This window comes from Maribacter sp. IgM3_T14_3 (genome assembly GCF_049603095.1).
GTDB lineage: Bacteria > Bacteroidota > Bacteroidia > Flavobacteriales > Flavobacteriaceae > Maribacter.
Map to the genome: position 1 here is coordinate 173015 of NZ_CP187138.1, position 230686 is coordinate 403700.

219 protein-coding genes and 1 tRNA gene (2 of these 220 cut by a window edge) are annotated in these 230686 nt (G+C 35.3%); 101 read left to right on the forward strand and 119 right to left on the reverse strand.

The window, feature by feature from the left end; genetic code table 11:
• A protein-coding gene (locus tag ACPF9A_RS00780; RefSeq protein WP_424000741.1) for an LETM1-related biofilm-associated protein crosses the window boundary here: on the forward strand, positions 1-704 show its 3' portion. The gene continues 502 nt to the left of window position 1, outside the view; the window shows 704 of its 1206 coding nt (coding positions 503-1206); the start codon falls outside the window, past its left edge; the stop codon is at positions 702-704.
• Between the two features lie 24 nt (positions 705-728).
• Here the strand turns inward: ACPF9A_RS00780 and ACPF9A_RS00785 are convergent, their stop codons facing one another.
• From ACPF9A_RS00785 to ACPF9A_RS00815, 7 genes are all read right to left on the reverse strand, one after another.
• Positions 729-1493: a LytR/AlgR family response regulator transcription factor gene (locus ACPF9A_RS00785; RefSeq protein ID WP_424000743.1), complete on the reverse strand. Its 765-nt coding sequence runs from the start codon at positions 1491-1493 to the stop codon at positions 729-731.
• 34 nt (positions 1494-1527) lie between these two features.
• Positions 1528-1893 carry a 2TM domain-containing protein gene (locus ACPF9A_RS00790; protein WP_424000745.1) on the reverse strand — a complete coding sequence of 122 codons (366 nt, stop codon included), beginning with the start codon at positions 1891-1893 and terminating at the stop codon, positions 1528-1530.
• A gap of 1 nt (position 1894) precedes the next feature.
• On the reverse strand, positions 1895-2233 hold the full coding sequence (locus tag ACPF9A_RS00795; protein ID WP_424000747.1) for a 2TM domain-containing protein: 339 nt from the start codon (positions 2231-2233) through the stop codon (positions 1895-1897).
• Positions 2224-2514 (reverse strand): 2TM domain-containing protein, encoded by a 291-nt coding sequence (locus ACPF9A_RS00800; RefSeq protein ID WP_424000749.1) that lies wholly within the window; start codon positions 2512-2514, stop codon positions 2224-2226. The genes ACPF9A_RS00795 and ACPF9A_RS00800 overlap by 10 nt, the downstream gene beginning before the upstream one ends.
• Before the next feature lie 18 nt (positions 2515-2532).
• Positions 2533-2817, reverse strand: coding sequence for a 2TM domain-containing protein (locus tag ACPF9A_RS00805; RefSeq protein WP_424000751.1), 285 nt, complete (start codon positions 2815-2817; stop codon positions 2533-2535).
• A 143-nt stretch (positions 2818-2960) separates the two neighbouring features.
• The gene (locus ACPF9A_RS00810) at positions 2961-3413 is read right to left on the reverse strand and encodes a pyridoxamine 5'-phosphate oxidase family protein (RefSeq protein ID WP_424000753.1); all 453 of its coding nucleotides are present in this window, start codon (positions 3411-3413) and stop codon (positions 2961-2963) included.
• A 15-nt stretch (positions 3414-3428) separates the two neighbouring features.
• Positions 3429-4751, reverse strand: coding sequence for a 2TM domain-containing protein (locus tag ACPF9A_RS00815; RefSeq protein WP_424000755.1), 1323 nt, complete (start codon positions 4749-4751; stop codon positions 3429-3431).
• A 326-nt stretch (positions 4752-5077) separates the two neighbouring features.
• Here ACPF9A_RS00815 and ACPF9A_RS00820 point away from each other — a divergent pair, with 326 nt between their 5' ends.
• From ACPF9A_RS00820 to ACPF9A_RS00830, 3 genes are all read left to right on the forward strand, one after another.
• Positions 5078-5782 (forward strand): hypothetical protein, encoded by a 705-nt coding sequence (locus tag ACPF9A_RS00820; protein WP_424000758.1) that lies wholly within the window; start codon positions 5078-5080, stop codon positions 5780-5782.
• Positions 5783-6084: 302 nt separating this feature from the next.
• Entirely contained in the window at positions 6085-7266 is a 1182-nt protein-coding gene (locus tag ACPF9A_RS00825) for an integrase core domain-containing protein (protein WP_423999521.1), read from the forward strand.
• Between the two features lie 85 nt (positions 7267-7351).
• Positions 7352-7729 carry a hypothetical protein gene (locus tag ACPF9A_RS00830; RefSeq protein ID WP_424000760.1) on the forward strand — a complete coding sequence of 126 codons (378 nt, stop codon included), beginning with the start codon at positions 7352-7354 and terminating at the stop codon, positions 7727-7729.
• Positions 7730-7863: 134 nt separating this feature from the next.
• Here the strand turns inward: ACPF9A_RS00830 and ACPF9A_RS00835 are convergent, their stop codons facing one another.
• Positions 7864-8430, reverse strand: a complete 567-nt coding sequence (locus ACPF9A_RS00835) for a peptidylprolyl isomerase (RefSeq protein ID WP_424000762.1) — start codon at positions 8428-8430, stop codon at positions 7864-7866.
• Positions 8431-8538: 108 nt separating this feature from the next.
• Here ACPF9A_RS00835 and ACPF9A_RS00840 point away from each other — a divergent pair, with 108 nt between their 5' ends.
• Both ACPF9A_RS00840 and ACPF9A_RS00845 read left to right on the forward strand, forming a co-directional pair.
• Positions 8539-9663, forward strand: coding sequence for a ligand-binding sensor domain-containing protein (locus ACPF9A_RS00840; RefSeq protein WP_424000764.1), 1125 nt, complete (start codon positions 8539-8541; stop codon positions 9661-9663).
• A 137-nt stretch (positions 9664-9800) separates the two neighbouring features.
• Positions 9801-10772 carry a carbon-nitrogen hydrolase family protein gene (locus ACPF9A_RS00845; RefSeq protein ID WP_424000766.1) on the forward strand — a complete coding sequence of 324 codons (972 nt, stop codon included), beginning with the start codon at positions 9801-9803 and terminating at the stop codon, positions 10770-10772.
• A gap of 12 nt (positions 10773-10784) precedes the next feature.
• On the opposite strand, the gene ACPF9A_RS00850 is transcribed toward ACPF9A_RS00845, so the two are convergent.
• Both ACPF9A_RS00850 and ACPF9A_RS00855 read right to left on the reverse strand, forming a co-directional pair.
• The gene (locus tag ACPF9A_RS00850; protein WP_424000768.1) at positions 10785-11795 is read right to left on the reverse strand and encodes an LLM class flavin-dependent oxidoreductase; all 1011 of its coding nucleotides are present in this window, start codon (positions 11793-11795) and stop codon (positions 10785-10787) included.
• A gap of 53 nt (positions 11796-11848) precedes the next feature.
• Entirely contained in the window at positions 11849-12142 is a 294-nt protein-coding gene (locus tag ACPF9A_RS00855) for an ArsR/SmtB family transcription factor (RefSeq protein ID WP_424000770.1), read from the reverse strand.
• A gap of 92 nt (positions 12143-12234) precedes the next feature.
• Between ACPF9A_RS00855 and ACPF9A_RS00860 the strand changes: the two genes are divergently transcribed.
• The 6 genes from ACPF9A_RS00860 to ACPF9A_RS00885 all read left to right on the forward strand — a co-directional run bounded on the left by ACPF9A_RS00860 (position 12235) and on the right by ACPF9A_RS00885 (position 17444).
• The gene (locus ACPF9A_RS00860) at positions 12235-12678 is read left to right on the forward strand and encodes a hypothetical protein (RefSeq protein WP_424000772.1); all 444 of its coding nucleotides are present in this window, start codon (positions 12235-12237) and stop codon (positions 12676-12678) included.
• 123 nt (positions 12679-12801) lie between these two features.
• Positions 12802-14274, forward strand: a complete 1473-nt coding sequence (locus ACPF9A_RS00865; RefSeq protein WP_424000774.1) for a potassium/proton antiporter — start codon at positions 12802-12804, stop codon at positions 14272-14274.
• A gap of 1 nt (position 14275) precedes the next feature.
• A complete protein-coding gene (locus tag ACPF9A_RS00870) occupies positions 14276-14650 on the forward strand; it encodes a hypothetical protein (RefSeq protein ID WP_424000776.1) in 375 nt (124 codons plus the stop codon).
• Positions 14651-14758: 108 nt separating this feature from the next.
• Positions 14759-15235 (forward strand): hypothetical protein, encoded by a 477-nt coding sequence (locus ACPF9A_RS00875; RefSeq protein ID WP_424000778.1) that lies wholly within the window; start codon positions 14759-14761, stop codon positions 15233-15235.
• Between the two features lie 143 nt (positions 15236-15378).
• Positions 15379-15990 (forward strand): alpha-ketoglutarate-dependent dioxygenase AlkB family protein, encoded by a 612-nt coding sequence (locus tag ACPF9A_RS00880; protein ID WP_424000780.1) that lies wholly within the window; start codon positions 15379-15381, stop codon positions 15988-15990.
• A 257-nt stretch (positions 15991-16247) separates the two neighbouring features.
• The gene (locus ACPF9A_RS00885) at positions 16248-17444 is read left to right on the forward strand and encodes an IS256 family transposase (protein WP_423997793.1); all 1197 of its coding nucleotides are present in this window, start codon (positions 16248-16250) and stop codon (positions 17442-17444) included.
• Between the two features lie 29 nt (positions 17445-17473).
• Here the strand turns inward: ACPF9A_RS00885 and ACPF9A_RS00890 are convergent, their stop codons facing one another.
• On the reverse strand, positions 17474-18796 hold the full coding sequence (locus tag ACPF9A_RS00890) for a PLP-dependent aminotransferase family protein (protein WP_424000782.1): 1323 nt from the start codon (positions 18794-18796) through the stop codon (positions 17474-17476).
• 113 nt (positions 18797-18909) lie between these two features.
• On the opposite strand from ACPF9A_RS00890, the gene ACPF9A_RS00895 reads away from it, so the two are divergent.
• Complete coding sequence (locus tag ACPF9A_RS00895) at positions 18910-20313, forward strand: pyridoxal phosphate-dependent decarboxylase family protein (RefSeq protein WP_424000784.1); 1404 nt, start codon at positions 18910-18912, stop codon at positions 20311-20313.
• Between the two features lie 76 nt (positions 20314-20389).
• Positions 20390-21940, forward strand: a complete 1551-nt coding sequence (locus tag ACPF9A_RS00900) for an NAD(P)/FAD-dependent oxidoreductase (RefSeq protein WP_424000786.1) — start codon at positions 20390-20392, stop codon at positions 21938-21940.
• 160 nt (positions 21941-22100) lie between these two features.
• Here the strand turns inward: ACPF9A_RS00900 and ACPF9A_RS00905 are convergent, their stop codons facing one another.
• On the reverse strand, positions 22101-22337 hold the full coding sequence (locus ACPF9A_RS00905; RefSeq protein ID WP_424000788.1) for a hypothetical protein: 237 nt from the start codon (positions 22335-22337) through the stop codon (positions 22101-22103).
• A 471-nt stretch (positions 22338-22808) separates the two neighbouring features.
• Between ACPF9A_RS00905 and ACPF9A_RS00910 the strand changes: the two genes are divergently transcribed.
• Positions 22809-23075: a transposase gene (locus ACPF9A_RS00910; protein WP_424000790.1), complete on the forward strand. Its 267-nt coding sequence runs from the start codon at positions 22809-22811 to the stop codon at positions 23073-23075.
• A gap of 301 nt (positions 23076-23376) precedes the next feature.
• Here the strand turns inward: ACPF9A_RS00910 and ACPF9A_RS00915 are convergent, their stop codons facing one another.
• Positions 23377-24318 carry a C-type lectin domain-containing protein gene (locus ACPF9A_RS00915; RefSeq protein ID WP_424000792.1) on the reverse strand — a complete coding sequence of 314 codons (942 nt, stop codon included), beginning with the start codon at positions 24316-24318 and terminating at the stop codon, positions 23377-23379.
• A 239-nt stretch (positions 24319-24557) separates the two neighbouring features.
• Between ACPF9A_RS00915 and ACPF9A_RS00920 the strand changes: the two genes are divergently transcribed.
• Together ACPF9A_RS00920 and ACPF9A_RS00925 are read left to right on the forward strand one after the other, a co-directional pair.
• Entirely contained in the window at positions 24558-25853 is a 1296-nt protein-coding gene (locus tag ACPF9A_RS00920) for a DEAD/DEAH box helicase (protein WP_424000794.1), read from the forward strand.
• A gap of 38 nt (positions 25854-25891) precedes the next feature.
• A complete protein-coding gene (locus ACPF9A_RS00925; protein WP_424000796.1) occupies positions 25892-26584 on the forward strand; it encodes a Type 1 glutamine amidotransferase-like domain-containing protein in 693 nt (230 codons plus the stop codon).
• Positions 26585-26853: 269 nt separating this feature from the next.
• On the opposite strand, the gene ACPF9A_RS00930 is transcribed toward ACPF9A_RS00925, so the two are convergent.
• Positions 26854-27837: an SDR family oxidoreductase gene (locus ACPF9A_RS00930; RefSeq protein WP_424000798.1), complete on the reverse strand. Its 984-nt coding sequence runs from the start codon at positions 27835-27837 to the stop codon at positions 26854-26856.
• Positions 27838-28127: 290 nt separating this feature from the next.
• On the opposite strand from ACPF9A_RS00930, the gene ACPF9A_RS00935 reads away from it, so the two are divergent.
• Positions 28128-30155 carry a S9 family peptidase gene (locus ACPF9A_RS00935; protein ID WP_424000800.1) on the forward strand — a complete coding sequence of 676 codons (2028 nt, stop codon included), beginning with the start codon at positions 28128-28130 and terminating at the stop codon, positions 30153-30155.
• 90 nt (positions 30156-30245) lie between these two features.
• Here ACPF9A_RS00935 and ACPF9A_RS00940 read toward each other — a convergent pair whose 3' ends face one another.
• The gene (locus ACPF9A_RS00940; protein ID WP_424000802.1) at positions 30246-31079 is read right to left on the reverse strand and encodes an alpha/beta fold hydrolase; all 834 of its coding nucleotides are present in this window, start codon (positions 31077-31079) and stop codon (positions 30246-30248) included.
• A gap of 127 nt (positions 31080-31206) precedes the next feature.
• On the opposite strand from ACPF9A_RS00940, the gene ACPF9A_RS00945 reads away from it, so the two are divergent.
• Together ACPF9A_RS00945 and ACPF9A_RS00950 are read left to right on the forward strand one after the other, a co-directional pair.
• The gene (locus ACPF9A_RS00945; RefSeq protein WP_424000804.1) at positions 31207-31815 is read left to right on the forward strand and encodes an FMN-binding negative transcriptional regulator; all 609 of its coding nucleotides are present in this window, start codon (positions 31207-31209) and stop codon (positions 31813-31815) included.
• A gap of 103 nt (positions 31816-31918) precedes the next feature.
• A complete protein-coding gene (locus tag ACPF9A_RS00950; protein ID WP_424000806.1) occupies positions 31919-32413 on the forward strand; it encodes a CIA30 family protein in 495 nt (164 codons plus the stop codon).
• A 46-nt stretch (positions 32414-32459) separates the two neighbouring features.
• On the opposite strand, the gene ACPF9A_RS00955 is transcribed toward ACPF9A_RS00950, so the two are convergent.
• Positions 32460-33512, reverse strand: a complete 1053-nt coding sequence (locus tag ACPF9A_RS00955) for an NAD(P)-dependent alcohol dehydrogenase (RefSeq protein WP_424000808.1) — start codon at positions 33510-33512, stop codon at positions 32460-32462.
• Between the two features lie 235 nt (positions 33513-33747).
• Here ACPF9A_RS00955 and ACPF9A_RS00960 point away from each other — a divergent pair, with 235 nt between their 5' ends.
• From ACPF9A_RS00960 to ACPF9A_RS00970, 3 genes are all read left to right on the forward strand, one after another.
• Positions 33748-34236, forward strand: a complete 489-nt coding sequence (locus tag ACPF9A_RS00960; RefSeq protein ID WP_424000810.1) for a DoxX family protein — start codon at positions 33748-33750, stop codon at positions 34234-34236.
• A 156-nt stretch (positions 34237-34392) separates the two neighbouring features.
• Positions 34393-34812 (forward strand): DUF2141 domain-containing protein, encoded by a 420-nt coding sequence (locus ACPF9A_RS00965; RefSeq protein WP_424000812.1) that lies wholly within the window; start codon positions 34393-34395, stop codon positions 34810-34812.
• Positions 34813-34893: 81 nt separating this feature from the next.
• Positions 34894-35829 carry a LysR substrate-binding domain-containing protein gene (locus ACPF9A_RS00970; protein WP_424000814.1) on the forward strand — a complete coding sequence of 312 codons (936 nt, stop codon included), beginning with the start codon at positions 34894-34896 and terminating at the stop codon, positions 35827-35829.
• A gap of 3 nt (positions 35830-35832) precedes the next feature.
• Here ACPF9A_RS00970 and ACPF9A_RS00975 read toward each other — a convergent pair whose 3' ends face one another.
• Positions 35833-36096 (reverse strand): hypothetical protein, encoded by a 264-nt coding sequence (locus ACPF9A_RS00975; protein WP_424000816.1) that lies wholly within the window; start codon positions 36094-36096, stop codon positions 35833-35835.
• Positions 36097-36328: 232 nt separating this feature from the next.
• Positions 36329-36526 carry a hypothetical protein gene (locus ACPF9A_RS00980; protein WP_424000817.1) on the reverse strand — a complete coding sequence of 66 codons (198 nt, stop codon included), beginning with the start codon at positions 36524-36526 and terminating at the stop codon, positions 36329-36331.
• A gap of 141 nt (positions 36527-36667) precedes the next feature.
• Between ACPF9A_RS00980 and ACPF9A_RS00985 the strand changes: the two genes are divergently transcribed.
• Complete coding sequence (locus tag ACPF9A_RS00985) at positions 36668-37936, forward strand: D-alanyl-D-alanine carboxypeptidase/D-alanyl-D-alanine-endopeptidase (protein WP_424000819.1); 1269 nt, start codon at positions 36668-36670, stop codon at positions 37934-37936.
• Here the strand turns inward: ACPF9A_RS00985 and ACPF9A_RS00990 are convergent, their stop codons facing one another.
• From ACPF9A_RS00990 to ACPF9A_RS01020, 7 genes are all read right to left on the reverse strand, one after another.
• Entirely contained in the window at positions 37937-38437 is a 501-nt protein-coding gene (locus ACPF9A_RS00990; RefSeq protein WP_424000821.1) for a peptide-methionine (S)-S-oxide reductase, read from the reverse strand.
• A gap of 24 nt (positions 38438-38461) precedes the next feature.
• Complete coding sequence (gene nudK / locus ACPF9A_RS00995) at positions 38462-39043, reverse strand: GDP-mannose pyrophosphatase NudK (protein WP_424000823.1); 582 nt, start codon at positions 39041-39043, stop codon at positions 38462-38464.
• Between the two features lie 73 nt (positions 39044-39116).
• A complete protein-coding gene (locus ACPF9A_RS01000; protein ID WP_424000825.1) occupies positions 39117-39770 on the reverse strand; it encodes a DUF2461 domain-containing protein in 654 nt (217 codons plus the stop codon).
• Positions 39771-39943: 173 nt separating this feature from the next.
• On the reverse strand, positions 39944-40741 hold the full coding sequence (locus tag ACPF9A_RS01005; protein WP_424000827.1) for a TIGR00266 family protein: 798 nt from the start codon (positions 40739-40741) through the stop codon (positions 39944-39946).
• A 64-nt stretch (positions 40742-40805) separates the two neighbouring features.
• On the reverse strand, positions 40806-41570 hold the full coding sequence (locus tag ACPF9A_RS01010) for a lysostaphin resistance A-like protein (RefSeq protein WP_424000829.1): 765 nt from the start codon (positions 41568-41570) through the stop codon (positions 40806-40808).
• Positions 41571-41657: 87 nt separating this feature from the next.
• On the reverse strand, positions 41658-42167 hold the full coding sequence (locus ACPF9A_RS01015) for a hypothetical protein (protein ID WP_424000831.1): 510 nt from the start codon (positions 42165-42167) through the stop codon (positions 41658-41660).
• Positions 42168-42179: 12 nt separating this feature from the next.
• Positions 42180-42635 carry a DUF4442 domain-containing protein gene (locus ACPF9A_RS01020; RefSeq protein WP_424000833.1) on the reverse strand — a complete coding sequence of 152 codons (456 nt, stop codon included), beginning with the start codon at positions 42633-42635 and terminating at the stop codon, positions 42180-42182.
• 191 nt (positions 42636-42826) lie between these two features.
• Between ACPF9A_RS01020 and ACPF9A_RS01025 the strand changes: the two genes are divergently transcribed.
• The 8 genes from ACPF9A_RS01025 to ACPF9A_RS01060 all read left to right on the forward strand — a co-directional run bounded on the left by ACPF9A_RS01025 (position 42827) and on the right by ACPF9A_RS01060 (position 49883).
• Positions 42827-43309, forward strand: a complete 483-nt coding sequence (locus tag ACPF9A_RS01025; protein ID WP_424000835.1) for a DUF4870 domain-containing protein — start codon at positions 42827-42829, stop codon at positions 43307-43309.
• 203 nt (positions 43310-43512) lie between these two features.
• Entirely contained in the window at positions 43513-43848 is a 336-nt protein-coding gene (locus ACPF9A_RS01030) for a PadR family transcriptional regulator (protein WP_424004393.1), read from the forward strand.
• Positions 43849-43850: 2 nt separating this feature from the next.
• Positions 43851-45647 (forward strand): PspC domain-containing protein, encoded by a 1797-nt coding sequence (locus ACPF9A_RS01035; RefSeq protein ID WP_424000837.1) that lies wholly within the window; start codon positions 43851-43853, stop codon positions 45645-45647.
• Between the two features lie 113 nt (positions 45648-45760).
• Positions 45761-46492 carry a head GIN domain-containing protein gene (locus ACPF9A_RS01040; protein WP_424000839.1) on the forward strand — a complete coding sequence of 244 codons (732 nt, stop codon included), beginning with the start codon at positions 45761-45763 and terminating at the stop codon, positions 46490-46492.
• Between the two features lie 90 nt (positions 46493-46582).
• Positions 46583-47596, forward strand: coding sequence for a dipeptide epimerase (locus tag ACPF9A_RS01045; RefSeq protein ID WP_424000841.1), 1014 nt, complete (start codon positions 46583-46585; stop codon positions 47594-47596).
• Positions 47597-47711: 115 nt separating this feature from the next.
• Positions 47712-48047 (forward strand): hypothetical protein, encoded by a 336-nt coding sequence (locus ACPF9A_RS01050; RefSeq protein ID WP_424000843.1) that lies wholly within the window; start codon positions 47712-47714, stop codon positions 48045-48047.
• 145 nt (positions 48048-48192) lie between these two features.
• Positions 48193-49305 carry an aminotransferase class I/II-fold pyridoxal phosphate-dependent enzyme gene (locus ACPF9A_RS01055; protein ID WP_424000845.1) on the forward strand — a complete coding sequence of 371 codons (1113 nt, stop codon included), beginning with the start codon at positions 48193-48195 and terminating at the stop codon, positions 49303-49305.
• A gap of 131 nt (positions 49306-49436) precedes the next feature.
• Positions 49437-49883, forward strand: coding sequence for a hypothetical protein (locus tag ACPF9A_RS01060; RefSeq protein WP_424000847.1), 447 nt, complete (start codon positions 49437-49439; stop codon positions 49881-49883).
• A gap of 69 nt (positions 49884-49952) precedes the next feature.
• On the opposite strand, the gene trxB is transcribed toward ACPF9A_RS01060, so the two are convergent.
• The gene (trxB, locus tag ACPF9A_RS01065) at positions 49953-50930 is read right to left on the reverse strand and encodes a thioredoxin-disulfide reductase (protein WP_424004395.1); all 978 of its coding nucleotides are present in this window, start codon (positions 50928-50930) and stop codon (positions 49953-49955) included.
• Between the two features lie 222 nt (positions 50931-51152).
• Between trxB and ACPF9A_RS01070 the strand changes: the two genes are divergently transcribed.
• Complete coding sequence (locus ACPF9A_RS01070; protein WP_424000849.1) at positions 51153-51848, forward strand: LytR/AlgR family response regulator transcription factor; 696 nt, start codon at positions 51153-51155, stop codon at positions 51846-51848.
• A 7-nt stretch (positions 51849-51855) separates the two neighbouring features.
• Here the strand turns inward: ACPF9A_RS01070 and ACPF9A_RS01075 are convergent, their stop codons facing one another.
• The 11 genes from ACPF9A_RS01075 to ACPF9A_RS01125 form a co-directional block, all read right to left on the reverse strand.
• Positions 51856-52992: a formylglycine-generating enzyme family protein gene (locus ACPF9A_RS01075; RefSeq protein ID WP_424000851.1), complete on the reverse strand. Its 1137-nt coding sequence runs from the start codon at positions 52990-52992 to the stop codon at positions 51856-51858.
• A 49-nt stretch (positions 52993-53041) separates the two neighbouring features.
• The gene (locus ACPF9A_RS01080) at positions 53042-56233 is read right to left on the reverse strand and encodes a glycoside hydrolase family 2 TIM barrel-domain containing protein (protein ID WP_424000853.1); all 3192 of its coding nucleotides are present in this window, start codon (positions 56231-56233) and stop codon (positions 53042-53044) included.
• Between the two features lie 228 nt (positions 56234-56461).
• Positions 56462-58021 carry an arylsulfatase gene (locus tag ACPF9A_RS01085; RefSeq protein WP_424000855.1) on the reverse strand — a complete coding sequence of 520 codons (1560 nt, stop codon included), beginning with the start codon at positions 58019-58021 and terminating at the stop codon, positions 56462-56464.
• A gap of 33 nt (positions 58022-58054) precedes the next feature.
• Complete coding sequence (locus ACPF9A_RS01090; RefSeq protein WP_424000857.1) at positions 58055-59188, reverse strand: amidohydrolase; 1134 nt, start codon at positions 59186-59188, stop codon at positions 58055-58057.
• Positions 59189-59244: 56 nt separating this feature from the next.
• Complete coding sequence (locus tag ACPF9A_RS01095) at positions 59245-59433, reverse strand: hypothetical protein (RefSeq protein WP_424000859.1); 189 nt, start codon at positions 59431-59433, stop codon at positions 59245-59247.
• A 99-nt stretch (positions 59434-59532) separates the two neighbouring features.
• Positions 59533-60573, reverse strand: coding sequence for an alkane 1-monooxygenase (locus tag ACPF9A_RS01100; protein ID WP_424000861.1), 1041 nt, complete (start codon positions 60571-60573; stop codon positions 59533-59535).
• A 239-nt stretch (positions 60574-60812) separates the two neighbouring features.
• Positions 60813-62060, reverse strand: a complete 1248-nt coding sequence (locus tag ACPF9A_RS01105; protein WP_424000863.1) for a hypothetical protein — start codon at positions 62058-62060, stop codon at positions 60813-60815.
• A 102-nt stretch (positions 62061-62162) separates the two neighbouring features.
• Positions 62163-62363, reverse strand: a complete 201-nt coding sequence (locus ACPF9A_RS01110) for a hypothetical protein (RefSeq protein WP_424000865.1) — start codon at positions 62361-62363, stop codon at positions 62163-62165.
• A 114-nt stretch (positions 62364-62477) separates the two neighbouring features.
• Positions 62478-63710, reverse strand: a complete 1233-nt coding sequence (locus ACPF9A_RS01115) for a hypothetical protein (RefSeq protein WP_424000867.1) — start codon at positions 63708-63710, stop codon at positions 62478-62480.
• 95 nt (positions 63711-63805) lie between these two features.
• A complete protein-coding gene (locus tag ACPF9A_RS01120; protein ID WP_424000869.1) occupies positions 63806-64345 on the reverse strand; it encodes a hypothetical protein in 540 nt (179 codons plus the stop codon).
• A gap of 66 nt (positions 64346-64411) precedes the next feature.
• The gene (locus ACPF9A_RS01125) at positions 64412-64978 is read right to left on the reverse strand and encodes a hypothetical protein (protein ID WP_424000871.1); all 567 of its coding nucleotides are present in this window, start codon (positions 64976-64978) and stop codon (positions 64412-64414) included.
• Between the two features lie 342 nt (positions 64979-65320).
• On the opposite strand from ACPF9A_RS01125, the gene ACPF9A_RS01130 reads away from it, so the two are divergent.
• Complete coding sequence (locus ACPF9A_RS01130; RefSeq protein ID WP_424000873.1) at positions 65321-66889, forward strand: IS1182 family transposase; 1569 nt, start codon at positions 65321-65323, stop codon at positions 66887-66889.
• Positions 66890-67128: 239 nt separating this feature from the next.
• Here ACPF9A_RS01130 and ACPF9A_RS01135 read toward each other — a convergent pair whose 3' ends face one another.
• From ACPF9A_RS01135 to ACPF9A_RS01145, 3 genes are all read right to left on the reverse strand, one after another.
• Positions 67129-67461, reverse strand: coding sequence for a hypothetical protein (locus ACPF9A_RS01135; protein ID WP_424000875.1), 333 nt, complete (start codon positions 67459-67461; stop codon positions 67129-67131).
• Between the two features lie 140 nt (positions 67462-67601).
• The gene (locus ACPF9A_RS01140; protein ID WP_423999521.1) at positions 67602-68783 is read right to left on the reverse strand and encodes an integrase core domain-containing protein; all 1182 of its coding nucleotides are present in this window, start codon (positions 68781-68783) and stop codon (positions 67602-67604) included.
• A gap of 297 nt (positions 68784-69080) precedes the next feature.
• Positions 69081-69788, reverse strand: a complete 708-nt coding sequence (locus ACPF9A_RS01145; protein ID WP_424000877.1) for a class I SAM-dependent methyltransferase — start codon at positions 69786-69788, stop codon at positions 69081-69083.
• A gap of 97 nt (positions 69789-69885) precedes the next feature.
• On the opposite strand from ACPF9A_RS01145, the gene ACPF9A_RS01150 reads away from it, so the two are divergent.
• Complete coding sequence (locus tag ACPF9A_RS01150) at positions 69886-70749, forward strand: LysR family transcriptional regulator (protein WP_424000879.1); 864 nt, start codon at positions 69886-69888, stop codon at positions 70747-70749.
• Positions 70750-70974: 225 nt separating this feature from the next.
• Here the strand turns inward: ACPF9A_RS01150 and ACPF9A_RS01155 are convergent, their stop codons facing one another.
• The 10 genes from ACPF9A_RS01155 to ACPF9A_RS01200 all read right to left on the reverse strand — a co-directional run bounded on the left by ACPF9A_RS01155 (position 70975) and on the right by ACPF9A_RS01200 (position 81980).
• The gene (locus tag ACPF9A_RS01155) at positions 70975-72276 is read right to left on the reverse strand and encodes a M20 metallopeptidase family protein (RefSeq protein ID WP_424000881.1); all 1302 of its coding nucleotides are present in this window, start codon (positions 72274-72276) and stop codon (positions 70975-70977) included.
• 77 nt (positions 72277-72353) lie between these two features.
• A complete protein-coding gene (locus ACPF9A_RS01160; RefSeq protein WP_424000883.1) occupies positions 72354-72944 on the reverse strand; it encodes a Crp/Fnr family transcriptional regulator in 591 nt (196 codons plus the stop codon).
• A gap of 422 nt (positions 72945-73366) precedes the next feature.
• Positions 73367-73630 (reverse strand): DUF1871 family protein, encoded by a 264-nt coding sequence (locus ACPF9A_RS01165; RefSeq protein ID WP_424000885.1) that lies wholly within the window; start codon positions 73628-73630, stop codon positions 73367-73369.
• A gap of 2 nt (positions 73631-73632) precedes the next feature.
• The gene (locus ACPF9A_RS01170; protein WP_424000887.1) at positions 73633-73884 is read right to left on the reverse strand and encodes a hypothetical protein; all 252 of its coding nucleotides are present in this window, start codon (positions 73882-73884) and stop codon (positions 73633-73635) included.
• A gap of 244 nt (positions 73885-74128) precedes the next feature.
• Complete coding sequence (locus ACPF9A_RS01175; protein ID WP_424000889.1) at positions 74129-74506, reverse strand: hypothetical protein; 378 nt, start codon at positions 74504-74506, stop codon at positions 74129-74131.
• A gap of 2 nt (positions 74507-74508) precedes the next feature.
• Positions 74509-74883 carry a hypothetical protein gene (locus ACPF9A_RS01180; protein ID WP_424000891.1) on the reverse strand — a complete coding sequence of 125 codons (375 nt, stop codon included), beginning with the start codon at positions 74881-74883 and terminating at the stop codon, positions 74509-74511.
• 5 nt (positions 74884-74888) lie between these two features.
• Positions 74889-75143, reverse strand: a complete 255-nt coding sequence (locus tag ACPF9A_RS01185) for a hypothetical protein (RefSeq protein WP_424000893.1) — start codon at positions 75141-75143, stop codon at positions 74889-74891.
• A 624-nt stretch (positions 75144-75767) separates the two neighbouring features.
• Positions 75768-78887, reverse strand: coding sequence for a T9SS type B sorting domain-containing protein (locus ACPF9A_RS01190; protein ID WP_424000895.1), 3120 nt, complete (start codon positions 78885-78887; stop codon positions 75768-75770).
• 351 nt (positions 78888-79238) lie between these two features.
• Positions 79239-79892: a fructose-6-phosphate aldolase gene (gene fsa, locus ACPF9A_RS01195; protein WP_027067520.1), complete on the reverse strand. Its 654-nt coding sequence runs from the start codon at positions 79890-79892 to the stop codon at positions 79239-79241.
• Between the two features lie 57 nt (positions 79893-79949).
• Positions 79950-81980 carry a transketolase family protein gene (locus ACPF9A_RS01200; protein ID WP_424000897.1) on the reverse strand — a complete coding sequence of 677 codons (2031 nt, stop codon included), beginning with the start codon at positions 81978-81980 and terminating at the stop codon, positions 79950-79952.
• Positions 81981-82375: 395 nt separating this feature from the next.
• Here ACPF9A_RS01200 and ACPF9A_RS01205 point away from each other — a divergent pair, with 395 nt between their 5' ends.
• On the forward strand, positions 82376-83206 hold the full coding sequence (locus ACPF9A_RS01205; protein ID WP_424000899.1) for an alpha/beta hydrolase: 831 nt from the start codon (positions 82376-82378) through the stop codon (positions 83204-83206).
• 107 nt (positions 83207-83313) lie between these two features.
• Here ACPF9A_RS01205 and ACPF9A_RS01210 read toward each other — a convergent pair whose 3' ends face one another.
• The 4 genes from ACPF9A_RS01210 to ACPF9A_RS01225 all read right to left on the reverse strand — a co-directional run bounded on the left by ACPF9A_RS01210 (position 83314) and on the right by ACPF9A_RS01225 (position 86684).
• Positions 83314-84003, reverse strand: a complete 690-nt coding sequence (locus ACPF9A_RS01210) for a VIT1/CCC1 transporter family protein (RefSeq protein ID WP_424000901.1) — start codon at positions 84001-84003, stop codon at positions 83314-83316.
• Between the two features lie 231 nt (positions 84004-84234).
• The gene (rpiA, locus tag ACPF9A_RS01215; RefSeq protein WP_424000903.1) at positions 84235-84912 is read right to left on the reverse strand and encodes a ribose-5-phosphate isomerase RpiA; all 678 of its coding nucleotides are present in this window, start codon (positions 84910-84912) and stop codon (positions 84235-84237) included.
• Positions 84913-85041: 129 nt separating this feature from the next.
• On the reverse strand, positions 85042-85914 hold the full coding sequence (locus ACPF9A_RS01220; protein WP_424000905.1) for a universal stress protein: 873 nt from the start codon (positions 85912-85914) through the stop codon (positions 85042-85044).
• Between the two features lie 80 nt (positions 85915-85994).
• Positions 85995-86684 (reverse strand): Crp/Fnr family transcriptional regulator, encoded by a 690-nt coding sequence (locus tag ACPF9A_RS01225; protein ID WP_424000907.1) that lies wholly within the window; start codon positions 86682-86684, stop codon positions 85995-85997.
• A 118-nt stretch (positions 86685-86802) separates the two neighbouring features.
• Here ACPF9A_RS01225 and ACPF9A_RS01230 point away from each other — a divergent pair, with 118 nt between their 5' ends.
• The 9 genes from ACPF9A_RS01230 to ACPF9A_RS01270 all read left to right on the forward strand — a co-directional run bounded on the left by ACPF9A_RS01230 (position 86803) and on the right by ACPF9A_RS01270 (position 96337).
• Positions 86803-89199 carry a heavy metal translocating P-type ATPase gene (locus ACPF9A_RS01230; protein ID WP_424000909.1) on the forward strand — a complete coding sequence of 799 codons (2397 nt, stop codon included), beginning with the start codon at positions 86803-86805 and terminating at the stop codon, positions 89197-89199.
• Positions 89200-89483: 284 nt separating this feature from the next.
• Positions 89484-89672, forward strand: a complete 189-nt coding sequence (ccoS, locus tag ACPF9A_RS01235; RefSeq protein ID WP_424000911.1) for a cbb3-type cytochrome oxidase assembly protein CcoS — start codon at positions 89484-89486, stop codon at positions 89670-89672.
• Positions 89673-89823: 151 nt separating this feature from the next.
• The gene (gene ccoN / locus ACPF9A_RS01240) at positions 89824-92022 is read left to right on the forward strand and encodes a cytochrome-c oxidase, cbb3-type subunit I (protein WP_424000913.1); all 2199 of its coding nucleotides are present in this window, start codon (positions 89824-89826) and stop codon (positions 92020-92022) included.
• An 11-nt stretch (positions 92023-92033) separates the two neighbouring features.
• The gene (locus ACPF9A_RS01245; RefSeq protein WP_424000915.1) at positions 92034-92225 is read left to right on the forward strand and encodes a CcoQ/FixQ family Cbb3-type cytochrome c oxidase assembly chaperone; all 192 of its coding nucleotides are present in this window, start codon (positions 92034-92036) and stop codon (positions 92223-92225) included.
• Positions 92222-93178 (forward strand): cbb3-type cytochrome c oxidase N-terminal domain-containing protein, encoded by a 957-nt coding sequence (locus ACPF9A_RS01250; protein WP_424000917.1) that lies wholly within the window; start codon positions 92222-92224, stop codon positions 93176-93178. The genes ACPF9A_RS01245 and ACPF9A_RS01250 overlap by 4 nt, the downstream gene beginning before the upstream one ends.
• Before the next feature lie 46 nt (positions 93179-93224).
• Positions 93225-94643 (forward strand): cytochrome c oxidase accessory protein CcoG, encoded by a 1419-nt coding sequence (gene ccoG / locus ACPF9A_RS01255; RefSeq protein ID WP_424000919.1) that lies wholly within the window; start codon positions 93225-93227, stop codon positions 94641-94643.
• Positions 94644-94660: 17 nt separating this feature from the next.
• A complete protein-coding gene (locus ACPF9A_RS01260; protein WP_424000921.1) occupies positions 94661-95107 on the forward strand; it encodes a FixH family protein in 447 nt (148 codons plus the stop codon).
• Positions 95108-95109: 2 nt separating this feature from the next.
• The gene (locus tag ACPF9A_RS01265; protein ID WP_424000923.1) at positions 95110-95814 is read left to right on the forward strand and encodes a sulfite exporter TauE/SafE family protein; all 705 of its coding nucleotides are present in this window, start codon (positions 95110-95112) and stop codon (positions 95812-95814) included.
• A gap of 25 nt (positions 95815-95839) precedes the next feature.
• Positions 95840-96337, forward strand: a complete 498-nt coding sequence (locus tag ACPF9A_RS01270; protein ID WP_424000925.1) for a GTP-binding protein — start codon at positions 95840-95842, stop codon at positions 96335-96337.
• Between the two features lie 82 nt (positions 96338-96419).
• Here ACPF9A_RS01270 and ACPF9A_RS01275 read toward each other — a convergent pair whose 3' ends face one another.
• A complete protein-coding gene (locus ACPF9A_RS01275) occupies positions 96420-97241 on the reverse strand; it encodes a universal stress protein (RefSeq protein ID WP_424000927.1) in 822 nt (273 codons plus the stop codon).
• Positions 97242-97290: 49 nt separating this feature from the next.
• Positions 97291-98652 (reverse strand): oxygen-independent coproporphyrinogen III oxidase, encoded by a 1362-nt coding sequence (hemN, locus tag ACPF9A_RS01280; protein WP_424000929.1) that lies wholly within the window; start codon positions 98650-98652, stop codon positions 97291-97293.
• A 184-nt stretch (positions 98653-98836) separates the two neighbouring features.
• On the opposite strand from hemN, the gene ACPF9A_RS01285 reads away from it, so the two are divergent.
• The 9 genes from ACPF9A_RS01285 (at position 98837) to ACPF9A_RS01325 (ending at position 106384) form a co-directional block, all read left to right on the forward strand.
• Positions 98837-99226: a DUF983 domain-containing protein gene (locus tag ACPF9A_RS01285; RefSeq protein WP_424000931.1), complete on the forward strand. Its 390-nt coding sequence runs from the start codon at positions 98837-98839 to the stop codon at positions 99224-99226.
• 6 nt (positions 99227-99232) lie between these two features.
• Positions 99233-99865, forward strand: coding sequence for a Crp/Fnr family transcriptional regulator (locus ACPF9A_RS01290; protein ID WP_299800170.1), 633 nt, complete (start codon positions 99233-99235; stop codon positions 99863-99865).
• 69 nt (positions 99866-99934) lie between these two features.
• Positions 99935-100732: a sulfite exporter TauE/SafE family protein gene (locus tag ACPF9A_RS01295; protein WP_424000933.1), complete on the forward strand. Its 798-nt coding sequence runs from the start codon at positions 99935-99937 to the stop codon at positions 100730-100732.
• 83 nt (positions 100733-100815) lie between these two features.
• Positions 100816-102231, forward strand: a complete 1416-nt coding sequence (locus ACPF9A_RS01300; protein WP_424000935.1) for an MBL fold metallo-hydrolase — start codon at positions 100816-100818, stop codon at positions 102229-102231.
• 122 nt (positions 102232-102353) lie between these two features.
• Positions 102354-103763 carry an MBL fold metallo-hydrolase gene (locus ACPF9A_RS01305; RefSeq protein WP_424000937.1) on the forward strand — a complete coding sequence of 470 codons (1410 nt, stop codon included), beginning with the start codon at positions 102354-102356 and terminating at the stop codon, positions 103761-103763.
• Between the two features lie 210 nt (positions 103764-103973).
• Positions 103974-104636, forward strand: coding sequence for a peroxiredoxin (locus ACPF9A_RS01310; protein ID WP_424000939.1), 663 nt, complete (start codon positions 103974-103976; stop codon positions 104634-104636).
• 87 nt (positions 104637-104723) lie between these two features.
• The gene (locus ACPF9A_RS01315) at positions 104724-105068 is read left to right on the forward strand and encodes a rhodanese-like domain-containing protein (RefSeq protein ID WP_424000941.1); all 345 of its coding nucleotides are present in this window, start codon (positions 104724-104726) and stop codon (positions 105066-105068) included.
• A 35-nt stretch (positions 105069-105103) separates the two neighbouring features.
• Positions 105104-106111, forward strand: coding sequence for a c-type heme family protein (locus ACPF9A_RS01320; RefSeq protein ID WP_424000943.1), 1008 nt, complete (start codon positions 105104-105106; stop codon positions 106109-106111).
• 3 nt (positions 106112-106114) lie between these two features.
• Complete coding sequence (locus ACPF9A_RS01325) at positions 106115-106384, forward strand: cation transporter (RefSeq protein WP_405413997.1); 270 nt, start codon at positions 106115-106117, stop codon at positions 106382-106384.
• 32 nt (positions 106385-106416) lie between these two features.
• Here the strand turns inward: ACPF9A_RS01325 and ACPF9A_RS01330 are convergent, their stop codons facing one another.
• A complete protein-coding gene (locus ACPF9A_RS01330; RefSeq protein ID WP_424000945.1) occupies positions 106417-107292 on the reverse strand; it encodes a sterol desaturase family protein in 876 nt (291 codons plus the stop codon).
• A 238-nt stretch (positions 107293-107530) separates the two neighbouring features.
• Between ACPF9A_RS01330 and ACPF9A_RS01335 the strand changes: the two genes are divergently transcribed.
• Complete coding sequence (locus tag ACPF9A_RS01335; RefSeq protein ID WP_424000946.1) at positions 107531-107734, forward strand: YgaP family membrane protein; 204 nt, start codon at positions 107531-107533, stop codon at positions 107732-107734.
• A gap of 141 nt (positions 107735-107875) precedes the next feature.
• Positions 107876-109186: an FAD/NAD(P)-binding oxidoreductase gene (locus tag ACPF9A_RS01340; RefSeq protein WP_424000948.1), complete on the forward strand. Its 1311-nt coding sequence runs from the start codon at positions 107876-107878 to the stop codon at positions 109184-109186.
• 43 nt (positions 109187-109229) lie between these two features.
• Here the strand turns inward: ACPF9A_RS01340 and ACPF9A_RS01345 are convergent, their stop codons facing one another.
• Both ACPF9A_RS01345 and ACPF9A_RS01350 read right to left on the reverse strand, forming a co-directional pair.
• A complete protein-coding gene (locus ACPF9A_RS01345) occupies positions 109230-110564 on the reverse strand; it encodes an OprD family outer membrane porin (RefSeq protein ID WP_424000950.1) in 1335 nt (444 codons plus the stop codon).
• A gap of 4 nt (positions 110565-110568) precedes the next feature.
• Positions 110569-111606, reverse strand: coding sequence for a c-type cytochrome (locus ACPF9A_RS01350; protein WP_424000952.1), 1038 nt, complete (start codon positions 111604-111606; stop codon positions 110569-110571).
• Between the two features lie 186 nt (positions 111607-111792).
• Here ACPF9A_RS01350 and ACPF9A_RS01355 point away from each other — a divergent pair, with 186 nt between their 5' ends.
• A complete protein-coding gene (locus tag ACPF9A_RS01355) occupies positions 111793-112320 on the forward strand; it encodes a DsrE family protein (RefSeq protein ID WP_424000954.1) in 528 nt (175 codons plus the stop codon).
• Positions 112321-112330: 10 nt separating this feature from the next.
• Positions 112331-112924 carry a class I SAM-dependent methyltransferase gene (locus ACPF9A_RS01360; protein WP_424000956.1) on the forward strand — a complete coding sequence of 198 codons (594 nt, stop codon included), beginning with the start codon at positions 112331-112333 and terminating at the stop codon, positions 112922-112924.
• Between the two features lie 38 nt (positions 112925-112962).
• On the opposite strand, the gene ACPF9A_RS01365 is transcribed toward ACPF9A_RS01360, so the two are convergent.
• A complete protein-coding gene (locus ACPF9A_RS01365; protein WP_424000958.1) occupies positions 112963-115260 on the reverse strand; it encodes a TonB-dependent receptor domain-containing protein in 2298 nt (765 codons plus the stop codon).
• Between the two features lie 80 nt (positions 115261-115340).
• On the reverse strand, positions 115341-115718 hold the full coding sequence (locus tag ACPF9A_RS01370) for a hypothetical protein (protein ID WP_424000960.1): 378 nt from the start codon (positions 115716-115718) through the stop codon (positions 115341-115343).
• A 256-nt stretch (positions 115719-115974) separates the two neighbouring features.
• Between ACPF9A_RS01370 and ACPF9A_RS01375 the strand changes: the two genes are divergently transcribed.
• From ACPF9A_RS01375 to ACPF9A_RS01430, 12 genes are all read left to right on the forward strand, one after another.
• Positions 115975-116454, forward strand: a complete 480-nt coding sequence (locus ACPF9A_RS01375) for a Dps family protein (RefSeq protein ID WP_424000962.1) — start codon at positions 115975-115977, stop codon at positions 116452-116454.
• 252 nt (positions 116455-116706) lie between these two features.
• Entirely contained in the window at positions 116707-118062 is a 1356-nt protein-coding gene (locus tag ACPF9A_RS01380) for a cytochrome ubiquinol oxidase subunit I (RefSeq protein WP_424000964.1), read from the forward strand.
• Positions 118063-118071: 9 nt separating this feature from the next.
• Positions 118072-119109 (forward strand): cytochrome d ubiquinol oxidase subunit II, encoded by a 1038-nt coding sequence (cydB, locus tag ACPF9A_RS01385; RefSeq protein WP_424000966.1) that lies wholly within the window; start codon positions 118072-118074, stop codon positions 119107-119109.
• 429 nt (positions 119110-119538) lie between these two features.
• The gene (locus tag ACPF9A_RS01390) at positions 119539-120993 is read left to right on the forward strand and encodes an NAD(P)/FAD-dependent oxidoreductase (protein WP_424000968.1); all 1455 of its coding nucleotides are present in this window, start codon (positions 119539-119541) and stop codon (positions 120991-120993) included.
• A gap of 54 nt (positions 120994-121047) precedes the next feature.
• Complete coding sequence (locus tag ACPF9A_RS01395) at positions 121048-121188, forward strand: hypothetical protein (RefSeq protein WP_166637462.1); 141 nt, start codon at positions 121048-121050, stop codon at positions 121186-121188.
• Positions 121188-121382 carry a DUF6132 family protein gene (locus tag ACPF9A_RS01400; RefSeq protein WP_424000970.1) on the forward strand — a complete coding sequence of 65 codons (195 nt, stop codon included), beginning with the start codon at positions 121188-121190 and terminating at the stop codon, positions 121380-121382. Before ACPF9A_RS01395 ends, ACPF9A_RS01400 begins: the two co-directional genes overlap by 1 nt.
• A 152-nt stretch (positions 121383-121534) precedes the next feature.
• A complete protein-coding gene (locus tag ACPF9A_RS01405; RefSeq protein WP_424000972.1) occupies positions 121535-122839 on the forward strand; it encodes a TolC family protein in 1305 nt (434 codons plus the stop codon).
• A 32-nt stretch (positions 122840-122871) separates the two neighbouring features.
• Positions 122872-123954 carry an efflux RND transporter periplasmic adaptor subunit gene (locus ACPF9A_RS01410; protein WP_424000974.1) on the forward strand — a complete coding sequence of 361 codons (1083 nt, stop codon included), beginning with the start codon at positions 122872-122874 and terminating at the stop codon, positions 123952-123954.
• A 123-nt stretch (positions 123955-124077) separates the two neighbouring features.
• Complete coding sequence (locus ACPF9A_RS01415; RefSeq protein ID WP_424000976.1) at positions 124078-127302, forward strand: efflux RND transporter permease subunit; 3225 nt, start codon at positions 124078-124080, stop codon at positions 127300-127302.
• Positions 127303-127362: 60 nt separating this feature from the next.
• Entirely contained in the window at positions 127363-127548 is a 186-nt protein-coding gene (locus tag ACPF9A_RS01420) for a YgaP family membrane protein (RefSeq protein WP_324026219.1), read from the forward strand.
• A gap of 276 nt (positions 127549-127824) precedes the next feature.
• Positions 127825-128385, forward strand: coding sequence for a YeeE/YedE family protein (locus tag ACPF9A_RS01425; RefSeq protein ID WP_424000978.1), 561 nt, complete (start codon positions 127825-127827; stop codon positions 128383-128385).
• 1 nt (position 128386) lies between these two features.
• Positions 128387-128800: a DUF6691 family protein gene (locus ACPF9A_RS01430; protein WP_027067570.1), complete on the forward strand. Its 414-nt coding sequence runs from the start codon at positions 128387-128389 to the stop codon at positions 128798-128800.
• A gap of 14 nt (positions 128801-128814) precedes the next feature.
• Here ACPF9A_RS01430 and ACPF9A_RS01435 read toward each other — a convergent pair whose 3' ends face one another.
• From ACPF9A_RS01435 to ACPF9A_RS01500, 14 genes are all read right to left on the reverse strand, one after another.
• Positions 128815-130566: a hypothetical protein gene (locus ACPF9A_RS01435; protein ID WP_424000980.1), complete on the reverse strand. Its 1752-nt coding sequence runs from the start codon at positions 130564-130566 to the stop codon at positions 128815-128817.
• Positions 130559-132754, reverse strand: coding sequence for a tryptophan-rich sensory protein (locus ACPF9A_RS01440; RefSeq protein ID WP_424000982.1), 2196 nt, complete (start codon positions 132752-132754; stop codon positions 130559-130561). The genes ACPF9A_RS01435 and ACPF9A_RS01440 overlap by 8 nt, the downstream gene beginning before the upstream one ends.
• 23 nt (positions 132755-132777) lie before the next feature.
• A complete protein-coding gene (locus ACPF9A_RS01445) occupies positions 132778-134121 on the reverse strand; it encodes a BatA domain-containing protein (protein ID WP_424000984.1) in 1344 nt (447 codons plus the stop codon).
• Position 134122: 1 nt separating this feature from the next.
• On the reverse strand, positions 134123-135022 hold the full coding sequence (locus tag ACPF9A_RS01450) for a DUF58 domain-containing protein (RefSeq protein WP_424000986.1): 900 nt from the start codon (positions 135020-135022) through the stop codon (positions 134123-134125).
• A 22-nt stretch (positions 135023-135044) separates the two neighbouring features.
• Positions 135045-136049: an AAA family ATPase gene (locus ACPF9A_RS01455; RefSeq protein WP_424000988.1), complete on the reverse strand. Its 1005-nt coding sequence runs from the start codon at positions 136047-136049 to the stop codon at positions 135045-135047.
• 12 nt (positions 136050-136061) lie between these two features.
• Positions 136062-136682 (reverse strand): DUF4159 domain-containing protein, encoded by a 621-nt coding sequence (locus ACPF9A_RS01460; RefSeq protein WP_424000990.1) that lies wholly within the window; start codon positions 136680-136682, stop codon positions 136062-136064.
• A gap of 94 nt (positions 136683-136776) precedes the next feature.
• On the reverse strand, positions 136777-138093 hold the full coding sequence (locus tag ACPF9A_RS01465) for a TldD/PmbA family protein (protein WP_424000991.1): 1317 nt from the start codon (positions 138091-138093) through the stop codon (positions 136777-136779).
• Positions 138094-138122: 29 nt separating this feature from the next.
• Positions 138123-139763 (reverse strand): TldD/PmbA family protein, encoded by a 1641-nt coding sequence (locus ACPF9A_RS01470; RefSeq protein ID WP_424000993.1) that lies wholly within the window; start codon positions 139761-139763, stop codon positions 138123-138125.
• A gap of 346 nt (positions 139764-140109) precedes the next feature.
• The gene (locus ACPF9A_RS01475) at positions 140110-140859 is read right to left on the reverse strand and encodes a LytR/AlgR family response regulator transcription factor (RefSeq protein ID WP_424000995.1); all 750 of its coding nucleotides are present in this window, start codon (positions 140857-140859) and stop codon (positions 140110-140112) included.
• A gap of 6 nt (positions 140860-140865) precedes the next feature.
• Positions 140866-143847 (reverse strand): ligand-binding sensor domain-containing protein, encoded by a 2982-nt coding sequence (locus tag ACPF9A_RS01480; RefSeq protein WP_424000997.1) that lies wholly within the window; start codon positions 143845-143847, stop codon positions 140866-140868.
• Between the two features lie 92 nt (positions 143848-143939).
• A complete protein-coding gene (locus tag ACPF9A_RS01485; RefSeq protein WP_424000999.1) occupies positions 143940-144971 on the reverse strand; it encodes a hypothetical protein in 1032 nt (343 codons plus the stop codon).
• A 9-nt stretch (positions 144972-144980) separates the two neighbouring features.
• Positions 144981-145874 (reverse strand): SH3 domain-containing protein, encoded by an 894-nt coding sequence (locus ACPF9A_RS01490; RefSeq protein ID WP_424001001.1) that lies wholly within the window; start codon positions 145872-145874, stop codon positions 144981-144983.
• Positions 145875-145895: 21 nt separating this feature from the next.
• On the reverse strand, positions 145896-146459 hold the full coding sequence (locus ACPF9A_RS01495) for a hypothetical protein (protein WP_424001003.1): 564 nt from the start codon (positions 146457-146459) through the stop codon (positions 145896-145898).
• A gap of 292 nt (positions 146460-146751) precedes the next feature.
• Positions 146752-148899 (reverse strand): VIT and vWA domain-containing protein, encoded by a 2148-nt coding sequence (locus tag ACPF9A_RS01500; protein WP_424001005.1) that lies wholly within the window; start codon positions 148897-148899, stop codon positions 146752-146754.
• A gap of 195 nt (positions 148900-149094) precedes the next feature.
• Here ACPF9A_RS01500 and ACPF9A_RS01505 point away from each other — a divergent pair, with 195 nt between their 5' ends.
• Positions 149095-149553, forward strand: coding sequence for a pyridoxamine 5'-phosphate oxidase family protein (locus tag ACPF9A_RS01505; RefSeq protein ID WP_424001007.1), 459 nt, complete (start codon positions 149095-149097; stop codon positions 149551-149553).
• 181 nt (positions 149554-149734) lie between these two features.
• Positions 149735-150931: an IS256 family transposase gene (locus tag ACPF9A_RS01510; RefSeq protein ID WP_423997793.1), complete on the forward strand. Its 1197-nt coding sequence runs from the start codon at positions 149735-149737 to the stop codon at positions 150929-150931.
• 63 nt (positions 150932-150994) lie between these two features.
• Here the strand turns inward: ACPF9A_RS01510 and ACPF9A_RS01515 are convergent, their stop codons facing one another.
• On the reverse strand, positions 150995-151753 hold the full coding sequence (locus ACPF9A_RS01515) for an RNA polymerase sigma factor (RefSeq protein ID WP_424001009.1): 759 nt from the start codon (positions 151751-151753) through the stop codon (positions 150995-150997).
• 146 nt (positions 151754-151899) lie between these two features.
• Here ACPF9A_RS01515 and ACPF9A_RS01520 point away from each other — a divergent pair, with 146 nt between their 5' ends.
• The gene (locus ACPF9A_RS01520; protein ID WP_424001011.1) at positions 151900-154413 is read left to right on the forward strand and encodes a cation-translocating P-type ATPase; all 2514 of its coding nucleotides are present in this window, start codon (positions 151900-151902) and stop codon (positions 154411-154413) included.
• Here ACPF9A_RS01520 and upp read toward each other — a convergent pair.
• The 3 genes from upp to ACPF9A_RS01535 all read right to left on the reverse strand — a co-directional run bounded on the left by upp (position 154408) and on the right by ACPF9A_RS01535 (position 156579).
• The gene (gene upp / locus ACPF9A_RS01525; RefSeq protein WP_424001013.1) at positions 154408-155061 is read right to left on the reverse strand and encodes a uracil phosphoribosyltransferase; all 654 of its coding nucleotides are present in this window, start codon (positions 155059-155061) and stop codon (positions 154408-154410) included. The genes ACPF9A_RS01520 and upp overlap by 6 nt on opposite strands.
• Positions 155062-155172: 111 nt before the next feature.
• Positions 155173-155934, reverse strand: a complete 762-nt coding sequence (locus ACPF9A_RS01530) for an SDR family NAD(P)-dependent oxidoreductase (RefSeq protein WP_424001015.1) — start codon at positions 155932-155934, stop codon at positions 155173-155175.
• A 6-nt stretch (positions 155935-155940) separates the two neighbouring features.
• Positions 155941-156579, reverse strand: a complete 639-nt coding sequence (locus tag ACPF9A_RS01535) for a WG repeat-containing protein (RefSeq protein WP_424001017.1) — start codon at positions 156577-156579, stop codon at positions 155941-155943.
• A 307-nt stretch (positions 156580-156886) separates the two neighbouring features.
• On the opposite strand from ACPF9A_RS01535, the gene ACPF9A_RS01540 reads away from it, so the two are divergent.
• From ACPF9A_RS01540 to ACPF9A_RS01550, 3 genes are read left to right on the forward strand one after another with little or no spacing between them, the layout of a single operon-like run.
• Positions 156887-157732 carry a universal stress protein gene (locus ACPF9A_RS01540; RefSeq protein WP_424001019.1) on the forward strand — a complete coding sequence of 282 codons (846 nt, stop codon included), beginning with the start codon at positions 156887-156889 and terminating at the stop codon, positions 157730-157732.
• A 16-nt stretch (positions 157733-157748) separates the two neighbouring features.
• Complete coding sequence (locus ACPF9A_RS01545) at positions 157749-158591, forward strand: universal stress protein (RefSeq protein WP_424001021.1); 843 nt, start codon at positions 157749-157751, stop codon at positions 158589-158591.
• Positions 158592-158624: 33 nt separating this feature from the next.
• Positions 158625-159464 (forward strand): universal stress protein, encoded by an 840-nt coding sequence (locus ACPF9A_RS01550; protein WP_424001023.1) that lies wholly within the window; start codon positions 158625-158627, stop codon positions 159462-159464.
• A gap of 18 nt (positions 159465-159482) precedes the next feature.
• Here ACPF9A_RS01550 and ACPF9A_RS01555 read toward each other — a convergent pair whose 3' ends face one another.
• The gene (locus ACPF9A_RS01555) at positions 159483-159776 is read right to left on the reverse strand and encodes a thioredoxin family protein (RefSeq protein WP_396633995.1); all 294 of its coding nucleotides are present in this window, start codon (positions 159774-159776) and stop codon (positions 159483-159485) included.
• Positions 159777-159895: 119 nt separating this feature from the next.
• On the opposite strand from ACPF9A_RS01555, the gene ACPF9A_RS01560 reads away from it, so the two are divergent.
• The 7 genes from ACPF9A_RS01560 (at position 159896) to ACPF9A_RS01590 (ending at position 166485) form a co-directional block, all read left to right on the forward strand.
• Positions 159896-160729, forward strand: coding sequence for a universal stress protein (locus ACPF9A_RS01560; RefSeq protein WP_424001026.1), 834 nt, complete (start codon positions 159896-159898; stop codon positions 160727-160729).
• Positions 160730-160735: 6 nt separating this feature from the next.
• Positions 160736-161584, forward strand: a complete 849-nt coding sequence (locus ACPF9A_RS01565) for a universal stress protein (protein WP_424001028.1) — start codon at positions 160736-160738, stop codon at positions 161582-161584.
• Positions 161585-161648: 64 nt separating this feature from the next.
• Complete coding sequence (locus tag ACPF9A_RS01570; RefSeq protein ID WP_424001030.1) at positions 161649-162488, forward strand: universal stress protein; 840 nt, start codon at positions 161649-161651, stop codon at positions 162486-162488.
• Positions 162489-162618: 130 nt separating this feature from the next.
• Positions 162619-163518, forward strand: a complete 900-nt coding sequence (locus ACPF9A_RS01575) for a mechanosensitive ion channel family protein (RefSeq protein ID WP_424001032.1) — start codon at positions 162619-162621, stop codon at positions 163516-163518.
• 1 nt (position 163519) lies between these two features.
• A complete protein-coding gene (locus ACPF9A_RS01580; RefSeq protein WP_424001034.1) occupies positions 163520-164362 on the forward strand; it encodes an ATP cone domain-containing protein in 843 nt (280 codons plus the stop codon).
• A gap of 4 nt (positions 164363-164366) precedes the next feature.
• A complete protein-coding gene (locus ACPF9A_RS01585) occupies positions 164367-165737 on the forward strand; it encodes an MBL fold metallo-hydrolase RNA specificity domain-containing protein (RefSeq protein ID WP_424001036.1) in 1371 nt (456 codons plus the stop codon).
• A 109-nt stretch (positions 165738-165846) separates the two neighbouring features.
• A complete protein-coding gene (locus ACPF9A_RS01590) occupies positions 165847-166485 on the forward strand; it encodes a hypothetical protein (protein WP_424001038.1) in 639 nt (212 codons plus the stop codon).
• Between the two features lie 9 nt (positions 166486-166494).
• On the opposite strand, the gene cls is transcribed toward ACPF9A_RS01590, so the two are convergent.
• The 5 genes from cls to ACPF9A_RS01615 form a co-directional block, all read right to left on the reverse strand.
• A complete protein-coding gene (gene cls, locus ACPF9A_RS01595; protein WP_424001040.1) occupies positions 166495-167904 on the reverse strand; it encodes a cardiolipin synthase in 1410 nt (469 codons plus the stop codon).
• Between the two features lie 69 nt (positions 167905-167973).
• Positions 167974-168663, reverse strand: a complete 690-nt coding sequence (locus tag ACPF9A_RS01600) for an ABC transporter ATP-binding protein (protein ID WP_424001042.1) — start codon at positions 168661-168663, stop codon at positions 167974-167976.
• A gap of 10 nt (positions 168664-168673) precedes the next feature.
• Complete coding sequence (locus tag ACPF9A_RS01605) at positions 168674-169936, reverse strand: ABC transporter permease (RefSeq protein ID WP_424004397.1); 1263 nt, start codon at positions 169934-169936, stop codon at positions 168674-168676.
• Complete coding sequence (locus tag ACPF9A_RS01610; RefSeq protein WP_424001044.1) at positions 169933-171015, reverse strand: efflux RND transporter periplasmic adaptor subunit; 1083 nt, start codon at positions 171013-171015, stop codon at positions 169933-169935. Before ACPF9A_RS01610 ends, ACPF9A_RS01605 begins: the two co-directional genes overlap by 4 nt.
• Positions 171016-171222: 207 nt before the next feature.
• Positions 171223-171648 (reverse strand): hypothetical protein, encoded by a 426-nt coding sequence (locus ACPF9A_RS01615; RefSeq protein WP_424001046.1) that lies wholly within the window; start codon positions 171646-171648, stop codon positions 171223-171225.
• A gap of 276 nt (positions 171649-171924) precedes the next feature.
• On the opposite strand from ACPF9A_RS01615, the gene ACPF9A_RS01620 reads away from it, so the two are divergent.
• The 6 genes from ACPF9A_RS01620 to ACPF9A_RS01645 all read left to right on the forward strand — a co-directional run bounded on the left by ACPF9A_RS01620 (position 171925) and on the right by ACPF9A_RS01645 (position 177346).
• Positions 171925-172380 carry a hypothetical protein gene (locus tag ACPF9A_RS01620; protein ID WP_424001048.1) on the forward strand — a complete coding sequence of 152 codons (456 nt, stop codon included), beginning with the start codon at positions 171925-171927 and terminating at the stop codon, positions 172378-172380.
• Positions 172381-172406: 26 nt separating this feature from the next.
• Positions 172407-172625, forward strand: a complete 219-nt coding sequence (locus tag ACPF9A_RS01625) for a hypothetical protein (protein ID WP_424001050.1) — start codon at positions 172407-172409, stop codon at positions 172623-172625.
• A 90-nt stretch (positions 172626-172715) separates the two neighbouring features.
• Positions 172716-173687, forward strand: coding sequence for an ABC1 kinase family protein (locus ACPF9A_RS01630; RefSeq protein WP_424001052.1), 972 nt, complete (start codon positions 172716-172718; stop codon positions 173685-173687).
• A 198-nt stretch (positions 173688-173885) separates the two neighbouring features.
• Entirely contained in the window at positions 173886-174398 is a 513-nt protein-coding gene (locus ACPF9A_RS01635) for a hypothetical protein (protein ID WP_424001054.1), read from the forward strand.
• Between the two features lie 11 nt (positions 174399-174409).
• On the forward strand, positions 174410-175681 hold the full coding sequence (locus ACPF9A_RS01640) for an MgtC/SapB family protein (protein ID WP_424001056.1): 1272 nt from the start codon (positions 174410-174412) through the stop codon (positions 175679-175681).
• A 468-nt stretch (positions 175682-176149) separates the two neighbouring features.
• Positions 176150-177346: an IS256 family transposase gene (locus ACPF9A_RS01645; protein ID WP_423997793.1), complete on the forward strand. Its 1197-nt coding sequence runs from the start codon at positions 176150-176152 to the stop codon at positions 177344-177346.
• Positions 177347-177375: 29 nt separating this feature from the next.
• On the opposite strand, the gene ACPF9A_RS01650 is transcribed toward ACPF9A_RS01645, so the two are convergent.
• From ACPF9A_RS01650 to ACPF9A_RS01670, 5 genes are all read right to left on the reverse strand, one after another.
• Positions 177376-179463, reverse strand: coding sequence for a tetratricopeptide repeat-containing sensor histidine kinase (locus ACPF9A_RS01650; protein ID WP_424001058.1), 2088 nt, complete (start codon positions 179461-179463; stop codon positions 177376-177378).
• A gap of 163 nt (positions 179464-179626) precedes the next feature.
• A complete protein-coding gene (locus tag ACPF9A_RS01655; protein WP_424001060.1) occupies positions 179627-179803 on the reverse strand; it encodes a hypothetical protein in 177 nt (58 codons plus the stop codon).
• Between the two features lie 839 nt (positions 179804-180642).
• Positions 180643-180716: transfer RNA gene (locus ACPF9A_RS01660), tRNA-Pro, on the reverse strand.
• 173 nt (positions 180717-180889) lie between these two features.
• Positions 180890-181801 carry an alpha/beta hydrolase gene (locus tag ACPF9A_RS01665; protein WP_424001062.1) on the reverse strand — a complete coding sequence of 304 codons (912 nt, stop codon included), beginning with the start codon at positions 181799-181801 and terminating at the stop codon, positions 180890-180892.
• A gap of 15 nt (positions 181802-181816) precedes the next feature.
• Complete coding sequence (locus ACPF9A_RS01670) at positions 181817-182584, reverse strand: M15 family metallopeptidase (RefSeq protein ID WP_424001064.1); 768 nt, start codon at positions 182582-182584, stop codon at positions 181817-181819.
• A gap of 108 nt (positions 182585-182692) precedes the next feature.
• Between ACPF9A_RS01670 and ACPF9A_RS01675 the strand changes: the two genes are divergently transcribed.
• Complete coding sequence (locus ACPF9A_RS01675; RefSeq protein WP_424001066.1) at positions 182693-183817, forward strand: glycoside hydrolase family 130 protein; 1125 nt, start codon at positions 182693-182695, stop codon at positions 183815-183817.
• A gap of 84 nt (positions 183818-183901) precedes the next feature.
• Here ACPF9A_RS01675 and ACPF9A_RS01680 read toward each other — a convergent pair whose 3' ends face one another.
• From ACPF9A_RS01680 to ACPF9A_RS01695, 4 genes are all read right to left on the reverse strand, one after another.
• Positions 183902-184726 (reverse strand): sugar phosphate isomerase/epimerase family protein, encoded by an 825-nt coding sequence (locus ACPF9A_RS01680; RefSeq protein WP_424001068.1) that lies wholly within the window; start codon positions 184724-184726, stop codon positions 183902-183904.
• Positions 184727-184737: 11 nt separating this feature from the next.
• Complete coding sequence (locus ACPF9A_RS01685; protein WP_286813593.1) at positions 184738-185460, reverse strand: gluconate 2-dehydrogenase subunit 3 family protein; 723 nt, start codon at positions 185458-185460, stop codon at positions 184738-184740.
• A gap of 3 nt (positions 185461-185463) precedes the next feature.
• A complete protein-coding gene (locus ACPF9A_RS01690) occupies positions 185464-187185 on the reverse strand; it encodes a GMC family oxidoreductase (RefSeq protein WP_424001070.1) in 1722 nt (573 codons plus the stop codon).
• Between the two features lie 131 nt (positions 187186-187316).
• The gene (locus ACPF9A_RS01695; protein ID WP_424001072.1) at positions 187317-188696 is read right to left on the reverse strand and encodes a sialate O-acetylesterase; all 1380 of its coding nucleotides are present in this window, start codon (positions 188694-188696) and stop codon (positions 187317-187319) included.
• Positions 188697-188835: 139 nt separating this feature from the next.
• Here ACPF9A_RS01695 and ACPF9A_RS01700 point away from each other — a divergent pair, with 139 nt between their 5' ends.
• Positions 188836-190209, forward strand: a complete 1374-nt coding sequence (locus ACPF9A_RS01700) for a Gfo/Idh/MocA family protein (protein ID WP_424001074.1) — start codon at positions 188836-188838, stop codon at positions 190207-190209.
• Position 190210: 1 nt separating this feature from the next.
• Here ACPF9A_RS01700 and ACPF9A_RS01705 read toward each other — a convergent pair whose 3' ends face one another.
• A complete protein-coding gene (locus ACPF9A_RS01705; RefSeq protein ID WP_424001076.1) occupies positions 190211-191227 on the reverse strand; it encodes a LacI family DNA-binding transcriptional regulator in 1017 nt (338 codons plus the stop codon).
• A gap of 183 nt (positions 191228-191410) precedes the next feature.
• Here ACPF9A_RS01705 and ACPF9A_RS01710 point away from each other — a divergent pair, with 183 nt between their 5' ends.
• Both ACPF9A_RS01710 and ACPF9A_RS01715 read left to right on the forward strand, forming a co-directional pair.
• The gene (locus ACPF9A_RS01710) at positions 191411-192310 is read left to right on the forward strand and encodes a leucine-rich repeat domain-containing protein (protein WP_424001078.1); all 900 of its coding nucleotides are present in this window, start codon (positions 191411-191413) and stop codon (positions 192308-192310) included.
• Between the two features lie 3 nt (positions 192311-192313).
• Positions 192314-192754: a leucine-rich repeat domain-containing protein gene (locus ACPF9A_RS01715; protein WP_424001080.1), complete on the forward strand. Its 441-nt coding sequence runs from the start codon at positions 192314-192316 to the stop codon at positions 192752-192754.
• Positions 192755-192831: 77 nt separating this feature from the next.
• Here the strand turns inward: ACPF9A_RS01715 and xylA are convergent, their stop codons facing one another.
• The 6 genes from xylA to ACPF9A_RS01745 form a co-directional block, all read right to left on the reverse strand.
• Positions 192832-194148, reverse strand: coding sequence for a xylose isomerase (gene xylA, locus ACPF9A_RS01720; RefSeq protein ID WP_424001082.1), 1317 nt, complete (start codon positions 194146-194148; stop codon positions 192832-192834).
• Positions 194149-194158: 10 nt separating this feature from the next.
• Positions 194159-195646, reverse strand: coding sequence for a xylulokinase (locus tag ACPF9A_RS01725; protein ID WP_424001083.1), 1488 nt, complete (start codon positions 195644-195646; stop codon positions 194159-194161).
• A 235-nt stretch (positions 195647-195881) separates the two neighbouring features.
• Positions 195882-196523 (reverse strand): response regulator transcription factor, encoded by a 642-nt coding sequence (locus ACPF9A_RS01730; RefSeq protein ID WP_424001086.1) that lies wholly within the window; start codon positions 196521-196523, stop codon positions 195882-195884.
• A 677-nt stretch (positions 196524-197200) separates the two neighbouring features.
• Positions 197201-198976 (reverse strand): PorP/SprF family type IX secretion system membrane protein, encoded by a 1776-nt coding sequence (locus ACPF9A_RS01735; RefSeq protein WP_424001088.1) that lies wholly within the window; start codon positions 198974-198976, stop codon positions 197201-197203.
• A 66-nt stretch (positions 198977-199042) separates the two neighbouring features.
• Positions 199043-200269, reverse strand: coding sequence for a TolB family protein (locus tag ACPF9A_RS01740; RefSeq protein WP_424001090.1), 1227 nt, complete (start codon positions 200267-200269; stop codon positions 199043-199045).
• Positions 200270-200424: 155 nt separating this feature from the next.
• Complete coding sequence (locus tag ACPF9A_RS01745; RefSeq protein WP_424001092.1) at positions 200425-200568, reverse strand: hypothetical protein; 144 nt, start codon at positions 200566-200568, stop codon at positions 200425-200427.
• 238 nt (positions 200569-200806) lie between these two features.
• Between ACPF9A_RS01745 and ACPF9A_RS01750 the strand changes: the two genes are divergently transcribed.
• A complete protein-coding gene (locus tag ACPF9A_RS01750; protein WP_424001094.1) occupies positions 200807-201259 on the forward strand; it encodes a ferritin-like domain-containing protein in 453 nt (150 codons plus the stop codon).
• A gap of 57 nt (positions 201260-201316) precedes the next feature.
• Here ACPF9A_RS01750 and hpf read toward each other — a convergent pair whose 3' ends face one another.
• From hpf to sbnA, 5 genes are all read right to left on the reverse strand, one after another.
• On the reverse strand, positions 201317-201649 hold the full coding sequence (hpf, locus tag ACPF9A_RS01755; protein WP_424001097.1) for a ribosome hibernation-promoting factor, HPF/YfiA family: 333 nt from the start codon (positions 201647-201649) through the stop codon (positions 201317-201319).
• A 75-nt stretch (positions 201650-201724) separates the two neighbouring features.
• On the reverse strand, positions 201725-202123 hold the full coding sequence (locus tag ACPF9A_RS01760; protein WP_424001099.1) for a VOC family protein: 399 nt from the start codon (positions 202121-202123) through the stop codon (positions 201725-201727).
• 93 nt (positions 202124-202216) lie between these two features.
• Positions 202217-203704: a Y4yA family PLP-dependent enzyme gene (locus tag ACPF9A_RS01765; protein ID WP_424001101.1), complete on the reverse strand. Its 1488-nt coding sequence runs from the start codon at positions 203702-203704 to the stop codon at positions 202217-202219.
• Positions 203661-205469: an FAD/NAD(P)-binding protein gene (locus ACPF9A_RS01770; protein ID WP_424001103.1), complete on the reverse strand. Its 1809-nt coding sequence runs from the start codon at positions 205467-205469 to the stop codon at positions 203661-203663. The genes ACPF9A_RS01765 and ACPF9A_RS01770 overlap by 44 nt, the downstream gene beginning before the upstream one ends.
• A 3-nt stretch (positions 205470-205472) precedes the next feature.
• Positions 205473-206486 (reverse strand): 2,3-diaminopropionate biosynthesis protein SbnA, encoded by a 1014-nt coding sequence (sbnA, locus tag ACPF9A_RS01775; protein ID WP_424001105.1) that lies wholly within the window; start codon positions 206484-206486, stop codon positions 205473-205475.
• Between the two features lie 321 nt (positions 206487-206807).
• Here sbnA and ACPF9A_RS01780 point away from each other — a divergent pair, with 321 nt between their 5' ends.
• On the forward strand, positions 206808-207272 hold the full coding sequence (locus ACPF9A_RS01780) for a (2Fe-2S)-binding protein (protein ID WP_424001107.1): 465 nt from the start codon (positions 206808-206810) through the stop codon (positions 207270-207272).
• A 46-nt stretch (positions 207273-207318) separates the two neighbouring features.
• A complete protein-coding gene (locus ACPF9A_RS01785) occupies positions 207319-209523 on the forward strand; it encodes a molybdopterin cofactor-binding domain-containing protein (protein WP_424001109.1) in 2205 nt (734 codons plus the stop codon).
• 71 nt (positions 209524-209594) lie between these two features.
• Here ACPF9A_RS01785 and ACPF9A_RS01790 read toward each other — a convergent pair whose 3' ends face one another.
• The 11 genes from ACPF9A_RS01790 to ACPF9A_RS01840 form a co-directional block, all read right to left on the reverse strand.
• Positions 209595-210473 (reverse strand): DUF6268 family outer membrane beta-barrel protein, encoded by an 879-nt coding sequence (locus ACPF9A_RS01790; protein ID WP_424001111.1) that lies wholly within the window; start codon positions 210471-210473, stop codon positions 209595-209597.
• A gap of 108 nt (positions 210474-210581) precedes the next feature.
• Positions 210582-212057: a malate dehydrogenase (quinone) gene (gene mqo, locus ACPF9A_RS01795; RefSeq protein WP_424001113.1), complete on the reverse strand. Its 1476-nt coding sequence runs from the start codon at positions 212055-212057 to the stop codon at positions 210582-210584.
• A 148-nt stretch (positions 212058-212205) separates the two neighbouring features.
• Complete coding sequence (locus ACPF9A_RS01800) at positions 212206-213531, reverse strand: DUF3570 domain-containing protein (protein WP_424001115.1); 1326 nt, start codon at positions 213529-213531, stop codon at positions 212206-212208.
• Between the two features lie 22 nt (positions 213532-213553).
• Positions 213554-213766 carry a DUF4266 domain-containing protein gene (locus ACPF9A_RS01805; RefSeq protein ID WP_073245492.1) on the reverse strand — a complete coding sequence of 71 codons (213 nt, stop codon included), beginning with the start codon at positions 213764-213766 and terminating at the stop codon, positions 213554-213556.
• The gene (locus ACPF9A_RS01810; protein WP_424001117.1) at positions 213763-214743 is read right to left on the reverse strand and encodes an FAD:protein FMN transferase; all 981 of its coding nucleotides are present in this window, start codon (positions 214741-214743) and stop codon (positions 213763-213765) included. The genes ACPF9A_RS01805 and ACPF9A_RS01810 overlap by 4 nt, the downstream gene beginning before the upstream one ends.
• 1 nt (position 214744) lies before the next feature.
• Positions 214745-215185 carry a thioredoxin family protein gene (locus ACPF9A_RS01815; protein WP_424001119.1) on the reverse strand — a complete coding sequence of 147 codons (441 nt, stop codon included), beginning with the start codon at positions 215183-215185 and terminating at the stop codon, positions 214745-214747.
• Positions 215186-215262: 77 nt separating this feature from the next.
• Positions 215263-216405, reverse strand: coding sequence for an efflux RND transporter periplasmic adaptor subunit (locus tag ACPF9A_RS01820; protein WP_424001121.1), 1143 nt, complete (start codon positions 216403-216405; stop codon positions 215263-215265).
• Between the two features lie 10 nt (positions 216406-216415).
• Complete coding sequence (locus ACPF9A_RS01825; protein WP_424001123.1) at positions 216416-220753, reverse strand: CusA/CzcA family heavy metal efflux RND transporter; 4338 nt, start codon at positions 220751-220753, stop codon at positions 216416-216418.
• 77 nt (positions 220754-220830) lie between these two features.
• Positions 220831-221232 (reverse strand): hypothetical protein, encoded by a 402-nt coding sequence (locus ACPF9A_RS01830; RefSeq protein ID WP_424001125.1) that lies wholly within the window; start codon positions 221230-221232, stop codon positions 220831-220833.
• Positions 221233-221313: 81 nt separating this feature from the next.
• On the reverse strand, positions 221314-222267 hold the full coding sequence (locus tag ACPF9A_RS01835; protein WP_424001127.1) for a L,D-transpeptidase: 954 nt from the start codon (positions 222265-222267) through the stop codon (positions 221314-221316).
• A gap of 57 nt (positions 222268-222324) precedes the next feature.
• Complete coding sequence (locus ACPF9A_RS01840; protein ID WP_424001129.1) at positions 222325-223092, reverse strand: TIGR00730 family Rossman fold protein; 768 nt, start codon at positions 223090-223092, stop codon at positions 222325-222327.
• A gap of 311 nt (positions 223093-223403) precedes the next feature.
• Here ACPF9A_RS01840 and pta point away from each other — a divergent pair, with 311 nt between their 5' ends.
• From pta to ACPF9A_RS01865, 5 genes are all read left to right on the forward strand, one after another.
• The gene (gene pta, locus ACPF9A_RS01845; protein WP_424004399.1) at positions 223404-225485 is read left to right on the forward strand and encodes a phosphate acetyltransferase; all 2082 of its coding nucleotides are present in this window, start codon (positions 223404-223406) and stop codon (positions 225483-225485) included.
• A gap of 10 nt (positions 225486-225495) precedes the next feature.
• The gene (locus ACPF9A_RS01850; protein WP_424001131.1) at positions 225496-226680 is read left to right on the forward strand and encodes an acetate/propionate family kinase; all 1185 of its coding nucleotides are present in this window, start codon (positions 225496-225498) and stop codon (positions 226678-226680) included.
• A 144-nt stretch (positions 226681-226824) separates the two neighbouring features.
• Complete coding sequence (locus ACPF9A_RS01855) at positions 226825-227154, forward strand: YtxH domain-containing protein (protein ID WP_424001133.1); 330 nt, start codon at positions 226825-226827, stop codon at positions 227152-227154.
• 5 nt (positions 227155-227159) lie between these two features.
• Positions 227160-227504 carry a phage holin family protein gene (locus ACPF9A_RS01860; protein WP_424001135.1) on the forward strand — a complete coding sequence of 115 codons (345 nt, stop codon included), beginning with the start codon at positions 227160-227162 and terminating at the stop codon, positions 227502-227504.
• A 2-nt stretch (positions 227505-227506) separates the two neighbouring features.
• On the forward strand, positions 227507-227770 hold the full coding sequence (locus ACPF9A_RS01865; protein ID WP_424001137.1) for a hypothetical protein: 264 nt from the start codon (positions 227507-227509) through the stop codon (positions 227768-227770).
• Between the two features lie 220 nt (positions 227771-227990).
• Here ACPF9A_RS01865 and ACPF9A_RS01870 read toward each other — a convergent pair whose 3' ends face one another.
• Together ACPF9A_RS01870 and ACPF9A_RS01875 are read right to left on the reverse strand one after the other, a co-directional pair.
• A complete protein-coding gene (locus ACPF9A_RS01870) occupies positions 227991-229787 on the reverse strand; it encodes a ribonucleoside-diphosphate reductase subunit alpha (protein ID WP_424001139.1) in 1797 nt (598 codons plus the stop codon).
• Positions 229788-230686, reverse strand: the 3' portion of a protein-coding gene (locus ACPF9A_RS01875) for a ribonucleotide-diphosphate reductase subunit beta (protein ID WP_424001141.1). It continues 376 nt past the right edge of the window; only the last 899 of its 1275 coding nucleotides appear in the window; its start codon lies beyond the right edge, outside the window; its stop codon occupies positions 229788-229790.

Consider the following 230686-nt stretch of genomic DNA (forward strand, 5'->3'; position numbering starts at 1 on the left):
AAATTGAATATTTAGCTATTAACATTGCCTACCATGCGCTAAGCTCAAAAGAGATAGATAGAAAAGACAATAAGCTTTCTCAATTGCTAGCTTCTTCGTTAACCTATATCAGTTGTTCTGAAAATAGTTTTGATGGTTCTTACCGCGAGAGGCTATTGAACAATAAAGAAAATTGGGAGAATCGATATTTACTAGATATGGCATGCCTAACAGTATGGGAAGACCATTCTTTAGATTATACAGAGTCTGATTTCATATTCGGAATAGGAAAAGATCTTGGTTTTGAAAAAACCATTATATCAACTTCGATTACAGATGTTACGGAGTTCTTTAAATTGAATATGGATGTTATACCTTATTTAAAGGAAAAGAATTTGGCAAAACAGTTTTACGATAGTATGGGTAAGATTGTTAAGAAACTGATTTTACGTAATAGTAAAAGATTACATAAAGAGCTTTCTCAAAGTGCCGAATTGGTTGCATTGTTATCTAAATCTACTATGAGAGATTTAAACAATGAAGAAAAGAAGAAGGTTCAAAATCAACTTTTAGATATTTTTAAAAGCATCCCCTCTTTAGCTATATTTATTTTGCCAGGTGGCGCAATTTTGCTACCTATATTTATTAAGTTGATTCCGAAGTTATTACCATCGGCATTTGATGAAAATAGAATTGACGAGGAAGAAGATTTATATCGTAAATAGATTATTTTCAATATATTATTTTTACTACTCTAACCAAAGCTTAAAGTCTTTTACCTTCTCTCTACTCACTATTATTTCATTATCCGGATTGTTCTTGAGCTTGATCTGTAATCTCGAATTCGTGTACGAAATAATATCTTTTATGTGATCAATATTCACAAAGAACTTTCTGCTGACCCTAAAAAACACCTGTGGTTTTAGTTCCTCTTCTAGCTGCTCTAGTGTTGTATCGAGTAAATAATTACGACCGTCTTTAGTAGCTGCATAGGTACCTTTGTTTTCGCTATAAAAGCATTCTACATCTTCTGCGTTTATAATTTTTAAATGTTGACCTACCTTTGCGGTAAATCGCTTCTTATATTCCCGCTCAAGCGGATTGACCAATAGCTTTTTAATGTCTTCAAAATCTAAAGCAATTTTACTTGGCTCACTTGCAGATTTAAACAGTTTTCTATATTTAGCTACTGCTTGCTCTAAATCTTCATCGTCTATCGGTTTTAGTATATAATCGATACTGTTCAGTTTAAAAGCTTTAAGCGCGTACTCATCAAAAGCAGTTGTGAATATAATTGCACTGTGTACTTCGATTACATCGAAAATTTCGAATGAGAGTCCGTCAGATAATTGAATATCCAAGAATATTAAATCGGGATGCTCATTATTTTGAAACCAATTGATTGACTCCTCTACCGAATGTAGCATGGTCGTAACGGTCAAGTCTAAACTTTCTAACATTCTACCCAACCTACGTGCTGCCGGTTTTTCATCTTCGATTATAATGGTCTTCATGGTCTGGATTTATGGTTTAATAGAATTGTATACTTTAGTCGTTATATGAGTTTATGTGTTTCTGAATTTGACGCTCTTCCCATCTCTTCATGTACCATGAAATATTTCCAAAAACAATAAGGGCATGAATCGCAAGAATGAACCCCCAAACAATTGTGGTACCGTAAATATTCCAATTTATCCAATCTAAAAAATCAGGATTACCGAATGCGTCTTTACTTACCAAAATGAAAACGAACTTATGTCTTAAGAAGTACAAGATGATATTTATTAGTAGAAAAACTAGTACGTGATTATAAAAACGCTTTATACTGGCCACTTTTGTTTTTGCTCTCTCATATTTAGACAACCTATTGTATTCTTCATTGTCGAAATTATCGTTTGTGCGTTCAGTATTCATGTTATCTAAATTTTTCGGCATCCTTTTTATCTTGCTCTACATATTTACTGATCTGGCGCTGTTCCCAATCTTTACTAAAAAAAGGACTATACCCAAATACTTTTGCTGCATGAAATGCCAACCCTATTCCCCAGAAAAACGGAGTAGAAAATGTACCGAAGTTGAATAGTGCCTCTGAAAATGAAGCTCCGCTAGACATTATTCCCATTATTGTAACGGTCATAAGAAATAGATTCACAAGTACATAAACAAGTAAGTGAATATAAAAGCCTTTCAATTCTTTAACCTTCTTTTCGGCTCTTGCTAATTTATCTGCTTGTTCAAATTCGTTTAGTTCCATCTTTGTTTATTTTCTTCTTGTTGTAAAAACTCTTGTAACTTTCTTTCTTCCCAATCGCGATTCATAAACGGATTCAAGTTAAAGATTTTATTTGCTTTAAAAAATAAGCTAATGCTTAATCCGAATACTACCCAAAGAAACCAGGCATATTCCCATTCGTTTAAATAATAATTCAATGCGGCTACGAGTATTATAGTCACGACAGCCGAGGCTACTTTGCCATAAAATGCTTTGATTTCTTCTACTCTTACTTTTGCTTTTTGATATTTTGTGTTTTCCATGATCTTCAATTTATTAGGTTATGATTCTTGCATGAATTCTTTGATCTTTCTCTCTTCCCAATTCTTACCGAATAAGGGATTATATCCGTAGGCATAAAGTCCGTTCATTACCAATCCGAATCCCCAACCCAATGCCGGAAATATTGCCCAAGGGAAACTAGTCGTTGAATAATTGATATATGCCAAAATCGGAATTACGATACAGTATGCCAATAAGTTACCGTAAAAACCCTTTATAGCTTCTACTTTGTCCTTTGCTTTTTGATACTTATAATTAGTGTCATTTGTGAAATCAGTTTCCATAATTTTATGTTTTAGATTATTGCTATTTGATTACTATACTTCAAATTTCGGCAGATAACCCAGGTTTTGAAAAAATGAAATACCCAGTTGTAATTTTTAATGACTGAATTGTAGAATGTGGTATGTATAGGTGTAAAATCTCTTTAAAAACCATATGACTTCTTAGCACTTTCAATTTGTTCTTGCTCTGTCGTATTAGGATACAACAGGTATTTAGGCGCTATAATAGGTTTTGAACTAGTGATAGTAATCTTGGTAATGGTAGCAAACGGAAACTTGCCTTCAGTAAGGTGTAGAAGTACTTTTTCCATTCTTGAGAAGTCTTTAGATGAATTCTCTATAATCTCGGCAATACCTTTCAACTGGAAACCCTTTTGCTTTAAAATATCTATAAAACTGATACACACATTTTTGTTCTCTCTTATATTTTTAACCGTTTGTGGCGATGCTATATTGGCGATAATGATATGGTCTTCAAAAAAACAAAATATCTCCTTGGGTGATACATTGGGTATGTTATCTGCAGATGATGTTGCTAACCAACATAAAACACTATCGTCTATTGCTGCTTTTATTTCTTTCGTTAGCTGTACCATATATTTAAAATACTTCTAGAAATTATCTCTCTCCATAAATTCTTTAATCTTTTTCTCTTCCCAACCTTTACCGAATAAAGGGTTTAAACCATATGCCTTTAAGCCATGACCTAATAAACCAATACCCCAACCGATAGCAGGGAAAATAACCCAAACAAAACTGGTGGTTCTATAATTTATAAAAGCAAGTACAGGTATTACAATACAGTACGAGGTTAGGTTGCCATAAAAGCCTTTAATTAGCTCTACGCGCTCTTTAGCTTTCTCGTAGCGCTTGGCACTTATGTGAGAGTCTTGTGTTTCTCTAAAGGAGATAACATTGGTCAACATTGGTAGTCGTACCTTAAACTCCTTGTCCGTTTTAAAGATTTGCATTTCCTTTTTGGTAAGAATGGCATATCGCTGACGTATATTCTGCAGACCAACTCCACTACTCTTTTTAACCACTTGCTTTTCTTGAAGATTATTAACAACATACAAATAATCACCTTCTTCATAAATTCTGATATGTAATGGTTTTGAAGAGTTTACCACATTATGCTTCACCGCATTCTCTAATAATAATTGAAGCGATAAGGGTACTATTTTAGCTTCTGGATTGGTAGCCTCATCCGGAATTTCAAATACAATACTATCTTCAAATCTCATTTTTAAAAGCCGCACATAGGTTCTTGCAAACTTTAGTTCTTCATCTACAGAAATAAGATTTTTGCTCTTCTGCTCCAACACATATCTATACACTTTAGATAGCGAAGTCGTAAACTTTTGCGCCTGCATGGGGTCTTCTTCAATAAGGCTGGTTAATACATTTAAGCTATTAAAAAGAAAGTGTGGATCAAGTTGGTTCTTTAAGGCATCGAATTTTGCAGATGCCGAGCCTGCTATAATTTTCTGTTCTTTTACCCTGGTGTCTTGTAAAGCTTTATAAAAGTAGAATGCATGTAAAAACAACGAAACAACCAGTGTAATGGCTAAAGCATATATGTAATATTCTAATTTTTCGTTTGCTATAAAATGCATAAAACTATCACCGAATAGTGCAACCTCGATAAACCACCTTACTACACCAAAAGCCATAACAGTCAACACAACAGAGCCAATAGCCCCATACCATAACCGTTTATGCGTCTGTTTTTCCCAGCTATAGATATTTGATATAAAGTCGTTGTAGTAGGCATTTACACATGTAAGTACAAAAGAATATATAAAGCTTATTCCCGCAAATTGTAAGACTCTATAGAAGGTTATATTCTCGAAATCAGAAAACAGTATATTAAAAATCACCATAACTAATGTTATGATGATACTTGCTCTTAAAACCTTTAAAAAACTACCCATGCGCTTAAAGCCTTACTATTCTGCTTTCAATTCTTTAAAATTAGGGATTTCCTTTTAGAACTATAATTCTTTCTGTAAATACCCTATTAAACAGCAAACTTGAGAGCTTTTGTAGTTTTAAGCAAATGTTATGCTCTCAATTGTCATATGTAGGTACTGAATTGTATTTTAGTCAGACTCAAACTTGTGATTACCAACACTACTTCACTATCAAATTTGATGGAATTGCCTTTTAGAATTATTTTAAATCCTTTAGATTAGAGTTTTTATTATGAGGATATGTGTAATTGTACACATATTCGTATGTTATCTGCAACCTAAAAAAAATGAAACACATAATTATACCAATATTCCTAATTCTGTTAATTAGTTGCAAATCCAAAAAAGATACTGGAACTATCAATGAATCTAAGCAAGAAGAAATGAAAATCTCTGAAAAACTGGAAAGTTTTGGTTTTTTCGATTTAATGAAAAATGAGCAAAAAATTGAAACCTACAAAACGATTGTAGAAACTGAATTTGCAGAAAATGGCTGGTTAAAATTACCAAACAATTATCTGATTACTCATAAACTCGATATCAAAGAAGATGAAGATACTTTAACTGCAGATTATCGAAGCGCCGAAGTTGAAGGAACTTCAATGTATAAGGGCAATTTATTATCTAATCTAAAAGATTTTAAAGTCTTATTCGATAAACGAAATATAGAATTTAAACTAGGAGAAGAAGATATGGTTTGGGGAGACAAAACAAGTGGAAACCATTCTTTTAAACATACTGTTGACATTAACGGAAAATCAATAACTTTTTTTGACGGAAACCTTGATGATAGAAATGCTAACAACCCACAGATTTATGTGGAAAATACTATCCGAATATTAAATCAAGAACTGGAATTGATGGACAGCAAGGAACGGTTCTTTATGTTAACTGGTCTAGAATGTGTCTACTACGTTCTAGCCGATGATAAAATGTTAACGAACTTTAAATCAATCGAAAACAAAATTGGGAATAAAATAATAGAATTCTAAAAAAAGGCAGCAGATAACAAAGCCTAAACCTAATGCGGACTTAAGGGCAAAACCGAAAGGTCTGTGTATATTTATGAAGTCGCTAAATCTTATGGATTTAGCTTTGGACAAAAAAAGAAAAAGCAAAACAATAAGCTTTAGCTTCGTGCTAAGACGGAAATGAAAGGTTTTCTTTCTACCGCACTACGCTTAGCCTAGACGTTAGCAAATATTTAGGTACGTTAAAGGGACATCCTTTACAAAGTTAAAGTCACATAGTTTACACTTTTAAGGTTATAATTTGAGATTAAAATCAAATTATTATGCCTTGGAAAGAAACAACGACTATGGAACAAAAGATTGAATTTATCTGTGAATGGCGTACAGGAAAATACACCATAACCGAATTATGCAAAAGCTTTAAAATCTCCAGGCCAACGGCTTATAAGTTGATAAGCAGGTTCGAGGAAAAAGGTTTTGAGGCATTAAAAGAGCAGTCCAGAGCTCCTGGGAAACACCCTAATGCAACGGGTCAGAATATCATTGAGGGTATTCTAAAACTTAAGAAAAGACACAATCATTGGGGCGCTAAAAAATTAAGGGAACTGTTGTTTAAAGATTTTACGGCCCAACAAGTCCCCTCTGTGGTCACGGTTCATAAAATCTTAAAGAACCATGGTTTGGTGTGTCCACAAAAGCGGATGCGAAGAGTAAAACCGGTATACCCGATTTTCGACCCTGAACACTGTAATGAAGTGTGGAGCGCAGATTATAAGGGAAAGTTTTTAATGGGCAATAAAATATACTGTCATCCACTCACCATTGCAGACTCTAAAAGCCGGTTCCTGTTCACTGCCAAAGGTCATTACCATGAAAACCTAAAGTCTGCAAAGGCCGAGTTCACAAGGGTATTCAGAACATTCGGGATACCTAAGCAAATACATACGGACAATGGCAGTCCCTTTGGTTCCGTGCGTACCATCCAACGTTTTACCCAGCTCTCCTATTGGTTTATCGAACTGGGTATATCACCTGTCTTTTCCGATCCTGCACATCCAGAACAAAACGGTAGACATGAACGCATGCACCGAGATCTAAAAGCCGCTTGTGCCAAACCTTCCGCGTATGACCTAAAAGCACAACAAAGACGTTTAAACCACTTTGTAAAGGAATATAACAACATAAGACCTCATGAAGCCTTGAACATGAAGACACCTGCCGATATGCACGACTTTTCTACAAGACCGTTCCTTGAAAGAATACCTGACTTTCACTATGATGCCAAATACAAAGTGCTTAAAGTAACACAGAATGGATCTATTAGATGGAAATCATATTACTGGGTATATGTGACAGCTTCGTTAATGGGCAAATATGTAGGTATTCAAGAAATGGGAAACGGTATTTGGAGGGTATTTTATAGAAACGTATTTTTAGGTTTCTTTGATGAAAACAATTTAAGAAATAAAGAACAAGCAACAAGATTAGAAATTAATTTAGTGTAAACCCTAATCTTTAACTTGTGTAAACTATGTGCCTTAACGAACATTTAAAGCAACTAAATGTGACAAGCTTATTTAAACAATAAAAATGAAGAAAATCTTAATCTTAATTTTTGCAATTTGTCTTTTCTTAAATTGTTCAAAAGATGATTCCAATAATGACGTAAACATTCGCTTATCTAATGTTAGCGATTCGGACTTCGAAAATATTATAGTCAATACCACAACGGGAGATACAAATTATGGTGATATAAAGTCTAATCAAGTTTCTGAATACAAAAATTTCAACAAAGCATATCGATATGCATATGTAGAATTGAATATTGGAGAGGAAACTTATACTATACAACCAATTGATTATGTTGGCGAAACACCCCTGACTAATGGTAATTACACTTATCAGCTAGATTTGGTTAGTTATGAAGAAGGCTTTCTCGACTTAACTATTACGCTAATTGAGGAATAAAAACAATGGCTAACAAAACCTCCTATGAAAAGCCTTAATCCAGTTTCTTAAAGTTACTCAATAATTGACTTTCCGGCGGGCAATAAACAATAGCTTTGTTCATCGCTAAAACTTAAAAGACAAGCAACCGTATATTATTTACTTTTCTGTTGTAGCTCTTTTAACCTTTTCGCAGATATCTTTATAATCGAAATATCTAATGGTAAAGGAGTCAACGGTGTATCGGTTGAATCTTTAGGTACACCTACTAATTCGTCTACAACATCCATCCCTTTTAAAACATTGCCAAAAACAGTATAATCACCATCTAAACGATGTAGACCCTCTTTATTTTGTACAATATAAAACTGACAACGAGCCGATAATTTTTCTGCATTTCCATCGCGCCCTGCCCCTACTGATCCATACGTATGCGTTAGTTTTGAGTCAAATTCTGGCGCTAATAAATATTCAGGATCATTAAATCCTTCTGGTGTATCTGGGCAACCACCTTGTACAACAAAATTTGGAATAACCCTATTAAAAGTCAACGAATCCCAATATCCAGCATTTGCCAACTCTATAAAACTTGCTTTATGATTCGGAGTCTCGTCATGCAGCCATATCAAAATTTCCCCCTTTTGAGTGTTAATTTTACCTATTTCGTAGGACTTACACGCTGTAAATAGCACGAAAACTATCAAATACTTTAAACACTTCATTTAGTTATAGTTTTGTTGTCAGTTAAAGTAGTAAAAATTGATGTAAAAAAATTTGTACTTAAGTTACCGTCAGCTAAAAAAAGGTTAATTTCATATAAAACGATGAAGATGTTCTTAAATAAACAACAGTATTGCAGAGGTTTACCTTCATTTTTTGTACTCCTGTTTTCAGTCTTTATCATTTCTTGTAACGGTCGACAAACAGAAAATAAACCGCAAACCAAAGAAACTGACTCAAGAACAACTCTGAAAGATATTCCTCTACAGAAGACGCAACCTCCTAAAAATGAACATAAAAGTCCTTTTTTACAGCCTGAAATTAATATACCCATAAGCGAATTTGTTCGTAGAATATTTCAAGATAAAAGTGGAAATCTATGGTTTGGTACCAACGGAGATGGTGTCGCACGGTATAATGGAAAATCTCTTGACTATTTTTCCATTAATCAAGGTTTTGGTGGCGTCGCCGTTAGGGGAATTATAGAAGATAATGACGGTATTATTTGGTTCGGTACCGAACGCGGATTAACGAAATACGATGGAAATTCTTTTATAAATTTCACAGAAAAAGACGGACTGAATAATGATAATATTTGGAGTCTATTTATGGATAGCAAAGGCATAATTTGGATAGGTAGTTTAGAAGGAATTAATTTATTCGACGGGAAAAATTTCTCAACATTTACCATACCAGAATCCAAACCAGATTACAACAGAGGTGTTACCAGTGAAAAAATCGTTCATAGTATTATGCAAGACAGCAAAGGTACCATGTGGTTTGGCACTAACGCCGGTGCTTATTTTTATGATGGTAAATCATTATCCAATCTTTCGGAAAAAGATGGATTATGTGATAATGCGGTCAATGATATTTTAGAGGATAAAAATGGTAATATTTGGTTTGCCACTCACTATGAAGGAGTTTGTTTTTGGGATGGAAAATCTTTCACTAAAGTTGCTACAAAAAGAAGAGAAAATAGTACCGAAGTGTGGAGCCTATTTGAAGATACCGCTGGTCAAATTTGGTTTCCGATTGAAAGTTTTGGCGTCTACCGATATAATGGTACAACTGCCACAAATTTCAACGAAAACGACGGACTTAAAAGTGGTGCCATACAATGTATATTTGAAGATAAGGAAGGGAGAATTTGGCTGGGCGGCTATATGGGATTGTTCCGTTTTGACGGAACTTCTTTTTATGGTGTTAGCCAGAACGGTATTTTAAAAGAATAGATTATTAATCATAATAACATACAAACCAGATATTTACATATTTTATATTAAAGTTGATCTTTATCATACTTTTAATAATCAGCATTCTTTTGACAAAAAATAATTTCAAAATTATATTATAAAAACAGTATTCAGTAATGGCTAAAATAATAGATACTCCAGAACAAAATAACCTTAAAATAGCTATGGCTCAAATCTCACCGGTTTGGCTAAATAAAGAGAAGACTATTGATAAAATCAAAGATTATATCATTAAAGCTGGTGAAGATAGTTGTGAGCTTGTAGTTTTTGGTGAAGCTCTATTACCTGGTTATCCTTTTTGGGTTTCTATGACCGATGGTGCTCAGTTTGATTCTAAAGTCCAGAAAGAAATTCATGCCCATTACATCAAAAATTCTATTCAAATTGAAGCGGGTGAATTAGATGACATTTGTGCTCTTGCAAAGCAACATAAAATTGCTATCTACTTAGGATTAATGGAACGTGCAAAAAATAGAGGCGGACACAGTATTTACTGTTCGCTTGTTTATATAAATAATGATGGTGAAATCAAGTCTGTTCATAGAAAATTACAACCAACCTACGAAGAACGATTAACATGGGCACCTGGTGATGGTAATGGGTTACGGGTTCACGAGTTAAAAAACTTTACTGTTGGCGGACTAAATTGTTGGGAAAACTGGATGCCTCTTCCACGCACAGCCTTATATGGTTTGGGAGAAGATTTGCATATTGCCGTATGGCCGGGTTCCGATTACAACACTGCCGATATTACACGATTTATTGCAAGGGAATCTAGATCTTTTGTAGTTTCTGTTTCTAGTTTAATGAGCAAAACCGATTTCCCTAAAGACACACCACACTTAGATACTATTCTTGAAAACTGCCCAGATACTCTGGCAAACGGAGGTTCTTGTATTGCTGGTCCGGATGGAGAATGGATTTTGCCCCCCGTTATTGATAAAGAAGGTTTAATTACTGCTATTGATTTTAACAGGGTGCTTGAAGAACGTCAAAACTTTGATGCTGTAGGACACTATTCTAGACCAGACGTAACGAAATTAACCGTTAATAGAGAAAGGCAATCAATTGTTGACATAAATGATTAAAATAGAGAGAACTTAACTGTTCTCTCCATTCAATTCTTTCATAATCTCAGCAAATAGTTGATAAGACTTTATACGGTCTTTACCGTCGTAAATATTGGTCACTGCAATCAATTCATCTACCTGAGTATCTGATATAAACTTTTGTACTTGTTTTTTAACGGTCTCTTTGCTTCCAATAAACGAGTATTTCAACATTTGCTGTACAGCAGGGTTCTTACTTAACTCACGTAAATCATCTGTCATGTCAACTGGTGGTTGCATAAAGGTTCTATTACCCGTCAACAGTGCAATTATCATTTTATATAACGATGTAGAAATGCGTTCTGCTTCTTCGTCCGTATCTGCAATAATGATGTTTATTCCTGCAGCCGTATAAGGTTTTTCCAACTCTTGTGAAGGTTGAAATTCATTATGATAAATTTTCAACGCATTCATTAGGTGGGTTGTAGCAAAGTGGCTCGCAAATGCATAAGGCAAACCTTTTTTAGCTGCTAAATGTGCACTATCTGTACTAGAGCCCAAAATGTATAAAGGCACCTCTACCCCTTCCGCCAAAGTAGCACGTACTTTTGCATGGGCATTTTCAGAAGAAAAGTAGCGTTGTATTTTTTCAACTTCTAAAGGAAATGACTGAGCTGCTTGATAAAAATCTGAACGTATGGCTTGAGCAGTCAACTGATCTGTACCAGGCGCACGACCTAAGCCTAAATCTATTCGGTTAGGATATAATATGCCTAATGTACCAAACTGCTCCGCTATAATTAACGGGGAATGGTTAGGCAACATAATTCCGCCAGATCCAACTCGTATTGTTTTTGTCTCCTCTGCAATTTTACCTATTAAAATAGATGTTGCACTACTGCCTATCGCTACTGAATTATGATGCTCTGCCAGCCAAAAACGAGTATAGCCAGCTTCTTCCGCAGCTTGTGCCAAAGCTACCGAATGATCAAAAGTATCTTTCAATGTAGTCCCCTGCGATACTATGGCTAAATCTAATATGGAATATTTTATTTTTTTCATACTATTAAATTCATTTATATATTTAAAAGTATCTATATATCTATTTAAAAAAATTACAAATTTTGCAACCTCAACATATAATTATCCCACACTTCATGATTTAGTGAATAGTTATAATTACGACCAATTTTATGTTGATTTATCAATCCTGATTCTACTAGTTTCTTAATATGATGACTAATAGAAGGCTGTGCTAAATCTAATAAATCACATGCTTTAGTACATTCTACCTTACCTTGATTCTTCTGCATGTACTGCAATATTTTTAGACGATTTACATCACTTAATGCTTTAGATATTTTTTCTATTTGTTTTAGCTCCATGATGGATTTAATATATTGATACATGCAAATGTATTTATAAAATTGATTTAAATTACAAATTGTGATGACCTTAATAATGATTAACTTGACCTTAAGAATAATACTACAATCTATAGATGAAGAAAATTACTCAAACACCACACATTATTTTCTGGATATTAATTCCAATTATAATAGTAATAGGGCTAATGGGACCTAATAAAACTTTTGATATAAACATCCAAGACACCTATTATGCTATTGGATTGATTCACGTTACCGTAATTATTTCAATCATTTTTGCAGTTTTAGGATTTGGCTATTGGGTCGTCATCAAGCTAAATGGAATGCTAGTAAATAAGTTGACACTTATTCATTCCATTATTACCATCATTGGGTTCTTTATAATTATCTTAATTCCGTTTTTTCTACCTAATATAGTATCAGAAGCTTCCTCATATGATTTTGTAACTCTACTTAGATTTCAAACTATCGCTTTTTGGATTTTTTCTTTAGTGGCTTTTATTCAGCTACTTTATCTTTTCAATATTATTGTAGCTCTGATAACAAAATCCAAATAAATATTAAAACTAAAACATGGATGCTTTCAACATGTTAACGTTGTGCCAAACCTTAACATTTACATTGAATTTTTGATAAAAAAATTAACTTTACAACCACAAAATTTAATTTAATAACCACCTATGAATCTTACCATTGAGAACATACTTCTTGTAGGTTCTATTCTGCTGTTTATCAGTATTATAGTGGGTAAAACATCGTATAAATTTGGCGTACCAACTTTAATACTCTTTTTAGCAATAGGCATGCTGGCTGGCTCTGATGGTATTGGGGGCATCAAATTCGATGATCCTAAGCTTGCTCAATTTATAGGCATTGTTTCTCTAAACTTTATACTCTTTTCTGGTGGATTAGATACCAACTGGAAATCAGTAAAACCGATTTTAAAAGAGGGAATCATGCTTTCTACACTCGGCGTACTGCTTACAGCAGTTACATTAGGTGCTTTTGTATATTATATTACCGATTTCACGATTTATGAAAGTATGCTGTTAGGATCTATAGTTTCATCTACAGATGCAGCAGCGGTATTTTCGATATTACGTTCTAAAAATTTGGCACTTAAGAGCAATCTCAGACCTACTTTAGAGCTAGAAAGCGGTAGTAACGACCCCATGGCTTATGTACTAACATTGGCATTTTTAACCTTGGTTATTAATCAAGATTTAAGTGTGCTATCTATTATCCCTCTGTTTTTACAACAAATGATTTTAGGTGGTATCGGCGGATTCGCTTTCGGTAAATTAAGCGAAATCATCATCAACAAAATCAAACTAGGTTTTGAAGGTTTGTATCCGGTACTAGTAATCGCCCTTATGTTCATTACATTTTCAGCAACAGATGCTGTTGGCGGTAATGGTTTCTTAGCCATTTATATATGTGCCGTGTATTTAGGTAATCAAGATTTAATTCATAAATCGACCATTTTAAAAATGTTCGATGGTATGGCTTGGCTAATGCAAATTGTATTATTCCTTACGTTGGGATTACTGGTTTTTCCGTCTCAAATTGTGCCATATTTAGGTATCGGATTACTTATTTCAGTATTCCTCATTCTAATAGCAAGACCCGTTAGTGTATTATTAAGTCTCATGTTCTTTAAAATGAAAATGGGCAGAAGATTCTATATATCTTGGGTGGGTTTGCGTGGTGCCGTACCTATTGTTTTTGCCACCTACCCCTTATTGGCAGGTATTGACAAGGCGAATATCATTTTTAGTATCGTATTTTTTATCTCTGTATCTTCTGTATTAATTCAAGGCACCACATTGTCAATTTTTGCAAAATGGTTAAATGTAGCATTACCAGAAGAGGTAAAGCCTATTGCTGAGAACGACAGGTATATTCTGAATTTACCAAAATCAGAAATGGAAGAAGTGTCTATACCTTTTGATAGTTTTGCTGTTGGTAAACGAATTATAGATTTACATATTCCGAGGTCTGCTTTTATTGTAATGATAAAGAGAAATAATAAATTTGTACGTCCTGGAGGATCTACAATTATTGAAGCTGATGATGTTCTAGTTTTACTACTAGATAATGAAGAAAGTTTGAAAGAAGTCAATGTAATTCTCGACCAAGCGGTTATAGCATAATATGAAAAGTACAAATAACATATTCAGAGTTCTGTTACTGGTAACAATTTATTGTTTCGGTATATATAGTTCTGCCAATACGTTACCGTTTTCTAGCGAGATTGAAATAAGCGAAAACGGAGCTCAGAAAACGTATTTTTCTGAATTCACTAAGGTTTTATCTCCGCATGCACAGCAATCTGAAATTTCTGTTTCTGATGCTTCCGAAATATCAGTACCTAATTATAAACTACCTTTTACAAGTTTTAATTCTCAAATAATTAGCAGTGAGTTAGGCTTCGTAGCTAGATTTAAACAGTACCAACTGTATGCTAATACTTTATTGATCAGACATAGAAAGTCTGACCTCATCTTCCCTTTTCATAGTTTCTGGTAATCCATTTTTTTAAAGGTTGTCGTTTTGACGATCATATGTAACTATTTGATATGATGTAACTTAAAACATCATACAGAAATCAATATATCATATTTAAAAAATTATAAAATGGAATTAGGAATAGCCGCTATTGGTTTAGCATCTGTTGTAATTTGTGCAATGCCTTTTGTTATTACCAACAAAAGTAGAAAAACGAAAGAAAAACAAATGATGACATCTCTAAACGATGTTGCCAGTAAAAATAATTGTAAAATAACAGAACATGAAATTTTTGGTCACTACGCCATAGGTGTTGATGCACAGAAAAAGTTCGTATTCTTTATTTCAAAAAGCGGAGAAGTTTTAAATCAGCAATACGCCGATTTATCAAAAATTAAAACCTCTGAAATTGGTAATATCGGCAAATCGTATGTTAGAAAAGAGAAAATTACCGAACGCTTAATTTTGACTCTTTTTTCGAAACATGTAAATGAACCGGACACCGTTTTTGAATTCTATAATGCAGATGTTAACTACCAATTAATTGGTGAATTTCAGTCTATAGAAAAATGGAACAAGGAGATTAAGAATTTGCTTAAAAATTAATAGTAAACTTTTTCAAAAATTTAATTCAATTACGAAGCGAATAGTATATCTGATCTAATAAGAGAAGATTTGCTGTTCGCTTTTGTTTTTTAAAACGTGAAAATTTTATTAGCTTGTAAAAGCACTTCATTATGTATTAGAAAATGAAATTATTTGATATAAAGGTTGACCATAGTAAAAATTTGCTTCCGCATGGCGGAACAGTTAATTACTACGGAAAAATACTTTCCCAAGAACAGGCTGAAGGTTATTTAGACAAACTACTTAATAATATTGTTTGGAAGAATGATGAAGCTATTATCTTTGGCAAAAAGATAATTACCAAACGTAAAGTAGCTTGGTATGGCGAAAAACCATTTGAATACACTTACTCTAATACTACAAAACTGGCGTTACCGTGGACGACTGAGTTACTGGAATTAAAAGATAGAATAGAACAAGAAACTGGAGAAACGTTTAACTCGTGCCTGCTAAACTTATACCATAATGGTAGTGAGGGTATGGCTTGGCATAGTGACGGTGAAAAAGACTTAAAAAAGAACGGAGCCATTGCCTCTCTTAGTTTTGGCGATGAACGCAAATTCGCTTTTAAACATAAAGAAACCAAAGAGAAAGTAGAACTGGTTTTAGAACATGGTAGCTTATTGATTATGAAAGATGAAACCCAAACGAATTGGCTACATCGACTGCCTCCAACAACTAAAAGTAAGAATCCTAGAGTAAATTTGACTTTTAGAACTATTATAGAAAAGTAGTTTTGAATAAATAAATACTTAGTTCTTTATCTGCTCATAGTTTTTAATGAGCATTCCTAAACGGTATAAAGCATTATCTATTTCTTCATTCCAAACCAGTCCGTAACTAAGACGAAGACAATTAGTATACTGATCTTGAAGTGTAAAAATCTTTCCAGGAAAAAATCTAATTTAGGACTATCTCATAAAGTGTGTAAATAAAAAAATAGCGGGGGCATGCCCCCGCTATTTTTTTAACTTTAAATTTTCACACCATTATGAAGAAAGAGGAATTATTCAACGATGAGTTCTTAAAACAGTTCAAGACCGGTGACGAGCTGAACGGTTTTCTGAAAGAACTCCAAAAACGTGGTATCGAGAAGATGCTGGAAGGCGAGCTTGACGGCCACCTCGATTATGACAAACATGGAAAGGCCAGGAACGGGAACACACGTAACGGCCATTCGACCAAAAAAGTCCGTACCTCCTTCGGGGAATCAAGGATCGCGGTGCCAAGGGACAGGGATGCCAGTTTCAACCCCATGATCGTGCCCAAGCGCGGTAATATGGTCGACGGTATCGAGAACGTGATCGTATCGCTCTATGCCAAGGGAATGAGCAACAGCGATATCGAAGAGCAGATACGGGAGGTCTACAACTTCGATATCTCCACATCCACCATATCGAGGATAACCGACAAGATCTCCGGGGACATCGTCGCTTGGCAGAACAGGCCATTGGAACCGATATACCTTATCGTCTGGATGGACGGGATCGTGTTCAAGGTACGCGAGAACTCGAAGGTCATCAACAAAACGGTCTATATCGCGGTAGGATTGCGCAGGGACGGTAAGAAAGAGGTCCTTGGGCTTTGGTTGGGCAAGAACGAGTCCGCCGCTTTTTGGATGAGCGTACTGACCGATATACGCGCCCGTGGCACCGAGGACATCCTGATAACCGCAACCGATAATCTGAACGGGTTCACCCAGACCATCAAGAACGTGTTCCCCGAATCCAAGACCCAGATATGTGTGGTGCATCAAATAAGGAATGCCTGTAGGTACGTTGTCTGGAAGGACAAAAAAGCCTTTACAACAGATATGAAACTTATCTACAACGCACCTACACAAGCTGCGGCGAAGGCCGCCCTAAAGGACTTTGCGGACAAATGGGAAGGGAAGTACTCCTATGCCGTCAAAAGCTGGAGGGACAACTGGGACGAGCTTACCGTGTTCTTCGAGTTCCCCATCGAGATCAGGAAAATAATCTATACCACCAACCTTATCGAGAACCTGAACGGCAAGATCAGGAAGTACACCAAGAACAAGCTGTCCTTCCCGACGGACGATGCCGTGATGAAATCCGTATATTTGGCGGTAAGGGAGGCCACCAAAAAGTGGTCGATGCCTGTAAGGAACTGGGGCATAATCCTAAATCAGTTCCTGACGATCTATGAAAAAAGGGTCAGACTTTAGATAAAAGTCCAACCCCTGTTATTTTTAACTTACACAGTTAATGGGATAGTGTCTCTAATTTCTTCACATTCCGCTAACTTATAGAGCACCTCTGTATCTATAGTTGAAGCTAATTCTACCCATAATAAAAACCCTCCCTTTGGTTTGCTTACCCGTGTATCTTTAGGGAAATATGCTACAATAGCTTTTAAAAATTTTAATTTGTTTGCATGTAGTGTTTGCCGTAGCTTTCTTAGATGGTGGTCATACCTTCCTTTTTCTAAAAACAATGCCAATGCTTCTTCGGTAATTGTTGCCGTGGTTGAAGACAAATAAAGTTTTAGTTTCACGATTTCATCGAAGTATTTACCTGGTGCTAGCCATCCTACCCTATAACCAGAAGCAAGAGTTTTAGAAAAAGAGCCGCATAGAATTACAAGACCTGTATCATCATAGGTTTTACAAGTAGTAGGTCTACTTTCGCCATAATAAATATCACCATATATATCATCTTCTATAAGCGGAATGTTATGTTTTTGAATAATTTTCACTAATGCCTTTTTACCATCATCAGACATTGTATTCCCCATGGGGTTATTAAAATTTGATATTATTGCAATTGCTTTAATATCATTCTTATCAATCGCTTTTTCTAAGGCATTCAAGTCTATACCTGTAAGGGGATCTGTTGGTAACTCCAAAACCCTTAGCCTTAATGTCTTTGCAAGTTGTAACAATCCGAAATAAACAGGACTTTCCACCGCAATCGTATCTCCTGGCTTTGTTACGGTCATCAAAGAAAATGATAATGCGCTGGTACAACCAGATGTTATGATTAAATCATTTTCGGTTAGCTTACCTCCCCATAAAATAGACCTTCGCGCTATTTGTCTTCGTAAATTCTCACGTCCTAAAATATCGCCTTGTGCACTGCCACCTAATGGTAACGATATAATTGCCTCATGCATTACTTTGTTTAACTTCGCAATAGGCAACAACTCTTTTGATGGTACACCCAATGAAAAATCAACGCCCTTTTCAATAGAAAGGTTTTGAAAAAAATCAACGATAATCTCTGTTGAACTACTTTTGACAGATGATTGATCCGGATTACTCTTCACAGGATTCTTTGGAATATCCGCTGAGCAAAAAATGACAAAATATCCAGATTTAAGTTTAGGCTCAATTAAATTTTTTGCCTCTAATTGATAATACGCCTGTAGCACAGTACTTATACTAACGCCGTATTCTTGCTGCAATACACGTAATGAAGGTAACTTATCACCTAACTTAAGAACTCCGTCATAAATTTGTTGCTCTATACTGTTAGCGATTTCGATGTATTTATAACTTTTTGTAGGTATTGATTTCAATATGATTTTTTATCTGTACTGGTTAAATTTACAAAATCTGAATCTGTTACGGTATTCATAATTTGGTCAACTTTGAATGCGATAAGTAGTAGCAATTCTGAAAACATATAAAAATGAGCAGTACAAGTTTAGTCCAGAACCAGATGTATAAAGAAGTGGATGAGAAAATCATTTTTGAAAAAGCGTCACAATTCGCAAAAGAATACCTAGAAAGTGTTTTTGAACGAAATGTATATCCAACAGAAAAGGCATTAGCTGACTTAGATAAATTTGATGAATCTATGCCGCAGAATTCGAGCAAAGCCAATGATGTTTTAGATTTTTTAAACCAATACGGTTCTCCGGCAACAGTTACAACAACAGGTGCTAGATATTTCGGCTTTGTTTCTGGTGGTGCTATACCTGTAAGTTTAGCCGCAAAAGTAATATCTACATTTTGGGATCAAGCACCGGCCATGCATGTGCTCTCCCCTATTGGATCAGCACTAGAAACCGTCGTTGAAAAATGGTTAAAAGAGATTTTTAATCTTCCTGAAAGTACTGTTGCAGGTTTTGTAAGTGGCACTTCTACTGCTAATTTCTGCGGATTAGCAGCTGCGCGCTTTAGATTACTATCCAACCTTAATTGGGATATTAACGATAAAGGTTTGTTCAATGCTCCTCAACTACGAATTGTTACTGGTAAACATGCACATTCTACTATTCTAAAAGCAATAGGACTTTTAGGATTTGGTAAAGAAAATATTGAATGGGTAGATGTTGATGATCAAGGTAGATTAGAGCTGAATAATTTACCTCAATTAGATGAAAGAACTATTTTAATTCTACAAGCCGGGAACGTTAATAGTGGCGCTTTTGATAATTTCTCGGAGCTTTGTAAAATTGCAAAAAAAGCAAAATCATGGGTACACATTGATGGTGCTTTTGGTCTGTGGGCTGGTGCCGTAGATAAATTAAAACATTTAACAAAGGGAATTGAAGGAGCCAACTCTTGGGCTGTTGACGGACATAAAACCCTTAACACTCCTTATGATTGTGGCATTGTACTTTGTGAAGATGAAGCTGCAATTAGATCTGCCCTACATATGACCGGAAGCTACATTATAACAGGCGAAAAGCGAGATGGTATGTTCTATACACCAGAGATGTCACGCAGAGCCAGAGTTATTGAGCTATGGGCAACAATGAAATATTTAGGCAAAAATGGTATTGATGAAATGATTTATGAAATGCACCTAAGAGCCAATCAGTTTGCCAATGAAATTAAGATTGTAGACGGATTCTCTGTTCTTAATGACGTTGTTTTTAATCAAGTATTAATTCAATGTGAAACCGATGCACTTACCGATAATGTGCTGAAAAGGGTTCAAGAGTTAAGAGAATGTTGGGCAGGAGGATCCATATGGAAAGGTAAAAAAGTGATTAGAATAAGTATCTGTTCTTGGGCGACAACAGCTTATGATATTACTCGTTCCGTAAACTCTTTCAAACAAGCTTTAAATGAAATATCTAAATAAATCCATGATTCAAATTACCTTAAAAGGAATGTCAGGATAATTAAATCAGTAATATAATTTCATTTAATTTTGCAGCATGGTCAGAAATGTACAGTTGCGGTTAACATTAAAGGAAGAAGGCACACCTAACGGATTAGAAATTCGTACGGCAAAGTATCTGGGACTCGAAGATGGTACCTTTAAAATCAAGGTGCTTCGAAAGTCTATAGACGCTCGTAAGCCTAAAATTTTCTTTAATTACAAACTGGCAATTTATATTAATCAACCTGCCCCTAGCGATACTCTTAATTTTAAATATAAAGATGTATCGAATGCAAAACCAATACATATTATAGGTTTCGGTCCTGCCGGTATGTGGGCTGCATTACGTTGTTTAGAAATGGGTTACAAACCTATAGTTCTTGAACGAGGTTATAATGTAAAGGATCGTAGACGAGATTTGAAAGCCATCAACCAAGACCATCAGGTAAACCCTGAAAGCAATTACTGTTTTGGTGAAGGTGGTGCCGGCACATATTCTGACGGAAAATTGTATACACGAAGTCTTAAACGTGGCGATGTGCGTCGCATATTCGAAAGTTTAGTCTTTCATGGTGCAACAGAACAAATTTTGGTAGATGCGCATCCACATATTGGGACGAATAAGCTTCCTAAAATTGTTCAGAATATTCGTGAAGTAATTCAGCAGCATGGTGGTGAAATACACTTCAATACCAAAGTGACCGATTTCGTTATTAAAGACAATACGCTAAAAGCAATTGTTTTAAATGAGAAAGATGAAATGGCTGTTGAACGAGTGATCCTGGCAACGGGACATTCAGCTCGCGATATATTCGATTTACTTCATAAAAAGAACATTGCACTTGAAGCAAAATCTTTTGCCATGGGTGTGCGTGTAGAACATCCGCAGCATATTATCGATAGTATTCAATATCATTGTTCTGGTGAGCGCAGTGAATTGCTACCTGCGGCTTCTTATAGTTTGGTAGAACAGGTAAAAGAACGTGGCGTGTATTCTTTTTGTATGTGCCCTGGCGGATTCATAGTTCCTGCTGCAACTGCACCTGGTGAGGTTGTTGTGAATGGAATGTCTCCGTCGAAACGAAATAACCTGTATGCAAATTCCGGAATCGTGGTTGAAATAAATGTGGATAAAGACATTGCCAAATACGAGAAATTCGGAGCATTAAAAGGATTAGAATATCAGAAAGATTTAGAGCGATTAGCATTTACCTCTGGTGGACGCTCACAAACCGCGCCCGCACAACGATTAACTGATTTCGTTGAAGGAAACCTTTCTGTAGACCTCAACCCGACTTCATATCAACCGGGATTAAACTCTGCTCCCCTGCACTCCCTATTACCTAAACTTATTGGTGGTAGACTACGTCAAGGTTTTAAAGCATTCGGTGATAAAATGCATGGGTATTACACAGCCGAGGCAAATATTGTGGGTGTAGAATCTAGAACTTCATCACCGGTGAGCATACCTAGAAATGAAAAACTGGAACACCCAGTGATCAAAGGTCTTTTTCCATGTGGTGAAGGTGGTGGTTATGCCGGTGGTATCGTTTCTGCCGCAATGGACGGTGAACGCTGTGCCGAAGCTGCAATGGCGGGACTTTAATTGGTTGTTGGTTGTTGCAAAATAAAAATTTTGCTTAGTTAAATTGTTATTGCCAGTAGTCTTTCCTCTATATTCTATTTTCTCTTTTCCACTTTGTACTTTGTAACTAATACTTAGTACTTAGTAATGCAAACTGTAACTGGCAACTGAAAACTGAAATTTAAGCCATTTTAGCCTTATTCGCTTTAGTTACAAAATTTAAATCTCTTTTAATTCTAGAATTTTTGAATTTATATAATCTAGCTACTTCCGTTTTTGCTTCTAAGTTGATCTCATAAGTGGTTTCAGTAACGATGGTCATTTCAATAGTTTCAACCTTGACTTCTTCAGTAGTGTTTTGTGCTTGAGCAGTGAAGCTTAAAAAGATGATGAAGATTGTTGCGATTATTGTTTTCATGACTTGCGTTTGTTACAATAATAGAACGCCGCAGACCTTGTTTCACTAGGTGGTGAATCGCTGAAAAACCCCTTATACTCGTTACTTGACATAAGTTCGGGTAAAGTGTAAAATCGTATCGATAAACTACACATACCCTAAAATCACCTTACCGATAATTGATGTCGTTAACCGACACATAGCTTAAACTGGAGGATAGAATTTAGGAGATAGTAGATAAAAATTGTCGACCAGAGAATAATCAAGAATACATATTGAAGACATCTAATTAGATTTCTTCGGACTAAACAATTGAGAAATGAAAACTAAAACTGAATACTAAAATTTATGCCATTTTAGGAGCGTTTGGCATTTACTTCAGTTTGAAGAACACAGACCGTACCCGTTAAAATATTGGTAGATTTGTAGGCTTCCCTATAAATAAAAAAGTAGAAAATTCGAATTTACTAACTTTAAATTCAAACTGTCATTATGAAAACAAGCAAGTTTAGCGAGAGTCAAATCATCAAGGCTCTTAAGGAAAATGAACAAGGAAAATCTGTTGGGGATATTTCCAGAGAATTGGGTATTGATAAGAGCACATTTTATTACTGGCGTAAAAAGTACGGTGGTATGGAAAAACAGGAACTCAAACGCCTGAAAGATTTAGAAGCAGAAAATCTGAGACTTAAGCAAATGTATACTGACGTAAGTCTCGATAATAAGATGTTTAAAGATATACTGTCAAAAAAGTTCTAAGACCTTCCGACAAAATAGTCCGAGCAAAATATCTCATCAAGGAATATCTAGTGCCTATCGTACGTGCGTGTAAAGTAGCTAGTCTGACCAGTATGAAATGGTTTAACGGAATGAATTTAAAGTTGTAGAACTCCCAAAAAAAAATGATAAAAACTCTGTGTATATTTAATAAAACAGTTTTCGGTTAGTTTTGACACAGTATAATAGTGTCTTTTGCCTTATTAAAATAGATTAAGGTTGCTATCTTATATTGTTGAATTGTGTGTGTGGACTATAGGGCATAAAAGTTCTAACCCTACATTTAATTCTTTACGCGGTACGTAATTCTTCTATTGGTAATTACATTACACTTACTAACAGTTAAGCTAGTGGTGGCAGAAATATTCAAACCTGGGTCACCCGGCATACCACCGTATTCAACTACATAACCTTGGGAAGCATAAGCACCCCCACCCCCATTGTTTGGTAAATCGTTCCAAGCACCTATTGGCGCTCCACCTCTAATTACAGATGCTGCTGCAATGTGCGCATAGTCTTCTCCATTACTACCAACGTTATTAGGTTCACCACCATTCCAATTGGCGAAAGTTAGTTCTGTACCATTAGAGAGACCTTGCCAGAATTGAGTCCCTGCCTCAGGCCCAGTCACCCAGCGCCATTCACCTTCAACTGCTAAATCTGTTGCCCCTATCCATCCAAAACCACTGGCTTGTGCTCCAGAAAAATCGGCTTCTTCCTGTGTTGTAAGCGTTACCAAATATCCTTGTAATCCAAAATAAGTTCGAGCAGATGCAGCGGCCTCTGCTGCTGTCCAAGAAATACCTGGTGCAGAAACAAATTCGTAATAATGCTGGGTAGAAGGTAAAAAATTAGCCTCACCTACTGTAATTGAAAATTGCCTAATTCCAGATGGAGTTAGGGAACTGCTAGAGAATTCAGTTGCTAAGACCGCAGCTTCAAATTCGGTATATGTTGCAGGACCTTGTAAGGTTAACTCACCTTGCACAATATCCCAACTTGTAGTAATGTTAGGATGAAATCCAGTTAGTGTCAAAATATCCTCGCCATTGATATAACCGTTAGATATTTGTATATAAACGGCAGAAGTACTTGTATCATCTGGATCAGTAATACTTATGGATTGTGCTATGGGCAGTGATGCAGCCGGACAATACAGCTGATTTCCTGTTGCCGACAGTACCGGAGGTAAATCTGTGCCTTGCCCTTTTACAAGACTCGTCATCAAACAACATAAAATACTACAAATGAAAAATTCATACCTCAATAACATTCAACAATAATTTACCATAGTAAAGCTAACCCAATAGACTTCTATGGTCAAAAAAATGTTGTGTAGCGATCCATTTATAACACAAATGGACATTTTAGCATCATTATCCCTTATAAGTCATTACACAAGATGAAAGGTTTTTTCTCAAATCCTTTTAATAATAGCCGTAACTTCGCGCTTTATTAAAAATTATGACATTTAAAGAACTCGGCCTAGCCGAACCAATCCTAAAGGCCTTAGAAGCCGAAGGTTATACTCACCCTACTCCAATTCAAGAACAATCAATTCCTATATTACTTAAAGGCAAAGATCTTTTAGGTGTTGCACAAACAGGTACTGGTAAGACAGCTGCTTTTGGTATTCCAATACTTCATCAATTATATGAAGGTATTAGTTTAAGCCAAAACAAACGAAAGATAAAAGCACTGATTGTTACGCCTACTCGTGAACTTGCCATACAGATTGCCGAAAGCTTTACGGCTTACGGTAAATATACTGGCTTACGTAATACTGTTATTTTTGGCGGTGTAAAACAAGGTAAACAAGTAAATGCACTTAGAGCCGGCGTTGATATTTTAATTGCTACTCCCGGTCGTTTATTAGATTTAATGAACCAAGGTTTTATTTCTTTTAGAGATTTAGAACATGTTGTTTTAGATGAAGCCGACCAAATGCTTGATATGGGTTTCATTCACGATATTAAAAAAATCATAGCAAAATTACCTCCTAAAAGACAATCGCTATTCTTTTCGGCAACTATGCCAAAAGATATTGTTGTTTTATCTCGAAAAATGCTAGGTGATTTTGAGCGTGTTACCATTAAACCTGAACAAGCTACTGCAGAGAAGGTAGAACAAGGTGTTTATTTTGTGAGTAAAGCGAATAAACCAAAATTACTTATTCATTTACTGGAGCAACAGCCAAAAGAATCTGTACTTGTTTTTTCTAGAACAAAGCATGGCGCCAATAAGATTGTAAAGAAATTAGACCAGGCAGGTATTAGATCTGCTGCAATACATGGTAATAAATCGCAAACTGCAAGGCAAAAAGCTTTAGGTGATTTTAAAGATGGTAAACTAAAAGTTCTAGTTGCTACTGATATTGCTGCAAGAGGTATTGATGTTGATGATTTATCCTTAGTGGTAAATTATGACCTACCTAATGTATCTGAAACTTATGTTCACAGAATTGGTAGAACTGGTCGTGCAAATGCTAGTGGTACTGCAATATCATTCTGTGATAAAGAAGAAAGACCTTACTTACGTGATATAGAAAAGCTAATAAATCAAACCGTACCACGTATGCCAGAACATCAGTTTACAGATGAGGATGGTGAAGAAGAGAAAGATGACAGGCCTGCAAGAACTCCTAGAGGTCCTGGAAAATCAGGAAATAAAAATAGACCTGGTGGTAACAACTTTCGAGGAAAGAACAATAGAAATACAAGTAAACCTAAAAAAAGAAATGACTCTAGTAGAAGCGAATAGCTTCTGTTAGAATTTTATTTATACCAACACATCACCTTATGAAAAAGCAAATGGTTATTTATGGCAGCGGTCGCCATACCGTACCATTCTTAAATTATATCGCAAAAGCTACAGGTAAAGAAAAACCGAATATGTGTTTTATACCAACCGCTAGCGGTGAAGATGAACAGTATATTGCTTCTTTCTATGATGTGTGTTCTCAAATAGATGTTACTCCGCATATATTATCTGTCTGGATCAATTCATATGACCAAAAAGAATCCTTCGAGGAAATTATCTCTCGTATGGATGCGATTATAGTTGGCGGCGGAAACACCTTAAATATGCTTGCCATTTGGAAAGCACAGGGCATTGATATTGCTCTTAAAAACGCTTATGATAACGGAGTGGTCATGGGCGGTGGTAGTGCAGGTTCTTTATGTTGGTTTAATGGCGGTACTACAGATTCTAGACCTAAAGAATTAAGCATCGTTGGCGGTATGGCTTTTATTGACAAAAGTCACTGTCCGCATTACAATTCAGAAACTTCACGTAGACCTCTTTATTTTGAAAATATTAAAACAGGTAAACTTTCTAATGGTTACGCTTGTGATGACCGTTCTGCTATTCATTTTATTGAAGGTGAGGTACATACTTCTGTTTCACTGAACGAAGAAAACCATTCGTACTACGTATATTTAAAAGATGGTGAAATTGTTGAAGAATTGATACCGAGTACTATCATATCTTAGGCTCTCTTAGTTCGTACTAATTCTGTTATTTTTTGTTGGATTATTTTTGTAATTATTAAATTATAGTAATAGTAACATGCACCCCTAGCCCCTTACTAAAGGGGAATAGATTCTGCTGACATTTTAAAATATTTAAAGAATTGACATCGTAACCCTAGATTTAAAGGCACTTCTAGTTCAAAATCAAAAACGTAATCCTCCCCTCTATGGAGGGGACCAAGGCGTGGGTAATACGGATGATTAATTAATCTGAAAAATACACCCAAACTCTACAACCCCTTATAAACCTTCAACACATTCTCAATCTTAGCCTCTGTCTCGGCATCAATATTCTGATATTCCGGATTTTCTTTTAACCATTTAACAGTTCTTTTAATGCCTTCTGAGAACGGAATGGTTGCTTTAAAACCAGGTACAAAGGTTTTGATCTTGGTATTATCGAATAAAACACTTTCTGCCTTATCTGCCAATAGAGTTCCTGTAAAAGAAGGTTCTACTTTACAGATAAAGTCAGAAGCAATATGTACTACCTTCGCTTCTTTCCCTAAGGCATCTGCAAGGATTTTATAAATCATATTCCAACTTAAAACCTCATCTGAAGTAATGTGAAAAGCGTGACCGATTGCTGGCTGTAATCCCAATAAACCAACAAATCCTTTTGCAAAATCATCAGAATGGGTAACTGTCCACAGCGATGTTCCATCACCATGTATTATAATTTCTTTACCATCTAAAATTCGCTGTGCCGTATTATATTTATTAAATCCGCCAATGGCGATAGGTATTACCGTATCATACGTTAAGGATGGTCTTACTATGGTAATTGGAAATCCTTCCTCGCGATATGCTTTTTGTAATCGGTCTTCACACTGAATTTTACCTTGAGAATAATCCCACAAATTATTATGTAACGGAGTAGATTCCGTAATCACCGGATAACTCAACGGAGTCTGATAACACGACGCTGAACTTATAAAAATATATTGTTTTGTTTTCCCTCTAAACAATTCAATATCACGCTCAATGTCTTCTGGTGTAAAAGCGATCCAATTAACGACAACATCCCACTCATGCTTTTTAAGTTCTGTAAGTTCTTCTGGTTTATTGATGTCTCCAATAATGGAATGTGCTCCTTCAATCTCAACTTTGGCTTTTCCCCTATTCAGCACATATAAATCCATTCCCTTAGCAACTGCAAGCTTACTACTTGGCGTACTTATATTGCCTGTTCCTCCTATAAATAATACTTTCATTTTTATATTTTATTTACTGAATATCAACTGATTAAAACTATTCACTTTACATATCTGCATAAAATTATAATACGTTTTTAAACAGTTTATAAAAATCAAACATGTCAATAAAATCCTATTCAAAAAAACAGAATTAATTTGATGCATGCAGTCTTAATCTTCTATAGTGTGAAAATACAAAAAGCAATAAAAAATCTAAGGTAAATACTCGTTCATTTCTCTATTTAAGTTGTTCCTTTTTATGCATAATTGTTATCTTCATAACATCATTTCAAACCAAATTCAACACTATGAAGATTATTATTAAAACACTATTTCTCTTACTGTTTACAGTATCTGTAGCTGCACAAGTTTCTTCTAATCTTGAGCTTACCGATATCTTTAACATGGAGTATGTATCTGACCCTCAGATATCACCTGATGGAACCAAAATTATCTATGTTCGAAATTTTAAGGACATTATGACCGACAGAAATTTATCGAACTTATGGATGGTTAATTATGATGGTTCGCAAAACAGACCTTTAACTACCGGTAACCAAAATGACTATTACCCACGTTGGTCGCACGACGGTAAAAAAATCATCTATAAATCGAATCAAACCGATGAGAAGATGAAGTTGTATGTTATGTGGATGGACACCAAAGAAATTGCTCCATTAACCAATACTCCAAAAGCACCCGGTGCCGTTAGTTGGTCTAATGATGACCGCTACTTAGCATTTACTATGTTTGTACCAGAAGCTGAAGAATCTATTGTAAAGCTACCTGCAAAACCTGAAGGTGCGAAATGGAATACCCCACCAACATATATCGATAAATTGAACTATAGAGGTGACGGACAGGGATATATAAAAGGCGGTCATGACCAAATATTCACGTTATCTATTGATGGCGGAACACCAAAACAATTAACGGCAACAAAATTTGACCACGGTGCTCCTGTTTGGTCAAAAAATGACAGGACTTTATATTTCTCGGCAAACTTTAACCCTGATGAGGCTTTTGAGCCTGCAAATAGTGAGGTCTATGCTTTAAATATTGCCACTGCTGAAGTTTCTCCATTAACTACAAGATATGGTCCTGATGGTTCTCCTAAAGTTTCCCCTGATGGTAAAATGATTGCCTACACTGGTAATGATGATAAATTACAAGGTTACGAGATTACAAATCTATATGTAATGAACACTGATGGCAGCAACTCAAAATTACTTTCTGGAGCTTTTGATAGAGATATTGCCAACGCACAATGGGCTAACGATGGCAAAGGGCTATACTTTCAATATGATACCGAAGGTGCTACTAAAATAGGACATATTACGTTAGATGGTAAAGTAACCACTCTTGTTGAAGGGCTTGGCGGATTGTCTTTAGGCAGACCTTATAATGCAGCTGATTTTACGGTTTCTAAAAATTCAAGATTCGCCTATACTTTAGGAAATACCGAACACCCTTCTGATTTAGGAGCTGCCGATAAAAAAGGCTCTAAGCGATTAACTTTTGTAAATGATGATCTTTATTCTTTTAGAGATTTAGGCAAAACCGAAGAGATTTGGTGGGAGTCTTCGTTCGATCAACAAAAAATTCAAGGTTGGGTGGTGACTCCGCCAAATTTTGACCCTAATAAAAAATATCCTTTTATTCTTGAAATCCATGGTGGACCATTTACTAGCTACGGTTCTGTGTATAGTGCAGAAATACAGGCTTATGCTGCTGCTGGTTATGTGGTTCTATATAGCAACCCTAGAGGAAGTACGAGTTACGGAGCGGAATTCGGTAATTTAATTCACCATGATTATCCTAACCATGACTATGATGATTTAATGAGCGGTGTAGATGCTGTTATCGCAAAAGGATATGTTGATACCGACAATCTTTTCGTAACCGGTGGTAGCGGCGGCGGAGTACTGACTGCTTGGATAGTTGGCAAAACAGACCGATTTAAAGCAGCCGTAGTTGCCAAGCCAGTAATTAACTGGACAAGCTTTGTGCTCTATGCTGATGGTGCTGCTTTTTTCTCTAAATATTGGTTCGGTAAAAAACCCTGGGAAGATCCAGAAAATTATTTTAGACGTTCACCGTTAATGTACGTTGCCAATGTAACTACGCCAACCATGTTGCTTACTGGTGAAGAAGATTATAGAACACCAATCGCAGAATCTGAACAATTCTATACCGCATTAAAATTAGAAGGAGTAGAAACGGCTATGGTCCGTATACCTGGCGCCGGGCATGGTATTGCCAATAGACCTAGTAATTTAATTGCTAAAATTGCAAGTGTATTAGCTTGGTTTGAAAAGTATAAAGATGCCGAGTAAACTATAGTCAATAGTGTTACTCGACTAGTATATTAAAAAAATCCCGATTGTATAATACAATCGGGATTTTTCATTCAATACAACTCCTACTTATTTCTTTAAAAAGGAAATCAATATTTCATTCAACTCCTCTGGGTGCGTAATATTGAGTCCGTGAGGAGCTCCTTTAATTACTTCATAGGTGCTGTATTTAATTCCCTCATGAGCTTGTTTTGCGGAAGTTTCTATTGGTACGGTTGCATCAGCATCACCATGCACTATTAATGTTGGTACGGTTACATTTTTTAGCTCAGGTCTAAAATCAGTATGCATCCAAGCTAACGCTGCTTGTATGGTCGCTCTAGGCGATGCAAATGAAGCAATAGTAAAATCGTAGTCTAATTGCGCCTGACTAATTCTTTTACCTTCGTTTTCTTCAAAATTATAGAAGCCTTTACTGAACTCTTTCAAGAAACCTACCCTATCTTTCTGCAAAGCATCAATAATACCATTTAAAGCTTCCTCCGGTACGCCCGCTGGGTTATCTGGTTTTTGTTTTACTAGTGGAATAATAGAACTAATCAATGCTGCTTTTGCTATTCTACTAGAACCGTAATCAGTTAAATAACGAACCACTTCTCCGCCTCCCATTGAAAATCCGACAATAACGGCATCCTTTAAATCTAATTCTTCAATGATTGCATTTAAATCACTCGCCAAGGCTGAATAATCATAAGCATCCCATGGTGAAGATGATGTTCCAAATCCTCTACGGTCATACGAAATACAGCGATAGCCTTCCTCTACTATCTTCCATACTTGTTGCTCCCAAGACTTACGACTTAATGGCCATCCGTGAATTAAAATCACCGGTTGTCCGCTTCCGTAATCTTCGTAAAATATATCTACTTGTTCTTTTGCTTTTGTATTTGTTATAAAGGGCATATTCTCGTTTTTAAATTCTTACACAAGTTAATCAGTATCTCAATAATTATGTAACACGAAACATTAAATAATTGTTTCTAAAAGCATTTGTTCAAAACGGTTATATTTACAAAGAAAACCAGACCACATGTTTATACCTGAGCACTATAAAAATAATGACATTGAAGAGATTCACGACTTTTTAAAAAACAATAGTTTCGGTATACTAATCAATACTATTGAAGGGAAACCCTGGGGTACCCACATTCCGCTAGAACTAGCAAAGAATTCAGACGATAAAGACATCTTGGTCGGTCATATTGCCAAAGCGAATTTACAGAGTAAAAATTTGGTCGATGGAGATGAAGTGTTGTGTATTTTTAATGGTCCGCATAGCTATATTTCATCATCATGGTATCAGCAAGAAGAGGTGCCTACGTGGAACTACATTGCTGTTCATGTATATGGTACTGTAAAAATTCAAAATTCAGAAGAGTTGCTTACCTCTTTACATGCACTTGTAAATAAATACGAGCAAAAATCTGAACAGCCTATCTCATTAGATAATATGTCTAAAAAAACCATGAGTCAAGTTAATGGTATTATAGGGTTTGAAATTTTAGTTGACGATATACAGGCTGTAAACAAACTTTCGCAAGGCAGAAATCATGATCACCCTAAAATAATTTCTGAACTTGAAAAACAAGGCGCTCCTGAAAAAGCGGTTGCAGATGAGATGAAAAAACGAATGACTTAATTGTTTCTCATATCAGTTAAAATAAATTTGGTTAGAGTGGTTGCATTACCTTCTTTACCCCTAATTTTAATCGCATTAGCATACCAAATAAACACTTGATATTATGAGCGAATTAAAATCCATTTTTGAATTCAATAAAAAATCCAACATCAAACAATGGCATATTGTCAACGATGATGTTATGGGCGGTCTGTCGATGGGGCTTATGCAAATTAACCTTGCTGGCAATGGGGTTTTCAGCGGCCATGTTTCTTTAGCTAATAATGGCGGATTTTGCCTTGTTAGACATGATGTAGAACGCATACCCGTAGATAAGTATTCGTCTTTTGTATTACGCATTAAAGGTGATGGAAAAAAATATGCTTTCCGCTGTAAATCTGGTGAGCATCAAAGACATACCTATAGCTATGATTTTAAGGCTGGTAAAGAATGGCAAACTATAGAAATTCCCTTTAAAGAAATGGAAGCTGTTTTTAGAGGCGAAGAATTAAAACTACCGAACTATCATGGCGATTACCTGGCTCAAATCGCGATTATTATTAAGAATGGTATTGAAGAAGACTTTACGCTTGAAATTGAAAGCATTCATATAAAATGAAAAAGAGCCATACGAATATGGCTCTTGTGTTAATGATGTTTACATCTTAGCTATTTTTCAAGGACTTCATGTCAATTACAAATCTATATTTTACATCAGATTTTTGTAATCTATCATAAGCTTCGTTTATATTCTGAATATCGATCATTTCAATATCAGAAACCACATTGTTCTCACCACAGAAATCTAACATTTCTTGTGTTTCTTTTAATCCGCCAATAAGAGAACCTGCAATACTTTTTCTACCCATAATTAAACTACCACCATGTAATGGGTCTAAAGGCTCTACCGCCCCAACAATAACCATCGTAGCATCTCTTTTCAATAATGCCGCATACGGATTCATATCATGCCCAACGGGAATTGTATTCAATAAAAAATCGAATGAGTTTGCGTGCTCTTTCATCTGCGCTTCATCTTTAGAGATTAAAACAGCATCTGCTCCCAGCTTTTTAGCATCTTCACTTTTAGACGGAGATGTAGTAATCATAACCGTATGTGCGCCCATGGCATGTGCAAACTTAATACCCATATGACCTAAACCACCTAAACCGATCACACCTACTTTATCACCTTTTTTAACACCCCAATGTGCTAATGGAGAATAGGTAGTTATACCTGCACAAAGTAATGGTGCTGCCGCTTTAGGATCTAAATTTTCTGGTACCTTTAATACAAACTCTTTATTTACGGTTACACTTTCAGAGTAACCACCGAAAGTATGACCACCTAAATGTTTGTCTTTACTGTTATAAGTCCACGTAGCTCCGTTTTCACAAAATTGCTCTAAGTTATCTTCGCATGCGCTACATGATTTACATGAGTCTACCAAACAACCTACACCCACCAAATCACCTACTTTAAACTTCGTTACCCCAGCACCAACTTCTAAAACCTTACCGATAATTTCATGGCCTGGAACTACTGGGTATACAGAATTTTTCCAATCATTTTGTACTTGGTGTAAATCGCTGTGACATACGCCGCAATACATAATATCAATCTTTACATCATCTTTTAATGTTTCTCTTCTTTCTATTTCTAACGGCTTCAAATTCGCATCTTTATTATCTGCCGCGTATGCTTTAATCTTAGTCATAATTATATCTTTTTCGAAATCAAAGGTACACTTAAGCTACCTAAATTATTAACTCAAAAGAGCATTTATCCATCTTAAAAAAAACATCTAAAAGTTAAGTTTGTTACATCAAAATTAAATGGAAAGACACTCCCCAATTGATTTTATTTTTAATGTTCTTGAGATAGAAAACTGATAATTGTCATATCCGAATTCATTTATTTTTTTTAAGTTTAAAAAACCAACCACCACTATTATGGACCAACAACTACCACATTTAAAAAAGTTAATTATCCCTTTTAGGATAGATGCATTGATGCCTAATATTCTAATACTTGTACCTAGAGTAATTACCGGATACTTACTTGCCTTTGTTTTTGCCATCAATAAATTCGGAACTCCATGGACTCCGACATCCTCAGGACTCGGATTTTTAGAGGTAGCTGATTGGTTTGTTGAATTGGTCAAACAATTTGGTATACCATTTACCTATATGCCTGAATTCTTTGCTTGGTCTGCTGGGTTTACAGAGGCTCTAGGTGGAATTTTACTGCTTTTAGGATTAAATACGAGAATAACGGCCTTCTTTGTTACCATAACTATGTTTACTACCATAGTATGCAGACCCTGGGATAATTCTTGGAGTATAATGCCCACGTTTACATTTTTCTGTTTAGGATTGTTCTTTATGGGATTTGGGTCGGGTAAATTCGGCCTTGATTATTTTATTTCCAAAAGAAGGTAGTATCGATTTATCTTTATTAAAAAGTAAACTTTCTTTTATTATTACTCAACCTTTACAATTCAGTAACGCATTTCTACAATTGAGTTAGTTCCTTTTTCTAAAAGCATATTCATAAGGCATCTTTGAAGTATCAATTAATCTTTAAAACCTTATAAAATGAAAAAGTTACTATTTACAATTTCCGTATTCGCAATGACCATTACTATGAATGCTCAAGAGAAAGAAGGTATTACATTAACTGTTGTTATTGAAAATGTACTGAATGATGAAGGGCACGTATTAAGTGCATTACATAACGAAGCCACATTTATGAAAGCTGAAGGACTGGAAACAAGTCATGATAAAGCTAAAGCTGGCGAGTTAATATTAACTTTTGAAAACATAAAACCTGGTGATTACGCATTTTCGGTCCTACATGATGCGAATGATAATAATTCGATGGATTTTGAAGCTAACGGAATGCCAAAAGAAGATTATGCGATGAGCGGGAGCTCTTTGCCGATGGGTCCACCAACATTTAGCGATGCAAAGTTCACAGTAGAGAAAGAAGATTTGCAATTGACCCTTCGATTTTAATGGTTAATTAACTTCTGAACAAGCATTGTCAATAGGTTATAACAATGGTTTTTAGTAATTTTATAGCCTTATACTATATACATGACCATTACCCAATTACAATATGTGCTTGCTGTTGCTGAATACAAAAATTTTACACTCGCTGCCGAGAAGAGTTTTGTAACGCAACCAACGTTGAGCATGCAAGTTCAAAAGCTTGAAGATGAATTAGATATACTTCTTTTTGATCGAAGCAAAAAACCAATTACCATTACCGAAGTCGGTAAAAAAATTGTAGCTCAAGCAAAGAATATTGTAAACGAGGCGGCACGTATTAAAGATATCGTAGAGCAAGAAAAAGGATATATAGGTGGGGATTATGTTTTGGGTATCATCCCTACCATAATGCCCACTTTATTACCGATGTTTTTGAAAAATTTTATTCAGAAATATCCGGAAGTAAATCTGATTATTAAAGAACAGAATACAGAGAGTTTAATCAAGAATATTGAAGACGGTCACATCGATGCCGCTATTGCCGCAACACCATTAGATGTAGAATTTATAACGGAAAGACCTTTGTATTACGAACCGTTTGTTGGTTACATACCTAAAGAGCACCGTTTAGGAAATAGTACCCAGATTACGCCCGATGATTTAGATATTGAAGATATTTTACTGTTACAAGACGGACACTGTTTTAGAGAAGGTGTTCTAAATCTTTGTAAAACACCGAAAATTGGTGGCGAACATTTTAGCTTACAAAGCGGTAGTTTTGAAACACTCATCAATCTTTCTAACGAAGGCTTAGGTATGACGCTTCTACCCTATTTAAATACGCTGGAACTTGACGATGTAAAGAAGAAAAACTTGAAGTACTTTAAAGAACCTTCGCCTGCACGCGAAGTAAGTCTTATTTACCACAAAAAAGAACTAAAAGTACAGATTACAGAGGCTTTAAGAGATGTCATTACAGGTATTGTTCGAGGAGCAATCGCTTTTCAAGATGTAAAAATTATAAGTCCGCTGAATAAATAATCGCTATTCTTTATCAAATCGGTACGAACACCCTTCTATACATATAAAAGGGTACGATGGTGATAAGGTTAATCTTGATTTACTTTCATTGAAATCTGCCCAATACCCTAAAGTATCTTTTTCTCCCTCGGTAGTAAAATATAGATATAGCTCCTCTTTTTTAATTTCATAAGATCCTGTATCGAGTAGACTTCTATTGAAATCGGTTCTTTCATAACTACCGAATTCATCGAAGAAATAGCGATAGCCTTCGTATAAGTTTTCCACTCTGTGGCACCACCGGGGCTCACATATGATTCGGTTAACAACCACTCGCCTACCAAACTAGTATCGTCAACAGGTGTGTCATCAAATGGTGTATCATCATTTTGACATTGCATTAAGAACAACAAAAATATCGCAACAGTACATTTAATAGCCATGGTGTGTTTTAATATAAGATGCACAAAAAGCTATTGGTTGCTTCCAAAAAAAAAGAGCCACTTAACGTGGCTCTCTATTATGCTTTTAAATACACTAAACTTTGATGTAATTCTGGTTTATCAGTTATAAAACTTTCTAACCAGATTTTTAACTCTTCCACCTCATCAGGTAGCAACGTCGTTAAGGCTTTCTTCAACTCTTTACAAAATAGTAAGGTATCAAAACTAACCTTTTTAAGCACTGTTTTACTATACTCTAGCATTGACTTAGACATGTTGTTAAATTAATAGGTTTGTTGTTGTATAAAGGTAAACAGAAATGCAGTTGTAATATTGTATAAAAAAAGTTAAAGTAATTACCTACATGTTAAATTTTTATCGCATTCGTAAGTATGCAATTTTGTAATTTCGAATTCATGAAGAATTTTCTTTTTTTAGCAATTACTTTTTTGCTACTATCTGCCTGTAGTTCAAAGAAATCTTTGATCTCTAAATCATTTGACGAACAGTTATCATCGACGTTTTATAAAAATCAGTTCACTGGTGTTTTGGTTATCGACGCTGCTACGAAAGACACCGTATATAATTATAACAGTCATAAGTATTTTATACCTGCTAGTAACACCAAGATTTTTACACTTTTCGCAGCGCTTAAAACGCTACCTGCTCAGATACCAACTTTAAAATATATCGAAACAAATGATACCCTATATTTTGAAGGTACGGGTGACCCTTCGTTTTTGCATCCTTATATAAAAGACTCGACGGCTTTAATTTTTCTTAAAAATCATAGTAATCTAGTATTTGTATCAAACAACTTTCAAGATGAAAAGTACGGATTGGGTTGGGCTTGGGACGATTACCAATGGTACTATTCTGCAGAGAAAAGTGCGCTACCTGTTAATGGTAATGTAGTGATGACGTATAAGAATCCGGAGCTCATTATATCTCCTTCCTATTTCAAGGATAGCGTTTTAGAATTGACCCATACGAACAATAGAAACGAAAGTTCGAATAGGTTCTATTATCCTCCAACAAAAAAGGATACGTTAGAAACGCCGTTTATCACAAGTGACCAGACTACAAGGTCTATTTTAGAAAATTTACTTTCCAAAAAAATTGGTACTGTTTCGACAATGCCTTTGGGCGAAAAACGAACACTATACGGTAGTATTGCCGATTCGCTTTACGTGCGTATGATGCACGAAAGCGATAATTTTATTGCCGAACAACTTTTGCTCGTAGCATCGGGAGTCCTTACTGATACCTTGAACGGGAAACTAACTAGAGATTATATCTTAGAAAACGAATTGAAAAATTTAAAACAAGAACCTAGATGGGTCGATGGATCAGGACTCTCGCGATACAATTTGTTTACTCCGCAGAACATGGTCTCGGTTTTAGACCGACTATATACGTTGGTACCTAAAGAACGTTTATTTTCTATTTTCCCTGCCGGGGGTTTATCGGGTACTTTAAAAAATAGGTTTGCAGTAGATGAGAATCCTTATATCTATGCAAAATCTGGTAGCTTGAGTAATAACTACTGCCTTAGCGGATATTTGATAGCAAAATCAGGTAAAGTATTTATTTTCAGTTTTATGAACAACCACTTTAAACAATCTACATCAGAAGAACGAAATAGACTTGAACTAATGCTTCAAACACTTAGAGATACGTATTAACTATTGAACTTTCGCTGACACATGATTAGCGTATTTCTCTTTCAACATTTTAATTTTAGGGGATATATGTGTTCTACAAAAAGGCTTCTCGATATCTTTAAAATAGTAATTATAGAAACGTTCTTCGGAGGATTTAAATGCCCCAAATGGAATAATAGCTGTTATTAACGGTGCCTCAAAATCTTGCTGTAAATCATTCAAAATTCCTTTTAACACATGAAATTCATCCTGTTTAAAGAAATAAATTCCTGAACGGTACTTATTTCGCATAGAATGATTCTCGGTACTTCTATGTGTGTCTAAATGAATAGCTACCAAATCTCTCAACTCTATAACTGCAGCATTATAGTGCACAATTACAGCCTCAGAAAAATCTGATTTATTTTCTTTTGGGGCAATAAAACCTTGTTCCACTTTCTCGACACCGTTAAGTGACATAAACACAGCTTCAGTACACCAATGACAACCACCTCCGAATCCGACTTTAAAAATATTATCCATATTAGAAGAGTCGGTTATCAAACTTTAAACTAACGAATTCAACTTTGCATGTTGCAGTAACATAATGGTTTTGGCATCTTTGATTTCACCGCTAGTTACCATCTTCATGGCTTCATTAAAATCTAGCTCCAATACCTCAATATTTTCGGTTTCATCATCTGCACCACCGCCATCACTGACTTTCATACTTTCATCATACTCGCCCACAAACAGATATAGTATCTCGGTTACCGAACCCGGCGACATGTAGGTCTGAAACACCTTTTGTACATTTTTAATTTTATACCCTGTTTCTTCTTCAGTTTCTTTACGCACACAATCGGCAGGGTTATCGCCATCTAAAAGTCCCGCACAGACCTCAATCATCATTCCGTCTTCATTACCGTTCACATATGTTGGCATTCGAAATTGTCTGGTAAGTACAACAGTCTTTTTTTTAGAGTTATACAATAAAATGGCAGCACCATTACCTCTATCGTAAGCTTCACGATTTTGAGTTTCCCAAGTGCCATCAGGTTTTTGATACTTATAAGTGTATTTATTGAGTGTATACCAATTATCTGATAGTAGCTTCTTTTCTACATCTTTTATGCTTCCGTTTTTCAATTAAAATATTTTAACCATTGATGTATAAATATACCTAGAATTGTAAAAATACCTCGCTAATAGAATGGAAATATTAAACCGTAATCGCTTTGTTCAAATAACGTCTAAAAGGGAGCATTTCTTTGTAAGCTTCAATTAAATCATCATCAAAATTGTCCTTGTAAGTTTCCTTAGTATCAAACTCATGAAAAACTGCAAAGGTTTTGTTTTTGAGCAATTCTATATGCTTATGATCTTTTGCAAAGCCTTTTGGGGCGTTTGTAAGTTTCGCATCTTCGAAAAGTCCGCCAAAGCGAGTTTTGAAGGATTTTTTGTTCAATATTTTGACAAAATCTTCCCCGTCGTAATCAATAGCATCACGTATGCTTCGTAATACTTTTGGTTCTGGTCGCCATAATCCGCCTGCGAAAACGCAACGTTCTATTCCTAGTTCAAAATAGAAATCTGCCGTCTTTGGCTTCTTGTCAAATCCTGCACCAAAATGATCTTTGTACACCGGTTTATTCGGGTGAAACATTAGATTATTATTAATACGGTTAATTCCTTTTTTACCGGGAGTATCATAGTATTCGTCATCAATAGCAGACAATCTAGTATTCATACTATTAAGCCAATCGATATATTCATCGCGTACTTGTTTATACCATTTACGATTGGCATCCATCCATTCCTTTGAATTGTTTTTCTGTAATTCTTTGAGAAATTCTATTTGATTTTTAAAACTCATTGGTTGGTTGTTGGTTGTTGGTTGTTGGTTGTTGGAAAATTAAAATACAAACTCAAGCTCAAAAATCAAATTCAAATTCAAATTCAAATTCAAGTTTAAGAGTCAAGTTCAAAAATCAAACTCAAATGTTTTTTAAACTTTGTACTTCGTACTTAATACTTTGTACCTAAATCCTAAAATCGATTATCTCCTCCAACAATGTCACCAAGTGTACCAAGAATACTTCCTTCTCCTTTATCTTTTCCACCTCTTGGTATCGATGCTAAAACTCTACCAGCTAATCTACTAAATGGTAGTGATTGAATATATACGGTACCCGGTCCGCGAAGGGTTGCGAAGAATAATCCTTCTCCACCGAAGACAGTATTTCTAATTCCGCCAACGAATTCAATATCGTAATCTACATCTTTGGTAAAACCAACGATACAACCGGTATCTACTTTTAGCACTTCACCTGGACCTAATGTTTTTTTAGCTAATGTTCCGCCGGCGTGAATAAAGGTCATTCCGTCGCCTTCTAATTTTTGCATGATAAAACCTTCGCCACCAAAGAGTCCGCGACCTAATTTTTTAGAAAACTCAATACCTACAGATACTCCTTGTGCTGCGCATAAAAAGGCATCTTTTTGGCATATAAAGCGACCGCCCATTTCAGATAAATCAATTGGAAGAATTTTACCAGGATACGGAGAAGCAAAACTCACTTTCTTTTTACCCTGACCTATATTTAAAAATGCCGTCATGAACAGACTCTCACCTGTCAACATTCTTTTTCCTGCTGAAAAAATCTTTCCTAAAACGCTATTGTCTTGATTGCTACCATCACCAAAAATGGTGCTCATTTTAATATCGGTATCCATCATCATAAAGCTACCAGCTTCGGCAACAACTGCCTCTTGCGGGTCTAGCTCTATTTCAACATATTGCATTTCTTCTCCAAAAATCTCGTAATCTATTTCGTGTGCGTTCATGTGTATATTGTTTTTGATTGATGTCTATAAGTTGATAGAAAGAAGGTTTTGTTACAACAATAGTTTAATTAGTAAGCGTTTTTACCTCTTTTAAAATCATATAAATACCTGCTGCCGAAATTAAATACAACAATAGTATAATTACAAACATTCTATGTGAAGAATCAAACATTTCAATGGTCGTAATCATTGCTAAAAAGTTATAACTACCATGTAGTAAAATATTAAGCCACAAGACTTTAGTTATATGATAGAGATACGCTAACAAAAGACCAGATGCAAAATATGCCAATAAGCCTTCAAGATTCCAGTGTATTAAAGCAAATAGAAAAGAAGAAACGACCAAAGCGAAAGCTAGCCCATATTGCTCCTTTAATTTTATGAAGATAATTTTTCGGTATAATATTTCTTCTGTAATTGGAGCTACAATTACTGCTCCAAATAAATAAACAATACTATGCAAACCATATTGAAATGGGTTTGTAAAAGCGAAGAAGCGAAGTTTAGATTGTAATAGCTCTATTATAAAAGGAATATCTAATGCCGATTGGAAAATAATACAAAACACTGCAAGAAGTAGTACATAGAATATTAGTATTGGGTTTACCTTTTTAAATGAAAAGTTTAAATGAATTCCGAATTGTTTTAATAAATAAGCTATACCAATCAGCGTAACTATTGGTATTGTTATTAAAGAAATAATGTCTACTTTCTCGTTGCTTAACCCGAGTTGCATTGTTGGCCAAAGTATTAAACCATGAAGTAGATGAATTAATACTAAAGCAAATAGAATTAAAAGAAATGACTTATGTTTTTGTATTAGTTGCATAATAGTAAAGTTTTATAAAACTAAATTCCCAATTTTATCGTTACTAATTAGTTGATTAAAGGAAGGTTTTGTTACAACTATGTCTAATTATTTTGAAAGCGATTTCAAAAATTGTTCTGCCTTTTGCGAACCAATAAGGTATTTCTCGCCATTTTTAAGTGTGAAAGTCACTCCTTCTTTCCCCTTTACATTATAAACAGTCCCGTACTTCTTATTTTTTCTGATTCCATAGCCTACAAAATCATAATCTGTAATTCGATGGTCCACAACATCACTCAAACGAATCACTTTTTTAAAAAATAACAGATGATTAATTCTTATTTCATTGTTTGATATGACAATCTTAAGTTTAGAGAATGCCAAAAATAAAATGGTAAGTATGTAAATCACTACGAATATAAATTGAACCATAGAAATTCTACCCGATATCCATGATATGCTTGCATTACCTGAATCATCGGGAGTATAACCGCCAAATACATATAGAATACTACCTACAATATTAAAAGCTGCTATAATTATTGGCGCAAGTATAATCAACCACAACCACCATTGGGTAAATTTCTGAGTTTCCTTAAACCGTATTTTTTCTTTCATACTATTTAAAACTTACCTCTTCAACCTCAACGTCCACTCAAACTTAAAGGTACTTACCACTACTCCATCAGTATTTACTCCGACAGATTTCATCCAAACGGTTTGTCCTTCTCCGGTGGCAATAGTTTTATCTAGAGCTTCTTTAATTAGGTGCCCATCTTCACATGTAAATGTAATTCTACCTGTGGCTTTCTTTGAAAAATTAGCGGTGTTGTTCGCTACCAACATCGAAATTTTCTTTCCAGATGCTTCAATTTGATCTATCATTAAAGCCCCTGTTGTCAATTCTGCGGCCATACCTTGTACTGCCCAAAACATCGAATTAAACGGATTCTGATTAAACCATCGGTGCTTTACCGTTACTACTGAACGGTTTTTATCTAATTCTCTTAAACGTACCCCGCACCACCATGCTGACGGTAGTTTAAAAAATGAGAACATGTTGATTTTACTAGCTGTTACCGCCATATTATCTTATAATTTTTATAAAAATAGCCATTATTAACAGCATACTCAAATGTTAATATATTGTTAAATATTAGTACTATGCGTTACATAGTACCTTTTTTTAGCCATATATTTGCATAGGAAGTTAATAGGTTATCAACGTAATTGGCTTTTACATAGTTTTAAAATCAATCATCATCAACGAACCAATCATGACAGAATCAGTAACAAAACACGAAAGAAATCTCTCTGCATTAATACATGCAAGTACGTTCTCTAAATTCTTTTTTCCGTTCGGGAACTTCATCATTCCTCTAGTATTATGGACGGCAAGTAAAAAGGAATATGAATTTGTAGATCATAACGGTAAACAAGCGCTGAATTTTCAAATTAGCATACTCCTTTACTCTATTCTTGTAGGTATGGTCAGTATTCCTTTTTTCTTAGGCGGCTTTCGACCCAATATTTTTGACTTTGATCATTTCAGCTTTTCAAATATTCACAGTTTCAATAACATCAATTTTAATTTTGATTCTGACGACTTTTTTGGTCCGTGGATGATTCCAATTGCATTATTGGGTCTAGCACAATCAGCCTTATTTATTATCAATATCGTGTATACCATTTTAGCTACTATAAAAACAAATGAAGGTGAAGTTTTTGAATATCCCTTCACTATAAAATTTATAAAATAGAATCATCAGTTACTTTAAATCAGGGTATTCATCACACCCTTAGGAGTTTATTAATCAATCAAAAATCAATCAGGATGTTTATTCACCCGCCCTGAGCTTGTCGAAGGGTCAAACAAAAAACGAACAGTTAATCTATGCAGACAACAGAGACGATGGAGCAATCCCCTCCGAAAACGGGACTGCATAAAAAGCAAAAAGAGATTATGAATGTAGAAAATACAAAAGCGCAAATGCGTAAAGGGGTTTTGGAGTATTGTATCCTGTCCATTTTAAATGGGCATGATAAATATGCTTCTGAAATCTTAGAAACGCTTAAAGATGCTAAAATGCTTGTAGTGGAAGGTACTATCTATCCGCTACTGACCAGATTAAAGAATGCAGGTCTTCTAAACTACCGTTGGGAAGAATCTACTTCTGGACCGCCACGTAAATACTATACCCTAACCGAGACCGGTAAACTTTTTCTTAAAGAATTAGATACCACTTGGGACGAATTAAGAAAAGCCACCAACCTGGTAACCAACTCAAAAAACAGCTAATCATGAACAAAACAGTAAATATAAATTTAGCAAACATGCTCTTCCATATAGATGAGGAGGCATATAATATAATGCGCAGGTATTTAGAATCTGTAAAACGTTCTTTTGCCAACACGCCTGGCAGCGATGAGATCATTGCTGATATAGAAGCTCGTATAGCCGAACTTTTTCATGATAAATTAGAAAATGAAAGACAGGTAATTACGCAAAAAGAGGTCGATCAAGTTATTGCCATTATGGGGCAGCCCGAAGATTATATGGTCGATGAAGATATCTTTGAAGATGAGCCTAGAACCAAAACTTCTTCTTCGACTAAAGAAAGAGTAAAGAAATTATATAGAGATACCGAGAAGAAATATGTTGCCGGTGTTTCTTCTGGTTTAGCGCATTACTTCGGTATTGATCCGTTATGGATTCGCTTACTCTGGATTTTCTTGACCATTTTCACTTGGGGCGGATTTATCTTTATATACGGTTTGCTTTGGATCCTAATTCCTGAAGCGAAAACTACTGCTCAAAAATTAGACATGAGCGGCGAGACAGTAAACATCAGCAATATTGAGCGTAAAGTTAAAGAGGGTTTTGATGACGTAGCGGATCGTGTAAAAAGTGTTGACTATGAAAAAGTAGGCAATACCGTCAAAAAAGGAGGCAAAACAATTTTTGACACTTTTGGAGATATTGTAATGTTCCTTTTTAAAATCTTTGGCAAGTTTATTGGTATTCTTTTAGTTATTATTGGTGCCGCTACATTAATAGGTCTTTTTGTAGGTATGTTTACAGTTGGTATTTTAGATATCATTCATGTACCTGGTATTGATTTCTATAATGTAGTTAACTCTACCAACTTACCTATTTGGGTTGTATCGTTATTAGCATTTTTTGCCATTGGTATTCCGTTTTTCTTCTTAATGTACTTAGGATTAAAAATATTGGTAAACAACCTGAAGTCTATTGGTATTGTTGCTAAATTTTCTTTATTAGGTTTATGGCTGATCTCCATTATATGTTTGGTCGTCTTTGGTATTAGAGAAGCTGCAGCACATGCGTACACAGGTAGCACTTCTGTAGAAAGTGAAATAACTTCTATCATGCCTACGGATACTTTAAATATAAGGTTAGTATCGACAGATGAGTACGATTATGAAAAGGATATGCACATGGGCGATACCTTTATTTCTTATGATGAAGCCGGTAATAAAGTTTTGGTTTCTGATGATGTTAGATTCCGTATTCGGAAGTCGCAAGACACTATAGTTCGTGTTCAAATCAGAAAAGAAGCTGACGGTCCGTCGAATAGAGAAGCAAAAGATATTGCTAGCCAAATAATCTATGAATATGAGGTAAATGGTACTACTATCTCTTTTAATGACTTTTTGACCACACAGGGACCTAAGTTTAAAGATCAAGAAGTACGTGTTAATATATTCTTGCCAGTAGGTACCGTTTTAACTTATGACCAGACAAATTCTAGAGATTGGATTACGACTGTTAATACAGACAGAGATGTTGAAGGTCTAGAAGGCTACATTTGGAAAATGACCGAAAGCGGAGAGCTTGAATGTCAAGATTGTCCTGAATTTATTGAAATGGAAGATGAAGATGATGATACGGGTTCTAATCGCATCAATATCAACGAAAATGGCATCGATATCAATATCAATGATAATGGCGATAAAGGAAAAATCATTATCAACGAAAACGGAATTGACATTGACGTAAATGATAACGGAGAATCGTTTAAAATAAAGTTAGATGAGAATGGTGTAAAAGTGAATACCAACGATAGTATCAACTAATTACAGTTCAGACATCTTAAACAACAGTTCAGTCTTTATAAATAGAAAAGGAGTTAAAAAACAATCATTTTTACATCATCATAAAACAATAATCAATCAAAAAACGAACAATCATGACAACATTAGTAAGAATAACAGTAGCACTCGTATTAGCCCTATTACTTTCATCGTGTGGCTTTGATATCAACTTCGGAGATTTTGGATCTGGCGAAAAAGGTAACGGCGTAGTCGTTGAAGAAACCAGAGAGATTACCGGTGAATTTACAGAAGTATCAGCTTCTGAAGGTTTAGATGTATTTGTTACCCAAGGTGCAGACTTTGATATTGCCGTTGAAGCAGATGAAAATATCATTGACCTAATTGGAACAGATATTAAAAATGGAAAATTAAAAATTCACTGTATCGAAAACATTGGTCGCTCTACTAAAAAGATATATGTAACAATGCCTAATGTAACTTCATTGTCTGCATCAAGCGGTGCTCACTTAACTACCGAAAATAAAATTCAGTCAGATAAATTAGAGGTCGATGCTAGTAGCGGTGCCATTATCAATGCAAATGTATTTGTAACCAATATGGATATAGATGCTAGTAGCGGTGCAAATATCTCTTTAGAAGGTACAGCAAAAGAAGTGTATGTAGACGCAAGTAGCGGTGCAAATATTAGAGCTAAAGACTTATCAACTTTAGTAGCTACGGCAGATGCCAGTAGTGGTGCAAATATAAGTATCGATGTTACCGAGAATTTAACCGCAGAAGCTTCTAGTGGTGGTAATATCTCATATAAAGGTGACCCATCTGTACAAAAGAACAAATCAGTTTCTGGTAGCGTGCACAAATACTAAAAATTACATCAATCAATTCAACTTTAAAACCCACTGAAATATCAGTGGGTTTTCATTTTTTTGTCTATACCTAATCTGTATATTAGTAGTATGCAAGTACACTTAAAGAAATATACATTACCGTTAAAGCACACCTTCAGTATCTCAAGAGAATCTCATGATTTCCAAGATACAATGATTGCTTCTTTAACTTTAGACGGAAAAACAGGATATGGGGAGGCGACCTCTAATCCGTACTACAAAATTACTACTCAGAGCATGTTGGACGAAATCAACGCCATATCGTCTGAAATTGAAAATTTTGAATTCACAAAACCTGAAGTTTTTCATGCATTTTTAGTGAGTAAGGGTTTATCAAATTTTGCCATTTGTGCTTTAGACTTGGCTGCATATGATCTTTATGGAAAATTACTAGGTAAACCATTATATGAAATTTGGGGTACCAGCATTGAGAAATACCCAACCACAAATTACACTATTGGTATTGCTTCTATTGACATTATGTTAGCTAAAATGCAAGAGATGCCATGGCCTATCTATAAAATTAAATTAGGTACTAGCGATGATGTTGCTATTGTTCGTGAATTACGAAAACATACCGATGCCATTTTTAGAATAGATGCCAACTGCGCTTGGACGGCACAAGAGACCATACACAATGCTCCACTTTTAAAAGAATTGGGAGTAGAATTTTTAGAACAGCCATTAAAGGCAGATGATTGGTCGGGTATGGAAGAGGTCATGCACCATAGCGTGTTACCGGTAATCGCAGATGAAAGTTGTATTGTAGAGAGTGATGTTGAAAAATGTGCGCTTCATTTCAGTGGTATAAATATTAAATTGACCAAGTGCGGCGGACTCACCCCTGCCCTACGCATGATAAAAAAAGCTAAAGAATTAGGCATAAGTGTTATGGTTGGCTGTATGACCGAATCTACAGTGGGTATTTCTGCTATTGCGCAATTGAGTCCGCAATTAGATTATGTAGATATGGATGGCGCTTTGTTATTAAAAAGTGATATTGCAACGGGAGTTCATATTGAACCTGACGGGAAAGTTATCTTCCCCAAACTAGCCGGTAGCGGTGTTCAATTGTTGGCATAAATGTAAAAAGACTTTCAAAATGATATTTGACATTTTTAAGAAGAAAAGAAGAAATCACCAGTCCGTAGCTGTAAGATTGACACACATTATGAATCAGCGACCGAATAATCTTCATATGATAATTTATATCAAAGACCAGATACTTTTTCAAGTAATGCCTGCAAAAAACTTTAAGGACAAAGGATTGAATGCTCAAAATCCAAACGACTTTGTTGCTATTCACTTCTTCAACAAGAACAAGACCCTGACATTTGATAAGTTGGAGAAGTTTAAAAGCCCCGACCTTGAAAAAGAATACTTCCACTATGAAGAACCAAAAGGAAACTTCAACTACTTAAAGATAATAGGACAAAACCCAATTGAAATAGAAAAAGAGCTTTATGCAAACTTCAAAGATATTTATGATTTGGACGATTTGAGGGAAATAACAATTGACTACGCAGACTATTAAAAAATGAAAACACTAAAGCCAACAAAGGTGTATAGCCAATAGGGCATTAAGAAATAAATTGAAAATCCTGTTCTTTGAGCAGGCAACGCCAAAACAAATTTTTGACGTTTACCAATAAAGAAAATTAAAAGTAAAAACGTTTGTTTTGGCTTGGTGGAAAACCGAAAGTGAAGTACTTAGAATCTGCCCTATTGTCCATACACACAATGTTAGACTGATGTATACAATTGATGGATTTCCCGATAGAATTATTGCCATTGAAGGTAAAGAATACCTATACTTTGGCGGCACCTCGTATTTAGGATTACAAACTGATGCCGAGTTTCAATCGTTGTTCATCAATAATATTAAAAAATACGGCACTGCATATAGTGCTTCCCGCAAATCAAATATTAGAATATCAATCTTTGATGAAGTAGACGCCTATCTAGCTAAAATAATTGGTAGTGAAGCTTGCGTGACCATGTCTTCTGGTTATCTCGCCGGTCAGTTGGTGTGCAACTATTTTAGTCAACCCGATTATCAATTATTCTATGCGCCACATACGCATTCTGCCTTATTTAAAAATCAGCAAGAACTATTTGCAAGCTGGACCGAGCTAGAAAATGCTATCAAACAGAACTCTAACAAGACAGTTATACTCTTTTTAGATAGTATCGATTTTCACGGAGATAATTTTCCCGATTACAACTTTCTTAAAAATCTACCGCTGAAAGATATAATTCTAGTCGTAGATGATTCTCACGGAATAGGCATTACCGGAGAAAATGGTGGAGGTAGTTTCAAATTGCTACAATCATTAGCAACAAAAGAACTTTTGGTTTCTTGCTCTTTAGGTAAAGGGTTTGGTATTCAAGCTGGAGCGATATTTGGCAGCAATAATATGATTAATGCGTTAAAAAATACACAGTTTTTTGGCGGAGCTAGTCCCGCAACACCTGCTTCTTTAGCAACTTTAAAAGATGCTAGTTCACTTATCGCAACTAAAAGAAAACAATTGGCAGAAAATATGGATCTATTCTTGAAAAACATATCAAATAGGTCTCTTTTTGTCTATGCGGAAGGGCATCCGACCTTTATTTTTCAAAATGAAATCCTTGCCAATTATCTGCAAGAAAATGGTATCATAGTTACTAATTTCAGGTATCCGACAGAAAATGATTCCCTCATGAGTCGTATAGTTTTAAGCGCTTCTCATACTAATGAGGACATTTCAAGGCTTTGCAATATTCTTAACTCCTTCCCAATAAAATCATAGTTACATTGTAAATATCTAACTTTCATTATGTTATTCGTAATTATTGATATTATTTATTATTAAATTCTGATATTTAATTCGTATCTTTTTACTACAAATTCAACTCTTATATTAACTAACACCTTACCACTATGAAAAAATTTATAGGATTGGTATTGTTGATGCTCATATTGGTATCAGCTGCCTCAACAAATTCCATCAACGAAAATTACATGCATACCATTCAAGGTACTTGGGAACTGGAAAGTTTTTATAATTATGACGGCCAGCAAGTAATTGATACCGTACCAACTGCCGATGGGTATCGACAGGTTAAAATGTACTACAATGGTAAAATTATGTGGAGCAGATATGTACCGGTTGACAAAATTGGTAGATTCGGTTACGGCACTTATTCCATTACCGACGACAGACTAATGGAAACGTTAGAATATGGTGATAATGAAATGATCCAAGCTATGGATACCATGCGTATTTTTACTTTTGAACTACAACTTGGCGATGACAAATTCAGTCAGATAAGCTTAGACGAAGAAGGCAATAGAACCTTCTCTGAAAACTATGTTAGAATAGATTAACTCAATTTTTGCAACAAAAAAAAGAGCCCATTCTAACGAATGGGCTCTTTTATATTTTATACTATAGTACTAGTACTTATCTGCAATTGCTTCTTCAACAGAACCAATTGTTGCCAAGTAGCGTTCTGCATCTAATGCGGCCATACAGCCTGATCCTGCAGCAGTAACTGCTTGTCTATACTCTTTATCTTGAGCATCGCCACTAGCGAAGACCCCTGGTAAGTTAGTTTTGGTAGATTTTCCTTTTGTAATTAGGTAACCCGTCTCGTCCATATCTAATTGACCTTTGAATATATCGGTATTTGGTTTGTGCCCAATCGCAATAAATATTCCGGTGATTGCAATTTCTTCTTTCTCACCTGTTTGGTTATTTACCATACGTAAACCTTCAACAACTTGGTCACCTAGAACTTCATCTACTTCGGTATTGTAACGTACTTCAATATTTTTAAGGCTGTTAACTCTGTGTTGCATTGCTTTCGAAGCTCTCATTTCGTCTTTACGAACCAACATGGTCACTTTATTACAAATGTTAGCCAAATACGAAGCTTCTTCTGCTGCCGTATCACCAGCACCAACGATTGCTACATCTTGTCCTTTATAGAAAAAGCCATCACAAACCGCACAAGCAGATACTCCGCCGCCACGTAAGCGTTGCTCACTAGGTATATTCAAATATTTAGCGGTAGCACCTGTAGAAATAATAATAGTTTCAGCTTCTATTTGCTTTTCACCATCGGCAACAACTTTATGAATACCTCCTTTTTCTTTTGAAAACTCTACTGAAGTAATCATACCAATTCTAACTTCGGTACCAAAACGTTCTGCTTGCTGTTGCAATTGCACCATCATCGTAGGGCCATCGATACCTTCTGGGTATCCTGGAAAGTTATCTACTTCAGTTGTGGTGGTCAATTGACCGCCCGGCTCCATACCTGTATACATCAGAGGTTTTAAATCTGCTCGGGCAGCATAAATAGCTGCAGTATAACCGGCAGGGCCAGATCCTATAATTAATGTTTTTACACGTTCTATTTTATCAGACATCATATCAAGTGGTTCAATTCTTATTCTCTTTTACAAAAGTAGGTTTTTGAGCTAAAAACTTACAATATAGTTATCAAAAGTTTTTATATGATAATTAGCAATGAAGATAACTATTTAGTACTTTTCGGATGTTTTTACAACTTTTAGTTTGCATTAAAATTGATGAAAATGAACCTTCCCCCATTCTTTACGTATGTATACTAGAACTTATATCGATAATGAATGAAAACTTTTAAATGCGCTATAATAGAAGATTCTAACACACAAAGAAAACTTCTTGAGCAAATTATTGAGAAAAATAAAAACCTGAAGCTATTACATTCTTCTAGTGCTAGCTCTGAAAGTTTAGCAGAGGTCAATGCTTTGAAATTAGATTTCTTATTTCTTGACATTGAAATGCCTGTTATGAACGGATTCGAATTTTTAGCCGGATTAACAATTCATCCTCAAGTTATTATCACTAGTAAAGAGCAGAAATATGCTCTTGAGGCCTTTGAATTCAATGTTACCGATTTTCTATTGAAACCCTTTAGTACTGCTCGGTTCGATTCTGCCATAAGTAAAGCTATTGACAACATAAAATCTGTAAAAATTAAGCAACCGGAGAGCAAATTAGTGGTAAAACACAACCTGAAGCAGGTGGAGCTTAATGTGCACGGAATTTTATTTGTCGAAGCTTTGGGCGATTATGTAAAAGTGGTGACCGAAGAACGTAACTATATTATTCTCTCTACCATGAATGCTTTTAATAAAAGACTTGGATCAGAGAATTTTATTCGAATTCATAAATCGTACATCATTAATTTAAAAATGGTGGAGCGCTACAATCATGAATTCATTGAAATAAAGAACAAGAAAATTCCTATCAGCCGAGCCAAAATAGTTGAACTCGACCGTCTTCTAAATTGTATCGAATAAATATTTCTTAGTTCTTTTCAAGCATATGTACCGTTGCTACGGTTCTAAATCCGGTATGTTCTAAAGAAGAATCCATACTAGAGCCCATTCTTGCAGATACTCTGTAACTAGCGCAATATGATGCACTACATAAAAAAGAACCGCCTTTAATAACGCGTTCTTTTGCTAGTGGGTTATTTGGTGTAAACGGAGCTACTGCTCCCGCAGGATTTATTAAAACCGTATTTCTATCCGATATCTCTTTATAGTAATTGGTATTATACCAATCGCTCGTCCACTCCCAAACATTGCCTGCCATGTCATAAAGACCATATGCATTTGGAGGATATGATTTTACCGGAGCACGAAGTTCGAAACCGTCTGCTATTATATTCTCTACAGGAAATTCACCTTCCCAAGTATTTGCTTTTTCCTTTAAAACAGATTCATCATCACCCCAATTATAAATAGTACCATAAGAACCTGCTCTAGATGCCAGCTCCCACTCTGCCTCTGTTGGCAAACGTCTATTTGCCCATTCGCAATATGCCAAAGCATCTTCATAAGATACTTGAACTACCGGGTAATTATCTTTGCCTTTAATAGTACTTTTTGGTCCGTTTGGATGTTTCCAATCCGCACCAATCGTCCAGTTCCACCACTGTGAAAAGTCGTATAGATTCGGGACTGTTGATTTTGCTTTTTTAAATGTCAATGATCCTGGTTGTAATATAGAATCGTGTGGTTTTTCGGTACCTGGTGGAACCTGTTTCTTAAGTTCTTCCCACTCTATTCCTTTTTCGGCAACCGTTATATAGCCCGTAGCTTTTACAAATGCCGCAAACTGAGCGTTGGTAACTTCTGTAGCATCCATAAAAAAACCATCGACAGTAACATCGATTGCCGGTTTTTCATGATCCATTGCCATTTTATCAGAATTTACGGCTCCTTGTTTAAAAGTTGTACCAGAAACCCAAACCATACCATCAGGAACAGCTACTCCTTCAGGTTTTTTGCTCAAAATCGTATGTTCCACTACCTGTGCGGTTTCTTCTACCTTTACTGCAACTTTTTCTTGGGCTTTGTTTTCTTTGGGTTCCGGCTTACAATTTACCATTCCTAAAAAAAATAAACCTAACCCTAAAACTTGTACACCTTTATTCATGGCTTAAATATACTTTCTACGTTTTAATTCATCTCTAAATAATCCGATTTTAACGAATAGGACTAATTACGTACTGAAATGAAAGGTTCTCTGGTTGAATCTGATATTTCTCCATCGGTAGTAATCCCCAGCTATTATCTCCACCAACACCCATTTGACTATGGTCAATATTGATATTGATTAAATCTCTTGTTGGTATATCATAAGTGTGCTGCTGTCTTTTCTGCATACCTTCATCAAAATCTGAATTCAACTGATGATGCGCACTGAAAGAGAATAATTCTGGAGCAGTGATTTTTATTCCTTTTCCTTGCTTATTTTCAAATGATAAGGTTCTGATATCTGTTCTGTTCCCATTCTCTTGCGGACGAATATATTTAAAATACAAATCGGAGACATTGGCATCATACACGCCTACCAAAGCAGACGTATTACGATCTAAATAATTTTCGTGTTCTCCTCTACCATACCATTCTACCTGATTGTAGCTGTTATCAATGATTAGATTATTACCGAATCTTGGCATAATCGGCAAATAGCTGCTAATTCCTTTTAACTCGGTGCTTACTAATATTTCGCCCTTAGTATTTATAATATAGGTTACATTTACTTGACCATTTACAGATGGTAATTCGTAATCTGCGCTCAACTTTAAGTCTTTTCTAATTTTAAACGGATTAGCAGTTAGCTTAACAGCATCTATAATCTTTTTACCCTCATTTGAGTTCACTTCTAAACTCATGATATTTTGGGTATCGGTAGCTTCTTTCCATTTCTTTAAAAGTTTAGGCATATTATAACCATAATCATTATCATTTGGTGCTCTCCAGAAATTTACTGTCGGCCCTTTTTGTAATAGATTCCCTTGACCATAATCGATAGATGATAAGGTACCGTCTTTACTGTTGAAACCGATTTCAAATCCATCACCTTTTATAATAATAGCCTCATCAATTTTAGTAACCACTAATCCGTCAATATTCTCCTCGAATATAGAAGGGTTGAAATTTGTTAACTGAAACTGCTCATATGCCAACAAATAATCTGCTGGTATTAAAGCACTTTCATTCTTTGTAGTCATATAAACATTCAAATGGTATTCAGAACCTGTATTTGCTAATTCTGGTAAGTCTATTTGAACTTCTTTAGTTTCATACGGAGCAATATCTACATCTGCCAAATGCCCTTGCCCTACTTCTACTCCATTTTCTAACAATCTCCAAGAAAAAGCATATTCAGATAAGTTGGTGAAATCATACATGTTCTTTAAACTAATTTTTCCTGATTTCGGATTCTCAGCTTTAAACTTCACATATTGATATACTTTCTTCACTTCATATAAAGCCGGATGCGCAGAACGATCAGGATCAACTAATCCGTTCAAGCAGAAGTTATTATCATTCTGTAATTCTGCTCCGCCTAAATCACCACCAAAGGCATAAAACTCAACACCATCTTCATTGGTCGCTTTTAGACCTTGGTCTACCCAATCCCAAATAAAACCACCTTGCAAAACATCATACTTTTCAATAGCATCCCAATACTCTTGTAAATTTCCAACGCTATTCCCCATCGCATGTGCATATTCGCATTGAATCAAAGGTCTCTTCGGATTATTCTCTGCATAAGCGATAGTTTGGTCAACCCTAGAATACATTGGTGCCTGAATATCTGTATTCGAGAAATTGGTAGCTCCTTCATACTGTACTGGTCTGGTAGTATCATGTGCCTTTAACCAGTCATAGGTATCAAAAAGGTTTTGACCATTACCGGCTTCATTTCCTAATGACCAAGTTACAATCGAAGTATAATTTTTATCGCGTTCGAACATGCGAATCGTTCTGTCTAAATGCATTTCTCTCCACTCTGGGCGATATGCTGGGTGAATGGCAATTGCTTCTTCATCACCATCTAAACCTTGGTTAGTGGCTCCCATTCCATGAATTTCAATGTTAGCTTCATCAACTACATAAAACCCGTATTTATCTGCCATTCTATAGAAAAACTCATTTTTAGGATAGTGACTACAACGAATGGAATTGATATTGTTTTGCTTCATCACCTCCATATCTTTCAAAGTAATTTCTTCACTAATAACGTGACCGGTTATTTCGTCATGATCATGTAGGTTTACCCCTTTTATTAATACAGGCATTCCGTTAACCAAAAACTGATTGTTCTTAATTTCGATTTTTCTGAATCCGATTTTAGAACTAATCGCTTCAGTAGTATTTCCTTTTTTATCCTTGAACGTAAAAAGTAATGTGTATAGATTCGGCTTTTCAGCATTCCATGTTTTTACATTGGGGATTTCTTGAGCGAACTTTACCGTAGTTGTACCTTCAACTACATCTATTTTCTGGTCTACTTTAAATACTTCTTTAGCACCATCTAATAAGGTAATTTCTACTTGAGCACCTTTTTGCTTCTTGCCCGTATTTTCTAATTTTAAATTTAAACTGAATTTACCGTTGGTATACGTATCATCTAAATCTGCCACCACCGTGTAATCTTTTATGGTCGCTTTATTGGTCGCATACAAATACACATCTCTGTCTATACCACTTAAACGCCAAAAATCTTGATCTTCTAAATAGCTGGCATCTGACCAACGTAATACCTGTACCGACAAATCATTTTTGCCTGCTTTCAGGTATTTAGAGATGTTGAATTCTGCAGGTGTTTTACTGCCTTCGCTATACCCGACCATTTGTCCGTTTACATAAACATACATGGCACCGCTTACACCGCCAAAATGCAAATACACTTCTTTACCATCCCAGTTTTCAGGAGTTTCAAAACTACGCTTATAGCTGCCTACGGAGTTGATATCATGAGGAATAAATGGCGGATTCTTAGGGAAAGGATACACTACATTTGTGTAAATCGGTGTACCATGACCTTTAAGTTCCCAATTAGATGGTACCGTAATTTTATCCCACCCTGAGGTATCGAAACCTGCATTGAAAAAAGTAGTTGGGCGTTCTGGTACGCTTGCCGCATAGTTAAAATCCCACTCCCCATTTAAAGACTGATAGAATGATGAATTTTCCCAACTTTCATTTGCTAAAGCCGACGTTGCATTTTCATATCGATATAAAGATGCTGTTGGATCTTCGCGATTAATTTGAAATATTTCAGGATTCTCCCACTCCGGATTTTCCCATTTTGGTGCTTGCGAGTAACCTAATACCGTAAATAAAAAGAATCCAAAAAGGCAAGTTTTAATACTGTTTTTCATGTTCTAATAGTTCTATATTGGTAATTCTAGACCAACACGAAATTCATTAAAATAGTAATGATTTCGCATTTTATCCTATTGCAATTATCGAAATTCTCATTTTAGCACCTGAATATTTCTGATACTACGAATTGTTCCATCCTTGCAAAATACAATTAAACTTGCGAATTTAAAAAGGAAAACAAGCTGCAAGCCATATAAAGTCTTGTGCAAAGGCATGCCATAATCCTAATTACTTAATAATCCGTTTTCTAGCAGTGGAATTTGAAAACGTTCGGTCTCTGGTTTGGTGTGTTCTTTTTTGAATATTGCCGCTGCTTTTTCTAATATCTCAGGATGATCTAAAGCTATATTATTCTTTTCTGTAGGGTCGCTCTTCAAATTATATAGCTCTAAGGTTGGTTGCTCATCATCTTTTAAATGCTGACGAATTACTTTAAAATCACCCATTCTAATAGCTACTTGTCCGCCATATTCTGGGAACTCCCAATACATAAACTCATGCGCTACTTGATTGTCTTCACCTAACAACGTAGGCAAAAAGCTAATTCCATCTGTAGCTGGTTTTTCAAAATCTAGCAAATCTGCAAAAGTCGCCAACATATCGTAATGTGCAGAGGCATGGTCGCTTGTAGTACTCGGCTTTATTTTGCCTGGCCAAGTAAAAAATGTAGGCACTCTAATTCCGCCTTCGTATACAAATCCTTTTCCCCTACCATACTTTCCATCAAATGGTTTTGCGCTTTCAAAAAATGTAGGATCTGCACCACCTGCATAACTTGGTCCGTTATCTGACGTAAATACAATCAGTGTATTTTCATAAATTCCTTCGTCCTTTAACTGCTTCACCAACTTACCCACGTTCTCATCAAAATAAGAAACCATGGCGGCATACGCTGCATGGGGAGTCTGATGCGAAAAATAACCGTTACCCTCACCGGACAAATACGGTTCTTCTGGTCCGAATTTCTCCACATAATAATCTACCCAACGCTGCGGAGCTTGTAATGCCACATGCGGAATGGGAGTTGCCCAATACAAGAAAAACGAATTGTCTTTATTCTCTGTCACAAAACCAGTAAGCTCTTTGAACATTAAATCGGGCGCATAATCTGTTAACGTATAGTCTTTATAACTATCAGGATTCTTTGGATCTAACCCTTTTGGAAAGGGTGAACTTGGTGCAACGGTATCATTCGCCAAATGAACGCGGTTTCTGTTCTTATACAAATGCAACGGATAATAGGTATGCGCCTGTCGCTGGCAATTGAATCCGTAGAAAAAATCGAAGCCCATTTCGTTTGGTATGGAGTGTGTATGTGGTGCACCTAATCCCCATTTACCAACTAAACCAGTCTTATATCCTTCTTCTTTTAAGTAATTAGCAATGGTCTTGGTTCCTTTCGGAACTGGTCTTTGCCCCTCTAAGGTGGAATCTTTTGCCATTGCAATATAATCCCACACATCGCCACGGTCGTTCCACTCATCATTACCCCGTATAAAAGAATTGCCTGCGTGCTTACCGGTCAAAAACATATATCTGGCAGGTGCGCAAACGGGAGCACTAGAGTAATGCTGTGTAAAAATGATGCCTTGTTTTGATAAGGCATCTATATTCGGCGTTTCCATTTTCTCTTGCCCAAAAGCACCTATTTCGGCATAGCCTAAATCATCGGCTAGTATGTAAATGATATTTGGTTTTTGCGCTATTGGCTCCTCAATTTTCTTTTCATCTTGACAGGAAAAGAGCTGAATAGCTACAAAGAATAATAGAAAGGAATTTTTCATTTTAGTCGGATAGGTTTGTTGTCTTAAAGATACCTATTTTCCTAAAATATCGGTAATCAAACCTTTAAACATCAAAAGTCCCGTATCTATGAGCTCATCGGGAAAATCGTAATCAGAATGATGCAATGCAGGCTGATCTTCCCCAGCTCCTAATCCGAAAATGGCACTTTTATATTTTGACGAAAACCACCCAAAATCTTCTCCGAATTTTAATGACTTCGGATGCTTAACTAACTCAACCTGATTAAGATTTGCTACTTTTTCAATCAAAGCAACACACTCGCTATTATTATCGGAAGCCGGAAAAAACTCGAACCAATCTATTCCTGCTTTTAATTTATGAGTGTTTGAAATTTCACTTACAGCTTGTTTTATTTTACCTTCTAAAACATTCATTACTTCACCGCTCCAAGTTCGAATGGTATAATGTAATGCTGCATTTTCGGGAGAAATTCCGTAATTCTTCTCCCCTAAATCGATACAAATAGGAGTTAGCAGCGCAAAGTCTTTATTGTTAGCATTTGAGTTCGCAAACGTATCAAATACTTGAATTAATTCTGCAACCGCCATTGCCGGGTTCACTCCGTTTTCTGGCTCAGAAGCATGAGCTTTATTTCCTTTTAAATGAATTTTAAAGCTTTGCACCGTAGCTGTAAAGAAACCTAATTTTACAATGACAGAATGCATCTCTTCTCCAGGTAAATTATGAAGGGCAAAAACATAATCAGGATCAAGGTTTAGAAATCGTTCATCTTCTAAAACCTTAGCAGCACCTTTTCCTGTTTCTTCTGCCGGTTGAAAAAGTAATACTACTTTTCCATTTTTAAACTTAGCTTTTGACAACCACTCAGCTAAACCCGCTACTATTGTCATGTGACCATCATGACCACATTTATGCGATACTCCGTAATTATCAGATGTATGCGCAAATGTATTTTCTTCAATTATCGGCAAGGCATCCAGCTCACAACGAATAGTAATGGTTGGTCCGTTTTCTTCAAATTCATATACAACTGCAAGCCCTGCCCCACCTATATTATTTATAATTTCCGTAGGGTTATATTGCTTTACAAATTCAACAATACGTTTTGCTGTACTATGCTCTTTACCTGAAAGCTCAGGGTTTTGGTGTAGTTGTTTTCTAAGCTGAACCAAGGTTTTATTCATATCATAAATATAGCTTGATTATCGCTAGACTAGAAATTACAAATTGCTTTTTAAAACTAAATCTTACGGTTATTTTTCATTTCGTAGACTGCATATAAAATGAGACCAACAGAGCATAATCCCATACCTAACGGTGATAAAAAACCATAGTTCATATTAGCATTGGTCAGCTCTATAATTACTGTTGTTATTAGAATTAAAAGCCCAAGAAGACTTACCGTTAAAGAAATGTGTTTAATGTTCATTTTATCTTTTTTTTAGAGCTAACCTATTTAAAATTAGTTGTTCTTATTGTTATCAAAAAAATTATCTTAATATTTCAGAAGTTCGGCAGATTAATACTATCAGACTATCATATCTTTTGGTATTCTCTTATTCATAATGGCAAACCACAATGGCGGACATAAAGAGAGTACCATAGATGTAGGATATCCATAAGCCATTTGCGGACTCTCATCGTGGCAATCTAATATTTGATATTTTTTTGAAGATTTATAATGGTGATCGCTGTGTCTGGTTAACTCATACAAAACAATTCGCCCAACTACGTGGTTAGAGTTCCATGAGTGCATTTCGCGAACACGCTCATATCTACCAGATTTGGTTTTATGTCGCAATAAACCATAATGTTCAATATAGTTTACGGTTTCAAGCATAATGAAACCAACGATACCCGCTAAAAGTCCAAACAATAGCACTTTAGGACTGAAGAAAAATAATATAGAACCTAAATACAACATCTGGAAAAATGTATACCAAAGCATATCGTTTTTAAAAGAAAAAAAGCCTTGATTATTACTCTTCAATAGTCTTTTCTGAATTTTCCATGCATTAAAGTATTGCCGAATACTTGAGGTGAACCAAAATGAATACACGCTTTGATTGTACTTGGCAGTAGCCGGATCTTCAGGTGTTGCGGCATGCAAATGATGCCCGAAATTATGTTCGATATAAAAATGCATGTAAAAGCTAGGTAGTAGTAAAGCCTTGCCTGTAAAACACTCGTTGGTACTCTGTCGATGACCGAGTTCGTGGGCAACATTTATTCCGTTAGTACCCAAAACAATACCTACAGAAAAAATTAAACCTAAAAACTCATACGTAGCCAAGTTTTGGGTATTCACAGTGTAAAAACCCCATAATAACAACCCAATAATAACCGGTAAGTTGAGATAGAGAAGCCAATCAAAAACTTTTCGTTTTAGTTTATCTTCTACTTCGTTTTCATCTAAATTGGAAGTTTCAACAGGAAGTAAGATTTCTAATATCGGAATAATTACAAATGCATAAAAAGGCGTTAGAAAGGTGAAAATTCCTTTAAAATATAAACCCATAAAAGCAACTAAGGGCAAAGAAAATGCAGCTAGGTATTTCAAGTCTTTCATAGATGTTACAGTGATTTAATTTATCAAGAGAGCAAGAGTTATATCGTGTTTATTTTAATCTGTAATAAGCTTAATGACAGCTGACTAAAGCTAAGCAATTTACTTTAATTACAGTTTTGATTCTATCTGAATATTGGAAACAACCTATAGAATAAAAAAAGACTACCAATTACATATCGAGTGTTCTAATTTACCGTAAAAGCCTATTATTAAATTTTAGTCCATAATTAAAATTTCAATCAGCGATTATAAGGATACTCATTTACCCAGTTAAAGCCTCTAGATGTAAGTCTAAAGTCTTTTTTATCTAATCGTTTTGTTTCACAAAATATAGTATCCTTTCTAAATACACCACTTATATTTAATGTGGAATCTGTTTTTTTATAATCTAAAACATACATAGCTGTAGAGTCTCTATACTCTGTTAAAATTATTTTATTTTGAACAGTATCTATTTTTGAATTTAATCCATATCTACCTTTAGCCATAGTTGAAAATTGAATAGAATTTGAATATTCAAAAAATACATGACGCCATCTTTTGTCATCATTCAATATTGGTGGTATGGTGTCTTGATTCCGGATAAACAGATTTACTTCATACAACCCATACAACTCTGGCTTTTCTACTTTAGGGCGATTAGTACCTAAGCCATAGCTTAAAGAATCAAATAATAAAAAAAGTACGATTGCCCATTTTAAAATGTTGGCTCCCAATATCCATTTCTTAGATTTATAAGGACTTTTAAACTTTTTTTCATTAGTAGGTTTATTAAGGATAATTAAATTAAATAACCGTTTTAGATCAGGCGAGACTACTATAATTGACATTAGCAGAAGCTGTGATGAATAGAGCTTAACAGGAACATCAAAAAAGAAATTTATTGCTACAATATTTGCCGTTACTGGTATTAAAATAAGTCCTCCCAATAATGTAGTTCTTCTATGAAAAAGCAAAATACCGCCAATTAATTCTGCTAATCCAATAAATAGATTATAGCCTTTTGAATGTCCTAAAAATGTCCATGCCATGCCCATTGGTGATGAATCTCCATATGGTTGTAGTAATCTCCAAAATGCTATTTCCCCAAATTGTAAAGGAATAACTTTAATAATACCATAAAGTATCATTGTTGAGCCCAAAAAATATCTTACGAGTACTAAGAACCAATAATTTAGTTTTTCATAACTCCTGTCTTTTTTAACTAATAATGACCATATAATAGAACCTACTACAGCTATTATAAAAATAAAGACCAGTAAAACATAATCATAAGTTTTATCTCCACTCCCACTTTCATGAAATTTTATAGGTTCTTCTAGTTTTAACACATGCTCCCCTAGCCAAAGAACTATAGTATGATAAACATTGGGAATGAGTTCTTCAAGTAAATCAAATTTTGGTAAAACATCTAGAGGGAAAGGAAATATCAGAAGGATGAAGAATATGACTAAAAATTTAAATAAAAATTTATTATTTGTAATCATATACTGAAACTTTTAAAATTCTTCAATCAACTTATAACTACTAATATAGTACAAAAAAACCATCACTGAAAAGTGATGGTTTTGATCTAAAATTTATTAAAACTAAGATTCAGTTTTCTTTTTCTTTTCTTTTTTCATGTAACCAATAGCCCAAATAAATAGACCCAAGGGTAATATGATATCGATAGATTCGTAAACTGAACTTAGTGCTTCAATAACATAATATTTCTTTGAAATGAAAAATATCGCCCCAATTATTATAAGCGTGAAACCGATGATTTCTAATGTATTTTTCTTTTCCATTTTTTTATTTTTTTAATTGCAAGATTCAAAATATTTGGCGGACTGTGTAAACATGACCTAGCCTTTAAATATGGTACTTTATGAGTTGTTTGTTATAGCCATTGTCAGCAAAAATTATTCTGTATTCAGTTGAAATTTTTGAGCTCTTCCATTAGAGTTTCGCACAACAATTTCATACTCTCCTTGTCTTAAAACTAAGTTTATGAATTCAGTTTTATTCTCAACTTCTAAAATATCCATGGGAATAGCAGTTTTTATATCCTCTCCTTTTTTATAAGCCAAAACCATTATTGGATAATCCATTTCTATATTTTTCAAATTCAACTTAATCATTTTATTACCGTTCTTAATAAGCCAATTTGGTCTTCCATTTTCAAACACTGTATTTGGATGTAAAATAGCAATGTCAGACCAGCTTTCTCCTCGTACATATTCCATGGGATTTCCTTCTTTGTCTATTAGAGCAATCGCTTCCGTCAGTTTTAAAGCTTTCAATAATGGATGATTAAATTCAGGCTTGCTTTTTTCGGTGTAAAGAACTTGATATATTGTCAAAGGGTCGATTCCTGTAAATTCGGTTAGTCTACCTGCCATAGCTTTACCCCAAGATTCGTAATTTCCTTCTAAAGCATGTGCGTAACCACAATGAATTATAAATTTTTCATTCGGGCGTTCTTCAATCACTTTTTGAATATTTCTAGCCTGTTCAATTTCCCTTTCTGTCCCATTCACATCTGAAGTCTGTTCATAAGAAAATACATTGAATCCAATTTCGAGGGCAGACCTTACTAAATCTCCAAATTGCGGGTCGGTCATATAAAATCCTGATTTCTGAAGAGGATATTTACGCTTGTTTAATAATGAATCTTTATTGGAACCATTGTCTAAATCTTCAAAACCAATGTTTGAGTATCCATTTTTGTAAAGTTTTTTTAAAAGTGATTTTGTAAAAACTCTGTGACTAGAGTTATGATGAGCTTCATTGATTATTAAAAGTTTATATTCTTTAGATTGTTTAACTATAAGGTTTACGGCATTAACTTTCTTGTATTTTTCATTTATAGAATCAATTTCTGAAATTGTATAGGCTGTATCTCTTGTTCCCGTTGCTAAATCCCATGTCGATAAAGCGTTTTGATAATCGCCTTTTGAGGCATATTCAGATGCACCCATTTGATACTTAAATCCTGTGAACCTTGGGTCGGTTAATGTATCCGATAGAATTTTATCCTCAATCTCGGAATTAAACATGTATTCAGTTTCGAAATCAATTTCCTCAATTACTCGTTTCTCCTTCTTGCACCCAACCACTAATAATATTAAAATACTCGCTAAAAGGTTTTTCATAATTTTTGTTAACGGTTTATGTAAGCGCCGTACGGAGGCAAGGAAATTTTTCGTTTCCGTCTACACACGAAGCTAAAGCTTATTGTTTCCGGTAGTTATTTTGGCATAAACTTGCTATGGTCAGATTCCTTAAATTCTTTGGTAACCACTTTTTCTTTTTTCAACTCGGAAATTATATCACTTGAGTTAGATGTTTTTTTAACTTCAATCGGCACCTTATTTTTTGATGTTAAACCTGCTATCTTTTTGGGATGTTTTTTTTGAAATGTAAATAATGGAATTGTAATAAATGCCAACAAAATAGTTGCACTAATTATCCCAAATACTAATGAATTCTGAAATAGTATAACAATTGCCAGTACCGAGAATATAACCCCCCAATACTGCATTGGAATCCAAAAAAGGCTATGATTGTTTTTTATTTTTAATCTTTCACCTGACTGCTCATCAATTACTATCCTTTCATTTTTTGAGTTCCATTTTTTTCCAAATAACCAACTAAATATACCAGCTACAAATAATGAAACTATAAACCCGTAATCTCTCATTCCATCAGGAAAAATTGAAATGCAAACAAAAAGAGTAGCAATTAAAACTAAAACAGAGAGAAACCCTCTCCCAGACCATATAATCATACTATAAATATTAATTTTTGCCTACTTCCATTTTTAAGTCCAGTTCAGCATATTCAGACCTTCTATTTATCGCATTAGTAATAAACTATCTAATACTTTTTCAGGAAGCCAAATTGACATATATGGCTTCAATTTATCTTTATAAATAATAAAACGCCAAGAGCTATCATTTATTCCAATTAGTTCCTGTTCTTTATAAGTAATAATTTCATTATTTTTTTTTGAAAAAGTATAGGCATTGCCATAGAGTGTTTGAAAATGGTGTTTTATTCTTTGTATGGAATCGTTATTTACATCGGCCCTAAACTTAATATGGGTATTTGCTCCGTATCTTAAAATGGAGTAATTGACGGAGTCATTTTTTATTATTTTTGAACTCGATAACAGTTTTGAATTTTTAACTGAATATGTGTAATTGGGATTGTTGTCAAGTTTAGTGAATTCTTTTTCTAGGTCTTTTTTTGGGATATATTTCAAGAAAGATTTATGATAAAAGTCAAATGCTTTATCGTAATTTTTTAATTCTATCAATCTTCTATATTCATTGAAAGTAGATTCGATTTCATAGTTTTCAGTTTGTGCATTTGAACAACTAGCAATAAAAAAGATTAAAAATAAATATGTGCTTTTCATTATGAAATTGGTTGTTTTAAAATTATTGCCAACAGTTTGATAAATTAACCTGTTTCCTAAAATATTAAAAAAAACTTGTTTTTTAACACAGTACCAATGATTAGTACGGGAGCAAACTAGCGTTTGCTTTCCGCCACGCACATAGCAAAATCTTAATGTTTTGTTTTTTCTTTTCCTTGTTTAAAGCAAAATCCTAAAGATTTTGCGGACTTTTTAAAATACACCCACCCTGCGATTAAGCCCGAAGCCTGAATTGTTTATAGGTTTTGTGCCTGTTGCACAAGTTATAAAAAAACTGGGTTATGATCATTGCAGATTGAGAGATGGATCGTAACTTTAGGTATGCAGGGAAAAAAGGAATATCAGGAGAAGCTTTTCAATAATTTTCAATTAAGTAATCGGGTACCGGAGACGAATTTCTATCGTCGTTTAAAAGGCATTTTGGATTTGCGTTTCCTTTACATGCTTACCCGTCCGTATTATGGGGAAAGCGGGCAGAAGAGCATCGACCCTTTGGTATTCTTTAAGTTGTGTTTGGTAGGCTACTTGGAGAATATCATCAGTGACCGTAAGCTTATCGAGCACTGTTCGATGCGCTTGGATATACTATATTTCATTGGCTATGATATCGACGAGGAGCTACCGTGGCATTCCACGATAAGCCGTACGCGGCAATTGTACCCGGAGTCCGTTTTTGAGGAAGTCTTTACGAAGGTCCTTGCCATGTGCGTTGACAAGGGGATGGTCAGCGGCCATTCCCAGGCCATAGATTCTGCCCCTATAAAGGCAAACGCGAGTATGGACACTTTGGAACTCAAGGTGCCTGAAGATGAACTTGACGAACACCTAAGAAAGGTACGTGCCCTTAGTTCCATGGACAGGGAAGAACCACACAGAAAGTCCAAGAACGACAAATCAGACAAGGAAGGTCGTAGCATCACGGCAAGCAACAAGGAGCTCTCCTCGATAAAGGGACGTAACAAGAAGTGGGCGAAGGACCAGGACCAACGGCCCGGTGCGGGGAACAAGGGGGCCAAGTATACCAGTAACAAGACCCATTACAGCCCAACCGACCCCGATGCCAGAATTAGCGTAAAGCCCGGCAAGGCACGCAAGCTGAACTACCTTAGCCAATTGAGCGTGGATACCGCGCACCATGTGATAACGGACATCAGGGCCTACCATGCGGACGGTAAAGACAACCAGCAATTACGGGATATTGTACAACGTTTACAAAGAAGATTATGGCAACAGGGCCTGGTATTCGAAAACTGCGTTGCGGACACCGGCTACAGTTCGGGCGAGAACTATGCCTTTTTGGAGCAAAGGGGACTTAAAAGTTTCATACCGCCCCATGGCACCTACAAGGGCGGACCCGATGGGTTCACTTATATAGAACAGGCCGACCATTACCTATGCCCACAGGACAAGGTAATACCGTTCAAAAAAGTGTTCCTAGATCATCGTACCAAGACGAAAAAGAAGGCCTACCGCGCATCGAGTAAAATCTGCAAAGGCTGCCCGCTACGCGATACATGCTTGGGCAAAGTAAATGAGAAACAGTTCTCGGTGACCTACTATCGGGAGGAATATCAACGTAATATTACCAGGGTGGAAAGCCCACAGGGAAGGTACATGAAGGGCAAACGGCAGAGTACCGTAGAACCGGTTTTCGGGACCCTCACCCAGTTCATGGGCATGCGCAAGATAAATACCATCGGGATAAAGCAGGCGAACAAGGTAATGCACCTATCGGCCATCGCCTACAACCTTAAGAAGTACCTGAAATTCGAACAAAAACTGGTGCAAAGTGGGATGGGAACACTTGCTTTTGCAACATGGGTCAAAAGTATCCTTGATTTATCGTTAGGTGCTTCTCCAAGGTATCAAAAATTAGCTTTCCATTTCTAACGCGACAAGAAAAAAGCCCCGTAGAGCGCCTTATATGAATCTGTTTTTCTCAGGATTAATGACTTGTGCAACGGTTACTATTGTTGTAATTAGTAGCGACACGTTTGAGTAAGCACTAGAGATAGCATTCTCCATATTTTTCACGTCCGAGTTAAGTCCATCTGCACAACAGTTGCGTCTGACTGAAGTCCGTCTGCGTAAATTTACTAGAACTTTATGGAACTAAATCGGTAGTATTATCAATTAAATTCTTCAAACCCATATTTCTTTATAGAGTCCAAATCTTGCGGGCTAACATTTAAGATTATTCTTTTACCGCTCAAACAAGTGCAAGCATTGCATAATTCTACCGTTCCGTTGTTATCAATTCTCAGATTTGATATTACAATATTCTCTTCTTCAAAGAAATTATTTATATTGTCTTTCAACTCATTGTCGTCGGCGCCATAACCCCAAGGGTCTGAGCAAAATGTTTGATTATATAAAACAAAGTCATCTACGGAAGAATTATCATCGTTTGAACAACTTAACAGGTTTACTCCAATTAAGACGATTAGAATGTATTGTTTCATAATATAGATTTTTTTTATTAGATGATTTTCTATCAAAATGGATGCGTTCAAATCAATGTTAAATCCAAATAAAAGGTAGCTTTTGTTTTTTGAGCTATGTTCGTTAAGGCACATAGTTTACACAAGTTAAAGATTAGGGTTTACACTAAATTAATTTCTAATCTTGTTGCTTGTTCTTTATTTCTTAAATTGTTTTCATCAAAGAAACCTAAAAATACGTTTCTATAAAATACCCTCCAAATACCGTTTCCCATTTCTTGAATACCTACATATTTGCCCATTAACGAAGCTGTCACATATACCCAGTAATATGATTTCCATCTAATAGATCCATTCTGTGTTACTTTAAGCACTTTGTATTTGGCATCATAGTGAAAGTCAGGTATTCTTTCAAGGAACGGTCTTGTAGAAAAGTCGTGCATATCGGCAGGTGTCTTCATGTTCAAGGCTTCATGAGGTCTTATGTTGTTATATTCCTTTACAAAGTGGTTTAAACGTCTTTGTTGTGCTTTTAGGTCATACGCGGAAGGTTTGGCACAAGCGGCTTTTAGATCTCGGTGCATGCGTTCATGTCTACCGTTTTGTTCTGGATGTGCAGGATCGGAAAAGACAGGTGATATACCCAGTTCGATAAACCAATAGGAGAGCTGGGTAAAACGTTGGATGGTACGCACGGAACCAAAGGGACTGCCATTGTCCGTATGTATTTGCTTAGGTATCCCGAATGTTCTGAATACCCTTGTGAACTCGGCCTTTGCAGACTTTAGGTTTTCATGGTAATGACCTTTGGCAGTGAACAGGAACCGGCTTTTAGAGTCTGCAATGGTGAGTGGATGACAGTATATTTTATTGCCCATTAAAAACTTTCCCTTATAATCTGCGCTCCACACTTCATTACAGTGTTCAGGGTCGAAAATCGGGTATACCGGTTTTACTCTTCGCATCCGCTTTTGTGGACACACCAAACCATGGTTCTTTAAGATTTTATGAACCGTGACCACAGAGGGGACTTGTTGGGCCGTAAAATCTTTAAACAACAGTTCCCTTAATTTTTTAGCGCCCCAATGATTGTGTCTTTTCTTAAGTTTTAGAATACCCTCAATGATATTCTGACCCGTTGCATTAGGGTGTTTCCCAGGAGCTCTGGACTGCTCTTTTAATGCCTCAAAACCTTTTTCCTCGAACCTGCTTATCAACTTATAAGCCGTTGGCCTGGAGATTTTAAAGCTTTTGCATAATTCGGTTATGGTGTATTTTCCTGTACGCCATTCACAGATAAATTCAATCTTTTGTTCCATAGTCGTTGTTTCTTTCCAAGGCATAATAATTTGATTTTAATCTCAAATTATAACCTTAAAAGTGTAAACTATGTGACTTTAACTTTGTAAAGGATGTCCCTTTAACGTACCCTATTAATTACAACGTTCAGTATAAGAAACGTAGGGCAGGTGATTAGCACTTTCGTTTCGGTTTATTACTTAGCTAAATATAAATATTTTGCTTTTATCTTTTCTACTATAAATGCCAAATTTTATATTTAGCGGACTTTGTAAATAAGCATAAACCTTAAGTTTAGCACAAACTGCCCTATGTTTTTTATACACTGTTGTGTGTAGGTTTTATTTGATTCCACCGAATGCTCCAAAGCACATATTCTTATGTAAAATCTCTGTTTTTTTAAAACCTATCTTTTTCATTAATTCTAACTGATAAGTCATAGACCTAGGAGAATCTTCTTTTTCTACATATTCAAACACTTTTTTTCTGTATTCTTTTCCATCCACACTTTCTAAATAATCTCCATAACGTTCCCAAGTGTATTCATTTACAGCACTTGTTTCTTGAGTTATTAAATCTGAAATCATTAAACATCCACCTGGTTTTAATAAACGAAATAATTTACGAAATGTAGTTTCCCAGTCGTTGTCATTCCGTAAATGATGTAATACAGCTCCAGCTAATATGATGTCAAAACTATTATCTTTTAAATCTACTTCTCGAATATCTCCTTGTATGATTTCTACTGTACTGTTTGTTTTAGCAGATACTCTTTCCTTTGCTTTGTCCAACATAGGTTTACTCAAATCAACTAGAGTACAGTTAAGGTCTGCGATTTTAGTTAGCATTTTTAGACTATAATTTCCTGCTCCACAGCCTATATCTAATAAATATTGTGCTTTAGGGTTTATTCTCTTTGAAGCTTCGGTTAAAAGTTCAAGAGATATTTTGGCATCTATTGTAGCTATTTGACCTGTATCTAGATTTGAAAATCGTTCGACGTCATTATCAAATCGTTCTTTAATTTCTTTAACTGTTGATTTGTTCATTTTTGTAATGTTTTATTTGTTATTTCAAATGTATAGTTCTTTTAATTGTTTTAAAAAGACTTAATTTGTCAACTAATAATACCTTTAAAGTATAATTATGGAGTTAAGACACTTAAGATATTTTTTAGCGGTAGCGGAAGAGTTGAACTTTACAAAAGCTTCTGAAAAGCTTTATATTTCTCAACCTCCTTTGAGTAGACAAATCAAAGAACTTGAAAAAGAACTAGGAGCTAAGTTATTTGAGAGAAATAATAAAAAAGTTACCTTGACAGAAGCAGGTAAATATTTTAAAGATGAAATAGTTGGTCAATTACAAGATTTAGAATCAATAGTTTTAAAGACTAGAAAAATATCAGAAAATGTTAATGGTGAATATAGGATTGGTTATATTAGTTCTACATTCTCAGATAAGATTACTAGACTTGTTCAGTTTTTAACAGACAAATATCCATTCTTAAAAATTAAATTATATGAAGTTTCTACAGTTAAGCAAATTTTAGCTTTAGAACAAAATAAATTGGACTTGGGAATTATTAGAGCTCCTTTAATCTCTACAAAGATTATTTCAAAACTATGGTTTAAAGATTCTTATTCATTAGTTTTTAATAATAATCTGAATAAGAGTGTTGAGAGTTTGGTTGATATGAAAGACAATGTTTTCGTTTTTTTTAATAAAGATTACGCTCCTGGATATTATAATTCTCTTGTTGAAATTTGTTCACAATATGGGTTCATACCTAATATTGTTCACGAATCAAATAATATTAATTCCATAATTCAATTGGTAAGAAATGGATTAGGAATTTCTATTGTGCCAAGTAGTTTGAAAAATAGTCATACATATTCGGAATTATCATTTTTAGATTTAGATAATAAGTTTTCTACGGATGTTTTACTTGCAACCCCAAAGAGTGAAGAATCAGAAATAACAGATTCAGCTGTATCATTCTTGTTGAGATGATTTTGAACTTACACAAAACGTTCAGTATAAGAAATCGTAGGGCAGGTGATAAGCACTTACGTTTCGGTTTATTACTTAGCTAAATATAAATATTTTGCTTTTATCTTTTCTACTATAAATGCCAAATTTTATATTTAGCGGACTTTGTTAATATTCACAGACCTTTGGATTTAGCACAAACGCCCTATGTTTTTTATACATTGTTGGCAACTGGCTTTCTTTTGCTTAGTTGAATAGACTTTCTACTATCATAGAAGAAAAATAATTTACTCCTGTTTTTATACAACTTTCGTCAACTTGAAAATTAGGTGCGTGTGGCATTGAGATAACTCTTTTTTCAAGGTTAGAACCTCCTAATAAAAAATATACTCCAGGAACTTTCTCTTGAAAATAAGCGAAATCATCACCGCGTCCGAATGGGACTTCACCATATAAGGTAACTACGTTTTCTTCTCCATAAATAGCAGAAATACTTTTTATGGCGTTTGCAGTAAGTAGTTCATCATTTTGAACATTCGCCCGCTCGTATGAAAATTCAATATTGAGTAATTCTTTGGCATAAGGAGATGCAGCAATAACTTTTTTAAGTGACGGTATAATTGATTTTGCTTTTTCTTGATTACTAGGGTATATGTAAGTACTTATGGCTATTTTTTCGTTTTGTTTCTCTACTTTAAAATTTTCATGGATAGTAATATAGTCTTTGAATATGGTGTTCTTTTGGTCTAAACCAACCTCTGGGTCTGACATATTTTGCATATCCCAAAACTTACTGTTGGGTTCTATATTCTGTAGATTTGAAATGATTTTTTTTGTAAAATCGATGACTTCTTCGTCCTTGTAGGAAGAAGTATAGGAAACTTTTACAACTTTTTGGTCTGCAAATAACCAATTGGCTTTGGTAGATACCAGTCCTTTTTGAGAGGGAATGATATGCGAACCGTAAATTTCATCAGGATTGATAATCTCGAATAAACCATCATCAATCATAGCTTTTGCACCTGTATAGGATTCTTCGGAGGGTTGGAAGATAAAATATACGGTACCGGTTAACTTTTCTTTTTGACTAGCCATAACATTGGCAATGCCGAGAGCAATAGCTGTATTGACATCGTGACCGCAAATATGTCTTACACCTTCATTTTTTGAAACAAAATCTACAACATCAGGTATCTCTGAGGGCATTGCATCGATATCTGCTCTCCAAGCAATTCGTTTTCCTTTTTTACCAGTATCTAAAATACCAATGACACCGTAGCCACCAACTCCTATTTTTACTTCTAGCCCTAGGGATAAAAGATATTCAGCAATCTTCTCAGAAGTTCTTTTCTCTTTTCCTGATATTTCAGGATTCATATGAAAATCGCGGCGGATAGTTACAAGGCTATCGAAAATTTTATTAGTCTGCTCTTGGATATTTGAGTGTATTGAAGTTTCAACTCTTATGTTTTGACCAAAAGAAACTAATCCAAAAAAGAGCAACGGTATGGTTAAGGTCAGTTTGATAATTTTGATATTTGAAATCATTTTTACAATTCTTTAATAATTATACTGCAAAAATGGAATATAACATTATTCTTTACCTGTCACATTTGTGACAAAAATTATTTTTTAGCAATTTTATTTCTTATTCGGCTCAATGATTGGCGTTCTATGCCAAGATGAGATGCCAAATGAGATAAGCTTATTCTATTGATAATGTCTTTATTTTGTGCAATAAAGTCAAGATATCTTTGCTCAGCATTTTTGAATAAAAAGCTTTCAACTCTATCAGTTTGGATAGTCAAAACATATTCAGCTATTAATCTACCGTACATTTCACTTGTTTTGAATTTACCATATCCTTCTTGGATTTTATCGTAAGGTAGTTTCATTATAATAGACGGTTCAAGGCATTCTATAAAATACTTTGATGGTTTTTGCCTTATAAATGCAGGATAATCAGTTGCGTATTGGTTTTTATCGATAAATCCAGTTGTTATTTTATTCCCTTTTTCATTAATGTAATATCTTCTTAAGAGTCCCTTACACACAAATCCAACCTCTTTTTGAACTTCTCCACTTTTGAATAAAAACTCCTTTTTGGTATACTTTTTTATGGTCAAATATGACCTTAAAAAATTTAGTTCCTCCGAGTTCAAATCAGGAAATAATTTTAGATAAGAATCGAAATACTCCTTAAACTCTTGTTCCATTTTTTTTTTAGCTGTTGCCAACGCCTGAGCTCGTATGTTTGGTTCTAAGTTTGAAGATAATATATTCTGAATGATAAATTAGTTTAAAGGAAGGGTGATTTCGTGGTTGGGCTAGATACTAAATAGAGATATCGTCGCTTAGGTTTACGCTCTTCCTGAACTGATTTATTAAAGCATTATTTTAGATAATCAATAATAAGCTTAACTAGAAGGGATAATGGCTTTTGGGCTAAGCGTAGTGCGGTATTAGAGAAGCGACTCCCATTGCGCCATACCTCGTAGCTAAAGCTTATTGTTTTGATTTATTTTTTCTGTTCTAAAGCTAAATCCATAAGATTTAGCGACCTAATAAATATACACAGACCTTTCGTTTTAGCCCTAAAGTCCGCATTACGTTTAGGTTTTGTTGTGTTTTCGTGCTTTTACCCGTCACTTATTATAAGCTTTATTTTTGCAGCTACCGACTCACATTCTTTTTTTAACGTACTAATATTAAAGGCTTGATGTAAAACCAGAGCTATTACATTACTTATTTGTTCTTCTGAATAGTTTTGTTTCAAGTTAAATATAATATCAGTTGCTTCTGTTTCGTAATCATTTAAGTCTTCAATGAGAGAAGATTTTTCTTTTAGTGGATTCCATTTGGTTAGTATATTTTTAACCTTTTCAATATGTTCTATATTCATTTTTAATTTGCTACAAATTGAGACCTAGTTTTTCCATCATTTTTGAGTCCCTGAGAATTACAGTATTTTTTTAATTCTTTCAAATCCACAATTATTTCGTTAACCAAGAAGCCTTGTGAAATTAAACCTTGCTTAGTTTTTAAATATGATTTATTCCATTCTTTCCAAGTATCAAACATACTTTCTCGGTCATCTATCATTTTCAAGAACTTGAACCAATCCTTTTTTTTATAATATGCCAGATTTATTTCCATATTTCAACATTCGAATAAGTTTTTTTAGCATGAAACACAACGGCCCAGTGTATGAAACGTAGCGTGTAAAAAGATACTACATTTTGGGTTTAGCACAGAGCCAATTTTTTATATTTTGATTTAACTTCTCGGTTTAAAAGCCAAATTAAAAACTTGGCGGTCTCAGCAAATAAAACACAAACCTTTCGGTTTAGCACCTAATTAGCTATGTTTTATACACCGTGTTGTGCCGTCGTACTTTATTTTAATCATTGTTTTTTGTAATACTTTTATCAGGTTTTGCTTTTCCGTAAATATCTAAGTTCTCTGATTTTGAGTATTTTTTCCATTCCCTTAATAACTTGTTAAATTCATCGTTTCCACACACTTCAAACCTTTTAAGTGCATAATACATGGCTGTGATTGAAACATCAGTAAATTTTGAGCGATGTCGTTTTTGACAATTTGGACACCACATCATTGGCGGTTGAATATTCAAGTCTGTTCGAATTTGAGTTAACTTATTGTTCAAATCATTAACAATATCAAAATGTTGCTCAATTGTCATTTTTGAATTCCATCTTTCTTTAAGAATGTCCTTTAATTCTGGAAACCAAGTAGTATGTGCTTGTCCTGCTGGCATAATTACTCAAATTCCGTTTCATTGTTTATTTGTTCCATTTCTTCATAAGTCACTCCGTAAGGGAATCCACCGCTTGTATATCCAATAATCATGGCAAAGTTTTCATCACTATCAAATCCGCACAGGTCGTTTAATTTAACCTCGCGCTTTTTTTTAAATGAAAGTCTTTGTTGTCTTAAAGCTTCCATTGAATTAATCAACTGTTTTTCGTATTCTTCTGAAATGTCAACTCCAATCATCCTTAGTTCTTTAACCGCACACAATTTGTCAACAGAATACTTTTTTGAATACCCTTTAACAAGATTGTTACCTGTATATGTTTTTATCCAGTTTTTGGCAGAATTAAGTCGTCTTTCTTTTTTGGGAGTATTTTTCATTTAACTTATTCAAATGGTTCTTTGGGTAAAGCTAATAAATTCTTAATATACCGCTCATTGTTATACGGTTTCCCATTTTTCATGACATCAAATAGCTCCACTGCTAAACATTGTCCAATCAATTGTCTGGTTTGGAAATCATCAAATCCGTTTTTTATCAATCTGTCGTATGTAATTTTAGTCTCAGGTGGGTCGTTATCCCTAAGTTGTTTTTTTATAGTCTCAAAAATCTGCTCTCTTAAAATTTCATTCGTTTCCATAGTTGCAGTGTCTCTGTTTGCGGCACAACGTCTGAGCTATGCGTAGTGCGGGGGCAGACATACGATTACTCTCCGCCAGGCACGTAGCAAAATCTTTTTGTTTTGATTTTCTTTTTTGACCAAAGCAAAATCCAAAAGATTTTGCGGACCTCATAAAAATACGCAAACGCTGCGAACAAACACCATTGCCCGCATTACGTATAGGTTCTGTTGCCATTAGTAGCGAAACACGGGAGTAAGCACAGGCTCTTTGCGCAGATTACACAACGATCGCGCAACGATTCGAGAACGATTGCGTCCCGATTGCGCAGATCGGTAAGTTCTGAAACACGTTCGAGTAAAAAGTCCGTCCGCGCAGCAGTTGCGACCGAGTAAGAGATCAATCCGCGCGAACTTGCTAAAAGGTCAATTCATAATTTTCCGTGAGAAGTTGGAATCCGTCAGCCAAGTTTTTCCGTCAAACTCGATAGGAAGAAAGGATTCCGTTCCGCTTAGAACTTTGATTTTTTGAGCTATTAATGGCAACAATTGTATATAGTAACAAGTTACTATATACATCTTATATCCCTACTAATATAAAACAAAAAAACCATCACTTTTCAGTGATGGTTTTCAATACTCTACTTATCTTTTAAGCGTAAAATGACCCGAAAAAATGGTGCCTTGGCCTAGATTTGCTTTGAACCAATAATCATTAGTAATCATTTCCTTACCATTGAAAAATCCATCCCAACCTAAACTATTTGGAGACAACTGCGCTAATAATTTACCATATCTATCATAAATGAATATTTTAGAGTCTGGATATTGACTAACCTCATAAATATGCCAGTAATCGTTTACGCTATCATTATTTGGGGTAAAAAACTTTGGATAATCTATTATCATTACCTCTTTCAAATCCTCACCACATCCATTTTTATCTCTTACTATTGCTGTATAATTCCCCCCAATAAGGTTGGTAAAATAATTGCTTTCATTAAAATTTATACCATCTAAAGAATATTCAAAATCACCATCACCTGTTGCAATAATTTCTATGTAATTACTATTCGACAACTCTTGGTAATTAACTTTAGTAATTATGGGTGGTGATGATCTAATAAATTCAAAATCAAAACTGTTTTCGCAATAAATCCCATTTTTAGTTATACCTATATTAAGGGTGTACGACCCTGCATTTATTAACTCTGCCTCATGGGTATCTGAAATTATATCATCATCTTCATTGAGCCAATTATAAAACTCAAAATCATTCTCTACTTCAATAATTAATGAAGGTTCTAAATGACATAAAAAATAGCTCGGCTCTAGCTGTATTATGGGAAGTTCCATAACTACTAATTCGAAACTAGTTTCAGTATAACAAAGTGCATTCAATGTATTCTCCGCTCGTACGATAATTGTCTCATTCCAAGCGAAACTATTTCTGTACGAGTTAGGTAACGGATTGGGTAATTGAACTCCATTTACATCAAAATATGATAAATTAATTCCTATTTGACCATTGGTAATTTCCGATTCAATATGAGAAAGATTAAAGCTAGAGAAACCGTCGCCTAGATCACATGCATAGACCGGAGAAGGTATGTTTAGCCGTGGCTGTGTCGAAGTTCTCAAAATTAAAGGCGTCTCATTATAGCAAAATGTTTCCGGATCTGTTACCCTTACCGTAATAGTTTCTTCATTAGCCATTGTATTGGTGTATGGGTTAGGCAATGGACTTGGCAGTGAATCACCATTGGCATCAAAATATGATACGGTCATGCCTTCTAGATCGCCAACCACTTGCGATGCTATTGTAGAGGTGTCAAAATATTCTGAAATACCATCATTATTGTCATCACAGCCGATTATCATGTTTAAATCTTGAGCAAGAGGTAATGAATTTACCAAAAGTTTAAAAGCAGTCTCATTGAAACAGTTGTTGGTGCTTTCATATGCTCGAACGGTTATTTCCTCTACATTTATCACTAAATTTTCAACGGTATTCAAGGGTGCTTGAATTTGATTTCCACTTGCTCTATAAAACAAAACGGAAGTTGCATTACTACCATTTAAAATAGTGTTTTGTACTTGCTCCAAATCAAATGTAGCAAACCCATTAGCATCATTACTACACATAAAAAGATCAGCGACTGAAGATACATCGGGAATTGGATTCACTACAATATCAAAAGTGGTTTCAGAGTAACAACAAGGATTGTTATTATGTGATACCCTAACACTAATAGTTTCACGATCTTTAATAGTGTTGGTAAACTGATTAGGTAACGTGTCATATTCATTACCACTACCATCTATAAACCTGACCGTCATATTGTTTTGACTTCCAAGAACTTGCTGCTTAATCTGTGTTAAGTTGAATGATGAAGAAAAGCCAGTTGCAAAGCTATCTTCACAAGCATACACATTGTCAATGCCATAAGCTGTTGGCGGGTCTATTGCTGTTATAGTTTCTGTCAACACCTCAACACTGCCATCATTAGCAGTTACTGTAGCTGTTACAGTATACCTACCATCTGACGAGAAATCATGAAAAGGAGAAACATCTGTATTTGTGTTATTGACACCAGAAACAGGATCACCAAAATTCCAAACTATTGATGACACATTATTAGCAGGAGCCATACTAAATTCCTTTAAAAATTCTGAACAAACATTAGAAATGCTCATTTCAAAGTTATTAGTTACGTGATTCGTATTACCCGACACATTAATAAAATAGTTAACATCAGGAGTGGTTACAGCAATATATTCTTGAAAAGGAGTACAACCACCAGCTTCTGAACGTAGCCAAGAAATGTCAGTACTTTGAACCCCGCCAGCTATAAATACATGCCCTGAATAACCTGAACTTGGAAGATTAAATACTTCAACCAGAATTCTGTCAACATTTGCGGGAACAACTATTGGGGTACCAAATACGATATCGAATATTTTTGGGTCATTACCATTTCCTGACCCAAAATAAGGTATAGAAATTTCTTGGCTACTGCCTATTAAATCCGTTTCAGAATACGAATCAGGAAAATTATCATCAATACTATAGACATTAAATTTTATTCTCACGTCCCAAACTCCTACACTAGAAAAAGCAACTTGCCCTTTGTCAATAACAAATTCCTCATTGTTTGAGATGCCAAAATCCTCCAAATTAAAAGTTCTTCCGTATTTGAGACCTCCCCCAGTACACCCATACTGTCTGGTTTTAAATACATCATCACAAGAATTATGCGTTAATAGTGTTTCAGGACCTAAATTGTCTGTATTGAATACAGAACCCGTTACATTTATAAAAAAATTGGCATTTAGCGATGGTGTACTAAGGTCTTCAGTGTTTGTATGTGAGTACACTTCATTACATCCCCAATACCATGAAATATCATTATCAATTTCTGTTCCTGCTATATAGGCAATGGAGTTATCATAATTTGCGATATCATAAAACTTTTTAACCTCAACTAAAATTCTACCTGTTCCATCCGGAATTAATATCGGTTCATCAAAATTAACAATTACAATTTCTGGAGTTTCTCCAATAACTGGTAATTGAACTATTTGGCTACTGCCTATAAGATTAGTAATAGAAAAAGAGGTTGGAAAATTTGAATCGATATGATAGATGTTAAATTGAACACTTGCCCCACCACCAGAGTTGTAAATCGCAACTTGACCAGAGTCTATTGAAAATTTTTCTGTTTCAGCAATTCCAAAATCGGAAAGGTTAAATGTTCTAGCCACGATTGCGCAAATACGCACGATAGCATGTCTGTCGCAATAGGCACTCTACCTATATTATGATTTAATGTTGTTTGAGAGAACAAAACATTTACTATTAAAAAAAATATAATTGAGAGTGTATGTTTAAGCATTAATTTGGTATAATCTTATTTTGCACATTCTATGATAGCTCTAATTTGAATTTTAGATTAAAATTATTAGACCATATACAATAAACAACGATACGTTGTTACATATGATTGTATAAGATAACAAGTTACTATATCCATCTTATTTGCCAAATAATATAAAACAAAAAAACCATCACTTTTCAGTGATGGTTTTTTATATCAATAGCCTAAATCTTACGACTTAGTTTCCTTTATTGTAATCAGCTAAGAATTTCTCTAAACCGCTATCAGTTAAAGGGTGCTTTAAAAGTCCAACAATTGAACTTAAACCACCAGTCATTACATCAGCACCAATTTTAGCACAGTCAATAATATGCATTACGTGACGTACAGATGCTGCTAATATTTGAGTTTCATAACCGTAGTTATCATAAATCAAACGAATATCAGCAATCAATCCTAAACCGTCTGTAGAGATATCATCTAAACGACCAATGAAAGGAGATACATATGTTGCACCTGCCTTAGCAGCCAATAATGCTTGACCAGAAGAGAATACCAATGTACAGTTAGTTCTGTATCCTTTATCAGAGAAATACTTAATTGCTTTTACACCTTCTTTGATCATAGGTACTTTAATAACGATTTGCGGGCTAATTTTAACCAACTTCTCGCCTTCTGCGATCATACCTTCATAATCTGTAGAAATAACCTCAGCACTAACATCACCGTCAACTACATCACATATTTTCTTGTAATGTGCCAAAATGTTGTCTGCACCTGTAATTCCTTCTTTTGCCATTAAAGACGGGTTTGTTGTAACACCATCTAAAATACCCATATCTTGAGCTTCTTTGATCTCGTCTAAATTCGCTGTATCTATAAAAAATTTCATCTTTTTCTAATTTTAAATTTATAATGTATGTCTTTAGGAGTAAAACCTAAAGATTATTTATTTTAAAAAATCTATTACTTGTTGGTATACTTGATCACCGGTGAATCCGAATTTTTCATCAAGTACGTTTGCTGGTGCAGAATAACCGAAATGCTCTAAACCGAACACTTTACCGTTTGCTCCTGCTAAGCCTTCTAAGTTTACAGGAAGACCTGCTGTAAGTCCGAAAACTGGTTTGTTCGGCGGAATCACTTTTTCTTGGTAAGCCTCTGATTGTTGTCTAAATATACCTTCTGATGGTATTGAAGCTATATTCACTTTTAAACCGTCTTTCTCTTCCAATAATTTTGTTGCCGCTACCAATGTTGCTACCTCTGAACCATTAGCGATCAAGATTACGTCTGGATCTGCTACTTCTTGTATTAGGTATCCTCCTTTTTCAGCTCCTAATGCTTCCTGATAACGGTTACCACTTTTCGCAGGAAGATCTTTTATCCCTTGACGAGATAAAATAAGTCCGGTTGGCGTTTTTTGATTTTCCATTGCCATTTTCCAAGCTACATTTGTTTCTTGAGAATCTGCAGGACGCAATGCTAAGAAACTTTGCTCGTGGCTGTGGTTCTTTAATTTCTCTAACAAACGTATTTGGGCTTCTTGCTCAATTGGTTGATGTGTTGGTCCGTCCTCACCTACTCTAAAGGCATCATGCGTCCAAACAAACTTCACCGGTAATTCTTGAATACAGCTTAAACGAATAGCTGGTTTCATGTAATCTGAGAATACGAAGAATGTTGCCACTACCGCCATTACCCCACCGTGAAGCGCGATACCGTTTGCCATAGTTGCCATTGTTAATTCTGCTACTCCTGCTTGTAAGAATGCGCCAGAAAAATCACCTTTCTTTAAAATGTGTGTTTTCTTTAAGAATCCGTCCGTTTTATCACTATTCGATAAATCTGCAGATGATACAATCATATTCTCTACATTCTGCGCTAAATACGCTAAAACGTTAGAAGAAGCTGCACGGGTTGCTTGACCTTCTTTTTGCTCGATAGAACTGAAGTCTAAGTTTGGTAATTTACCTTCTAAGAAACCATCTAATTTTGCAGATAGCTCAGCATTCTCTGAACGCCACGCATCGATTTCTCTTTTCTTAGCCTGAGCTTGATCTTTCTTTCTATTGATTATACCTTCGTAGTACTCCTCTACTTTTGAATAGATATCAAAAGGGTTCGCTACGTCTGCACCTAAGTTTACCAAGGTCTTTTCATAATCTGCACCTGTATCGCCAATTGGCTTACCGTGTAGTTCTGTGTACCCTTCATACGGAGTACCGTCTGCAGTTACACAACCTTTACCCATTATCGTTTGACCTATAATCAACGTTGGCTTATCTGTTTCTGCATTAGCATCTGTAAGTGCTTTTCTTATTTGATCATGATCATGGCCGTCGATTGTAACGACTTTCCATCCCCATGACTCATATTTCATTGCCGTATTCTCTGAAGTAACCTCATCTGTTTTAGATGAAAGTTGAACATCATTAGAATCGTAGAACATAATAAAATTGCTTAAGCCTAGGTGACCTGCAATTCTACCTGCACCTTGAGAAATTTCTTCTTGTACACCACCATCAGAAATAAAGCCATAAATTTTATGGTTCATCCAATCTCCAAAACGTGCTTTCAAAAAGTTGGCCGCTACTGCAGCACCAACACCCATGGTGTGACCTTGACCTAATGGCCCAGATGTATTTTCAATTCCTCTTGCAACATCAACTTCTGGGTGACCCGGTGTTACCGATCCCCATTGTCTAAAATTAGCTACATCATCTTTTTCATAATTACCCAATAAATAATACTGAGCGTACATTAAAGTAGATAAGTGCCCAGCATCCATGAAAAAACGGTCACGAAACGGCCACTTCATATCAGAAGGATCGTAGTTGAAAAATTCAGAATATAAAATGTGCATGTAGTCTGCGCCTCCCATTGGCCCACCTGGGTGTCCAGAGTTTGCCTTTTCTACCATCGCTACAGCTAATGCCCTTATATTATCGGCTGCTAATTGATCTAGTTCGTTGTTCATTATATTATTAGATTATTTTTCAGGTTCGTGTTTATTTTATGATCTACTAAAATCTCCCCCAAAGATACTTTATATAAGGCGCTAATTAAAATATTTCACCCAACATAATTCTATAGAATTCAAGTCATAAGCGCTCATACACCACTAATTTCACAGATATATTGTAGCGAAAGGGTTTTCGAAAACATTCTTTGAATCATTTTTTAACCCAATTCATCTTTAATTACTATTAGTAAGACACTTACAGTGTACATTTGCACGCTTTATGCATTTTTTTAGAACGATGCTAATGCATACTTATTCAAACTCTTATTAAACTGACAACCTTTGTTATGTAACGTTTTAGTGCTATTCTGTTTACTTCGGATGCTCCCCTAAACACTACAATTTCGCTTATGACCTCAAAAATAGCTTTGCATATCTTCAGTTACATCTTCATATTATTTGGTTTCATTTTTACCAGTAGCCCTTCATTTGCTCAAGGCTCAAACTCCAAACCGGATGCCGTACAAATGAAAACCTATAATTATGCCGATACCCTACAGCTAGATTTTTATAGTATACCGTCTAAAGACATGGAATTAAAACCAACAGTTGTTTTAGTGCATGGTGGTGGCTTTACTGCGGGACAACGGAATGGTGGTGATGAAAAGCGACTAAGTAAATACCTAGCGGCTAAAGGATTTAATGTGGCTTCTATAAATTACAGACTTTCTAGAAAAGGAAAATCTTTTGGGTGCGATTGCCCTGCTTCTATAAAAATTGATACCTACGTCGAGGCGGTTGCAGATCTTTCGAAGGCTATTAATTATTTAACGAAAGATTCATTGCCCTTTAAAGCTGATCCCAATAAAATATTCTTGATCGGTAGTAGTGCCGGTGCCGAGACTGTTTTAAACTTTCAATTTATGCGATACGATTATCGTTTTAAAAGACTGCCCTACCCTAATGCTAATATTGCCGGTATAGTAAGTTTTTCTGGTGCCGTACTAGATGAAAATTATATTGATGCCAGCAATAAGACTCCTGCCCTGTTTTTTCACGGAGTTAAAGATTCCGTTGTTCCTTATGATACGAATCCGCATCGATTTTGTACCCCTACGGATGTTGGTTATATACGTATTAACGGACCTAAAGCTATTGCCGAGCGCCTTTCTGAAATCGACGGGTATTATAAAGTGTACTTTAATGCCGAAGGCGTACACGAATGGGCGTCTCTCGGTTAAGAGTTTCCTGAATTGATTTATGAATTTTTAGACGATATTTTACGTGGTGATGCTACCATGAAAGAATTTGAATCGATTACCTCGCCCATAGATAGTAAAGAATAGCATTACGCCACATTTACCCCGAACAAATGCCCGATCAATGCGGTGATAACCATAGCTACGGTTCCCCAAAAACTGATTCTTAATACGGCTGTCAATATATTCGAACCTCCTGCTTTTGCTGCGATGGCGCCTAAAACTGCCAAGAATGCTACCGCAAAACCATATTGTACATATTCCATTTGCTCTAACGGACCAAAATAAGCAACCAAAACAGGAAGCAATCCGCCGAAAACAAAAGATGCGCCAGATGACAATGCCGCTAATAACGGATTCGCCTGTGTTATATCATTAATGCCCAGTTCATCTCTTGCATGTGCACCCAGAGCATCATGTGCGGTTAATTGTGTAGCTACTTGCATTGCCAAATGTGAATCTAAACCGCGCTCTTCATAAATTAAAGCGAGTTCTTTAAGTTCTTCTTCGGGCATTTCTTCTAGCTCTTTCATTTCGCGAGCCAAATCGGCTTTTTCTAAATCTTCTTGTGAACTTACAGATACATACTCCCCTGCAGCCATTGATAAAGCCCCTGCCACCAAACCTGCTACACCAGCTAAAATAATAGGCTCTCTCGTTGTACTTGCTGCTGCGACACCGATGACCAAACTAGCAGTGGACAAAATACCATCATTGGCACCAAGCACTGCTGCTCGCAACCAATTGCTTCGTGTACCATAATGCTTTTCGTCTTGCATAGTTTACCCTTTTTTGTGACTTCAGATGACCAATTATATGTCATCTTTAGTTTTATATTAATCCTTTAAAACCTTCGAAATACCCTTCATTTTCCCAGCAAAAACCGTTAGTACTTATTAAGTTCTCGATACAATTTTTCTCCATTTTATTCCAAAAAAATCAATCGAAGCGACATTCGTTTTTATCAAAAAAAAATTTCCACAAGTGTCTTCTTAACTGCCTTTTAGACCTTATCGTTTTTTTACAATAGCCTCTTCCCCTTTACCAATAATCACCAAATTAGTTGTAGTCAAGAACAATCCGGTTTCTACGATGCCTGGTATTGTTTTTAATTGCTGTTCTAGATCGGTTAGTTTTATATCGGTATCCCAAATATCAATATCAACGATATCGTTATTCTCATCGGTTTTGTAATCTTCTGCACCCCTCTTTCGCTGTACTGGTGACAATTTCATTTCCTTCAATTCTTTAATAATCAATTGGGTGGCAAAGGGTATCGTTTCTATTGGCAACTTGAACTTACCTAATTTAGGAACACTTTTAGACGAATCAGCAATAATGATATTCATATCAGAATTATGGGCGACGATTTTTTCACGTAGTAACGCTCCGCCTCCACCTTTGATCAATTGAAAGTCTTCATCGACCTCATCTGCACCATCAATGGTAACATCTAATCTTTTTGCCTCTGCAAGGGTAATTACATGTATACCCAATTTCTTTGCTAATTTTTCAGTTTCGTCAGATGTTGCTACAGCCTTAATTTCTAGTCCGTTCTGTACCATTTCGCCAATAGCTTCGATCATATAAAATGCAGTAGACCCAGTGCCGAGACCAACGGTCATACCTGATTTTATATATTTTACCGCTTCTAATGCTGCTACTTTCTTCTCGTTTACCGCGCTCACTTTTTGGTTGTATTATGGTTATTTGGCTCTAAAGATATTTAGAAATAATCGATAGCGTTCAACTTAGCTTTAAGTATTGACCAAAATTTTGTGATTAAACCTTAGCAATCAATTTTTAAATGGGAGATCTTAATGACTAATACTGATGTTATTTTCAATTAATTGTAACGATAACATGGGCACATGGCAGCAGAAAATTGATTTACCTACAATATAATCATTACACAAATTTCTTAAATAGCTATTTGCATTGTTAGACATAACAAGTAGCTGGCAATTAGTATGATCAACATACCTTTTTAAAGTGGTTGTTAAGGAACTTTCGGTATCTAATTTGTAGAAATTATAATCAATAGACCCTAGTTTTTCAGTGATAATCTCATGATTTATCTGTTGCAATTCTGTGATTTGTGGTGTAGCATTTTGCATACTTGCAAATTGCACCGTACTATTAAAATACCTCGCTAATTCTACCACGGGGTTTAATTCATCACTCTTAAATAAATGGTTGAATTCTGATACAACAGAAATCGAATGTAAGTTTTCAAAAACTGCCCTTGCCGGTATGACCATTACCGGACAATTATCGACATGGTTTAATATTCTTACCGTATTTCTTCCCAAGAAAATAGATTCATCATCTGCACCACCGCTGGCACTCATAAGTATAAAATCTATGTGCTGTTTTTCGACCACTTCTTTCACTTCGTCAATAAGCATTGAGAAGCTAGATATCGTTTTATACTTATGAAGCGGATTATTATACTCTTTTTTGATGCGCTGAAGGGTCTTTTTCAATCCTTTTTCTGAAGCTGTTTGTGCAGAATAATCTTTGGTGGCATCTGCAACTCTACCCGCCATTAAGCGGTTACTATGTAATTCTGGAGTATAGGCGTTTAAAAAGTGGAATACACATTCAGATTCTGCGAATAATTGCATGGCATACTGTATAGCATTCCATGCAGCTAGCGAAAAATCGGTCGGTATTAATATATTTTTCATAAATGAGACACATCATTTGATGATAAATGTAGCCTCCCTACAGAACTGAAACTATGACATTTATCAGAATACTAAAAAATTTAAAATCCGTCCGCTAGTTCTTGCAACATCTCCTCTTCTACGATTCCGATTTTTTTGCCTTCTGTTTTTATGAGTCCTTTTTTCTTAAATTCAGATATCATACGAATTAAAGACTCCGTTGCAGCCCCAACAATATTCGCATAATCATCTCTACTTAGTGTCAATAGTAGAAATCCGGTTTCATCTTCACCATAATTTTTCTTCAAATAAACGAATGCCTCAGCCAAACGTTGTTTCACTGTTTTTTGTGACATATTTACAATAACATCATCTGCTTCTTTTAAATCATGCGCCATATGTCGTAATACCTCTAAAGAAAAATAGGGATTGGTATTCAATGTATTCGATATGACCTCTTTGGGTATAAAACACACCTCCATATCATTAATAGCCGTAGCACTTAAATTGGTAAAATCTTCGGCGATTACAGAGCGTTGCCCCATAATTTCACCCCTATTGGTCAATTTCACAATTTGCTCTTTACCATTGCTACTTAACTTAGATAATTTAGAAACGCCTTCTCGTACACAAAATACACCATCAAGCTTCTGCCCTTCTATAAAAAGTGCTTCTCCTTTTTTAATCTTTTTAGAAATTTTTGAGTCCGCCACCTTTTTTAATTCTTCCTTGCTTAACGCACGGAGCGAATTAAACTGTCGTATTATGCAATTTTCACATCTAGTTTCCATAGCCTCATAAATTATACTTAGACAAAATTAAACAAGCTAAAAATGGTAGTAACTGACAATTATCATGTTTTAAAAACTGTTTCATTTTCACCTTTGTCTTTCGAATTCATTTATAATTATGCAGGCAACTAATTGTTTTCATTGCGGTGATCCTTGTGATAGACAACTTATAACATTTGATGAAAAATCATTTTGTTGTGCCGGTTGCAAAACTGTTTATGAAATATTTTCAACAAACGATTTGTCTCATTATTATGATTTACAAGCGGCGGCAGGTACTACACCAAAAGCTATTGAAGGGAAATATGATTTTTTAGATAATGAAGAAATCATAGCGAAACTAACAGAATTTAATGATGGTAATATCCAAATCATCAACCTATATATACCCACAATTCACTGTAGTTCGTGTATTTGGATTCTAGAGAATTTGAACAAGCTAAATAAGATGGTTACGAATTCTCAAGTTGATTTCCCGAAGAAAACAATTCGTATAACCTACAAACAAGAGGGTTTCAGCTTAAAAGAGCTCGTCTTACTTTTGGCTAAAATAGGTTATGAACCTTATATTTCTTTAGAGGATTTTGAAGGCAAGAAGAAAGTTTCTGATAAAACGCTTATTTATAAATTAGGTGTTGCCGGTTTTGCTTTTGGTAATGTCATGTTTCTTTCTTTTCCCGATTATTTCGATTTAGGTTCTAGCGCAGCTTCTGGCGGTGAATATTGGCTAAACCAATATCAAGGCTTATTTCGATGGATGATGTTCATCTTCTCTTTACCTGTAGTTTTTTATGCTGGATGGGATTACTTTGTATCTGCATTTAAAGGGCTACGAGCGAAACTTTTAAATATTGATGTGCCAATCGCTCTTGGTATTCTTGTATTATTTCTAAGAAGTACCTATGATATTGCCTTTGATCTAGGTAGCGGATTTTTCGATTCCCTTACCGGACTCGTATTTTTTCTATTACTTGGTAAATTCTTTCAGCAAAGAACGTATAGCTTTTTATCGTTTGAGCGGGATTACAAATCATACTTCCCCATTGCCATTACTAGACTGAACTTAAAAGGTAAAGAAGAAACCGTGCCTGTTCAAGAAATTGAAAAGGGAGATCGAATATTGATTCGTAACGAAGAAATGATTCCTGTAGATGGTACTCTCGTATACGGCAATGCACAAATAGACTACAGTTTTGTTTCGGGGGAATCTGAGCCTGTTTCTAAAAATATTGGAGAACAGGTTTTTGCCGGTGGAAAACAACTCAACGGTGTCATTGAAATGATTGCCTTAAAATCTGTCTCTCAAAGTTATTTGACACAGTTATGGGGAAATTCCATTTTTAAAACGGATAAAGTAACCTCCTTTCAAAACCTTACGGATAGTATTGGCAAACGTTTTACCATTGCCGTACTTTCTATCGCATTTATTTCCACTGCTTTTTGGTTGTTCTACGACCCGTCTAAAGCCATGAATGTGTTTACGGCGGTATTGATTATAGCTTGCCCATGTGCCATAGCATTAGCTTCACCATTTACTCTAGGGAATATGCTACGTATTTTTGGAAAGAAGAAATTCTACATTAAAGACACGCAAACCATTGAGCGCTTAGCAAAAATAGATACTGCAATTTTTGATAAAACCGGTACCATTACAACAACACAAAAGAGCACGGCGTACTACGAAGGCATGCCATTAACACCCGATGAAGAATCGATACTTAAGAATACGATTAGAGCTTCTAACCACCCTTTAAGCAGATCTTTATATGATTTACTTAAAGAACAGAATATCATCACCTTAGATGAATACGAAGAGCATGTTGGCAAAGGACTAAAAAGCTCTAAAGATGATATAAATATGAAGATTGGTTCTGCCAATTTTGTGGGTAACAACACCACAGAGAATGTGCTTGACACATCTATATACATCAGCTCAAATAATGCTTATAAGGGCAGATATGTTTTTCAGAATCAATATCGTGACGGACTCTCTTCTGTTTTTAAAGAGATGTCTGAAACGTTAAGTTTGGCGATACTTTCTGGTGACAATGAAGGAGAAAAAGAAAGATTGGAAGCATTGTTACCAAAATTGACTCCGCTGTACTTTAACCAGAAACCCGAAACAAAACTAGAGTTCATAAAATCGCTACAAGATCAAGGTAAGAAAGTGTTGATGGTAGGCGACGGCTTAAATGATGCCGGTGCACTTGCCCAAAGTAACGTGGGTATTGCCATTTCAGAAAATATCAATGTCTTCTCACCTGCTTGTGATGCCATATTAGATGCTACTAAATTTCAGCAATTGTACAGCTATATTCTCGCATCTAAAAAGGCGATGCGTATTATTAAAATGAGTTTTATGCTATCGCTGCTCTATAATTGTGTGGGACTGTATTTTGCCATTACAGAGCAGTTAGAGCCTGTTATAGCAGCAATTCTAATGCCATTAAGCTCTATTACCATTGTCGTGTTTACCACGGTAATGACCAACCTAATTGGCAGAAAACTTCCATAATTAGACTACAACATTGCTCTTAAATTTTAAATAAGAATTAATCATTTTTTGATTTTCATTCCCAATGTTATAAAAATTTTTATCCCATATTTTAACAAAATCTAAATAAGACACTTCGCCTCAAAAAATCGCTTAACTTATTTATATACAATATATTACAAATACACTTCTCATGCTCTATATCTCAAAATATTTAGGTTTTTTAAGAAAAATTTTAAAGTATGACATTTGTCATTTTCTAAGGTTTACAACCCACTTATTTTTACCGAATAATTAAGGTAAGTATGAGTGTTATATATATTTTATTGGCGATAAGCCTGGTGGTGGCAATTATCTTTTTTGTCGCCTTTATAGTATCTGTAAAACAAGGACAATACGACGATTCTTACACTCCTTCGGTTCGAATGCTTTTTGAAGATGAATTGGTGAAACCTGTCAAGGAAACAGGAAATGCAGTAAAGAGTAAAGAGTAAAGAGTAAAGAGTAAAGAGTAAAGAGTAAAGAGTAAATAAATGATTGAACGTGTAGGACATTTGCAAATTAATAAGAGTCTATTCTCTAAATTCTTTTCTCTCTGTTCTCCATTTATAAAAATAAAATCCAACTAAATAAACAAGTATAATTATGGAAGTACAGCAGTTTTATTACGATAACAAAATCGTGAAAAATTTCCTTTATGCAACCATGTTCTGGGGTATTGTGGGTATGTCTGTAGGCTTATTGTTAGCCTTCATGTTCATGTTCCCTAACATAACCGATGGAATATCATGGTTAAGTTTTGGTCGCTTACGCCCGTTGCACACCAACGCGGTAATTTTTGCATTTGTAGGAAATGCTATTTATGCTGGGGTATACTACTCTACCCAACGTCTATTAAAGGCGCGTATGTACAGCGATTTTCTAAGTAAGTTCAACTTTTGGGGTTGGCAGGCAATTATCGTTGCTGCAGCTATTACTTTACCCCTTGGTTATACGAGCTCTAAAGAGTATGCCGAACTTGAATGGCCTATAGATTTAGCAATTGCTGTTGTTTGGGTAGCATTCGGTGTAAACCTGATCGGTACCATGATAAAAAGAAGACAACGTCACCTTTATGTGGCTATCTGGTTTTATCTGGCAACTTTTGTTACAGTTGCGGTACTTCACATTTTCAATAGTTTAGAATTACCTGTTAGTGCTTTTAAAAGTTACTCGGTATATGCCGGTGTTCAAGATGCATTGGTACAATGGTGGTACGGTCATAACGCAGTTGCATTTTTCTTGACTACTCCGTTCTTAGGGCTTATGTATTATTTTGTACCTAAAGCAGCGAATAGACCAGTATACTCGTATAGACTATCTATCGTTCACTTCTGGTCATTGATTTTTATATATATCTGGGCTGGTCCGCACCACTTATTATATTCTGCTTTGCCTGATTGGGCTCAGAATCTTGGGGTTGCCTTCTCTATTATGTTATTGGCTCCATCTTGGGGTGGTATGATCAACGGACTTCTAACACTTCGTGGTGCTTGGGATAAAGTTCGTACCGATCCTGTTTTGAAATTTATGGTGGTTGCAATTACCGGTTATGGTATGGCAACTTTCGAAGGTCCTTTACTTTCTCTAAAAAACGTAAATGCAATTGCCCACTTTAGTGATTGGATTATTGCTCACGTTCACGTAGGTGCTTTAGCTTGGAACGGATTTTTGACCTTTGGTATGATCTACTACTTGGTACCTAAAATGACCAAGAACAAATTATTCTCAATTGGTTTAGCAAATTTCCACTTCTGGATTGGCACCTTAGGTATCATTCTTTACACTTTACCAATGTATGTTGCTGGTTTCACCCAAGCGTTAATGTGGAAAGATTTTAACCCTGACGGAACTTTAGTTTACGGTAACTTCTTAGAAACAGTAAATGAGATTATGCCAATGTATTGGATGCGTGCCATTGGTGGTAGCCTTTATATTGTGGGTGCTTGTGTTATGATCTACAATGTAGTTCGTACCATTAAAGCTGGTAGTGCTATAGAAGATGAATTGGCTGAAGCAGCTGCACTTACTGTAGTGTCTAAACGCAGAACAGCTGGTGAAACTTTTCATACTTGGTTAGAGCGTAAGCCTATTCAATTAACCATTTTAGCTACTGTTGCTATCCTTATTGGTGGTATTATACAAATTATACCTACCATATTGGTAAAATCTAACATACCTACTATTACCAGTGTAAAACCATATACGCCTTTAGAATTAGAAGGTCGTGATTTATACATTCGTGAAGGTTGTGTGGGTTGTCACTCTCAAATGGTCCGTCCGTTTAGAAGTGAGGTAGAACGTTATGGTGAATATGCCAAAGCAGGTGAGTTCGTTTACGATCACCCATTCCTTTGGGGTAGTAAACGTACAGGTCCAGATTTATTAAGAGTTGGTGGTAAATACTCTGATAACTGGCACTTAAATCATATGTACGATCCTCAAAGTACCTCTTCTGGTTCTATAATGCCTTCGTATTCTTGGTTAGTGCGTGATAAACATGACAGAGGTAACATACAAACTAAAATGGAAGCCATGGTAACCTTAGGTGTACCATATAACGAAGAAGACATTGCAAATGCCGTTGCTCTTATGGATGCGCAAGCAGAAAAAATTGAGAAAAACTTATACAGTGATCCCGATTTTGCAAAATCTTATGAAGCAGATAAAAAATATGCTGCTGAAAATGGCGAAGAATTCATAGAAATGAGAGATCGCGAAATTGTATCTATGATCGCTTACCTACAACGTTTAGGTACAGACATTAAGGTCAAAGAAACTGGTGAAATATTATCTGATAAATAAAATAAAAAATCATGTTCAAATTTGTAAAAGGTTACATGGAAACTATTGATGGCGTAGCAACCTACCCCATGATATCATTACTAATCTTCTTTGTGTTTTTCACATTGCTATTTTGGTGGGTAATTACAGCCTCAAAATCATACATCAAAGAAGTTAGCGAATTGCCTTTAGAAGAAGATAACCAACTAAACAACCAATTATGAAAAACAATACAGCCTGGTGGTTAAGAATAACAGTGGCCTTTTTCGCGGTCATTGTACTTATGGAAGTTTATATTGATAGCGGTGATCAACCTGCTTTTCTAGCCTATCCTACATTGATGTTTGGCTTTATGGCACTTATCCTATTACTATTAATAGCGATTGCCTTTATCGTACAAGCTATTGAAAATGTGCTTTACAATACGCTTGACGAAGAAGCAAAGGTGCGGTATGTTACTGCTAAAGAAGAAAAATGGGAATGGACATGGGGTAAAAATATGTACGACAAATTGTTGGGCAGTAAACCTATGGAAGCCGAGGGTGAAATCATCCTTGATCATAACTATGATGGTATTCGTGAGCTAGATAACAATTTACCACCATGGTGGGTATACTTGTTCTATGCTTCTATTGTTTTTGCAGTGGTATATCTAGTTCGTTTTCATGTCTTTAACGATTATAACCAAACATTAGAATACGAACAAGAGGTTGCTGCAGCTCAATTAGAAATTGAGGAATATAAAAAAACAGCTAAAGGTCTTGTTGATGCTAATACGGTTGAAGTGTTAACAGATGCATCTGACATTAGTGCAGGCAAAGGTATTTTTGAAAGTAACTGTGTTGCTTGCCACATGGCTGATGGTGGCGGTGGTATCGGACCTAACCTTACGGATCAAAACTGGATTCTTGGTGGCGGTATCAAAAACGTTTTTCATACCATTTCTGAAGGTGGTCGTGACGGTAAAGGTATGATTGCTTGGAAACAGAACTTAAAACCATTAGAAATGGCACAAGTAGCTAGTTATGTATTAAGTTTTCAAGGTACCACACCAGCTAACCCGAAAGCTGCTGAAGGTGATATTTGGGTTGACCCGAATGCGCCGGCACAAGAAACTCCTGCTGAAGCAGCATTACCCGTTGTAGAAATAGATTCTGCAACTGTTACCATGAACTGAGTAAAGTGAGAGCGTAAATCCGCTCAAGCTTATAAAGAGAGATACAATGTCACAAGATCAAGATAATTTTAGAGACTCCATCGGTACTATCAAAGAAGATGGTAAACGAGCTTGGGTATTCCCTAAAAAGCCAAGTGGTAAGCTTTATGAGTATCGAAAATATGTAAGCTACGTTCTTCTCGTTTTCTTGATTGCGTCTCCTTTTATCAAAATAAACGGCAACCAATTCTTGATGTTCAATGTGTTGGAAAGACGTTTCAATATCTTCGGATTTCCTTTTTATCCTCAAGATTTTCACCTTTTTGTAATCTCTATGATTATTGGGGTGGTTTTTATCGCCCTATTTACAGTAGCCTTCGGACGTATTTTCTGTGGATGGATGTGTCCGCAAACCATATTCTTAGAAATGGTTTTCCGTAGGATAGAATATTGGATCGATGGAGATCGCGGTGCTCAAATAAAATTGGATAGACAAGAATGGAATGCAGAAAAGATTCGTAAACGTGTTTTAAAGTGGATCATCTTTTTCATCATTTCATTTATTATAGCCAATGTTTTTCTTGCGTATCTTATTGGTAGTGACCGATTGATACAATACGTTACCGATGGTCCTGCACAGCACGTTAGCACCATGGTTTCGCTATTAATTTTTACCGGTGTTTTCTATTTTATATTCGCCTGGTTTAGAGAGCAAGTATGTATCATCGCATGCCCTTACGGTCGTATGCAAGGGGTACTTCTTGATAATAAATCGATTGTTGTTGCCTATGATTACAAAAGAGGTGAGGCTGAAAACGGCAGAAAAAAATGGCGTAAAAATGAAAATCGTGAAGAACTAGGTAATGGCGATTGCATTGACTGTAATCAATGTGTAAATGTTTGCCCTACCGGTATCGATATTAGAAACGGAACCCAGTTAGAATGTATTAACTGTACCGCTTGTATCGATGAATGCGATACCATCATGGAAAAAGTGGATTTACCTAAAGGCTTGATTCGTTATGCCAGTGAAGATGAAATTACCAAAAAAGAAAAATTTAAATTTACGCCACGTTTAAAAGGGTATACCGCTGTTCTAGTTATTTTAACCGGAGTGCTAGTAGGTATGATGTTCTTAAGAAATGACCTTGAAGCAAATATATTAAGATTACCTGGGCAATTGTACGAACACAAAGAAGGGAACATTATTAGTAATGTTTTCACCTATAAACTATTGAACAAAACCACTAAACCGGTTGAAGATGTTTACTTTAAATTGATATCACCAAAAGGCGAAATTAAACTGGTACGTCACGAGAATTTTGATGTAGCTGCAGAGGCAATAGCAGAAGGCACTTTATTCATAGAAATAAACGCTTCAGCTTTAAGTGGTGATAAGAACGACCTTAAAATTGGGGTTTACAGTAACGATAAATTAATTGAGACCACTACGGCTCGCTTTTTAGCACCACGTAGTTACAAATAGTACTTAAAGAAAAAATCATGAAAATTAATTGGGGTACCGGTATTGTGATTGCCATAGTTGCATTCATGGGCTTTATCTTGTTTTTTGTAATTACTATGACCACCAGTCATAATGCTAATCATGATTTGGTTACCGAAGATTATTATAAAGCGGAACTTGGCTATCAAAAAGAAATAGATGCAGAGAAAAATGCTCAAATCGCATCTACACAAATAGAAATACAAAAAACTTCCGAAGGGTTAATGATTCTTTTCCCTGAAGGATATGATGATACCAATGTTAAAGGTATGGTGTCCCTATACAGACCATCCAACAAGAATTTGGATTTTAATTTGCCCATTAGTTTATCCAATTCACATTTGCTCATACCTGACAATCAATTGTTGGATGGTCGTTGGGACATTAAAATTACTTGGGAACACGAAGGAAAAGATTTTCTACATAAAGAGAGTATTACTTTTTAAATATGCTACTATCTGCTCTCATATTAGGTCTAATGGGTAGTTTGCACTGCGTTGGTATGTGCGGACCCATTGCTTTTATGCTTCCGGTAGATAGAACGAACAACTACAAAAAATTCGGACAGATTTTCATTTATCACTTTGGTCGCTTAATGGCTTATGGACTCATAGGTCTCATATTCGGACTACTAGGTAAAGGACTTTCCATTTTTGGAATACAACAAAAGCTATCTATTGGTATTGGCATTATTATGATTGTAATTGTTTTAATTCCCTATAAAACATTCAATAAATACAACCTATCTAAGCCTATCTATAAAATCATTTCAAAAGTAAAGAATCAATTAGGTAAGGAATTAAAGAAAAAATCGCCCGATACCTTTTTAACCATCGGATTCTTAAATGGTTTTTTACCTTGCGGACTCGTTTATATGGCACTTTTTGGATCTATAGCAATGGGCGATGCTTTACAAGGAAGTCTATATATGATGCTTTTCGGTATGGGTACTTTACCCCTTATGACCGCTGCCATTTATTTTAGTAATTTATTAAAAGGTGGTATACGCCAAAAAGTACAAAAGGCAATTCCGGTATTTGTGGTTATTATCGGTGCACTTTTTATACTTAGAGGGCTTGGTTTAGGTATACCGTACGTATCGCCCGCACCAGTTTCCCAATTAGTTACAAGTGAAATAGAGTGTCATAACTAATGGCTAAAGCCAAATACAAACTCATATGAAACCATTACCGAACGAAATAGTACTTCGCCCCAGGTTTCAAATGAATGTGGAACAATCTAAAGAAGCTGTGCTATCTAATTTTGAAATAGCTTCCCAAACACCTTTTTTGGTAAATAGAATAGACGAGCATGTATTCATCAAATTCAACCAAAAAGAGCATCACTTCTGGTCTCCGCAATTACATTTAGAAATAGACGAAATAGATGCGTTCAATTGCCGTCTACATGGTGTTTTCGGTCCCAACCCTACCCTTTGGACCTTCTTTATGTTCATACACTTTGTCATTGCAACACTTTTTATAATCATAGGTATTTGGGCATATTCAAGTGCTTCTTTACATAAAGACTACCACATTCAAGTAGGTATCATGATAATGCTAGTAGCCATTTGGTTTGTACTATATTTTGCAGGTAGAAGTGGTAAGAAAAAAGGGAAGCCCCAAATGCACCAATTACATGATTTTATGACGAATGTTCTTGAAGGGGTATTTTAATTATGTTCTCAAGAATATCTCAAACAAATAAACCCAATGCAAATGCCCTGGGTTTATTCTTGTTTATAGAAGATGTTAGTATCTATATTTTGAATGTAATAACTGGTATTTTAGAATGGTTTACAACATCTTCGCCAATACTGCCATTAAACATATGCGAAATGCCTTTACGACCGTGTGTAGGCATTGCTATAGCATCTGCTAAGATGGTTTTACCATAATTGATAATTCCCTGCTCTACACTATAGTCATTATAAATTTCAACTTGTTGTGCAGAATTGGCCTTGGTCAAAAATTTGTTTATTTTTTGATAGGCATCTCTGTTACTCATAAATTCATCGTTTGGCGTGTTGATAAAAACAACCTCCATGTTAGCACCTAGCATTTCTGCAAACTCTTTAGCTTTTTGAAAAGCCGGTAAATTATCATCGTTAAAATCGCATGCGAATACAAAACGATCTAAACTTAAATTAGTTACCTCTCCCTTTATTACCAATACAGGTATGGTCGCGTTACGAACTACTTTTTCTGCATTAGAACCAATTAATATTTCTTCAAATCCGCTAGAGCCGTTAGAACCCATTACTATTAAATCTGCATCATGTTCTTTTGCAATAGTATTCAGCTCACTATATACTTTATAGTGCTTAATTACAGGGGTTACGGTAACGCCTTCTAAATATGGCTTTTCTAAAAACTCTTTTAAATTCTTTTCTGCCAATTTGACCATGAAAACTGTTTGCTCGATGTACATACCATCTGGCGAAGTAATTATTGCCTGATTTAGTTCTAGCATATGAACGACAAAAAGTTCAGCTTTATGTTTTTTAGCCAAATCTGCAGCAGCCTTCAACGCTTGTTCTGACTGATTTGAAAAATCTGTAAGTACGATTATTTTTTTCATGGTAATTTTATTTAGCAATTATTAAGATTAGGAACTTCTATTATTAAAATTAAACGGTCATTGAAAAAATCTTGGTGTCTGGTGACTTTTGCTGCAATGGCAAATCAAAAGCCATACATACATTTCTAACATACGGTCTACCCCTTTCCGTAATTTGCAGACTACCTTCGGCAATGGTCACTAAACCATCTTCTTCCATTTCTTTTAACCTATTTAAAATACTTTCTATTTGTGGTAGATGTAACTTAAATTCACTCCATGTTGTTTTAAACTGGCACATTAAATTTAAGATATGTCTTCTTATAATTTGATCTTCTTCTGTTAAAATATGACCTCTGTATAGCGGAATTATATCATTTTCTACAAGACTTTGATACTCTTCTACATTTTTTACATTCTGTGCAAAACCGTACCAACTATCGCTTATACTCGATGCACCTAAACCAATCATTAAGTTGGTGTTAGAGCTGGTATAGCCCATGAAATTTCTATGTAATTTTCCATTCTCCATTGCCTGAAACAACCCGTCACTCTCTAGTGCAAAGTGATCCATTCCTATTTCATGATAACCATATTCTAATAATAATTCTTTACCTACTTCGTACTGCGTTCTCTTTTCATCACCTGCAGGTAAATCTGCATCATTATAACCACGTTGACCATTACCTGCCAACCACGGCACATGTGCATAGCTGTAAAAAGCAATACGGTCTGGTTTTAATTCTTTGGTCTTTTCTATCGTATTAATTACATGCTCTAATTTTTGATGCGGGAGACCGAATATGATATCGTGACTTACAGATGTATACCCTATTTCACGAGCCCACTCGGTTACATTTTTTACATTTTCAAAAGGCTGAATTCTATTGATTGCCTTTTGTACTGTTTCATTATAATCTTGCACACCATAGCTCACTCTTCTAAAGCCAACATTATACAATGCTTGCAAATGTTCTTTAGTGGTATTGTTCGGGTGACCTTCAAAACTAAACTCGGCATCATTAGACCTATCGGAAATTCGTAAAATACCATCAATTAAATACTTCAAGTTTTCTGGAGTAAAAAATGTTGGTGTACCACCGCCTAAGTGTAGCTCTTTTATAATCGGTTTTTCATCAAACAACTCTCTATATAATCGCCATTCTTTTAAAACCGCTTTTATATAGGGCATCTCTAGATCGTGTCGTTTTGTAATACGCTTATGACATCCGCAGAACGTACACATATTCTCGCAAAATGGTAAATGTATATATAGACTTATACCAGATACCGAATTACTAGCATGAAAACTCTTTTTTACCGAAGCCTCCCACTTTTTTCCTGAGAAGGTATTGATATCCCAAAAAGGAACTGTTGGGTAGCTAGTATATCTAGGTCCTGGTACATTATACTTTTGAACAAGCGAACACATAAACTTCTTATTTAGTTACAAACTTACATGTCTAAGTCAGCATATAATATGATTTTTATCAGTTCACAGCACATCTAAAAAAAATAACTTGCCCTGAAATTATATTACGAATAGTTGTTTTATGTAACTAATGTTACCTAACAAATTAATGAGATGCAATAATTTTGACTTAAAATTTATACCCATGTTACCAATAGGCTCTAAATTGTACAGTATTATATTTTTAAAATGCCCTAGATGTCATAAAGGTGAATTCTTTGAAGCGAATCCTTATAAATTAAGTAACTTCAACAAGGTAAAAGAACGTTGCCCAAAATGCGATTTAAAATATAGTATAGAGCCTAGTTTTTACACGGGATCAATGTACGTTTCTTACGCAGTAGGTATAGCTGTAGCGGTTGCTGCATATGTGTTAACATTGCTATTCGGACTTCAACTTTCAATAGGTGCTTTGTTTGTTGTTATCGTTGCCTCATTAGTGGTAACAATGCCATGGATAGCCGCAGTATCTAAATCGATTTGGGCGAATATGTTTTTTAAATTTGATAAAGAAATAGCAAGGAAAATTAATTAGCCAAGAATGATTCAAGACTTAAAGGAAGAATACGGAGATATCTTTGAAGAAGAGCTCATCAATGAAATTGTACAGGTAGGTACGTTTAAAGAAGTACAAGAAGGTTATAAATTCATGGAGATCGGTGACTACATTAGAGGTATGCCTTTATTAATATCTGGAGTCATTAAAATTTTAAGAGAAGATGAAGATGGCGATGAACTATTGCTGTACTATCTAGAAAAAGGTGACACCTGTTCTATGACCATGGCATGTTGTATGGGCGACAAAAAAAGTGAAATCAGAGCTATAGCCGAAACAGATGCCAAATTGATTATGGTACCTATTCAGAAAATGGAAGAATGGACCGGCAAATATAAATCTTGGAGAAACTTCGTATTTAATAGTTATCATGTTAGATTAAATGAACTTTTAAGCACTTTAGATAATATCGCTTTCCAAAAGATGGATGAACGCCTAATTGGCTATCTAAAAGAAAAAGCTAGGGTAACAAAAGACAATATAATTCATAGTACCCATCAAGATATCGCCTACGATCTTCATAGTTCTAGAGTCGTAATTTCTAGACTTTTAAAGAAGCTTGAAGAAATGGGTAAAATTAAACTTCACCGTAATTATTTAGAAATTTTGGATTTATAATACCTCTGTAACAAATGTTACTGCGCAGGTTTCCGCACCGTTTTACTTTTGTGATATTAAATACATCACATGGAAATTTTGCACATTTTTGGATACGTAAGCGCTTTGGTAATAGGTGTTTCATTAGGACTCATTGGAGGTGGTGGTTCCATACTAGCCGTTCCTGTACTAGCCTACCTCTTTTCAATTAACGAAAAAGCCGCAACCGCTTACTCCCTTTTTATTGTTGGTGCAAGTGCATTGGTCGGTGGTTGGCAACAGCATCTAAAAGGCTACGTAGATTGGCGAACTGCTATCGTTTTTGGTACACCAGCAATTATTGGCGTTACACTAGTTAGGCACTATGTAGTGCCTGCCATGCCCGATGTTTTATTTGAAGTTGATCACTTTCAATTTACACGTAGAATGGCCATGTTCGGGCTGTTCGCTATTTTGATGATTCCTGCAGCATATTCTATGCTTAAAAAAGAAAAAAATGTTCTAACAGGTGGTGAAGTTTCTTATAACTATCCATTAATAGTATTAGAAGGGTTACTTGTTGGTAGTATAACAGGATTGATTGGTGCCGGTGGCGGATTCTTAATCATTCCCGCATTGGTCATTTTGGCGAATGTTGAAATGAAAGTTGCCGTTGGTACCTCGTTAATTATAATTGCCATTAAATCTTTAATGGGTTTCTTTTTAGGTGATGCGATGACCATGACCATCGATTGGAAGTTTCTTGCCATTTTTACATCGCTATCTTTTGTGGGCATTTTTATAGGTAGTTATCTCAGCAACTTCATAGATGGTAAAAAACTGAAGCAAGGTTTCGGCTATTTTATACTTGTTATGGCCGCCTTTATTTTCTACATGGAATTCTTTTAAAAAATTTCGCTTATGTGACAAAAGTCACTGTACACGTCTTATACAAAGGGTAATTTTATAGTATTAATCAAATAAATAACAACATGAAAGTAGAACAAATTTATACCGGATGTTTGGCACACGCTGCCTATTATATAGAAAGTAATGGTGAAGCTGCAGTTTTTGATCCGTTACGTGAAGTACAGCCATACCTTGACCGTGCTAAAAAAGACAATGCAAAAATTAAATATGTTTTTGAAACCCATTTTCATGCAGATTTTGTGAGTGGTCATTTAGAATTACAAAAAAAAGCGGGTGCAGAAATTGTATTTGGTCCTGGTGCAAAACCTGCTTATAAAGCAACTACTGCAAAAGACAATCAAATATTTGAAGTGGGTGATTATAAAGTAAAAGTAATTCACACGCCTGGGCATACGATGGAAAGTACTACCTACCTCTTAATTGATGAGAATGGAAAAGAGCATGGTATAATTACTGGCGACACCTTGTTTATTGGCGATGTTGGTAGACCAGATTTAGCACAACACGTCGTTGCAGATTTATCCGAAGAAAAACTAGCTGGTTATTTATATGATTCTCTTCGTAATAGAATTATGCCGCTGAGCGATGATTTAATTGTGTACCCTAACCACGGTGCCGGTTCTGCTTGTGGTAAAATGATGAGTAAAGAAACTACCGATACTTTAGGACATCAAAAGAAAGTAAACTATGCTTTGAGACCAGACATGACCAAAGAGGAATTTATAAAAGAACTCTTAACCGGACTCACAGCTCCTCCTGGGTATTTTCCTAAAAATGTTTTAATGAACATTCAAGGGTACGAGAGTTTAGACAAGATAATGGACCGTGCCACTACCCCATACACTCCCAAGGCTTTTGAGGCTGTTGCCAATGAAACCGGGGCATTAGTATTAGACACTAGAAATGCTGAAGATTTTGCAAAAGGGTTTATTCCTAACAGTATTAATATTGGACTAGAAGGTAGTTTTGCCCAATGGGTAGGTGAAATGATACCAGATATAAAACAAGAGATTTTATTGGTCACATACAAAGACAAACAAGAAGAAGCCATTACCCGTTTAGCAAGAGTTGGTTATGACAATTCCGTTGGCTTCTTAGATGGTGGTTTTGATACTTGGAAGCAATCAGGAAAAGATTTTGAGGTAAGCAACAGAATTAATGCCGATGAATTGGAAGCTGAAAATGAAACAGATAAACCTTTAATTATTGATGTTAGAAAAAAGAGTGAATTTGATTCTGAACATGTGGTAGGCGCCATAAATGTTCCTTTAAATGAAATCAACCAGCATCTATCTCAATTCCCTAAAGACAAGCCTTTTGTTTTACATTGTGCCGGTGGTTATAGAAGTATGATCGCAGCCTCCATTTTAAAACAAAGAGGATGGAAAGATTTTACTGATGTTAGAGGTGGATTTGAAGCTATTTCAAAAACAACATTACCTAAAACAGCATACGTTTGCCCATCAACACTTTTATAAAACTTTATACTAAAACAGCGCTGATTTTTCAGGGCTGTTTTACTTTTAATGCCTATGTAACCTAAGTTACTGTGTAGTCCTTTTTACAAATGTAATTTTGTCTCAATAATAAATATAAACTTATGAAAGTAGAACAAATATATACTGGTTGTCTTGCGCAAGGTGCTTACTACATTGAAAGCAATGGAGAAGTTGCCATTATTGATCCTCTACGAGAAGTACAGCCTTACATAAAGAAAGCTGCGGCAGATCATGCTAAAATTAAATATATTTTTGAAACACATTTTCATGCCGATTTTGTTAGTGGTCATGTAACCTTGGCTAAAGAAACTGGTGCAGATATTATATACGGACCAAAAGCGAATCCGTCTTTCGAAGCTATTATCGCAAAAGATAATCAAGAGTTTAAATTAGGTGATATTACGATTACTGCATTGCATACCCCTGGTCATACAATGGAAAGTACCACGTACTTATTAAGAGATGCCAATGGTAAAGACTATGCTATTTTTAGCGGAGACACTTTATTTTTAGGTGATGTCGGTAGACCAGATCTTGCTCAGAAAATGGGCGAATTAACTGAGCGTGACCTTGCCGGATTCTTGTTTGACAGTCTACGTGAAAAAATTATGCCTTTAGCAGATGACGTCATTGTTTACCCTGCTCATGGTGCCGGTTCTGCATGTGGAAAGAATATGATGAAAGAAACAGTCGATACATTGGGCAACCAAAAGAAAATGAATTATGCCTTACGTTCAGATATGACAAAAGAAGAATTTATTGAAGAAGTGATCGATGGTTTATTACCGCCACCTCAATATTTTCCTTTAAATGTAAAATTGAACAAAGAGGGCTATGAAGATATAAAAGAAGTCTTGGAACGTGGTACAAGAGCACTTTCCCCAAAGGCTTTTGAAGCTGCAGCAAATGAAACTGGTGCCATAGTTTTAGATGTACGTCATCAAGATGATTTTGCCAAAGGTCATATACCACGTTCCATTTTTATTGGATTGGATGGTAGTTTTGCCCCATGGGTAGGTGCCTTAATCGCCGATGTTAAACAGCCTATTTTATTGGTGACCCCTGTTGGTTTAGAAGAAGAAGCTGTAACTCGGTTATCTAGAGTTGGTTTTGATGGTACTTTAGGATATTTAGAAGGCGGATTCGATGCTTGGAAAAAAGCGGCGATGGAGTATGACACCGTAAGCCAGATTGACGCAGATGAACTTAAGAAAGCTATTGAAACCGAACACGTGCCGGTATTCGATGTTCGTAAAGAATCTGAATACCTTTCTGAACATATTATTGATGCCAAAAACACACCGCTAGATTTTCTAAACGACCATTTAGCCGAGTTTCCAAATAAAAAAACATTTTATGTGCATTGCGCAGGTGGTTATAGAAGTATGATCGCTTCATCTATTTTAAAAAGTAGAGGTATTCATAATCTAGTAGATGTAAAAGGCGGATTTAAAGATATTAAGGAAGCTAGTATACCCGTTACTGAATTTGTATGCCCTACTACATTATAAATAAAATTTGACATAGACTTTTAAGTCTATTTATGACAAAATATAATTTAGTTTTTTAGGTCTGCGCATTAGCAGGTTGGTTGATGTTAAGAGGAGTACTTTTTTTTAAGAAAATTACTCCTCTTTTTTTTGTTTTTTTTCATCGCTATGTAACCATAGTTACTGTAGCTACTTGACTGTAACTGTACCTTTATTTAAAATTAAAAGAACATGGAAACAATACAAAATAATGAAGTAGTCAGCATGCCAAGAATTGGAGATATTGCACCAGACTTTGAAGCTGTAACAACAAAAGGAAAAATAAAATTATCTGAATTTGCAAAAGATAAGTGGATTGTAATGTTCTCTCATCCTGCAGATTTTACTCCCGTTTGTACTACTGAAATGAGTGGGTTTGCGGTGCGTAAACCAGAGTTTGACGCTCTTAATACAGAATTATTAGGATTAAGTATAGATAGTGTGCATGCTCATTTAGGTTGGGTACAGAACGTACGTGAAAACACAGGTGTCTATTTTGATTTTCCTATTATAGCCGATTTAGATATGAAGGTATCTAAGAAATACGGAATGCTTCAACCTAATGAAAGCGAAACTGCAGCAGTTCGTGCCGTTTTCTTCATCGATCCAAAGAAAAAAATACGTTTGGTAATGTATTACCCTTTAAATGTTGGGCGAAACATGAACGAAATTCTTAGAGCTTTAGAAGCTTTGCAAACATCAGATAAGTATAACGTTTCAATGCCATTAGATTGGAAAAAAGGCGATAAGGTTATCGTTTCTCCTCCAAAAACATTAGACGAATTAAATGCCCGTTTAGCAGACGATACTTTAGAAAAAGTAGACTGGTACCTGGCAAAGAAAAGTCTAAATTAATTTTTTATTGGTTGGTTTTTAAGGGAACGGTCATATACAAAAGACCGTTTCCTTTTTATTTTAAATATTAATTATAAATAAAATACTATGTCATTTTTAAGCACACTCTTTGGTAAAAAAGAAGAAACCACAGGTAATATTACCGTGTTGAACAAAACCGAATATGCCACGCAAATTGTAGCTAATAACATAAAACCTTTTGATGTTAGAACGCCGTCTGAATATAACAGTGGGCATATTAAAAAAGCAATAAACGTTGATTTATTTAATGCAGGAAATTTTAATACTTATTTTGAAAAGATTAATAAAGACAAACCTGTTTATGTCTATTGCAGATCAGGGGCAAGAAGTCAAAAAGCCGCTCGAAAGCTATTAAAGATGGGCTTTTCACAAGTATATGATTTAAAAGGAGGATACAGTTCTTGGAATTAATCATAAAATATTCATTTAATCTTTAACATCAAAAAATGAAGAATGCACTTCTAATTTTATCTATCATTTTAATTTCTAGTTGTAAAGATTCCCCTAACAGCAAAATTAAGGTGCTCGCAGAAAGCGAGAGTGAATATAGTACTCAAGAAACACCTAATGAAGGCAAAAAACTTTTAGAAGCTAAATGCTACATCTGTCATAATCCTAAATCAGATGAAAACAATGTACTGGCACCACCTATGGCTGCTATAAAGGCTAGATATCTTAGAGACCATTCTACTAAAGAATCTTTTGCAAATGCTATTTGGAACTTTGTAGAAAAACCCACCAATGAAAAGGTTAAAATGAAAGGAGCTGTTAATCGTTTTGGACTAATGCCATATCAGTCGTTTAACGAAAATGAAATACGTGAAATTTCAGATTATATTTTCGATTACCAAATAGAAGAACCTTCTTGGTTCAAAGAACATTGGGAACAAAATCACGGAGATAAAAACTATCGTCAAAAAGGTAAGAGAATGAATGGGGTTCTTAACACGAATGAACTATCTCCAATGGAAAAAGGTAAATTGTATGCACAAAGTACCCAAAAAATTATAGGTAAGAATCTTATGCTCAACATTCAGAAAAATGGTCCTTTAGGTGCTGTAAAGTTTTGTAATGAAAAGGCATATCCGCTAACAGATAGTATGGCAATTGTTCATCATGCTAAAATTAAAAGGGTAACTGACAAACCTAGAAATCAAGACAATAAAGCAAGTAAAAAAGAGCTGGAATATATTGCGTATTTTAAATCAAAGATTAATAACAACGAGTCTTACGAACCTATACTAACTAACGAGAATGGACATACTTATTTCTATTCCCCTATTGTTACTAATACCATGTGCCTAAATTGCCATGGTGTACCAGGAACAAATATCGCCCCAAAGGTTACACAACTTTTGACCGATAAATACCCATATGACGAAGCTATAGGTTATAAAGAGAATGAAGTAAGGGGCATTTGGAGTATAAGTTTTAAAGACGAACAAAATAAATAAAATATGACTTCAGTAATTCCTATTCAAAATTTAAAATGTGGTGGCTGTGCCAAAACAATTATTTCTAAATTAGAAGAGATACCTACCATAACGAATGTATCGGTATCAGTAGAATCATCATCGGTTTCATTTGATGCTTTAAAGCAAGAAGATATAGCTACTGCAAAAACTAAATTAAAGGCTATTGGCTATCCAAGTCTAGACCAAGATAATTCGGTACTATCAAAAGCGAAGTCCTTTGTAAGTTGCGCCACAGGTAAACTATCTGACTAATTGTAAAAATATAAAGAAGAAGTAATTACGTATTACTTCTTCTTTGTTTTAAACCCATGAGTCATCTGTCCTAAAAAGTCTTGCGGTAAATTCTCATCTCCTGGGTAACCTAATTTAACATCTCCGCTATCTTCTGGTATGTAATTGGTCTTGAAAATATAATCCCAAAGGCTTAAGCTAATTCCGAAATTCACTCCATATCTTCCCTCTGGTAAGTCATATGCATGATGGTACAAATGCATGACTGGGTTATTTAAAACATACTTCAAAGGTCCCCATGTAATTTTAATATTAGAATGGTTAAAATGTCCAATTGCTATAGCGGCAAAATGGACGATATAAGCTTGTTCTGGTTCAAAACCTCCTAGAATCATAACTCCGAAAGTCTTTAAAGGTTTGTACAGAATATTCTCCATCCAATGGTAACGTAAATGAGCTGCAAAACCCATTTCTTTTACGCTATGGTGTACTTGATGAAATTTCCAAAGAAAGGCATATTTGTGTAATAACGTATGGGTAAACCATTGCACAAAATCTAAAACGATAAAGAATAATAAAAGCTGACCCCACATCGGCCAACCAGATATATCTATAATCGCCAAACTATTTGCTTTTATACCGATGTCAGTAAAAAACACTTGCAATAATTTATAAATACCACTAATGGCAATAGCAAATAGAAAGAAGTTGAAGAACATATAAAAACCGTCTAACCAAAAATCTTTTCTAAATACACCTTGTTGTTTTCTCCAAGGAAAAACAATTTCTAAGAACCAAACTATAAGCGATATAGAAATTAAGCCCCAAAAGTAATTAAGATACCAGGGTACTTGAAAAAGGATTGATTTCCATGTCCAACTAAAAGTTCCCGTCACCGCATTTAAAAACGCATCTATATATGCTTCCATTCTACATTTGCTTTTTGCAAAAATAAACTATTAAAAATGACCCTACTGTAACCAAAGTTACTTTACAATAGAATGATACAGAGCAATTTTGCATATGACCAATATCATTTGTCGCGCTATTATTTAGCACTAATTTGCAGTAGAAAAGCTAATTAAAACTTGTTCGCTTTTGACTAAGTCTGAAATATCGTAACAACATTACATTTAGACTTAATTCATTAATTTAAAAATAAGTATCATGAAAAAAAATATGGGAACCACAGACAAATTCATAAGATTCATTATTGCGGCAGCGCTTTTAATCGCATTTTTGACAGATACCGTAACCGGTGTTTTAGGTTATGTGGCGCTAGCAGTTGCAGCGATTTTCATATTAACTTCATTTATTAGTTTTTGCCCTTTGTATACGCTATTCGGTGGCAGCACTTGTAAGGTTAAATAGTAAGATTACATTATTAAACCAAAACATTTTGTTTAAATAAATCGACGACTAATTTACGTGTTAATAATACTGTGTAACATTTGTTACATTATATATATTTTACATCTGTTATATTTATCATATTCATAAAATAACAGCAAAATGAGTTCACATCATCAGGTATTAATTATTGGAGGTGGTACTGCAGGTATCATGGTAGCAGCCCAGCTTATCACTCAAAAAGGAGCTAAAGACGTCGCAATTATTGAACCGGCAGATACCCATTATTACCAACCGGCATGGACTCTAGTTGGTGCAGGTACTTATGACTTTGACAAAACTGCCCGACCGATGTCATCGGTTATACCTAAAAATGCTATTTGGATAAAAGATAAGGCAACAGGTTTCGACCCAGAAAACAATATCGTCCACACTGCATCTAAAGGAGATATTACGTACGATTATTTAGTAGTTGCACCAGGTCTTGCTTATGATTTCAGTTTAGTACCTGGCTTAGGTGAAGCGATAGATAAAGGAGTGGTTTGTAGTAATTACACAGACCCTAAACATACTTGGGATGTTATTAAAAACTTCAAAGGTGGTACCGCACTTTTTACGCAACCTACAACCCCAATTAAATGTGGTGGAGCACCACAAAAAATAATGTATCTGGCTGAAAGTCATTTTAGAAAAAGTGGAATCCGTAAAAAAACCGATATCATTTTTGCAACTGGTGGTACGGTTATTTTTGGTGTAAAGAAAATTGCCAAAACATTAATGGAGGTAGTTGACCGAAAGGATATTAACCTTAGATTTCATCATAAACTTGTGGCTGTCGATGGTGATAAACAAATTGCTTGGTATGAAATGGGTCAAGAAATTACCGCTGGTGGTTGTGTGATTATTTCTAGTAATAAGGTAGATGACTTAAAATTAGACGAAAAATTTCAATATAATTATAAAGATGTAAAAGTTAGCGTTGATGGCAACCGTTATGGAATTCATTATGATATGATGCATACTGCTCCGCCTTCTGTGGCACCTAAATTTGTAAAAGATTCGACTTTAGTTAATGCAACGGGTTGGTTAGATGTTAACCATCAAACTATGCAACATAATACCTACGCCAATATTTTTGGGTTAGGCGATGTCGCTGCCTTACCAACTGCTAAAACCGGAGCCGCAATTCGTAAGCAGGTGCCTATTGTAGTTGACAACTTAAACTTGTTAATGAACAGTCATAAAATGGGAACTAAATCTTATAACGGGTATTCTTCTTGCCCATTAGTTACAGATTATGGAAAAATGGTGTTGGCAGAATTTGATTACGACAATAATTTTACGCCTGACCCTAAATTGAAAAGAATGCTTATAACCGATTCTTCTAAAGAACATTGGAGATTATGGATGCTTAAAAAATACGGATTACCCTACTTGTACTGGAACAAGATGATGAAAGGTCAAGATGTTTAATTTTAAAAAATCTCTGTTTACACAGAGATTTTTTTATGCTCGGTTACCAGTTATAATTCAGAATGACATCTAAATGGAACATATCTACCTTATTAAAATAGAAATTAGGATTGTCTGGTATATTGCCATTTCCAATTTTAGAGGTCAATAACAGCTCTGGTCGTAAGCGCTTTAACTTTTTAATATTGAAGAAAATATCTAAATTAATATGCGTGTAATCTGGCATAGCATACTTATTTAAAATAGCATCTGTTGGATCTGGTTTCCAATGCTTACCAATACTTAAGATCGACATAAGATTTAGATCTTTTAAAAGGATAAAATCTTTTTTATAATTCAAAACTAAAGCATGATTGTCGGCTGAACCTTCGCTGCGTTCTCGCTTTTGAAAACTGAACAAATCTTCTCTACCCCACTCTCTTGGCGAGATAAATTGACCATGCGGTAATATTCTATTATAACTCAAAGAAACTAGACCTGCTTTACTTTTGTACGCGATTTTCATCCCCAAAACATCTGATGAATTTTGATTATAATAGCGAAGTGAGTCTAAACTACTACCACCATCGCCCACCTTATTTTGATGCAACCACTCCCCTTCTAAAATAATAGATTTAGATATGTTAAAGGAAGGTTTTATGTACAGAGAATTTGAAATATTATCTACATATTGATTCCAAATATTCATATTTAACTGCTCTGTAACTTCATAATCGAAATTCGCCATTAAAATATAATCAGACGTCGTATTGTCTGCATATTGAGATGCACTGCCTAGGTTGTTTCTACCTACTGGGTATGTGCCTATACTTTCTCCTATTCCGTAAAACTCCCCTGTTGATCTAGGTGCTATTGCATTTAAATATCCCAATTGTAGTTTTGCTTTTTGGGCTTTAAAATTATACCAAAACCCCTGAACTAAGGTGGGTATCATTCTACCATCTTCTGGGTTTATCAACGGTGTATTTATTTTCATCCGCCCGAGCGTAAAAGAATGCTGAGCTAAGTGATATTTCGCATACAGTTCTCCTAATAAAAAAACGACATCATTTTCTAAATCTAACCTATCGAACAATCCTTCTTCATATCTACTAATTCTTCCGGTTGTTGCATCTGGTATTGTTAAATCTTGTAATCCTAAATTGGTAGCATTATATAATGCAGCACCTATTTCTAAGTTTTCTAGTAGATTATACTGGTACTTTAATTTACCTCCTGTCGCTAAAGCATTAAAGTCTTCTAATTCCCCTTTATTTGACGTCATCATGTAATACGTTCGCCATTGCCCAGACAGGGTTCCTTTTCTCTTTACTTCTATAGAATCTTGTGCCATAGAAAATATGGGCAAACAAAAAAAGAACAGATATACTAATCGCATGGGGTTACTTTGTTTTGGTAATTCCGTATTCCTTTTTGTAAAAGTCCATTATTGGTAGAAAAGGTCCGTATTTATGCTGTTCTGCAGAAAAATCGTCTACCCACGGACCGTAGGGCGTTGAAACCGGTTTTAGTTTCTTATCTGGGTAATCGTTTTCGGTATTTAATTTATGTGGCCTAGAAAAACTATTAATATATCCTGCTACATGATATGCTTCTTCATCGGTCAGTTTCGGGTTGTCCCAAGTTGCTTGTAAATAAGGCATGTTGCTTTTAATAAATTCCGCCGAAGTAATTACCCTATTCATACCTGCACCATCGTTAAAACTATCTGGACCCCATAGTGGCGGATACGTGTAGCTTTTACCATCGACCGCATCAAGAACTCCTTCGCCATTTTCGCCATGGCAGATGATACATTCTTTTTGATATACCTGACCTCCTTTTTCTAAATTGACCGCAACAGCAGGTATCTTAATTTTTGGATATCCTTTAAACTCAGCCTTTCTATTGTCTGGTAAATCTTCGCTCAACCAATTCATATAGGATACAATCGCCTTCATTTGGTCAGAATCTACTGGTAGCTTTTTGCCATTCATGCTACGCTCCATACACCCATTTATGCGATCTTCAATAGTACCTATTTTGTTACCACGACCACCAAACTGAGGAAAACGTTCTATAATACCCACCCAAGAACCAGAGCCCGCCTGTGCTCCCTTTTTTAAATGACAATTAGCACAAGCTAAATTATTACCGCTATATCTATCTTCGGCACGTTCAGCATTCGGACCCATATATTTTGAAGATTCAGCAATAAGATAGTACCCTTCCTTAACCGTGGAAGACATAGTAGCCAACTCTGCCATTGCATCTTTAGGTTGCCAAATTTCGTTAGCTACAGTTTCTTCTGTGTCTATAATTACATCTTTTTCAACGCTTGGCTCATACGTTAATAGCCATATAAAGCCAAGACCTACCAAAACGAAGATGATTGCAAATAGCTTTAAAAATAGTTTCGCAAATGCTTGTAAATCTTTCATAGAACTGCAATCTTACGCTAATTTAAGTAACGAATCTATAATTTAAACATGATTACTACAGTAACCATAGTTACACTAACGTTAAATACTTTAACTTACTTTTATTACTTTCAAAAATAGCGGACATTAGTAGTAATCAAAATTTTATTTTAACCACATTATATTCTTTTAAAAATTGACGAACACATGAAAAAAGCACTTCTAATTGCAATAGTACTTATGGGAACACAAATGATCACTGCCCAAGAATGGACTACACCCATCATTGATGGTTACGGAAAAATTAAAGAATTTAAAGATGTGGCTACTCAGCCAGACCCAACCAAAGAATATAACCTTGTATTTGATCTTAAAGATGATCGTGAATTGGAAGGTATTAATGTAGGGTATTTCAAAATCGCCAGAATGATAAATATGCTAGGCGCAGGTGGTGTTTCTGCAGATAAAGTGAACATCGTTGCAGCTATACATGGTGGAGCAACATTCACTGCTTTAAATGATGTGAAATACCAAGAAAAATATAAAAAGGAAAATCCTGATGCAGCCGTTATAAAATTATTAAAGGATTACGGAGTTAAATTTTACGTATGTGCACAAGCAACAGCATCTAGAGGCATTGTTGCCGAAGATTTGAACCCGAATACAGAATTAGGACTATCTGCAATGATGGTACTTGCCAATTATCAAATGGATGGGTATACTTTTATGCCATAAATAATTACCTATGAAAGATTTTTGGGACGAGCGTTATGATGAAGAAAGTTATGCTTATGGGAGCTCACCAAATGAATTTTTTAAACAACAACTAGATAAATTAAACGTAGGTTCTATTTTACTGCCTGCCGAAGGTGAAGGTAGAAATGCCGTCTATGCGCTATCTAAAGGTTGGGAAGTATTGGCTTTCGACTTTAGCGAATCTGCGATGGTTAAAGCTAAAAAACTAGCTGCTACTTATAATTTGAACTTGGATTATCAAGTAATTGACGCCCTTAAATTTAATGCTACTAAAAAGTTTGATGTAATCGCCTTCTGTTATGCGCATTTTCCTGTAGCTATTAGAAAGAAAGCAAACCAACATCTTTTAAAATCATTAAAACCAAACGGACATATCATTTTTGAGGCATTCTCTAAAAATCAACTAGGAAAATCTTCTGGTGGACCTAAAAATATAGACATGCTCTATAGTATTGATGAAGTTGAAGATGAGTTTAATAGAATAAATTTTGAAATTTTAGAAGAGAAAGAAATAGTATTGAACGAAGGACTTTACCATATTGGTGAGGCTTCGGTTATTCAATTTACCGGTACTAAATTATAAAAAGGGACCACATTTGGTCCCTTTTTTATATTCATCTATTAAAATTCATATTGAACAAAAACCGATAGGTTTCTTCCTGGATCATTGATGGGTTCAGTTCCGAATTCAGCCTGATTATTAAATGCGAAATTAAGGTGATTACTATATGTTTTATCAAAAACATTCAATGCGGCAACACCTAAGGTTAGGTTCTTCATTGGTATTACACCTAAACGTAAATCCATTATTTCGTAACCTGGTGTAACCTGCTCACCAAAAGAATACGCAATATTATCTTGCTCGGCAGTGAGCCTATATTCTGCATTCACCCAAAATTTTTCTATTTCATAGCCCAATTTAAATCTTGTAACTAAAGGTGGTACCAAGGGTAATGACTCATTTAAGTCATTATTCTTAGCATATACATAAGCAAGTTCAGTTGTAAAGTTAAAATTAGTACAGAAGTCTACACCAGCCATAATTTCAAAACCTGTCTTGTACGCATCATCTAAATTTCTAAAAACTTTTGCATTAGAGGGTTCATTCATCGGCATGAATTTTCTGGTTTGTGTTTCATCTATGATAGCGACTATATAATTTTCGTAAAGCGAGTAATAGAAAGATGTACTATAGCTAAACATATCTGAAGTATTTTCTGAAATAGGCATCTTCCCTTTAAAACCTACCTCAAACTGATTATTTACTTCTGCATCTAAATTAGGATTGCCAACATATTCATACGCGTCTTGACCTACGCTAAAGTGATTAATAAAACGTTCAATCATATTTGCTGATCTAACACCACGACCATAAGCCACTTCCATAATAAATTGTGGAGAATACACATATTTAATTGAAGCTGTACCACTAAAATTATGTTCCGTTCTTTTATCTAGATTAGGATATAAGGCAGCAAAATCAGCTTCAGGATCTTTTGCTTCAGAAGTAACATTGTCATAACGTACACCTGCAGTTAACATTGTTTTTTCTGTTAAGGGGTATTTACTTTCTGCAAATAATCCAATATCATTTATGTATGAATCTTGCCACACCTTATCTTCAAATGTTAAGGGTGTATCTAAAAGACCCATAGCATTTCTTTTCACTAATCGTGTTCTATTGCCATCTCGTGCAATATGCAAAACATCAATACCTGTAAATAGTGCAAGATTGTCTGTTGGTTTTAATTTTAATTCTACTTTACCACCTGCCGTAGTAGCGTCAATTGCAGAAATGGCAGATGTCATCATAAAGCTTGGCCTATTGTAATTAGTCATTATATGATCTACATAGCTATAATAAATTTTAGAATCTATGCTTTCAACAAGACCCGGCATACTCCCTAATTTATAATCTAAAGAAAGAATACTACTATTATCCTCTTCGGTATCCATAGGTAGACCAGCGTGTAAGACATCGCGCCCGAAAGACTGTCGCCAATGTGCTTGTAGTCTTTGATTTTCAGTAAAATTAACACTCGCTTTTATGCCATAATCCAAGCTTCTAAAAGAAGACGGAATTTCTATACCGTCACCATCTTCATAATTACCAAAATCACGAAAACCAATATTACCAGCTACGTCATATTTCTCAGTTGCCTGTTGCAACCGCGCCATTGATACCATAGAACCACCATTACTTTCATAACCTCCACTTACACTACCGTGAATACCATAATCGTCTATCGAGGGCTTTTTGGTTACCATATTAACGATACCACCAAAAGTTGCACCATATCTAACGGAGTAAGGTCCTTTTATAATTTCAATTTTTTCAATTTCCTCTGGTATCACATGGGTAGTAATGGGATCCATACGATTGGGGCAAGCATTCATGGCTTTTGTACCACCATCAAACTGCACATTTAACTGCTCATATTGCGTTGCTCTAAAACTAGGATCAATCGCATAATTACCTCTTTTAATCAACGAAAAACCATTAACATCATTAAATAGATCGGCTACATTTCTAGGCTGAACTATTCTCTTGACATAATCATTAGTCTCTATGGTAAGTACAGGGTCAATTTTCATATTACCTGTCACTAAAACTCCATTTATGGCAATGGGCGCTTCTTGTAAAGTGATTACTATTGGGGTATTAATGTCAAGTACTTGCTGTTGTATGGTTTTATACCCAACATAAGATATGGTCAATATCACATTTTCCTCAACATTTTTCAAGACAAAATCACCATCAGAATTGGTATATGTTGCTGATCCATTATTAGCTAAAATATGAGCTCCATGGAGTGGTTGTTGTTCAATTTCAGAGATTATTTTTCCTGATAAACTTTGTGCGTATAGTAAGGGTGTCGATAATAATACCGATAATACCCAAAGATATTTTAGGTTCATTTTAAAAATTTTAATTAATAGAAATACTATCCAACGCACTATTAATAAGGAGCTAGATACATTAAATTGAAGTAAAATTTTTAAATTTTGGGAGGATGTTTGATACGCTCTAAGAAATGAAAATCATATAGTACACGATACCGTACATTATGCAACATTTTTCTAGATTGTTGTACAAACTCGTATGTAGTCAACGATCCAATAAACAATACTGTTTCGTTTTTAAGCAAATCTAAATTAATTGGAGTTTTTTCATCATCAGCCTTCTGAGATAACATTTGTGATAAAGCACATTTACCATCACATTTTAACTCTGGTCGTTCTTTATTCTCACAAAATCGTTCTACGAAATCAGTTGTAAACAAAGCATAATAGCTCATTACACTAGCAGTCTTAAAACTACTTGCCAATGAAATGAATGTAAACAGTATCGATATCGTAAAGCTTGAAAACTTCATGCTGCAAAATTAAGTGCCCAAATCGGTTTAAAATGTGACTAAAGTCACATTCGTAGATATTAATAATATATATTCTTAGTAGTATATATTTGACTATTACCTGATTATTATGTTTACTCCTTTTTGTTAAAGAAAGTTAAAAAGTAAATTATGTAACCTAAGTTACCCTCCACTTTTAACATATAAATTATCTTTATCGAAAATTAATATAATAATAAATTTTAACTATTATATAACTGTTTAAAAACTAAGAATCATGGCAAATACAAATTTATCAAATATCGGATTAGACAAAAAAGACTCTAATGATATCGCAAATCAGTTAAATGATTTACTATCTAATTATCAAATGTTCTATATGAACCTAAGAGGTTTTCATTGGAATATAAAAGGAAGAAAGTTTTTTGAACTTCACTTAAAATTTGAAGAACTTTATAATGATGCTTTAATAAAGGTTGATGAAATCGCTGAGCGTGTATTAACACTAAGCAACACCCCTATTCACACCTTTGCCAAGTATATTGAACATTCTGAAATTAAACCTATTGAGAATGTAGTAGATGGCGATAAGGCTATTGATAACATTTTAACCAGTTTATCTATATTACTTAAAAAGGAAAGAGCAACGTTAAAAATTGCTGCAGATGCTGAAGATGAAGGCACGGTTTCATTAATGAGCGATTATATTACGCAACAAGAAAAATTAGTTTGGATGCTTTCTGCATATAAAGACTAACTCAAACGCTTATATACCTAAATCCCTAGAATTGGTCACACCATTTCTAGGGATTTTTCTTTTCCCATATTTCATGAGTAGTTATTCTGACGAAAAGAGTTAAGTATTTAATAACACTTTATGGGAATAATTCTTTAAGCTTTTTGATTATGATTTTTATTTCTCATTTATGCTGATTTTTCTTGAAATATGTAACCTAGGTTACCTAACTACCCTATCAATTTCCCTAATTTTGTATAAAAATTACCTGTTATGGATGTTGAAATTCTTGCCCGTATCCAATTTGCTTTTACTATTGCCTTTCACTACATATACCCACCATTAAGTATCGGAATTGGCTTAATTATGGTAATAATGGAAGGTTTATACCTAAAAACAGGAAATAAACAATATGAAATCTTAACCCGTTTTTGGTTAAAAATATTTGCTATTACTTTTGGTATTGGTGTTGCCACCGGTATTATTATGGAATTTGAATTTGGTACCAATTGGGCCGTTTATTCTAGGTACGTTGGCGATATTTTTGGTAGCGCATTAGCAGCCGAAGGTTTGTTTGCTTTTGGTTTAGAGAGTACCTTTTTAGGTATTTTACTTTTCGGGTGGAACCGTGTATCGCCTAAGGTACACTTCTTATCAACCATTATGGTTTTTCTAGGTTCTATGTTTTCTGCTGTTTGGATCGTTGTAGCCAATAGCTGGCAGCAAACACCTGCGGGGTATCATATTGTAGGGGAAGGTTTTAATGCCAGAGCAGAAGTAACAGATTTTTGGGCTATGGTATTTAATCCATCTAGTGTTGATAGGGTTATTCATGTGTGGCAAGGAGCACTTTTAGCAGGCGCTTTCTTAGTATTAAGTGTACATGCCTATTATCTACTGAAAGGTAGATATGTTGAAATCTCAAAAAAAGCTTTTAAAATTGCTCTTGCGGTAGCAACCATCTTTTCTTTAACTCAACTACTATCTGGGCACAGTTCTGCCGATGGTGTAGCTGTTAACCAACCTGCAAAATTAGCTGCTATGGAAGGGCATTATGAAAAATCTGCCCCTGCCGACCTGTACCTGTTTGGTTGGGTAGATAATGAAACGCAAGAAGTTACAGGAATAAAGCTACCTGGCGGATTATCGTTTCTCGTTCATCAAGATTTTGAGGCTCCTATTACTGGTTTAAATGCCTTCCCAGAAAATGAACGTCCAGGTCAAGTAAACGCTGTCTTTCAGTTTTATCATATAATGATTTCTATTGGAATGTTCTTAATTGCATTAACCCTATATGCCAGTTTTTTATGGTGGCGAGGTACTTTATTCGATAAAAAATGGCTTTTACATATTTTTGCATTTGCCGTATTATTACCGCAGATAGCAAATCAGGTAGGTTGGTTTGCTGCAGAAATGGGAAGACAACCGTGGATTGTTTACGGACATTTAAGAACAGATGAAGGGTTTTCGCAAGAAGTATCTGCCAACCAAATTCTATTTTCATTGATACTCTTTTTAGTCGTTTACGCCGTACTGTTCCTATTATTTATTTATTCGGTAAATAAAAAAATAAAACACGGTCCGTATGATGAAGCTAAAAATCCTGATGAATTTTTAAAATACGTTTAATCACAAATTATGGAAACTTTTTTAGGTATAGATTACCCTACCCTTTGGTATTTAGTCGTCGGATTATTATTTTCTGGTTATGCAGTTTTAGAAGGATTCGACTATGGTGCAGGTTCATGGCATCTTTTTTTTAAAAAAGATTTGAGCAGGCGTATTGCCATCAATGCCATAGGTCCGTTATGGGATGCTAACCAAGTGTGGCTTATTATAGGTGGTGGTGCTTTATTTGCAGGTTTCCCAGTTATGTACGCAACCATGCTTTCGACGATGTACATTCCGTTCATGTTATTTTTACTTTTGTTGGTCTTGCGTTCTTCTGCAATTAAGTTTAGAAGTGCAGAAAAAATGTTATGGTGGCGAAAAACATGGGATATTGTTTATTTCGTGTCTAATGTTTTAATTGCTTTTCTATTAGGTGTTGTACTAGGAAATATATTACAAGGTTTTGAATTAGGTGAAAACTTCAGTTATAAAGGAGGCATATTCTTTTCTTTCCTAAGTCCGTATGCAATCATGGCAGGTTTTACCACACTGTCATTATTTATGACGCAAGGCGCGATATTTTTACTGCTAAAGACCGAAGGTCGTTTACATGCAAGACTAACCTTTTTACTTAAAAAAGGGATGATCTTTTTTATCTCAAGTTTTGCAATAACCTCGTTGTATACTTTGGTATTCATACACGGAGTAACGGACAAATTTAAAGAACAACCATTATTCTTTATTTTACCCATATTGGCTTTCTTGGCAGTGGCCAATGTACCTAGATTAGTTTCAAAGAAAAAATATTTTCAAGCACTGATATTCTCTTCATTGACAATGGCGTTTTTATTAATGTTGGTTGCTTTTCAATTATATCCTGTTCTACTACCGTCTACAATAGATCCAACGTATAGTGTAACCATTTATAACGCAGCATCTTCTCAAAAATCTTTGGGTATTATGTTGACCATGGTTGTCGTAGGTGCACCATTATTAGCTGGTTATCTTATTTTTCTTTATAAAACATTTAATGGAAAAGTACAATTAGACGATACGAGCTATTAATCGAAGACACTAAAAAAATAAAACTTCTTATGGAATTTGACAGTTTTGAAATCAAAATAAACTTACTAACTACCTTTTAAAACCTAGGCTTTGTATTTAGTTTAGACCTATTCTTTCTCTTCTTTTTTCTTATTCAGCTTATAAATAAGCCAAATAAACCCTACAACAAAGTGAAGCAAGATGATACCTGCAATAACATAAATCAGTGTATTTGAACTACCTCTCATTTGTAATCTATCTTAAAAAATAAGTTCAAAACTAATCATCATACAGAAATAGAAATATGATATTAATCAATTTTAGACTGTAAATTGATCATCACTATTTTACTCAAAAGCTCCAAGTAAAATAAAGAGCTATATGTAACAAAGGTTGCTGTGTAACGCTATGTTTAAAGTGAACTTCGTGTAAACTTTAAACCTTGTCATAATGTCAAAAATAGTCATATTAGGTGCAGGAATTTCGGGGCATGTTGCTGCTGCGCACCTTCGAAGAAAACTATCGAAAGAACATGAAGTTCTGGTTGTTTCGCCAAATAGTAATTACCAATGGATACCATCTAATATATGGGTAGGTATCGGTCGAATGAAGTCTGAACAAATTCTATTTCCTCTGGCTCCATTATACAAGAAAAAGAACATAAACTACAAACAAGCTCTTGTTACAACATTTCATCCAGAAGGTGATGCAGAAACAGCTAGTCCGTTCGTAAACATCAAGTACGTTAATAGCGAACAAAAAGGAAATACCGAAAAGGTAACTTATGACTATCTCATTAATGCCACCGGACCAAAACTAGCCTTTGACATGACCGAGGGTTTAAACCCTGGCACTAATAAAGCCTACTCTGTTTGTACCTATAGTCATGCAGAACATGCTTGGCATGCTTTAGATGATTTGATTCAACAAATGAAACAAGGTAAGAAAGCTAAAATTTTAATTGGTACCGGGCACGCAAAATCTACTTGCCAAGGTGCCGCTTTTGAATATATCTTAAATGTAGAGCAAGAGCTTAGAAGGCATAATGTACGTGACCAGGCTGAAGTTATTTGGATTGCCAATGAGTATCAGTTAGGTGATTTTGGTATGGATGGAATGTTACTTACCTATGGTAACAACATCATGAAATCTAGTGAAATGGTTGAAATGGTCTTTGAAGACCGTGGTATAAAATGGATTCTTGGCGCCGGAGTTAATAAAATTGAAGATGGTAAAGCGCATTATGAAACATTAGATGGGGAGTATAAATCTGAAACATATGATTTTGCCATGTTAATACCTGCATTTACCGGACATGGTTTTAAAGCCTTTGATAAGAACAATGAAGACATTACCGAAAAGCTTTTTAAAGGTTTTATGTTAGTAGATGCAGATTATACTGCTAAACCTTATGAAGAGTGGAGTGTTCAAGATTGGCCTGAAACCTATCAGAATCCGACATACAAAAACATATTCGCACCTGGTATTGCATTTGCTCCACCACATGCAATTTCAAAACCTCGAGTAAGTAAAAATGGCACCACGATATCTCCTGCCCCACCGCGTACGGGTATGCCTTCTGGTATTACTGCTAAGTTGGTTGCAGATAATATCATAGATACTATTAACGGTAAAAAAGATTTAAACCATAAGGGTTCTTTAGGTAACATGGGTGCTGCGTGTATTGCTTCGGCAGGATATGGAATGACTAAAGGTAGTGGTGTGAGTATTACCACCTACCCCATTGTGCCTGATTACAACAAATACCCCGATACCCAAGGTCGTGAATTAGGTAAAACCTTTGGAGAAATAGGTTTGGCTGGGCACTGGTTAAAATTAGTGTTGCATTATGCTTTTATTTATAAAGCTAAAATGAAGCCTTTTTGGTGGCTAATTCCGGAATAATTTCAAGTACTACATCCCTAAAACTTGAATTAAGAATACTTAAAATCTAAAAAAATGACACAAAGAATATCGAAATCTAAGCGCTTTTATATGATGAACCCAATAGTTCAATTTTTTAAGTTCATTTGGTTGAGTATAAAAATAATGTTAGTGGTGGCCGGCGGTCATGGTGGCACTAGAAAAGTCAATAATTAATGCATAAGAAAACACTTACAATAACTACTATAGGCATAATCATCGGCGCTATAGCCGGTTACTTATACTATGCCGAAATTGGCTGTATAAGTGGTACTTGCGCTATAACTTCAAAACCGCTCAATAGTACACTATATGGCAGTTTAATGGGTGGATTATTCGCTAATACATTTGTGAAATCTCCTAAAAAATAAATTTTAATTTAAAAAGTCAACAAAGGTATTTCTGTAATGGGAATACCTTTTTTTATTTAGAAACTTTTTTTACCAACAAATCTTCTTAGGTAACATTAGTTACTGTGCAGTCTTTTTTACTACTCTAATTTTGTATCAAATAAATGAATACCATGAAATATAAACTAGGATGGATTTTGTTGTTCGTCTTTTATTCTGGCTTGGCACAAGAGGTAAAATCTATTACAAAAGATGAAGTGCTGACTAAGGTAAAAGAAAGTAATAACACACTGAAAATAGCAAAACAAGATGTCTTAGCTGCCAAGGGTGATTTCAATCAGACCAATGCTATTCTATTGCCAAACATTAGTGTATCGCATACTGGTATTGCTACCACTAACCCATTAATGGCTTTTGGATCTAAACTTAATCAAGAAATATTGACCGCTGCAGATTTTAATCCTGATCTATTAAATGACCCACGTCAAATCGAAGATTTTGCAACTCGTGTAGAAGTACAACAACCATTGATAAACTTCGATGGCATCTACCAGCGTAAAGCGGCAAAGGCAAAAATGACCGCTACCGAACTACAATCTGGCAGAACAGAAGATTACTTAGTTCTTGAGGTTGAAAAAGCATATATGCAATTACAACTTGCTTATAAAACCGTTACCGTTATAGAGAAAGCTCAAGAAACTGCTCTAGAAAATAAGCGTATTGCCAACAATAGTTACAAGCAAGGTTACCTACAAAAATCTGATGTTCTTTCTGTAGAAGTAAGAGTTACCGAAATCGATAATCAATTGCAATATGCAAAAAGTAACATTCTAAATGCAAGTAACTATTTATCGGTATTAATGAATACTGATGAAAATGAAATTTTAAAACCTTCAGATTCACTTTCAATTACTAGTGATGCTAATACAACGACGGTAAACTTATCTGAAAACAGAAAAGATATTTTAGCCATGAATTCTGCTACCGAAGCCTACAGACAAATGCATAGGGCAGACCAAATGGCTTTCTTACCTCGTTTAAATGCTTTTGGTACTTATGAGTTACATGACGATGAAATTTTTCAAGGTCAAGCGCAAGGGTATTTATTCGGAGCAGAATTAAAATGGAATCTTTTTGAGGGTAGTAAGCGTTTTGGCAAATCTCAAAAGAGCAAGGCTGAATATGACAAATCTAAATTACAATTAGAGCAGTATAAATCTGAAAGTCAATTAGAGCTTAACAAAGCGAAAAGAGGTTTTGAAGATGCTCAAAATAAATTAAAGCTCACAAAACTGGCACTAGAACAATCTGAAGAATCATTGCGTATACGAACTAATAGATTTAAGCAAGGTTTAGAAAAAACTACTGATCTATTGCTATCTGAAACCCAATATTCTCAAAAGCAATTAGAGTATTATGCTACAATTTTTCAACATAATTACGCTTTGGCGTATGTACAGTTTTTAACAAAAGAATAGAGTACCACAATCACTTAATACCATTCATAAAGATGAAAAATAAAAAATATATAATCACAGCTATTTTAGGTGCAACAATATTGTTCTCTAGTTGTGGTAACGATGATAAAAAAGCGGTAGTCGATAATTCACCTGCTGTAGCCGTTCAAACAAAAACTGTTTCTGAAGATAGTAGTAGTCCGTTTTTAACGGTAAGCGGTAAAATTGAAGCTGCCAAAAGTGCAAACATCAGCACTAGAATGATGGGGTACGTAGATAAAATATATGTTGGTGTTGGCGATAAGGTACGTGACGGTCAATTACTAATGAGTGTTAACAATGCAGATGTTTCTGCGCAATTGGCTCAGGTAAATGCCGGTATTACTGAAGCTGAAGCTGCCTATACCAATGCTGAAAAGGACTTTAATCGTTTTACCACATTGTTTCAAGAGAATAGTGCATCACAGAAAGAGCTAGATGATATTACTGCCAATTACAATATGGCAAAAGCGAGAGTGGAATCTGCCAAGCAAATGAAAAACGGTGTCAATGCCCAAATGGGTTATGCGAATATTCGCGCTCCGTTTACCGGTATAGTCACCAATAAATTTATAAATGCAGGTGATATGGCTAACCCTGGTATGCCTTTGATGGAAGTGGAATCTCCAGGTTCGTACCAAGTGCTTGCCATGGTACCTGAATCTGAAATTCTTGCTGTTAAAAATGACACTGAAGTTAGTGTACAAATCAAAGCATTGAATAAAAGCATAAAAGGAAAAGTGACCGAAGTAAGTACATCTTCAAAGAACACAGGCGGACAGTATATGGTAAAGGTAATTTTAGATAAAACAGATGTACAAATACTTTCTGGTATGTACGCTACCGTACAATTTCCTATTGCACGAAAAACAACAAGTTCTGCTGTAATGATTCCGGTAGAAGCTATAGTTAAGAAAGGTCAACTATCTGGTATCTACACCGTAAGTCAAAGCAATACTGCATTACTACGATGGTTACGACTGGGTAGAGCTTTTGGTGATCAAGTAGAAGTATTATCTGGCTTATCGGCAGACGAGCAATATATAGTTTCTGCTGAAGGAAAATTATTCAACGGCGCCAAAATCTCAATTCAATAAACGAGTCTGGGTTAGGGATTGAAGCGGTTACCCCACAGGCATTTTTTATGCCGAGGAGTAAAAGCGTAAAGCCCGACCACCTGTCTTTTACAGGTGGGAACACACAAATAAAATAAAGAAATAATGAAGGAAGGTTTAGCTGGTAAAATTGCCAAAATATTTATAGGCAGCAAGTTAACGGTGCTTTTAATGATTGTTTTCATGGTCATTGGGGTGTACAGTTCGTTTTTAATCCCTAGGGAAGAAGAACCACAAATTGATGTGCCTATGGCGGACATTTTTGTAGGCTACCCTGGCGCGAGTCCCGAAGAAGTAGAGTCGCGGGTCATTAAACCTTTAGAGAAATTAATTTCAAATATTAAAGGTGTAGAATATGTCTATTCAACATCGATGAAAGAACAAGGTATGGTCATCGTTCAGTTTTATGTGGGCGAAGATATAGAGCGTTCTTTCGTGAAATTATATAACGAAATCAATAAGCATATGGATATTATGCCGCAGGGCGTAACTTTTCCGCTGGTAAAAACCCGTGCTATTGATGATGTACCTATGCTCGGCCTTACGCTTTGGAGCGAAAACTATGATGGGTATCAGTTAAGCCAAATGGCACAGGAACTGGAAAGTGAGATCAAGAAGGTAAATGATGTTGCCATTACGCATAAAATCGGAAATCAAGACCGCCAATTACGCGTGGTTTTAGATAAAGATAAACTCGCCGCTAGCGGATTAGATTTTTTATCTGTTTCTGAAATGATCAAAGCAAACAATGCCCAATTGAGTTCTGGTAGTTTTGATAAAAATGATACCGAGTTCTTAGTAAATACCGGCAATTTTTTGGCTTCGGTTACCGATGTTGAAAACCTTGTTGTTGGTGTTCAACAAAACCAGCCTATATATTTAAAGCAGATTGCTAGTATTATCGACGGACCAGAAATCCCTCAAAGTTATGTTTCTTTAGGTTTTGGTCAGGCAAGTGATAAAGTATCAGATTACAAATCTGAATACCCTGCCGTAACTATTTCTGTGGCAAAAAGAAAAGGTGCCGATGCAATGAAAATTGCGGACATTGTTATTGATAAAGTTGAACATTTACGTACCACTTTAATACCAGATGACGTACATGTAGAAATCACTAGAAACTATGGTGAAACGGCATCTCATAAAGTGTCTGAACTTTTATTACACTTAATAGGCTCCATATTTGCGGTAACATTAATTGTGATGCTGGCAATGGGCTGGCGTGGTGGTTTGGTCGTATTCTTGTCTGTACCAATTACGTTTGCTTTGACGTTGTTGAGCTATTATATGCTTGACTATACATTAAACAGAATTACATTATTTGCTTTAGTTTTTGTAACAGGTATTGTAGTTGATGACTCGATTATTATAGCCGAGAATATGCACCGGCATTTTAAGATGAAACGCCTCCCCTTTAAACAGGCGGCACTCTATGCTATTAACGAAGTTGGTAACCCTACAATTTTAGCAACATTTACTGTAATTGCCTCTGTACTACCGATGGCATTTGTATCTGGACTTATGGGCCCATATATGGCACCTATGCCAATTGGGGCTTCTATTGCCATGATATTATCACTTTTTGTGGCTTTGACCATAACGCCTTATTTAGGATATATTTTCTTGAGAGAAAAAGAGAAAAAAGGTGCAGTTGAAAAGGTAGAGAAACCATTAGAGGAAACCTTTATTTATAAAATTTATAATAAATATGAACGCCCACTAATTGAAAATAAAAGAAAACGTTGGTTATTTTTAGGACTGACTTTTTTAATACTAATAGCATCAATGGTTTTGTTCTTTACCAAATCTGTAGCTGTAAAGATGTTGCCTTTCGACAACAAAAACGAGTTTCAAGTAGTTATTGATATGCCCGAAGGCACCACCCTTGAACGTACAGGTGTAGTTGCTCAAGAAATTTCTCAATATTTATCTACTAGACCAGAGGTTATAAATTATCAGAACTATGTAGGTACCTCTGCCCCTATTACTTTTAACGGTTTGGTACGTCATTACGATTTACGTGGTGGCAGCAATATGGCAGATATTCAGGTAAACCTTATTGACAAAGAAGAACGTACTGCACAGAGCCATGATATAGCAAGTTTACTACGACCAGATATTCAAAAAATAGCCGCTAAATACAATGCCAATGTTAAGTTGGTTGAAGTTCCGCCTGGGCCTCCTGTGCTTTCTACAATTGTAGCTGAAGTTTATGGACCTGATTATGAGGAACAGATTAAAATTGCAAATAGCGTACAAGACATGTTAAAAAACACTAATGATGTTGTTGATATCGATTGGCTAGTAGAAGCTGACCAAACTGAATATAAGTTTGAAATTAACAAAGAGAAAGCAATGCTTTATGGCGTGGCGCCACAGCAAATTGCCTATACCATGAATATGGCTTTATCAAATAGAGCCATCACAAATTTATATGATGAAAATGCTATCGACCAAGTTGGTTTGGTGCTCGCTTTAGATGAAAAAGAAAAGTCGACTATTACAGATATTTCTCAATTGAAGATTACCTCTAAACAGGGTAATATGGTGCCTATCGCCGATTTAGTAGATATTAAAGAAACTATAAGTGCTAAGAGTATTTACCGCAAAAATCAAAAACGTGTGGTATATGTAATGGCAGATATGGCTGGGGAATTGGAGAGTCCTGCATATGCGATATTAGGAATGGAAGAAAAGCTTAAGGAAATTGCTTTACCTAAAGGATATCAAATTACCGAAATGTACTTAGGTCAACCTGAGTTTGAAGATGATTATACCGTTAAATGGGATGGGGAATGGCAAATTACGCTTGAAGTATTCCGTGATTTAGGTATTGCCTTTATGGGTGCCATCATCTTAATTTATATTTTAATTGTAGGATGGTTTCAAAACTTTAAAGCACCAATAGTAATGATGGTTGCTATACCATTATCTCTAATTGGAATCATTCTAGGTCACTGGATTATGGGAGCATTTTTTACGGCTACTTCTTTTATTGGTATGATTGCCCTCGCAGGAATTATGGTGCGAAATTCGGTACTACTCATAGATTTCATTAATCTACGTTTAGCCGAGGGTATACCGATAAAACAGGCGGCTATTGAAGCTGGTGCTGTACGAACAACACCTATTCTACTAACTGCAGGCACGGTAGTTATTGGAGCATTCGTAATCTTATTCGATCCAATTTTTCAAGGCCTAGCGATTTCGTTGATGGGTGGTACTATTGTTTCTACCGTTCTTACCTTATTGGTGGTACCATTGGTGTATTATATGATAGAAAAGAAAAACTATCCAGAAACAACGGATAGTACAGAAATTAATGAATAAAAAAATGAGTAATCAACAGCGCTTTAATGGTGCTGTTGATTCTTCTAAAAATAGAACAACATGTTAAATACATATTTTAGAGTTATAGTAGGTACAATGGTTTTGTTAAGTGTTGTATTAGCTGTTTATGTTAATATCAATTGGTTATGGTTTACGGTATTTATAGGTGTAAATATTATACAGTCGGCTTTTACGAAATGGTGCTTATTAGAAACTATTCTTAAAACCTTCGGAATTAAAAATTAGTAGTATGCTAAATTCATGTGCTCTAAAAGGTAATTAGTGCTTTGTTAAATTTGTAAAACCCCTTTTATTGTAATAAAACAAAAAAACAAATTATCAATTGCATATAACCTACTGCATTTCATAATTTTACACTGTCTAAACCTCTTATCGCAATTAGGTTTATTATTCAAAAACTATAATTCATTTAGTTAATGTCATTCTTATGTAACTTTGGTTACATAAGAATGATTTTCTTTGCGCTTTCTTTAGCGGTTTTGAACTTGAACTAAATAGATAATGAATTTAATATATGACCCATGGCCATGGTATGTGGCCGGACCTTTAATTGCCCTCACCATGTTTATTTTGCTATTTATGGGCAAAAAATTCGGAATGTCCTCAAACTTAAGAACTATGTGTTCTATGGGCGGTGCAGGCAAATACTCAGATTTTTTTAAGTTCGATTGGAGAGCGCAACGCTGGAATTTGGTTGTTGTAGTTGGTGCTGTAATTGGCGGCTTTATCGCTTCCCAATTTATGTCCGATAATACGGTAAAAATTAATCCTGAAGTTGCACAACAACTTTCTACCGATTACGGAATTGAAAGTGCCGGTGACGCATATTTACCAACTGAACTTTTTGCTTCTGAACATCTTACAGACCCATTTGTATTGGCAATTTTAATTATTGGCGGATTCATGGTGGGCTTTGGTACTCGTTATGCCGGTGGTTGTACCAGTGGGCATGCCATATCTGGACTCAGTAATTTGCAGTTACCTTCTTTAATTGCCGTTATCGGTTTCTTTATTGGAGGTCTAGTTATGATTCACCTTTTATTCCCCCTAATATTCAGTTAATATGAAATATATAAGTTATTTAACCATAGGAATCTTTTTCGGTATCATCATGTACAAATCTGAAGCAGCATCTTGGTTCAGAATTTATGAAATGTTTCAATTTGGATCTTTTCATATGTATGGTATCATAGGCTCTGCACTTGTTATTGGTGTCATTGGTGTTCAAATCATCAAAAAATATAAGATTAAGGCGATTGGTGGTAATGAGATGAATTTACATCCAAAGACCAAAAGTGTTGCCCGTTATTTAATTGGCGGTATTATTTTCGGATTAGGTTGGGCGTTGGCAGGTGCTTGCCCCGGACCAATGTATGTGCTTGTTGGTGCAGGCTACTCCTCTATTCTTGTTGTTATTGGTGGAGCACTTTTAGGCACTTTCGTTTACGGATTAGTAAAAAATAAATTACCCCACTAAATTAATAAAGTGGTTTAGCCTTCTGCGGCTAGTTTTGGTGAAAGCCATAACCACCCTACCCCTAACAAAAAGAGGATATAAAACAATAATTGAGAAACAGGACGGTCCACAAAAACCGTCCTGCTTTTTTGAGTTTCGTTTGCGAATTGCTTTTTATTAGCTGCTATGTTCGTGGTACTAGTTAAAGCTTTCCAATCATTCTTTTCAAAAACATAGTATGAAATGTCTGTACTATCATTTTCAACTTGTAGCGTATTCCACCCTGTTTTCTTCGGATAAACAGTGCCTGAATAGTGACTTGGCAGTAATGCATTTTGAACCAGCGAAACCGAAATACTATCTTCATTTATAATACCGAACTCCTCTAAGTTTGTTCGAACCTCACAATTAAATGGCTCGTCTATTCTAGGAGTTTTAGTATTAGATTCCCATGAAACTGCCTGCCCTTTCTTCTTTGCAATCTTATCTAAAATAGCGGTCCAAACACCATGGTATACTTCACTCTTACCATTCAACAAAAGCTGATAACTATTTAATAGTGATGTTGTTGCAATTTTTCCGTTACCCATTTGTCGATACGCAGCAAGGTTTGATACTCCGCCAAAGTGAATTGGCTCTACTAATAATTGTTCATCAAACTGATACGGGTACTTTTCTGTTTCTGCAGCATAAATAGGTAATTTCACAGTGTTAACCCTATCACGTTCAAATTTGAAATAGGCATCGCTGCTTCGGGTATTAAAAAGGAAATCACTTGGCTGAATAAATAGTCCTAAACCATGCTCTGCTATACTCTTTTCAAATCTAGACTTGACTGATTTCCCTAAACTGATATACGTTTCGGAATCTGTAATGACGATGTCAAAATTTTGCAATACCACATCAGTAAATTGATAAACCGGTTGTGCCGGCGTATTAAAATATTCAAACTTATATTTCCCTTTTGTCAATTGACTTCTACCAATGACTTCATGTCCAGATTCCGCCAAGAAATTCTTTAGATATTTTGTCTCAAACGTAGGAAATGTATTTAAGATCAGAACACGTAATGGTTCTTTATTTAGCACTTTTATAGGAATCGGATTCGTTTCTAAAACAACGCTTGCACTATCTTTAATCGCTAATTGATAAACATATGCTCCTGCTACTTTTGGGCGAGTAGTTAGGTTAAAATCTACATTCTTATTTTCAGTAAATTGAATAGAATCTAACCCGTTACTTCTTGAATCTTGTAGTACTAAAAATGACTTTTCTATAGGATTTGAATAACTACCTGAAACCTTTAATTCACCTCCCAATACAAGTTGTTCTCTATAGTTCAATCGCGTAACTCCTATTGGCTCAGCATTTGGAATATAGGTTGTGGGAATACTATCGAACAAATAAAAATCATACGGATCAATACCATCACCAAGTACAATAACATTGGTAAGGGAATCGAGCTCTTTACGAATCGATTTTACAGGATTATAATCTAAAACCTTTATACCCTTATAATGATTTAAAAGACTGTCTTTTACTACGGTATTAAAATTATCGGTCAGCACTAATGCCTGACTATCATTAATTTCAACTTCTTTTGTAGGCTCTAGAATTAATATACCCAATGCCAAGATTGTTATCAAAGCAACAATAGAATTTATAACAAAACGACCCCTTTGTTTCGATTGCCATTCTTTCCAAACATAAATATTAAAAACTACTAATCCGCCAAGTAAAATGGGGATCATGAACTCTTTTTGCAAAAATGAGAAACCATCAATCATACACCTCTAGCTGTTTTAGAAACAATGAATTAATTTCGTCTATATACTCTTTTTTAGCTCCAGGTGTTTGTGGTGTTTTCGGTAAGGCAGCTAATAATCCCTTTTGAACGAATTTATAATTACCCATTGTTCGCTTCGTATTATTCTCAATTCGTTTTAAGCCTTGTAAGACTTGTAAATATTTACTTGGGTTAGCTATTGCTAATTGCGCCAATTCATTGCCTGCAGCAGTAAAAAGGGCATTATCAGCCTCATTAAAAGTGCTTTCTTGCTGTATTAACTGTTCTAAGCGAGCAACCGCGCGCTCAAGTGCTTCAAAAGGATTCTCCACTTCTTTGGTCTCGTTTTTTCGGTAGTTCTTAATATCCTTTATTTTACCGGTAAGTCTACTATCTTCTTTAATTGGCGGTGGGTCAAAACCAATTCTATGTACATAAATACGGGCACTATTTTTTATTTCTTGAATTAGGGTTAAAGCATCATATTGAAATGGAAGTGATTTTTCTGGTTCATTTAACCGTAAATGCAATTCGGCATCCCACATGATATTCAAAGCTTTTCGCAATTTTGTCTTCAATGATTCTTCAAATAATGTAGATTCCTCAGGGTCATCATGATTATGAAGGTAGTCATGCAAAGGGTCTTCAGCTTCTTCTACTTTTTCAGCGGCAACTAAATTATGCTCGTTATCGCCATCATGGTCGTGCGAGTATTCTTTTAATATATTTTCTTGATCTTCAGTATGATCATGGTCCTCACCTTCTTCATGACTTTCGATCTCACTTGGTGCTTCTTCCATTTCAGATTCATCGCCCATAAACTGGCCATACTTTAAACGCAGTGCTTTTTGATCAAACCCCAGTTCATTGCTTCTCGATTTAAATTCTTTGCTTGTAATGCTAGGCTTGTCTTTTATCAACTTCTCGGTATCGATAATCAACTGTCGCTGACTTCTAAAATAATCGGGCATTTGGTCAACACCCAAAGTTCCTTCTACGCCAAATTGCTCACTAACGGTATCTTTTATAACTGCGAAATACGTTTCGCTACGCGCAACATTTCTCTTGGGTTGCTTTTCATCAAAGGCTTCAATATAAAAATAGAGCTCGTCACCTAATTCCATTTTTAAGGCATTTAAATCTAGTGTTTTCGTAGTCCTCACCGATTTCACACCTTTCGATATAGTTTCCTTAAAATTCAATTTCTCTTCCCTAAACTTCACCGATTCTCCCGATCCCTTACTTACGGTTGCTATGATATAAGCTTCGTCAATTCCGTAATCATCAGTAATTGAACTTTCTAGCTCGACAATCTTTATGTCTGCAAAATCAAAATAGGTGTATTGTTCCAACCCTAAAATCTCTATCTCTGGCGGATTATCAGCTACTGCCTCCAACGAGAATAAATCTGACGTAAATTCAATGCCTTCCTCATTCTTAAATTTAAAACTGTAGAAGCCCGATTCTGATAATTGTTGTCTTATACGATACCCGTTTTCACCTTTTTGCAGTGGAATTAGTTCTCCCATGCGGTCTAAGTAAACTTCAGTAGCGAGATTATCAAACTCTAGCGTCCACAGAACAGTTGCCCCAGTAATCGTCTTTATATTTGGGTCGCTTACAGCAATTGTTCCCTTTCGCGTGTAGGGTGGATATGTAACACTTATATCTTGACTGGAAATTTTTGGAATGACGGACTTCCCACTAATACTATCTGTTGCGACAAACTGAATTTGTGTTTCATTGGCAGAGTTTCCTAATACATTTTCTACTCCTTTAAACAAATCTAATTGTTGAACCACAATACCAAGTAATACCAACCCTAGCGTAACCAGTACCGCTTGTTTCAATTTGTTTGGAGGTTGTATAGCGCCCAATCTTTTGGTAAGTTCTTCAGATACTTTATAGCGTTGTAACTTGGCAAGATTAGATAATGAATCTTCTGGTTGTAGCAATAACCCTGTACTAAACGATGCTTCATCTACATGTGCATCTATATAAGTACCTGTGGTAGCCAAATTATGTTTCCAAGGCTTATTTATCAAAAGAAAAACGACCACTGCAATTACAAAGCTTAAAATGCCAACCCATAGATTTTTAGATACTAAAAAGAAAAGAACGGCAATGCCAACAGCATACAAAACGGCTTCTGCGTATGACAAGATTTGCCAGCGCCTGTGAAATTTCATCAAGTGTAGTTTGCCTGATTCCATTACTGTGTTCGTTTATAAGCTACAAAGCGTTCAACAATTAATAATACTAAAAGAAAAACCCATAAATACGGATTCAGATTCCAGCTGGCTTGGTGGGTTTTCGATGCTTTATTTTCTATGAAATTTGTTTTCAAGTCTGCTTCTGTCAGTGATCGAATATCTGCTTTAGCTTGTAGTTCACTTACTTCTTTATTGACATCTAAAATTTTTAATAGGTTCTCTGTTAATCGCCCAGTAACCGCATTTTCTGTGGTAATTCTTTCTGTTATATAAAAAGTATTTTCATCTTCTCCTGTTAATATTAGTGCATTAGAAATGGAATCGTTCTTAAATACTAGAGTCTTTCGAGCTGAAACCGGAGCAGGCTTAGTACTCAACCAAATCGTTAAATCTGTTTCCTTATTCTCATTTACTTCATTATCCAAAGAGCTTTCGACATTTATTTCCCTTTCCAAATAAGTCGATAAAGCCGTCAATGCTGCTTCTATATAAGTTTTATCTGAACGTAGACTATCTGCATACACCAAAGAAACTTCTAGAGAAGGTTGTTGAACCAAAAGAACCTTTGAAATTACATTTGAATTTGAATTTGAATTTGAGTTTGAGTTTGAGTTTGAGTTTGAGTTTGAACTTGAAACCTGTAAACTATCGCCATTAGATGTCAGTTGGTATACATCTCCTAATTCAATATTCTTCGTTGCTATTTTTGAAGCTACTGGACCGTTATTGGCTGTAAATAATGTTATATTTTCCTCTGTCTGATATGTTACTAAAGGCTTCTCAACAGTTTGTGCCGAATCCAAAACGATCCAGTTGATATCATGATTCGTTTCGGGTCTGGCTCCTTTTAATCCTTTTGCATATCCGTTGGTAAAAACAATAATACTATCTGTTTGCAAAGCATTCATTTCTGATGCTAACGACCAATAATCTACACTTCTAGAATCTACTGAATTAGTATATTCAATATCGTTTATGGGCAACCCTGATTGTAAAAGTCTTATTTCTTGATCAGCTTGCAAATCAGTAAAACGAGCCATGAAATTTTCATTCTTTGCTAATTCAGGTTCAATAACATAGGTCAGTTTGCTGTTGTTCACCTTTGACTGCCATTGCGGTTTTACCATAACCAAAGTAATCAGCGAAATAATTGCCATACGCAGTAGCAACAACCACCATTCATTCAATTGTATACTGCTAGATTGTCTCGATTTTGATTCTGATAGCAGTTGAACACTACCAATTTTTATAGTTTTCGCTTCCTTTTTACTCCATAAATGGATAGCTATAGGAACTAAAAGTCCCAATAAAGCCCATAAATACGAAGGTTGTGCGAATGACATATTAACCGAGTCTTTTACGTTGTTTTAAAAATAATTGTAATGCTTCACCCAAGTGTGCATCCATACGAAAGACATAGTGATCAATGCCGTTTGAAAGTAATTCGTCCTTTACTTTATTCAATCTACTTTCTAGAGCACCCAAATATGCTGTTTTAGCTTTTTCGGTATCTACTTTTACTCGCGCCCCTGTTTCCCAATCTTCAAAAGTGATGTTTGGACCATAATTAAAATCCATTTCAGCTGATCCCATCACCTGTAGTACCACAACTTCATTTCTTGCTGATTTCAATCCTTTGATAAACTTTGAAATCTCCTCACCTGTTTCATACATATCGGTTAGAAAGAAAATCAATTCTTTACCGCCTCTATTCGGAATTCGCTTATTAGAAATATGGGTTTCTGGCCATTTACCAGAATTAGAAAGATTAATTAATTCTAGCAGCAATCTGTTGTAATGCTTTTTATCTGCTTTAGGGTAAATACTGACCACATCACTATCGTTGAGCGCAAATAGACCAACAGAATCTCCTTGCTTATGAGCCATATATGCTAGTGTAGCCACCAAGAGACGTACAAAATCAACCTTCGACAAGTCCTTTTCTTTATGCAGCATTGAAGCACTGGCATCGACAATAAACTTAATAGTCACCTGACTTTCTATCTCTGACTGTTTAATGTAATACCTGCCCGAACGTGCCAACATTTTCCAATCTAACAATCGTAAATCATCACCCGGTTGATATCCTCTGTACTGACTAAACTCCATACCCGGGCCCACACTAGCACTTCTATTTAAACCAGAAGTAAAACCCTCGACCACAATTCGTGATATCAAGGAAAGTCCCTCAACCGTATTGATGACCTCTGGTTTTAATAAATCGTGATAGTCCTGTTTTGCCATGTACTCGGTAATGGAGCGTTGTTTATTTGCCTTTTATTTCAATAGCATTTAACAAATGAGTAGCTACTTTATCTGAAGTTATGCCTTCTGCCTCTGCTCTAAAGTTGACCAAAACTCTATGGCGAAGCACTGGTAACGCTACACTTTTAATATCGTCTAACGTAACCGATAACCGACCTGATAACAATGCATTAGCCTTTGCCGTTAAGATCATTGCTTGACCTGCACGCGGACCTGCACCCCAGTCTACCCAGTCTTTAACATAAGAATCTGTTGTGGTTTCCGGTCTCGTAGCACGAATCATATCACTCACAAAACTGATGAGTGCATCGCTTATAGAAACTTCGCGAACTAACTGCTGCAATCGTACAATATCATCACCAGAAATAACCTTATTCAGTTTCTTTTTTATACCTCCGGTAGTTGCCTTTAATATGGTTTCCTCATCTTTTTGAGTAGGATATCCAATTTTTATATATAGCAAAAAACGATCTTGCTGTGCTTCTGGCAAAACAAAGGTTCCCGATTGTTCTATAGGGTTTTGAGTTGCTAGAATAAAAAATGGCTTATCTAATGGATACGTTTTATCGCCGTAGGTAACCTCAAATTCTTGCATGGCCTCCAGCAATGCCGCCTGTGTTTTTGGTGGTGTACGGTTTATTTCATCCGCTAGAATAATATTAGAAAAAATAGGTCCTTTATTAAACTTAAAGAACTTTTTACCTGTAGTATGGTCTTCCTCTAAAATTTCGGTACCGATAATATCTGAAGGCATTAGATCGGGCGTAAATTGAATACGCTTAAACTTTAAATCAATTGCATTCGCCAAAGTTCTGATCATTAGCGTTTTCGCCAAACCCGGTACACCTTCTAACAAAGCATGACCACCGGCTAAAAACGTAATCAGCAATTGCGATACGGTTTCTTCTTGCCCAATAATAACCTTTCCTATCTCTTGCTTTAAAGCCTTTAACTTACCGGAAAGCATTTCTACCTCATCTGCAATACGTTGTAATTCTTTATCCATTCAAAAATGTATTTATGAGGTAAGGGCGTACAACACTATATTGACCCCAAACCGTGTATTGTCTATTTTGTACCAACGTTTATTTCTAAAATCGTAATCCCACTCGCAGCCGTAATCTTTGTTACTGTAGAGCACGCCGATTCTACCATTAATTACGATGGCTTTCAAATACTCGTGCACCAAATCATCGCCCCAACCATTCAATTCTTGTGATGTGGTTGGCGGACCATTTTCGAAATCAAAGAAAATAGAATACAATTCGTGGTCGTTGGGTATTTTTTTTAATTCTGACGGACCAAATATTTCTTCCATTTGCCGCTCAAAAGATTTGGCAAACAATCCGTCAATATCGTGATTGCAATCATCTGCGAAAATGAATCCGCCGTTACGCACATATTTTTCAAAATTCTCTTTTTCCTTTTTGGTAAACTCCACCAATTTATGTCCCGAGATATAGCAAAACGGACTCTTAAAAATATCATCGCTTGCCAGCGAAATAATCTTTTCTTGAGTATCTACTTTCAACGTGGTATACTCCACCAATGAATTCAACAGATTTGAGGGCATACGTTGGTCAACGTCCCAATCGCCAGACTCGTACTGTAATCTCGTAAAGAAAAATTCGTTGCTCAAGGGCAAGTAGTTTGTGTTTTTATTCCCTAGGAAAAAAGAAAACTGGTTGTCGTGATTCAACACAAACAACCAGTTTAAATACTATTAAAATTACTTATACTGCATCTGAAAGACTCGTAAACGTAAAGTCACGAACTTTCATATACGGAATTAAATTACCGTCGATACGCACTTGCTTACCAAGGGTCTCTAAGTTGTTCAGCATGATTATCGGACTCTCATTAAACCTGAAGTTTTTTACAGGGTATTTAATTTCTCCGTTTTCGATATAGAACGTCCCATCTCTTGTAAGTCCAGTATACAATAAGGTTTGTGGATCTACACTACGTATGTACCAAAGTCTAGTTACTAGAATTCCTTTTTTAGTACTCTTGATCAATTCTTCTAAGCTTGCATCTCCACCAGCCATAATTACATTCGATGGAAAAGGAACCGGATCAACACCTTTTTCCTTTGCCCAAAAACGATCATATGCCAAGTTTTTAACCGCTCCGTTTTCTATCCAAGAGGTTTTCTTTAAAGGTTGCCCTTCTCCGTTCCAAGTAGATGTCGGCACTTCTGGATTCAGTGGATCTGACCAAATATTTACACGTTCATCAACTATTTTTTCTCCCAGCTTATTGGCTCCATCAGCAGCAGACATAAAACTTCTACCCTCATCTGCAGAACGTGCATCTAAAGAACGGAACATATTGTTCAACAAATCTGATGATGCAGCCGGTTCTAAAATAACGGTGTATTTACCTGGCTCAATTGCTTTTGCTTCTCTAGACAAAACCGCTTTATCAATAGCCGTTTTTGCTGCCTCATTAGCATCAAATTTTGCTACATCATTAAAATCTCTAGAAACCCAACCTGAACCTGTACCATCATTGGTACGCATGGTTACCGTAAATTCTAAATTAGTAGACTCGTTATAGGCAAAAAGACCTTTTGAATTGATCATTGCACTAAAACCGGAAGAGTCGTTTAAAAACCCTGCTGCAGTAACATCTTTCGCGTCTGCAGGTACAATACTACTATTTGCAACCTCTGCTCTATACTCGGGAGTAATTTTTGCCGTTGAATCGCTATAACTGATAGCTTCGTCATACATCTGCGGACCTAAAGGCTCCATAAACTCCGGATTCTCTGGTGAAAGATTCGCCAGCTCCTCTGCCCTTCTTACTACCTTTTCTAATGATGCGTCATCGAACTCATCAATAGTTGCCGTTCCAGATTTTTTACCAAAACTAGACTGTACCGCTAAACTTTGGTTTGAACTAAAACCTGATGTAGAAACTGTATTTCTTGCGTACCTGATATTGCCGCTATTATAGCCGCTTAAGTTTATTTCACAGGCATCGGCTTTGGAAAAGCTCAATGCTTTCTCCAATATTTTTCTTGCTTCTTCTTTTGTATAAATTGCCATTGTTGTTCTTTTTTAGAGTGAACCTATACTTAAATAGATCTACCTGTGTTTATTACGTTTACATCATTGAACCTAGCGGTAGAACTACCGTGAGATACCGCACTAGATTGAGAAGGTTGCCCTTTACCATCAAAGAAAGTACCGAACAAACGGTAGTCGCTTTCATCACAAATCTTAACACATGAATTCCAAAACTCTTGGGTGTTACTTTGGTATGCTACATCTTCTAACATACCAACGATTTCTCCGTTCTTAATTTCGTAAAAAACAGTACCACCAAACTGGAAATTATAACGTTGCTGATCAATTGAGTACGATCCACGACCTGCTATGTAAATTCCTTTTTCTACATCTTTAATCATTTCAGAAATAGAATACTTGTCTTTACCCGGTTCTAAAGAAACGTTCGGCATCCGTTGAAACTGAACATCGTCCCAACTTTGTGCATAACAACACCCGTGAGATTCATTCTGATCGATCATATGAACTTGGTCACGTATGGCTTGGAAATTGGTTAAGACACCATTACGTACCAAATCCCATTTCTTCGTTTTTACTCCCTCATCATCATACCCAACGGCACCTAAAGAACCTACTTGCGTTTTGTCTGCAACTAAGTTTACAACATCGCTACCATATTGGAAGTTCCCTGATTTTAATTTATCTAAAGATGCAAAACTTGTACCTGCGTAATTGGCTTCATAACCTAATACACGATCTAACTCTAATGGGTGACCTACAGATTCATGAATTGTCAACCCTAAGTGATTAGGCTCTAAAACCAAATCATATTTACCGGCGTCAACCGATTTTGCTGTTAATTTTTCTTTTGCCTGTTTAGCTGCAATAGTAGCATCTTCTACCATATCATAGCTATTTCTATATAAACGCAATCCTGCTGGCCCTTCAAGCTTTTCAGATTCCAATCCGTCCATATACTCGTAACCCATACCTACAGGAGCACTCATGTTCTCTCTTGTTTTAAAAGTACCTTCAGCCTTATCAATTGCTGTTACTCTAAACGTAGGCCATAAACGGTGAATGTCTTGGTCGATATAAGAACCATCAGTAGAAGCGAAATACTTCTGCTCATTAATCATAAACAAAGCAGAGTTTACATAATCTGCACCATTATCTAATGCCGCAGCATTGGCACTTAATAATAATTCTACTTTTTCGGAAACAGGAACTTCTTTAAAATCTTTCTTGATCGGAGTTTTCCATGAAACCTCTCCGTATGCATTTACAGGAGCCAGTTTTACCGGCTCTTTTTGAATTTTAGAATTTGCTTTTGCTATGGCAACTGCTTGCTCTGTTGCTTTTTTAATTCCGTCTGCAGTAACACTGTTTGTTGATGCAAAACCCCATGTACCATTTGCTATTACACGAATACCAATACCAAAAGATTCGGTATTTACTACATTCTGTACTTTGTCTTCCCTAGTGAATACATATTGATTCAGATACCTACCAATTCTGGTATCTGCGTATGTTGCTCCTAAAGATTTGGCTGTGTTCAATGCCACATCTGCCATTCTCTTTTTTACCAAGGTATCCATACCAGGTTCTAGTAAAGCCTCCGTGGGGATGTCATTTCCTAGCAATAATGACGGCATCATTAGTGCTCCGGCACCCAACCCGGCGTACTGTACAAAATCTCTTCTTTTCATGTGTTAGTTTTAAATTGGTTCTTTATAATCGAATATGCAACCCCAAAGAATAACATATATAGTGAGTTCATTATGTATAGTTTTGGTTCTCGTTTTGTAAAATGAAAACCAAAAATTTACTAGAAGATGAGAAGCTTATACTACACCATAAATTCTAGCCCTCTAAAAATAGACAGGGTTTTGTAACAATTATGTTAACCTTAACATAAAATATAACGGAAAGTGATGTTTTTGGGAATAATGGAAAAATAGGGGTGTGATATTTTTTGTTTTCTCAACTAACTAGAAAGAAAATTAATTATTGATATTCTATAAAGTGATTAGAATACTCTCTTCTAAATTTCAACTACCTATGCATCTTATCCAGAATCTCAATAATCTCGGTTTTCTTACGGACGGATACCGGAACATTCTCTCCATTCTTCAACATTAAATAACCACCATCTGTTTTTATGTAGGCGCTGATGCATTGAAGATTCACTAAATGACTTTGGTGTACGCGTACAAAATCGTGACTACTTAAAAGGTCTGCAAAGTATTTTAAGGTCTTTGTTACGAATATCTTGCGTTTGTCTTGAAGGTGGAAAATAGTATTATTACTATCGGACTCGCACCGTATAATATCATCTAAACTAACAATGATAATCTGATCTAGTGTGTGTAACGATATCTTATTTGGCTTTTTCTCGGGAGCAGAAATCGTCTCTTTTAAAATCTGTAGTCGTTCTTTATTAGGCTGCAATTGCTCTTTTGCCCTAGATATGGCTAAACTTAAATCTTCGTTCGAATAGGGTTTTAACACATAGTCGATTGCTGCAAATTTAAATGCACGTATAGCAAACTCATCACTTGCGGTTACAAATATGATTTTCGATTTTAAATCGGGGAAAATTTCCAAAATATCGAACCCTGTACCATCACCCAGCATAATATCTAAAAACAGAATGTCGGGCTGATTTTTACGCAACACTTTTGCGGCTTCTACTACACTCTGTGCTGTGGCGATAATTTCAATATCTGCATGTTGCGTCTCTATATCCTTCTTTAAAAGGGTTAAAGCGTCAATCATGTCTTCTACTATAATCGCTGTATGCATAGGTCTCTAATAATCTGTTAGTAAAGGTATTTTAAAGGTAATCTTGGTGCCATCAATACTACCGTCTTCATTTTTAATTTCACTTATTTGCAGGGTATTCGTTCCTGCTATTGATTCTAGCCTTTCTTTAGTAACGGTCAATGCCATAGATTGATGGTCCGTTTTCGGCTTTTCGCTTTGCGATTTAAAAATACCTAATCCGTTATCAATAATACTACACTGTAAATGTGTTTCTGTGGTCGTGAATCCTATTTCTAATTTTCCAGCTTTGTTTCCTTTTAATATTCCGTGTCTAATCGCATTTTCTACAAAAGGTTGAATCAACATTGGCGGAATCAATATCTCTTCTGCATCAGGATTGGTGTCTATATTAAAAGAACATTCAAAAGGCTGCTGAGCCATTAACTGCTCTACTTCTACATAATGTCGTAATGCCTTTATTTCTTGGTCTAAACTTATATGTTCCTTTCTAGAATTCTGTAAAGTTTCACGCAGCAAAATGGCAAAGCTATTGATAGTGGCATCCATCTTTTCTGGCTTGTTGCCTGCCATTGCTTTTACTCCATTCAACACATTGAATATAAAATGCGGATTCATCTGTAATTGCAGCGCTTTTTGCTCTAAAGTAAGCAGGTAATTCTGAGTTTTTAATTGCTCTTGGGCTGCTTTGTTTTTTGTTTTAATCTTACGGATATAAAACAACCCACTACCCAATAACACCAATATCGCCAATGCTAAAACCGACCATTGAAACCAATCTTTTTTGTATAACGGACTATCGATAAAAAAGCTGAATTTGATAGGGTCGCTTTCTTGCCATCTGTAATTTCTAGATTGCGCCGAAAAGGTATGTGCACCATATGCGAGTCCGGCGAAATTTTGCTTGTTCTCCTTTACCCACGGACTCCACTCTGTATCATCCAATTTTGTTCTGTATTCTATTTCATTTGGGTGATCCACATCTACCGTTCTAAATGAAAAACCTAGTTGTGTCTGCTCTGGAGTTAGTTGCAGTACCTTGTTACTATTCGTCCAATCTTTAAGAACTATGGAATCTATATTTTTATATCGCTCCTCCACCCCCGTAAAATATACCGTTGGTGGTAACGAGGCTTTCTTGCTTTCACTTGGTATATGTTTTGTCAACCCATAAATGGCACCGAACCACAGATTACCTTGTTCATCTTTATCAACCGCATTTAAACAAGTTTCTATCCCTAAAAATCCGTCATTTCTACCAAAGTGATATACGTCTGCAATTTCATTGTCTTTGTTCAATTCTATTTTATCGACTCCCCTTTCAGAACCTGCCCACAGATACCCTTGATCATCGAAAATGAGTTGATAGATATTATTTGAAGATAAGTTCTTGCTTCCTTTTAATTGCTGAAAATTTACGGGATTGGTACTATTCGCATACCAAATACCTTTACCCGAAGTACCTAAATAGATAGTATCATCATGAAACAAAATAGTGCCTATTGCAGTTTGCTGCTCCAAACCAGTTTTAATACTCGTCACCTTATTATTTTCTATATAGCCCAAATGTCCATTTTGTGTTGAGTACCAGAGTTTACCATCAGGACCTTTAACCATGCCTTTTATCAGCATGTCGGTAATTCCATTTCGCTTCGAAAAGATTTTTCTAACTACCAGACTATCATTGTCAGAATAGTAATTGAATTTAACAATACCGTGGGCATACGTCGTTGCCCATATAAAATCTTCATCTGTAATTACCGTACGTATCCAATCTGACGGAAAGCCTTTGCTTTCATCGATAATGTGATTAGTAGTTCTTTGCACGGCTACCGTGTCAATATTTATTAAGAAGGTTTCGCTTGATGAGAACACTAAACTATCGACCAATTTGGTTTCTCGAAATAGTAATCCCCTATTATCTGAACCTGCCCAGATATTGCCTTTTGCATCGCTATCGATGGTCTTAATTTTTACATCAAAAAACGAACCCTCATTTGGTAAAGGATGAATACCCAAAGAATCTATTTTCGTTAACCCTGCTTCTGAAGAGGAAAACCATAATCCGTCTGGTGCATTATGTACCGCATAAATACGATTTCCTTTTAAACCGGTTCTTTGGTCGTAGTGCTTGAAATTGTTTTGAAAGTACTTATAAAGTCCGCCACCAGAAGTCGCAATCCAAAGATTGCCATTGTCATCATTGATGACTTTTCTGATATGGGGAGTCGCTAATCCGCCGGAGTTATCTAGTAGTTTTAACTCCGAAAATTTATTGGTCTCTACAATTGTAATTCCTTCATCATCAGTAGCTATCCAAAGCTCATCTGTATTTTGAATGGACATGGAATTTATACGCGATGGCTCTGGCATTAGAAACTGATTATCAGTATTCTCACTGTCCATTATAAAAACGCCATCGTCAAAAGTCGCTGCCAGTATTTTACTATTATGTTGAATGACAGACTTAAAGTTATTTACCTCAACCTTTCTCTTTTCAGAAGCTGATCCGCTCAATGCTTTCAATTTCCACAAGCCGTTATTAGTAGCTATCCAATAGTAATTTCCATCAAAAAGAATGGAATTAATTTCGCTGGAATCTATCTCGGGATTTATAGCAATCTTGCTTAATTCTTTATTTTTAGAATAGCTATAGAGACCTTTTTTAGTACCCACATACAGCACATTTTCAGCAGTGTAGAATTGAAGAATTTGTGGGGAATTAAAATTTACAAAGTTGTTCTTTACTTTTATGGAAAGTCCTTTTCTTGTGCCCACAAAAAGGGAGTCGTTTACGGTATGTAAGGCGTCAATGTAATTAGAAAGTAATCCGTCACTTTCGTTCCATACTTCGAAGGTTTCTCCGTCAAAATTTGCTAATCCGCCACCCTGGGTTCCTAACCACAGGTAGCCCATTTCATCTTGTAGCACATCATATACTTGAGACTGTGGTAAACCATCTGCAATGGTATATGCTCGTAACTGGCTATTTTGCGCAGCTAAGTGCATTGTTCCAAAAAAACAAAATACCAATAAGACGTATGTACTAAGCAGATTCAAATATGAGTTCTATTTTAAGTAATTATCTAACGTTGCTATGTCTATAATATTTGATATAATATAGGGTCTTGTATGTTTGTGTTTTGGTACTCAGTGGTATCATTAGGCTGCAAAATAGGTGCCAATACGCAGAGTACGGTTGTTTTTCCTTTTATTATTAGTTTATTTCCTTGTACCCTACTTCTCCAACGGAATTTTTCTATCGGAATGTTCAATTTAAACAGTACCTCAGCCATTTCTGGAGATTCTGAAATCCAATCCATAATTGCTTCTTTGTCTTCTAAAGTAGGAATATTGGTAACAGCATCAAAAGTAAACTCCCAATCTACCGGAATATTAAATTTGAAACTATAGGCTTTGCCAAACGAAGATTCTTGTCTTGTCTTTAAGGGAGTAAACCAATCGATAGCTACATCAGGATATGCTTGCTTAAACTCCTTAGAAAGATGCGCAGGACCCAAAGATTCTGCTGTTGGGTAATACCCGTAATAGGGTTTTGCCAAATAATGATCTGCATATTTACCGCCGAATACATTAAAATATGATGACGCCACTACTTTCTCTGCTTTGAACGTATTTTTCAATTCTTGAAGTAAGGGTTGATTTTCTCCTAATCCGCAAGAATGAAAAATTATTTTAGAACCCTTAGCAGTGTTATCACACATTGTTTCTATACTATAATCTTGTATTGCATTTTGTAATGTGGAAACGGTAATTCGCTCTCCTGTTTTTGTAGTCTTTAAAGACATACCCAACCAGGCATTACTATGACTTACAATGTGTATTTCTTTAAAACGTACTTGATTTTCTCCTGCATTATTTAAATAACTTACAATCTCATCAATAGCATATAAACTATCTACAATTGGCATTCCTTGTTTTTTAAAATACTGCTTGGCATTGCCATAGTAGGTGCTATCACCTTCATCAAAACCAGCAATAAATACAATAGCTTCTTGTACCATTTCTTTTTTGGTAGGTGAAGCAAGTGCCGCTCCCGACTGTTGCGAAAACGGCTTCTTACTACCTAGCATTAGCACATAAACCAATACTAAAATTAAACACTTATTCATAACTATTTTTTAAAAGTCTATACTTACTACAGCCTCATCTTTAATCTCACGAACTTCTTCTTTCTTAGTTAATTTGGATCCATTCCATACATACGAAGTGGTAATGAATTCTACGTTGTTTTGTGCCAATGCATCATCAAGTGTTTTGATGTTTTTTGTAATGGTCGTTTTCAACAAAATAGTACTCTTAACACCTTGCATATCCGAAGGAAAAACAAAAGACTCAGTCTTTAGATAATTGGTATCTGCATAGTCTATTAAACTTGCAACTTTTTTGAACCTTCCATTGTTCCAGAACAAGTAGCTCTTACCAACTTGGTACCCAGAATCTGTATCTACTAAATCTATAGTAATCACATCTTCTACATTAAACAGACCTAAACTACCATGGTTTTCAATATGAACCGGAATCGCAGCAAGACTATCTAATACGATTTTATCTAATTGTTGTCCGTTTTTAAAGGCACGTAACTGAAATTTTGTTTCGGTAATACCAGATTCGTTTTTAGCACTACTTTCATACCCATAAACAAACTTCACTTGGTTGTCCGCAATGCTTCCAAAAGATTTTTGAGCGATCATTCCACCCCAAACCCATCCGGTTTCATTGCCTGTGGTTACTCGGTACCAGTGACTATTGATGCCATCTATTTCTTTAGAGTACATACTTTTTTCCCACAATACCATTTTAGTGCCGATATCTAGAAGTGTTACTTTTTTACTTCTAACAGATGGCTTTTCACGAAGAAATACTTTGTGAGCCAATAAATACTCATAGTTTAACTCTTCTGCAGGAATATCTTTATCCATCACTTCAAATTCTACTTGTTCTACACTTTGGGCGAACATGTTTACAAATCCAAATAAGCATAGGAATAAGGCACTTTTCTTTAAATTTTTCATAATTCTAAATTTTAAGGGTTATTAATAATTAATTGCTGTTATAGCGTCTTCAGTATCAAAATCATCGTCGTTCCAGGCAATGCTTCCAAGTACTTTAATGTCTTTAATAGTAGCTGTTTCTGTGTATTGTAATGCTGCTCTTAGTATGGTTCCTTCTTTACCAAATGACTGGTTAGGAAAAATGTAGTGTATGTCTGAAATAGGTTCGTAGGCATACTCATTTTTTATACTTGGTAGCGCGATAAAATCATTGTCATTACTTATCAAATAATAGAACTCTTCCGTGCTTGAACAACAAGCGTTATATTCTAGTGTTACTTTTAAAATTTCATTGATATCTTCTAAATCCGGATTGCTTAAAACTGATATGCGTATTTCATCTAACAAGCCGAAATCTGAAATGGACATCGTAGCCACAAGACGCTCTGGATTGTTTGATTCGATTACATCTACCAACCATGTGTCTTCGTCTTCTTGACCACTACTTCTTTGGTTTGTAATATCGTAGGTATCCGTTAATTGAAACTCCTGTGCATTGGTGATACAAATGCTGAATAAAAAGGCGAATAGGATTAAATTTTTCATACTGTTATTTTTAGTTGTTTTCTTTCTACACTACTAAATTACAGCAGAGACAGGGCTTTTACGAGGGTGTTCTAGTATTCGTAGCACCTCATCTAGAATTCGTTGAACAGTGCGTATGTATTCAGTTTATATCTAGTTTTTACCAGGATTTTTATAAAGAAAAACAGACCTGATAAAAAGTATAGATTAGATATTATAAAAAGGCACGAAGTAATCTACCAACTAGTTAGAGATTGCTTCGTGCCTCGCAAAGACGTTTTTATTAAAACTGCTTACTGAAAACTGGTACTGCCTACTTTTTTAGAGTTATTGTCATTTCTTTATTAACTGATCTTAAACTGATTTTCTCCATTTCTGATTGTATAGTTTCATCTATCAACCAGCTACCATTTTCTAATTTCTCTACACGTATCACCTTGCCCTGTGCATTGAATTTTATGCGCAAGCTTTCATACTTTTCTAAGTATTCGGTTACCAGTTTGCTATACATTACTTTGAACTCCATCGTCAATTGTCTTTTTATATTCTTCTCTATTTCGTTTTCAAAATCTATGGTAAAGGTGCGTTTGAATTTGCTACTTTCTTTTACCTCAGCTTCTGCACCAACGGCTGAATTATTTACATTATTAGGCATTGGCAACGGTTGCTTCACTTTGGTCAATGTGCCATCTTCATTTACTATGGCTTCATCTACCGCTACAAAAGAAGTGTAGTTGGTAAGTAGGTTGTATTTCAATCCCAATTCAATTACTTCTGCTTTTACGTCTTCATTAAATAAGTTGCTGTAATCATCTAACTCCCCTATTTTCTTTCTTGCCCATAAGTAACGTAATGCTTTATTCGATTTACTTAAATGCCCATCAGATACATTATACACTTCTCTAAATCGTTTTTTACCTTGATAGCCTGTTACTATAATTTTTCCTTCTGCCTTGCCTCTATATTTACCATGAACAATAACTGGTCTTGCCGCAAATACATCTGGTATACTCTTTTGGGCTAGGTCATACATATCAAAGCCTTTCGACTCTATTTTTACTCGTGTTAATAATGGTGTAGCAATATATTTCGCAAAGTCTTTGGCTACTTCTACCGCTTCTTCAGATGTGGTTGCAATAAAGGATTCATTATTAGAAACCTTGGCCATACCTTCTATTAAATATCTATTTACACTAGATCCGATACCGAATGTGAATACATTGGCTTTATCCAAATTTGAGCTGATTAGCTCAAAAGCTTCTTTTTCAACACTTACATAGCCGTCAGTAATAATGACCATAGAACGGGCACTACCCATATCTTTTCTTGGTAATTTATATGCCTCGTGTAGTGCACTTAATAATTGGGTACCACCACCGCCTTGACCTTCGGATAAAAACCGAATGGCTGCTTCTATATTCTGTTCATTAATCTCTACCGGAGTCGGACTAAAAATAGTAGAGCTCGATGCGAATAATTGAACATTGAACGTATCTGTCATTCGTAATCCGCATAAAAGATTACGCATTAGTTCTCGTGACACCTCTAACGGATACCCATTCATAGAACCTGATACATCTACAATGAACAAGTACTCACGTGACGGAATATCATCTAATTCCACATTTTTACTTGGCTCCATTTGATAGGTGAAGAAGTTCTCATCTTCCCCTTCATACATCAACAATCCCGTTTGTATCAGGTTACCTCTTAGGTTGTAATTCAATATAAAATCTCTGTTCGACGGATTCTTATTCCCTTCAGATAAAAAGACTTCAGCTGTTTTTACATCAGGATGCTTTACGGTTACTTTATGACTAGTGCTATTAATATTCTGAATGATCATACCGGCATTCAAGGTTACCGTCATATCAAAATCAAAACTATCTGCAATGCCCTTTGCCGTATATGGCATATTGAAACTCTCTTCATTTTCAGTGCTCTTACCAGTGAACCTTGGACCCACAACACCTGGTGCTACAAATTGATATTCCCCATTTACAGGCACCAATATTTCTGTGTAATAGATATCTATGGCAATTTCATCGCCAGGCATAATATTACCCACATTCATTTTAAACACATTGGGTCTGTCTTGGTCTAATTTCGCTGCTCGCTTGCCTTCGCTCAAAGCGGTTTCATATACTTTTTGGGCTTCTTGCTTTTCAAATATTTTGGCATTTACAATACGGTTACCAATAGTCATCTGCATTTTATGAACCGCTGCTTGAGTAGAAAGCGGAAATATGTATTTAGCTTCTATTGCCTCTGCTCCGTTATTTTGATATACCTGTGTTACCCGAACATGAGCAATAGTACCAGATATTTCAACTTCTGTTTTTGAAGATTTTAAAGGAATAACCGCATCTTCTGTAGATACCAATAAATATGGACTGTCATTATCTTGAGAAAAGCCAGTGAAGATGGTGCAACACAGTAAAAAGGTGTAAAGTAGTTTCATGATCGTAGTTTTAGATTATTATTATTTGAAGTCAAATCTAACTGCGAACTACTCGTAAAATGGGTGCCTTTTAGTATTCGTTGGGTATGAACTAGAATTCGTAGTTCACTATAGCTTTTCAACTACTGACGAATATCATGTACCACTAATTCAATGATTTATACTTTTATCGCATCAACAAACAACAATAAGGTCATGAGAAGAAATTTAGATGAAAAGGAATGTGCAGCATTACTAAAGCAAAACTACATTGGTAGACTAGCCTATATTTCTGGTGGATACCCGCATATTGTACCTATCACCTATTTCTATGATGCAGATACCAACACCCTAACAAGCTATTCTTCTGAAGGTCATAAGATTCAAGAAATGAGAAAAAACCCATCTGTGTGTTTATCTATAGATAATATTACCTCTATTTCTAATTGGAGATCTGTGTTGGTTCAAGGTACTTTTGAAGAACTTTCGCGTATTGACGCCAAGCATATGCTACATGAATTCTCTGAGGGCGTTAAAGAAGTAATATCAGAGAATTACGGTAAAAACCCTAAATGTATAAGTGAGTTTTCTGCAAAAATAGATACTGAAGAATCATCTATTGTCTTTCGTATAAAAATCAATGAATTAGCTGGGAAATTAAGGAGTACCGACTAGAATACCTTCATAGTAATTTGCCTCGAGGCATTCAAATCATAATTATCGAATAAAAAATATAAAAAATGCTCTCAACAATAGTTGAGAGCATTTTTATAGGACTATCTCATAAAGTGTGTAAATAAAAAAATAGCGGGGGCATGCCCCCGCTATTTTTTTAACTTTAAATTTTCACACCATTATGAAGAAAGAGGAATTATTCAACGATGAGTTCTTAAAACAGTTCAAGACCGGTGACGAGCTGAACGGTTTTCTGAAAGAACTCCAAAAACGTGGTATCGAGAAGATGCTGGAAGGCGAGCTTGACGGCCACCTCGATTATGACAAACATGGAAAGGCCAGGAACGGGAACACACGTAACGGCCATTCGACCAAAAAAGTCCGTACCTCCTTCGGGGAATCAAGGATCGCGGTGCCAAGGGACAGGGATGCCAGTTTCAACCCCATGATCGTGCCCAAGCGCGGTAATATGGTCGACGGTATCGAGAACGTGATCGTATCGCTCTATGCCAAGGGAATGAGCAACAGCGATATCGAAGAGCAGATACGGGAGGTCTACAACTTCGATATCTCCACATCCACCATATCGAGGATAACCGACAAGATCTCCGGGGACATCGTCGCTTGGCAGAACAGGCCATTGGAACCGATATACCTTATCGTCTGGATGGACGGGATCGTGTTCAAGGTACGCGAGAACTCGAAGGTCATCAACAAAACGGTCTATATCGCGGTAGGATTGCGCAGGGACGGTAAGAAAGAGGTCCTTGGGCTTTGGTTGGGCAAGAACGAGTCCGCCGCTTTTTGGATGAGCGTACTGACCGATATACGCGCCCGTGGCACCGAGGACATCCTGATAACCGCAACCGATAATCTGAACGGGTTCACCCAGACCATCAAGAACGTGTTCCCCGAATCCAAGACCCAGATATGTGTGGTGCATCAAATAAGGAATGCCTGTAGGTACGTTGTCTGGAAGGACAAAAAAGCCTTTACAACAGATATGAAACTTATCTACAACGCACCTACACAAGCTGCGGCGAAGGCCGCCCTAAAGGACTTTGCGGACAAATGGGAAGGGAAGTACTCCTATGCCGTCAAAAGCTGGAGGGACAACTGGGACGAGCTTACCGTGTTCTTCGAGTTCCCCATCGAGATCAGGAAAATAATCTATACCACCAACCTTATCGAGAACCTGAACGGCAAGATCAGGAAGTACACCAAGAACAAGCTGTCCTTCCCGACGGACGATGCCGTGATGAAATCCGTATATTTGGCGGTAAGGGAGGCCACCAAAAAGTGGTCGATGCCTGTAAGGAACTGGGGCATAATCCTAAATCAGTTCCTGACGATCTATGAAAAAAGGGTCAGACTTTAGATAAAAGTCCAACCCCTGTTATTTTTAACTTACACAGTTAATGGGATAGTGTCATTTTTATTTTTAATTGCTATCTATAAGAAATCGTTTCTCGAAACTGTTTTTAAGCAGTTGTCTTGCAGACGCTAATAACTCTTCTACCTGTTCTTGTGTTGTTTTGCGTATGTCCGCTATTTCTTCGGTAGTTAAACCCTCGTTAGTAAAGAGTTCAAATACCGTTCTCATTGGCGGGTTCATTTTATCCAATATCAATTGTACATGGTTATATATACGCTCTTTATCTAATGTAGCATCTAACTTATCCGCCAATTTCTTTTCTTCCTCAGTTATAAATACATGATTAAGAGAATAGTTGCTTTTATCCAAGGATTTATCATCCATCTCATCTAAAAGTAAAAAATCACCATCAGCGTCTTGTGTATAGTTTTCTTCCATAGCATCCCATTCTGGTTTAGAATAAGTATCTATATTATCAAAAAAAACATGATCAAACTCCTCCTCTACCAAACTATCTTCTAATAACTCATCTACTTTTTTGAATAGAAAAACATGCAATTCATTTTCACTTTTTATATCATCGATATTATCATACACTTCTATAAAAAGTTGATCTGTAAAATCGCTCGGGTTAAACATACCTTTATTTAACTTTCCATTTGCTATGGCACTATTCAACCTTTTAGACACATATCTGTAAATTTGAGGGAGTACCTTTAATAGTTCTGTATTGAAAGATTCTCTATTCTCTTTTCGTTTATAAGAGACCAGTTTAGAATACGTTTCTTTCATTATTATTCTTATATCATTCATGGTAGCTTGCATAATAGTTTACTTTTAAGATTATTACATTATAAAATTGCAAACTTATAGGCGTAAATCATATGATAAATGTCAGTGAGTTGCCTAAAGATTTCAGATAATTTAGTACTTGATATGCCTTTTACAAATTAATACCGAAAAACAATAATATGATCAACCCTACCGACTTTGGAATTACCGGACTCACAGACCAACAGGTTGATGCTTCTAAAAAAAAACACGGCGTAAATTCTTTTAATTACAAGAAAGAAAATAGCTTTTTAAATGCCCTAAAAAGCATTGCTAAAGAGCCCATGGTTATATTGTTACTCATAGCTTCATCTATATATTTTATAACCGGTAATTATGGTGATGGCATTTTTTTGGCTTCTGCCATTGTTCTTGTTGGCTCCATATCGCTATATCAAGATTCTAGAAGTAGAAAGGCTTTAGAAAATCTCGAAAACCTTACCCACCCAAAAAGCAAGGTCATACGTAATGGTGCCGTTGTAGAAATTGATAGCCAAGATATTGTGGTTGGTGATTTTCTTATGGTTGAAGAAGGTACTACCATTTCTGCGGATGGCGTTATAGTTCACTCAAATGATTTTTCTGTAAATGAATCCATATTAACCGGTGAATCACTTTCTGTTTATAAGGACACCACAAGTACAGATAATTTAATTTTTACAGGAAGTACCGTTGCTAGCGGATTGGCAATTGCCCAAATTACAGCAATTGGCAACTTAACTAAACTGGGGAAAATAGGCAAAAGCCTTGAAGACATCACCGAAGAAAAAACACCTTTGGAACTGAAGATTTTCAACTTCGTAAAATTAATGTCCATCTTGGGCGGCGTTGTATTTCTACTCGTTTGGGGAATAAATTACCTGCGTTCTGGTATTGTACTAGACAGTTTACTAAAGGCATTGACCTTAGCCATGAGTATTTTACCTGAAGAAATTCCTGTAGCATTTACCACTTTCATGGCATTAGGTGCGTGGCGATTAATGAAAATGGGAATCGTCGTAAAACAGATGAAGACCGTTGAAACCTTAGGTAGTGCAACTGTTATTTGTACTGATAAAACTGGCACTATCACCCAAAATAAAATGGCGTTAGCCAAACTATTCACATTAAAAACCGGTAACATAGTAAACACTAAAGATATTTTAGGCGATAATGAAAAAGAGCTTATAACTACTTCTATGTGGGCAAGTGAACCAATACCATTTGACCCAATGGAAATTGCTATACATAATGCATATGGTACCTTAACAGATAACGATGAGCGCCCCAATTATAAAATGGTTCATGAATACCCCTTAGGTGGTAAACCGCCAATGATGACCCATGTTTTTCAGAATAAAGAGGGCAACCAGATTATTGCCGCTAAAGGTGCGCCTGAAGCTATTATAGCAGTAGCTAATCTTACTACTTCTGAAATTGAAATTATACAAAGCACACTTACCGAATTAGGTAAAGATGGGTATAGAATGCTTGCCGTGGGTATGGCGATATTTGAAGGAGAAAATTACCCGAAAGAACAACAAGATTTTAAATTTGATTTTAAGGGAATTATCGCTTTCTATGATCCACCAAAAGAAAACATCTCACAAGTACTGAAGGACTTTGATAGTGCGGGCATACAAGTGAAACTGGTTACAGGTGATAATGCGAATACCGCTATGGCAATCGCCAAACAAATCAATTTTAAAGGATACGAGAAATGTATTTCTGGAGATGAGTTAATGCAACTTACAGATACCGAATTACAAGAAAAAGTAAAGCACATCAACGTATTCTCTAGAATGTTCCCCGATGCGAAATTGAGAATCGTAAATGCATTAAAGAAAAACAATGAGGTAGTAGCAATGACTGGCGACGGTGTAAATGACGGCCCTGCTTTAAAAGCATCGCATATTGGTATTGCCATGGGTAAAAAAGGTACTGAAATTGCCAAACAAGCCGCATCTCTTATTTTGGTCGATGATGACCTATCTAGAATGGTTGATGCCGTTGCCATGGGCAGAAAAATATACACCAACTTGAAAAAAGCAATTCAGTATATCATTTCTATACACATACCAATCATCCTTACCGTATTTATACCCTTGGCGTTACGATGGATTTATCCGAATATATTCTCACCATCTCATGTCATTATTTTGGAATTAATAATGGGACCTACATGTTCTATAATTTTTGAAAATGAACCTCTAGAGAAGAATCTCATGTTCAAAAAACCAAGACCTTTTTCTACTACTTTTTTCAACTTTAAAGAACTAACTACAAGTGTTATTCAAGGTTTAGCCATAACGATTGGAGCATTAGTTATTTACCAATATACAGTAGCTCTTGGGTTCTCTGAAAATACTACTCGCACCATGGTATTTATGGTTTTAATATTTGCGAATATATTTTTGACCTTGGTGAACCGTTCTTTTTATTATTCCATTTTCACCACCCTGAAATACAAAAATAATTTGGTTCCGATAATGATAGGTCTTACTGTCATACTTGCACTAGCAATGTTATATGTACCTGCATTAACCCGCTTTTTTGAATTTGAAGATTTATCGATATCTCAATTGGGCATGACTATTCTTATAGGTGCAGTTTCTGTACTTTGGTATGAATTTGTAAAATGGATAAAGCGTTCTAAAAAGAACATATCATCATAGTTTTTGACCATATGCCAAATCGCCGGCATCACCGATACCTGGTATAATATAACCTCGAGCATTTAATTCTGGGTCTATTGCCGAGATCCATAAATGTGTGTTCTGAGGGAAAATGTTCTCAATAAAATCAATGCCTTCTTGCGATCCAATCACCGAAACGATATGAATTTGTTTGGGTGTTCCGTGCTTTTTTAACCCCTCAAGAACATTTTCTAAAGTCCTGCCTGTAGCTAACATAGGATCTGTTAGTACAAGTACCTTACCTTCTAACGATGGTGCCGCAAAATAGTCCACAATCACTTCAAAATTATCTTCGTCGCCTTCATGCTTTCTAAATGCAGATATGAATCCGTTTTCAGCGTTATCAAAATAATTTAAAAGACCCTGGTGTAATGGTAAACCTGCTCTTAAAATAGAACATATAACTACTTGATCTTGACTCAAATTCATAGATTTATGACCAAGAGGAGTTGTAACATTTTTAATGGTGTATTCCAATTCTTTACTTACCTCGTAACCTAACACCTCTCCTATTCGTTCTATATTTCTTCGAAAACGCATTGCATCTTTTTGAATGTGCGAATCTCTAATTTCTGAAATAAAAGTATTTAGTATTGAATTTTCGTCCCCTAAATTATGAATGATCATGAGTGTTATATTTAATTCTAAGGTACTATTTTAAAATAAAAAACTTGAACATATCAATGTTTCCATTAATACATTCAAGTTTTACAAATTTCAATTTCATTCTATTAGTGCTTATGCACTTAACATGCCACCATCAATTGGATGTGTACATCCGGTAATATATTTACTATCATCAGAAGCTAAAAATAAAGCATATTCTCCGATCTCTTTTGAAGTAGCATAACGCCCGAAAGGAACTGTCGCCGTAAATCCGTCTTTTACAGCATCTGGATTATCGGGAGCCATACCGCTTTCTAATCTACGCATCATATCATTATCAACCGGACCAGGGTGTATCGTATTTACACGTATTTTTCTACTAGCATTTTCATTAGCCGCAACTCTCATTATACCTACAACTGCATGTTTTGTAGCACAATAGGCACCTAAACCTGTAAACCCTTTTAAACCGGCAACTGAAGATGTTATAATGACACTGCCACCCTCTTCCATTTTAGGAATTATATATTGGCAACCCAACCAAACCCCTTTTAGGTTTACAGCAATTACTTTATCGAACACCTCTTCTGGATATTCTGCTATCGAAGTTGGTATGCCTTCAATACCTGCATTAGCAAAGAAAATATCTATTTTTCCAAAAGTGGTTAAGGCATGGTTCAAAAATTTTATAGTGTCCTCTTTTTTAGAAACATCTGCTTGAAAAAAAGAAACATTTTTGTTATTGAATTTAGCTCGAGATTCATCAATAGCAGCTGCATTGATATCTACTAAAACAACTTTAGCTCCTTGTTCTAAAAATAGGTTGGCAGTTGCCAAACCAATTCCACCTGTGCCACCTGTAATTACTGCAACTTTATCTTTTAATCTACCCATGGTTAATTAATTTTTCGTTACTAATTTATCTATTGTCCAACCTTGCTCAGCAGTGTATGTAGCTACTAATTCTTTGTTTAAAATCTTCGCACCTATCTCTGGCATTTGATAGCGTTTAACGGTCATTTGAACATGATCTCTTTTTTCGAAATAATCTGTAATCTCACCAGTTGAACTAACGCGTACATCAAAAAACTTATACTCGAAAATCTTTAATTTAAATTCATTCTCGCCTTTGAAGCTCTTATCAAATAAAACAGCTGTCGTAAAGCCGTCTTTAAAAGGAAACAAATTTAAAAACTGTGGTTCAATGACAATCTTACCTGAGGTATCCATAAATCCGAATACTGGCACCCCATCTTCTACTGTACTATTTATGATGCATAAACCCTCGCTGAATTTGGGGTATTTAACTCCTGAAACATCTGTTTTGGTTTCATCGACATTTGCGCTCGCATATATGTCATCTCTATATTCAATAACCATTTTTCCCTCTTCATTGATAAACCCCCATTGCTTGCCTTTACGCACTGCTGCCAAGCCCTCGCTAAAAGGAGCTATTTCATCAATATTATTTAAAACTTGTGCTGAAGTGGGTATCGTTACCATCAGTGCTAATACCCATAAGATTAGTATTTTTTTCATAATTTCTAAATTTTAGAATGTTCTACTAATGTATTTAGTTGAACACTGAATTACTATGACGAATATCAGGCTTCTTAAATCTTAACTTATTTACTTGCTAACCGCATTATTCAATCTTTCGAAATTTCTTCATCTCATTTTAACATATTCCTTTCAATAACTAAATAGCTACTAGATTTTAATGGACAAATCTCTCTTACCAGTATCTAAATAGGCATTTTCGGTTTGACTATTTACCCCTCATGATATTTATCATAGGTTTTTTTAGCCCCCTCCAATACTTTTAAAGTATCAATAAACGAAAGCCATGAAAAATATTCTCATTCCTACAGACTTCTCGAGCAATGCAGATCACGCGATCGCATATGCCCTTAATATTTTTAAATGTGAGCGCACGAATTTCTATTTTATACATGCATATGCAGATGAAGTATATGGACCTTACCATAATGTGGACAAGGATATATTCGACAAACAAAAAAATAGTATTGCCGATGAATCTGAGAATAAATTACAAAAGCTTGTTGCAGATACGCAAACAAAAACGCACAACCCATTACATAAATATGAAGCAATATCATCTTTTGAGTCTTTGGTCGATGCCGTTAATAATTTTGCAGACACTAAAAATATCGATCTCATAATTATGGGTACCAAAGGTAAAACCGCCAGTTCTAAAATCACCTTTGGTAGTAATACCATGCAAGTTTTTAAGTATGTAAATTGTCCGGTTTTGGCGGTACCTGATCAATACAATTATAGCCAGCCCAAGAAAATACTATTCCCTAGTAACTACATGCTGCCCTATAAACGCAGAGAATTAATACTACTAGATATTATGGCAGGTGAATTCAAAGCAGAAGTTCTTAGTTTATACATCTCAGATTTTGAAGATTTAAGCCTTAGACAACTAGATAACAAAAAATTCTTAGAAGAATCTTTACCAAATGCCAGATTATCATTTGTTAGAACTGGTGTTCATAATAGAACAAATGCGATTACTGAATATATTAAAGAGAACAATATCGATTTGCTTGTAATGGTCAACTCTAGACATTCATTTTTAGAAGATATGTTGTACCAGTCTACTATTGATGAAATTGGTCTTTCACCAACCATACCGTTTATGGTCATGCAAAACTTACCCCGCTAACTAAAATTATACTGCTATGAAAAAGATACTCATTACTACAGATTTCTCGGATAATGCTTGGAACGCCATTTTTACGGCCTTAAAAATATACACAGATGTAGAGTGTCACTTTTACCTCTTGCACGCCTTTGAACCTTCGCCAGTAAACATGATGGGTTCTAAAACCCAACAGAGACTTGGTGTTATCTATGATTCGCTTTCTAAATACTCGGTAAAAGAGTTAGAAGAAATGCTTTCATACCTTAAAATAAACCACAAAAACGCAAAGCACCAATTTACGACGTTATCAAAACCAGGAAATTTAGAAGATGCAGTGGAGTCTGTACTGAGCGAAAATGATATCGACATGTTAATTATGGGTACACAAGGTGCCACTGGTGCCAAAGATGTTTTCTTAGGTAGTAACACGGTAAAAGTATTGAATCTTATAAAAAGCATTCCCATTCTTGTGGTACCCACCGGTTTTAACTTTCAAAGTCTTAAATCGATACTTTTCGCAACTGATTTTAGCGCACCCTACACGAAAAATTTATTTGACCCCATTATCGAGCTTAGTAAGCTTTGGAGTGCCAATATTGAAATAGTACACGTGGCTATAGAATTCAATTTAAATGATTATCAAGAGGCACATAAAGAAGTTTTAAAGGAACGGTTATCTGGGTTCGATATTAAATTTAAGAACATACCTTTTGAAATCAATATTTCTAAAAGTATTGACCTGTATGCTGAAGAAAAAAATTCAAGCTTCTTAACTATACTGCGCCATCAACATACTTTTTGGGAGAACGTAATTGGCGAACCTGTCGTAAAAAAAATCGCTTTTCATTCAAAAATTCCGGTATTATTCTTACCCCAGTAACAGGTCATCTTTTCTAATATTTAAACTACTACAATGAAAAATATACTAATACCTACAGATTTCTCAGATAACGCTTGGAATGCATTGGTTTACGGAATTTCTTTTTACCAGAAAACACACTGTAATTTTCATATTGTTCACGTTAATGCCATTAATACAACTGCTAGTGGAGAAGCTGCGATGTACGTATCTCCAGAAATTTTAGAGACCTCAATATTGGCAGAGAGTAGAGAACAACTTAAAGCTCTTAGTAAAAAAATAGAACAACTACCACTAAACGTTAAGCATGAATTTCATTTTAAAGCTATCTATGGCTTTTTAACTGATCAGCTTAAAGATTTTGTCAAAGAAAAGAGTATTGGGCTCATAATAATGGGTACAAAAGGGGCATCTGGTCTTCAATCTGTGGCTATGGGTAGTAATACAGGTAATGTTATTACAAAAGTACCATGTACATTATTAGCTGTACCAGAGGATGCTACTTATGATAAAGTAGAAGAAGTAGGTTTTCCGTCCGATTTAAATTTATCATACGACGTTCGAATACTTGATACCATCAAAGATATCATCCTGCTAAAAAAATCTGCTTTACGATTGTTATATGTTTCTAGTAAAGGTGAAGAACTCAGTGCTAATCAACTAAAAATTAAAAATTTATTTCTTGATTATTATAAGGAAATGGAATGCACCTTTCACGAAGTTACAGGGAAACATATAGATGAATCTGTTCAATGTTTTACAGAAAGTAGAAATTTAGATATGCTCATAATGGTCGCAAAAAATCTAAACTTTTTAGAGCGTATTCTATTTAGACCGACTGTTGAAAAAATAAGCTATCACACGAAAGTGCCATTCTTAGTCATACACGAATAATACTGAATAGCTTAAGCATTACATATGCTCTTTTATGGCTATTCTAATATCTTCGATTGGCATTACACCTGTATGCCGCCAAAGAGGTGTACCGTTCTTAAAAAGTATTAAGGTCGGTACACCTTTAATTTTATATCTTCTTACTTTTCCCTTTTCAATTTCTACATCTATTTCAATGCTTTGTATTGCTTCACCGAACTCCCCAACCACTTGGTCTACAACTGGTCTTAATAATTTACAAGGTACACACCAAGGTGCATAAAAATAAACCAATGTAGGGGTAGTCGAACCTATACTTTTTCTAAATTTCATTGTCATCGATTTTGTATTTGCTTCTTAATACTAGCTATTAAAAAAAGAACTACTAATGACCAATATCATACTATTTGTAATCTACAGTACCTAATTTTAATTCATCAAATGACAGTACTATGACACGTATTCTATTTCCCACAGATTTCTCTCAAAACTCCCTAACAGCAATACGTTACGGACTCACTTTATATAAAGATATAAAATGTACTTTTTATCTTCTGAATAGTTATATGCCACCTGTTTACCATACCGAATATTTAATGGGCAGCCCTGCGCAAATAGGTCTTGGAGATCTTGTACAGCAGAATTCTCAAGACAACCTTGAAAACCTCAAAGAGAAATTACTAAAAGAATTTGATAATCCTTTACATACTTTCATTACACATTCTGCTCTAAATGTACTTTCTAGCGAAGTTACTAGAACTGTTGAGGCTGAAGGCATTGATATAGTAGTAATGGGCACGCAAGGCGCAACTGGTGCAAAAGAAATTTTATTGGGTACTAATACGGTTCATGTAATTAAAAATGCCAAATGCCCAGTCTTGGTCATACCATCTGGTTTTGAATTTGAAGTACCCGAACAAATACTTTTTCCTAATGATTTTGAAGTAGCACTAGATAAAAAAAGCTTGGCTCAATTGCTAAAGATTACCAATTCTCATGTATCTCAGGTAAACGTTATGCATGTATATACTGGTGACGACCTTACTCCCGTTCAAGAAAAAAATAAAAAACAACTAGCTAAAGTATTATCTGAAAGCGGATTTTTTCATGATGTAAGTAGTAATGAGATTATAGCGGCAATTAATGAATTTCAGATGAAGCAAAAAATAAACTTATTAGTCATGGTACAAAACAAGCATACCTTTTTAGAACGCTTGTTTATTGAGCCCGTAATTAAGAAAATCGGCTTTCACGTTACAGTACCATTTTTAGTAATACCACAATAAAAAACTATGAAGATTAAAAACATACTTGTAGCCACAGATTTTTCTAATGAAGCCTACAATGCACTTTTTTACGCCACCAAAATATTTGCATCTACCAAATGTACTTTTCATATAGTTCATGCTTATGATGATCTTGTACTGAGTGCAAAAAATGCGCTATTAAAAGGGCAGAAAGAGATGAATAATTTACAAAACCTATCTCAAGAAAATTTAACAAAAACAGAACATAAAATAATACTTGATACTGGTAATACGATACATCAATTCAATACCATTTCAAGTAAAGGCAGTCTTGCTAGTGTTATCTCAAAAACAATAGAAAGTCATGATATTGATTTGGTGGTCATGGGCAACAAAGGTAAAACGGGTGCCAAAGAGTTATTTATGGGCAGCAACACCATACAAATTGCAAATACTATTACAACCTGCCCGATTCTGGCTATACCGAGAGAAATTGCCTTTAAACCTATTGAAGAAATCGCTTTTGTTACCGATTATAAAAAAGGCTGTACTAAAAGCTCTATTTCTACGCTATTAGATATCGCATCAATTTCAGAAGCTTCTGTTGCTGTTCTTCACATTAATGAAGAGGAAGTAATGACCTCTAAACAAGTCTCTAACCAAAAACTATTAGATACCTGCTTACTGAATACACCGCATAGTTATGATGAGATTTGGAACTATGCCGACAAGGCAAATGTTATACAAGATTTTATAGCCGAACGAGAAATTAGCATGTTGGCAATGTCATACTATAGAAGAAAATTCTTTGAGCGTTTTTTACATGAACCCGTAATTATGGATTTAAGTATCTACGCAACTGTTCCGTTTCTAATTCTACCGGTACAAGACTGATATTTATCATAGTAATTCAATTGCCAAGATTATATTTTTATAGAACAATCTAAATCATTTTACAATGAATAAGCGTATTCTAATACCTACCGATTTTTCTAAAAATGCCTTAAACGCAATTAGATATACTATTGATTTATACGCCAAATTAAACTGTGACTTTTATTTTTTAAATGTATTCAGTTTTGAAAAGTACACTACCAATAGCTTAAATATACCAGAAGAAGGTAGCGCTGCATACGAACAAGCTAAAGAAGATTCTGAAAAGAATTTTGTAAAGCTTCTAGAAACCTTAGCCTTGCACCCAGAAAACTTGAAGCATAATTATTATACCGAATCTACATCTAATTTTCTATCAGAAGCTATAAAGAAAATTATAAGTGAAAAAGATATTGATTTGGTGGCTATGGGAACAAAAGGGGCAACCGGATCTAAAGGTGTGTTATTTGGCAGTAATACTGTAATGGCAATGGAAAAAATCAGGGAATGTCCTGTGCTTGCAATACCTGAGCACGTATCATTTATGTCTCCTCAAGAAATTGTTTTTCCTACAGATTATAAAGATGTATACAAAAGATCAGAATTTAGATACCTTATAGAATTGGCTAATATGCATCATGCTGAAATTGCCATTTTACATTTAGAAAAGAATAAAGAACTTACCGAAACTCAATTAAGCAATAAGCAATTATTAGCATCAATATTAAGTGAGACTGCACACCAATTTCATACACTTACCGAAAAGAACTTGGGTAAAGGTATACAGAGCTTTGTTGAAAGTAGAGAGAGTGATATGGTGTCTTTCATAAACCGTAAACATTTCTTTTTTGGTAATGTTTTCTCTAGACCATTAATTAAAGAAATTGGTTATGATAGCGATGTACCTATTCTAGCATTACATTAATATGTTAATAGAATTGACAGGTACAAACAGATAAAATTCATAAAACATTTTAGACATCTTTGGTTGGTTGATGTCTAAAGTTAAACCGTCAAAGAATTCGCTTCATTGGCGGTTTTTTTAAATAATTTAAATGGATACATTTTCGAGCTTATTAGAGAATACGACGCTAATTAAAATAGTTAAGTTAATTGCGTGGATACTCTTTATAGTTTTCATTATCAGCTTTATAAGAAAAACTCTTAAAAAGAGAATTGAAGATATTTCTATTAGATACAAAGCTCAAAAGGGTGTTGAACTTATAGGTTACGTACTTATAATATTCTTAGTTCTTATGGCTTTTACTGTCGACAGTATAAAAGATTACACCATTATAATCGGCTTATTTACCGCTGGTATAACCTTTACCCTACAAGAATTGATTCTGAGTATCGCAGGCTCTTTCTATATTTTTTTCGTTCGCGTATACAAACCCGGTGACCGTATTGAAATCAATAATATAAAAGGCGATGTTATTGATATCGACAGTATTTACACCACTATTATGGAAATTAGCGAATGGGTTAGCAGTGATAACTATTCTGGTAGAATTGTAAAAATTAGTAATGCTTTTGTTTTTAAAGGTCCGATAAAGAATTACTCGATGGATTTTCCCTTCGTTTGGGATGAGCTCAATATACTTATCACCTATACATCTGACGCCGAATTGGCTAAAACCATCATGATGAACAGTGCCAATGAGCTGCTTTTAGATTATACCGAAAAATCTAAGGCAAAATGGGAAGAAATGGTGGCGCATTATTACATTGAAGATGCTACCATTGAACCAACTATAGCGATGAACCTAACAGATAATTGGGTTCAGTTGAACCTACGTTATATCACAGATTATAAAAGAAGAAGAAATACAAAACATACCCTATTTCAACATATAGTACAAGCAATTTCGAAAACAAATGGTAAAGTAAAATTAGCTTCTACCACCCTACAATTATTAGAAATACCACCTATTGAAGTTAATTTAAAAAAGTAATATGGATACGATAGAATCTATTGACATTATAAAATCTTCTGGGCAGAAAATGAAGTTCTCGTTAGACAAACTTCGTAACTCTCTTAAGCATAGTGGTGCAAACCATGAACTGGTAGAAGAAATTGTAAGTAAAGTAAATGATGAACTTTTTGAAGGTATTACCACCAATGAAATCTATAATAGGGCATATTCGTTACTTAAAAAGAACAAATCTGTATTCGCATCTAAATACAAACTCAAAAAGGCAATCTATGAATTGGGACCGACCGGTTTTCCATTCGAACGTTTTATAGCTGCTATATTGCAATACTCAGGCTATGAAGTAAAAGTAGATATCGTAGTAAATGGTGCCTGCGTTACTCATGAAATCGATGTTATTGCCGAAAAAAATGATACAGCTACTCTTATAGAATGTAAATTTCACAATGAAGAGGGGCGAAATTGTAACGTTAAAATTCCGCTTTATATACATTCTAGATATAATGATGTAAAAGCACATTGGGTTACGAACAAAAATAACAAACCGTTGAATAAAGGTTGGGTAGTTACTAATACTAGATTCACCGAAGATGCCCTAACTTATGGCAAGTGCGCAGACCTCTATCTTTTAAGTTGGGATTTACCACAAAACGACGGTCTAAAAGACAGAATTGATCGGCTTGGGCTCTACCCTATTACGGTTTCTAGCTTACTATCTAAACGAGAAAAACAATTTCTATTAAGCAGAAATGTAGTTCTGTGCAGGCAACTCGTAAAAGACAAATTTTTCCTAGATCACCTTGGTATTTCTACCGATCGTAAATCAAAAATTTTAGACGAAATCTCACAACTCTGTAAATCTTAATAGTATGAAAAAAATTAGCATTAAATTTTTAGGCGCTTCTGGTACGGTTACGGGTTCTAAGTTTTATTTAGAAACTCCCGAACTGAACATCATGATAGATTGTGGCATGTTTCAAGGTCTTAAAGAATTACGTGAAAAAAATTGGGAGCCCTTATCTATAGATGCTAGTAAAATAGATGTCGTTTTATTAACACATGGTCACTTAGACCACACTGGCTACTTACCTAGATTGGTAAAAGAAGGTTTTAACGGAGACATCACAGGCACCTACCCTACTTTATTTGTTGCTCGTGTTATTTTACTTGACAGTGCTAAAATTCAAGAAGAGCAAGCAAAAAAGGCAAATGAAGAAGGCTTTTCTAAACACCCCAAAGCACTACCTTTTTATACTATTATAGAAGCTGAAAAAACCATTAAATTATTTTCAGGAAGAAAAAGAGATGAGTGGGTTCAGCTTTCAGAAAACATCCGATTTAAATACAGATATAACGGTCATATCATTGGTTCTACTTTTATTGAATTAGAGATATTCGGAAAAATGTTCGTTTTCTCAGGTGATGTAGGTAGGTTGAACGATGAACTTTTAATGCCCCCAGAAAGACCAGAATGGGCAGACTACCTTTTTTTAGAAAGTACCTATGGCAACAAACTACATCCTAAAGAAAATATCACTGAAATTTTAAGTGATTTGGTTCAAAAAACCATTAATGACCGTGGTACGTTAATTATACCTTCTTTTGCCGTTGAAAGATTACAATTGCTCATGTTCTTGTTTTGGGATTTATATAAAAAGAATAAAATACCCAACATACCCATTTTTATAGACAGCCCCATGGGCAGTAATGTTTTAGATGTATTTGAACAATATACAGATTGGCATAAGCTTAGCCAAAGCGATTTTAAAGCTATGTGCAATCACTTCACCATAACATCTTCATACGCCGATACTTGGAAAACTATAGATGATCCTAGACCTAAAATTGTGATTGCAGGTAGTGGTATGGTTACGGGCGGGCGTGTACTCACATATTTAAAACAATTAATAGATGAGACAAAAACTAGAGTTTTATTAGTTGGGTTCCAAGCAGAAGGTACACGAGGTAGACAATTGTTAGAGGGTACACATGAACTTAAGCTCTTTGGTAAATACTACCCTGTAAAAGCTAGTATTCATTTTATTGAAAGCCTTTCTGCACATGCAGACCAAGCAGAACTTCTTCATTTTATCGATGGTATTAAAAATACCCCAGAAAATGTTTTCTTAATTCATGGTGAACCAGGCGCATTAGACGCTTTTAAAGTAAAAATAAGAGATACCAAAGGGTGGAATTGCCATATACCGAAGTTAGAAGAAACGATAGATTTACTTGTATAATTGTTATTATTAATATGTTTTGCTATTTATATAGACTGACAATGGTCATATCTCTAACTTTTTCAAAATAGTATCTTCGAAAGATATTAGTATTAAATACACCTGCCTTATGAAAAAGTTAATTGTAGTATTATCATTGATGTTAATGGGTTGTTCTTCTATTAGTTTAGTAGAAAACTGGAAAAACCCCGATATCGTAATATTCAATGCCAACAAAGTTCTAATCGTAGGCATGGCACAAAATGATGATACACGCGAAGACTTTGAAAGTAAACTTCAAAATGAATTTACAAATAGAGATGTTGAAGCATGGCGTAGTGTAGATATTTTTGACCTTTCGCTTACCGATTCTCGTAAGACAGATAAAGAACTAGACGATGTCGAACAAAGCCTTTTAGACAAAGATTTTGATGCCATTTTACTTACTAAAATAATAGGGTCTGAAAATCGTGAAAGCTTTGTAAAATCTATCTCTAGATGGGATGATCACCAGTCTCGATTTAATGATGATTATTTAGAGCACCAAGGCATTTATTACGACGATAATTACTACGAAAAATATACAATTTACCATGCAGAGACAACACTATATTGTATTTGTGAAGGTAAAGAAAGAGCTATGATCTGGAGGGGAATCATCGAAATTACAGAGCCTGACGACGTCAAAAAAGCGATTAAAGATTACGTAAAAATGATCATTGTAGCGATGGAAGATCAAGATCTGGTATTTACCTCTCAGGTAGAATAAAACTGGATTCTAGAATAACGGACTCAGTACTTTGCCGACACCTTCTTTCAGCTTTTTGCTCCAAGATCTTTTGATATATTCATCATAAGTTAATTCGTTGCTAATAAGACAATCGTTTAGAAAATCTTCTTTCAATTGTTTGGCAATTTGCTTGTGATACATAATAGCATTTACCTCATAATTTTGCTCAAAGCTTCGGTCATCTAAATTTGCTGTACCGATAGAAGATATGGCGTCGTCGCTTACCATTATTTTACTATGTAGAAAGCCGTCTGGGAAAAGATATATCTTAATTCCTGCTTTTAAGAACAGCTCAAAATAAGAATGTACCGACCAACTTACTTCTTGGTTATCTGCCTTTTCTGAAACTAGCAACCTCACATCTACTCCACTCAATGCTGCAGTTTGCAATGCCCTTACCAATGCCTGCCCTGGTATAATATATGGGTTAGTAATATAAATATAGTTCTTGGCCATATTAATCATAGAAAAATAAGTCTGCTCTAACACCGGAAAATCATCATCCGGACCACCGGCAACTATTTGTACCAATTCATTTGCATTAGGATCTGTTGCAATACTCAGAGGTAGTTTTATGGGTTCTAATAATTGCGTACTGACCAAGTACCAATCTGTCATAAAAACCTGATCCAGTTGTGTAGCAGCATTACCTATTAGTCTTAAATGCATATCATGCCATTTACCCAAACCAACTTGCCCTTTTAGATATTTGTCTGATACATTAATGCCGCCGGTGAAAGCAACTTTGCCATCTACAACGATGATTTTTCGGTGGTTTCTAAAATTTAAGGAATAAAAATACCTCCCAAACTTGAATGGTAGAAAAGAATATACTTCTACACCAATTTCTATAAGTTTCTTTAGATATTTCTTGCTTAAAGAAAAACTACCGATACCATCATAAATTAACCTAACAACGACTCCATGAGCAATTTTTTCCTCAAATAGTTTTAGTAATCTAGTAGCTAAGTCCCCGTCTTCAAAAATGTAATATTGAATATGAATACGGTTCGTTGCACCTTCCAAGGCATGAAAAATAGTTTCAAAAGTTGTTTTACCATCTTTCAATATTTTTAGATCATTGCCTGAAGTTGGTGGAAAATGAGAATTCTTATAACTAAGCCTCATTAATTTACCATACTTGCCGTCAAACACGTTTATCTGCTCGATATTTGGCTTGGGTAGTTTACTAAACAAGTCTTTTTGATCCTGAATAAGCTTATACTTTCTTCTGTTTCTACCTAATAATAAATAAAGGAAAATACCACCCACAGGCAGTGCAAAAATGGTTAAAAGCCAAGCCAAACTTTTGGTTGGTTTTGCCCCATATAATAAGATTGACAACACTATAGACAATGCAATCAATACATAAATACCAATAAAAATTGAAGTCCACATAAAGTTCGTATTCTAGAAATCACATAACGTTCTAGTGCTATTAAATGAAAAGATGTTACATGTGAATTGTTACAAGTTACTCGATTTACCCACAATACGGCCATCTTCCATTTGAATGATGTAATCTGTTCGTTTGGCAAAATCCTCATCATGCGTAACAACAAGCAACGACAACCCTTCTTCTTCTTTTAATTGCTTGAAAATATTAAAAACATTATCAGAATTGTAGCTATCTAAATTCCCCGTCGGTTCATCACCCATAAGTATAGACGGATTATTAATTAGTGCCCTAGCAATCGCTACACGTTGTTTTTCTCCACCAGAAATTCGAGATGCTTTTTGTAATGCTAAAGACTCTATACCCAACATTTTCAATTTTTGCATAGCATCATGTTCAATTTCTTGATGACTTTTACGAGCTAATTTTTTAGCTGGCAACATGACATTTTCAACCACACTAAATTCAGATAATAAATAATGAAACTGAAATACGAACCCTATATTTTCATTTCTTATAAGTGATAATTCGGTTGCAGACAAACCGGTTACTAATTTGTTGTTCAATAATAATTCGCCGGTATACTCGGTATCCATCGTTGATAATATATATAACAACGTAGATTTTCCAGAACCAGATTTCCCCATAATAGAAGCAAATTCCCCATTAAATATTTTAAAGGAAATATCTTTTAAAACATGAAAATCTTTAGGCTTATAAAAATGCTTATTGATATCTTTTGCCTCTAATACAATGTCCATTTATTATTTCTTAAGTACCTCTTATAATTTTTACCGGATCAATATGTTTTGCTTTGATAGAGGGCAACCACCCTGCTATAAAAGTTGATATTAACGCAAAGACAATACCTATTACATAATACATAGCGCTAAAATGAACCGGATACGTTGTCATTGTAGGCAGGGCCTCTGTCTTAAAAGGAACCCCGTCAATGAGTACTGAAAGTATAAACCCTAAAATCAAACCTAAAACGCCACCCACAATACCAATAATCATTGCCTGGCTCATGAAAATGTACTGCACATCTTTACCTGAAAAACCGGTAGCTTTTAAAATGGCGATATCTTTCATTTTTTCATAAATAAGCATGTTTAGAATATTATATATTCCGAAGCCTGCTACTATTAAAAGTGTTATTGAAACCGCATATGTTATTAAATTACGAATATTGGTACCGGTCTCAAATTGGGCATTTGCTTCATTAATATCGGTCGCTGTGACATCAAATTGTTTTTCGAAACCCTTGGCCAATATTGGGGCATTTTCAATATTGTTTAATTTTATATTTATGTCTGTGATATAGTTTTGTGCTTCGCCTAAAATTCGCTGTACTGTTTTTAAGTTACAATAGCTTTGAGAGTTATCGATATCTGCCACTCCGCTTTGGTATATACCCACTATTTTTAATGGAAAAACAGCTCCTCGCGCAGTACTGATTTGCACTCTATCGCCAATTTTCAACGACATTTTTTTGGCTAGACCTGAACCTAATAAAATACCATTATCCATAGTATTCAAAGCTTCTGGTGAGCCTTCAACGATATAATCGCGCATATTGGAAAGCCGTGTTTCCTCCATAATATCTACACCGATTAAATTACCAGACAATTCTATAGAACCTGATAAATAAAATATCTGTGCGCGTACTTGCGCCGTTGCTCCTTTTACCTCATCCATCTGTTTTAAATGATTTAAAATAGGAAGCGCATTATGAATCTTTTTTTGTCCGTTTTTCGGCTTTATAGAACTGATCATTTGAACAGCGTTATTAAACTGCTCATACAGCGAAACTGGCTGATCAATGGTGGGCTCTATTTCATTATACAAATGAATATGTGGTGTTTGGTTCAATACCAAGTCATCTAACATATCGTTTAGACCGGTCATAAAACTTACCATGGTAATGTAAGCACCTATACCAAAAGTAACCCCCAACGCTGCCGTTGCGGTAGATTTCATCTTGGTGAGAAGATGTATTTTGGCGATATTTAGTATAACTGGCCAATTCATTATTGAACTGGTTTTAAAATCATATCATTTTCGGTAATACCAGAAATAATTTCAACCCTTTCTAAATTTTCCGCCCCGACTACTACCGTTACCGTTCCCTCTTCTGTTATTACTTTATTACCATCAACTAAATATTCCCTGGGTATGGTAAGTGCATCTTCTTTTTCTGAAATTACAATATTACCCTCGCCGGCAAGACCAGGATACAAAACATTAGGCGGATTTTTAAATAGTGCCTCAACCTTGAATGTTTGTGATGTTTCATCTTTTTGTGGATATATTTTGCTCACCGTAGCCGTAAACACTTCCATTGGGTATGCATCTAAGGTGATCAATGTTTTCTGATCTAATTTAATTTTAATGATATCTACCTCATCTATCAACATTTCTATTTTAAAGTCGGTAGCGCTTCCAATTGCCCCTAACGGTTCTAGTGTATTAATAAGCTCACCAGGTTCTTTAAACAAGGCATAAACCTTACCGGTGATCTTGCTATTAATAGTATAATCTTCTGCTATAATTTTTGAGGATGAATAGCTGTTCTTAGCCTGCTGCAAAGCTGTCTCTAGATCATTCTTTGTTCTGTCATAACTAGACTTTTGCTGACGTAGTTGATTTCTTGAAAGCTCATAGGCTAACTTTTGAGTATCGAACTCTGCTTTTGATCCTATGTTCTGCTCCCAAAGTCGTTTCTGCCTCGCAAAATTGATCGAATCATTATTGAATTTTAGTTGTGCAGCATAAATATCGTCATCAATACTTTTTAAAATAGCGGCATTACCTTGAAAATTTTCTTTGGACTGCTGCAAGGTCAAATACGCGTTTTCTGAATTTAATTTAGGCGTGCGGTTATTTACCTGTAAAATAGCGTCTCCTTTCTTCACCAAATCTCCTTCTTCTACTAGGTTATCCTCTAAAATACCGGCAACAACGGCATAAACTTGATATATGCTATCTGGTTGAATAGTTGCCGATGCATAAACCGAAGATATCAATTGAGATTTTTGCGGAAGTACCTTCTCTTGTTTCTCTCCACAAGAGAGAAATAGTAGTAACAGTACACTTATGTTCAGATATCGCATGAATTATAAATTATTATAATTCAAAATAACGGGAAATCTTTTAGGTATTATATGAGTAAAATCATGCTTGGAAGAATCTTATTAAAAACATCATAAAGTTTTAAAGGTGAATCAAATGAAGATATAAGTAGTATTCCCTTTTAATTCATATGAAGTTGCCGATTTCAGAGCATAAAAAAACCGAGATTTTCATCTCGGTTTATCTAATTATTTTAAAACTTTTCTAAGTTTTTTCAGCTTACTTTTCAGTCTTTTAACTGAGGTGCTTAGCTTGCTTTTTATTTTTTTGATTTTACTTTTCTTTGCGTCTTTTTTTTTAGCTTTCTTCAACTTGTTCTTTAAATCATCTACTTTTTTAGCTGATTTCGTAACTTGTTTAATCGCTGTTTTCATCTTTTTACTTAATTTAAAATTGCTTGATTTAGTCTTCCTCTCTATTTCATTCTTCATTACAGAAGCAGCCTTTTTCTTATTTTTTTTCTTTTTGGTATTTTCTGGGATTTCCGCAGAATTAAATTCTGCCTCTAGATTTTCTATGGCATCTACTATGGTAATACCGCCCTGTTTTACCGTTGTATTTTCTTCTAATATTGGCTTTTCATCCGCTAACACATTATTATTTTCTAAAGCCATAAGAATTTTTATTATTTATGTTCTAAAATTAACATTAAACTGATAGTAAGCAAATTCTAATAGATTATTTGTGTTAGAATTGCGCTATTATACAACATGCCTCGCACATATTAAATTTAAAAATTAAGATGAGCTTATACTTTTATCAGACACTAATTAAAATTATACTAATAGATATAACGCACCAATTATTCCAGCATTAACCATTCATGATTTTGGTCATAAATTTTCAACCTTTTAGGGGATAACTTTATACTTTAATTAAAACGTGGGGACATGAGCAATTTTAGAAATAGACCAAAAGACAATTATATTCATGAGGCTGACTGGAAATCGCTATTCGTACTATCCGAACATTGGAAATCAGATATGGCTTTCTATAATGAAGACTTAAAGTTTTTACATCATTTAATAGATAAATACTTTATGTGGATCGCCAAGAAAGATAATATCGATATGGTTCGAGAAATTGAAGTTAGCCTTATTGATACAGATAAGAAATGTGATGGACTTGTTAAAAAAATTGATACACACCTACATCATTTAGCTGAGTTAATAGATAATCCTTTTGCATACGATTCTCACATCTTTAGAACTGAACATGAGCAGCTTGAAGACGACCTTACACTATTCGTAAAACAATTCAGGGCAAATCGAAAAGAAGTTTTCGCTATCACCGAACTTGTCATTAATGGTGAAGAAATGGTAAAACGATTAGGTCTGGTAACTTAAAAATATATTTTCTAAATTAATAAAAGATGAAGCAATTACACAAAGTATTAAATGAAATTACAGCGCTAACTACGAATATAGAAACTAACTATCCAGAACTGTATCGTTCTTTAGATGAAAACCCAATGACCTTGCCTGTTAGTCAACATCCACACATGGATAAGGTTGTTATGCAAGAATATTTAGAAAGCTTGAAACAAATGCTATATCATTATTTAAAAGAGCATAAGAGTACGAAAGACTAATTATTTTATTCTTAAATGTTATCTATACCAAAATTTCCAATTCTTCTAAATGCTTAATTTGAATTTAAAAAGCATCATATATCAACTATCATGGCCATTTTAAGAATTCCTACTCAAAAAGAAATAAAGCGGTATGCTACCCTATTTAACGTACTGGTTAAATATGGCTTTGAAGATGTGTTATCCCATAGTCCTATCCTTAAAATAATTCCAAAATCATATTTAGAAAAACATCCGGAGACGAAAACTAATCTTTCCTTTTCTAAATATGAACGTATAAGAATGGTACTAGAGGAACTAGGGCCCACCTATATAAAACTCGGACAGATTTTTAGTACTCGTGAAGACATGCTACCACTTGAACTAATAGTAGAGCTAGAAAAGTTACAAGATCATGTACCTAAACTTAAAGACTTCGATGTTGTAACTACTATTGAAGAAGAATTAGGTATTGAAAAATTCAAGTATTTCGCTACAATTGAATTAGAGCCTTTAGCAGCAGCATTATTGGCACAGGTACATCTAGCGCAACTCGTAAATGGTAATGAGGTAATTTTAAAAATTCAAAGACCAAATATCACCGAGATTATTGAAGCCGACCTTATGGTAATGAAGCAGGTCGCAGATAGTCTTGAAAAATACAGCACACAGGCAAAATCTTTACAACCTATTCGTATTATAGAATCTTTTGAACGCAGTATTAAAGAAGAGCTTCAGTTTGCAAAAGAAATAGATAACACAAAACGTTTTGCCCAAAATTTTGCGGGTAACGAGTTTATTCATGTTCCAGAAGTTTATAAAGAACTTTCTACAGATAAAATTATTTGTATGGAGTTTATAGATGGCATTAAAGTATCTAATGTTGAAGCATTGATTGCAGCTAATATAAACCCAAAAGCGGTTGCTAAAATTGGTGTAGACCTGTATATTGAACAGATATTAAATTTTGGTTTTTTTCACGCAGACCCGCATCCTGGTAATATATTTATACTTCCGGAAAGCGGACAAATATGCTTTTTAGATTTCGGAATGATGGGTACTATTCTATCTAACGAAAAATAATCTATAAATGACCTTTTACTCTATTTCTTAAGTAAAGACGTTAAAAAAATAATCACTTTACTTGAGAAAATTGCTATTAGAACTAACATACCCAATTATAAAAAACTAGAACAAGACCTTTATCAATTATTAGAAGGTATTAGCAATACTGCCATTCAAAATATTAAACTCGGCGATACCTTATCGCAGTTTAAAATTGTGCTATATGAGAATAAAATTATAATTCCCCACTATCTATATATGCTCATAAGAGGTATTGTTCTTATTGAAGGTGTCGGTCTTAAACTTGATCCCGAATTTAATATCACCAAAAATCTAGAACCTTATACCGCAAAGATTTTAAGAAAAAGATTTAGTTTAAAATACCTGTTTAAAAAGAACCTGAACCGTTTAAAAGATATAAATGCCTTAGCAGATACACTGCCCGACGATATAAACACCATCATAAAAAAAATAAAAGATGGCAAGTTAGAAATTGTACACGAACATAAAGGTCTTAAAGAATTTCAGACTGCTACAAGTAAGGCTGTAAACCGTTTGGTATTCTCAGTGATCATCGCTGCACTTTCAATAGGTTCATCATTATTGGTAATGGCAAAAATGCCACCGTTAATCAATGGAATACCTCTTTTGGGTGCTATTGGGTTTGTGCTATCTGCTATATTAGGTTTTTATATTATTATTTCTATTTTCAGAAATGATCAATTTTAAACGGTAAATACATGGATGAAGTTGATAAAATAATAAAAGTATTAGACCCGTATATTTTAGGGGTGCTTATTAGTTTGGGCATAGGTCTTATTCTCGGACTCGAGCGAGAATATAATAACCTAAAAGAAGATAAGGGCTTTGCAGGTATACGAGCATTCCCTATTGTGGCTATTTTAGGTTTTACATTAGGTAGCCTTACCGAAATCTACACAACTTGGTTGCCTATTATTGGTTTAGGTGCCTTCATTTTCTTTTTAGGATTCAATCATTTAAATAAAGAGACTGCAGCATACGAAAGAAGTTTTACCACCAACATAGCTTTGATTGCAACCCTTATATTAGGGTTAATGGTATCTGCAGAATATTATAGAAATGCGGTTGCTACTGCTGTAATTATTGTGACATTACTTTCTCTTAAAACACGTTTTCATACCGTTATTAGAAATATTACATCAGACGAACTTTTTGCCTTAATAAAATTTTCTATTATCGCTTTATTGATTTTACCCTTTTTACCCAATTATAATTACGGCTCTAATGAATTGATTAATCCGTTTGAAATTGGGTCTATTATAGTGATTGTATCTTTCTTAAACTTCATTGGTTATTTTCTGGTCAAATTTGTAGGTTCTAAAAAGGGAATTCTATTAACCGCTATTCTCGGCGGACTCATTTCAAGTACCGCGGTAACTTGGAGCTATGCATCGCGAAGCATTGAATCTCCTGAACTGTCTAAAAAATATGCCGCCGGTATCATCATTGCCTCGGCAATTATGTTTCCGCGACTCGCATTATTGACCTTCATATTCAATAGTGCACTCTTCATGTACGTAGCCATACCTTTTGCTGTATTCTCTGTAATTTGCTTTGTAATATCTCTTGTTCTAATCAAAGAGGATACCAATAAACCGGACACGAATATTAACCTTGGCAACCCAATGAACCTTCTTAATGCAATAGGGTTCGGTTTTATTTATGTTGTCATTCTTTTTGCAGTTTTTTACAGTAATCAATTCTTTGGAGAAAGCGGACTGTATTATTCAGCCCTAATTGCTGGTTTGGCAGATACCGATGCTATAACTATTAGCCTTGCGAAATTTGCATCTGACTCAGAAAAAATAAAGCTAGCATCTTCTGTTATTGTCACCGCCGTCATGAGTAATATGCTTGTTAAGTTGGGCATTACGGTATTTAAAGGTTCAAAAGTCGCCGGTAAATTAGTGGGCTATACTTTTACAGGTATTATAGTGATTGGCGTTTTATATGCTGTGATTGCTAATTGAGGTAATTTAATTACGGAAGTACCTTTTCTGGTTTCACTACAAGAAAGAAATAGTAGATAGAGTACATTAATGTTCTGCCAAATTTTATTTACGAAGTTTTTAAAAAAACTAATATTGGCTTAAGTGATCGTATGAATATTTAATCGTCATAAATATTAGAATTAATAATACCATGCTGAATAATAATCATAATTCACTAAACCAATTAATTAGAAGAAGAAATATAGTGATTCTGAATTTATCTATACAGAAAGTTTTGACCTTGAGATGTGCTGGTACGCTACCCATGCTTTCTAACGTTTTACTAAATAAGAAATGAATAATGAAACGCTAGATAAAAACTTAATCGGAAATTCCACTAGGTTAAATCTTTTAATTTATCGAAGGACTATCTCATAAAGTGTGTAAATAAAAAAATAGCGGGGGCATGCCCCCGCTATTTTTTTAACTTTAAATTTTCACACCATTATGAAGAAAGAGGAATTATTCAACGATGAGTTCTTAAAACAGTTCAAGACCGGTGACGAGCTGAACGGTTTTCTGAAAGAACTCCAAAAACGTGGTATCGAGAAGATGCTGGAAGGCGAGCTTGACGGCCACCTCGATTATGACAAACATGGAAAGGCCAGGAACGGGAACACACGTAACGGCCATTCGACCAAAAAAGTCCGTACCTCCTTCGGGGAATCAAGGATCGCGGTGCCAAGGGACAGGGATGCCAGTTTCAACCCCATGATCGTGCCCAAGCGCGGTAATATGGTCGACGGTATCGAGAACGTGATCGTATCGCTCTATGCCAAGGGAATGAGCAACAGCGATATCGAAGAGCAGATACGGGAGGTCTACAACTTCGATATCTCCACATCCACCATATCGAGGATAACCGACAAGATCTCCGGGGACATCGTCGCTTGGCAGAACAGGCCATTGGAACCGATATACCTTATCGTCTGGATGGACGGGATCGTGTTCAAGGTACGCGAGAACTCGAAGGTCATCAACAAAACGGTCTATATCGCGGTAGGATTGCGCAGGGACGGTAAGAAAGAGGTCCTTGGGCTTTGGTTGGGCAAGAACGAGTCCGCCGCTTTTTGGATGAGCGTACTGACCGATATACGCGCCCGTGGCACCGAGGACATCCTGATAACCGCAACCGATAATCTGAACGGGTTCACCCAGACCATCAAGAACGTGTTCCCCGAATCCAAGACCCAGATATGTGTGGTGCATCAAATAAGGAATGCCTGTAGGTACGTTGTCTGGAAGGACAAAAAAGCCTTTACAACAGATATGAAACTTATCTACAACGCACCTACACAAGCTGCGGCGAAGGCCGCCCTAAAGGACTTTGCGGACAAATGGGAAGGGAAGTACTCCTATGCCGTCAAAAGCTGGAGGGACAACTGGGACGAGCTTACCGTGTTCTTCGAGTTCCCCATCGAGATCAGGAAAATAATCTATACCACCAACCTTATCGAGAACCTGAACGGCAAGATCAGGAAGTACACCAAGAACAAGCTGTCCTTCCCGACGGACGATGCCGTGATGAAATCCGTATATTTGGCGGTAAGGGAGGCCACCAAAAAGTGGTCGATGCCTGTAAGGAACTGGGGCATAATCCTAAATCAGTTCCTGACGATCTATGAAAAAAGGGTCAGACTTTAGATAAAAGTCCAACCCCTGTTATTTTTAACTTACACAGTTAATGGGATAGTGTCTTTATCGATGGCTTTTGGAATAGTACAGTAAAAGCAAGTGCCTTTACCCACAATGCTTTCAGCCCTAAGACTCCCTTCATTTTTTTCAACCATTTCTTTACATAACATTAGCCCTAAGCCGGTACCTTTCTCGTTATTAGTGCCGTAAGTGGTAAATGTTTCTTCCTTAAAGAATATTTTCTCAAGTGATTCTTTAGTTAAACCCACCCCAGTATCTTGAAACCAAATTTCCCAAAATTCATTCTTATCATTAGCTCCAATCGTAATCGTACCATTTTCAGGGGTGAATTTTAAGGCATTACTAAGAATATTTCTAATGACAATTCCTATTTGATTTTTATCTGACCATGTCAAAACATGATTATCAATTTTACTTTCGACTATTATTGATTTTTGACTAAAACTTTTTGAAAGTAACCCAATGTTTTCATCAACTATAGATTTGATATTTGTAACTTCTTGTTTGGTTACCATACCATCCATTTGAGATTGACCCCAGGAAAGTAAATTATCAAGCGTAAATGAAATATTGTTTATGTTTTTCGACATCGATGGTGCAAAATTCATAAAATCAGAAGAACTCATATCACCAGAATTCACCAAATCAAACATAGATTTAAATGAGTTTATAGGTCCTTTTAAGTCATGGGCAATAATCGAGAATAATCTACTTTTTGTATTGTTAGAATTTCTTAAGAAGGTTTCTTTTTTCTTTAATTGAATAGATTGTTGGGTAAGTTTATTATTTAATCGATTTTGAACAGTATTATTTCTTCTAAGAATAAAGATGATTACCAATGCAGATAAAAGAACAAAAAGAGCAGCATAGAAATAATATTTTTGTTGGGTAACTTTCTTTTCGTTTTCTATAATATATCTTTCTTTTTCTTGGTCAAATTCAAGATTGGATTTTAATATACGTAGCTCCCTTTCGTTCTTTTTGATGTTTAGTGTGTCAGATAATGTTTTCAAGTCTTCTAAATAGGTCAATGCCTTTATTGGCGCATTAACCGTCTTATTAATATCATATAGAATTTGAAGAGTTATATCACGATCCTCTAGAAGATTCATGGTTTTTGATATTTCTAACGCCTTTAAGGCATAACCTTCAGAAGTTTTAAAATCTTCTAATTTGTAATAAGCTTTAGCAATACCATTATATAGTGGTATTTTATATCTGGTTTGATCTATGGACTCATGAATTTTTTCACTTTTCTTAAACCACTGTAATGCTAAACTGGGTTGGTTTTGTTGGTTATAAATTATAGCTTTTAATTCATAAGCATACATTTGCCAACTTTCTAAATTAATTTTATCAAAAATGGAAATACTTTCATCAACGTAACTACCAGCGGTTTCCAAATCATTGATATCAATATAGCTTGCTGCCAAATTCGCCAAGGTCAAACCTTTAATATAATCGTCATTTACTAATTTATTGTTTTCCTGTGCTAGTTTCAAAAAATAGATACATTGCTGCATTTCTTTTTGACTGCTGTATAAATTGGAAATATTTACATAAAAAGTAGAAAGATTGTTATAAGATTTGGTTTGTTTTGCTAGCTCAATACCTTCTAAATACTCCCGTAAAGCCTTTGCATATTCTTCATTGTATTCATATTCAATAGCTAGAAGGTTTTTAGCCCTCAATATATGTGTTATTTCATTTATGGATTTAGCTTTATCAAGAGCCTTTGAGAAACTTTCAATGGCCTTTTCGCGTTGCCCAGTTTCTGAATAATATGACCCCATACTTAGATAGCCTATCGCCTCTCCCTTTATATAATTTATAGATTTGCTTAGATCAATAGTCTCCTTTGCCAACTTGGACAGACTGTCTAAATCATAGATTGCACTTTTTCTCGCTAGTTCATATAAAAAATCTATGTAGAGGGTATCCTGTTTATAATTTGGAGTTGCTCTAAAAGCTTTCAGTTTAGTGCTTGTACTATCATTTGAAACAATTTGGGCATTTGAATTTATAGACGGAAGCCACAAACATAGCATCAGTATAATCTTTAAACCTAAATAATTTATTTCAATTGAACTTTTACCTAGTAGCATGAATGGTGTTTTCTTTTTTTACTTTATACTTTATACAAAGTTATCATTCATCATTGCCTATACTAATTATAGTTGTCCATTAAACCTTTTTTATAGGTTAAATACTACATTTATGTAGTTTAACTAATATTGATTTTAAATTATAAGATCATTAAATTTAATTCTATTTTTTAAAACAGCATTCAAGAATAGTCGCATAACCCATAACAACACACATGGTAGCTAATGCATACCGTACACCAGACCGAATCAATTCATTAATAACCTCTTGCAAAATTCTTGTATCTGACATAACTAATGAGTGCCCCAAATTTGGGGCTGTGCCAGCCTGTTTAATCATCCTAATATGTTTTATACTTCCCTTTATTTCGCATTTGCCTAAAATCGAATCTCATTTTCTTCATATTTACTGGTAGTGCAGTACTAATTGTTTTAGTGGCATCGGTACGGCAGTTTATAGTTAAAGTAGAATGCCCTAAAACTGATTAAGGAATACCTATATGTTATATATCATTATTGATTTTCACAGCACTTTCATCCTTAAATAAAATAACTTAATTACCTTATAAACAATTAATTAAGCAACAAAATTCCCCTACTCACTTTTTGTAATTATCGCTTATATAAATAAAGCAAAACTCCATATTAAAATGTATTTTCCTTCACCCTCAGTTTATACTTTATTAAGACAAATTCATATCCTAATTAGGTTGAATACTTCTTCTTGGCTATTGGTATCCTGTTTTTCACTTTCCCTAAAACATAACCTAAATACTACGTTACACAAACTATTTTAAAATAGAATCAATTATATTTGAATACACCTCATGTAGTTGAAATTGTCTTTTTATTTAAAATATTAAAAAACTAGTATCGCCTTTTCATTTTTTGTTCCCAATCGTTTACAAAAACAAGAAAAAAAAGGATTTAGATAATCCTAATGAACCCTCGTTGCAAATTACAAAATAAAGGCTATCGCCTTTTCATTTTTTATTCCCAATCGTTTACGAAAACAAGAAAAAAAAGGATTTAGATAATCCTAATGAACCCTCGTTGCAAATTACAAAATAAAGGCTATCGCCTTTTCATTTTTTGTTCCCAACCACTTTCATAAACTATGTTTATGACGTTTTTGGAAACAAAAAATGAACTGTTATCACAGTTCATTTTCTTATTCAGTCGGGATGACAGGATTTGAACCTGCGACCACTCGACCCCCAGCCGAGTGCGCTACCGGACTGCGCTACATCCCGAAATTTAAATGGAAATTAATCTCCAAAATATTACGTAGTTTTTCAACACCTTAAAATGAACTGTAGTGCAGTTTATCCTGAGCGAAGTCGAAGGGCTACATCCCGACAATTCCGATTGCAAAAATAGAGAAGTTTTGAAGATTAGAATCGATCTTTTATCAAAACTTGAAATACTATCTCAACGAAATCATCCAGTCTATCATTCGCTCACCCCAATCTTTCAAATGCTCATCATGCAAGCCTAACCCGAAGCCGTGACCGCCTTTTGGGTAAATATGCATCGTTGCAGAAACTCCTTTATTCTTTACTGCTTTATAGAATAACAAGCTATTTTCTACAGGTACTACGGTGTCATCTGTAGCGTGGAGTAAAAAAGTTGGTGGCGTTTGCTCTGTAACTTGTTTTTCATTCGAAAAGTAATCGACCATTTCAATCATTGGATTCTCCCCTATCAAATTCTTCTTTGAACCTTGATGTGTCATTTCGCCAAATGATATTACAGGATACATCAATGCCATAAAATCTGGACGTGCACTTTCTTTATCAATATCATCAACATCTTTATACACTTTTTCGTTAAAATGCGTTCCCAATGTAGATGCTAAATGACCGCCAGCTGAAAATCCAATAATTCCTATTTTATTCGGCTCTATATTAAACTTTTCAGCATTACCGCGAACAAGCCTTACCGCTCTTTGAGCATCTAAAAGTGGTACGTACTTTTTTTCGGTTTGCGAAATATCTGATGGTAAACGATATTTTACCACTATACCTGCAATACCCTTACTGTTCAAAAATTTTGCAATATCTGTACCTTCCCAATCATAGGCTAATATTCCATACCCTCCGCCAGGAAAAATTAAAACCGCCTCTCCTGTAGCATCTCGTTTTGATGGTAAATACACCTCAATTGTGGGGACTTGAACTTTACTAATTCGCAAAATTTCATTTTGCTCATGCATTTCTTTTTCCACACTTTTTAAGTGATTAGGTATTTTATCTTTAGGCCATAACTGCATAATAGTATCTTGAGCAAAGAAGCTGTTTACCATTAGCAACAATAACAGCAATAGTGTGTTTTTCATATCATAAAATTTATACTATTCACAATTCCATTTAAAATTAGCGATAGGGTCATGTGACGCTCCTTGTAAGTTATAGTGCCACCATTCTGTTCTGGTAGACCAAAACCCATATTTTTCCATGGTGCTTTTTAATAGTTTCCTATTATCAAGAATTTCTTTTGGTAAGTCAAAATTATCGTGATAGGCCCTTTTTCCAAAAAAATCAAAATCAGTTCCCATATCTAGCTCCTCCACTTCTAAAGTAACCAAAGTTATATCTACCGCACCACCTTTATTATGTATAGAACCTTTTACGGGGTTGGCAACATATTGTGGATTAGGCACTATTTTCCACATTTTGTATTGTACAGAATTAGGTCTGTAGCAATCATAAAACTTTATTTTTACTCCGCTCTTTTTAAACTCTTCATTAGCTTTTAATAAAGCCTTTACAGTTTTTACTCTTGTATAGCATTCTGCACAATCGTATACTTTTTCCTTTAGAAAATTATTATTGGTAGCGTATCTTAAATCATATTCAAAACCATCGCTATAATCTGCTAAGCGTACAAATGTTGTATCTTTTAAAGAAGTCAACGGTGTAACTTGCTTCTCAATTTTTATGGCTATTGGTTCTATTTTGGAAATAGAATCTTCGCTAATTTCTACATCAGTAGTCGCTGTTTCTGCTTTTACAGTTTTGGCATTGTCCTTACAAGATTGTAAGAATAAGAAACTGATAATGATAATAAGTAAGCACTTATAGCTTAAATAGTTGTTTTTTAAAATAATCAACGAACTCATTTTCTATACTCTTTTGGTATTCAATATATTATACTAAATAGTGTTCATTCTGATAGAAATTTGTCTACCTTACTTAAACCTTTAATTACAGCAATTTAACTAAAAACCATGAACAACAACCTATTCCTAATTTTAACCCTTGCTATTTTTTGTGTCTCCTGTAAAAATGAAAAGAAATCATTTACTACAACAACCGAAGCAGTAGAATCGCCTTGGTTATTAGGTTTTGAAAAAACAGATAAGAACCCTATAATGCAAGCAGATTCTTCTTATACTTTCTTAGATCCTATTTCTAAAAAAGAGGTTCAATGGCAAAAAGCCGATGTTTTTAATCCGGGTGCAATAGTAAAAAACGACACTGTATTTCTGCTATTTAGGGCAGAAGATAATCCTAAAGCTATTTTAGGGCATAGAACTTCTCGAATAGGTTTAGCCTATAGTGTTGATGGTATAAATTTCACTAAACACCCTACTCCTATACTTTTCCCTGACAATGACGAATTTTCTCAATATGATCAACCTGGTGGTATTGAAGACCCACGCATTATAGAAACACCTGACGGTACGTATATTATGCTATATACAAGTTGGAACAAAGATATTGCCCGTTTATCTAGCGCTACATCTACCGACCTTAAAGAATGGACAAAACAAGGTCCTGTGTTTGAAGATGCTTACGACGGTAAGTTTTTGGACGAATGGAGCAAATCTGGATCAATTGTTACCGAGTTGATTAATGGCAGACTAATTGCAAAAAAAATAAATGGTAAGTATTTAATGTATTGGGGCGAATTGTTTGTGAACCTTGCTACTTCTATAAATGGTGTGGATTGGGAACCTACATTAAATGAAAAAGATGAATTACTACATAGTTTTACGCCATCTTTAAATGAATTCGATAGTCACTTAACCGAACCTGGACCACCTGCTTTATATACAGAACATGGTATTTTATTATTATATAACGGAAAAAACTTAAGTGGTGAGGGAGCAACAAGTAAGTTCCCAGAAGGTACATATTGTGGTGGTCAAGCTTTATTTGATAAAAATGATCCTACAAAATTGATAAAGCGATTAGATACTCCTTTCATCTGTCCTAGTCTACCGCACGAAATCAGTGGTCAATATAAAGCTGGAACAACTTTTATTGAAGGCTTGGTATATTTCAATGACAAATGGTTTCTGTATTATGGAACAGCAGATTCTATGGTTGGCTTAGCAGTTAAGGAATAAATAAATTTTATTACTTATTTAAATAAAAAAAGCCCCTACTTCAAAAATGAAATAGGGGCTAATGGTTGGTATTGGTAATTGGTTCTATTCTTCAAGTTGACTTAGATAAACTAAGCTTTTAGGTACTTGAGTGACTACATTCTTAGACTCATCTTCTATGAACATATATTCAATGCCTAATTTCTTAGCTTCAGCAACTACTCCGGCAATATCTATTTGCCCTGTTCCTAAAACAACATTGGTATCATCTTCTTCATGACCGGTATTATTTCCTTCAATACCTTTTTCCATATCCTTTAGATGTAATAATGTAATTTTCTTTGGATATTTCTTCATTAGCGCTAGCGGATCCGCACCTCCATGTTGTGCCCAAAAAACATCTAATTCAAATGTAAAATGAGTTGCATTGTTAGCCATGTAATCGAATAAAGTACCATTTTCATAAGGTCTAAATTCATACCCATGTGGGTGATACGCCAATACGAGTCCGTTTTCTTTCAGCTTCTTTCCTGCCTTATTGAAAACTTCTGTGGCGTGTTTTGTTTCTTCTAGATCCCATTTGTTATCATCGTGAGGTACCCATGCGCACATTACATATGTAGCACCGAAATCTTTGGCATTTTTTATAACCTTATCTACATCATTTTCTAAATCGTCAAAGCCTGCACCTACACTGACCATCTCTAGATCATTTTCTGCTAATAAAGCTTTAAAATCTTCCAATGGCATATCATAAGTTTCGCCACCTTCGATTTTGGTTATTCCCCATTCATTAATCAATCCTAGGGTGTTAGAAACATCCATTTTAAATTGATTTCTAAGACTATATAACTGTAAACCTACCTCTTGGGCTTGCGCTAAAAAACTACTACCCAAAAGGATAGTGGCAATCATTACTTTTTTTATCATCGAGATATTAATTATGTAAGTAAATTTCCTTCGTCATCCCACTCTGCCATAACGTTACGTTGACTTTGGTCTACGCATTTTGCAATCCATTCTGGGTCATAGGCAACACCATGCTGGTCAAGTACATCTTGCGGTACACCATCCCAAACATTAGGTGAATTTCCTTTATATCCTAAATCTGCAATACCAACTTTAGAAGTATAATACCCCGTAACGGTCAAGCCACGCATGGTATAGAAAAATTGAATTTCTAATGGTTGCTCGCTTAGTGGTTTCTCGATATCATGCCAGCAGATTTCATCGCAAATCTGTTTTTTCTGCTCTAAAGTAGCCGACTTAAATTCAGTACCAAACTCCGTATTACTTTTATGATCTAACCACATTAAACCACCTAAAAGTGTAGGAGCCATTTCTGGAATATCTTTACCCATAAATTCTACAAGCGCTGGCACTTCTGCCTCTATAGGACCACCATGTGGCTCTTTTGGTGGAAGTATCACTACACTTAAAGCTGCAATAGTTTCCATTTCATGCTCGTTAAACAATTGCTCTGCATTTAATTTTTCTATACGATCCAATTCTTCTGGCGTTCTACCAAAAAACTTATCGCTACTGGTTGAAATCACCTCATCTACAGATTCACCATTTTCAGTCTTACATGAATTGAAGACTAGCCCAGAAGTTGCCGCAGCACCACCGAGTATTAAAGTTTGTAAACTCTTTCTTCTATCCATAATCTAAATATTTTGTGCCTTTAATTGTTCAATGATATAATCTGATGCTCTCCATGAAAGGGCCATAATCGTCCAAGTACAGTTTTTATCTGCTTGAGATACAAAAACACCTGCATCTACTATAAATACATTGTCGGCATCATGTAACTGCTGAAACTTATTGGTCACCGATGTTTTAGGATCATCTCCCATTCTTGTAGTACCTACTTCGTGAATAATCTCACCTGGTTTGTTCAATCCGTAATCTTTATCCTTACCTGGCTTTTCACCTAAGTAATGACCACCCATATTATGAATAATCTCCTCAAAAGAATCTTGCATATGCTTCGCCTGATTCACTTCGTATTCTGAATGCTTATAGTTGAACTTCAAAACTGGTATACCGAATTGATCTACCGTTGTAGGGTCAATTTCACAGTAATTATCTTTGTAAGCGATTGCTTCTCCACGACCACCAAAACCTATTACGGCACCGTAGTACTTCTTTACATCATCACGTAAGCTTTCTCCATATCCTCCAGATTTTAATCCGAAGTACTGGTTCAATGCATTTGGATCCCAACCAAAACCGTAGTTAGGCTGACTCATACCACCCCATACCTCTATATGATATCCTCTTGGAAAATTCAGTTTAGAGTTATCGCCCCACCATGGTGAGTATACGTGCATACCACCTACACCATCTTCGTTGTAAGAGGTCTTTCTATTTAATAAGCCCGGTATTACACCTGCAGCTCCAGATCCTGTAGAATCATGTAAATACCTACCTACTAGATTACTACTATTACCTAGTCCGTTAGGGTGTTGCTTACTTTTAGAGTTTAAAAGTATACGTGCAGAACTACATGCAGATGCTGCTAATACTACTACTTTACCTCTAAGCTTATATTCTTTTCTATCTTCTTTGTTGATGTACGATACGCCTGTTGCCTTACCTTCAGCATTGGTGGTAACTTCACGCACCATGGCATTTACAAATAGTTTTACTTTACCACCACTTTTTTGTGCCGGAAAGATCAAACAACTACCTGATGAGAAATCGGCATATATTTGACATGATCTGCCACATTGCCCGCAATAGAAACAAACCCCACGATCTTCATTTATTCTTTTGGTCAACATCGAAAGTCTACCTGGTATCACCGGTATGTTTGACTTCTTTGCGCCATTGATATAAAACAATTCGTGCAATCTTGGTTTCGGGGGAGGAAGAAAGAATCCGTCAGGATCGTTTTCTCTACCTTCATTGGTGCCAAAAACACCAATTAACTTGTCTAATTTATCGTAATATGGTTTAACATCTTCATAACCTATTGGCCAGTCATCTCCATGGCCATCACGGGTTTTTCCTTTAAAATCTTTTGGTCCGAAACGTAAAGAAATACGCCCCCAATGATTAGTTCGTCCTCCGAGCATTCTTGCACGCCACCACTTAAACTCAGTTCCTTCTGCATGTGTATATGGTTCTCCTTCTACTTCCCAATCTCCCCATGACATATCCCATTCACCAAAAGCTCTATCTGTACCTGCCCCTCTTCTTGGAGAATCATATGGTTGTTTTAATTGCGTCATGGTCTTTGGATCAGCTGGGTCAAAAAACGGACCCGCTTCTACAACAGCTACGTTTAAACCTGCATCTGCCAATTGTTTGGTAGCCATACCACCACCAGCTCCTGAACCTACAATGATTACATCAAAGATTTCTGAGGATTCCTTTATCTGCATAATTTGAAATTAGTTATTGATTACAATTTAACTATTTATTAAAATAAGAACCTGTGTTTTTAGCTGAATAACCATCGTTACTGGACGGACGGACACTTTATAAGCACAATAGTCCGTTTTTAGCAATATTGTTATTCGCTTACAAAAGTTGAAGCCGGCAAACCCGCGGCATTGAACAAAGTACCTACATCTGTACTTTTAAAAGCATATCGTACCCCTGTCGGATTTTTTGCTTCCTTTGAGCTTACTACTATTTCATTATTCTTCAATTTTGCTTTCGCAGGAAACCATTCTCCCACAGCATTCGAAACTTCAAAAAGTGTTATTTTCTTTCCTTTATTATTTAATCCGTCAGCATTGCTGAACTTCACTTTTAATTGATTGCCGTCTACTTCAAAAGAATCGTATAACGGACCATAAACTTCTTGATCTTGTAATAACCCGTAGTGATTTTTAAGTGCAATATTCGCTAATCTCAAACCTACATCTTGTTTGTTTAATGGGTGAATATCTTCGATTGTACAAATATCACTCGTCATTGCCATGGCTGTATTTTCTAGTGACATTACCCTTCGTTGCTGATCTCGAACTATGCCGCCAGCAAATTCGTGATCATATTTAAATGGCGCTATTTGAACATAATAAAATGGAAAATCATCTTTCCATTCTGCTCGCCAAGAAGTAATCATATTCGTAAAAAGCTTTTGGTAGCTTTTGGCATTCGCAGTATTGGATTCTCCTTGATACCAAATCGTGCCGCCTATTTTAAACTTCGTCAACGGGGCTACCATACCGTTATACAAAGATGACTTCTCTACCGTTACCCATTTGTTAGGCTCTATTTTTTTGTGAGCTTCGACCAATTCAGGGTGTGCTTCAAAAACAGACTCTGGTGTCCACACTTCAGCACTTGAAGCTCCCCATGCGTTATCTATTAATCCGATCGGAATATTCAATTCTTTTTGAACTTTTCTTGCAAAAAAATACGCAACTGCACTAAAATCTTGCATGGTTTCAGGTGAACAAGCAACCCAAGTACCTGCCACATCTTCTTGTGGATATTCTGCAGTTCTCTTCGCTACCGTAAACAATCGGATATTTGGGTAATTGGCATTATCGACTTCAAAATCTCTGTTCGCAATCTTGCTGTTTGCGCTCCACTCCATATTACTTTGTCCAGAACAAAGCCACACCTCACCTATCAAAATATCTTTCAAGGTAATTTCGTTTTGTTTTCCTTTAAAGATTATTTGAAACGGTCCGCCTGCAGCAGGTGTTTTTACATTGATTTCCCATTTTGCATCATTGCCTGTTTTGACGGCAAGGCTTTCATCGTTCCAACTTGTATAAATCGTAAATTCTTCGTTGGGATCTGCCCAACCATACAACAACACATCGCTCTCTCGTTGCAATACCATTTCATTTGAAAATATCTTAGGTAGTGTAATCTCAGCTTTGGCAAAAGTTGTTACCAATAGGCACAGTATCATCAGGTTAAAACGTAAATTCATTATAATTGATAAAATTTTGATTTAAATATAACTAAATATGCCTCACATTAACAAATTCACAAACATTGAATATTATTTTTAAAGGATTTACTATCTTGACTCTTATAATTACCATATTCATTAGCTCCTAAAAACCAACATGTCTAACCAACCAACATTACTAAAGCGTCGAAATTTTATTAAAGCAGCATCGGCATCGCTACTATTTACTTCTTTACCCACCTTCGGAATCGAGTTTTTCGCAAACGAAAAGCCTAAAAAAGTAGCTCTTATTGGCACTGGTTGGTATGGTACGAGCGATTTATTACGTCTTATACAAGTAGCAAATGTAGAAGTGGTTTCACTTTGTGATGTTGATACAAATCAACTAAACACTGCGGCACAACTAGTTTCTGAACGTCAAAAAAATAAAAAGAAACCTAAACTCTACACTGACTATAGAACCATGCTAGAAAGCAATAGTCTAGATATTGTACTTATTGGTACGCCAGATCATTGGCATGCATTAACGTGTATTGAAGCACTAAAATCTGGAGCTCACGTTTATGTTCAAAAACCGATTAGCGTAGATGTTATGGAAGGTGAAGCAATGGTCGCTGCTGCTAGAAAATATAACAAAGTGGTTCAAGTGGGTACACAGCGAAAAAGTACTCCGCATCTTGTAGCCGCTAAAAAACAAATTATTGATACCGGAATGCTAGGCACTATTGGTCATGTAGATATGAGTTGCTATTACCACATGCGCGCAAATGGTAATCCGCCAGAGCAAGAAGTGCCTGATTTCTTTGATTATGAAATGTGGACAGGTCCCGCACCTATGAGACCTTACGATGGTCTGCCCCACAAAAGATGGTGGCGTACATTTCGAGAATATGGAAACGGAATTACAGGTGATATGTGTGTACACATGCTAGATACCGTTCGTTGGATGCTTGACTTAGGATGGCCCAAACGTATTAGTTCTGAAGGTGGAATTTTTGTTCAGAAAGATGGAAAATCGAACATATCTGACACACAATCTGCCGTATTTGAGTATGCCGACCATAATTGTAATTGGCAGCATAGAACATGGGGAAACCCAGATGACACAGATTATCCGTGGGCTTTTAAAATCTATGGTGAAAAAGGTGTTCTAAAAGGTGATGTGATGAAAGCGGAATTTATTCCCGTAGATGGAAGTGAATCTATTCGTTTTGATGTCGTTTATGAGAAAGAGAAATATCCTGAAGACCTCACCGAAAAAGCCATTGAACTGCATGCTGCACCTGCTACTCGCAAGCATATGATAGATTTTTTGAATGCCATACAAAAGAACACTACACCAGTGGCTGATATTGAAAACGGCCATATTTCTACTGCTAGCTGTATTTTAGCTAATTTATCTATGGATCTGAAAAGACCTTTAGTCTATGACCCAAAAAGTAGAACTGTTGTAAATGACCTTGAAGCCACTGCGCTATTACAGCGAAATTATCGTGGAGATTGGGAACACCCGCACCCAGATATGATCTAGTTTATTGTAGTTTTTTTGTGGAATCTCTTACCAGCAAACTAGTTTTTACAACCTTAGTCTCATAAGGCAAACCAGGGTTTTTAATTCTATTAATCAACAATTTAGCTGTTTGCTCCCCTATATATTTACCATGCTGACTTACCATTGTTAGTGACGGAGTTACGTATTTTGACAACTGCCCATTGGTAAAGCCAATTATTGAAATATCATTAGGCACATTATACCCTCTTGCTTTCACTACTTCTAATACTTGAACAGCAATTAATTCATCAATCCCGATAATACCTTCTATTGTTTTATAGTTGAGTAAAAAGGACATCAATAAATCTAAATCATCTTTTATCGTAAGATTCATAATTAATTTGGGATCGAAGGGAATTTCAAATTCCTCGAGTGCTTTTTTGTAGCCTAGTATTCTTAATTTGCCTACACTAGAACTCGATATAGGGTTGACTACAGCAATATTTTTACAACCAATGTGTATTAAGTGTTTGGTAATTTTATATCCTGCTTCAAAATCATCTACAACTACCTTATCACATTGCACGTTGTCTGATACCCTATCAAAAAGTACTACGGGAATATCGTTATTAATTACATCTATTAATGCTTCATGCGTGTCTTCATTCTGACTTTCTTCTGCTAAAGACATAATTACGCCATCTACTGTACCTGCGTCGAAAAATTCAAGTGTTTTAGTCTCTTTGGCACTAGATTCATTACTAATACAACTAATGATGTTATAACCACTTTCATTGGCTACCTTTTCGATACCATAAAGTACCTGAACAAAAAAGTAATTTAAAATATTAGGTACGATTACACCAATTGTCTTAGTGTTCTTATTCAATAAATTAAGTGCTAGCCTGTTAGGCTTATAATGTTTCTCTTTAGCATATGCCTGAATCTTTATCTTTAGGTCATTACTGATTTCGTGACTATCATTTATCGCTTTAGAAACGGTAGAGATAGAAACACCAAAATGTCCGGCAATATCCTTTAGAGTTACTTTTTTCATGCATCAATTTAATTGACAATCGACTTTGTTACTTCGAATATAGAAAACTAAAACGGTATCAGAGCTTTTAACAGTTGAACAGTTTTTTTAATTTATACGTTAACTTCTAAAACATATTCATTTTTAAGCACTAAAAAAATAGCAATTGCGTTTTATAATATCTGATTTATATATCAAATTCAAATGAAAACTATAAAATCAACCTTTTACCTCATTTTCTTTACCATCCTTTTAATTGTTTCTTGTAGCAAAGAAACCTCTACCACACCGACTGTAGAAGAACCTCAACAAGAAATACCTGCATTAGAATTTAATACTTTAACTACTCCTATTGACAAGACATTAGAAGTTAAACTATTACCTGTGCCTATACTTGAATGGAATGTTAAAAATGCCTTAGAAGGCGAGATTATAAAATACTCTATTCGTTTAGGTACTTCTGAAAATAATTTAGAAACGATTGCAACCGACTATACAGAAACTGATTTTCAAATTGACTTTTTACTGGATCCAGAAACCACTTATTTTTGGCAAATAGTATTAACAAATAGAGATAAAGGTGAAACGTTGAGCCCAATATATCGATTTACTTCTGATACAATCAAAATTGAAGACCCTGTAATAGAACAAATAGTGCGTGATGCCCTTTTAAAGCCTGAAGGTAAATTTACTAGGGAAGAACTTGAGTCAATTACAAGCCTTCCACTAGATGAGACTATTCCATTTTATGACGCAATGGAACCTTATGGACTCCCTGAAACGTTGACCGGTCTAGAGTACTGCACAAATCTACACTATATAAATTTTTATGGAAAAGGTTTTAAAGTGCCACTATCAAACATTAAAGCACTCAGTAATTTAAAAGATATTACCTATTTGAATCTAGCGAATAATCAAATAACGGAAGTTCAATCAATTGGAGGTTTAACTGAGTTGACTTATTTACATCTTGGCTGGAATACAGGCATTAATGACATTAGCTACCTAACAAATTTAAAGAAGTTAAAAACATTAAATCTCACGTATACTTACGGATTAAGAGACTTGACACCTTTGGCTTCATTGCCTCAATTAGATTCTTAATTAATGACTACCGCCCGTTACGTAGAAGATGCAACGGTTATTGGTGACCTAACTAACCTTAAAAAATTGAGTTTTACTTCAAACGACAATATATCAGATTTTTCTTTTTTGGCAAATTTGACAGAGATGAGAGATTTATCAATGTATTCTAATGATAGTATAGCCGATATTTCTTTTTTAACTGGTATGAATAAATTGACCAAGTTAAATATCAGTAAAAATAAAATTACAGATATAACTGTATTAGAGAATTTACTTGATCTAGAATATTTGGAACTTAATAATTTAAAAATAAAGGATTTTTCTGTTTTGACTAAATTGACCAAATTACAAGAAGTTTGGCTGCATAGCTATGATATTGATGAGGAATTTATCAGTGTTCAAGAACTAAAAGAAGCTTTACCAAATACTGTTTTTAAAGTAAATAATAAAACATATAACTAAGCTATCATTATCTAATTTCTAATGATAGCTTAGTTGACCTAAGTCAAAAAATATAGGTTTTTGATTAGCTATATTATTTATATGTATTGATTGATGATATTCTCAAACAATTCTTGCTTACCACTCTGCAATTCCAACTCACCATTTTCTTTAGCGATATTGTAAAGATCTTTCATATCTAACTTGCCGTTTTCAAAATCTTTTCCTTTACCTGAGTCAAAAGAACTATATCTGTTTTCACGTAACTTATTATAAGACGATGATTCAATAATTTTATCTGCAGTGATCAAAGCCCTTGCAAAGGTATCTGCACCACCAATATGTGCATGGAATACGTCTTCTAAGTCCGTACTATTTCTTCTTATTTTGGCATCAAAATTTACTCCACCACCTTGTAATCCACCAGCAGCTAAGAATACCAGCATTGCCTCAGTAGTTTCTTGAATGTTATTTGGGAATTGATCGGTATCCCATCCATTTTGGTAATCACCTCTATTGGCATCTAAACTACCTAACATACCAGCTTTTGCAGCTACAGCAATTTCATGCTGAAAAGTATGCTGCGCCAATGTTGCATGGTTCACCTCGATGTTCATTTTAAAATCGTTCTCTAAACCATATTCTTTTAAGAAACCTATTGCAGTAGCACTATCAAAATCGTACTGGTGCTTCATTGGTTCCATTGGTTTTGGCTCTATGAAAAAGTTTCCTTTAAATCCTTGACTACGAGCATAATCTCTTGCCATAGTCAAAAACTGACCCATGTGGTCAATCTCACGACCTAAATCTGTATTTAATAAAGACATATAACCTTCTCTACCGCCCCAGAATACATAATTCTCGCCACCTAAAGCAATTGTTGCATCTAAAGCCAATTTAATTTGACCACCTGCTCTTGCCAATACATTAAAATCAGGATTGGTAGATGCCCCGTTCATGTATCTTGGGTTTGAGAAACAGTTAGCCGTACCCCAAAGTAATTTCTTACCAGATTCTTTTTGCTTCTCTTTTAAGTAGTCAGTTATCGTTGCCAATCTCTTTTCAGATTCTGCAAATGTTGACCCTTCTTGAATTAAATCGAAATCATGAAAACAGTAGTAATCAAATCCTATTTTATCAAAAAATTCAAAAGCAGCATCTGCCTTGTCTTTTGCTGCTTGTATGGCATCTGAAGATTTATCCCATTCAAAACTCTGTGTACCGGGACCAAATGGATCTGAACCTTGACCACAGAAGGTGTGCCAATATGCCGTAGAAAACTTAAAGTGATCACGCATGGTTTTACCAGCCACTACTTGATCCGGATTGTAATATTTAAAGGCTAACGGATTGTCAGATTCCTTTCCTTCAAATTTAATTTTGTCTATTCCTTTAAAATATTCCTTGTTTGCCATTATGTTGATTTTATAAGTTGTTCAATATTAATTCCAATTCATTTTTCCAAACTGCATAAGCATCTTGGTATGGTTTTTTATCTTTCTTCGGACTAAATGTCATTACGTAATCATTATCTAAAATTGCTTTACCGAATGCTTCAAAATCGCCTTTGTGAAGATTCGCTGCTCTTGCCGCGCCAATTGCCCCAGTAGTATCATAAATTTCAATGTCATACCCTATTAAGGTTGCGACGGTATTCGAAAATATTTCTGAACGAAAGAGATTGTCGTTGCCTGCACGCATGACATTCACTTTTATACCGTCAGATTCCATGATTTCCATTCCGTAGACAAACGAAAAAGCAATGCCTTCTAATGCAGAACGACACAAATGACCTTTACCATGATTGTTTAAATTTAAGTTGAGAATTCTTGTTCCGACATCTTTGCTTTTCAACATTCTTTCGGCACCGTTACCAAACGGAATCATTGCGACTCCATCTGATCCAATCGGCACCTCATCTGCTAACGTATTCATCTCTTCATACGATGCAACATCTAGGTTATTTAACAACCAACGGTATTGAATACCCGCTCCATTTATACAAAGAAGTTTCCCAATTCTGGCTGGTTTACCGGGGGAATAATTTACATGTGCAAAGTTGTTTACGCGAGAGCTTTCTTTTACCGAAAGATTATCTGTAACGGCATATACCACACCAGAAGTACCACCGGTAGCAGCAACTTCACCGGGATTAAAAACATTCAAAGTCAAAGCATTATTTGGCTGATCGCCTGCTCTGTATAAAATTGGAGTATCTATGGAAAGTCCGCTTTCAGTTGCTCCTTTATGATTTACTTTAGATTGTACTGAAAAAGTATCTACGATATCCGGAATCATTTCTTTATCTAATCCGTAATGATCTAATACCAAATCAGCAATTGCATCTTTCTTGAAATCCCAAAAAATACCTTCTGATAGACCAGATACGGTCGTATTTACTACTCCAGATAACTTGTAAGCGATATAATCTCCCGGAAGCATCATTTTATATATCTGCGCGTAAGTTTCTGGCTCATTTTCTTTGACCCATTTTAATTTAGAAGCCGTAAAGTTTGAAGGTGAATTTAAAAGATGGGTATCACAGATTTCAGCACCAATTTCTTCATAGGCTTGTTGACCAATGCCCACTGCCCTACTATCGCACCAAATTATAGATTTTCTTAGAGAATTACCTTCTTTATCAATAAGCACTAGACCGTGCATTTGATATGATATTCCGATACCTGAAATATCAGATTTACTAATATTTTCTTGTACACATAATTTCTCGATACCGCTACAAACGTAGCGCCACCAATCTTCTGGACTTTGTTCTGCCCAGCCATTTTTTACAGCTTCCATAGACATTTCTGTCTCTGGCTCTGTAACCACTCCAACACTTTTTCCTGTTGAAGCATTTACCAAAGCAATCTTAATAGATGAACTTCCGATATCTAATCCTAAATGGTACATAAATAGTATAAATTGGTTTGCTGTAATAAGTTAAACCAAAAATAGTTACTATACCGACCATTCGATATTTGCGTCACGAAATATTATCGTAAATAGATTTTCACAAAATCGGAAAGTGTAAAAAATATTTTCATAAAGTATTGATAAACAGATTAATAAAAACCTAATTGAAAATGATTTATTTTCGAAAGGGTTTTCGTACTACCCTTAATATCAATACATAAGAATTCGCTTTTTAATACTGTTCTAGCTGATTTTGTAATTGTTCCAACTTTGAAAGTGCCTCTGATTTTGAGTTTACATCTAACTTTAAATAGATATTCTGAATATGAAAATTTACTGCACTAGGCGTTACAAACAACTTTTTAGCAATCATTTTATAGGTTGCCCCTTGACATAAAAAGTCGACAATTTGGTTCTCTCTTTCTGAGAAAAACGCAAAAGTCTTTCTATGAAAATTGCTAATGATTTTCTTTACGATATCATTGCTCATAGCGGCACCTTCTGTTTCTATACTACGCAATGCATGTTCCAATTTATCTAAGGTCAATGGTTTTGTCAAATAACCGTTTGCTCCTTTCTTGAATGCATTTTTAATAATGTCAAAATCATTGATTTGACTGAACATGATGATTTTTACTTCCCAGTCTTTTTTCTTGAAAAGTTTAATGGCATCTACCCCATTCATATCATCCAATTCAATTTCTGAAAGTACAATATGAGGCTTGGTAAACTTGTAATCTTTGATGGCGTCTTTGGCAGATGTATAGCTGCCGACGACTTCGTAACCTTCCATTTCTAAGAAGTGATTTTTATAAACTGAATGTAATGAGGTATCTTTTTCTAATACTATTATTCTAGTGCTTGAATTTTTCATAATCTCCATTGTTTTTGAAGGTATCATTCTAAAAAAGAACAATAACTACAGTTAGTTTTGAGTAATTTCAATCAACTTTTACAAGGATTGAATAACTAAACAATAGATATGTATTATGAACTCATAGTGTATGCTATACGTTCACTTTTACATATATAATGACAAAGGATGCCCGGAAGAACAATCAAAATATTTAGATTGTCATCGTAATTGTTTAGTAAAAATTAAATCAAAAAACGGATTACCGCTTGTGAGTCAATTCTGAAAACTGAGGCGTTTGCCAAACTTTGGATTAATGAGATTTCGGAGTTCTAAAATGATAGAAATCTTGTGAAGAAAAAAATGTGTTTTAAAACCGGAATTTAGTAGGATAAATTCTTTCATGTTTGTGGGGGGATTTGGGGTTATACAATTGGGTTTGAATCTTATTGATGATTGAAATATATATATTAATACAATATACCCGTTGAAAACATAAGAATTTTCGTTCAAATGCACCATTTAACAACATAAAAAGGTTACTCATCGATAGTAAACCTTAAGTTAAACCCAGAAGAACCTTCTAAAAATAATAAAATAAAGGAGGGGACCCAGTTATCCCCCCGGACAACAACCCCTCCTTTTATTGACAATTCAAATCAACCATATAACCGTAACGGTTTATAGATTTTAAAATATTACTCTCTACTTATATCATCATCTTCAAAAGTATTAGATGCAGTAGCCGTTGTTTCGCTTACTTGCATGATCCATTTCTCTTGATTGTATTTTCCATTTAAATCTGTACTTGCTGCCATTTGTGCATCGTTCTTATAATCGTAATCTGCTAAGTACACATAATACAGACCGTTTTCTTTGTTGTAAAATTGTTTAGGATCTAATCCTTTCTCACGTAAATCTTTCATAAATGCATTCATATACTTTGTTTGGCTGTATACATTTGCAATTACATAGTAACCAGATTTCATATCGATAACATTAGCATCTACCATCATTTTCACCGGTAACTCTTTAAAATTATCTCTTGTAGACGGAAATTCTTTAAAATTGGCTCTTCTTGAAGAAGTTGTGGTTGCCACTGTTGCTGTTGTAGTTGCGGCAGCAAAAGCATCTGCAGGTTCTGTTACAAAGTCAATAGCATCACTATTTATATCACTTGACGCATAAGAGGTATTTTCTTCTACACTAAAGTCTTGTAAAGAGCTCTTGATCGTCGTATCAATATCATTACGTAACATTCTAACAATCAATTCAAATCGTTCTTCAAATGCTGCGATACGTTCAATTTCTATTGAGTCTTGACGTAAAATCAACTCATCTAAAATAATTTTGTTCTCATAGGCTAAACTACTTTCTGAAACTGCTGAAGCTGAACTAGAATTTGCATCTTGTCTCTTACGACCCGATTTTCTAGCGCTATCTCTTTCTTCGATTAAATGAGCTATCTGCTCTTCGTAATTACGCACTATGTTATCTATTTGATTGTCTGATGAATTATCTGCAACTGATATCGCCAAATCATCATCTTTAAATTTATATGCTAAAGTGATTTCATGATTCCATCCTAAATTGGCATCTTCACTAGATAAATCTTTCTCCATTAAATACCCTAAAGACATTTTATCACTTAAGTTAAAACCAACACCTGCCGCTACTCCATACTCTTCATCTACCGTTGTTTGTAACCAACCATAATTTGGCATGTCTAATAATAACGACCCAAAGTAATACAGGCTACCATCGTAGTTCTGACCCACTTGCGCCATTGGCATTAAACGAGCATCTGTAAAAAGTCCTCTTGAATGTTCAAATGAGTGTGTATATTGTACCGAAGCCTTTACACTCTTTGTAGACAATTCGGTTAAAAATTCGTTCGTTGTTTGATTGTATTTAAAAAGGTCTTCTGCATAGAATCCGAAATCGAACTTACCTAATGACAAGTTCATACCTGGTTGTATGGCAATTTTACTTTCTTTTCTTGCATCTGCCAATTGGGGGTCTTCTTCACCAACGACAATTCTATTTTTATCTAAACCTTGATTAAAATAAGTTACGTTCGTACCAAAGGTTAAAACAGATTTCTCTCCTAATCGTACTGCCGATGCGTAGTTGGCATTGAAACCGAATTCTTGCACAACACCAGACCATTGGCTGTAAACACCAATACCTACTGCAGTATGGTCATTTAATTTGTTGCTAAACCCTAGAAAATAGTTTTGGCTATTATCATCGAAGGTTGCATATTGATTTCTATGTAAAATGTTTAAATATGATTTATTCTCACGTACCAAAGAGAACGTTGGGTTTATAAAAAACCTGTTGAAGAATAATTGGTTGTGGTATGTACTACTTGATCCTAAGTTTGCATTGGTTTCTTGACCTTTTACTGTTTGGACAAGAGCCAATAAGAATAAAGCAATAAGAAAACTATTGATTTTATACGGACTTTCCATAACGATTGATTTTTACGATTAAAATTGAATTTGTCAAATGAATTGGGGGAAATGAATAATGGGTGGTTATTCATCTTCGAATACAGAACTTGAATATTGCGTTCGTCTATCTGAGTTAAAGGCTTCTAAGAAGCGATCATCTCTATCTTTATCATTTATAGGCTTATCACTTAAATTGAAAGCTACATTTTGAGTATGCTTGCCTTGTGCCATTCTATTAGACACTACATAACCAGAACCATCGCTTTGCAAAAGATTTACTGAGTACTCGTCATAAGAACTATTGATAGTGTTACCCATGTTTACAGCTAGACCAACACTACGCTGACCAACTTCTACCATATATACATCTAAGCCACCATAACCTTCTCTACCGTCTGATGCGAATACCAAACTACCATTTGAAACAGGATTAGGGAGAACGTCATTCTTCGCTGTATTTACTTTTGAACCCAAGTTTTTCGCCTGACCCAACATTCCGTTTTTTTGAATTGTTGCTACGTATATATCAAACTCGCCAAAAGTACCTGGCATATTAGATGCGAAGAACAAACGACTACCGTCTGGTGAAATCGCCGGATGCTTAGCAGAGTAATCACCAGGGCATACAGCCACTTCGGTAATTTTTTTCCATTCACCGCCAACTTTATCGGCTTTGTAAATTTTGTGTATTTCTCTCTTTTTTGAGAACATACCGGTTGTAGGTTTTTGGTATGTTATTTTGCTGTAGTAAGCAGTATTACCACCATTTGTTAGGGCTACTGGCGGAGCGTATTCACCAGTAGTTTTAACCGGAGCTGCATTGTTTGAAGCAAACTCTTTAGTTGTCTCTTGATTATCCCAAGGCAAAAAATTTCTTCTATTATTAGAGGTAAGGCGAGATGGCACAACTGCGCGAGTCATTTTATAATCATCTTTTACCAACTCTGTCCAGTTTTCATCTGCTAATTCATTCTGAACTTCTTTACCTAATTGAGAAACGGCATGGTCAAATCTTTTCTGATAGCTTCTTTTTAAAGTCCCATCAGCAGAAATTTCCATTAGTCTACCATACCAGTATAATGCATTTGCATATTTTTTGGTCAGGAAATTGGCGTTACCTAAATCTTCAAAGATTTCTGCATCGGTAAAACCAAGTGTTTTTAACTTGTTATAATTTTCTGCGCGGTTAGATACTTCGGTAACCTTTCTTTGTTGAAAACTGGCACCGCTGTCATTGTAGGCCAAATCTTGGCCGTAACCCATGGTTGCCATACAAGCAAACAAAAGGCTCATTTTAATTGAATTGTTCATGTTACTAGATTTTGGGGATTAATACTCCAAAGGTCTTGCAACTCATCCAATTGATTATTAATAAAAATTCATAGGTTTTTTAAAATTTGATAAACTAAACCATCGAAAAATATACGTAAATCTCTTATTATCAATTAAATACGAAAATATATGTCTTATTTCGAAACCTGTTTATTTTTTCTCTTATCAGATATATAGGTGTAACCTAAATATGCCAATTGTAGGCCTACAGCTGCCATTTTTAATTTTCTACTTCTTACTAACAATTTCGCTACTCCGAATAGTGGTGATAATCCCATAATTTTATTTTTATTGTCCGGGTCTAAAGTACTTGTTAGCCACTACTACCCTTAACTCTATCCGTTGAAAATATGCACTTAAAACTTCGATAAAGGCTAGTGTTTACGGTAATTTACAAATTATTGAATAGAGCAAAACAACTATTTTTTATAGCTAAGCTTACTCGTGTAATGCCTGTATCTTGGTAATAGAAAATTTATTTAATCAAAGGAGTTACAGCCTTATAAAATTTAAAATATGAATACTGATATAGCAAAAATTGAAGACCATTTAAAAGATTTGGTAAGTAAAAATGAAGATGCCATTAAAGGATTTGAAAAAGCATCAGAAAATTCTAAAGAAGTAGGAATTAAAAATTATTTCGAGACAAAAGTTATTGACCGCATGCAATTTTTAAAAGAAATTAGAGCATCGGTACCAGAACTAGATTTAGGAAATGTGCAAATTGAAGGTAGTGCAGCTGGTACATTACATAGAACTTGGATGGATGTAAAAGCATTTTTCGCAGAAGATAATGACGAAGCAATGTTAGAAGAAGCTGTAAGAGGTGATAAAGCGGCCATTAGTGATTATGATAATGCACTAGCAGAAGTTATGATGCCACACCGCTTAAAAGAAATCATAAGAGCACAAAAAGAACGTTTACAAAATGATTTGGAGACTACTGAAATTCTAGAAAATTACAGATAATCTAATCTCTCACTAAACAAAAATCCCTTGCAATTGCAAGGGATTTTTTTGTGCTCTTTAATACGTTTTTAGTTTGTCTTTCCGTTTTTTAAGCTGACGTTCTAATTCACTAACTGACTCAACAACAGATTCTTCGAAATTTTGATTACTAGCTTCTGCAAAAATTCGCGGTCCTGGTAGACTCAAACGTATGTTACAAATCATGCCTGTTTCGACGGATGATGTATTTTCTTGTTTCAAAAATACGTCTGCTCTAATAATATCATCAAACTTCTTATGAAGCTTATTCAACTTCTCTTCTGCAAAATTCTCTAATCTTTGACTAGCGGTTACGCCGTCATATTCATAAATAATATCCATAATTTTCTTTTTATATAACAATCGAGACAAACCTCTATTTTTGGTTCATCTCGATAATTCTTACTTAGTTTTTATAATTACCTTAAAGGCTTATTTGTAAATGGTTTACTTATCTACGTTTACCATCCACCCGATTCCGAAGCGATCTGTGCATCTACCAAAATGTCCCCATTCTCGTTCTCTAAACTCGTGATGTACTTGTCCCCCACTCGATAAATCTTTGAATAGTTGTTTTCCTTCATCCAAATCATTTGTATCAACACTCATGTTAATCTGGTTACCATTGTTCAATGGCGTATCGGGTGAGGCATCGTATGCCATAAAGTGTACGCCCTTACCTTTTAACTCTGCGTGTTGTAATTTTTGACGGAATGAGGACGGAACATCAATTTTCTTATCCTCGTACGTTTGTTTGTTTTTTATTTCTGCGTTGAACAGATTTGCGTAAAAGTTTAAAGCTTCTTGACAGTTACCGTTGAAGGCTAAATATGCTTGTATTTTCATGATATATTGTTTTTATACAATTTACCCAATAGTCTAAATCTCCATTACCTTAAAAAATACAGTTATTGATGCATTTCGAAATGCTATTTCGATTTATTCTACCACTATCTTTTTATCATCAATAAATTGAAAAAATGACAGCTTTTCGTTAGAACCCGTAAAGATTAAATTCGTCGATAGTTCAAAAAGATGTGCTTCGGTTTCAAAAAAGTGCATCATATAACCTGCTGTATTTACAAAAGCTACATACTCCCCTATTTCTGGTAACCTTGGTAGGGTGATTTTTCGTTTTAACAACACATCTCTTTCTAAACAATAAGCTCCAGTAAAAAATACATCAACAGATTCATCTTCCTTTACTTCTTTAGCATAAAGCATATATGGATCTAATAGAAAATCTGCGCTAGAACTCATCATCTGACTCATATTCATTTCTAAGCCAACCAACCATTGATTTTTGGCATCTTTTTTTCGGTGGATGACTTTCGCAACCGTCATACCTACTTGGTCCAATAAAGATCGACCTGGTTCAATGCGGATTTCAATCTCATTTTGAAGCAATAACGAAGCAACTGACAATCCGGATGCATCATCCATATATTCTAGCACTTCTCTAATAAAACTACCTTTATTTATTTTATTGAAATACGGATAGGTATTCAGTTTCCCTCTCAATTCACCATCTTCTAATCTAAAACCTAATCCATTATCATTGAAAGTAATGTCATTATGCTGACTTAAAACCCCTTCTTTTAAATTCTTATTGAAACTCGTCCATTCTTTTTCATCCTCTAAATAGTTCATTAAGATTCCACCACCTATATCAATGAATGAAACCGGATATTCTTTTTCTTTTAAAGTCGAAATTATATTGATACTAGCTATTAAACTTACACTTCGCTGATGGGTAGAATAACTATCTAAATGAAAATGAAGTCCCGTTACTTCCAATAAATCGAACGTTTTATCCTCGCCTACATAAGAACCAATAAAATCAACTACTTCATCTACATCAAAACCAAATCGACTGTATAGTTTTTCATCATTGACCGTAAACCCACTTATGCGAAAACCTACGCTTGCTTTTTTGCCTATTCTTGTAGCTACAGCTTGGGTTAACCTACACTCATCTTCATTATCTAAAATTATAGGTACTCCCGTTTGTATTGCCAATTCAATTTGTGCCTCGGTTTTTATAGCCGCTGTCAATACTAAGTTTTCACTATTTCCGCCTAATGATAAAGATTGTTCCAATTCTTTAAAACTTGCTGTATCTACACCTATACCCGACGCAAATGCCTGCTTTACCAAACCTTTAGATTTATTCGCTTTTCTAGCGTAAAAGATTCTATATTTTAATCCGTACGATTCAAAAACCTGCTTGTAGCTTTCGCAATTTTGATTGAAAGATGGCAAATGATGTATGTTTATTGGCGAACCATAACGTTCAACTAAACCTCTTACCACTGATTGATCATTGAAAAGTTCATGCATCCAATTCGAGGTAATCGGTGTTAATTCATTCTTAGGTTTTCCTTTATAGTACATTTTCTGTTCTAGTATAAGTTTCTGTTCTTCCATCTCTTTTTAAAATTGCAGTGCACGTTTCTTTTGCCCAGTCTGTGGCAAAATCATTTCTAGTTCTTGATAAGGTGTCATTATCGCAGGTAATACCTTCTGTTGGTGTACCATAAAAAGTAATATCGTTATTCACGATTCCTGTTTCTGAAACCGGATTTCCCTTGTCATTTATTTCTAAACAACCTGGTATATAGTTCATATTCTCGAACTCACGTATGATTCCGTTTTTCTTTAAGTTTTGATATAGTTCGTTTTTAAAACCACCTTCCTTTGCTCTTGCTATAGTGGCATTTATCAAATAGTTGACTTCAGTTGCTTGCCCGTTTTCAACCTGTAAAGTAAAATTATCGTTCTCGTTATTTTGCGGAATACTTGCTGATTTTGCATACGAAAAATCTAAAATTCCCGCTTTGCACAACGCCAACATTTTTTGCATATTCTTAACTGGTGGTCCGTAAGACAATCTATTGAAGAGTCCGAAATAATAGGCATCGAATTCCTTGTGCGATTCTGCATCTAAGCCTCCAAAACTATAGAGTTCATTGTAAATAGGACTAATTTTTCGCCATGTAGCGACTGCTGCCATAAACGGACTTTTATCTTCACCCAATTTTGCTTCATCAATTAAAAACTCGACGTAAACTTGTAGTACTACTGTGGATAAAATAGGCTCGTCTTTAAACGGATTAACAATAGTTTCCCAATTAAAAACCGGACTCTCAGGGTAATCTTCGTGAAAATATTGAACCTGATTTTGCATCACCGTAAAGTCATCATCATAGTAAAATTGATGTCCTTGGTTTTTGAACAAAATACTATAAAATGCATAGTAAAACTCCTTTTGTATCAATGGTAAAAGGGAGCTATTAAAACTTATAGGTGTATTCGCTTTCAAGTTTTGAACGGCTTCTTCTGTAAAGAATTGAAGGGTTGTTTCTGAAGTTGGTGAACTATTTCTAGGTACCATAGGCAAACCCGTTCTTGAAAAGGGATATATTTTATAAGGCTCTTTTTCTGACGGGATATATTTTAAAATTCCTTTATCATTCTTTTTAAATGTACCTCCTCTACCCTCTGTTAAAGCTAAAATTGCATCTATTGCGGTTAGACCGAATCCTTTTATAGCAACAAGTGATTGAGGTGTAACCGGACTTAATTTTTCATTCGTCGGATAAATAAAATCAATCTTAGTATCTGAAATTTCGCTTTCAGGTTTATGAGCTTTAAAGGAATGGTGACCGGTGGTAAATAAAGCATTGTTACAAGCAACAACATCTTGCTCCCCGCTTTCTCTATCCGTATAAAATACTTGATAATTTTCGTTTTGTTTTATCATATCGGTAACCTTACCAATATGGGTAAACACCTTTACATTCGTTGGTAATTGTTCTAATACCAATTGATAACAATCTGCCAAATAGCTACCTACTAAAGCTCTAGGCGCATATTTCCCCGGAGCCGCATTGGTGTGACCCTTTGCCGTCAACCATGTTACAAAGTCGGGTGTAGAACTAGCATTTGAAAAAGGCTGTTTTAATACCCAACTATTGATATTACGATTGGCATAGTTCATAATTAAATACTCTGGCTGATCTGTTCTGTATACATCGCCAGATGCCAAAAAAGCTGTGTTGTTAAAAATATGAACTTCTATCATTTTTGAAATTTTAGCTTCCATCAAGTAAGCTATCAATCTTTCAAAACCGTAAAACCCTTTAGGTCCGAAACCTATAATACCTATCTTATATTTTTTGTTATCATTCATAGATTAAGCTACCTGCCATCCTCCTAACGGAGTAAAAGCGTTTCTACTTTCCGGTAATTCTTGCAACAACCATTCTTTATTGTAAATAGTGTCTAAATAACGTTCACCGCGATCACATAAGAATAGAGCACAATTACTACCTTCCTCTATATGCTTACTATATTTTTTTACTGCACTAATCATACCGCCAGAAGAACCACCACATAAAATAGATTCGTTTTCTAATAATGACCAACATCCTCTAGCACAGTCGACATCATCAACATATATATGGTCGTGAATTCTATTGGTATCTAAAAATTGTGACGGTACACCAGCCCCATGACCAGGAATTAATCTTTTCAATGGCGGACCACCGAAAAGAACGCTACCTACAGCATCTACAGCGATAATTTTAGTGTCAAGATTGTTTTCATAAATATAATCGGCACAACCCATTAATGTTCCGCAGGTACTGGTTGCCACAAATAGATAATCCAATTTTCCTTCTAAAGAATCCATCATTTCCGACATGGTATGATGATGCGTTAATGGGTTATCTTGATTGCCATATTGGTTCGACCAAAAACTATTTGGTATACTCTTCAATAAATGTTGAACACGCTCTAACCTCGCTGCAAGAAATCCACCATCATCTTTCGGCTTAATAACTTTTTCAATACGAGCTCCATATGTATTTAAAATTTTTTCGGTGTGCGAATTTAATTTAGGATCTACCACAACTATCAACTTAAGGCCATAGTATAAACATGCCTGAGCCAATCCTACAGCCATATTACCAGAGCTAGATTCTATGACCGTATCTCCTTTTTTAATTCTACCATCTGCGAGTGCTTGTTGTAAAATAAAAAGAGAAGTTCGATCCTTAATACTTCCGGCAGGGTTTGCGGCTTCTAACTTTCCGAATAAATTGAAATTTGATTGCCTATTAATATTGTTCAGTTTTACCAAAGGTGTGTTACCAACGGTATCAACTATAGATTCTGAAATTGTATGTGCTATATTTTGAGTAATCATATTCAATCGATTAATATCCAAAAAGAAAGCATGGATTGTTCACTACGATAAAAATACTTGGATAGATAATGTTTAAATATCACTATTCAATAATTAAATAACTCTTTCGGTTTTAAGTCAAAAAAGAAAATCGAAAACGACATTTTTTACTTGCATACAAAAAACTTTTCAGGCGGACGATTGTTCTTATTTAAAACAAATTTTATATCGCAACACCTTTTAGTAATCAAATAAAACTTTAAGATTATTTGTTCTTAAATCACATTCATTTATCCAAAAAAATACCTAATTTCATGGGACTCAAACAAATAGGAAAAACGAATGGCAAATTTCAGTTTAAAAGTTAATGGAAAAACTCAAGAAGTAGATGTAGATCCCACTACACCAATGCTTTGGGTATTACGAGATCATTTAAATTTGGTAGGCACAAAATTTGGTTGTGGTATTGCACAATGTGGAGCATGTACCGTTCACTTGGGCGATAATGCAGTACGTTCTTGCCAACTACCAGTTTCTGCGGTTGGTGAACAATCAATAACAACTATTGAGGGACTTTCTGAAAACGGAGATCATCCGGTTCAAAAGGCTTGGTTAGAAGAAGATGTATACCAATGTGGATATTGCCAGGCAGGTCAAATTATGAATGCTAGTGCATTTTTAAAACGAAATCCTAATCCTACTGATACTGAAATTGAAGATGCTATGAACGGTAATATCTGTCGTTGTGGTACTTATACGCGAATTAAGAAAGCAATTAAAAATGCTTCGAGTATATCTAACGCGTAATTATAAGCCCACAATTTTGGGATTTTAACCTTCAAAAAAAATACAAATGACACTTATTAAAACAACATATAACAGACGTTCTTTCTTAAAAAGCGGTTCGCTTGCCGGTGGCGGTATGATTTTAGGATTCAGTTGGTTAGCATCATGTAAACCAACCCCTGAGCAAGTTAGTAACATACCAAAAGAATGGTTCGATATTAATAGTTTTCTTAAAATTGGCGATAACGGTATGGTAACTATTATGTCACCTAACCCAGAAATAGGACAGAATGTAAAGACCTCTATGCCCATGATCGTGGCAGATGAACTTGGTGTAGATTGGAAAAATGTAATCGTTGAACAAGCTCCTCTAAATACCGATATTTTTCAAAGACAACTGGCAGGTGGTAGTCAATCTATTCGAGTTGGTTGGTCTGGATTAAGAATGGCAGGTGCTACTGCTAGACACATGTTAGTTGCCGCAGCTGCAGATGCTTGGCAGGTTGATGCATCTGAAATTACGGTTGATGCCGGTGTTATAAGTCACGCCGCATCAAATAACTCAGCCGGATTTGGCGATATGGCTTCAAAAGCAGCAACGATGCCTGTACCTGAAGAGGTGAAACTTAAAGAAACAAATGATTTTGATATTATTGGAACGGATAGAAGAAATGTAGACGGTCCAAATATTATAACCGGAAAGCCTTTATTCGGTATTGATATTCAAGAAGAAGGTATGATGATCGCCATGATCGTGCACCCACCTGCGTTTGGTATGACGTATAAATCGATGAATGCCGATGCCGTTAAATCCATGCCAGGTATTAAAGATGTTTTCCCTATTGATGTTTATAAAGATGATACGGAAAAACAATGGTCTGATGCTGGTGGTATAGATAAACTTGTTGCCATTGTTGGCGAATCTACTTGGCAATGTATGCAGGCTAAAAAGGCATTGAATGTAGAATGGGAAGAATCTTCGTCTTTAGAAAGTACCAAAGGACATGATGAAGCATTGGCTAAATTATTGAATACTTCTTCTAAACAACCAGCACGTAACGATGGTAATGTAGCTAGTGCATTCAAAAAAGCAGATAAAATTATAGAACGTACTTATAGTGCTCCTTTTTTAGCGCATAATACGATGGAACCGATGAACTTCTACGCAGATGTTACTGCAGAAAGAGCTTTATTCAACGGACCAATACAAACTCCTGAGTTTTTAGAAAAGACACTGGCATCTCGATTAGGCATGCCTGTTGAAAAAATTGATATTAAAATGAGCCGTATGGGTGGTGGGTTTGGCCGTCGACTGTATGGAACTTTCGGTGTGGAAGCCGCAGTGATTTCTCAACACATGCAAGCACCTATAAAATTGGTGTATACTCGTGAAGATGATATGACCCAAGGTACGTACCGCCCAACATATAAAGTGAAATATAAAGCTGGTCTTGATAAAGATGGTACTCTAATTGCATGGCACGTTAAAGGTGCTGGATCTAATGATGATTTACTTTTTGAAAATAGATTTCCGGCAGGTGCCGTTGATAACTATATGGCTGAAAAGTTCAGTTTAGAAACTAATGTTACTACAGGAGCATGGCGTGCACCACGTTCTAACTTTGTTGCCGGTGCAGAACAAGCTTTTTTAGATGAAGTTGCCGAAGCTGCTGGTAAAGACCCAATTGAATTTAGATTGGAGTTATTTGACAGAGTTATTAAAAACCCAGTTGGTGAACCAGAAAGCAATGACTACGACCCTGTTCGTTATGCAGGTGTTCTTAAATTAGTGAGAGAAAAAGCGGGTTGGGACGGGAGTCAGAAAAACGGAACCGCAAGAGGTGTTTCGGCATATTACTGCCATAACTCTTATGTGGCGCAAGTTTTAGACCTATCTACCGATACAAAATCACCAAAGGTCACTAAAGTATGGTGTGCCGTAGATTGCGGAATCGTAATTAACCCTATGGCAGCTAAAAACCAAATTGAAGGAGGAATCATTGATGGCATCGGTCATGCTACCTACAGTGAAATGACTTTTGAAGATGGTAAACCTCAACATAAGAATTTTGATACCTATCGCTTAATACGACATAAAGAAGCACCGAAAGAAATTGAAAGCTTTTTTGTGGACAATGGTATAGACCCAACTGGGTTAGGAGAGCCTTCATTGCCGCCTATAATCGGAGCTTTGGCAAATGCACTTTACAAAGCAACCGGTCAAAGACATTACAATCAACCATTTATTACTGAAAAATCGGTAATTGGATAATGCCCTTATGCTATTGTAAATCGAAAACGCCGAAATCTAATATTTTGGCGTTTTTAATTTGTATTAGTTAATTATATCTTGAACCTGAGCACTGCTCTAAAATAACTTCTAGAATCATTATCTATAGTAAACAATGTGTTGTTACTACCGTCTTTAAGCTTGTTATTTAAGCTGAAATTATAGGCTGCACGTACATCTAATTGTAAATGGTCTGTAAAGTGATACTCGTATTGTAAACCACCATTAATCAAAGACATATTTATAATTTCAGCAGTATCGGTACCATTAACCAATGCTCCATTTTGTATGTTAGATGTAAAACCGTCTAATTGACCAAATAATTTAAAACGGTGATTTTCTGATAAGTGATATTGTAAATTGGTTCTTGGAATACCAATATTATAAGACCAATCTGGACTGAATTTTTTATAATAACTTATAAAAGGTAACGGGAAAACATATCCTCTATTTTGAGAATAAGATAATCCAACAATTAAACGAGATGGCTTATCTATATCAGTTTCAAAATTTTTTATAAATACAACATCTCCTGAAAAAACTAAATCATTGGCATTTAAACTTTTAGCAGTAAGGTTAGTACTGATTCCTGGTTGAAAACGAACACCTAAGCGCCAACCATTTTTTAGCGGTTTCGTATACCCAATGGTAAAATCCAATAATTTGAAATCGTTCAATAAATTTCTATCGAACGGTAGCTCATCTCTTTTAAAACGTAGATGTATATTACTATAATCTATTCCTAAGAGTAGGTATTCACCTTCTTTCTTAAGCTTAACCGGGTAATTTATAAGAAATCTTGACCGTGTATATTCAACATCTGAGCCTTTGTTAGGTATAAATGTAAAATCTAACCTAGCCAAATCGCTCAATTGTGCTTGAGTAGCACTAGTAGCAAAAAATAAAATTGCAAAGAAATATTTAAATCGCATGAAGTGGGTATTACTAGCCTAATAATTAAACATAATGTAAGTACCGTCTTTTTATTGTGGTGATTTAGTGCTATTAAGCATAAAACTATCTTAAATAAGAATGGCTGTTTATAACTCTAAAACTTTGGTTACTCGCGTGAGTTCTTTATCAAACAAATCTTTGGTCACTTCTTTTTTATAAAAAGGCACCATTCTATTCAACTGTTCTTTTCCTTTTTCAGATGATGTTAATTCTGGAAATGCTTTTTCTAGTACGTCTAACATAATCTTTACCGATGTAGATGCACCAGGCGACGCACCTAATAAACAGGTAATTCTACCATCTTTACTACTTACTAGCTGTGTACCAAATTCTAACGAACCACCTTCAAATTCATCCTTTTTAATTGTTTGCACCCGTTGACCAGCAACCAATATCTCCCAATCTTCGCTTTTGGCATCTCTCACAAACGCCCTTAACGAATCCATTCTATCTTCAAAACTCATGGTTACTTGTTCTACCAAATATTTCGTTAGCGGTAAATTGTGCCAAAACACACCCCACATAGAAGGTATATTATCAAAATTGATGGATTTTAATAAATCTAAATTCGAGCCTTCTTTTAAAAACTTTGGACTAAACCCTGCAAACGGACCGAATAATAATTCTCTTTTTCCGTTGATAAATCTTGTATCTAAATGTGGTACCGACATTGGTGGGTCACCAATACCTGCTTTGCTATAAACCTTAGCATTATGCTGATTAATTATATCTGGATTCTTACATACTAGCCACTCCCCACTAACCGGGAAACCACCATAACCATCCTTTTCATCAATCTCTACTTTTTGTAATAATAACAAGCTACCACCACCGGCGCCAATGAATACATGTTCGGCATCTACAGTATTCTTAACACCTGTGTTTAGATTTTCCATTTTCACCAACCACTCTACATCATGATCAGGATCAATATCTTCTACTTCGGTATTGAACAACACCTTAGTATCATACTCCTTTTCTAGAATATCGAACAATTGCTCGGTTAGCGAACCATAATTCATTTCTGTTCCCCTATCAATTCTAGAAGCAGCCATAACCTCATCTGCAGTTCTGCCATGCATCATTAACGGAAACCACTCCTTCATTTTATCTGCCGCTCTGGTAAACTCTATGGTATCAAACATAAAATGCTCTTTAAAAGCTTTATACCGATTTTCAAGGTAATCTGCATTCTCTGGTCCTTTTACCCAACTGTGATGTGGCACCGGAGTAATAAATGATTTTGGATTTTTAATAAGTCCTTCAGCCACTAAGAAAGACCAATATTGTTTAGAGGTTTCAAATTGCGTACAAATGTCTATCGCCTTTTTTATGTTCACATGACCATCTTCATCTTCTGGCGTATAATTCAATTCACATAATGCAGAATGACCTGTACCTGCATTGTTCCAAGCTGCAGAACTTTCTTGTGCTACTTTATCTAATCGTTCAACGATCAGCACATTAAGATCTGGCTTTAATTGTTTTACCAATAAACCTAATGTAGCACTCATGATACCCGCACCCACACAAATAAGGTCATATTCTTTTCTCAACTCCATCAAAATCAAATTTTATTACTGCTTAATATGCTTGAAAAGTTAACTATTTCTTTTGGTTATTTCTGAACAACTCAAAAATTAAACCTATTATCTAAATGCAAAAAGCAGGTCTATAGACCTGCTTTTCATTTCTTTTTAATCGTTAGTTTTAATCCATCACAAACTTAAACCCTGCGGTTACGATACTAGAACTAAAGGTAGTATCTCTATCATATTTATAGAACTTTAAATCAATACTTTTAAGTCCGAGTTTCCAGATATGCATCTTTGTAAAAATATCTGTATAAGAAACTCCCATCCCAAATTGGTTTGCCGAGTATTTCGACAAATCATAATCTGACGTATAAAAGGTATCTGTAGAAAGTGCTTCTTCATAACCATAGAAATAGTCTGCTGCCGATTGCTGATAATATCTATACGATGGATAAACTGTAAACTTATCGGTAAGCTTAATAGGCACCTCTACACTTGCCGTATGTGAGTTGATACCCCAATCATCGTAATAATAACGATAGAAGGTTCTTACTACAAACGTTTCATTAATATACCAGTTTAAACGACCGCCGGCAGCCACCTTAAATCGACTATCTGGTAACTGTTCTATGGCATCTGCCAGTTGAAAATTATCTATAAAAGAGTCTGCGACATCGCTAAAATAAACACGTTGAAACGGAGTAGATAGCAATCCTTGCTGTTGTACAAAATCTAACGCCAAAGATCCTTGTAAATTTTTACTTAGGATTTGAGAAAATCCGAATGCGACGGAATAAGAATTTCTTGATTCATCAGAAAACTCATTGAATATTGGGGCATAGTTCGTATTGCCTGTTATTGTATTATTAGTAAAAAGACCATTAGCTAAACCATTTGCTCCACTTGCGAAAGGTCTGAGTTCTGATGGATATATGGCATTCCATTTATCTAAATAAACATTGGCATTTATACTGACCTCAGTATTTTTCTCATTGAATAGCTTCGTTAATCCACCACCGAAACCTAAAGAGAAATAATCATATTCTGAAGAGACCGATAGTTTACCTGACACGATTGTGTTTCTATCATCTGAACTATGGCTATACGAACCTGTAAGATTTGACCATACATCAGAACTTGAAGCACCAGAACTTGCTACAAACGGATCAGCTGGTTGACCACTATCGAAAGGGTCTACATTACTTGAAGAAGCCGATGTATATGCCGAAACGCCTGCATCTATGGTTAGAACATCATCATCATTCAATGGTATTGACACCACAAATGTGCCTGTAAAATCTGTTAGGTCTTCTGTTCCTAAACCGCCACTTACCGCAGCATTGTCACCATCTTGCGAATAATAACTTGTCAAGAAATCTACTTCGGTAGTTTCTAATACACGCTTTTTGTAGGTCTTTACAGAATCTTGAGTTTGTTGCGCGTAACTTATAGAAAAGATAAGAAAGGCTATGATTGAAAATATTGTTTTACTATTTTTCATCGGTATAAGATTGTCTCTTAAATTAATTACAGCCACAGCCACCACCAGTTTTTCCTCCATTTGCACCTACAGCTGCTTCCCTATACGAATGCATTGTTGTCAGGTTGCGATCTGCTTTTTTATCTTGCAAAACCATATCTGGATCATTAATATTAATTTTCTCGTACTCTTTCAACACCGTACAGCTGCTAAAAGAAGCTGCTATGAGGGCAAAAATTAAAACCTTCTTCATCATGATTTCTCTATTTCTATATTCTTTGATGTTATAATATTTCCTCTATCGTCTATTATTATACATTCTATTTTTGGTAATTGATTGATACGATTTAAGCCCACTTCTATACCCATAACAAATACCGATGTTGCCAACGCATCAGCTAATTCTGCTTTAGGAGCAAATACGGTAACACTAATAATACCCGTTGCCGGATATCCACTTCGAGGGTCAATTATATGGGTATATCTTACATCATTAAAATTCACATACTTCTCGTAATTACCTGAAGTTACCACTGCCCCATTTGTAATTGGTAATAACGCAAAGACTTTGTTTTTATCCATAGGGTTGGTAATGGCAACCTTCCACTCTTTACCATCGGGCTGTTTTCCCCAGGTATTCATGTCACCAGATGCATTTATGATTCCTGCAACCACGCCTTTAGATTTCAACAAATCTTTTGACTTATCTGCAGCATACCCTTTACCTATGGCTCCGAAACCGATTTTCATTCCGGCTAACTTCAGAAAGACAGTTTGGTTCTCTTTATCTAAAATTATATTCTGATAGCCTACTTTAGCCACAGACGCTTTAATGGAATCTTCTGAAGGCATAACTGTCATGCTACCATCAAACTTCCAAATTTTATCCATCGAGGCATAACTAATATCAAAAGCCCCATCAGTTAGCTTAGAAATACCTATTCCTCTTTTTATCAAATTGAATAATTCTGCATCTACTTTTACCGGCTTCAAACCTGCATTTCTATTAATTTCTGATGTCTGCGAGTTTGGATCCCAAGAAGAAATCAGCTTTTCTATTCTTGTTATTTCACTGATTGCCATGTCAATATACTCATCGCCTTCGACAGGATCTTTAGCTACAACGGTAATATCAAAACGGCTACCCATTAATTTAAGGGTTCGCTTATAGGGCTCTTGGGCATACAGTATACCTATAGAAAAAAATAATATTATGAGAGTTAGTTTCTTCAATCTATTTTCTAAATGAATTTAATTCTTTGATATAGTCTTTGGGTTCCAATTTCTTGTAACTGGTTTCACCATAAACCTCACCATTGGCATTCATAACCACCACAAAAGGAAAAATTCCCTGTTTATTATACCTTTCAGCCAGTGCCTTATTCTTGTTCAATTGCTCTTCTGGTAATGCATTATTCTTTCTACGAGGAAAATCTGCTTGTAACATAACATAATGCTCTTTTGCATAGGCTTTAAATTCATCTGTTGACCAAACTTCTCTGTCTAATTTTATGCAAGGTGCACACCAATCTGAACCTTGAAACACAAGTATAATTGGTAAATTATTCGTTTTAGCAAGCTTTTTTGCTGTTATAAAATCTGTATTCCACTCTTGAGCTGTTATTGAACTCACACTTGCTACTGCAAATAACAGTAATACTATATATTTTTTCATATTTATTGCATTTAACGAACTCATACTAAGTCAACTATTATACCAATAACTTTCTTTTAAGGCATATATTTTTTAACCTACTCCCCTATCAGGCTAAACGCACCTTTTGATAAAAATTGTGCATCTTGCTTTAAAGTTGATGAAATACTGACCGAAGTCCTATTTTTATAACTCCCTAAGGTCTTAATAGGTACTTGTTTAAAATAATACGTATCGCCTTTCTTCTCTTCTAAAAGCAGTACAAACGATTCGTTTTCAACCACTGCAATAGCATCAGACGGCAGCGACATTTGCTTCGATGTTTCTGTAATAATATTCGCCTCTACGAACATACCAGTTAGAAAGTTAGCGTCATCTTCATTTTCTATATGTGCATGAACCTTTATCGTTCTATTTTCACCTATTGAGGTACCTACCAAATGGACTTCTGCCTTGTACACCTCTTTTGAAGCTTCTGGTATTCTAAATACGACTTCCTGATCTTTTTTTACTTTCATAATATCTTTTTCAAAAACCGAAAGTTCTAAGTGAATGTGATCATTATTAATAATCTCCATAATTGAAGTTGCCGGAGAAACATAGGTACCCTTCGAAACGTTTACGCTTGTAATACTACCTTCAATAGGTGCATAAATTGAGGCTACCGAACTTATATTTCCTTTTTCTACTTGTTCTGGTGATATATTCAACATACCTAGTTGCTTTCGTAGTCCGTTATACTTTGCTATTCCTGTTTTATAATCGCTCTCTGCTTTTAAAAAGCTTTTTGTTGATGTTATATTTTCCGCTACCATTGTTTGCTGACGTTCGTACTCTGACTTCAAATAACTCAACTGCCCGTTGACCTCCATGTATTGTTGTTGTAAGGAAACAAACTCCGGATTCTCAATAGTAACCAACAACTGCCCTTTACGTACTTTATCTCCTATTAATAAAGGTGTGGTTTTAATATAACCACCCATTGTTGCGCTTACCACTGCCCTATTTTCTGGTGGCACATCTATCATACCAGAGGTCGTGACCATTACCGGAAAATCACTCTCAGTCATACTAGCAATCTCCATTTTATTCTGGTCGAATTGTACTTGCGTAATTTGAATTCGATCATCTGTTTGTGTTTCAGATGCGCCATTCTCATTTGATTTGATTGCCTTGTCTCCACAACTTGAAATTATGCCGAGAATGAAAAGGGTTACTATTTTGTATATATATTTTTGCATGATGCCCTATTTATAATGTTAAGAAATTAATGTCTGTAGCTGTTTGGTTATACTCTTTCAACTTGTCTAGATAGCCCAATTTTATATCATAGGCACTTTCTAAACTCTGTATATATTGATAGAAATCAATTTCACCATTTCTAAAACTGATATTTGCCGTTTTTAATATTTCATCGGATAGCTCAGCGCCTTCATTCTCATAATAATTCAATGAATTTTGAATCTGTACGATTTGTTGCCTTAAGATTTCTTGCTTCGATTTTATCTGGATTTTATATGCGACGGACTCAGCTACCGCTCTTTCCTTAGCAATTTTAGATGCCTTGATTCTAGAGGCGTTACCACTAAATAATAGCGGAATCTTTAACCCTAGTTGATAACCCAAAAGATTATCGTTCAATTCTGAATTTGTTCCTTGAAAATAAGCTAAACTAATATCTGGTAATAGTTGCTGTTTTTCTAGTTTACGCTCTGCAGCCATTAATTGCATGTTATTCTCATAATATACTGACTCAGGCGTAGCATCTACATTTACATCTTGAATGTCAATTTTCAGGTTCATTTCTTCGGAAATAACCAAACTATCTTTTGCCTGAATTAATTGCAACAAATTGGCATACGACGCGGCAACATGTTGAATAGCTTGTTGATAGTCTAAATTGATTTTTCGTTGCTTAGAAGCTGCGGTTATTTTCTCTAAATAATTAGTTTCCCCCAGTTCAAACCTTCTCGCTGCTACCTTTGAAAAATTGGCATACAAACTATCTAGCCTTTTATAGACTCTAACTTTTTCTCTTGCAATTTGATAGTCGTAATAGCCTTTGGTAACATCTCTAGTTATTGCCTTACGCTGAATATCATATTCACTTTGCACCAAACTAGTCTTTACCTTATTAACCTTCTTTTCAGAAAAATAAGCAGTGGGAAAACGAAAATCTTGCTGAACTCCAAATACCTTTAGTGGTAAATCATTAATGGCAAGATTATTCTCATCATATTCATAATACACATGGGTTTTATTGAACATAAATGCGCTATTGATCAATGCTTCAGATTCATCAACTTTTAACCGACCAGCTTTTAACCCCATGTTATTTTCAATAGCAAGAGGAATTAATTCATCAAGATTCTGACTTTTTGATTCTTGTGCCGTTACACCGATAGATACAAGCAATGCAATAAACACAATACCATTTTGCAAAGTGGTTTTAGGAATTGGCTTTCTTGAATTTTCATGTTTATCAAAAATGGAATACAACACCGGTAATACTACCAAGGTCAATATGGTTGCCGTAAACAGCCCACCGATAACTACGGTTGCTAAAGGTCGTTGTACTTCTGCCCCTGCATTTGTAGATATTGCCATGGGTAAGAAACCAAGTGCTGCAGCAGATGCTGTTAATAATACCGCTCGTAAACGGTCTTTTGTACCTTGTTTTATTAAATCGTCTAAACTCTCAAAAGAATACTTTTTCAGCTCTTTGAAATGCTCAATCAAAACAATGCCATTTAATACTGCGATACCGAACAATGCTATGAAACCTACCCCTGCAGAAATACTAAAAGGCAAACCTCGCATCCATAACAACAATACCCCACCAACTGCCGCTAGCGGAATTGCCGAGTAAATCATTAGGGCTTCTTTTACCGACTTAAATGCGAAGTATAGCAATACAAAAATGAGTACAAGTGCTATAGGTACCGCTACTAAAAGTCGGTCTCGGGCACTTTGTAAATTTTCAAATTGACCACCATAGGTAATGGTATACCCTGCTGGTAATTTTACATTTTCATTTATCAGTTTTTGAACATCATCTACTACAGATTGTAAATCGCGATTACGAACATTTACACCTACCACTGTTCTTCTCTTGGTATCATCTCTTGATATTTTTGCAGCACCTTTTTTATACGTGATATCTGCCAGCTCGCTTAACGGAATCTTTCCTCCGTCAGGCAAATCAACATACAGGTTTTTAAGGTCGTTGATATCTTGTCGTTTTGCTTTATCTAATCTCACGACTAAATCGAACCGCTTTTCTCCTTCAAAAACATTACCGGCAGTCTTACCGGCAAATCCCATAGAAACCATATCGTTCAGTTCTTGAATATTTAATCCGAAGCGGGCAATTTTTGATCGGTCATAATCAACACTCATTTCAGGCAAACCTGCAATCTTCTCTACACTAACATCTGCAGCGCCTTCAACATCTTTAATCAATGCTCCGATTTCATTACCTTTTTTAGCTAATACATCTAAATCAGGACCGAAAATTTTTATAGCAATATCTGCACGAACACCTGTAATCAACTCATTAAAACGCATCTCTATAGGCTGCGTGAACTCTACTTCCATACCCGGAATAATGGCTAATGCCTCTTTGAATTTATCGGCTAGCTCATCTTTAGATTTTGCACTTGTCCACTCCCCTTTCGGTGCCAACTTTATGATGACATCACTTTCTTCCATAGACATAGGGTCGGTTGGTACTTCGGCAGCTCCAATTCTAGTGACTACCTGCTGAACCTCTGGAAAATTATCTAGTAAAATCTTCTCTATCTCAGTCGTAATTTCAACAGTTTTACTTAATGAGGTTCCTGTTTTTAATACGGGCTGAATAACAAAATCACCTTCATCTAAAGTTGGTACAAACTCGCCGCCCATAGTCGTATATAAAATTGTTGCTCCAATTAGCAGTATTGCCGCAATGCCCAGAACAACCTTCTTGCTTTGTAATGCCCAGTTTATAATAGGCTCATATTTCTTATTCAACCATTTCATTAAACGAACAGATATATTTTTGTCCGACTCTTTTAATGGTTTTAAAAAGATTGATGCTGCAACAGGCACATAAGTAAAACATAAAATCATTGCCCCAATTAATGCGAAACTAAAAGTCAACGCCATAGGCTTGAACATTTTACCTTCTACTCCGCTTAAAGATAGAATGGGAATAAAAACAATTAAAATAATCAACTGCCCGAAAATGGCAGAATTCATCATTTTAGATGCTCCTTCAAAAGTGATTTCATCTTTTAGCTGCTGCTGTTCTGTTTTGTGCAAACTATTAATCTCCTGTTGCTTTCTTGTGATTTCAAAGGCTATAAATTCTACAATAATTACGGCACCATCTATAATAATACCGAAATCTATAGCACCTAAGCTCATTAAATTAGCATCTACCCCAAATATGTACATAAGCGATAATGCAAATAACAAACACAGGGGAATTACAGATGCGACTACTAAACCTGACCTAAAATTACCAAGCAGTAATACGACTACAAAAATGACAATTAAACACCCTAGTATTAAGTTCTCGCTTACCGTAAATGTAGTTTTTGCAATAAGCTCGCTTCTTTCTAAAAACGGATTAATATAAACGCCTTTTGGTAACGAAGTTGAAATTTTGGCAACGCGTTCTTTTACCGCTTCAATCACTTTTTTAGAGTTCGCATCTTTCAACATCATTACCTGTCCCAATACCTTCTCACCTTCGCCATTACCAGTAATAGCACCAAAACGAACTGCGGTTCCAAAATCAACTGTAGCTACATCTTTAATATAAATTGGCAATCCACCTTTAGTGGTGATAACAATATTTCTAATATCCTCAAGTGATGAGATCAATCCTTCGCCGCGAATAAAGAATGCCTGATTTACTTTTTCAATATACCCGCCACCCGATACACTATTGTTAGTTTCCAGAGCTTTAAAAACATCACTTGCTGTGATATTCATAGCATTGAGTTTTTGAGTATTTATAGCAACTTCGTATTGTTTTAGAAATCCGCCCCAGGTGTTCACCTCAACCACACCGGGTATACCAGACAATTGCCTTTTTACGATCCAATCTTGTATGGTCCTTAATTCGGTCGTGGTATAATCGTCCTTATACTCTGGCTCTACCTCTAAAACATATTGGTAAATTTCGCCCAGCCCTGTAGTTATCGGTCCCATTTGTGGTGTACCAAAACCTGCTGGTATTTTCTCTGAAGCAGAAGCAATTTTCTCGGCAATAAGCTGTCTAGGCAAATACGTACCTAAATCATCTTCAAAAACTATAGTAACAACAGACAACCCAAACTTAGATACTGAACGAATTTCTTTGACTCCCGGTAAATTTGCCATTTCAAGTTCTACCGGATATGTTATGAATTGCTCCATATCTTGAGTAGATAAATTACGCGACGTTGTAATTACCTGAACCTGATTATTGGTAACATCTGGCACCGCCCCAATAGGTATTTGTGAAAGTGCAAATAAACCGTACCCAATAATAAAAACGGTAAACAAAAGAATAATAAGCTTATTCTTTAAACTAAAATTAATGATATGTGATAGCATCTTTTCATATAAATCAATGTGAAGCGCTCAAATTCATACATATGAATCTGAACTAAAAAATTAAAAAATCGATTGTATTATGAAATGCGGGGCGGCTGCAAAATGCCTTGTGAGTGTAGTGAAGAAGATGGTGCTTGGTAATAGAAATTTCCGTCTGAATAATCTGAAAATTCTACTTCGTTTAATTCTGACTTGTAGTTATTAATAAAAACGTCGGCAACACAAATATGCGATGCACCGCTATGATTAAAAGGTAATTTTTCGTGATCTTTCTTTTCTTCTTGATGATCACGTTGATGGTCTGCCTTTAACTCACCATAATGCTTAGATAGAAAAACAATTACATTATCGCCATATTGCTCACTATGAAATTGAGCGTGCTCAATTAATTCATCTAACTGAACAATATCATCATAATGCACACCAAAGCTTTGCAGCATGATGAGCGATGATAACAATATGGAAAACAGTTTGTTCACGTTAGTAAAATTAATAAAATTATAAGCACCTATTATTTAAACTCAGTTTAAACTAAATGGTTATTTAAATAATAATTGATTTCAATTATCATTAGATAAATGATAAACATCTCGTAGCACAGAAATAACCATGCCCTCATCATACGTTTCTAAATCATATCTAATTTTAAGTTTTGTACCTAATGGCGCATAATAATATACCCTCCAAGCATCGCCCTCACCAAGACCTATACACCCATTAGAATATGCTTTCCCTAAGGTTCTAGGGTTTGTAGTTGGATGAATCATTTGTCCATTTCTAATATTATTTATCTCAGTTTCAATCCAAGGTATTTGAGGCATCATGGTGGTTTTACCATCATCTCTTCTGGTTACATAAAAGCGTTTTCCATCTACCGGATTATAAAAATCTGGATATTTGGCATGCCTTACTATCGTTCCTTTTCCTGTTTTTGTTCTTAAATCTGTTACACGATCTCCAAACTTTAAATAGCGTTCTCGATATTGACCTACCCTAACCGGAAATGTGTGTATTAAAATAGAATCTTGAAAAATACGCAATTTATATTCGGGAATATTAACATCAATTTCAGTGGTTGAAAATGACTCTAATATTCTGCATGCTGTAATTGAATCTGGAAGTATCAACTCACTACCTTTTGGCAATACAATCATTTGCTTTTGATCGTAAACAAAAGAATCTCGGGCCATCATTCTGTAATAATCTGTATTCGACAAAGTATCAATGATCCACGGGTTATTACGTACCAATAGATGTTCAGATAGTGCATATGGTAACATAGAATCGTACCTGTTCACTACAGAATCCATGAATTGAAAATAACTACCAACTTTAATATTATTCAAAATTTTTATACGCTCAATCTTTTTTATCGCTTCTTTAGCTGGTAATAGTACTGATGTACTGTCTATCTGTAAAGCTCCGATATCAACCTGCTTTTTAGACTGACAAGAAATAAACACTACTGAGGCAAAAATGAATAAAACTATTTTTATACTATTGATTTTAAGCATATTGTATTGCTATTATATAATTCCTTAAAATTTAGAATTGAGATTTAAAGAGTGCTTTTAAGTAGTTCTAACTGACTTTTTCTCGCCAAACCACCACTTGGTTCGCATTGGTTTTTTAATCAGTTTAAATCTTTTGACGGCATGTTCCTTAAGGTGTTCTTTCATTTCATCAACAGAATCGGTCAAGAACATTAAGTCCATATCCTTTTTTGATATACTTTCATTTTCAGCCATCGTTTGTATGTGATGGTATAACTCTTTATGATATTCTTTTCCGAATATGACCACCGGAAAATCTTGTATCATTTTTGTCTGTATTAAGGTGACTGCTTCAAAAAGTTCATCTAAGGTACCAATGCCACCAGGCAATACTACAAATGCGAAGGAGTACTTGAGTAGTAAAAATTTTCGAATAAAGAAATAGGGAATATTTATCCATTTATGTAAATACGGATTCGGTTTTTGCTCATGCGGCAGTATTATATTGCATCCTATTGAATATCCATTATTTAGGTAAGCTCCTTTATTTGCAGCTTCCATAATACCGGGTCCGCCACCGGTCATTACTGCAAAACCCATTTCCGATAAAGCTTTACCTACTTCCTCTGCTTGTTTATAATATGGATTATCTTCTTTAAAACGGGCAGATCCAAATACGGTAACACACGGACCAATAAAATGTAGTTTTCTAAACGCTCTAATAAACTGATATTGTACCTTAAACGTAAACCACAATTCTTTAAACCGACTTCGTGGTCCGTCAAGAAAAGCACGCTCTTCACTTAAAAAGAAAGAATTAGTATTCGTTTTTGTTTCGTTCGGCATTTGGTAATCTGTATTAATAACAGAACCAAAAGTAGTTGTTACCGACAAAGGTGAAAATGACTTATCTCATGTTTATAATATGAGATATGTCATTTTAAAGCATGAATGTCATAAGTATTTTTGACACTTTAAATACGGCACTTAAGCTTATCTATATATTTAATATTGCAGAAACCATGACTTCAAACACAACTATAGAATTATCAACTTTAAACTAAAGTGTCAGATTTTTACATAGTAAGCCCTAATCCGTAAAGAATCCTATAAATTTGTTAAACACTAATCCCTTTTACACGTGAGTAAAGCTATATATATATATTGTTACTACAGAGCCCAACAGTGGAAAGTCTATTGTTTCACTAGGTCTAATGCAACTTCTTTTAGGCAGAACTGCCAAAGTAGGCTATTTCAGACCTATTATCGACGATGTACCCGATGGTAAAACTGATAACCACATTGATACTGTTCTCAGCTACTTTAATGTAGATATGAAACCAGAAGAGGCTTATGCATACACGCGTAGCCAAGTGGTTCAGTTAAAAAATAAGGACAAAGACGATGAAATTGTAGGGCACATTATACACAAGTATAAAACCATTGAAAACAAATTCGATTTTGTTTTAGTCGAAGGAACCGATTTTTCTGGAGAAGGTGCCATTATTGAGTGGGACATCAACGTACTTATTGCTAAAAACTTAGGTATACCGGCAGTAATTCTCGCAAGCGGAAAAAACAAAACTCTAGATGAGTTGGTCGGCAATCTCTATATGGCATACGACTCATTTAAAGAGAAAGGTGTTGAAGTACTTCTTATAGTAGCTAACAAAGTGCAACCAGAGAATGTAACTCTTGTTTCTAACGGATTAAAAGAAAAGCTACCGAATGATGTTTTGGTCGGTACCATACCTGTAAACACTATTTTAGGTAGCCCAACATTAAAAGAAATCGCACAAGAGCTTGACGCAAAAGTTCTTTTTGGTGAAGATTATATAAACAACCAAGTCGGCAGTTTTAGCGTTGGCGCCATGCAATTACGTAATTACCTGACGCATTTAAAAAGCGATAGTCTAGTGATTACACCTGGTGATCGCGCAGATATTATTCTGGGAGCATTACAGGCGAATATTTCAACCAATTACCCTAGTCTTTCTGGTATTGTTTTAACTGGTGGTCTTATTCCCGAAGATTCTATTATTAAATTAATAGAAGGTCTTTCTGATATTATTCCTATTCTATCGGTTGCTCGTGGTACATTCTATGTCACCAATAAAATTGGTACTATTAGACCACGTATTTACGCCGAAAACACAGAGAAAATACAAACATCTATTCAAGAGTTCGAGAAGTATATACCTACCGAGGAATTGGCTGAAAAGTTAATTACGTTTAAAGCGAAAGGTATAACCCCTAGAATGTTTCAGTATAACCTTCTTCAAAAGGCAAAAGCTTCGAAAAAGCATATTGTTTTACCTGAAGGTTTAGATGAACGTATTCTATGGGCTACCAAAAAACTGATCGACGCCGATGCTGTTTCTATTACTCTTTTAGGTAATAAAGAACAGATCATTTCTAAAATTAAAGAATTAGATATTGATATAAATATCAACGATATCAATATTATCGACCCTACTGCTTCTGACCATTTTTTAGATTACGCCACTACCCTATTCGAATTGCGTAAACATAAAAATGTAAACTTGGCTATGGCTAAAGATTTAATGGAAGATGTGTCGTACTACGCTACAATGATGGTCTATAAAGGCCATGCCGATGGTATGGTTTCGGGTGCTGTACATACTACTCAGCATACTATAAGACCAGCATTACAGTTTATCAAAACTAAGCCTGGTGTGTCTATAGTTTCCTCAATATTTTTCATGTGTTTACCGAACAGGGTTACCGTTTTTGGAGATTGTGCCATTAACCCGAACCCAGATTCTGAGCAGTTATCTGAAATTGCCATTTCATCGGCTGCTACAAGCGCAGCTTTTGGTATTGAACCAAAAATAGCCATGTTATCTTATTCATCGGGTGCTTCTGGTGTTGGTGAAGATGTAGACCGCGTGCGAAAAGCGACGGAAATTATTAGAGAAAAAAGACCCGATCTTAAAGTGGAAGGTCCTATTCAATATGACGCTGCGGTAGATGCTAAAGTCGGACTCAGTAAATTGCCAGATTCTGAAGTTGCAGGGCAAGCTAGTGTGTTTATATTTCCTGATTTAAATACTGGAAACAACACTTACAAAGCCGTACAACGTGAAACTGGTGCCTTGGCTATCGGACCAATGTTACAAGGTCTAAATAAACCTGTTAATGACTTAAGCCGTGGCTGTACCGTAGATGATATTTTTAATACCGTAATCATAACTGCTATTCAAGCAGAAGGATTTTAAACCAATTTTCATGAATATTTTAATTATCAATTCCGGTAGCTCATCCATTAAATACCAACTTATAAAAATGCCTTCAAAAAAGGTTATTTGCGTTGGCTCCATAGAGCGTATTGGTAGTACAGATGCCATCTCTAATTATAAAACCGATGCCAATAAGGTTGAAAAAATTTATGAAATAGCTAGTCATAAAGCCGGTCTAGAACGTATTACTTCTCTTTTATTAGATGCTGAAATTGGTGTACTTAAAAGCACCGAAGATATTGATGCTATTGGGCATCGTGTTGTTCATGGTGGTGCCGATTATACAGAGACGACTTTAATAGATGAAGAAGTTAAAAGTAAGATTAAAAAGCTATCGACTTTAGCTCCATTACACAATCCTGCTAATTTGCAAGGTATTGTTATGGCAGAAGAAATCTTTACCACAGCAAAACAAGTGGTCGTTTTTGATACCGCCTTTCATGGTACTGTTCCTGTTAAAGCAAAAAAATATGCTTTGCCTAATGAATTATATGAGAACGACGGAATTCATGCATACGGATTTCATGGCACCAGTCATAAATATGTATCTGAAAAAGCAAATGAGTATTTGCATAAAGAAAACACAAAGCTAATTTCTATTCACTTAGGAAACGGATGCAGTATTACCGCAATTAAAGACGGTAAAAGTATTGATCATAGTATGGGGTTCGCTCCTTCAAACGGACTTATAATGGGTACCCGAAGTGGTGATATTGATCATTCTTTCATTTATTATATGGTAAATACCTTAGGATATAGCTTAGATGATGTTAACGAATTATTGAACAAAAAAAGTGGCATGCTAGGGCTTACCGGTTTTAATGATTTACGCGATATTGAGGAAGAAGCCAGCAATGGTAATGCAAACTGTATTCTAGCTTTAGAGATGAATGCATATCGGATTCGAAAATGTATAGGAGCATATACGGCTACCATGAACGGACTTGATGCCATCATATTTACTGCAGGTATTGGCGAAAATTCTAGCCTAATGCGACAGCTGGTTTGTAAGGATATGGGTTATTTTAATTTTCAATTAGATGATTCAAAAAATGACCTAAGATCAAAAAAAATAAGAGAAATAAATACCACAGATTCTAAGGTTAAAATTTTAGTCATACCTACTAATGAAGAATTAGAAATTGCAAAGCAAGTTTATGAGCTACTGAACTAGTTTTCTATGAAAATATAGTTTCAATATGCTTTTTCTACTTACGCTACCTATTATCATATATGACGTAAATCATATGCCAAGTAATTTTAAGTGATTAATTTTATCTTGAAATATAAATTTCATAAATACTTAAAATTCAATATTATGCAAAACGATAATGGAAATATTTTATTAGCAATATTAACCGGAGATGCTATTGGTGCTGGAATAGGAATTTTATACGCTCCTGATAAAGGCATTGAAACCCGTCATAGAATCAAAAGAAAAGTTGAAGATACCAGTCATGAAATAGCTGAAAGAGTTTCTCATGCAAAAGATGAGCTAACTAAATCTGCCAATGCACAGAAAGATGCTTTTGACAGAAAATTAGATGAGGCTATTTCAACGATGAGTTACAAGGCAGATGATATCATCGATAAGTTAGAACAAAAACTAGAAGAATTAAAAGCACAAAACGCTCAACTACATAAATAGCAGCTATGGCTTTTGAAGAATTAAAAAATGACCTCATGGGACTAAAATCCGAAATGGGGTCATATTTAGAACATAGCGACGAATACTATAGACTTAAAATATTTAAAGTCCTATCAAAAAACACTACTGGTTTATTGAAGCTTTTTTTAATAGGTATCAGTAGTCTGTTCGCATTATTATTTCTTTCATTCGCAGCCTGTTTGTGGCTATCTGAACTAATGAACAGTTACTTCATTGGTTTTATTATCGTAGCCGGGTTTTATATTCTTACAGCAATTATGCTCTATATATTTAGAGAACAACTTAACAAACCTGTACTTAAAAAATTATCTAAATATTATTTTGACTGATTATGAGCAAGCAATACCATTCTTTTGAAGAAATAGATGAACGCTTGAAAGTTCTTAATCTTCAACGTCTAATCGCCCAAGAAAGCATTAAACTGCAGTTTAATAGCGCTAAAACAGATTTAGTACCACAACAGCTAAGACAGGGATTAGGAGCTACTTTTAGTCAAAAAGGGACTATTAAGAGTTTGGTCATCACATTCCTTTCTAGTAAACTTCTTGATTTTATAAAAAGCAAACGTAAATCTAGAAATAGAGACCGTTCTTAAAGTACATTAAAAGTACACCTAGTAATTTCATGGCAGTAGTTATCTCGTCTTAACTATTCAATTTAACTACCTTCGGTTATAAAATCTGCATATTCTCACTTGTCTACCTATCGCGTAACATACCAAATTGCCATAAAAAAATCTGGTGCTTTAAACAAACATTACTTGCTTGCTAAAACACCAGATTTAAATCTTAATACTATTCTAGTTCATTAAAGGCTTAAGCCTCACAACTAGCGCAATCTTTCTTTTGCTTGAATTTTTGTGCCGCATTCATACTATGTTGGTAGTATAATGACTTCAAACCTAATTTCCATGCAGTTACGTGAATCTTATTGATTTCTTTAACTGGCATATCTGGATGAACAATAATATTCACCGACTGACCTTGGTCAATATGGTTTTGTCTGTTCGCTGCTTGATAGATGATATCCATCTGGTCAATTTCAGAATATGTTTTAAAGACATCTTTCTCTAAGTCTGAAAGGAAATCTAAATGCTGTACAGATCCGTCAAAATCACGAATGCTATGCCACACTTCTGTTGTGTTCATTCCCTTATCCTCTAAAAGTTCTACTAAGAAAGGATTTCTAATCGTAGTCTTCACTTTAGCAATATCTTTTACATAAGTATTAGACCATATTGGCTCAATACCTTGAGATACCTGACCTAAAATAAATGCTGAAGATGTTGTTGGTGCTATTGCATTCAACGTTGCATTTCTTCTACCATAGCCTTTCAATACTGCTGGCTCACCGAATTTATCGGCTAACTCTTCTGAAGCACTGTATGACTTTTCTTTTATTGTTTTGAATATTTCACTATTCAAATTATATGCTTCTTGACTGTTAAAAGGCAACATTTTAGATTGTAATAATGAATGCCATCCTAAAACACCTAAACCTAAAGCACGGTTATCTTTTGCGAAGTTGTAAGCACGCTCCATAAACATAAAAGTCTGGCGATCCTCACGACTTTCAGAATCACGGTAAGCTTCTAATTTTTCACAGAATTCAGTAATAACCGCATCTAAAAAGAATACCATTGTTTCTACAGCATCGGTATCTTTCCATTTATCATAATGTAGAACGTTTACAGACGATAATACGCATACAAACGACCACTCATCACTTGATGGCAGCATGATTTCTGTACAAAGGTTACTTGCATGAATTTTGTGTCCTTTTTCTCTGTACACATCTGCAGCACCATTGTTAGCGTTATCTTTAAAGAAGATATAAGGATACCCCATTTCACCTCTTCTCTGTAATACCTTTGCCCAGATAGAACGCTTTTCATTATCGCCATCTACCATTTGTTGCATCCACTCATTGGTTACCGTAACACCATGAGTAAGCTCTTGAATTGGGTTACCTTCGGTACCAATTTCTAAGAATTCTTTAATATCTGCATGCTCAACAGGTAAGTATGGAGAAAAACGACCGCGACGAACAGAACCTTGGCTTACTACATCTACCATAGATTCGAAAAGTTGCATAATATGCACCGCTCCTGAAGCTTTACCATTATTTTTAACTTCTGCTCCTCTATGTCTAATGTTACCAAAATAACCAGATGTACCACCGCCTAATTTAGACATCATACCAACTTCTGACTGCGTATACAAAATGTTACCCATGTCATCAGATATATTAGACCCAAAACAGCTAATTGGCAATCCTCTTTCTTTTCCGAAGTTAGACCAAACTGGTGACGCCAATGAGTAAAAACCTTCACTCATGTAACCGTAGAATTTGTCTGAAAAACCAGGCATACCCAATATTTTTTCAGCTCTATCTGCAATTTCACGAATACGTGTTTCTGCTGAAACACCCGGAGTTAAATAACCAGAACCTAAAAAGTTACGGCTATCTTCATTTAACCACTCAAACCCTTCATTTTTGTCCTTTTTCAGGCTCTCAAGTGTTTCTTTTCTAGCTTGTACCAGTTCATTTGAACCATTCAATTTTACTTCTTGTTGTATGCTAGTCTCTAAATTAATTTTTGAATCGTTCATTTAAAATAAGTCGTCACTGGTTATACTTTGTGTTCTTTTGCTGTAATTGATAGAGCGTTTTACGAAGAAATCGCCATGCTTGGTACCGATAATTTCATCATCGAACCATTCTGTTTGCGATAGTAATTCTTCGTCTACCTCGAATATTTTTTCGATACCTATACTTTCTATAGAATCGTTAAATCTCTTTTTAATGAATTCTTTTACTAATTTCTTAGGTAAGAAATCAATTTCACCGGCTTCAAAAATCCAATCTATAATATCACTTTCCGATAAAAATGCTTCTTTACACATTTCTTGAACGGTACCATGAAATTCTTTATCGAACCATTTAGGATTTTCATCCTTAATAATATTTATAATATCGATACCGAAATCGCCGTGAATTTGCTCTTCTTTAGAGGTAGCCTCTACAACATTAGAGATACCTTTAAACATATTCTTGTGCTTATTGAAAGCCATCATAATCAAGAACTGAGAAAATAAAGACACATGTTCTATAAATAATGAGAACAATAAAACCGACTCGGCATATTCTTGATTATTCTCGCTCTTAGAATTTTTAAGAGCCGTTTCTAAATAATGAACCCTCTTCATTATTACCGGTTTCTTCTTCAAGTTTTTAAACTCTTCGTTTAAACCTAATATTTCTAACAAATGCGAATATGCATCGTGGTGTCTAACTTCACTCTCTGCAAATGTTGCTCCTACCGCTCCAATTTCCGGCTTCGGCATTTTGTGATAAATATCTCCCCAAAAACCTTTTACAGCAACCTCGATTTGAGATATCGCCAACATGGTATTCTTAATTGCGTTTCTTTCAATATCGGTCAACCCAGTTTTAAAATCTTGAATATCGCTTGTAAAGTTAAATTCGGTATGAATCCAATATGAATGTC

Coding starts and splice junctions, on each gene's coding strand:
- ACPF9A_RS01285 (WP_424000931.1), top strand. CDS start 98,837: ATGTTACCAATAGGCTCTAAATTGTACAGTATTATATTTTTAAAATGC.
- ACPF9A_RS00805 (WP_424000751.1), bottom strand. CDS start 2,817: ATGGAAACTGATTTCACAAATGACACTAATTATAAGTATCAAAAAGCA.
- ACPF9A_RS01765 (WP_424001101.1), bottom strand. CDS start 203,704: ATGGAAGAACAGAAACTTATACTAGAACAGAAAATGTACTATAAAGGA.
- hemN (WP_424000929.1), bottom strand. CDS start 98,652: ATGTGTTCGCTTGTTCAAAAGTATAATGTACCAGGACCTAGATATACT.
- ACPF9A_RS01080 (WP_424000853.1), bottom strand. CDS start 56,233: ATGAAAAACAGTATTAAAACTTGCCTTTTTGGATTCTTTTTATTTACG.
- ACPF9A_RS01475 (WP_424000995.1), bottom strand. CDS start 140,859: ATGCATACAGCGATTATAGTAGAAGACATGATTGACGCTTTAACCCTT.
- ACPF9A_RS00985 (WP_424000819.1), top strand. CDS start 36,668: ATGAAGAATTTTCTTTTTTTAGCAATTACTTTTTTGCTACTATCTGCC.
- ACPF9A_RS01160 (WP_424000883.1), bottom strand. CDS start 72,944: ATGGAACAAGAGTTTAAGGAGTATTTCGATTCTTATCTAAAATTATTT.
- upp (WP_424001013.1), bottom strand. CDS start 155,061: ATGATCATTCATAATTTAGGGGACGAAAATTCAATACTAAATACTTTT.
- ACPF9A_RS01305 (WP_424000937.1), top strand. CDS start 102,354: ATGAAAGTAGAACAAATATATACTGGTTGTCTTGCGCAAGGTGCTTAC.
- ACPF9A_RS01245 (WP_424000915.1), top strand. CDS start 92,034: ATGTTCAAATTTGTAAAAGGTTACATGGAAACTATTGATGGCGTAGCA.
- ACPF9A_RS00820 (WP_424000758.1), top strand. CDS start 5,078: ATGAAACACATAATTATACCAATATTCCTAATTCTGTTAATTAGTTGC.
- ACPF9A_RS01470 (WP_424000993.1), bottom strand. CDS start 139,763: ATGAAAAGAAGAGATTTTGTACAGTACGCCGGGTTGGGTGCCGGAGCA.
- ACPF9A_RS01370 (WP_424000960.1), bottom strand. CDS start 115,718: ATGAAGTTTTCAAGCTTTACGATATCGATACTGTTTACATTCATTTCA.
- ACPF9A_RS01330 (WP_424000945.1), bottom strand. CDS start 107,292: ATGGAAGCATATATAGATGCGTTTTTAAATGCGGTGACGGGAACTTTT.
- ACPF9A_RS00970 (WP_424000814.1), top strand. CDS start 34,894: ATGACCATTACCCAATTACAATATGTGCTTGCTGTTGCTGAATACAAA.
- ACPF9A_RS01250 (WP_424000917.1), top strand. CDS start 92,222: ATGAAAAACAATACAGCCTGGTGGTTAAGAATAACAGTGGCCTTTTTC.
- ACPF9A_RS01860 (WP_424001135.1), top strand. CDS start 227,160: ATGGCTTTTGAAGAATTAAAAAATGACCTCATGGGACTAAAATCCGAA.
- ccoS (WP_424000911.1), top strand. CDS start 89,484: ATGAGTGTTATATATATTTTATTGGCGATAAGCCTGGTGGTGGCAATT.
- ACPF9A_RS01010 (WP_424000829.1), bottom strand. CDS start 41,570: ATGCAACTAATACAAAAACATAAGTCATTTCTTTTAATTCTATTTGCT.
- ACPF9A_RS01535 (WP_424001017.1), bottom strand. CDS start 156,579: ATGAAAAAAATACTAATCTTATGGGTATTAGCACTGATGGTAACGATA.
- ACPF9A_RS01390 (WP_424000968.1), top strand. CDS start 119,539: ATGTCAAAAATAGTCATATTAGGTGCAGGAATTTCGGGGCATGTTGCT.
- ACPF9A_RS01665 (WP_424001062.1), bottom strand. CDS start 181,801: ATGAAAAACACACTATTGCTGTTATTGTTGCTAATGGTAAACAGCTTC.
- ACPF9A_RS01405 (WP_424000972.1), top strand. CDS start 121,535: ATGAAATATAAACTAGGATGGATTTTGTTGTTCGTCTTTTATTCTGGC.
- ccoN (WP_424000913.1), top strand. CDS start 89,824: ATGGAAGTACAGCAGTTTTATTACGATAACAAAATCGTGAAAAATTTC.
- ACPF9A_RS01045 (WP_424000841.1), top strand. CDS start 46,583: ATGCAAGTACACTTAAAGAAATATACATTACCGTTAAAGCACACCTTC.
- ACPF9A_RS01750 (WP_424001094.1), top strand. CDS start 200,807: ATGAATACTGATATAGCAAAAATTGAAGACCATTTAAAAGATTTGGTA.
- ACPF9A_RS00865 (WP_424000774.1), top strand. CDS start 12,802: ATGAATCTTACCATTGAGAACATACTTCTTGTAGGTTCTATTCTGCTG.
- ACPF9A_RS01340 (WP_424000948.1), top strand. CDS start 107,876: ATGAGTTCACATCATCAGGTATTAATTATTGGAGGTGGTACTGCAGGT.
- ACPF9A_RS01575 (WP_424001032.1), top strand. CDS start 162,619: ATGGATACATTTTCGAGCTTATTAGAGAATACGACGCTAATTAAAATA.
- ACPF9A_RS01230 (WP_424000909.1), top strand. CDS start 86,803: ATGCAGGCAACTAATTGTTTTCATTGCGGTGATCCTTGTGATAGACAA.
- ACPF9A_RS01500 (WP_424001005.1), bottom strand. CDS start 148,899: ATGAAACTACTTTACACCTTTTTACTGTGTTGCACCATCTTCACTGGC.
- ACPF9A_RS00860 (WP_424000772.1), top strand. CDS start 12,235: ATGAAGAAAATTACTCAAACACCACACATTATTTTCTGGATATTAATT.
- ACPF9A_RS01685 (WP_286813593.1), bottom strand. CDS start 185,460: ATGGATAGAAGAAAGAGTTTACAAACTTTAATACTCGGTGGTGCTGCG.
- ACPF9A_RS00920 (WP_424000794.1), top strand. CDS start 24,558: ATGACATTTAAAGAACTCGGCCTAGCCGAACCAATCCTAAAGGCCTTA.
- ACPF9A_RS01395 (WP_166637462.1), top strand. CDS start 121,048: ATGACACAAAGAATATCGAAATCTAAGCGCTTTTATATGATGAACCCA.
- ACPF9A_RS00825 (WP_423999521.1), top strand. CDS start 6,085: ATGCCTTGGAAAGAAACAACGACTATGGAACAAAAGATTGAATTTATC.
- ACPF9A_RS01135 (WP_424000875.1), bottom strand. CDS start 67,461: ATGAAACAATACATTCTAATCGTCTTAATTGGAGTAAACCTGTTAAGT.
- ACPF9A_RS01580 (WP_424001034.1), top strand. CDS start 163,520: ATGGATACGATAGAATCTATTGACATTATAAAATCTTCTGGGCAGAAA.
- ACPF9A_RS01380 (WP_424000964.1), top strand. CDS start 116,707: ATGGATGTTGAAATTCTTGCCCGTATCCAATTTGCTTTTACTATTGCC.
- ACPF9A_RS01625 (WP_424001050.1), top strand. CDS start 172,407: ATGAAGCAATTACACAAAGTATTAAATGAAATTACAGCGCTAACTACG.
- ACPF9A_RS01145 (WP_424000877.1), bottom strand. CDS start 69,788: ATGAACAAATCAACAGTTAAAGAAATTAAAGAACGATTTGATAATGAC.
- ACPF9A_RS01815 (WP_424001119.1), bottom strand. CDS start 215,185: ATGAAAAAATATATAGTATTACTGTTATTTGCAGTAGCAAGTGTGAGT.
- ACPF9A_RS01120 (WP_424000869.1), bottom strand. CDS start 64,345: ATGATTATATGGTCTGGGAGAGGGTTTCTCTCTGTTTTAGTTTTAATT.
- ACPF9A_RS01205 (WP_424000899.1), top strand. CDS start 82,376: ATGACCTCAAAAATAGCTTTGCATATCTTCAGTTACATCTTCATATTA.
- ACPF9A_RS01715 (WP_424001080.1), top strand. CDS start 192,314: ATGACTACCGCCCGTTACGTAGAAGATGCAACGGTTATTGGTGACCTA.
- ACPF9A_RS01325 (WP_405413997.1), top strand. CDS start 106,115: ATGACTTCAGTAATTCCTATTCAAAATTTAAAATGTGGTGGCTGTGCC.
- ACPF9A_RS01855 (WP_424001133.1), top strand. CDS start 226,825: ATGCAAAACGATAATGGAAATATTTTATTAGCAATATTAACCGGAGAT.
- ACPF9A_RS01455 (WP_424000988.1), bottom strand. CDS start 136,049: ATGGATAAAGAATTACAACGTATTGCAGATGAGGTAGAAATGCTTTCC.
- mqo (WP_424001113.1), bottom strand. CDS start 212,057: ATGGAGTTGAGAAAAGAATATGACCTTATTTGTGTGGGTGCGGGTATC.
- ACPF9A_RS01600 (WP_424001042.1), bottom strand. CDS start 168,663: ATGGACATTGTATTAGAGGCAAAAGATATCAATAAGCATTTTTATAAG.
- ACPF9A_RS01670 (WP_424001064.1), bottom strand. CDS start 182,584: ATGAGTTCGTTGATTATTTTAAAAAACAACTATTTAAGCTATAAGTGC.
- ACPF9A_RS01365 (WP_424000958.1), bottom strand. CDS start 115,260: ATGAACCTAAAATATCTTTGGGTATTATCGGTATTATTATCGACACCC.
- ACPF9A_RS01030 (WP_424004393.1), top strand. CDS start 43,513: ATGAATGTAGAAAATACAAAAGCGCAAATGCGTAAAGGGGTTTTGGAG.
- ACPF9A_RS01105 (WP_424000863.1), bottom strand. CDS start 62,060: ATGATTACAAATAATAAATTTTTATTTAAATTTTTAGTCATATTCTTC.
- ACPF9A_RS00790 (WP_424000745.1), bottom strand. CDS start 1,893: ATGAATACTGAACGCACAAACGATAATTTCGACAATGAAGAATACAAT.
- ACPF9A_RS01435 (WP_424000980.1), bottom strand. CDS start 130,566: ATGATTGATGGTTTCTCATTTTTGCAAAAAGAGTTCATGATCCCCATT.
- ACPF9A_RS01785 (WP_424001109.1), top strand. CDS start 207,319: ATGACACTTATTAAAACAACATATAACAGACGTTCTTTCTTAAAAAGC.
- ACPF9A_RS00835 (WP_424000762.1), bottom strand. CDS start 8,430: ATGAAGTGTTTAAAGTATTTGATAGTTTTCGTGCTATTTACAGCGTGT.
- ACPF9A_RS01790 (WP_424001111.1), bottom strand. CDS start 210,473: ATGCGATTTAAATATTTCTTTGCAATTTTATTTTTTGCTACTAGTGCT.
- ACPF9A_RS01490 (WP_424001001.1), bottom strand. CDS start 145,874: ATGAAAAATTTAAAGAAAAGTGCCTTATTCCTATGCTTATTTGGATTT.
- ACPF9A_RS00810 (WP_424000753.1), bottom strand. CDS start 3,413: ATGGTACAGCTAACGAAAGAAATAAAAGCAGCAATAGACGATAGTGTT.
- cls (WP_424001040.1), bottom strand. CDS start 167,904: ATGTGGACTTCAATTTTTATTGGTATTTATGTATTGATTGCATTGTCT.
- ACPF9A_RS00935 (WP_424000800.1), top strand. CDS start 28,128: ATGAAGATTATTATTAAAACACTATTTCTCTTACTGTTTACAGTATCT.
- ACPF9A_RS00950 (WP_424000806.1), top strand. CDS start 31,919: ATGAGCGAATTAAAATCCATTTTTGAATTCAATAAAAAATCCAACATC.
- ACPF9A_RS01155 (WP_424000881.1), bottom strand. CDS start 72,276: ATGATTTCAAATATCAAAATTATCAAACTGACCTTAACCATACCGTTG.
- ACPF9A_RS00875 (WP_424000778.1), top strand. CDS start 14,759: ATGGAATTAGGAATAGCCGCTATTGGTTTAGCATCTGTTGTAATTTGT.
- ACPF9A_RS01295 (WP_424000933.1), top strand. CDS start 99,935: ATGGAAATTTTGCACATTTTTGGATACGTAAGCGCTTTGGTAATAGGT.
- ACPF9A_RS01515 (WP_424001009.1), bottom strand. CDS start 151,753: ATGCAAGCTACCATGAATGATATAAGAATAATAATGAAAGAAACGTAT.
- ACPF9A_RS01095 (WP_424000859.1), bottom strand. CDS start 59,433: ATGAACATTAAACACATTTCTTTAACGGTAAGTCTTCTTGGGCTTTTA.
- ACPF9A_RS01565 (WP_424001028.1), top strand. CDS start 160,736: ATGAAGATTAAAAACATACTTGTAGCCACAGATTTTTCTAATGAAGCC.
- ACPF9A_RS00910 (WP_424000790.1), top strand. CDS start 22,809: ATGAAAACAAGCAAGTTTAGCGAGAGTCAAATCATCAAGGCTCTTAAG.
- ACPF9A_RS01335 (WP_424000946.1), top strand. CDS start 107,531: ATGAAAAAAAATATGGGAACCACAGACAAATTCATAAGATTCATTATT.
- ACPF9A_RS01100 (WP_424000861.1), bottom strand. CDS start 60,573: ATGAAAGACTTGAAATACCTAGCTGCATTTTCTTTGCCCTTAGTTGCT.
- ACPF9A_RS01090 (WP_424000857.1), bottom strand. CDS start 59,188: ATGAATAAAACCTTGGTTCAGCTTAGAAAACAACTACACCAAAACCCT.
- ACPF9A_RS00930 (WP_424000798.1), bottom strand. CDS start 27,837: ATGAAAGTATTATTTATAGGAGGAACAGGCAATATAAGTACGCCAAGT.
- ACPF9A_RS01270 (WP_424000925.1), top strand. CDS start 95,840: ATGAAACCATTACCGAACGAAATAGTACTTCGCCCCAGGTTTCAAATG.
- ACPF9A_RS01175 (WP_424000889.1), bottom strand. CDS start 74,506: ATGCCAGCAGGACAAGCACATACTACTTGGTTTCCAGAATTAAAGGAC.
- ACPF9A_RS01260 (WP_424000921.1), top strand. CDS start 94,661: ATGAAAATTAATTGGGGTACCGGTATTGTGATTGCCATAGTTGCATTC.
- ACPF9A_RS00800 (WP_424000749.1), bottom strand. CDS start 2,514: ATGGAAAACACAAAATATCAAAAAGCAAAAGTAAGAGTAGAAGAAATC.
- ACPF9A_RS01400 (WP_424000970.1), top strand. CDS start 121,188: ATGCATAAGAAAACACTTACAATAACTACTATAGGCATAATCATCGGC.
- ACPF9A_RS01005 (WP_424000827.1), bottom strand. CDS start 40,741: ATGAACGCACACGAAATAGATTACGAGATTTTTGGAGAAGAAATGCAA.
- ACPF9A_RS01645 (WP_423997793.1), top strand. CDS start 176,150: ATGAAGAAAGAGGAATTATTCAACGATGAGTTCTTAAAACAGTTCAAG.
- ACPF9A_RS01650 (WP_424001058.1), bottom strand. CDS start 179,463: ATGCTACTAGGTAAAAGTTCAATTGAAATAAATTATTTAGGTTTAAAG.
- ACPF9A_RS00850 (WP_424000768.1), bottom strand. CDS start 11,795: ATGAAAAAAATAAAATATTCCATATTAGATTTAGCCATAGTATCGCAG.
- ACPF9A_RS01445 (WP_424000984.1), bottom strand. CDS start 134,121: ATGTCATTCGCACAACCTTCGTATTTATGGGCTTTATTGGGACTTTTA.
- ACPF9A_RS01115 (WP_424000867.1), bottom strand. CDS start 63,710: ATGAAAAACCTTTTAGCGAGTATTTTAATATTATTAGTGGTTGGGTGC.
- ACPF9A_RS01210 (WP_424000901.1), bottom strand. CDS start 84,003: ATGCAAGACGAAAAGCATTATGGTACACGAAGCAATTGGTTGCGAGCA.
- ACPF9A_RS00980 (WP_424000817.1), bottom strand. CDS start 36,526: ATGTCTAAGTCAATGCTAGAGTATAGTAAAACAGTGCTTAAAAAGGTT.
- ACPF9A_RS01615 (WP_424001046.1), bottom strand. CDS start 171,648: ATGGCTTTAGAAAATAATAATGTGTTAGCGGATGAAAAGCCAATATTA.
- ACPF9A_RS01410 (WP_424000974.1), top strand. CDS start 122,872: ATGAAAAATAAAAAATATATAATCACAGCTATTTTAGGTGCAACAATA.
- ACPF9A_RS00895 (WP_424000784.1), top strand. CDS start 18,910: ATGAGCAGTACAAGTTTAGTCCAGAACCAGATGTATAAAGAAGTGGAT.
- ACPF9A_RS01705 (WP_424001076.1), bottom strand. CDS start 191,227: ATGAAAAAAGTAACTCTAAAGGATATTGCCGGACATTTTGGTGTTTCT.
- ACPF9A_RS00785 (WP_424000743.1), bottom strand. CDS start 1,493: ATGAAGACCATTATAATCGAAGATGAAAAACCGGCAGCACGTAGGTTG.
- ACPF9A_RS01745 (WP_424001092.1), bottom strand. CDS start 200,568: ATGGGATTATCACCACTATTCGGAGTAGCGAAATTGTTAGTAAGAAGT.
- ACPF9A_RS01275 (WP_424000927.1), bottom strand. CDS start 97,241: ATGAAAAAAATAATCGTACTTACAGATTTTTCAAATCAGTCAGAACAA.
- ACPF9A_RS00990 (WP_424000821.1), bottom strand. CDS start 38,437: ATGGATAATATTTTTAAAGTCGGATTCGGAGGTGGTTGTCATTGGTGT.
- ACPF9A_RS00900 (WP_424000786.1), top strand. CDS start 20,390: ATGGTCAGAAATGTACAGTTGCGGTTAACATTAAAGGAAGAAGGCACA.
- ACPF9A_RS01555 (WP_396633995.1), bottom strand. CDS start 159,776: ATGAAATTTAGAAAAAGTATAGGTTCGACTACCCCTACATTGGTTTAT.
- xylA (WP_424001082.1), bottom strand. CDS start 194,148: ATGGCAAACAAGGAATATTTTAAAGGAATAGACAAAATTAAATTTGAA.
- ACPF9A_RS01730 (WP_424001086.1), bottom strand. CDS start 196,523: ATGAAAAATTCAAGCACTAGAATAATAGTATTAGAAAAAGATACCTCA.
- ACPF9A_RS01450 (WP_424000986.1), bottom strand. CDS start 135,022: ATGGCAAAACAGGACTATCACGATTTATTAAAACCAGAGGTCATCAAT.
- ACPF9A_RS01150 (WP_424000879.1), top strand. CDS start 69,886: ATGGAGTTAAGACACTTAAGATATTTTTTAGCGGTAGCGGAAGAGTTG.
- ACPF9A_RS01870 (WP_424001139.1), bottom strand. CDS start 229,787: ATGAACGATTCAAAAATTAATTTAGAGACTAGCATACAACAAGAAGTA.
- ACPF9A_RS01430 (WP_027067570.1), top strand. CDS start 128,387: ATGAAATATATAAGTTATTTAACCATAGGAATCTTTTTCGGTATCATC.
- ACPF9A_RS01140 (WP_423999521.1), bottom strand. CDS start 68,783: ATGCCTTGGAAAGAAACAACGACTATGGAACAAAAGATTGAATTTATC.
- ACPF9A_RS01820 (WP_424001121.1), bottom strand. CDS start 216,405: ATGCAAAAATATATATACAAAATAGTAACCCTTTTCATTCTCGGCATA.
- ACPF9A_RS01805 (WP_073245492.1), bottom strand. CDS start 213,766: ATGATGAAGAAGGTTTTAATTTTTGCCCTCATAGCAGCTTCTTTTAGC.
- ACPF9A_RS01315 (WP_424000941.1), top strand. CDS start 104,724: ATGTCATTTTTAAGCACACTCTTTGGTAAAAAAGAAGAAACCACAGGT.
- ACPF9A_RS01375 (WP_424000962.1), top strand. CDS start 115,975: ATGGCAAATACAAATTTATCAAATATCGGATTAGACAAAAAAGACTCT.
- ACPF9A_RS01585 (WP_424001036.1), top strand. CDS start 164,367: ATGAAAAAAATTAGCATTAAATTTTTAGGCGCTTCTGGTACGGTTACG.
- ACPF9A_RS01320 (WP_424000943.1), top strand. CDS start 105,104: ATGAAGAATGCACTTCTAATTTTATCTATCATTTTAATTTCTAGTTGT.
- ACPF9A_RS01675 (WP_424001066.1), top strand. CDS start 182,693: ATGAACAACAACCTATTCCTAATTTTAACCCTTGCTATTTTTTGTGTC.
- ACPF9A_RS00915 (WP_424000792.1), bottom strand. CDS start 24,318: ATGACGAGTCTTGTAAAAGGGCAAGGCACAGATTTACCTCCGGTACTG.
- ACPF9A_RS01035 (WP_424000837.1), top strand. CDS start 43,851: ATGAACAAAACAGTAAATATAAATTTAGCAAACATGCTCTTCCATATA.
- ACPF9A_RS01170 (WP_424000887.1), bottom strand. CDS start 73,884: ATGGAAATAAATCTGGCATATTATAAAAAAAAGGATTGGTTCAAGTTC.
- ccoG (WP_424000919.1), top strand. CDS start 93,225: ATGTCACAAGATCAAGATAATTTTAGAGACTCCATCGGTACTATCAAA.
- ACPF9A_RS01225 (WP_424000907.1), bottom strand. CDS start 86,684: ATGGAAACTAGATGTGAAAATTGCATAATACGACAGTTTAATTCGCTC.
- ACPF9A_RS01840 (WP_424001129.1), bottom strand. CDS start 223,092: ATGCCGAACGAAACAAAAACGAATACTAATTCTTTCTTTTTAAGTGAA.
- ACPF9A_RS01640 (WP_424001056.1), top strand. CDS start 174,410: ATGGATGAAGTTGATAAAATAATAAAAGTATTAGACCCGTATATTTTA.
- ACPF9A_RS01050 (WP_424000843.1), top strand. CDS start 47,712: ATGATAATTTATATCAAAGACCAGATACTTTTTCAAGTAATGCCTGCA.
- ACPF9A_RS01540 (WP_424001019.1), top strand. CDS start 156,887: ATGAAAAATATTCTCATTCCTACAGACTTCTCGAGCAATGCAGATCAC.
- ACPF9A_RS01545 (WP_424001021.1), top strand. CDS start 157,749: ATGAAAAAGATACTCATTACTACAGATTTCTCGGATAATGCTTGGAAC.
- cydB (WP_424000966.1), top strand. CDS start 118,072: ATGGAAACTTTTTTAGGTATAGATTACCCTACCCTTTGGTATTTAGTC.
- ACPF9A_RS01590 (WP_424001038.1), top strand. CDS start 165,847: ATGAAAAAGTTAATTGTAGTATTATCATTGATGTTAATGGGTTGTTCT.
- ACPF9A_RS01345 (WP_424000950.1), bottom strand. CDS start 110,564: ATGCGATTAGTATATCTGTTCTTTTTTTGTTTGCCCATATTTTCTATG.
- ACPF9A_RS01085 (WP_424000855.1), bottom strand. CDS start 58,021: ATGAAAAATTCCTTTCTATTATTCTTTGTAGCTATTCAGCTCTTTTCC.
- ACPF9A_RS01025 (WP_424000835.1), top strand. CDS start 42,827: ATGACAGAATCAGTAACAAAACACGAAAGAAATCTCTCTGCATTAATA.
- ACPF9A_RS01480 (WP_424000997.1), bottom strand. CDS start 143,847: ATGCACTTAGCTGCGCAAAATAGCCAGTTACGAGCATATACCATTGCA.
- ACPF9A_RS01350 (WP_424000952.1), bottom strand. CDS start 111,606: ATGAAAGATTTACAAGCATTTGCGAAACTATTTTTAAAGCTATTTGCA.
- trxB (WP_424004395.1), bottom strand. CDS start 50,930: ATGTCTGATAAAATAGAACGTGTAAAAACATTAATTATAGGATCTGGC.
- ACPF9A_RS01510 (WP_423997793.1), top strand. CDS start 149,735: ATGAAGAAAGAGGAATTATTCAACGATGAGTTCTTAAAACAGTTCAAG.
- sbnA (WP_424001105.1), bottom strand. CDS start 206,486: ATGATTACTCAAAATATAGCACATACAATTTCAGAATCTATAGTTGAT.
- ACPF9A_RS01300 (WP_424000935.1), top strand. CDS start 100,816: ATGAAAGTAGAACAAATTTATACCGGATGTTTGGCACACGCTGCCTAT.
- ACPF9A_RS01520 (WP_424001011.1), top strand. CDS start 151,900: ATGATCAACCCTACCGACTTTGGAATTACCGGACTCACAGACCAACAG.
- ACPF9A_RS01570 (WP_424001030.1), top strand. CDS start 161,649: ATGAATAAGCGTATTCTAATACCTACCGATTTTTCTAAAAATGCCTTA.
- ACPF9A_RS00885 (WP_423997793.1), top strand. CDS start 16,248: ATGAAGAAAGAGGAATTATTCAACGATGAGTTCTTAAAACAGTTCAAG.
- ACPF9A_RS01850 (WP_424001131.1), top strand. CDS start 225,496: ATGAATATTTTAATTATCAATTCCGGTAGCTCATCCATTAAATACCAA.
- ACPF9A_RS00945 (WP_424000804.1), top strand. CDS start 31,207: ATGTTTATACCTGAGCACTATAAAAATAATGACATTGAAGAGATTCAC.
- ACPF9A_RS00905 (WP_424000788.1), bottom strand. CDS start 22,337: ATGAAAACAATAATCGCAACAATCTTCATCATCTTTTTAAGCTTCACT.
- ACPF9A_RS01360 (WP_424000956.1), top strand. CDS start 112,331: ATGAAAGATTTTTGGGACGAGCGTTATGATGAAGAAAGTTATGCTTAT.
- ACPF9A_RS01110 (WP_424000865.1), bottom strand. CDS start 62,363: ATGGAAAAGAAAAATACATTAGAAATCATCGGTTTCACGCTTATAATA.
- ACPF9A_RS01355 (WP_424000954.1), top strand. CDS start 111,793: ATGAAAAAAGCACTTCTAATTGCAATAGTACTTATGGGAACACAAATG.
- ACPF9A_RS01180 (WP_424000891.1), bottom strand. CDS start 74,883: ATGAAAAATACTCCCAAAAAAGAAAGACGACTTAATTCTGCCAAAAAC.
- ACPF9A_RS01075 (WP_424000851.1), bottom strand. CDS start 52,992: ATGAATAAAGGTGTACAAGTTTTAGGGTTAGGTTTATTTTTTTTAGGA.
- ACPF9A_RS01485 (WP_424000999.1), bottom strand. CDS start 144,971: ATGAATAAGTGTTTAATTTTAGTATTGGTTTATGTGCTAATGCTAGGT.
- ACPF9A_RS01495 (WP_424001003.1), bottom strand. CDS start 146,459: ATGAAAAATTTAATCCTATTCGCCTTTTTATTCAGCATTTGTATCACC.
- ACPF9A_RS00870 (WP_424000776.1), top strand. CDS start 14,276: ATGAAAAGTACAAATAACATATTCAGAGTTCTGTTACTGGTAACAATT.
- ACPF9A_RS00840 (WP_424000764.1), top strand. CDS start 8,539: ATGTTCTTAAATAAACAACAGTATTGCAGAGGTTTACCTTCATTTTTT.
- ACPF9A_RS00830 (WP_424000760.1), top strand. CDS start 7,352: ATGAAGAAAATCTTAATCTTAATTTTTGCAATTTGTCTTTTCTTAAAT.
- ACPF9A_RS01265 (WP_424000923.1), top strand. CDS start 95,110: ATGCTACTATCTGCTCTCATATTAGGTCTAATGGGTAGTTTGCACTGC.
- ACPF9A_RS01310 (WP_424000939.1), top strand. CDS start 103,974: ATGGAAACAATACAAAATAATGAAGTAGTCAGCATGCCAAGAATTGGA.
- ACPF9A_RS01465 (WP_424000991.1), bottom strand. CDS start 138,093: ATGGCAATTTATACAAAAGAAGAAGCAAGAAAAATATTGGAGAAAGCA.
- ACPF9A_RS01690 (WP_424001070.1), bottom strand. CDS start 187,185: ATGCAGATAAAGGAATCCTCAGAAATCTTTGATGTAATCATTGTAGGT.
- ACPF9A_RS01425 (WP_424000978.1), top strand. CDS start 127,825: ATGAATTTAATATATGACCCATGGCCATGGTATGTGGCCGGACCTTTA.
- ACPF9A_RS01700 (WP_424001074.1), top strand. CDS start 188,836: ATGTCTAACCAACCAACATTACTAAAGCGTCGAAATTTTATTAAAGCA.
- ACPF9A_RS01530 (WP_424001015.1), bottom strand. CDS start 155,934: ATGGGTAGATTAAAAGATAAAGTTGCAGTAATTACAGGTGGCACAGGT.
- ACPF9A_RS01655 (WP_424001060.1), bottom strand. CDS start 179,803: ATGATTAAACAGGCTGGCACAGCCCCAAATTTGGGGCACTCATTAGTT.
- ACPF9A_RS01710 (WP_424001078.1), top strand. CDS start 191,411: ATGAAAACTATAAAATCAACCTTTTACCTCATTTTCTTTACCATCCTT.
- ACPF9A_RS01780 (WP_424001107.1), top strand. CDS start 206,808: ATGGCAAATTTCAGTTTAAAAGTTAATGGAAAAACTCAAGAAGTAGAT.
- ACPF9A_RS01735 (WP_424001088.1), bottom strand. CDS start 198,976: ATGGAAAGTCCGTATAAAATCAATAGTTTTCTTATTGCTTTATTCTTA.
- ACPF9A_RS01440 (WP_424000982.1), bottom strand. CDS start 132,754: ATGAAATTTCACAGGCGCTGGCAAATCTTGTCATACGCAGAAGCCGTT.
- ACPF9A_RS01220 (WP_424000905.1), bottom strand. CDS start 85,914: ATGAAAAATATATTAATACCGACCGATTTTTCGCTAGCTGCATGGAAT.
- ACPF9A_RS01015 (WP_424000831.1), bottom strand. CDS start 42,167: ATGAAAGAAAAAATACGGTTTAAGGAAACTCAGAAATTTACCCAATGG.
- ACPF9A_RS01020 (WP_424000833.1), bottom strand. CDS start 42,635: ATGGCGGTAACAGCTAGTAAAATCAACATGTTCTCATTTTTTAAACTA.
- ACPF9A_RS01610 (WP_424001044.1), bottom strand. CDS start 171,015: ATGCGATATCTGAACATAAGTGTACTGTTACTACTATTTCTCTCTTGT.
- ACPF9A_RS01865 (WP_424001137.1), top strand. CDS start 227,507: ATGAGCAAGCAATACCATTCTTTTGAAGAAATAGATGAACGCTTGAAA.
- ACPF9A_RS01680 (WP_424001068.1), bottom strand. CDS start 184,726: ATGATAAAAAAAGTAATGATTGCCACTATCCTTTTGGGTAGTAGTTTT.
- ACPF9A_RS01825 (WP_424001123.1), bottom strand. CDS start 220,753: ATGCTATCACATATCATTAATTTTAGTTTAAAGAATAAGCTTATTATT.
- ACPF9A_RS00795 (WP_424000747.1), bottom strand. CDS start 2,233: ATGGAACTAAACGAATTTGAACAAGCAGATAAATTAGCAAGAGCCGAA.
- ACPF9A_RS00925 (WP_424000796.1), top strand. CDS start 25,892: ATGAAAAAGCAAATGGTTATTTATGGCAGCGGTCGCCATACCGTACCA.
- fsa (WP_027067520.1), bottom strand. CDS start 79,892: ATGAAATTTTTTATAGATACAGCGAATTTAGACGAGATCAAAGAAGCT.
- ACPF9A_RS01165 (WP_424000885.1), bottom strand. CDS start 73,630: ATGAATATAGAACATATTGAAAAGGTTAAAAATATACTAACCAAATGG.
- ACPF9A_RS01740 (WP_424001090.1), bottom strand. CDS start 200,269: ATGAACAATTCAATTAAAATGAGCCTTTTGTTTGCTTGTATGGCAACC.
- ACPF9A_RS00940 (WP_424000802.1), bottom strand. CDS start 31,079: ATGCCCTTTATAACAAATACAAAAGCAAAAGAACAAGTAGATATATTT.
- ACPF9A_RS01415 (WP_424000976.1), top strand. CDS start 124,078: ATGAAGGAAGGTTTAGCTGGTAAAATTGCCAAAATATTTATAGGCAGC.
- ACPF9A_RS01130 (WP_424000873.1), top strand. CDS start 65,321: ATGCAGGGAAAAAAGGAATATCAGGAGAAGCTTTTCAATAATTTTCAA.
- ACPF9A_RS01695 (WP_424001072.1), bottom strand. CDS start 188,696: ATGAATTTACGTTTTAACCTGATGATACTGTGCCTATTGGTAACAACT.
- ACPF9A_RS00960 (WP_424000810.1), top strand. CDS start 33,748: ATGGACCAACAACTACCACATTTAAAAAAGTTAATTATCCCTTTTAGG.
- ACPF9A_RS00880 (WP_424000780.1), top strand. CDS start 15,379: ATGAAATTATTTGATATAAAGGTTGACCATAGTAAAAATTTGCTTCCG.
- ACPF9A_RS01290 (WP_299800170.1), top strand. CDS start 99,233: ATGATTCAAGACTTAAAGGAAGAATACGGAGATATCTTTGAAGAAGAG.
- ACPF9A_RS01630 (WP_424001052.1), top strand. CDS start 172,716: ATGGCCATTTTAAGAATTCCTACTCAAAAAGAAATAAAGCGGTATGCT.
- ACPF9A_RS01505 (WP_424001007.1), top strand. CDS start 149,095: ATGAGAAGAAATTTAGATGAAAAGGAATGTGCAGCATTACTAAAGCAA.
- ACPF9A_RS01760 (WP_424001099.1), bottom strand. CDS start 202,123: ATGAAAATACAAGCATATTTAGCCTTCAACGGTAACTGTCAAGAAGCT.
- ACPF9A_RS01725 (WP_424001083.1), bottom strand. CDS start 195,646: ATGTACCATTTAGGATTAGATATCGGAAGTTCATCTATTAAGATTGCT.
- ACPF9A_RS01200 (WP_424000897.1), bottom strand. CDS start 81,980: ATGAACAACGAACTAGATCAATTAGCAGCCGATAATATAAGGGCATTA.
- ACPF9A_RS01125 (WP_424000871.1), bottom strand. CDS start 64,978: ATGAAAAGCACATATTTATTTTTAATCTTTTTTATTGCTAGTTGTTCA.
- ACPF9A_RS01620 (WP_424001048.1), top strand. CDS start 171,925: ATGAGCAATTTTAGAAATAGACCAAAAGACAATTATATTCATGAGGCT.
- ACPF9A_RS01800 (WP_424001115.1), bottom strand. CDS start 213,531: ATGAAAAATAGTAAAACAATATTTTCAATCATAGCCTTTCTTATCTTT.
- ACPF9A_RS01560 (WP_424001026.1), top strand. CDS start 159,896: ATGACACGTATTCTATTTCCCACAGATTTCTCTCAAAACTCCCTAACA.
- ACPF9A_RS01550 (WP_424001023.1), top strand. CDS start 158,625: ATGAAAAATATACTAATACCTACAGATTTCTCAGATAACGCTTGGAAT.
- ACPF9A_RS01420 (WP_324026219.1), top strand. CDS start 127,363: ATGTTAAATACATATTTTAGAGTTATAGTAGGTACAATGGTTTTGTTA.
- ACPF9A_RS00955 (WP_424000808.1), bottom strand. CDS start 33,512: ATGACTAAGATTAAAGCATACGCGGCAGATAATAAAGATGCGAATTTG.
- ACPF9A_RS01060 (WP_424000847.1), top strand. CDS start 49,437: ATGAAAAAATTTATAGGATTGGTATTGTTGATGCTCATATTGGTATCA.
- ACPF9A_RS01770 (WP_424001103.1), bottom strand. CDS start 205,469: ATGAATGATAACAAAAAATATAAGATAGGTATTATAGGTTTCGGACCT.
- ACPF9A_RS01070 (WP_424000849.1), top strand. CDS start 51,153: ATGAAAACTTTTAAATGCGCTATAATAGAAGATTCTAACACACAAAGA.
- ACPF9A_RS00815 (WP_424000755.1), bottom strand. CDS start 4,751: ATGGGTAGTTTTTTAAAGGTTTTAAGAGCAAGTATCATCATAACATTA.
- ACPF9A_RS01040 (WP_424000839.1), top strand. CDS start 45,761: ATGACAACATTAGTAAGAATAACAGTAGCACTCGTATTAGCCCTATTA.
- ACPF9A_RS01185 (WP_424000893.1), bottom strand. CDS start 75,143: ATGGAAACGAATGAAATTTTAAGAGAGCAGATTTTTGAGACTATAAAA.
- ACPF9A_RS00845 (WP_424000766.1), top strand. CDS start 9,801: ATGGCTAAAATAATAGATACTCCAGAACAAAATAACCTTAAAATAGCT.
- ACPF9A_RS00855 (WP_424000770.1), bottom strand. CDS start 12,142: ATGTATCAATATATTAAATCCATCATGGAGCTAAAACAAATAGAAAAA.
- ACPF9A_RS01000 (WP_424000825.1), bottom strand. CDS start 39,770: ATGAGTTTTAAAAATCAAATAGAATTTCTCAAAGAATTACAGAAAAAC.
- ACPF9A_RS00965 (WP_424000812.1), top strand. CDS start 34,393: ATGAAAAAGTTACTATTTACAATTTCCGTATTCGCAATGACCATTACT.
- ACPF9A_RS01835 (WP_424001127.1), bottom strand. CDS start 222,267: ATGCTTAAAATCAATAGTATAAAAATAGTTTTATTCATTTTTGCCTCA.